This is a genomic window from Sorangium aterium, from assembly GCF_028368935.1.
GTDB lineage: Bacteria > Myxococcota_A > Polyangia > Polyangiales > Polyangiaceae > Sorangium > Sorangium atrum.
Genome location: NZ_JAQNDK010000001.1, coordinates 1,725,460 through 1,956,145 on the forward strand (window position 1 = coordinate 1,725,460; position 230,686 = coordinate 1,956,145).

General features: G+C 71.1%; 153 protein-coding genes and 2 pseudogenes (2 of these 155 running past the window's edge). 78 read left to right on the forward strand and 77 right to left on the reverse strand.

Annotation, left to right across the window (positions count from 1 at the left end):
• The 7 genes from POL72_RS06315 to POL72_RS06345 all read right to left on the reverse strand — a co-directional run.
• On the reverse strand, positions 1–1,016 hold the start of the coding sequence (locus POL72_RS06315; RefSeq protein ID WP_272094114.1) for a SpoIIE family protein phosphatase. Its footprint begins 1,474 nt before the window's first position; 1,016 of the gene's 2,490 nt are visible here — the first part of the coding sequence; it begins with the start codon at positions 1,014–1,016; its stop codon lies off the left edge, out of view.
• Positions 1,017–1,033: 17 nt separating this feature from the next.
• On the reverse strand, positions 1,034–1,411 hold the full coding sequence (locus POL72_RS06320) for a hypothetical protein (protein ID WP_272094115.1): 378 nt from the start codon (positions 1,409–1,411) through the stop codon (positions 1,034–1,036).
• Entirely contained in the window at positions 1,392–1,847 is a 456-nt protein-coding gene (locus POL72_RS06325) for a hypothetical protein (RefSeq protein WP_272094116.1), read from the reverse strand. The genes POL72_RS06320 and POL72_RS06325 overlap by 20 nt, the downstream gene beginning before the upstream one ends.
• Before the next feature lie 183 nt (positions 1,848–2,030).
• Positions 2,031–4,508: a SpoIIE family protein phosphatase gene (locus tag POL72_RS06330; RefSeq protein WP_272094117.1), complete on the reverse strand. Its 2,478-nt coding sequence runs from the start codon at positions 4,506–4,508 to the stop codon at positions 2,031–2,033.
• Between the two features lie 40 nt (positions 4,509–4,548).
• The gene (locus POL72_RS06335) at positions 4,549–4,926 is read right to left on the reverse strand and encodes a hypothetical protein (protein ID WP_272094118.1); all 378 of its coding nucleotides are present in this window, start codon (positions 4,924–4,926) and stop codon (positions 4,549–4,551) included.
• The gene (locus POL72_RS06340; RefSeq protein WP_373372160.1) at positions 4,907–5,440 is read right to left on the reverse strand and encodes a hypothetical protein; all 534 of its coding nucleotides are present in this window, start codon (positions 5,438–5,440) and stop codon (positions 4,907–4,909) included. The genes POL72_RS06335 and POL72_RS06340 overlap by 20 nt, the downstream gene beginning before the upstream one ends.
• A gap of 157 nt (positions 5,441–5,597) precedes the next feature.
• Positions 5,598–10,193, reverse strand: coding sequence for an nSTAND1 domain-containing NTPase (locus POL72_RS06345; RefSeq protein ID WP_272094120.1), 4,596 nt, complete (start codon positions 10,191–10,193; stop codon positions 5,598–5,600).
• Positions 10,194–10,768: 575 nt separating this feature from the next.
• Here POL72_RS06345 and POL72_RS06350 point away from each other — a divergent pair.
• Complete coding sequence (locus tag POL72_RS06350) at positions 10,769–15,904, forward strand: AAA family ATPase (RefSeq protein WP_272094121.1); 5,136 nt, start codon at positions 10,769–10,771, stop codon at positions 15,902–15,904.
• A 249-nt stretch (positions 15,905–16,153) separates the two neighbouring features.
• Here the strand turns inward: POL72_RS06350 and POL72_RS06355 are convergent, their stop codons facing one another.
• Both POL72_RS06355 and POL72_RS06360 read right to left on the reverse strand, forming a co-directional pair.
• Entirely contained in the window at positions 16,154–17,764 is a 1,611-nt protein-coding gene (locus POL72_RS06355) for a DUF1552 domain-containing protein (protein WP_272094122.1), read from the reverse strand.
• Positions 17,761–19,545: a DUF1592 domain-containing protein gene (locus POL72_RS06360; RefSeq protein ID WP_272094123.1), complete on the reverse strand. Its 1,785-nt coding sequence runs from the start codon at positions 19,543–19,545 to the stop codon at positions 17,761–17,763. The genes POL72_RS06355 and POL72_RS06360 overlap by 4 nt, the downstream gene beginning before the upstream one ends.
• Positions 19,546–19,941: 396 nt before the next feature.
• Here POL72_RS06360 and POL72_RS06365 point away from each other — a divergent pair, with 396 nt between their 5' ends.
• On the forward strand, positions 19,942–21,294 hold the full coding sequence (locus tag POL72_RS06365; RefSeq protein ID WP_272094124.1) for a glucuronyl esterase domain-containing protein: 1,353 nt from the start codon (positions 19,942–19,944) through the stop codon (positions 21,292–21,294).
• A 229-nt stretch (positions 21,295–21,523) separates the two neighbouring features.
• Here the strand turns inward: POL72_RS06365 and POL72_RS06370 are convergent, their stop codons facing one another.
• The 3 genes from POL72_RS06370 to POL72_RS06380 form a co-directional block, all read right to left on the reverse strand.
• Positions 21,524–23,869 carry an FHA domain-containing protein gene (locus POL72_RS06370; RefSeq protein WP_272094125.1) on the reverse strand — a complete coding sequence of 782 codons (2,346 nt, stop codon included), beginning with the start codon at positions 23,867–23,869 and terminating at the stop codon, positions 21,524–21,526.
• Between the two features lie 268 nt (positions 23,870–24,137).
• On the reverse strand, positions 24,138–29,804 hold the full coding sequence (locus tag POL72_RS06375; protein ID WP_272094126.1) for a sensor histidine kinase: 5,667 nt from the start codon (positions 29,802–29,804) through the stop codon (positions 24,138–24,140).
• Between the two features lie 217 nt (positions 29,805–30,021).
• Positions 30,022–32,523 carry a sensor histidine kinase gene (locus POL72_RS06380; protein WP_272094127.1) on the reverse strand — a complete coding sequence of 834 codons (2,502 nt, stop codon included), beginning with the start codon at positions 32,521–32,523 and terminating at the stop codon, positions 30,022–30,024.
• Between the two features lie 570 nt (positions 32,524–33,093).
• Here POL72_RS06380 and POL72_RS06385 point away from each other — a divergent pair.
• Together POL72_RS06385 and POL72_RS06390 are read left to right on the forward strand one after the other, a co-directional pair.
• Complete coding sequence (locus POL72_RS06385; protein ID WP_272094128.1) at positions 33,094–34,455, forward strand: SGNH/GDSL hydrolase family protein; 1,362 nt, start codon at positions 33,094–33,096, stop codon at positions 34,453–34,455.
• A 214-nt stretch (positions 34,456–34,669) separates the two neighbouring features.
• Positions 34,670–36,979 (forward strand): PAS domain S-box protein, encoded by a 2,310-nt coding sequence (locus POL72_RS06390; RefSeq protein WP_272094129.1) that lies wholly within the window; start codon positions 34,670–34,672, stop codon positions 36,977–36,979.
• A 67-nt stretch (positions 36,980–37,046) separates the two neighbouring features.
• Here the strand turns inward: POL72_RS06390 and POL72_RS06395 are convergent, their stop codons facing one another.
• Positions 37,047–37,502, reverse strand: a complete 456-nt coding sequence (locus POL72_RS06395) for a GFA family protein (protein ID WP_272094130.1) — start codon at positions 37,500–37,502, stop codon at positions 37,047–37,049.
• 82 nt (positions 37,503–37,584) lie between these two features.
• Here POL72_RS06395 and POL72_RS06400 point away from each other — a divergent pair, with 82 nt between their 5' ends.
• Complete coding sequence (locus POL72_RS06400) at positions 37,585–37,770, forward strand: WYL domain-containing protein (RefSeq protein WP_272094131.1); 186 nt, start codon at positions 37,585–37,587, stop codon at positions 37,768–37,770.
• Between the two features lie 76 nt (positions 37,771–37,846).
• Here POL72_RS06400 and POL72_RS06405 read toward each other — a convergent pair whose 3' ends face one another.
• On the reverse strand, positions 37,847–38,302 hold the full coding sequence (locus POL72_RS06405) for a GFA family protein (protein WP_272094132.1): 456 nt from the start codon (positions 38,300–38,302) through the stop codon (positions 37,847–37,849).
• Positions 38,303–38,418: 116 nt separating this feature from the next.
• Between POL72_RS06405 and POL72_RS06410 the strand changes: the two genes are divergently transcribed.
• The gene (locus POL72_RS06410) at positions 38,419–39,408 is read left to right on the forward strand and encodes a helix-turn-helix transcriptional regulator (protein ID WP_272094133.1); all 990 of its coding nucleotides are present in this window, start codon (positions 38,419–38,421) and stop codon (positions 39,406–39,408) included.
• 13 nt (positions 39,409–39,421) lie between these two features.
• On the opposite strand, the gene POL72_RS06415 is transcribed toward POL72_RS06410, so the two are convergent.
• A complete protein-coding gene (locus tag POL72_RS06415; RefSeq protein ID WP_272094134.1) occupies positions 39,422–40,129 on the reverse strand; it encodes a hypothetical protein in 708 nt (235 codons plus the stop codon).
• A gap of 128 nt (positions 40,130–40,257) precedes the next feature.
• Complete coding sequence (locus POL72_RS06420; RefSeq protein ID WP_272094135.1) at positions 40,258–43,683, reverse strand: protein kinase domain-containing protein; 3,426 nt, start codon at positions 43,681–43,683, stop codon at positions 40,258–40,260.
• A gap of 428 nt (positions 43,684–44,111) precedes the next feature.
• Between POL72_RS06420 and POL72_RS06425 the strand changes: the two genes are divergently transcribed.
• The 3 genes from POL72_RS06425 to POL72_RS06435 are packed head-to-tail and all read left to right on the forward strand — an operon-like array spanning position 44,112 to position 48,087.
• Complete coding sequence (locus POL72_RS06425; protein WP_272094136.1) at positions 44,112–44,426, forward strand: hypothetical protein; 315 nt, start codon at positions 44,112–44,114, stop codon at positions 44,424–44,426.
• Positions 44,423–45,823: a hypothetical protein gene (locus POL72_RS06430; RefSeq protein WP_272094137.1), complete on the forward strand. Its 1,401-nt coding sequence runs from the start codon at positions 44,423–44,425 to the stop codon at positions 45,821–45,823. Before POL72_RS06425 ends, POL72_RS06430 begins: the two co-directional genes overlap by 4 nt.
• Positions 45,820–48,087 (forward strand): hypothetical protein, encoded by a 2,268-nt coding sequence (locus tag POL72_RS06435; protein ID WP_272094138.1) that lies wholly within the window; start codon positions 45,820–45,822, stop codon positions 48,085–48,087. The genes POL72_RS06430 and POL72_RS06435 overlap by 4 nt, the downstream gene beginning before the upstream one ends.
• A gap of 40 nt (positions 48,088–48,127) precedes the next feature.
• Here POL72_RS06435 and POL72_RS06440 read toward each other — a convergent pair whose 3' ends face one another.
• The gene (locus tag POL72_RS06440) at positions 48,128–49,420 is read right to left on the reverse strand and encodes an RNA polymerase sigma factor (RefSeq protein WP_272094139.1); all 1,293 of its coding nucleotides are present in this window, start codon (positions 49,418–49,420) and stop codon (positions 48,128–48,130) included.
• Between the two features lie 446 nt (positions 49,421–49,866).
• Between POL72_RS06440 and POL72_RS06445 the strand changes: the two genes are divergently transcribed.
• On the forward strand, positions 49,867–50,379 hold the full coding sequence (locus tag POL72_RS06445) for a hotdog fold domain-containing protein (RefSeq protein WP_272094140.1): 513 nt from the start codon (positions 49,867–49,869) through the stop codon (positions 50,377–50,379).
• A gap of 330 nt (positions 50,380–50,709) precedes the next feature.
• Entirely contained in the window at positions 50,710–52,206 is a 1,497-nt protein-coding gene (locus POL72_RS06450; protein ID WP_272094141.1) for a vWA domain-containing protein, read from the forward strand.
• A 73-nt stretch (positions 52,207–52,279) separates the two neighbouring features.
• Here the strand turns inward: POL72_RS06450 and POL72_RS06455 are convergent, their stop codons facing one another.
• Positions 52,280–53,599 (reverse strand): DUF5690 family protein, encoded by a 1,320-nt coding sequence (locus POL72_RS06455; protein ID WP_272094142.1) that lies wholly within the window; start codon positions 53,597–53,599, stop codon positions 52,280–52,282.
• A gap of 151 nt (positions 53,600–53,750) precedes the next feature.
• Here POL72_RS06455 and POL72_RS06460 point away from each other — a divergent pair, with 151 nt between their 5' ends.
• Entirely contained in the window at positions 53,751–54,272 is a 522-nt protein-coding gene (locus POL72_RS06460; RefSeq protein WP_272094143.1) for an ion channel, read from the forward strand.
• 429 nt (positions 54,273–54,701) lie between these two features.
• On the opposite strand, the gene POL72_RS06465 is transcribed toward POL72_RS06460, so the two are convergent.
• A complete protein-coding gene (locus POL72_RS06465; RefSeq protein ID WP_272095959.1) occupies positions 54,702–55,922 on the reverse strand; it encodes a hypothetical protein in 1,221 nt (406 codons plus the stop codon).
• Between the two features lie 147 nt (positions 55,923–56,069).
• Here POL72_RS06465 and POL72_RS06470 point away from each other — a divergent pair, with 147 nt between their 5' ends.
• The gene (locus POL72_RS06470) at positions 56,070–56,420 is read left to right on the forward strand and encodes a BON domain-containing protein (protein WP_272095914.1); all 351 of its coding nucleotides are present in this window, start codon (positions 56,070–56,072) and stop codon (positions 56,418–56,420) included.
• 257 nt (positions 56,421–56,677) lie between these two features.
• On the opposite strand, the gene POL72_RS06475 is transcribed toward POL72_RS06470, so the two are convergent.
• Positions 56,678–57,232 carry a hypothetical protein gene (locus POL72_RS06475; RefSeq protein WP_272094144.1) on the reverse strand — a complete coding sequence of 185 codons (555 nt, stop codon included), beginning with the start codon at positions 57,230–57,232 and terminating at the stop codon, positions 56,678–56,680.
• A 278-nt stretch (positions 57,233–57,510) separates the two neighbouring features.
• On the opposite strand from POL72_RS06475, the gene POL72_RS06480 reads away from it, so the two are divergent.
• The 4 genes from POL72_RS06480 to POL72_RS06495 all read left to right on the forward strand — a co-directional run bounded on the left by POL72_RS06480 (position 57,511) and on the right by POL72_RS06495 (position 64,742).
• Positions 57,511–61,071: a kelch repeat domain-containing protein gene (locus tag POL72_RS06480; protein ID WP_272094145.1), complete on the forward strand. Its 3,561-nt coding sequence runs from the start codon at positions 57,511–57,513 to the stop codon at positions 61,069–61,071.
• A 287-nt stretch (positions 61,072–61,358) separates the two neighbouring features.
• Positions 61,359–62,927 carry an AbgT family transporter gene (locus POL72_RS06485; RefSeq protein ID WP_272094146.1) on the forward strand — a complete coding sequence of 523 codons (1,569 nt, stop codon included), beginning with the start codon at positions 61,359–61,361 and terminating at the stop codon, positions 62,925–62,927.
• A gap of 264 nt (positions 62,928–63,191) precedes the next feature.
• Positions 63,192–63,431, forward strand: a complete 240-nt coding sequence (locus POL72_RS06490; RefSeq protein ID WP_272094147.1) for a hypothetical protein — start codon at positions 63,192–63,194, stop codon at positions 63,429–63,431.
• Between the two features lie 156 nt (positions 63,432–63,587).
• Positions 63,588–64,742 (forward strand): radical SAM protein, encoded by a 1,155-nt coding sequence (locus POL72_RS06495; RefSeq protein ID WP_272094148.1) that lies wholly within the window; start codon positions 63,588–63,590, stop codon positions 64,740–64,742.
• A 108-nt stretch (positions 64,743–64,850) separates the two neighbouring features.
• Here the strand turns inward: POL72_RS06495 and POL72_RS06500 are convergent, their stop codons facing one another.
• Positions 64,851–66,131, reverse strand: a complete 1,281-nt coding sequence (locus POL72_RS06500) for a lipase family protein (RefSeq protein ID WP_272094149.1) — start codon at positions 66,129–66,131, stop codon at positions 64,851–64,853.
• A gap of 667 nt (positions 66,132–66,798) precedes the next feature.
• Here POL72_RS06500 and POL72_RS06505 point away from each other — a divergent pair.
• Positions 66,799–67,665, forward strand: a complete 867-nt coding sequence (locus POL72_RS06505; protein ID WP_272094150.1) for an OB-fold-containig protein — start codon at positions 66,799–66,801, stop codon at positions 67,663–67,665.
• A 234-nt stretch (positions 67,666–67,899) separates the two neighbouring features.
• Positions 67,900–70,113 (forward strand): flotillin family protein, encoded by a 2,214-nt coding sequence (locus POL72_RS06510; protein ID WP_276596386.1) that lies wholly within the window; start codon positions 67,900–67,902, stop codon positions 70,111–70,113.
• A 152-nt stretch (positions 70,114–70,265) separates the two neighbouring features.
• Here the strand turns inward: POL72_RS06510 and POL72_RS06515 are convergent, their stop codons facing one another.
• The 5 genes from POL72_RS06515 to POL72_RS06535 all read right to left on the reverse strand — a co-directional run bounded on the left by POL72_RS06515 (position 70,266) and on the right by POL72_RS06535 (position 81,984).
• A complete protein-coding gene (locus POL72_RS06515) occupies positions 70,266–71,873 on the reverse strand; it encodes a hypothetical protein (protein ID WP_272094151.1) in 1,608 nt (535 codons plus the stop codon).
• A gap of 95 nt (positions 71,874–71,968) precedes the next feature.
• Positions 71,969–72,745: a hypothetical protein gene (locus POL72_RS06520; RefSeq protein ID WP_272094152.1), complete on the reverse strand. Its 777-nt coding sequence runs from the start codon at positions 72,743–72,745 to the stop codon at positions 71,969–71,971.
• 83 nt (positions 72,746–72,828) lie between these two features.
• Complete coding sequence (locus POL72_RS06525; RefSeq protein ID WP_272094153.1) at positions 72,829–76,815, reverse strand: RHS repeat-associated core domain-containing protein; 3,987 nt, start codon at positions 76,813–76,815, stop codon at positions 72,829–72,831.
• A 452-nt stretch (positions 76,816–77,267) separates the two neighbouring features.
• Positions 77,268–78,659 (reverse strand): hypothetical protein, encoded by a 1,392-nt coding sequence (locus tag POL72_RS06530; protein ID WP_272094154.1) that lies wholly within the window; start codon positions 78,657–78,659, stop codon positions 77,268–77,270.
• A gap of 406 nt (positions 78,660–79,065) precedes the next feature.
• Entirely contained in the window at positions 79,066–81,984 is a 2,919-nt protein-coding gene (locus POL72_RS06535) for a DUF4215 domain-containing protein (protein WP_272094155.1), read from the reverse strand.
• Between the two features lie 551 nt (positions 81,985–82,535).
• On the opposite strand from POL72_RS06535, the gene POL72_RS06540 reads away from it, so the two are divergent.
• Both POL72_RS06540 and POL72_RS06545 read left to right on the forward strand, forming a co-directional pair.
• Positions 82,536–88,283: a DNA repair ATPase gene (locus tag POL72_RS06540; protein ID WP_272094156.1), complete on the forward strand. Its 5,748-nt coding sequence runs from the start codon at positions 82,536–82,538 to the stop codon at positions 88,281–88,283.
• 295 nt (positions 88,284–88,578) lie between these two features.
• Positions 88,579–89,781, forward strand: coding sequence for an FIST signal transduction protein (locus tag POL72_RS06545; protein ID WP_272094157.1), 1,203 nt, complete (start codon positions 88,579–88,581; stop codon positions 89,779–89,781).
• A gap of 373 nt (positions 89,782–90,154) precedes the next feature.
• Here the strand turns inward: POL72_RS06545 and POL72_RS06550 are convergent, their stop codons facing one another.
• Both POL72_RS06550 and POL72_RS06555 read right to left on the reverse strand, forming a co-directional pair.
• Positions 90,155–91,117, reverse strand: coding sequence for an L-lactate dehydrogenase (locus POL72_RS06550; protein WP_272094158.1), 963 nt, complete (start codon positions 91,115–91,117; stop codon positions 90,155–90,157).
• Between the two features lie 191 nt (positions 91,118–91,308).
• Complete coding sequence (locus POL72_RS06555; protein WP_272094159.1) at positions 91,309–92,502, reverse strand: mechanosensitive ion channel family protein; 1,194 nt, start codon at positions 92,500–92,502, stop codon at positions 91,309–91,311.
• Between the two features lie 83 nt (positions 92,503–92,585).
• On the opposite strand from POL72_RS06555, the gene POL72_RS06560 reads away from it, so the two are divergent.
• Entirely contained in the window at positions 92,586–93,032 is a 447-nt protein-coding gene (locus POL72_RS06560) for a CoA-binding protein (protein WP_272094160.1), read from the forward strand.
• Positions 93,033–93,185: 153 nt separating this feature from the next.
• Here the strand turns inward: POL72_RS06560 and POL72_RS06565 are convergent, their stop codons facing one another.
• Entirely contained in the window at positions 93,186–93,608 is a 423-nt protein-coding gene (locus POL72_RS06565) for a cupin domain-containing protein (RefSeq protein ID WP_272094161.1), read from the reverse strand.
• Between the two features lie 254 nt (positions 93,609–93,862).
• Here POL72_RS06565 and POL72_RS06570 point away from each other — a divergent pair, with 254 nt between their 5' ends.
• Positions 93,863–94,888 carry a PA0069 family radical SAM protein gene (locus tag POL72_RS06570; protein WP_272094162.1) on the forward strand — a complete coding sequence of 342 codons (1,026 nt, stop codon included), beginning with the start codon at positions 93,863–93,865 and terminating at the stop codon, positions 94,886–94,888.
• 348 nt (positions 94,889–95,236) lie between these two features.
• On the opposite strand, the gene POL72_RS06575 is transcribed toward POL72_RS06570, so the two are convergent.
• Positions 95,237–95,611 (reverse strand): molecular chaperone DnaJ, encoded by a 375-nt coding sequence (locus tag POL72_RS06575; RefSeq protein WP_272094163.1) that lies wholly within the window; start codon positions 95,609–95,611, stop codon positions 95,237–95,239.
• A 391-nt stretch (positions 95,612–96,002) separates the two neighbouring features.
• Here POL72_RS06575 and POL72_RS06580 point away from each other — a divergent pair, with 391 nt between their 5' ends.
• From POL72_RS06580 to POL72_RS52210, 6 genes and pseudogenes are all read left to right on the forward strand, one after another.
• Positions 96,003–96,278: a hypothetical protein gene (locus POL72_RS06580; RefSeq protein WP_272094164.1), complete on the forward strand. Its 276-nt coding sequence runs from the start codon at positions 96,003–96,005 to the stop codon at positions 96,276–96,278.
• A gap of 315 nt (positions 96,279–96,593) precedes the next feature.
• Entirely contained in the window at positions 96,594–97,106 is a 513-nt protein-coding gene (locus POL72_RS06585; RefSeq protein ID WP_272094165.1) for a DUF1801 domain-containing protein, read from the forward strand.
• A 528-nt stretch (positions 97,107–97,634) separates the two neighbouring features.
• Positions 97,635–97,841: a LysR family transcriptional regulator gene (locus POL72_RS51580; RefSeq protein WP_373372189.1), complete on the forward strand. Its 207-nt coding sequence runs from the start codon at positions 97,635–97,637 to the stop codon at positions 97,839–97,841.
• A 72-nt stretch (positions 97,842–97,913) separates the two neighbouring features.
• Entirely contained in the window at positions 97,914–98,519 is a 606-nt protein-coding gene (locus POL72_RS06590) for a LysR substrate-binding domain-containing protein (RefSeq protein ID WP_272095917.1), read from the forward strand.
• 503 nt (positions 98,520–99,022) lie between these two features.
• Positions 99,023–99,559 (forward strand): annotated as a pseudogene (locus POL72_RS51585) (SDR family NAD(P)-dependent oxidoreductase); the annotation flags it as partial.
• Between the two features lie 94 nt (positions 99,560–99,653).
• Entirely contained in the window at positions 99,654–99,764 is a 111-nt protein-coding gene (locus POL72_RS52210; protein WP_272094166.1) for an SDR family oxidoreductase, read from the forward strand.
• A 24-nt stretch (positions 99,765–99,788) separates the two neighbouring features.
• Here POL72_RS52210 and POL72_RS06605 read toward each other — a convergent pair whose 3' ends face one another.
• Complete coding sequence (locus tag POL72_RS06605) at positions 99,789–100,697, reverse strand: LysR family transcriptional regulator (RefSeq protein WP_272094167.1); 909 nt, start codon at positions 100,695–100,697, stop codon at positions 99,789–99,791.
• Between the two features lie 113 nt (positions 100,698–100,810).
• Here POL72_RS06605 and POL72_RS06610 point away from each other — a divergent pair, with 113 nt between their 5' ends.
• From POL72_RS06610 to POL72_RS06635, 7 genes and pseudogenes are all read left to right on the forward strand, one after another.
• Positions 100,811–101,683, forward strand: coding sequence for an alpha/beta hydrolase fold domain-containing protein (locus POL72_RS06610; RefSeq protein WP_272094168.1), 873 nt, complete (start codon positions 100,811–100,813; stop codon positions 101,681–101,683).
• Positions 101,684–101,746: 63 nt separating this feature from the next.
• Positions 101,747–102,553, forward strand: coding sequence for an alpha/beta fold hydrolase (locus tag POL72_RS06615; RefSeq protein ID WP_272094169.1), 807 nt, complete (start codon positions 101,747–101,749; stop codon positions 102,551–102,553).
• Between the two features lie 627 nt (positions 102,554–103,180).
• Positions 103,181–104,554, forward strand: a complete 1,374-nt coding sequence (locus POL72_RS06620) for an MYXO-CTERM-sorted multifunctional esterase (protein WP_272094170.1) — start codon at positions 103,181–103,183, stop codon at positions 104,552–104,554.
• A gap of 541 nt (positions 104,555–105,095) precedes the next feature.
• Positions 105,096–105,416, forward strand: a pseudogene (locus POL72_RS51590) (SOS response-associated peptidase family protein); the annotation flags it as partial.
• An 18-nt stretch (positions 105,417–105,434) separates the two neighbouring features.
• On the forward strand, positions 105,435–106,691 hold the full coding sequence (locus tag POL72_RS06625) for a hypothetical protein (protein WP_272094171.1): 1,257 nt from the start codon (positions 105,435–105,437) through the stop codon (positions 106,689–106,691).
• Between the two features lie 480 nt (positions 106,692–107,171).
• Positions 107,172–107,951: a methyl-accepting chemotaxis protein gene (locus POL72_RS06630; protein WP_272094172.1), complete on the forward strand. Its 780-nt coding sequence runs from the start codon at positions 107,172–107,174 to the stop codon at positions 107,949–107,951.
• A 25-nt stretch (positions 107,952–107,976) separates the two neighbouring features.
• Positions 107,977–108,435 (forward strand): tellurite resistance TerB family protein, encoded by a 459-nt coding sequence (locus POL72_RS06635; protein WP_272094173.1) that lies wholly within the window; start codon positions 107,977–107,979, stop codon positions 108,433–108,435.
• A gap of 48 nt (positions 108,436–108,483) precedes the next feature.
• Here POL72_RS06635 and POL72_RS06640 read toward each other — a convergent pair whose 3' ends face one another.
• The 3 genes from POL72_RS06640 to POL72_RS06650 all read right to left on the reverse strand — a co-directional run bounded on the left by POL72_RS06640 (position 108,484) and on the right by POL72_RS06650 (position 111,833).
• Positions 108,484–110,097 carry an NFACT RNA binding domain-containing protein gene (locus POL72_RS06640; protein ID WP_272094174.1) on the reverse strand — a complete coding sequence of 538 codons (1,614 nt, stop codon included), beginning with the start codon at positions 110,095–110,097 and terminating at the stop codon, positions 108,484–108,486.
• 16 nt (positions 110,098–110,113) lie between these two features.
• Positions 110,114–110,926, reverse strand: coding sequence for a hypothetical protein (locus POL72_RS06645; RefSeq protein ID WP_272094175.1), 813 nt, complete (start codon positions 110,924–110,926; stop codon positions 110,114–110,116).
• 169 nt (positions 110,927–111,095) lie between these two features.
• The gene (locus POL72_RS06650; RefSeq protein WP_272094176.1) at positions 111,096–111,833 is read right to left on the reverse strand and encodes a hypothetical protein; all 738 of its coding nucleotides are present in this window, start codon (positions 111,831–111,833) and stop codon (positions 111,096–111,098) included.
• Positions 111,834–111,958: 125 nt separating this feature from the next.
• On the opposite strand from POL72_RS06650, the gene POL72_RS06655 reads away from it, so the two are divergent.
• From POL72_RS06655 to POL72_RS06665, 3 genes are all read left to right on the forward strand, one after another.
• On the forward strand, positions 111,959–112,702 hold the full coding sequence (locus tag POL72_RS06655) for a formylglycine-generating enzyme family protein (RefSeq protein WP_272094177.1): 744 nt from the start codon (positions 111,959–111,961) through the stop codon (positions 112,700–112,702).
• A gap of 389 nt (positions 112,703–113,091) precedes the next feature.
• Complete coding sequence (locus POL72_RS06660) at positions 113,092–114,396, forward strand: expansin EXLX1 family cellulose-binding protein (protein WP_272094178.1); 1,305 nt, start codon at positions 113,092–113,094, stop codon at positions 114,394–114,396.
• 93 nt (positions 114,397–114,489) lie between these two features.
• Complete coding sequence (locus tag POL72_RS06665) at positions 114,490–117,303, forward strand: DUF5916 domain-containing protein (RefSeq protein WP_272094179.1); 2,814 nt, start codon at positions 114,490–114,492, stop codon at positions 117,301–117,303.
• A gap of 4 nt (positions 117,304–117,307) precedes the next feature.
• On the opposite strand, the gene POL72_RS06670 is transcribed toward POL72_RS06665, so the two are convergent.
• From POL72_RS06670 to POL72_RS06685, 4 genes are read right to left on the reverse strand one after another with little or no spacing between them, the layout of a single operon-like run.
• A complete protein-coding gene (locus POL72_RS06670) occupies positions 117,308–118,489 on the reverse strand; it encodes an ATP-grasp domain-containing protein (RefSeq protein ID WP_272094180.1) in 1,182 nt (393 codons plus the stop codon).
• Positions 118,490–118,519: 30 nt separating this feature from the next.
• A complete protein-coding gene (locus POL72_RS06675; RefSeq protein WP_272094181.1) occupies positions 118,520–119,542 on the reverse strand; it encodes a GNAT family N-acetyltransferase in 1,023 nt (340 codons plus the stop codon).
• Entirely contained in the window at positions 119,539–123,273 is a 3,735-nt protein-coding gene (locus POL72_RS06680) for an ATP-binding cassette domain-containing protein (protein ID WP_272094182.1), read from the reverse strand. Before POL72_RS06680 ends, POL72_RS06675 begins: the two co-directional genes overlap by 4 nt.
• Positions 123,270–124,184: a phytanoyl-CoA dioxygenase family protein gene (locus POL72_RS06685; RefSeq protein ID WP_272094183.1), complete on the reverse strand. Its 915-nt coding sequence runs from the start codon at positions 124,182–124,184 to the stop codon at positions 123,270–123,272. The genes POL72_RS06680 and POL72_RS06685 overlap by 4 nt, the downstream gene beginning before the upstream one ends.
• Before the next feature lie 127 nt (positions 124,185–124,311).
• Here POL72_RS06685 and POL72_RS06690 point away from each other — a divergent pair, with 127 nt between their 5' ends.
• From POL72_RS06690 to POL72_RS06705, 4 genes are all read left to right on the forward strand, one after another.
• Positions 124,312–125,322, forward strand: coding sequence for a methyltransferase (locus tag POL72_RS06690; protein WP_272094184.1), 1,011 nt, complete (start codon positions 124,312–124,314; stop codon positions 125,320–125,322).
• A gap of 172 nt (positions 125,323–125,494) precedes the next feature.
• Positions 125,495–126,559 (forward strand): cupin domain-containing protein, encoded by a 1,065-nt coding sequence (locus POL72_RS06695; RefSeq protein WP_272094185.1) that lies wholly within the window; start codon positions 125,495–125,497, stop codon positions 126,557–126,559.
• 260 nt (positions 126,560–126,819) lie between these two features.
• Positions 126,820–127,677, forward strand: a complete 858-nt coding sequence (locus POL72_RS06700; protein WP_272094186.1) for an aminotransferase class I/II-fold pyridoxal phosphate-dependent enzyme — start codon at positions 126,820–126,822, stop codon at positions 127,675–127,677.
• Between the two features lie 512 nt (positions 127,678–128,189).
• Positions 128,190–129,338 (forward strand): hypothetical protein, encoded by a 1,149-nt coding sequence (locus POL72_RS06705; RefSeq protein ID WP_272094187.1) that lies wholly within the window; start codon positions 128,190–128,192, stop codon positions 129,336–129,338.
• A gap of 38 nt (positions 129,339–129,376) precedes the next feature.
• Here the strand turns inward: POL72_RS06705 and POL72_RS06710 are convergent, their stop codons facing one another.
• Positions 129,377–130,066 carry a class I SAM-dependent methyltransferase gene (locus POL72_RS06710; RefSeq protein WP_272094188.1) on the reverse strand — a complete coding sequence of 230 codons (690 nt, stop codon included), beginning with the start codon at positions 130,064–130,066 and terminating at the stop codon, positions 129,377–129,379.
• Between the two features lie 120 nt (positions 130,067–130,186).
• Positions 130,187–130,798, reverse strand: a complete 612-nt coding sequence (locus POL72_RS06715) for a hypothetical protein (protein WP_272094189.1) — start codon at positions 130,796–130,798, stop codon at positions 130,187–130,189.
• A 316-nt stretch (positions 130,799–131,114) separates the two neighbouring features.
• Between POL72_RS06715 and POL72_RS06720 the strand changes: the two genes are divergently transcribed.
• Positions 131,115–132,389: a hypothetical protein gene (locus POL72_RS06720; RefSeq protein WP_272094190.1), complete on the forward strand. Its 1,275-nt coding sequence runs from the start codon at positions 131,115–131,117 to the stop codon at positions 132,387–132,389.
• A gap of 522 nt (positions 132,390–132,911) precedes the next feature.
• Positions 132,912–133,898 carry a serine/threonine-protein kinase gene (locus POL72_RS06725; RefSeq protein WP_272094191.1) on the forward strand — a complete coding sequence of 329 codons (987 nt, stop codon included), beginning with the start codon at positions 132,912–132,914 and terminating at the stop codon, positions 133,896–133,898.
• 86 nt (positions 133,899–133,984) lie between these two features.
• Here POL72_RS06725 and POL72_RS06730 read toward each other — a convergent pair whose 3' ends face one another.
• Entirely contained in the window at positions 133,985–134,533 is a 549-nt protein-coding gene (locus POL72_RS06730) for an ester cyclase (RefSeq protein WP_272094192.1), read from the reverse strand.
• A 203-nt stretch (positions 134,534–134,736) separates the two neighbouring features.
• On the opposite strand from POL72_RS06730, the gene POL72_RS06735 reads away from it, so the two are divergent.
• Positions 134,737–135,756 carry a LysR family transcriptional regulator gene (locus POL72_RS06735; protein WP_272095919.1) on the forward strand — a complete coding sequence of 340 codons (1,020 nt, stop codon included), beginning with the start codon at positions 134,737–134,739 and terminating at the stop codon, positions 135,754–135,756.
• Positions 135,757–135,810: 54 nt separating this feature from the next.
• On the opposite strand, the gene POL72_RS06740 is transcribed toward POL72_RS06735, so the two are convergent.
• Positions 135,811–136,380, reverse strand: a complete 570-nt coding sequence (locus POL72_RS06740) for a hypothetical protein (protein ID WP_272094193.1) — start codon at positions 136,378–136,380, stop codon at positions 135,811–135,813.
• 254 nt (positions 136,381–136,634) lie between these two features.
• Between POL72_RS06740 and POL72_RS06745 the strand changes: the two genes are divergently transcribed.
• Entirely contained in the window at positions 136,635–137,606 is a 972-nt protein-coding gene (locus POL72_RS06745) for an aldo/keto reductase (protein ID WP_272094194.1), read from the forward strand.
• 230 nt (positions 137,607–137,836) lie between these two features.
• On the forward strand, positions 137,837–138,799 hold the full coding sequence (locus POL72_RS06750; RefSeq protein WP_272094195.1) for an MBL fold metallo-hydrolase: 963 nt from the start codon (positions 137,837–137,839) through the stop codon (positions 138,797–138,799).
• A gap of 261 nt (positions 138,800–139,060) precedes the next feature.
• On the opposite strand, the gene POL72_RS06755 is transcribed toward POL72_RS06750, so the two are convergent.
• From POL72_RS06755 to POL72_RS06770, 4 genes are all read right to left on the reverse strand, one after another.
• Complete coding sequence (locus POL72_RS06755; protein ID WP_272094196.1) at positions 139,061–139,927, reverse strand: carbohydrate ABC transporter permease; 867 nt, start codon at positions 139,925–139,927, stop codon at positions 139,061–139,063.
• The gene (locus POL72_RS06760; protein ID WP_272094197.1) at positions 139,924–140,922 is read right to left on the reverse strand and encodes a carbohydrate ABC transporter permease; all 999 of its coding nucleotides are present in this window, start codon (positions 140,920–140,922) and stop codon (positions 139,924–139,926) included. The genes POL72_RS06755 and POL72_RS06760 overlap by 4 nt, the downstream gene beginning before the upstream one ends.
• The gene (locus POL72_RS06765) at positions 140,919–142,289 is read right to left on the reverse strand and encodes an ABC transporter substrate-binding protein (RefSeq protein ID WP_272094198.1); all 1,371 of its coding nucleotides are present in this window, start codon (positions 142,287–142,289) and stop codon (positions 140,919–140,921) included. Before POL72_RS06765 ends, POL72_RS06760 begins: the two co-directional genes overlap by 4 nt.
• A gap of 285 nt (positions 142,290–142,574) precedes the next feature.
• Positions 142,575–143,258, reverse strand: a complete 684-nt coding sequence (locus tag POL72_RS06770; protein WP_272094199.1) for a TetR/AcrR family transcriptional regulator — start codon at positions 143,256–143,258, stop codon at positions 142,575–142,577.
• Positions 143,259–143,455: 197 nt separating this feature from the next.
• Here POL72_RS06770 and POL72_RS06775 point away from each other — a divergent pair, with 197 nt between their 5' ends.
• Positions 143,456–144,697, forward strand: a complete 1,242-nt coding sequence (locus POL72_RS06775; RefSeq protein WP_272094200.1) for an HlyD family secretion protein — start codon at positions 143,456–143,458, stop codon at positions 144,695–144,697.
• 10 nt (positions 144,698–144,707) lie between these two features.
• Entirely contained in the window at positions 144,708–146,291 is a 1,584-nt protein-coding gene (locus POL72_RS06780) for a DHA2 family efflux MFS transporter permease subunit (RefSeq protein ID WP_272094201.1), read from the forward strand.
• A gap of 36 nt (positions 146,292–146,327) precedes the next feature.
• On the opposite strand, the gene POL72_RS06785 is transcribed toward POL72_RS06780, so the two are convergent.
• The 4 genes from POL72_RS06785 to miaB all read right to left on the reverse strand — a co-directional run bounded on the left by POL72_RS06785 (position 146,328) and on the right by miaB (position 150,288).
• Complete coding sequence (locus POL72_RS06785) at positions 146,328–147,767, reverse strand: VanW family protein (protein ID WP_272094202.1); 1,440 nt, start codon at positions 147,765–147,767, stop codon at positions 146,328–146,330.
• Positions 147,768–148,008: 241 nt separating this feature from the next.
• Entirely contained in the window at positions 148,009–148,209 is a 201-nt protein-coding gene (thiS, locus tag POL72_RS06790; protein WP_272094203.1) for a sulfur carrier protein ThiS, read from the reverse strand.
• Positions 148,206–148,790: a gamma carbonic anhydrase family protein gene (locus POL72_RS06795; protein WP_272094204.1), complete on the reverse strand. Its 585-nt coding sequence runs from the start codon at positions 148,788–148,790 to the stop codon at positions 148,206–148,208. Before POL72_RS06795 ends, thiS begins: the two co-directional genes overlap by 4 nt.
• Position 148,791: 1 nt before the next feature.
• A complete protein-coding gene (miaB, locus tag POL72_RS06800) occupies positions 148,792–150,288 on the reverse strand; it encodes a tRNA (N6-isopentenyl adenosine(37)-C2)-methylthiotransferase MiaB (RefSeq protein ID WP_272094205.1) in 1,497 nt (498 codons plus the stop codon).
• Between the two features lie 341 nt (positions 150,289–150,629).
• Here miaB and POL72_RS06805 point away from each other — a divergent pair, with 341 nt between their 5' ends.
• From POL72_RS06805 to POL72_RS06815, 3 genes are all read left to right on the forward strand, one after another.
• A complete protein-coding gene (locus POL72_RS06805) occupies positions 150,630–152,483 on the forward strand; it encodes an AMP-dependent synthetase/ligase (protein WP_272094206.1) in 1,854 nt (617 codons plus the stop codon).
• A gap of 165 nt (positions 152,484–152,648) precedes the next feature.
• Positions 152,649–153,611, forward strand: a complete 963-nt coding sequence (pip, locus tag POL72_RS06810; protein ID WP_272094207.1) for a prolyl aminopeptidase — start codon at positions 152,649–152,651, stop codon at positions 153,609–153,611.
• Positions 153,612–153,880: 269 nt separating this feature from the next.
• Entirely contained in the window at positions 153,881–154,381 is a 501-nt protein-coding gene (locus POL72_RS06815; protein ID WP_272094208.1) for a host attachment protein, read from the forward strand.
• Here the strand turns inward: POL72_RS06815 and POL72_RS06820 are convergent.
• Both POL72_RS06820 and POL72_RS06825 read right to left on the reverse strand, forming a co-directional pair.
• Positions 154,347–155,843, reverse strand: a complete 1,497-nt coding sequence (locus POL72_RS06820) for an OmpP1/FadL family transporter (RefSeq protein WP_272094209.1) — start codon at positions 155,841–155,843, stop codon at positions 154,347–154,349. The two genes, POL72_RS06815 and POL72_RS06820, sit on opposite strands and share 35 nt — an antisense overlap.
• Before the next feature lie 5 nt (positions 155,844–155,848).
• Complete coding sequence (locus POL72_RS06825; RefSeq protein WP_272094210.1) at positions 155,849–159,721, reverse strand: hypothetical protein; 3,873 nt, start codon at positions 159,719–159,721, stop codon at positions 155,849–155,851.
• Between the two features lie 176 nt (positions 159,722–159,897).
• Here POL72_RS06825 and glmU point away from each other — a divergent pair, with 176 nt between their 5' ends.
• From glmU to POL72_RS06855, 6 genes are all read left to right on the forward strand, one after another.
• Positions 159,898–161,319, forward strand: a complete 1,422-nt coding sequence (gene glmU, locus POL72_RS06830; RefSeq protein WP_272094211.1) for a bifunctional UDP-N-acetylglucosamine diphosphorylase/glucosamine-1-phosphate N-acetyltransferase GlmU — start codon at positions 159,898–159,900, stop codon at positions 161,317–161,319.
• A gap of 120 nt (positions 161,320–161,439) precedes the next feature.
• Positions 161,440–163,059 (forward strand): sensor histidine kinase, encoded by a 1,620-nt coding sequence (locus tag POL72_RS06835; protein ID WP_272094212.1) that lies wholly within the window; start codon positions 161,440–161,442, stop codon positions 163,057–163,059.
• On the forward strand, positions 163,056–163,997 hold the full coding sequence (locus tag POL72_RS06840) for a response regulator (RefSeq protein WP_272094213.1): 942 nt from the start codon (positions 163,056–163,058) through the stop codon (positions 163,995–163,997). Before POL72_RS06835 ends, POL72_RS06840 begins: the two co-directional genes overlap by 4 nt.
• A 409-nt stretch (positions 163,998–164,406) precedes the next feature.
• A complete protein-coding gene (locus tag POL72_RS06845) occupies positions 164,407–164,586 on the forward strand; it encodes an FmdB family zinc ribbon protein (protein ID WP_272094214.1) in 180 nt (59 codons plus the stop codon).
• An 18-nt stretch (positions 164,587–164,604) separates the two neighbouring features.
• A complete protein-coding gene (locus POL72_RS06850) occupies positions 164,605–164,988 on the forward strand; it encodes an encapsulin-associated ferritin-like protein (protein ID WP_272094215.1) in 384 nt (127 codons plus the stop codon).
• A gap of 2 nt (positions 164,989–164,990) precedes the next feature.
• Positions 164,991–165,794: a family 1 encapsulin nanocompartment shell protein gene (locus POL72_RS06855; protein WP_272094216.1), complete on the forward strand. Its 804-nt coding sequence runs from the start codon at positions 164,991–164,993 to the stop codon at positions 165,792–165,794.
• Positions 165,795–165,809: 15 nt separating this feature from the next.
• Here POL72_RS06855 and ribA read toward each other — a convergent pair whose 3' ends face one another.
• The 3 genes from ribA to POL72_RS06870 form a co-directional block, all read right to left on the reverse strand.
• Positions 165,810–166,487, reverse strand: a complete 678-nt coding sequence (gene ribA, locus POL72_RS06860; protein ID WP_272094217.1) for a GTP cyclohydrolase II — start codon at positions 166,485–166,487, stop codon at positions 165,810–165,812.
• A gap of 366 nt (positions 166,488–166,853) precedes the next feature.
• Complete coding sequence (locus POL72_RS06865) at positions 166,854–168,668, reverse strand: acyl-CoA dehydrogenase (RefSeq protein WP_272094218.1); 1,815 nt, start codon at positions 168,666–168,668, stop codon at positions 166,854–166,856.
• Positions 168,669–168,966: 298 nt separating this feature from the next.
• On the reverse strand, positions 168,967–169,200 hold the full coding sequence (locus POL72_RS06870) for a hypothetical protein (protein ID WP_272094219.1): 234 nt from the start codon (positions 169,198–169,200) through the stop codon (positions 168,967–168,969).
• A gap of 236 nt (positions 169,201–169,436) precedes the next feature.
• Here POL72_RS06870 and POL72_RS06875 point away from each other — a divergent pair, with 236 nt between their 5' ends.
• Positions 169,437–170,801, forward strand: a complete 1,365-nt coding sequence (locus POL72_RS06875; RefSeq protein ID WP_272094220.1) for a Vgb family protein — start codon at positions 169,437–169,439, stop codon at positions 170,799–170,801.
• Here POL72_RS06875 and POL72_RS06880 read toward each other — a convergent pair.
• Both POL72_RS06880 and POL72_RS06885 read right to left on the reverse strand, forming a co-directional pair.
• The gene (locus POL72_RS06880; protein WP_272094221.1) at positions 170,778–173,960 is read right to left on the reverse strand and encodes an efflux RND transporter permease subunit; all 3,183 of its coding nucleotides are present in this window, start codon (positions 173,958–173,960) and stop codon (positions 170,778–170,780) included. The two genes, POL72_RS06875 and POL72_RS06880, sit on opposite strands and share 24 nt — an antisense overlap.
• Positions 173,957–175,282, reverse strand: coding sequence for an efflux RND transporter periplasmic adaptor subunit (locus POL72_RS06885; RefSeq protein WP_308738111.1), 1,326 nt, complete (start codon positions 175,280–175,282; stop codon positions 173,957–173,959). The genes POL72_RS06880 and POL72_RS06885 overlap by 4 nt, the downstream gene beginning before the upstream one ends.
• Positions 175,283–175,526: 244 nt before the next feature.
• On the opposite strand from POL72_RS06885, the gene POL72_RS06890 reads away from it, so the two are divergent.
• A complete protein-coding gene (locus POL72_RS06890; protein WP_272094223.1) occupies positions 175,527–176,447 on the forward strand; it encodes a methyltransferase domain-containing protein in 921 nt (306 codons plus the stop codon).
• On the opposite strand, the gene POL72_RS06895 is transcribed toward POL72_RS06890, so the two are convergent.
• The 3 genes from POL72_RS06895 to POL72_RS06905 form a co-directional block, all read right to left on the reverse strand.
• Positions 176,413–177,312, reverse strand: coding sequence for an AraC family transcriptional regulator (locus tag POL72_RS06895; RefSeq protein ID WP_272094224.1), 900 nt, complete (start codon positions 177,310–177,312; stop codon positions 176,413–176,415). The two genes, POL72_RS06890 and POL72_RS06895, sit on opposite strands and share 35 nt — an antisense overlap.
• A gap of 148 nt (positions 177,313–177,460) precedes the next feature.
• Entirely contained in the window at positions 177,461–178,255 is a 795-nt protein-coding gene (locus POL72_RS06900) for a hypothetical protein (protein WP_272094225.1), read from the reverse strand.
• Positions 178,256–178,518: 263 nt separating this feature from the next.
• A complete protein-coding gene (locus POL72_RS06905) occupies positions 178,519–178,950 on the reverse strand; it encodes a hypothetical protein (RefSeq protein WP_272094226.1) in 432 nt (143 codons plus the stop codon).
• A 966-nt stretch (positions 178,951–179,916) separates the two neighbouring features.
• Between POL72_RS06905 and POL72_RS06910 the strand changes: the two genes are divergently transcribed.
• Positions 179,917–180,600 carry an HAD family hydrolase gene (locus POL72_RS06910; RefSeq protein ID WP_272094227.1) on the forward strand — a complete coding sequence of 228 codons (684 nt, stop codon included), beginning with the start codon at positions 179,917–179,919 and terminating at the stop codon, positions 180,598–180,600.
• 164 nt (positions 180,601–180,764) lie between these two features.
• Here POL72_RS06910 and POL72_RS06915 read toward each other — a convergent pair whose 3' ends face one another.
• From POL72_RS06915 to POL72_RS06925, 3 genes are all read right to left on the reverse strand, one after another.
• On the reverse strand, positions 180,765–182,267 hold the full coding sequence (locus POL72_RS06915; protein ID WP_272095920.1) for a serine/threonine-protein kinase: 1,503 nt from the start codon (positions 182,265–182,267) through the stop codon (positions 180,765–180,767).
• 121 nt (positions 182,268–182,388) lie between these two features.
• Positions 182,389–183,492 carry a hypothetical protein gene (locus POL72_RS06920; protein ID WP_272094228.1) on the reverse strand — a complete coding sequence of 368 codons (1,104 nt, stop codon included), beginning with the start codon at positions 183,490–183,492 and terminating at the stop codon, positions 182,389–182,391.
• 97 nt (positions 183,493–183,589) lie between these two features.
• The gene (locus tag POL72_RS06925; protein WP_272094229.1) at positions 183,590–184,429 is read right to left on the reverse strand and encodes a formylglycine-generating enzyme family protein; all 840 of its coding nucleotides are present in this window, start codon (positions 184,427–184,429) and stop codon (positions 183,590–183,592) included.
• Between the two features lie 109 nt (positions 184,430–184,538).
• Between POL72_RS06925 and POL72_RS06930 the strand changes: the two genes are divergently transcribed.
• Positions 184,539–184,805: a hypothetical protein gene (locus tag POL72_RS06930; RefSeq protein ID WP_272094230.1), complete on the forward strand. Its 267-nt coding sequence runs from the start codon at positions 184,539–184,541 to the stop codon at positions 184,803–184,805.
• A gap of 338 nt (positions 184,806–185,143) precedes the next feature.
• Here the strand turns inward: POL72_RS06930 and POL72_RS06935 are convergent, their stop codons facing one another.
• A complete protein-coding gene (locus POL72_RS06935) occupies positions 185,144–185,521 on the reverse strand; it encodes an STAS domain-containing protein (protein WP_272094231.1) in 378 nt (125 codons plus the stop codon).
• A gap of 351 nt (positions 185,522–185,872) precedes the next feature.
• Here POL72_RS06935 and POL72_RS06940 point away from each other — a divergent pair, with 351 nt between their 5' ends.
• The 3 genes from POL72_RS06940 to POL72_RS06950 all read left to right on the forward strand — a co-directional run bounded on the left by POL72_RS06940 (position 185,873) and on the right by POL72_RS06950 (position 190,078).
• Positions 185,873–187,696: a MutS-related protein gene (locus tag POL72_RS06940; protein ID WP_272094232.1), complete on the forward strand. Its 1,824-nt coding sequence runs from the start codon at positions 185,873–185,875 to the stop codon at positions 187,694–187,696.
• Between the two features lies 1 nt (position 187,697).
• Positions 187,698–188,681, forward strand: coding sequence for a hypothetical protein (locus POL72_RS06945; RefSeq protein ID WP_272094233.1), 984 nt, complete (start codon positions 187,698–187,700; stop codon positions 188,679–188,681).
• 266 nt (positions 188,682–188,947) lie between these two features.
• Complete coding sequence (locus tag POL72_RS06950) at positions 188,948–190,078, forward strand: hypothetical protein (protein WP_272094234.1); 1,131 nt, start codon at positions 188,948–188,950, stop codon at positions 190,076–190,078.
• Positions 190,079–190,306: 228 nt separating this feature from the next.
• Here the strand turns inward: POL72_RS06950 and holA are convergent, their stop codons facing one another.
• A complete protein-coding gene (holA, locus tag POL72_RS06955) occupies positions 190,307–191,383 on the reverse strand; it encodes a DNA polymerase III subunit delta (protein ID WP_272094235.1) in 1,077 nt (358 codons plus the stop codon).
• Positions 191,384–191,474: 91 nt separating this feature from the next.
• The gene (locus tag POL72_RS06960; protein ID WP_272094236.1) at positions 191,475–191,996 is read right to left on the reverse strand and encodes a hypothetical protein; all 522 of its coding nucleotides are present in this window, start codon (positions 191,994–191,996) and stop codon (positions 191,475–191,477) included.
• 54 nt (positions 191,997–192,050) lie between these two features.
• Between POL72_RS06960 and POL72_RS06965 the strand changes: the two genes are divergently transcribed.
• A complete protein-coding gene (locus POL72_RS06965) occupies positions 192,051–193,301 on the forward strand; it encodes an ArsB/NhaD family transporter (RefSeq protein ID WP_272094237.1) in 1,251 nt (416 codons plus the stop codon).
• Between the two features lie 52 nt (positions 193,302–193,353).
• Here the strand turns inward: POL72_RS06965 and POL72_RS06970 are convergent, their stop codons facing one another.
• A complete protein-coding gene (locus POL72_RS06970) occupies positions 193,354–193,551 on the reverse strand; it encodes a hypothetical protein (protein ID WP_272094238.1) in 198 nt (65 codons plus the stop codon).
• A gap of 294 nt (positions 193,552–193,845) precedes the next feature.
• Here POL72_RS06970 and POL72_RS06975 point away from each other — a divergent pair, with 294 nt between their 5' ends.
• Positions 193,846–194,607, forward strand: coding sequence for an SDR family oxidoreductase (locus POL72_RS06975; RefSeq protein WP_272094239.1), 762 nt, complete (start codon positions 193,846–193,848; stop codon positions 194,605–194,607).
• A 140-nt stretch (positions 194,608–194,747) separates the two neighbouring features.
• On the forward strand, positions 194,748–196,901 hold the full coding sequence (locus POL72_RS06980; RefSeq protein WP_272094240.1) for a hypothetical protein: 2,154 nt from the start codon (positions 194,748–194,750) through the stop codon (positions 196,899–196,901).
• Between the two features lie 160 nt (positions 196,902–197,061).
• On the opposite strand, the gene POL72_RS06985 is transcribed toward POL72_RS06980, so the two are convergent.
• The 6 genes from POL72_RS06985 to POL72_RS07010 form a co-directional block, all read right to left on the reverse strand.
• The gene (locus POL72_RS06985) at positions 197,062–197,904 is read right to left on the reverse strand and encodes a CPBP family glutamic-type intramembrane protease (RefSeq protein ID WP_272094241.1); all 843 of its coding nucleotides are present in this window, start codon (positions 197,902–197,904) and stop codon (positions 197,062–197,064) included.
• Between the two features lie 54 nt (positions 197,905–197,958).
• The gene (locus tag POL72_RS06990) at positions 197,959–198,930 is read right to left on the reverse strand and encodes an OmpA family protein (protein ID WP_272094242.1); all 972 of its coding nucleotides are present in this window, start codon (positions 198,928–198,930) and stop codon (positions 197,959–197,961) included.
• Positions 198,931–198,947: 17 nt separating this feature from the next.
• The gene (locus POL72_RS06995; protein ID WP_272094243.1) at positions 198,948–199,349 is read right to left on the reverse strand and encodes a DUF4398 domain-containing protein; all 402 of its coding nucleotides are present in this window, start codon (positions 199,347–199,349) and stop codon (positions 198,948–198,950) included.
• Positions 199,350–199,451: 102 nt separating this feature from the next.
• Entirely contained in the window at positions 199,452–201,356 is a 1,905-nt protein-coding gene (locus tag POL72_RS07000) for a DEAD/DEAH box helicase (RefSeq protein WP_272094244.1), read from the reverse strand.
• A gap of 246 nt (positions 201,357–201,602) precedes the next feature.
• Positions 201,603–203,540: a glycoside hydrolase family 9 protein gene (locus tag POL72_RS07005; protein WP_272094245.1), complete on the reverse strand. Its 1,938-nt coding sequence runs from the start codon at positions 203,538–203,540 to the stop codon at positions 201,603–201,605.
• A 196-nt stretch (positions 203,541–203,736) separates the two neighbouring features.
• Entirely contained in the window at positions 203,737–204,636 is a 900-nt protein-coding gene (locus POL72_RS07010) for a 1,4-dihydroxy-2-naphthoyl-CoA synthase (protein WP_012237941.1), read from the reverse strand.
• Positions 204,637–204,991: 355 nt separating this feature from the next.
• On the opposite strand from POL72_RS07010, the gene POL72_RS07015 reads away from it, so the two are divergent.
• From POL72_RS07015 to POL72_RS07035, 5 genes are all read left to right on the forward strand, one after another.
• Complete coding sequence (locus POL72_RS07015; protein WP_272094246.1) at positions 204,992–206,170, forward strand: PAS domain-containing protein; 1,179 nt, start codon at positions 204,992–204,994, stop codon at positions 206,168–206,170.
• 120 nt (positions 206,171–206,290) lie between these two features.
• On the forward strand, positions 206,291–207,391 hold the full coding sequence (locus POL72_RS07020; protein ID WP_272094247.1) for a fibrinogen-like YCDxxxxGGGW domain-containing protein: 1,101 nt from the start codon (positions 206,291–206,293) through the stop codon (positions 207,389–207,391).
• A 94-nt stretch (positions 207,392–207,485) separates the two neighbouring features.
• Complete coding sequence (locus POL72_RS07025; protein WP_272094248.1) at positions 207,486–208,007, forward strand: hypothetical protein; 522 nt, start codon at positions 207,486–207,488, stop codon at positions 208,005–208,007.
• A 26-nt stretch (positions 208,008–208,033) separates the two neighbouring features.
• The gene (locus POL72_RS07030) at positions 208,034–208,672 is read left to right on the forward strand and encodes a hypothetical protein (RefSeq protein ID WP_272094249.1); all 639 of its coding nucleotides are present in this window, start codon (positions 208,034–208,036) and stop codon (positions 208,670–208,672) included.
• Positions 208,673–208,783: 111 nt separating this feature from the next.
• Positions 208,784–210,874, forward strand: a complete 2,091-nt coding sequence (locus POL72_RS07035) for a serine/threonine-protein kinase (RefSeq protein WP_272094250.1) — start codon at positions 208,784–208,786, stop codon at positions 210,872–210,874.
• 51 nt (positions 210,875–210,925) lie between these two features.
• Here POL72_RS07035 and POL72_RS07040 read toward each other — a convergent pair whose 3' ends face one another.
• Both POL72_RS07040 and POL72_RS07045 read right to left on the reverse strand, forming a co-directional pair.
• Positions 210,926–211,702, reverse strand: coding sequence for a hypothetical protein (locus tag POL72_RS07040; protein WP_272094251.1), 777 nt, complete (start codon positions 211,700–211,702; stop codon positions 210,926–210,928).
• A 351-nt stretch (positions 211,703–212,053) separates the two neighbouring features.
• Entirely contained in the window at positions 212,054–215,941 is a 3,888-nt protein-coding gene (locus POL72_RS07045) for a serine/threonine-protein kinase (protein ID WP_272094252.1), read from the reverse strand.
• Positions 215,942–216,146: 205 nt separating this feature from the next.
• Between POL72_RS07045 and POL72_RS07050 the strand changes: the two genes are divergently transcribed.
• The gene (locus tag POL72_RS07050; RefSeq protein ID WP_272094253.1) at positions 216,147–217,700 is read left to right on the forward strand and encodes a serine/threonine-protein kinase; all 1,554 of its coding nucleotides are present in this window, start codon (positions 216,147–216,149) and stop codon (positions 217,698–217,700) included.
• Positions 217,701–217,732: 32 nt separating this feature from the next.
• Here the strand turns inward: POL72_RS07050 and POL72_RS07055 are convergent, their stop codons facing one another.
• The gene (locus POL72_RS07055; protein ID WP_272094254.1) at positions 217,733–218,800 is read right to left on the reverse strand and encodes a class I SAM-dependent methyltransferase; all 1,068 of its coding nucleotides are present in this window, start codon (positions 218,798–218,800) and stop codon (positions 217,733–217,735) included.
• A 157-nt stretch (positions 218,801–218,957) separates the two neighbouring features.
• On the opposite strand from POL72_RS07055, the gene cysS reads away from it, so the two are divergent.
• The gene (gene cysS / locus POL72_RS07060) at positions 218,958–220,496 is read left to right on the forward strand and encodes a cysteine--tRNA ligase (protein ID WP_272094255.1); all 1,539 of its coding nucleotides are present in this window, start codon (positions 218,958–218,960) and stop codon (positions 220,494–220,496) included.
• A gap of 650 nt (positions 220,497–221,146) precedes the next feature.
• Entirely contained in the window at positions 221,147–223,759 is a 2,613-nt protein-coding gene (locus tag POL72_RS07065) for a LamG domain-containing protein (RefSeq protein ID WP_272094256.1), read from the forward strand.
• Between the two features lie 96 nt (positions 223,760–223,855).
• On the opposite strand, the gene POL72_RS07070 is transcribed toward POL72_RS07065, so the two are convergent.
• Positions 223,856–224,671 carry an arylamine N-acetyltransferase family protein gene (locus POL72_RS07070; protein WP_272094257.1) on the reverse strand — a complete coding sequence of 272 codons (816 nt, stop codon included), beginning with the start codon at positions 224,669–224,671 and terminating at the stop codon, positions 223,856–223,858.
• A 252-nt stretch (positions 224,672–224,923) separates the two neighbouring features.
• Between POL72_RS07070 and POL72_RS07075 the strand changes: the two genes are divergently transcribed.
• Positions 224,924–230,686, forward strand: partial view of a sensor histidine kinase gene (locus POL72_RS07075; RefSeq protein WP_272094258.1) — the 5' portion only. The gene runs 264 nt beyond the window's last position; 5,763 of the gene's 6,027 nt are visible here — the first part of the coding sequence; the start codon lies at positions 224,924–224,926; its stop codon lies off the right edge, out of view.

Here is a 230,686-nt window from a genome sequence, read left to right on the forward strand (position 1 = left end):
AGGAGCTCGCCAGGCCAGCCGTCGAGCGAGCCAGTCGGGATGGCCACGCTCCTCCTGAGCGCGGTCTCCAGCGACTCCCGCCGCGCCGCGACCAGGGACGCCCCGTCGCGCGCCGCCGAGGCCGACGGCGAGAGCGAGGCGCTCGCCTGAACCCGGCAGCCGCACGACTCACGGCACGTGAGCTCGACGTCGAGGAGCGCCATGTCCTGGACGACCTCGCCGTCGAGCATGCGCATCATCGTGTCCATCGCCTGGGCCCCGAGCCGCTTCATGGGCTGGCGAACGGTGGTCAGCGACGGCTTGGAGAAGCGCGCGATGAAGGCGTCGTCGAAGCCGGATACGAGGATGTCCTGCGGGACGCGGAGCCCCCGCTCCGCGAGCAGCTCGATCACCCCGAGGGCCATCTTGTCGTTGGCGGCGACCACGGCGTCGACCTCGACACCTCGGTCCAGGATGTCGCGTATCGCGACACGGCCGCTGTCGATCGTGAACGCGCCCACCGCGAAGAGGCGCTCGTCGAGCGGGAGGCCGCGCGCCGCGAGCGCTCCCCAGTAGGCGTCGGCGCGCGCCCTGGCCTCCTCGTTGTTGGCCGGTCCGCCGACATACGCGATGTTCCGGCGCCCGTGGACGTCGATCATGTGCCCGACCGACAGCTCGATCCCGAGGCCGTTGTTCACGATGAGGCTCGGGATACCGTCGATCGCCATCCCGATGCTGAAGACGGGCAGCGGCGCGTACGCCCGGAAGAACGCCCGCATCCCCTCGATCCCGATGTGGTGGCAGAGGGTCGCCGACGCGACGATGATGCCGTCGACCGTCTCCGGGCCGATGAGCTGATAAACGCTGTTCTGGGCCGCCCCCCCCTCGCCGGGCAGCGCGAGCGTCTCTCCGAAGGCGATCACGAGATTGACGTCGTGGGCCTCCGCGGCGCGCTCGATGCCGAAGCGCACCTCGGACTGGTAGTCTCCCCCGACGTAATCCATCAGGAAGGCGATCGTCCGGCGCTTCTCGCTCATCTACCGCGGCTCTCGCGTCAGGCGTCGGCGATGGAGACGAGCTCCGGAGACATGCGCTCGATGGCCGTCAAGCTCCGCCGTTGCCAGCCCAGCCTCGCGTCGGTGAGGAACTCCACCTTGCACTTCGGCCCCTGGCTCGCGAGGCCGGCGATGAAGCTGATGAACGCCTTCAGGCAGCTCGAGTTCAGGAAGTAAAGGGCCCTCACGTCGAACTCGATGGCGCTCACGCGGAGGCGCGCCGCCTCGGCGTGGAGGTCCTTGAGGAGCAGACCGAGCGGCGCGACCGCCGCCATGTCGCCCGTGCCGGTGAGCTTGACGACGACGGTGTCCTCCCTCAGGGCAGGCTCGATCCCGAAGCCGTCCGTGACGACGGGCTCAACCCTTAAGCTGCTCATCGACCCTCCACCTCCCCACCGGCGCGTGCGCGATGATCGTCAGCTCGTTGCCCTCGATCTTGTAGTCCACGTCGAGCCCGCCCTCCGCGCGCACCCGCGCGAGGCCGAGCCCCGACACCCCTTCTATCATCGCCGTCTCACAGATGAGCTCGTCATAGTGCTTCACAGGATCGCTCGCCGCCTTCAGCTCGAAGAGCCGTCTCTCCACCTCGCGCAGCCGCTCCGGCGACGCCTCGTTCCGCGCGCAGATCTTCATGACGCAGGAACTCTCGCGCTCCTCCAGCGCGAGCTCCAGGCTGACCTTGGGGCCCGAGGAGTACTTGATGATGTTCTCGGCGAGCTCGTGCGCGGCCATGTAGAACCGCGAGCTCACGTTCGCGTCGTCCAGCACCATGCTGCAGAAGCTGGACACCAGCCGAAGCACGCTGTTGGCCATACGCTCGCTCGGGTGGAACGAAATGCAAAGAAACAGTGACCCGTTCTGACTCGGTTCGGACACTGACACGATTGGCGGAGCGTACGTGGTTCTCAACCCGGATCCAATCCCTTCTGCTGACACCGACGATAGCGCTCATGTAGGAAAGCGGGCGGCCTCGGGCCACAGTTGCCACAGTTACAGTTATCGAGGCGCGCTGTACCTCGCCACGACGACCGTGATGTCGTCATCGGGGCTCGGGCACCAGCCCTCGACCTCGCCGAGGATGCGGTCCCGGATCGCCTCGGCGGGCGCGCCCTGGGAGGACTCGATGGTGGTGCAGAGCCGCTCGAGGCCGAACTGCTCATGGTGCGCGTTGCGCGCCTCCGTCACGCCGTCGCTGTAGAGCACGAGGACATCCCCGTCCTCCAGGACGAACTCGGCGTCTCGCGTCATCGCGTCAATGGCGGGCAGCGCGCCGATCCAGACGCCAGAGCTCGGGATGCACACGCAGCGGCGCGTCTTCGCGCGGCACACGATGATGTCGTCGTGCGCCCCGGCGAACGTCACCCGCCCGCTCCGCTCGTACCGCAGCAGGAGCAGCGTCGCGTGCTCGTCCCGCTTCAGCCGACTGCGGACGTTCTCGTACACCGCCCCGTTCACCGCAGAGAGGATGTCCCCGGGGCTGGCGCGCGGGTCGTTGCGCGTCAGGGCCGAGATCATGCTCTGGATCATCAGCATCACGAGCCCTGCAGCGAGCCCGTGCCCCGCGACGTCGCCGATCCCGAGCCACCCGCCCTCGTCCGTCGCGAGCACGTCGTAGTAATCGCCGCCGACCTCGGCGGCCGGCTTCATGACCGCGGAGAGCTCGAGGCCATCGACCGAGAGCTGCGCCGGCACCAGCGTCGTCTGGATGCGCGCCGCGACGACGCTCTCCTGGCGGACCTTCTCCTGCTCCAGCCGCTCGCGCAGCTCCACCTGCCGCACGACCTCCCAGTGCAGCGCCGCGGCCTTGACCGCCGAGCCGATCTGGAGGCGGAGGGCGTCATAGACCATCTCGTTGGCGCCGCTGTTGAGCACCGCGACACCGAACTTCTCCTCGTCGCCGAACGCGACCGGGAGCGCGATCACGCTCCTGCGCTCTCCGCCGCCCAGGAACCCTTCGGGCGCGAGGCGGCGCGCCGGGAAGCTCTCCGCCGGCGGCTCCAGCTCGCGGCCGTCCTCCATCAGGAAGAGCGCCTTCATGGTGGTGCGCTGCGGGTCGTGCGCGGTGTCATAGAGCGACACCGCGACCCGCGAGAACTGCATCCGCGGCAGCTCCGACGCCATCATGCGCCGCAGGATGGGAAGGCTCAAACAGGTCGAGAAGCTCCGCGCGCTCCAGCTCAGGTAGAGCGACGCGAGCTCCACGTTGAGCCGCTGCTGCCCCTCGGCGCGCACCGACGCGCTGCCGATGACGATGCGCGAGGCGTGCCAGATCCGCTCGAGCGCCTCGTCGAGGACCGCGTCCCGGAAGGCCCCGTGGCCCCGGCGGTACTGCTCCCGGAGCAGCGTGATCATGCTCTGGAAGTGCTCGAGGATCGCGCCCTCGCGCCCCGCCGCGTCGAGGAGCGACTCGATCGCGCGCAGGAAGCGGCCCTCGCTCCCCTCGAGCTCCTCTTCCAGCGCCGACAGGAGCAGGCCGGCCCAGCCGTCGAGCGAGCCGGCGGGGATCGCGACGCTCTTCTCGATCAGGCGCTCCACGTCGTCCCGCTGGCCAGCGGAAGGGAGCGACGCGCTCCACGCCTTGCTCGAGGGCGCGCCCACGGGCTCCACCTGGTAGCCGCAGCCGCAGGACTCGCGCAGCGTGAGCTCGACCGGGAACAGGTTGTACTCGGGGACCGGCTCGCCCTCGATCATGCGCACGATCATGTCCACGGCGCGCGCGCCGATGCGCTTGATGGGCTGGCGGATGGTGGTCAGCGACGGCTTCGCGAAGCGCGCGATGACGGCGTCGTCGAAGCCGCACACGGGGAGGTCCTTCGGGACGCTCAGGCCGTGCGCCTTGAGCTCCTCGATGGCCCCGAGCGCCATGTTGTCGTTCGCGGCGACCACGGCGTCGAACGCGGCCCCGCGCCCGATGATCTCCCGCATCGCGGCGCGCCCGGTGTCGATCGTGAAGCCGCCGAACGCGACGAGGCGCTCGTCGACGCGGAGCGAGCGGTCCGCGAGCGCGCGCCTGTAGGCGTCGGCGCGGACCTCCGCCTCCTCGTTGCTCGGCGGGCCGCCGATGTACGCGACGCGCTGGCGCCCGTGGTCGTCGACGATGTGCCCGACCGAGAGATCGAGCCCGAGGCCGTTGTCGACGACGAGGCTCGGGATGCCGTCGATCGCCATCCCGAGGCTGCAGATCGGCAGCGGCGCGTAGGACCGGCAGAACCGCTTCATCCCCTCGATGCCGACGTGGTGGCAGAGCGTCGTCGAGGCGACGATGATGCCGTCGACCGTCTCCGCGCCGATGAGGTGATAGATGCTGTTCTGGGCCGTGCTGGCCGCCCCGGGGAGGGCGAGCGTCTCGCCGAAGGCGATGACGAGATTGACGTCGTGCGCCTCGGCGGCGCGCTCGACCCCGAAACGCACCTCGGACTGGTACTCTCCTCGTACGTAGTCCATCAGGAGGGCGATCGTCCGGCGCTTCTTCATCGTGTCCCGCAGTCCTCGCTTCAGGCGTCCGCGATGCGCTTCAGGCGTCCGCGATGGAGACCAGCTCGGGGGACATGCGCTCGAGCGCCGTCAGGCTCCGCCGCTGCCACCCCAGCCTCGCGTCCGTGAGGAATTGCACCCTGCACTTCAGCCCCTGGCCCGCGAGCCCGCAGATGAAGCTGATGAACGCCTTCAGGCAGCTCGAGTTCAGAAAGTAAAGAGACCTTACGTCGAACTCCACGGCGCTCACGGAGAGGCGCGCCACCTCCGCCTGGAGGGCCTTGCAGTAGGAGCCGAGCGGCGCGGCCGCCGCCATGTCGCCCGTGCCGGTGAGCTTGATGCTGAGGGTGTCCTCCCTCAGGGCCGGCTCGATCCCGAAGCTGTCCGTGACGACGGACTCAACCTTTAAGCTGCTCATCTCCCCTCCATCTCCCAACCGGCGCGTGCGCGATGATCGTCAGCTCGTTCCCCTCGATCTTGTAGTCCACGTCGAGCCCGCCCTCCGCGCGCACCCGCGCGAGGCCGAGCCCCGACACCCCTTCTACCATCGCCGTCTCATGGATAAGCTCGTCGTAGTGCTTCACAGGATCGCTCGTCGTCTTCAGCTCGAGCAGGCGCCTCTCCACCTCGCGTAGGCGGTCGGGAGAGGCCTCGTTCCGCGCGCGGATCTTCAGGATACAGGAGCTCTCGGCCTCCTCCAGCGCGAGCTCCAGGCTGACCTTGGGGCCCGTCGAATACTTGGTGATGTTCTCGGCGAGCTCGTGCGCGGCCATGTAGAACCGCGAGCTCACATTCGCGTCGTCCAGGATCATCCCGCAAAAGCTGGACACGAGCCTCAGCACCGCGGTCGCCAGGCGGTCGCTCGGGAAGAACGTGATGCACAGGAACAGCGATGCATTCAGGTTCGGTTCGGACGCGGGCACGATTGCCACAGCCTACGTCGTTCCCGCAGCGGAGCCAACGCCTTCTGCTCTCGCGCGAGCGCGGTCGCGGTCGCGGTCGCGCGCGCGGGTGAGGGCAGGCCCTACAATACGGCGCGACGGCGGGCCTTGGCTTTGACCTGCCGCGTCGGCCGCGTCGGCCGCGGCCTCACGGCCGCGGGACGAGCCGCTTGCCCTGGGCCCTCAGGTTCGACACCGCCTCTCCCACGCGCTGGGCGAGCGGCAGCCCCCGGGGCACCACGTGGCCGGTCGCCCCGCCAACGCGGCCGAACGACCATGAGAGCACCGAGCCGTCGGCGTCCCACGGGGCGAGCCGCTCGCGGCCGTCGGACGGCATGGCGCCGACGAGCTCGTGCCGCTCCAGGTCGAGCGCCGCGATCCGGTCCGCCGACGAGAGCAGCAGCGTCTTGCCGTCGGGCGCGGCGGCGATGTCCTCCCACTCCGCCCCGCTCACGCCCTCGAGCACCCGCTCGGTGAGGCCGGCGCGGCGGATCACGACGACGCCCGTCGCGTCCGCGAAGGCCGCGTCGCCCGGCAGGGGGCCGTCCGCGATCGCGGTCGCGCGCGGCGTGGCGTACCCGAGGACCCGCACCTCGCCCCGCGCCTCGTCGATGCGCGCCAGGGCGCCGGAGCTGAACGCGAGCCACAGGCCGGGGCCGACGTCGCCGCGCGCGGCGCTCGGGCGCGCCTCGTAGACGTAGCCGTCGGTCACCGCGATCGTGCGGGACGACAGGTCGCGGAGCGACGTCGCGACGAGGTTCCCGTCGAGCTCCTGCGTGAACAGCGTCCGGCAGGCGGCGTCGACGCCGAGCACGAGCGCCGGCGCCCTCGGCACCACCTCCACGGTCGCGCCGGTCACCGCGTCGAACAGCGTCCACACCCCCTCGTCCCGGCGGTACGCCATGAGCCGGCCGTCGTCACAGGCGCGCAGCAGGTGGCCCCGCCGCGCGGCCGTGCGGCGCCGCGAGCCCTCGTCGTACAGGCGCACCTCGCCGCCGATGTCGAAGGCCACGACGCCCCCCCGCCGCAGCGCGGCGGCGGCCGAGGCGGCCGCGTCGCGCACCTCGGGGCTCCCCTCCGGGTCGAGCCCCTCGAACCCGAGGAGGCGCTCCGCGGCGGGCGCGCCCGGGCTGAACAGGACGAGGTCGCGCGTGAGCACGCGCCGGTCCGGCAGCCGCCACCCGCCGACGAGCGCGTGCGGGCCGACGTCGCGCTCGGCGAGGTCGGCGATCTCGCCGCGCGTGCGCAGCGGCCGCGGCGCTCCCTTGCCCGGGGACGCCTCGCACGGCGAGCCCTCGGGCGGCGGATCGCCGGCGGCCCGACCGCCCTTCCGGAGGTAGTGCCAGACGCTGCCGCCGCTGCCGCACACGCCCAGATCGAGCCCGCCGGCGTCCCAGCGCGCCGACGCGGGCGCCGGATCGGTGTCGAGCTCGAAGAGCGGCGCCTCGGGCCGGTCGAGGGCGTAGATCGCCGTCCTGCTCTGCTGCACGAGCGCGATCACGGGATCGCGCGGGCTGAACCGGCCGAGCACGGCGGGCGCGCCCAGGGTGATCTCGGCGCCCGCGCCGGCGCCGGGCCCCCAGAGCAGCGCCCTGCGCCCGAGCACCGCCGCCACGTGCGCGCCGTCGGGCGAGACGCCGAGCACGTTGCCGCGGAACGGGTGCCGATCGACCGCCTCGGCGCCGCCGCCGCGCCGCATGTCCCAGCGCGCGATCCCGCCGTCGGTCGAGCAGGCGAGGACGGGCGCCGCCTCGGCCGCGTGGACGGCGCTGCTGCAGCGCACCGGCGCGACCGCGGCCAGCGCGACCGTCCCGCCCTCCCGCAGCCGGAAGACGCGGACCTCGCCGGTGACCGAGCGCGTCGCGAGCGCCGTGTCGAACGCGAACGGCACGCGCTCCACGTGCGGGGCGTCGTGCGGCCGCAGCGCGAGGACGCGCGGCGATTTGGCGCGCGGGGCGCTCTCCGGATCGGCGTCGAGCGCCACGTCGTCGATGACCTCCGGGTCGGGCGGGCGCAGGTCGGCGACGAGCAGCGAGCCCCCGGGGCCGCCGGCGATGACCCACCGATCGTCCCACGGCAGCGCCGGCCCCACCACGCCGTCGACGGTCAGGAAGCGCGCGCGCGGCAGGCCCACCGCGGCGGACGCGAGATCGAGCGGCAGCGCCGCGTCGTCCGCGCGCCGCGCGAGGGCCGCGGCGATCCACGCGGCGCGGTGGTACGGGTCCTCCGTGCGGCGCGCCTTGCCGATGAGCTCGGCAAGCTCGGCGCGCTCCTCGGCCTCGCGCGCCTTGGCCTCGGTCTGCGCCTGGCGCGCCGCGACCCACCGCTCGGCGACGAACGCCGAGGCGACGGTGAGCCCGAGCGCCACGGCCGCGCCGATCTTCTTGGCGCGCTGGGCGCGGGCGCGCCGGAGGCTCTCGCGCACGAGCGCCTGCTCGCGCCGCGGCAGCCGCGAGGCGAAGGCCGCGCTCTTGCTGACCTGATCGAGCAGGTCGCGGCGCAGGAGGAGATCGCGGCTCTCGCCGGAGCGATCCCACACGTCGGCGGCCTCGCGGAGCCGCTCGAGCAGGATGAGCCGCTCCATGTGCAGCGCGCGGGTGGCGGCGGCGTGCGGCCAGCTCGAGACGAGCGACTCGTGGGCGAGCTCCACGGACCTGTCGCGGCGGACGAGGAGGCGCGCGCGCTCGAGGGCGCCGAGGACGCGGTCGACGTCGGCGGGCGGGGCGGCGACGGCCTCGACGAGCTCGGCCTCGGCCCAGCGGACGCGCGACCCGTCCATCGCGCCGAGCCGGAGCAGCGCCTCGTCGGCGATCGCGCGGTCCTCCGGGGCGAGGGCTTTGACAGCGGCGTCGGCGTGCCGCGCGAGGGCGCCGCGCACGCCGCCGAGCTCCTGCCATGTCTCGCCGCTCAGCGCGCCGCGCGTGGCGCGCGCGCGCTCCCACCATTCGGCGAGGGCGAGCGCGATGAACGAGAGCGCCGCCCCGCCGCTCCGGAGCTCGCGCTGCGCCTCGGCCGCGACCTGGGCGAGCCCGCGCACCTCGGCGCCGGCGAGCTTCGCCGGGCCTGCGACGAGGTCCTTCACGGCGGCGGCGGCGGGCAGCCCCACGTAGCGCAGCGCGGCCCGGAGACCCTCGCCGGCCGGGGTGGCGAGGAGGGCCGCGGTGCGGTCGTCGGCCTCGTCGAGCACGCCGATGAGCCGGAGGCCTCGCCGCGGCTCGCCGGTCGCGAGCGCGCCCACGAGGGCGGCGAGGCGCCCGTCGCCGAGGGGCGCGATGGGGTCGACGATCAGCGCGACGCCGACGGCGGACGCCATGCAGAACCTGGTGAGGGCGTCGAGGTCCGCGGACTCGAGCTCCGGCGAGACGGCGGCGAGCGCGCGCGCGAGGGCGCCGTCGGGGTCGTCGCCGGGGGTGAGGCGCGCCTCGATCCAGTCGTCCTTCTGGTCGACGTGGCGGCGCGCGAGGTGGGGCACGAGCCCCGCGGAGGCGAGCGAGGTCTTGCCCGATCCTCGCGGCCCCTGGAGCACGACGCACGGCTCGAACTCGAGCTCGCGCCCGAGGCGCGCTGTGTCGTCGTCGCGCCCGAACAGGAGCCCCTCGTCGGTGGACGAGAGCGGCGCGAGGCCCCTGTACGGCCGGTCGGGGACGCCGTGGGGCCGCTCCCAGACCTCGTCGAGCAGCTGCGTCAGCTTCCCCGGCGTGACGCGCCGGTGCGCGGGGTCGACGGACAGGAGCCGCTGGAGGAGCGCGACGAGGCCGCGCGGCAGCCGCGCGGGGTCGCGCTCGAGGTCGCGCATGGTGCCGCGCAACGTCGCGGCGCGGAGCTCGGTCCACCAGGCGGAGACGCTCGCGGGGTCGGAGCAGTCGTCCGGCTCGTCGGGCACGGCGTGCGGGAGGCGCCCGGTGGCGAGCTGCGCGATGCAGACGGCGAGCGCGTAGGCGTCGGTGGCGGCGGTCGGCTCGGCCATCTCGAGCACCTCCGGCGCCATGAAGCCCGGTGTTCCGATGACGTTGCGCGCGGCGCCGGGGCTGTCCGCGCCGGCGAAGGCGCGGCGCGTGGAGGCGTAGACGTCGCGCTCGGCGAGGAACGCCGCCGTGCCGAGGTCGCTCCCGCCGCTGTCGTGGCCGCCGCCGACGGCGACGGCGGGGGGCGCGCCGGGGGCGCGGGAGACGGGGGCGCCTGCGCGCCGCGAGATGCCGAAGTCGAGGACCTTGAGGGCGCCGTCCTGCGTGAGGAACAGGTTGGCGGGCTTGAGGTCGAGGTGGACGACGCCGCGCGCGTGGATGACGTCGAGCGCGCCGGCGACGTCGCGGGCCCAGGCGACGACGCGGCGCCAGGGGATGCGGCGGCGGAAGCGGATCAGGTCGGCGAGGTTCCGGCCCTCGAGCAGCTCCATCGAGACGAACGGGGTCTTCGGCGCGCCGTGGAGGATGCCGGCGGCGTAGATGGTGACGAGCGACGGGTGGCGGAACGAGGCGAGGAGCTTGGCCTCGTCGGCCCAGTCGGCCGCGTCGGCGAAGTCCGAGACGAGGAGCTTGAGGGCGACATCGCGGAACGGCGCGCCGTCGGGCAGGAGCTCCTCGGCGCGCCACACGTCGCCGAAGCCGCCCCGGCCGAGGCGGACGCGGAGCCGGTAGCGGCGGTCGAGCACGTCGCCGGGGGCGCGCGCGAGCCCGCCCGCGGGCATGGGCACCGGGCCCGGATCGCGGGAGGAGCTCCCCTCGTCGACGAGCGTGCGGTCCATCGCGGGACGACGGTATCACCGGCGCAGCGAGAGGTGGACGGTCCCGCTCACCGCAGCCCCCGACGCCGCGGCGGTCCGCCCGGCTGCGTGGCCATCGAGAGCCCGGCGCGCGACACTGCCGCACAGGGGAGAAGCGGCGCCGCGACGGGAGCTCTCGCCGGAAGAACACCTCGATCTCGAGCGCGCATCGGAGGCGAGGCACGAGCACGCCGGCGGCGAGCGCTTCGTGCTCGCAGCCACCAACCTCTGAATCTGTGGTTTCAGCGACACCGCATCGAACCGGTCCACCAGCGCTGTAGCGGGGAGTCGTCCCGGTTCAGGACGAAGACTGTCATGGCGCCAGGTTCGCCACTTCGCTCCATTCCCGCACGGAATGCCCGGGGAGGCGCCCCGAGGATGTCGCCCGAGGTCGCGAGGAGCGCTGAGCGCCGCCAGGCTGGACTTCCATACCTTGCCGCGTATTCTGCCGGCGGGCGAGCCTCTGTCCGACCCGGGGACGGCGGAGGCTCGAGATGGTGTGTGGGGGGCGTCACGCTTCTTTGGGCGGCAGACGCGGAATACGGGACCTTGGTGCCATGATCGATCTATCGGGTCACACGCTGTTCGAGAGGGTATACGAAGGCTCCGAGAGCGTGCTGTACCGCGGCCGCCGGAACGAGGACGGCGCGCCGGTCGCGGTCAAGATGCCTCGGTCCGAGTTCCCGACCGCCAGGGATCTCGCGCGGCTGCGGCGCGAGTTCGCGATCCTGCGGGACGCGGGCGAGGTGGCCGGCGTCGTCAAGGCGCACGCCATCGAGAAGTGCGGCAGGGGCCTCGCGCTCATCATGGAGGACCTCGGCCCCTCCTCGCTGCACGCCGTGCTGAAGGCGCGCAGGCTCGACGTGGGCACGGCGCTCCGTATCGGCATCGCGCTCTCGGGCACCCTCGACGCGCTCCACGGACTCCGGATCATTCACAAGGACATCAAGCCGCTCAATATCCTGATCGACGAGAAGACGCACAGCCCGCGGCTCGTCGACTTCGGCATCGCGGCGCGCATCTCGAGGGAGACACCGGAGACGGCCCCCCCGGACGCGCTCGAAGGCACCTTGTCGCACATCGCCCCGGAGCAGACTGGCCGCATGAACCGGAGCGTCGATCTGCGCGCCGATCTCTACTCGTTCGGCGTCACGCTCTACGAGATGCTGACAGGGGCCCTCCCGTTCCAGGAGGGCGATCCCACCGCGCTCATTCACAGCCACATGGCGCGGATGCCGACGCCGCCGCACGAGCGCGCGCCGGGGGTGCCCCACGCGCTCTCGGAGGTGATCATGAAGCTCCTGGCCAAGATGCCGGAGGACCGATACCAGAGCGCCCGCGGGGTCAAGCTCGACCTCGAGGAGTGCCTCCGGCGGTGGGAGGCGGCGGGCCGCGCCGATCCGTTCCCCCTGGGCCAGCACGACCGGCCCCTGGATTTGCGCGTTCCGCAGCGGCTCTATGGCCGGGATCACGAAGTGAATGTGCTCCTGTCCGCCTTCCATCGGGCTCGCCGGGGCGCGGCCGGGCTGGTGCTCATCTCGGGTTACTCCGGCGTCGGCAAGACCACGCTGGTGAACGAGATCCACAAGCCCATCGCCCGTCATGGTGGGTATTTTGCGAAAGGCAAGTTCGATCCGATCAACAGGGATGTCCCGCTCGCGTCGGTGGCGCAGGCCTTCCGTGAGCTCATCCGGCAGATCCTGACGGAGTCGGCGGCGGCCGTCGAGGGGTGGAAACGCAAGCTGCTCGCTGCGGTCGGCGCGAACGGGCAGCTCCTCCTGGAGCTGATCCCGGAGCTCGAGCTGATCCTCGGGCCTCAGCCGGACGTACCGGCGCTCGGGCCGACCGAGGCCAGGAACCGCTTCGATCTGCTGGTGCAGCGCTTCGTGCAGGTCTTCGCTGCCTCGACGCACCCGCTGACCCTCTTCCTCGATGATCTGCAGTGGGCCGATCCGGCGTCGCTCAGGATCCTCCAGCGCCTCCTCACGGACGCGGAGGGCAACCACCTCCTGATCGTCGGCGCCTATCGGGACAACGAGGTGGACGCCGCCCACCCGCTGCACGCGACGCTGGGCGAGCTTCGCAAGGCGGGCGCGGCGATCGCCGAGCTCACGCTCAAGCCCCTCGACATGCCCACGGTCGCGCAGATCGTCGCCGACACGCTGAGCGCGCAGCCGCATGCGAGCGCGCCGCTCGCGGCGCTGGTCTTCGAGAAGACCGAGGGCAACCCGTTCTTCCTGGGCCAGCTCCTCGGCGCGCTCCACGACGCGGGGGCGCTGTGGTTCGATGCGCCCTCGGAGGCCTGGGCATGGGACGCGGCGCGCGTCCGGGAGGCGGTCGCCGCCGACAACGTGGTCGACCTCATGCTCGACAAGCTGCACCGGCTCCCGCCGGCGACGCAGCGCGCGCTGAAGCTCGCCGCGTGCCTGGGCCACGCGTTCGATCTCACCACGCTGGCGGCCGTCCACGAGAAATCGCCCGCCGCGACGGCCGCCGATCTGTGGGACGCGCTGCGCGGAGGCGTGATCGTGCCGCTCGACAGCGATTATCGCTTCTTCGACGAGAGCGCGGGCACGGAGCCCTCGGCCCCCTCCGAGGTCAAGGTATCGTATCGGTTCCTGCACGACCGGGTGCGCCATGCGGCCTACTCGCTCGTCGAGCCTTCGCACAAGGAAGCGCTGCACCTGGCGATCGGCCGGCTGCTCCGGGCGCGGGCCGGCGAGACGCCGCCGGACGAGGATTTGCTCGACGTCGTTCGCCACCTGAACCTGGGCGCGCGGGGCATCGCCGACGAAGCCGAGCGGGTCGCCCTCGCCCGGCTCAACCTGCGAGCCGGCAGGGCGGCCAAGACCAGGACAGCCTATCAGGTGGCCGCAGGTTACTTCAGCGCGGGGATCGAGCTGCTCGGGGACGCGGGCTGGGGGCGCCACGAGGATCTCTGCTTCACGCTCAGCCGCGAGAACGCGGAGTGCGTGTACCTGAGCGGCGCGCCCGAGCGGGCCGAGGCGCTCTTCACGTCCCTCTTGCCCCGAGCGAGGTCGAACGTGGAGCTGGCGCAGGTCTACACCCTCCGCGTGCTGCTCTACACGACGCTGGGGAGCTTCGTGGACGCGGTGCGCGTGGGCGGCGAGGGCCTCAGCCTGCTCGGCTTCACGCCGCCGCGCACCGAGGCGGAGCGGCAGGCGTGCTTCGAGGCCGAGCTCGCGGAGCTCCAGGCGAACCTGACGGGACGGCGCATCGAAGACCTCATCGATGCGCCGAGGATGGACAACCCGGAGCAAACAGCGTTGCTGCAGCTCCTCAGCGATATGAGCGGGGCGATCTTCACGATGAGCCCGGAGATCTACCCGCTGTTCGTCCTCAAGCAGGTCAACACCTCCCTGAGGTACGGGAACTCGGACGTGTCCGCCTTCGGCTATGCTGCCTACGGGTTCCTGCTCGCTGCCCTGCACGGGCGGCCCGCGGAGGGCCGTGCGTTCGGCCGGCTCGGCCTCGCCTTGAGCGACAAGCTCCGAAACGCCAGCCTGGCCGCCAGGGTGAACAACGTCTACGCCGCGTGCTCCCACCTGTTCGAATCCGTGCGTGACGGGATAACTTATTTCCTGAAGGCGCGCCAAGGAATGCTGGAGTCAGGCGACTTGGCCTATCTCGGCAGCGCATGGATGTCCTCGGTCTGCAACATGTTCACCGCGGGCTATCCGCTCGAGGAGCTGCGCGAGGAGGTGGGGCGAGGCCTCGTCATGTCGCGGCGAACGAGCGACGTGCTCACCACTGCCGTGCTGACGCTCGTGAGACAGGCGATCACGAGCCTGCAAGGAAAGACGCGGGGCCGCGACAGCCTGAACGACGACCATTTCGACGAGAGCGAGTTCCTCGCGAAGCTCAACGAGAGGGACCATTTTCCGGCATTCTTCGTTCACGCGATGCTCAAGCTGCAGCTTCGTTATCTCTGCGGCGATCGCGAGGGGGCCGCGGCGAGCGGCGAGGACGCCGAGGCCAGGAGCGCGGCCATGTTCGGCATGTATCAGCCGACAAAGCTGCATTTCTATACCTGCATGGCGCTCCTCGCGCTGCCCGCCGCGGCCTCGCCCGACGAGGCGGAGCGCCGCGCGCGGACCATCGCCCGCCACAAGGAGCGGATCGCGGGCCTCGCCGCGAGCGCTCCCATGAACTTCCAGCACCTGCTGCTGCTCATCCAGGCCGAGGAGGCGCGCGTCGCCGGCGATCAGCTCGAGGCCATGGGCCTTTACGACAGGGCGATCTCCCTGGCCCGGGAGAACGAGTTTCCTCACGACGAGGCGCTCGCGAACGAGCTGTGCGCGATGCTGCACCTCCGCGAGGGCAGGACGAAGGTGGCGCGCGCCTACATGATCGACGCGCACCTCGGCTACCGGCACTGGGGAGCGACGGCCAAGGCGGATGCGCTCGCGCGCGATCACGCCGCCCTGCTGCCCTCTTCGATCGGCAGCGAGCAGATCTCGTCCATCCCCTCGGCGACGTCGGGCCCGGCGCACGCGGGGACCATCCTCGGCCGGACGACGGTCGGCAACCTGCGGGACGCCGCGCTGATCGTGCGCGCCGTGCAGGGCATCGCCGGCGAGACGGAGATCGAGCGGGTGATCGAGCGCCTGGTGACGCTCGTGCTCGGGAACTCCGGCGCGCAGCGGGGGGCGCTGGTCCTGGAGCGGGACGGGCGGCTCTTCGTCGAGGCGACCTTCGGGGTCGAGCCCGGGACGCTCGCGCTCGGGCCGAGCGAGCCGCTCGATGTGCGCCCCGATCTTCCGCACAAGGTCGCGCTGTTCGTCGCCCGCACCCGCGAGCCGCTGGTCCTCGACGACGCCCGCGCCGATGCCCGGTTCTCCGACGATCCGTGCATCCTCCGGCAGGGCACGCGATCCGTCCTGTGCCTGCCGCTGATCCACCAGGGCCGCATGAGCGGCGTCCTTTACCTGGAGAACAACGCAGCGAGCAGGGCGTTCAACGCGAGCCGCGTGGAGCTGCTCGGCCTCCTGTCGTCCCAGGCCGCGATATCCATCGAGAACGCGCTGCTCCTCTCGGGCATGCGGGTCGTGAAGGAGCAAGTCCTGCACGCCAACCGGCGGCTCGAGGCCGAGGTCGCGCAGCGCACCGAGGAGCTCCAGCGCTCCAACACGCAGCTCAGCGCGAGCAACGAGCGGCTGAAGATCGAGCTCGCGCAGCGCGAGCAGGCGGAGCGGGAGCGGGCCGCGCTGCAGCGGCAGATGTTCGAGGCGCAGCAGTCGAGGCTGGCGGAGCTCTCGACGCCGCTCATCCCGATCACCGATCGGATCATGGTGATGCCGCTCATCGGGACGATGGATGCCGCGCGGGCGGCCCAGGTGCTGGAGGTCGCGCTCGACGGCGCCCAGCGCCACCAGGCGCGCGTCGTGATCCTGGACATCACGGGGATGAAGCACATCGATACCCAGATTGCGCAGACCCTCGTGGGGACAGCCACTGCGCTGCGGCTGCTCGGCACGGAGGCCGTGCTCACCGGCACACGCGCCGAGGTCGCCCAGGCGATGGTGGGCCTGGACATCGAGCTGAAGTCCATCGTCACCATGGGCACCCTTCAGAGCGGCATCGCCTATGCGCTCCGCCGCGCCGGGCAGTCGACCGGGATCGGCGCGCCGCTGTCCTCTGGGCCAGCCCGCGCGCGCCCGCCGGCGAGGTGAGGATCGGGCGGTCACGCTCGAACCGATCGTGAAAGTCAGAGAGCGCCGACGGCGCTCTCATGCACGTGCTAGGACACCGACGATCACGTTGATCGAGCGAGAAATGAGCCGCCAAGGCGCCAAGGACGCCAAGAACAAGACACAATCTTGGCGTCCTTGGCGCGCTTGGCGGTTCAAATTCCTGTTCTTTTCTGGGGTTTCAACCCGTTTGTCGCTCCAGTCCGGGCCTGCGGCGTACGTTCGGCCGCCTCACGCCTTGATGGCGTCGAGCTCCCCCGGATTGCTGATGCCAGGCCCGTCGGTGACGTTGCCTGCGCCGTCGGTGGTGAACGCCGGCCCGCTGCCGCCGAAGCCGGCCGCGACCGCATCGGAGACGCCGAAGCGATCGACCGGAACCCAGTTGGGCGTCCCGGCGCCGAGCGCGTTGATCAACGTCGTGTAGAGCTTGTTCAGCGGGACGGTTCCGCCCGACGAGCCGGTGTTGCCGCTGTTGCTCTCGCCCTCCGCGCCGCTCGAGCAGGAGGCTTCGCTGTTGCCTGCCTCGAGCTTCCCGCTCCCGACGTTCACCGAGACGCCCTGCTTGAGGTAACCGCCGGCGCTGCCGGCGATCACGATGGGCAAGTTGTTGTTGTTGTGCGCGTTGCCGTCGGCGAGCTCCGGCAGCCACATGACCGCGGAGTTGTCGAGCATGGTGCCTCCGCCCTCCTCGACGCTGTCGATGGTCTTGACCAGCTTGGCGTACCGACCCGCATACCAGCGGTCGATCTCGTGGATCTGCTCGATGACGCCGCTCACGCACTGGCCGCCGACGGCGGCGCTCCCGTTCCGGTGCGAGAGCCCGTGATGATCATGGGTGTGCGCGATGCCGTCCCACTTGAACGTCACGAAGCCCGGCCACTGGAGCACGATAGAGCGGTTGTTGTCGCACATCATCGTGAGCGCGATGAGCCGGATCATCATCTCGCTGCCGAGCGTGTACACCGTCTCGCTGCTGGGGAAGCCGCCGCCGCGAGCGGGGTAGCCCGCCTGCGTGAGGGCGGCGTCCGTGATGCCGAGGGCGGTCGCCGACTCCGCCGTGCACGCAGAGGGGACGACCCGCTGCTCGGTCTCGCGGAGCAGGGAGAGCCAGTCGTCGATCTTCTTCCGATCGCCGCCGCTCATCTTGCGGGCCTTGTAGGCGTTCAGATCATGGCTCACCAGATCGATGATGCTCTCGCCGCGAGCCACGCGATAATCCGCTTCGGTCGCGGTGCCGCTCGTGAAGAGCCCTGTCAGGCTGCTGTACACCGTCCGCGCGTTGGTCACGGGCGCGTACGGCGTCTTCGGCGCCGAGTACGATACGATACCCTTGACGTTCGTGAACGCATTGCCGACGGAGAGCACGAGCGGGACCTTGTTGGTGCCCTGGTTGAAGCGCTGCGCGATCTCGTGATCGAGCGAGTGCGACAGCGCCCAGTGCTCTCCGGCGGGATCGAGGGGCGCGCAGGTCAGCTTGCTGCCCATGCCCTGATCGTGGGGATCGAAATACGCCGTGCCGTCCACCTTGTTGTTGAAGCCGTTCAACGGCATCGCGAGCCCGCGCGGGAAGAGCAGCTTCGACGCGAAGGGCGCGAGCGGGGCGAGGGTCCGCGGCTTCCCGTCCGCCTGCGACGTCTCCAGGGACGCCGCGGTGACGCTCCCGACCCCGCTCTCGATCGTCGGGAACCAGCGGTTCGTCAGGCAACCGTTGTTGGTGTAGAAGATCACCAGGCGGCGCGGCGACGGCGCTTCCTGCGCTCGCGCGGAGCGGTCGAGCGTATTCAAGAAGGGGACGGCGAGGGCCGCGCCGCCAAGTCCACGCAGGAACAGTCTTCGGTTCACGGCTCCACCTCCGCCTGCAGGGCACGAACTCGGAACGATTGACTCTGTGTGAGGTCTGCGATGAGGTCGAGCACCGTGTAGCCGCCCTGGGTGAGCTTGGCGGTCAGCTCGTCCACGGTGCAGGAGTCCTCGTTGTTCAGCTCGCGCTGGTAGGCGAACGAGACCCACTTTCGCACGTAGCACTTGTGCGCTGCCGGGGAGCTCGCGATGGCCTCGGAGAGCGCCACCGGGCCGTCGACCGCCACGGTGTCGTCGCCCACGCCGACGTCCACCCGTGTGTCGATGGGCGCGCCCGAGAACGATTCTGTCTGCTGGTAGGCGCCCACGGCGTCGTACGCCTCGAGGGCGAAGCCCGCCGGGTTGATGTACGTGTGATGGCAGAACTTGCAGGAGTCTCCCGCCGTCTGCGCGTCGACCCGAGCACGGTTGGTCGTCAGGCTCTCGTCCGTGGGCAGCGGCGTGCCCTCCACCATCGGCGGCGGCGGCGGGATGTCCGCGCAGAGGACCTGCTTCTGCAAGAACGCCCCGCGCAGGATGGGCGACGTCCGGTCGTACCCCGAGTGCGACACCAGGAAGCCCAGGCGGGTGAAGAGGCCAGAGCGCTTCGTCGGGTCGAGCTCGACCGGCACGAGCTCCGCGCCGTTGAACTCCGCAGGATCGAGGTCGTAGAGCGGCGCCAGCGAGGCGTTGACGAACCCCACCGGCGTGGTGACCAGATCCTGGAACGTTCCGGCCTGGTCGAAGACGACGTGCTCGATGAAGCGCTCGGTCTCCTCCGACAGGAGCGGGCCCATCGACGCTTTGAAGTCCGGGAAGGCGGCCGGATCACGCTGGATGTCCGACCAGCGCGTGCCGGGGCCCATGTGGAGGTAGAGCTCGTGGAAGGCCTTGACCATCCCGCGGCTCTTGGGATCCGCCAGCATTCGCTGCGCCTGCGCGAGGATCTGCTCCGGCGTCTGCAGCGCATCGGCGTCCGCCGCTGCGAACAGCGCGTCGTCCGGCATGGTTCCCCAGATCAGGTACGAGAGGCGCGACGCCACTTCGTGGCTGTTCAGGACGAAGTACTCGCCCTCGGGCTTCTCGCTGATCTCTGCGCGCATCAGGAAGGAGGGAGAGAGCAAGAACCCCTCGATGATCAGCTGGGCGCCGTCGTCGAACGAGCCGGTCGGCGTGAGCGCCTGGCGGCGAGCGTAGAGGGCCTGGAAGAGCCCTCTCTCCTCCTCGGTGAGCGGTCGCCGGAAGGCGCGCCGTCCCAGCGTATCGATGAGCTGGTGCGCGCACGCGGCGCCGTCGCCCGACGGCGTGCACGGGATGGTCTTGGCGCGCGCCCTGGGGTCTGCCATCACCGCCGCCGCCACCGTCGCTGCAGCGGTCTTGTACCCGTCCCACGCGCGCTGATCGACGCTCCCGACGCCGTCGGGTGCGAGCATCGACGACGGCTGGTTGTCGATGCCGACCAGATCGCGAATCGTGTTGTCGTACTGCGCCCTCGTGAGGCGCGGCAGCGCCGACGTCCGCGGGATGCCCGGCACACACACCGTCGGCTCGACGCCGGGGCCGCCCCCCGCCGAGCCGTCCCCTCCGACGCCGTCTCCGGTTCCAGACCCGTTGCCAGAGCCGTTACCAGACCCGTTGCCAGATCCGCTCCCAGGCCCGTCGCCAGCCCCGCTGCTCGCCTCCGGGTCATCGCCGCCGCCGATCATCGCGGTGCAACCGCCCATGGCTGCGTAACTCGCCGTGAGCAGCACAGGAACGATGAACCGTCTCGCCCACGTGTTCATAGGACTCACCTCGTCCGAGGAGCTCTCACATCGAGCATCGCCCAGACATCAGGATGCCTTGTCGTGGGTCGCAGATCACGAGTTTTCTCGTATTTTCGTCTTGGCGCAAGTTTGCTTTCGCCCGGCAAATCCCCTGGTTTGCAAGGCGCCTGGGCGAGGCGCGTGAGTAGAATTTCGACTTCTCTTGTGATACAGCAATTGTTGCGTGAGAGTGGCATGGCATTAGTGAACGTTCACATGGATTCGACGTACAGCGGACGGCGCCACGCGACCCAATGCGCTCTTCGCGCGAACCGGACCAAGCCTGCGCAGGAGCGGCCGGACACGCTCTCGGCGCTGCTCCGCTGAGCGATTCGAGCGGTCGCCGACCAAACCAGCTTTCGGGCATGGAGGACCATGAGAAAAATTCTTCTGACTCTGCTGTTCCTGTCGATCCCCGGCTGCGGTGATGACCCCGCCGACACCACGACGTCGAGCACCACGACGTCGAGCGGCGGGGACAACAGCGGAGGAGCAGGCTCCTCAGGCAGCTCATCGGTCTCAGGAGGGGGTGGGAGTGGATCCACCGGCACGGGCGGCCCAGGCGGCGTCGAAGACAGCGGCGCGAGCTGCCCCGAGCCGACGTTGCCTGCCGCGGCATCTCTCCCCGTCTACGAAGCTCATCACGATCCGTTCACGATGCTGGATGGATCGCGCATCACGAAGAAGTCGGAATGGGCATGTCGACGCGCGGAGATCAAGGCGCAGGTCGAGGAGTACGAGTCCGGACCGAAGCCCGCGGTGTCCAAGGATGACGTGACGGGGGAGTTCTCGGGGAACAAACTGACGGTCGGCGTCAACGAGGGCTCGAAGAGCGTCTCCTTCTCCGTCGACGTCAACCGGCCTGCCGGGGCGCCTTCCGGGCCGATTCCACTGCTCATCAGCCTCTACGGCTTTGGCAGCGTGACCCTGGACGCGAGCGTGTTCAGCCAGAACGGCGTCGCGACGGCCATCTTCAACAACAACGACATGGGCGCCCAGGGCGGCGGCGGCACGCGTGGGACGGGGATCTTCTACGACCTCTACGGCAAGGACCACCCGGCCAGCTCGATGATCGCGTGGGCCTGGGGTATCAGCCGGATCATCGACGCGCTGGAGAAGACCCCGGCGGCCAACATCGATCCGAAGCGCATCGCCGTGACGGGTTGCTCGCGCGATGGAAAGGGCGCTCTCACGGCGGGAGCGTTCGACGAGCGCATCGTGCTGACGATCCCCCAGGAGTCGGGCGCCGGAGGCTCGGCGAGCTGGCGCGTCTCACAGGCAGGGAAGGACGGTGGGGAGAACGTGCAGACCCTGTCCAGCGCGGCGGGTGAGCAGCCGTGGTTCCGCGAGAGCTTCGGCTCGAACTTCGGCAACAAGGTGACGACCCTCCCGTTCGATCATCACATGGTCATGGGCCTCGTCGCTCCGCGCGCGCTGCTCGTCGTCGACAACAAGATCGATTGGCTCGGCATCGACAGCACCTTCACGGCCGGGTCCATCGCCCACGCGATCTGGGAGGGGCTCGGCGTGCCCGACCGGATGGCCTACTCGCAGCTCGGCGGCCATGAGCACTGCCAGTTCCCCGCGCAGCAGCGGGCGATCCTGGAGGCGTACGTGAAGAAGTTCCTCGTCGGGGGCGGCACCGACGACACCAACCTGCTCGAGAGCGACGGGGCGAAGGCCGACCTCGGCCGGTGGATGACGTGGACGCCGCCGAACCTCCAGTGACCGCCGGGCTCACTCGTCGCGGGAGCCCAGCCCGAACCGGTCGATGCGCCGGTTGACCGCATGCTCGGGCCTGCTGCGCCCTACACCATGTACATCCAGGTCTGCCTCTTGCAGAGCTGCGCGGATCTCGGACTCTCGCTCCAGGCCAGGGGCAATGGCATGCTCCGTCCATGTCGCGGACGGGAGACAGGCGACGGGACGAAGCGAGCCCGCCGCGCGACCGTGCCCCTCAGCCGCCCGCGGCGTCCAGCATCGCCCGCAGGAGCGGCGGCGTGCGCCGCGGATCGCAGGGCGCCTTCACCGCCCGGCCCGCGACGACCGCGCTCATATGGCACGTGCCCGGCCGCGGCAGGTGGTCCATCCAGTAGAGATCGAACCGGTCGTCCGGCGCGAGCCGCCGCACCATCGGCTCGAGCGGCAGCATCAGCCCCTCGCGGAAGCGGGCCAGATAGACCACGTTCGACAGGCGAACAGGGGAGTTCAGCCCGATGCGCCGCCGCGTCCCGGACGCGTACGGGCCTGTGTGATCGATGAACTCGACCGTCTGGAGATCGCCGTAGAGGTCCGGCTCCGTCTTCTCGACCGTCACCAGCGTCCACGCGCAGAGCGGCCGCTGCGCCCGCAGGAGCGCGCGCGTCATCTGCTCGAAGTCGGGCAGATCCGCGGCCGCCCGCGCCTCGGTGTAGTGGCCGTGCGCGAACTGGTTGCGCTCGGCCTGCATCAGGTTCGAGAGCGTCTCGAACGTCTGGTTGTGCGACAGCTTGACGTCGAGCACCTCCCTCGCCATCGAGCCGATCGGATCGTCGCGATCGCCGAACGCCCGCGCGGCCGTGCGCGCGAGCTCGCGCCACGCGCCGAGCGCCAGGCCGTCGCGCGTGCGCGTGCGGCCGTGGAAATCGAGGAGCGCGCCCCACCCGGGAGGCGCCCCGCCCGCGCCCGCCCCGCTCGCGCCCGGACCGCTCGCGGCGCCGCTGCGCGCCGAGGTCGGGGGCGCGCTGCCGCCGCTGAAGAAGGCCGAGACGAGCACCGTCGCGATGAAGCGCCACGTGCCCTCGAGCACGTCGAACAGCATCTTCACCCGCTCGATCGCGCTCGACGCCCCGATCGCCGCCCGCACCCGCCCCGCGATGGGATAGGGCAGGCCGCCGCTCAGCGCCGAGAGCACCCCGTGCGGATCGCCGCACTCGCGCGAGATCTCCGCCGCCCGCGCGCCCGCGTCGGCGTCGTGCAGGAGCTCCCACGACAGGGTCCGCGCGTGCTCGACCCTCCCGTCCAGGATGGGCGGCCGGCCGTGCCAGTCGCACTGCACCGCGCTCGCCATCACCGCCGGATCCGCCTTGCGGGGCACACACGCGGCGACCACGCCGGGCGCGAGCGGCGCGATCAGCGCGCCGGCGCCCGCGTGGGTCGCGACGACCGCCGCGAGCTCCTGCGCGAGCGCCCCGATCACGTGCGGCCCGACGCCGCCGAGCGCGCTCTGCTCCTCGATGCCGAACAGGACCGTCGCCCGGCGCCCGCTCCGCGACGCCTCGATCACCTCGAACGGCGCGGCGAAGCGCGCGCTGGCCGCGCCGTCGCGGAGCTCCACCACGGGGGTGGACGCGCCGTCCACGCCCGCCGCGCCGCGCTCACGCTCCGCCACGGGCGACGCGCCCCGCTCGCGCTCCGCCGCGAGCGATGCGATCGCGTGCAGGCCGAGCTCGACCTCGCGGCCGGCGACGTCCGCCTCGCCGGCGACCGTGAAGTAGCCGCACGCGAACGCCCCGAGCCCCGCGGCCTCGGCGGCCTCCAGGGCCTGCCGGGCCGCGGCGGCCGCCTCCGCGGCGCCGCCCCGCACGAGCACCACCGCCGTGCCGTCCGCGTCGCCGACCGGCCGATCCGGCCACAGCCGGTGCACCGCGACCAGCGCGGCCGCCGCGCGCGAGGGCGCGCCCGCCTCGATCGGCCGCAGCAGGACGAGCGCGCCCTGGCCCTTCCGCGCGAGAAGCGACGCGCACTCCTGCTCCAGCCCGGCGCGCGCGAGCAGGCCCGTCGCCGGGTCCACCGCCCCGGCGGGGACCGACAGCGCGGCGTAGCGGCGATCGAAGAACGTCGCGCGCATGCCGCCGACGCAGACGAAGGTGCCGTGCACGAGCGGCGACTCCTCCCCGCGCGCGAGGTGCCGCGCGCCGACCTGCACGGGCACGCTGCACTCGTCGCGGCGGCGCAGCCACCAGCGCACGCCGTCGTGGCGCAGCGAGGCCGCGAGCCGCGACGCCACGTCGGGGTAGACGAGCTCGTTGCGCTCGTCGCCCACGCGCTCCACGCGGCCGAGCCGCAGATCGCCGACGGGCTCGAGCCGGAGCTCGTGGAGGTAGCCGTCGCGCCCCTCGATCCGCAGCCGATCCGGCGCGGCCACCTCGCCGCGCCACAGCGAGAACCCGGGCGCCTGCGTGAGCCAGAGCGTGGCGCCGCCCGCCGCGACCGACCGCAGCTCGGCCCCTGGCGTGCCCTCGGGGCCGCTCGCCTCGACGGGCGCGGGCGGGACGCTCTCGCCCGCCGGAAGGTCCCCGCCGCTGTCTCGTCCGCCCGTCACGCGTCCCTGTCCATGGTGATCCCGCGCGCCGCGCCGCCCGAGCACCCGGCGGGCTCCTCGTGCGATTACCGCACCGCGCCACGGCAAATTCAACGCAAATGCGCCGCGGAGCATTCCTCGAGCGCCGCCGCGCGCCGCCGCCCTCGCCAGCTTCGCCCGCCCGCCGACGTTCGCACGGCATGATCCGCCGGAGGGCCGGGAGGCGGCCAGCGCGGACACGGCGCTCGCCCACGCGCGGCCACGTTCGGCTCATGTGACACCCTCGGCGCTAGGCCGGCGCGGCGCCGCGCTCCTCCGCCTCCAACGGGCTGAGCGGGAGCTCCACCATGAACGTCGCGCCCGCGCCCGGTTCGCTCTCCACCCGGATGGATCCGCCGTGCGACGCCACGATCGAGCGAGCAATGAAGAGCCCGAGGCCGAGGCCGCCGAAGTTGCGCACCGACACCGCGCGCTCGAAGAGCTCGAAGATCCTGCCCTGATCGGCCTCCGCGATCCCGATCCCCTGATCCCGGACGACCAGCAGCGCGCGATCGGCCTGCCTCCGCACGCCGACGAGAACAGGCCTGCCTGCGCCGTACTTCATCGCGTTCGACAAGAGGTTGATGAGGACCTGCTCCATGCGAAGCGGATCCCAGGACCCGATCACAGGCTCGTCCAGCTCGAGCTGGACGCTGCAGCGGGCGTCGGCGAGCTGCTGGCTCATTCGGTCGACGACCTCACGCGCCAGGGCCGCCAGATCGACAGGCGCGCGCGCGAGCGTCAGCCGCCCCGCGTTCAGCCGCGTGACATCGAGCAGCTCGTTGACCAGGCGCCCGAGCCGCACGATCTGGCGATTGAGGACCTGGAGCGCGGCATGGATCCGCTCGGAGGCGAGCTCCGCGCGCTGGTAGCGACGCAAGAGCAGCTCGACGCGCTGCGCCTGCAGCTGCAGCGAGGTCAGCGGAGTCTTGAGCTCGTGGGAGGCGACGACGAGGAACTCATCCCTCCGCGCGATGGCCTCCTGGGCCTCGGCGAACAGACGGGCGTTGTCGAGGGCGAGCGCCGCACGGTACCCGAGCTCCTCGGCCAGCCGCAGGTCGGCAGGGCCGTACGGGCGCCGGGGCGCGGCCGCCAGCAGGCTCATGACCCCGAAGCACCGGTTGCGCGCGAGGAGCGGAACCCGGAGGAAGGCGTGAATGCCGGCCTGCTCCAGGAGGGGCGCGGCGCGGAGGTCGCCCATCCCAGGCCGGTCCGGCGATGCCAGGGGCCGCAGCGCGTCCATCACGGCGTCGGCCAGCCCGGCGGGCACGCCCGCGGAGACCGAGTGTCCCGGGGCGCCGCGGGCGAGGTCCACGTCGATGACGCATTGGTCGGCCAGCTCGGGCACCGCGAGCTGCGCCACGCTCTCGAGGGTCGCGCTGTAGCCGAGGGCCATCAGCTTGCGGCTCGCCTCGGCCAGGAAGCGCTCGGCCTGCTCGGCGGCCTTGAGCGCCTGTTCCGCTCGCCGCCGCTCGGCGTTCTCCTGCTCCAGCTCGGAATAGAGCATGGCGTTTTCCAGCGAGATCGCCGACTGCGAGGCGAGCAGCTCGATGACGCTGAGCCGCCCGGGAGTGAAGGCGCCGGTAACGAGGTTGTTCTCCAGGTAGAGCAGGCCGATGAGCCGGGCCTCGCGCATGATCGGGACGCACAGCACCGATTTCGGGCGCTTGTGGCCGAAATACTCGTCCTCCATGAAGCGGTGCCGGGCGGCGGCGTCGTCGAGCAGCACGCGCTCGTGGCTCCGGCGAACGTAGTTGAGGACGGATTGCGGCAGCGCGGCGGAAGACGCCTCGCCCGCGCCGAGCAGCCGCACCGCGCCCCCCGGCGCCTCGATCGCCGCGGTCCACGGGCGATCTTCCCGGACGAGCAGGACGCATCCCTCCTCGGCGCCCGCGTGCTCGACCACGAGGCGAAGCAGCGTCTCGAGCAGCCGCGGGAGCTCGAGCTCGCCGGAGATGCTCTGCGAGGCCTTGACCAACGACAGGACGTCGAACTGCTCGGCCCGTACGGCGAAGGTGACGGTGGAGGCGATCGGCTTGCGCGGGGAAAGGTAGGGATAGCGCTGATCGAGCTGCTCCACCTTGGCGTGGGCGCCCCACGTGAAGTAGGCGGCGCGGGCCTCTCGCAGGTGGGCGCGTTCGGACGTGGAGAGGTCGCGCGTGCGGTAGAACGCCGCGGCGAGCTCGCAGGCGATGGCCTCGTGCTGGACGAAGCCGCCCTCCCGCGCCGACGCGATGGCCTGCTCGTAGAGCCGGATGGCCTCCAGGTCCTGCCCGCGGAGCCGGGCGATCTCGGCGCGGACCAAGGCGTGTTTGTGGAGGAAGTTATCGCGGCCGTTCCTGGCCCACACGCCGAGCTGCCGCTCGCACTCGAGGAGCCGCTCGGGGAGCGCACGCAGCGGGGAGGGCCCCGCCTCGTGCGCCTCGTCGGCGTCGGAGAGGGCCGCGAGCGAGAGCGCGAGGTAGTAGAAGTTCTCGGCGATGAGCGCGTATGGCTCGCTCCTGAAGGGGTGCTCGGCCATCACGCAGGTCGCCGCCGCGGACGCCTCCCTGGGAGAGCCGAGCACGAAGAGCACCTGGGCCTTCAAGCCGTAATAGATGCTGCGAATGCGCTGCAGATCCCCCTCCACCAGCCGCGCCTCGAAGGCTGGCGGATCCAGCTCGGACCCGTCCAGCATCGAGAAGCGGACCGGCCTCCCTCGCAGCGTCTGGATCATGGCGTGGCCGCCGAGGAGGGCGCTGTGCACCAACGCGTGACCGACCCTGCGCACGACGCCGAGGCGCTCTTCGACCTCGTGGAGCACGTCCTCCAGCGGCTCGCCAGAGAGCAGCTGGAACAGCGCGGACCAGAGGCCGTTGAAGCACGCCATGTTCAGATTACCGGACTCGACCGCGGCGCTGAAGCCGGCGCGCGCGTACGGACACGCCTCTCTGTAGTGGCGTGTCCAGAACACGACATGCTGTCCGAAGGCCGTGAACACCACCGATTTCGTGGTGAGGAGGCTGCTCCTGTCTGCCAGGTCGCAGCCGAGCTTGCCGAACCGATAGGCCTCCTGGTATCGCCCGAACCTCGGGCCGATCACCCTCGCGAAGGCGGCGAGCGCGTACGCGGAGCTCTCGGCGTTGCCGTGGCGCAGGCTGAGCTGGACCATGCGCAGGACGATGAGAAAGTGCAGGTTCGGGTTCACGAAGAGCGCGGGGAGGGACAGCCCCTGCAGCACGCCCATCGTGAGCTTCATCTCCGGGTGCGTCATGGGGGGCAGGTGGATGAGGTCCTCGATCGCCCGATCGCCCAGGGCCTGCCAGACGCCCTCGGTCTCCTCGTCGATCTGTGCGTCGGTGGGCTGGAGCGGCAAATCGATGTCGCAGCCGCGGAGCCACGCGAGCCCGATCTCCAGCGCGCGGCTGCATTTCCCGCGGGTCTGGTAGAAGGCAAGGGCGAGCTCGACGGCGGCGGCCGTCTCGCTCCGGGTCCTCGCGCGCTCCATGAGCTCTTGCAGGAGCCGCTCGGCCTCGTCGAAGTCGCCGGTGACGTACGCGGCGTGCGCGCGCTCGAGCGTCAGACCGTAGGTCAGCTCGCGCTGCGTCTCCCAGGAGTCCGGCGCGAGCAGCGAAAGGCCCGCGGCGAAGAGCGCGGCGGCGGACTGGAAGGCCGCGGCGGCCTTGGCCCTCCTGCCGGCGCGGAGGTTCAGCGCCGCGACCTCGTCCCGCTCCGCCTGGGAGCGGATGAGCGCGGCGCCGCGGTTGAGGTGGCCTACGACGTCGAAGAGCACCTCGTCGCGCTCCTCCGCGCGCTGCGCCCTGAGGAGCAGCCGCCCGATCCCGAGGTGCATCTCGGCGAGCTGTTCTGCCGGAATCAGCGAGTAAGCGGCTTGCTGCACCCGGTCATGGAGGAAGCGATAACCAGAGTCCCGGCAGAAGAGCAGCCCCTCCCGGACAGCCTCCTCGAGCGCGTCGCGGAGCTCCGCCGCCGGACGGCTCGCGACGATCGCGAGGACGTCGAGGCTCAGACTGCTGCCGAGGCACGCGGCGAGCGTGAGCGTGTCCCGCGTCGCGACCGAGAGCCGCTTCAGCTTGGCCGCCATCAGCTCGACGACGTTGTCGGTGAACCCCTTGACGCGGATCGCGGCGATGTCCCACCGCCATGCCCCCTCGTCCGCGTCAAAGGCGATGAGCCCCTCCTGGTGCAGCACGATCAGGAGCTGGAGCACGAAGAACGGGTTGCCGCCGGTCATCTCGTAAACCAGGTACGAGAGCGGCTCGACCTGTCCTTCGGGCGCGTGGACGGCCTCGGCGACGAGCGCCCCGACGTGGGCGGCCGAGAGCGGCTCGAGCACGAGCTCGGAGACGGCGGCGCCGCGCTTTCGGGCCTCGGACAGCGTGAGCCGCAGCGGGTGCGCGGGGCCGACCTCGTTGTCGCGGTAGGCGCCGATCAGCAGGAGGTGCTCGGGCCCGGCGTAGGTCGCGAGCTGTTCGAGCAGGAGGAGGCTGGCCGCGTCGGCCCACTGCAGATCGTCGAGGAAGAGCGCCACGGGGTGCTCCTTCCGGGCGCACGTCGCGACGAAGCGCTGGAGCGTCGCGAGCAGCCGGCCCTGGGCCTCGGCGGGCGGCAGCTCGGGCACGGGCGGCTGCGGGCCGAGGAGCAGCCCGAGCTCGGGAAGCATGTCGGCGAGCAGCCCCCCGCTCGGGCCGAGGGCCTCCCGGAAACGCTGTCTCCAGCGCTCGACCTGCTCCTCGCTCGCGCCGAGGATCTCCTGCAAGAGCGCCCGGAACGCTTGAAGGAAAGCGCGGTAGGGGACGTCCCTCGCCGTTTGCTCGAACTTGCCTGAGAGAAAGAACCCCCGCTCCCTCACGATCGGCCGGTGCAGCTCGGCGACCAGGGACGACTTGCCGATGCCCGAGTACCCCGATACGAGCGCGAGCTCTGGCCGGCCCTCCGCCACCACCCGCTCGAACACGGCGAGCAACGCCTCGACCTCGCGCTCGCGCCCGTACAGCCGCTGCGGGACCTGGAATCGGTCCGAGAGGTCGCGCGCACCGAGCGCGAAGGGCGGAATGGCGCCGCTCGTCCGCCAGCTCACGAAGCCCTCGTCCAGGTCGTGCCGCAGGCCGGCCGCGCTCTGGTAACGCTCCTCGGCGTCCTTGGAGAGCAGCTTGAGCACGGCCTCTGACAGGAGCGGGGGAATCGAAGGGACGAGCGCGTGCGGCGGGACCGGCTTCTGCGCGATATGGCAATAGAGCCACTCAACAGGATCGCTGGCCTGGAACGGCAGGGTGCCCGTCAGCATCTCGTAGAAGACGACGCCGAGGGAGTAAAGATCGGTCCGCTCGTCGATCCAGCGGTTCATCCGGCCCGTCTGCTCCGGCGCCATGTACGCCAGGGTCCCCTCGATGAGACCGGCGTGCTCGATGTGCTGGAGTTCGCGGGGTATCCGGGACGCAATCCCCAGGTCGGTGATCTTCACCTCGCCGGTGGCGGGGTGGAGGAGCAGGTTTTGAGGCTTGATGTCCTTGTGGACGACGCCGTGTCGATGCAACGCGGCGAGCGCCTCGACCAGGCGGACGGCGAGGGGGAAGAAGCGATCGAGCGATATCGGCCCATCGAGGAGCCGATCGAGCGACACGCCGCCGAAATCCTCCAGGACCAGCGCCGGTTGATCGCCGAGCACCTCGAGCGCATAGGGCTTGACGATGGCCGTGGCCTCGAGCGCCCGGGCGATCTCGTATTCGTGACGCAGCCGCTCACGGGCATAGGGGCTCGCGTGATCGCGCCGGAGGACCTTGAGCACCACGTGACGGCCGTCGCCCTCGCGTACACCTCGGTAAAGAAGGGTGTCTGACCCCTCGCAGAGGACCTCGATGATGGCGTAACGGGACGACGCACCGGGATCGGCGCAAACGGGAATGGTGGTATCCACAGGAGCCCCACAACGGGTACAGCGAAGCATGCTGCCATGATCGGCGCGCATCGCCATCGCTTTGAGCGGGCGAGGCGCCGGACATCATCCATCTTCCCATCTCACGCCCGCGGATCCGCGGCGCGCACGCCGCGCCCCACAATCATCGAGCCTCCGAAGCACGGGGACCGGCGGAGCGCCGCGGCGCTCGGAGCCCCTCGCGCCGCGCGGCCCAGGCCTAGCCGGGACAGGGCAGCGTGAACTGGAAAGTCGTCTTCCCGGGCGCGCTCTCCGCCCAGATCCGCCCCCCGTGGGCCTCGACGAGCCCTCGCACGATGTAGAGCCCGATGCCCAGCCCGGCGGCGCCTCCCGCCTTCGCCTCGCGCGTCCGGTAATAGCGGGTGAAGAGCCTCGGCAGCTCGTCCGGAGCGATACCCTTCCCCTCGTTCTCGACCGCCACGAACACCTCGCCGCTCCGCCGCTCCACCGCGATCCTGATCGGCGTCCCGGGCGCGCCGTACTTGGCCGCGTTGGACAGCAAGTTGGTGAGCACCTGCTCCAGGCGCCCGGGATCGGCCCAAAGCGGCGGCCCCCCGTCCAGCACCTCGACGTCGACCCGATGTCCCCTCGTCGCGTCGGCCGTCCGCTCCACCGTCGCCCGGATGAGCGCTGGCAGATCGACCTCGACGCGCCTGAGATCCAGCCGATGCGACTCGAGGCGGGAGACGTCGAGCAGATCGTCGATCATCCGGTTGAGCTGCATCGCGCTGGCCAGGATGTGCCGCGCCCTGTCGCTGCACTGCGGCTCCGCCGCGAGCAGAGAGGCCTTGAGGACGATCGTGGTGATCGGCTGACGCAGATCATGAGCGATGATGCTCGTCCACTCCTCGCGCATGCGCGAGAGCTCCTTCAACGCGCTGATGTCCTCGCCAGCGACGATGGCGCCCACGATCTTCCCCGCGCTGTCGCGGAGCGGCGCGGCGGCGATAAGGAAGGTCCCGACCGAGCCGTCCGACCTGGCGACGAGGAGCTCTTCGCCGGGGATCGTCTCGCCGCGCATCGCCCGGCTCGACGGCAGCTCGTCCAGCTCGAGGGCGGCGCCGTCCGGGCGCCGCACGCGACCGACGCACTGCGCCCGATCCTCCGCGCCCCCGGTGAGATCTCGCCCGTGCGGGTTGGCGAGCAGGCGCTCTGCGCCGCTTCGATCGATGAGCAGGAGCGGAATGGGCGCGCTGTCGAAGACCGTTTGAAGCGTCCTCCGCTCGGCGTCCAGCTGCGCGAGCAGGCGCTCCCGCTCTTCCTCGGCCTGCTTGCGGGCCGTCACGTCCTCCACCTGCGCGATGTAGTGAACCGGCTCGCCCTTCTGGTCGCGCACCACGGAGGTGTGCAGGACGACGTGGATGATCGTGCCGTTCTTGTGGATATACCGCTTGGCGAGCTGATAGCGCGGGATCTCACCGCGGCGCAGCCGCTCGACCAGGCCCACGTCGGTGTCCACGTCGTCGGGGTGGGTGATGTCCTGGAAGCGGTGCTTCGAGAGCTCGTCGGCCCCATAGCCCACGATCTCGCAGTAGACGTGGTTGACGAGGAGGAACCCCCCATCGAGCCCGACGATGGCCATGCCGATGGGCGCGTTCTCGAAGGTGAGCCGGAAGCGCTCCTCGCTCTCGCGGAGCGCCTGCTCGATCTGCTTGCGCTCGGTGATGTCGCGCCCCTCGGGGATGAGCATCACGACCCTGCCACGGTCGTCGGTGATGGGCTTGATGGAGAAGTCGATGCAGCGCCGCCCGCTCGCGTCGATCGCCTCGATCTCGTCCCGCACGAGCCGGCCCGCCGCGGCCTCGGCGACGGCAGCGCGGACGCGCTCCCTGTGCTCGGGGCTCCACCCCGTCAGCTCCCAGAACGGACGGCCTATCGTCTCTGCCTCCGTGGCCCTGCAGAACTCGAGAGCGGTGCGGTTGTTCTCGAGGACGATGCCCTCCGGCGAGAGCAGGCCGATGAACTGGAGGGCCTCGTCGAAGATCGCCCGAAAGCGCTGCTCTCTCTCCCGGAGCGCCCCCTCCAGGTGACTCGTGCGTCGGAGCTCCTGGGCCATCGACCGCCGGACCGCCTCGCCCTGGGCCTCGGCGCGCGCCCGCCCCTCGCGCGCGAGGGCGCTGTCCAGGCCGATCGCGAAGAGCGCGGCGCGCGCGCCGAGCTCGACGCCGGCGTGGGGATGAGGGCAGGGCAGGCAAAACGAGAGGACGCCAAGGCAGCGATCGCGGACGCAGAGGGGCATCGAGACAGCGCTCTGCGCGTCGGTCCGCGCGCAGAGATCACGCGTCATGGATGGCCCCCGATCGAGCGAGCGCACATCGCTCATCACCTGAATCCGACCCGAGCTCGCCGCCCATGCATCGAGCAGCGGCGCGCCCCGCGCAACCCGCGCGAGGCATCGACGGAACTCGGCGGGCAGGTGGCGATCGGAATGGAGCCCGAGCTCGCCGGTGTCCTCGGAGGTCAGGAGCAGGTAGGCGGCGCGCGCGCCGAGCTCCATCGCCTGGTCGAGCAGGAGCCCCGAAAGCTCGTCGAGATCGGCCGCGCGCGCCATGCGGAGCGCAGCGCGCTCCACGAGCTCGCCCGGCGCAGGGTGGGGCTCGCGGCACCCGCCCTGGTAGGGGGAGGCCACGCAGCCGATCTCCTCGTCGCGGCCGCTCGGCGCCTCGATCTCCATCTCTTCTGGCGACACCGTGACCCTCACCCTGATCGGCCGATTGTTGCACGAGAGCCGCGCTGCCTGCAGCGCCAACGTGGACAGGCCGATGGGGAATGCCCTCCCCGAATGCCGATCTGTTCACGCTCGCCAGCGACAGGAGCTCAGCGCGGCGCTCTGAGCGGCTCGCCCCGGCCGCTCTCATCTCTCATCAACGCACGCTCGGCGCGCGCAGCAGGCGGCGCTCCCACCATCGAGCGGCGAACCCGGGGCTCGCGACTTGCTACTCCGCTGCCGAGCACCGAGGCCCGCGAGAGCCGACGGCGGCCTCTTCTGTGCGTGGGCGAGTTTCGATACCACGTCATTTTTCCAGGGCGAATCGGCTCGCAGAAAAGCGCGCTGTCCTCCCGGGCAGATCGGGCTTGACGCCCCCGAAGTGTTTGCATTTCCTTCTCCCCGCCTCCCCGCGCTGGCAGCCTGCCTCCTGGCCGCGCCACGGCCCCGAGCTTCGGCCCATCTGCCGCAGCTTCGAGGATCACGCCGGGCGAAGCGAGCGCGCGGCCCCCGAGGAGCCAGGGGAGCTCTCCGCGCTCCACGCGAACCAACGAGATAGAACCGATGGGACATAAACAGAGACACCACGGAGTCACCTCGGCGCGCCGCGACGCTCGCCGCTCCTCGCTCGATCTGCCCGGACCGAAGCGCCGCCCCTCGCCGCGAGGTCCCCTCATCGCCGCGGCGACCGCGCTGATGACCGCCGCGCCGGGGCGCCCCGCGCTGGCCGCGGACAAGGCGCCAGAGGGGCGATGGGTCTCCGCCTGGCACAGCAGCCCGACGCCCGGCGGCACGTTCAACTCGCAGGATTGTCCCTCGGATGTCGGCCTCGCCGACCAGACGGTCCGGAACATCGTCCGCGTGAGCGCCGGCGGGAGCTCCGTGCGCGTGCGCATCTCCAACGCGGGCGGCAGCGAGCCGCTCAAGGTGGGCTCTGCGTCGGTCGCGCTCTCGGCGGGCGGCGCGGCCACGGTCGCGGGGACCTCACAACCGCTGCGCTTCGGAGGCCAGACATCGATCCTCATCGCCGCGGGCGGCGAGGCGGTGAGCGACCCCGTGGCGCTGAAGGTCCAGCCGCTGCAGACGCTGGCGGTGAACGTCCACCTTCCGGTCAAGACAGGGCCGATCACGCAACATTACTTTGCGGCACAGGACAACTTCCTCGCTTCGGGCAACCAGACAGGGAACGGCGCCGACAAGCAGTTCACGCGGAAGATCTCGTGCTGGATGGCCGTATCGGGCGTCGACGTCAAGGCCTCGCCGGACGTCGTCGGCACGCTGATCACGCTCGGCGATTCGATCACGGATGGATATCTGTCGACCAAGAACGACAACCATCGCTACCCCGATTACCTCGCGCAGCGCCTCGCCAGCCGGAAGGGGCCGACCCTCGCCGTGGTGAACGCCGGGATCATCGGGAACGAGCTGCTCACCGTCCGTCCCCAGCTCCAGTTCGGGTACCCCGTCCCTGCCCGCCTCGCGCGCGACGCGCTGACCCAGCCCGGAGCGCGCGCGATCATCCTGCTGGCAGGCATCAACGACATCGGCGATCGCTCCGCCAAGGCCGCGGATCTGATCCCGACGATCCAGCAGATCATCCAGTCTGCCCGCGCCGCCGGGCTCAAGATCTACGGCGGCACCCTGGTGCCGTTCGCCGGCTCGACCGGCACCTACAAGGGCGATTATGGAACCGCCAAGGGCGAGCAGGAGCGGCAGAAGCTGAACGCCTGGATCCGCACGAGCGGCGCCTTCGACGGGGTGATCGACTTCGACAAGGCCCTGCGCGACCCGGCCGAGCCGAGCCGCCTGCTCCCGGCCTACGACGCTGACAAGCTGCACCCGAACGACGCCGGGTACCAGGCGATGGCGAACGCCGTCGACCTGGACGCGATCATCAACGGCGTCGTCAAAGCGACCTCTCCGTAACGCCGCGCACAGCGCGCTCGCCTTCGAGCCCCCGCGCGCCCGTGCCTTCGCCGGGGCGAGCGCCCGAGATGCAATGATTGTCTGTGGGCGCCACACATGATAAGTGGCCTTATCATGCCCGTCCGTGCGCCGATCAAGCCGCCCGAGACGAACGAGATTGTCCTGGTCGGATGTGATCTGGGCGTGAAAGGCCGGTATCACGCGTCGAGGGGATATGAGCTCTGACGACGGCGATCAGGGGGACTACAGGAAGCTCGCCAACGCGCTGCCTCAGATCATCTGGACGTGCGACGCCGAGGGGCGCCTGGATTGGGTCAACGATCAATGGACGGAGCTCACCGGCCTCAGCCGCGAGGAGTCGCTCCGGGACAAGGGCGCGCTCGCGGCCGTGCACCCCGACGATCGGGAGCACGTGCAGCGGTGCTTCGCCGCGGCCCTCTCCACCTCCAGCACCTGCGAGATGGAGTACCGGCTCCGCACCCGGGCGGGTGTCTATCGCTTCCACCTCGGCCGGGTGGCGCCGATCCGGGGCGACGACGGCAAGGTCACGCGGTGGGTGGCCGCCGTGTTCGACATGCACGATCGAAAGGAGGCGGAGCAAGCGCTCCGCGCGTCCGAGCGAAGGTTCGAGGCGGTCTTCAGCCTCAATCCCCAGCCGACGGTCATCACGCGCGTGTCGGACGGGATGCTCCTGAGCGTCAACGACGCTTTCCTCAGGATGACCGGCTTCTCGCGCGACGAGGTCCTCGGCAAGAACCCCGTGCTCCTCGGCATCTGGACGGCGCCGCAGCACGCATCGACCCTGGCGCTCCTGAGCTCGGGCGCGGAGGTCGAGGTCGCCTGCGTCCGCAAGGACGGGCGCGTGCTCACCCTCGTGCTGTCCAGCGCGCCGATCGACGTCGGCGGCGAGCCGTGCCTCGTCACCGTGTCGACCGACGCGACCGAGCGGCTGGCCGCCGAGGCCGCCCTGCGAGAGAGCGAGGCGCTCGCGCGAGCGCGCGCAGATGAGCTCGCGGTGCTGATGGATGCCGTCCCGGCCGCGGTGCTCGTCGCCCGCGACCCTGGCTGCCAGGAGCTGCACGGCAACCGCGCCTTGCACGCGCTCCTCGGGAGCGATCCTGGGCAGAACCTGGCACGGACGGCCCTCGGCGCGGGAGACGACCGCGGGTTCAAGGTGCTGGTCGACGGCGTGGACGTGCCCCCGGGGGAGCTTCCGCTCCAGCGGGCGGCGCGCGGCGACGAGGTGAGGCCCCACGAGATCGTGCTCGAGTTCCCGGGCGGGCGCGCGATCCACCTGTACGGCGGGGCGGTGACGCTGCGCGAGCCGAGCGGCGAGCCGCGCGGCGCCATCGGCGCGCTCATCGACGTGACGCGGCTCAAGGAGACAGAGGCTCGGCTCCACGAGGTGGCGCGCCAGAAGGACGAGTTCCTGGCGCTCCTGTCGCACGAGCTCCGCAATCCCCTCGCCCCCATCCTCACGGCGGTCCAGCTGATGGAGCTGCGCGGCAACGTCGCGACGCCGCGCGAACGCGAGGTGATCGCGCGCCAGGCGCAGCACCTGATACGGCTCGTCGACGACCTGCTCGACGTCGCGCGGGTGGCGCGCGGCAAGGTCACGCTGTCGAAGAAGTGGCTCGAGCTGGCGAGGGTCGTGGAGCAGGCGGTCGAGGCGACCGAGCCGCTCGTTTCGCAGCGAAGGCACGAGCTCACCGTGTCGGTGCCCGCCGAGGGCCTCGCGATCGAGGGCGACGAGGTGCGCCTCACCCAGGTGGTCAACAACCTCCTCACGAACGCCGCGCGCTACACCCCGCCCGGAGGCCACATCGAGGTGACCGCCCGCCGCGAGGGCGGCGACGTCGTGCTGCGCGTCCGGGACGACGGCGAGGGCATCGATTCGAGCCTGCTGCCCCACGTGTTCGAGATGTTCGTGCAAGGCGAACGTGGCTCGGACCGGGCCCTGGGCGGGCTCGGCCTCGGGCTGTCCCTCGTGCGAACGCTGACGATGATGCACGGGGGCGCCGTGAGCGCGAAGAGCGCCGGCGTCGGTCGAGGGAGCGAGTTCACGGTGCGCCTTCCGGCGGCGGCGGCCCCGCCCTCGGCGGCGCCCGAGGCCCGCCCGCCGCAATCGAGGCCGCCGCAGGCGCGGCGCCGGCGCGTCCTCGTCGTGGACGACAACCGAGACGGCGCCGAGCTGATCGCGGAGATGCTGAGCAAGAGCGGCCACGAGGTGCGCATCGCTCACGACGCGTCACGCGCGCTGTCGCTCGTGGACGCTTTCCGGCCCCAGATTGCCATCCTCGACATCGGCTTGCCCGTGATGGACGGCTACACGCTCGGGCGCGAGCTCCACACGCGCCTCCAGGACGCCCCGCCGATCCTGATCGCCCTCAGCGGTTACGGCCAGGACAGCGACAAGCGCAGCAGCGACGCAGCGGGCTTCCGGCTGCACCTCGTCAAGCCGATCGACGCCAGGGTGCTCGTTCCGCTGCTCGACGGGCTCCCCGACGACGCCGGCGGGCGCTGAGCGCCGCTCAGGCCGAGAGCGCCGTCGTTCATCGTAGCGGCGAGGCCGAGCCGTGGCGCGCTCCGGCTCAAGCCACCTTCGCGGCGGCGAACGGATCGACGTACGTCGTGGAGCCGATCGGCGCCCACGTGTTGTGGAGCCCGTCGACGTACACCACCGGAACGCCGGTGAGGTCCGCGTCGTCGAGGCAGTTCAGGTTCACGGTGCAGTAATCGCCGCCGAGCATCGGGAGGTGCCCGTGCCCGAACACGCGGATGCCGCAGGTCTTGCAGAACCGGGCATGGCCGGCCTCCGATCGCGAGTGGTCGCCGAGGACCTCCTCGCCGGCGAGCAGACGGAAGGCGCTCGGCTTCACGATGATGCCCCACCACCTTGTCTTCGCGCAGATCGTGCAGTTGCACTGCCCCGTCCCGGCGCTCGGGTCGAAGTCGGCCTCGAAGCGGACGGCGCGGCAGGCGCAGCTGCCCTTGTAGGTCCGGAGGCCGGGGGTCGTCGTCGTGTGCTCGGAAGCGGCGTTGCTCATGGGCGGTAGCTCCAGGGATTGGGCGGGGGGCCATCGGCCGCCTCGCCCGCGGGATGACGGGATGAGAGGAAGCTAGACTGGGTTGCGGACAGATTCGGTCCGCAAGGAGAGAGGCGGCACATGGTCCAGACCTCCGCGCGCCTGCCGCCGCTGGTACCTGCTCGCGTACGATCTCGATCGGGGCGCATTGCGGACGTTCCGCGTCGATCGCACCCAGGGCAGACCGAAGGCCGCCGACGGGCTCCCCGACGACGCCGGCGGGCGCTGAGCGCCGCTCGCGCCGAGAGCGCCGTCGTCATCGCAGCGGCGAGGCCGAGCCGCGGCGCGCTCCAACTCGCTCCAACTCAAGCCACCTTTGCGGCGGAGAACGGACTCACGTACGTCGTGGAGCCGATCGGCGCCCACGTATCGTGGAGCCCGTCGAGGTACACCACCGGGACACCGGTGAGGTCCGCGTCGTCGAGGCAGTTCAGGTTCACGGAGCAGAACTCGCCGCCGAGCTCCGGGATGTTCCCGTGCCCGAAGACGCGGATGCCGCAGGTCTTGCAGAACCGGGCATGTCCGGCCTCGTACCGCGAGTAGTCGCCGAGGACCTCCTCGCCGGCGATCAGGCGGAAGGCGCTCGGCTTCACGATGATGCCCCACGCCCTCGTCTTCGTGCAGATCGTGCAATTGCACTGCGTCGTCCCGGCGCTCGGGTCGAAGTCGGCCTCGAAGCGGACGGCGCGGCAGACGCAGCTGCCCTTGTAGGTCCGGAGGCCGGGGGTCGTCGTCGTGTGCTCGGAAGCGGCGTTGCTCATGGGCGGTAGCTCCAGGGATTGGGCGGGCGGGGCGCCTTCGGGCGCCTCGCCTGCGGGATGAGAGGAAGCTAGACTGGGTTGCGGACAGATTCGGTCCGCAAGGAGAGAGGCGGCACATGGTCCAGACCTCCGCGCGGCTGCTGAAGCTCCTGTCGCTGCTCCAATCCCGGCGCTTCTGGACGGGCGGCGAGCTGGCCCGCGAGCTCGCGATCACCGAGCGCAGCGTCCGGCGCGACGTGGACCGGCTCCGGAGCCTCGGGTACCCGGTCCACGCGGCCACCGGCATCGGCGGCGGATACCAGCTCGGCGCCGGGAAGGAGCTGCCGCCGCTGCCGCTCGAGGACGACGAGGCCGTCGCCGTCGCGGTGGGGCTGCGCGCGGCGGCGACGGGGCCCGTGAGGGGGCTGGAGGAGGCGTCGGTCCGCGCGCTCGGGAAGCTGGAGCAGGTGCTCCCCAAGCGTCTCCGGCGCAAGGTGACCGCGCTGGGCGCCGTGAGCGTGCGGCTGGGCGACGGCGGCCCCACCGTCGACGCGGACGCGCTCGCCGTCATGGCGAACGCGTGCCGCGACGCCGAGGCCCTGCGCTTCGACTACAGCAGCGCCAGCGGCGCCGCGAGCACGCGCGCCGTCGAGCCGTACCGGCTCGTGCACACGAGCCGCCGCTGGTATCTGCTCGCGTACGATCTCGATCGCGGCGCATGGCGGACGTTCCGCGTCGATCGCATCCAGGGAAGGCCGAAGACCGCGGGCCGCTTCAAGCCGCGCCCGCTGCCCGCGGAGGACGTGGCCGCCTACGTGTCGAAGTCGGTCTCCACGGACGCCTACCCGATCCGCGCGCGCGTGACCGTGCACGCGCCCGCGCAGGCCGTCTCGGAGCGGCTCTCGGGCGTGGCGGGGCGCATCGAGGACCTGGCCCCGGACCGCTGCGTGGTCCACACCGGCGGCGGGAGCCTCGACGCGCTCGCGTTCCACCTCGGGTTCATGGGGTTCGAGTTCGAGGTGCACGAGCCCGAGGAGCTCATCGACCAGCTCCGCCGCCTGGCCGAGCGCCTCGGCCGGGCCGCGGGGCGGAGCGGGGCGGCGGGAGAAGGCTCGGGCGCGCGGTGAGCGGGTCGCGACGTCAGGTCCAGTTGCAGAACTCGAGCGAATCCGGGTCCGAGGTGGCCTGGACTTCCACTTCAGAGCAATCGACCGGCTCGTAGGAGTCGAACCCCTCGCCCTGCGGCGCCGCGACGCACTTGCCGCAGCCGAACCCGGCCGGGAAGCTCTCGGACCAGCCGAATCCCTGGCCGGCGATTTCGTGCCAGACGATGACGTGTCGCGAGCTCGCCCCGAGGAGCGCTGCATCGAGCACATCGGAGTCGATCTCGCCCTCGGGCACCTGGGTGCCCGGCGCGAGGAGCATGACGAAGCCCATGCCGACACCGTTGCTGTTGATCGCCTCGCGCGGCGGCGCCGACCCGAAGCCGACGGTGAACGTCGCGCCGGAGACCGTCCCTTCGCCGAAGCGGAAGCCGTAGTCGGGGCTGGACGAGCTCACCACCCAGACGACGGCCACCACGGCGTCCTCTGGAGCCGTCTCTCCGGAGATCGGTCCGGTGACCGTGAATCCGCCTGTCCCGCCGCCGCCCTCTCCCGTGCCGCCGCCGCCACCCTCTCCCGTGCCGCCGCCGCCACCCTCTCCCGTGCTGCCGCCGCCACCCTCTCCCGTGCCGCCGCCGCCCTCTCCCGTGCCGCCGCCCGAGCCTTCCTGCGTGTCATCGGAGCATGCGGGCAAGGCCAACATCATCCCGATCAACCCTGCGAACAACCATCGTGCGCTCTTCATGTCCACCATCGAGCACGGCGCGCTCGACGACGGAAGCGGACCGCACTGTTTCCAGGGCGCAAAATCCTGCTCGAACCGCCCCGTTCACTCGCGTTGAAGACCTGTTCCCTCACGCGACGCGAAAGGGCTCACTCCGAGAGCGCCGCCGCGATCGTCGCGTCGAGCCCAGCGCCCCGGCCCTCGAGGAGGCAGGCCTCGTGGACCGCTCCCCCCAGCGCCGCCCGCGCGGCCGCGGCGCACTCGGTGAGCGCCGGCCGCTCGATGGGCGGCACCGGCGTGCCGATGTCCTCGCGAAGCGCCGCGGCGCCGCCGAGCAGGCGCGCGCCGCGCTCCGCCTTCCCCGCCCGGACCGCCGCGCGCGCCAGCGCCTCCAGGACGCTCGCGGAGCGCCAGAGATCGCCGAGCTCCCGGTGCAGCCGCAGGCTCGCCCGCAGGCGCCGCTCCGCGAGGGCGAGATCGCCGCGCTCGATGGCGATGAGGCCCAGGATGTTGCTCGTCCAGGCGATCCCCTCCTTGAATTTCACCTGCCGCGACAGGCCCTCGCTCTCCTCGCAGAGGCGGGCCGCCTCGCCGAGCTCCCCGCGGTAGAGCGCCGCGCAGCCGAGGTAGAGCAGCGCCGTCGCGGTCCCCTCGCGATCGCCCGCGCGGCGGAGCTCCGGCAGGGCGAGGCGGCACGCGCCCTCCGCGCGCGCGGTGTCGCCCGAGAGCCACGCCGCGAAGCCCGAGTACCCGAGCGCGCGCGCCGCCTCGAGCGTGTCGCCGCGGCGCGTGGCCAGCGCGAGGCTCTCGCCGTGCAGCGCGAGCGCGCGCTCGTAGTCGCCCTGCTCCCGGGCGACGCTCCCGAGGATCTGGATCACCGAGGCGAGCCCGCCCTCGTCCCCGAGCTCGCGGTAGAGCGTCGCGCCCCGCTCGAGCAGCGCGCGCGCCTCGCGGTAGTCGCACTGGAGGAGCGCGAGCCGCCCCGCGCCCCGGAGCGCCGAGGCCACGTGCTCGGGCGCGACGCCCGCGGCGCCCGCGAGCGCCCGGCCGAGCCACGCGCGGCCCTCCTGGTAATGCCCGTGGATGTACCAGAACCGCGAGAGCGCGGCGGCGAGGCGCACCGCGGCGCCCGCGTCGGCGCCCGCGAGCGCGAGCTCCAGGGCGAGGCGGAGGTTGTCGTGCTCGAGATCGAGCGCCGCGAGCCACGCGGCCTGCTCGGTCCCGCCGAGCGCCTCGGCCGCCCTGTCGGCGAGCTCCAGCGACAGCTCGACGAAGCGCCGGTTGCACGCCGCCGCGGCGCCCTCCTCCGCGAGCCGATCGAGGCCGTACTCGCGGAGGATCGTGAGCATCTGGAACCGCGGCTCCTCGCCCGCGACCTGGAGCACGAGGCTCTTGTCGATCAGCGACTCGAGGATCCCGAGCGCGTCGAGCGCCGGATCGCGGAAGGCGCACATCTGGTCCGCCATGGCGAGCGAGAAGCCGCCCGCGAACACGGCGAGCGTGCGGAAGGCCAGCTGCTCCTCCGGATCGAGGAGGCCGTAGCTCCAGTCGATGGCGGCGCGCATGGTCTGCTGGCGCTCGGGCAGATCGCGCGCGCCGCCCGTGAGCAGGCGGAACGAGCCCGCGGGCGCGGAGGCGCGCCCGGCGGCCCCGCGGTCGCCGAAGCGCGAGAGCAGCGCCGCGGGGGTGAGGACCCGCAGGCGCGACGCGGCGAGCTCGATCGCGAGCGGCAGGCCGTCGAGGCGCGCGCAGATCTCCACGATCTCCGCGGCGTTGTCGGGGCCGAGCTGGAAGCCGGGCTTGATCGCGGCGGCCCGGCGGCAGAACAGGCTCACCGCCGAGCTCGCCAGCGCGGCGTCGACCGTGACGTCGCGCGGCTCCGGCACCTCCAGCGGCGGCACGACGTAGCGCCGCTCGCCCGAGAGGTTCAGCGCGGCGCGGCTCGTCACGAGGAGCGAGAGGTGCGGGCAGCTCGCGGCGAGGTGCGCGATCGCCGGCGCCGCGGCCGTCAGGTGCTCGAGGTTGTCGAGCAGGAGCAGCAGGCGGCGGTCGCGGAGGAACTGGACGACGCGCTCGAGGTCCGGCCGCGCGCCGCCCTCGCCGAGGCAGAGCGCCTGCGCGATCGCCGAGGGCACCAGCGCCGCCTCGCACAGCGACGCGAGGGGCACGAAGCAGACGCCGCCGGGGAACGCGGGGACGAGCTCCTCGGCGACCTGGAGCGCGAGCCGGGTCTTGCCGGTGCCGCCGACGCCGGTGAGCGTGAGCAGCCCGGCCCTCGGGTCGAGCAGGAGCGCGGCGATCTCGGCGCGCTCGCGGGCGCGGCCCACGAACGGCGTGCGCTGGACCGGCAGGTTGTGGCGCGGCCGCTCGGCCTCCGGCGAGCCGAACAGGCCGAGCGGCGGCGTGCTGTAGGAGCCGGGCGGCGGCGTGGTGCCGCGCGGCGGAGCGCCGGAGAGGCCGTGGGGCGACGTGCCGTGGGGGCCGGGCGGCGGAGCGCCGTGGAGGCCGGGCGGCGAGGTGCCATCGAGGCGAGGCGGCAGGAAGCGGTCCGAGTCGCGGTGCGCGCCGCCGGCGAGCGCCTGGGGCGGGGCCTCGACCGTACCTGCGAGCTCGATGGTGTCGGTGCTGAGCATGTCCGCGGACACGCCGCCCCCCCGCGACGCCGGCCCGCCGGCGCCGGGCGGCTCGGCGGCCGCCGAGGAGCCCTCGAGCGCGGCGCGCAGCGCGAGGCTCTGCTGGCGGACCGAAGGGAAGCGCCCGGCCGGGTCGCGGTCGCACGACCGCAGGAACCACGCGTCGAACGCGGGCGGAAGCCACCGCCAGCGCGTCGACGGCGGGTAGAGCCGCATCACGAGGAGCGCCGCCATCAGCTCGGCCATGCTGTTCGCGGTCCAGTAGATGTCGCCGGTCAGCAGGCGGACGGCGATGAGGCCGATCGCCCACACGTCCGCCGCCGGGCCGATCTGGTCCGAGCGCCCGCGCGCCTGCTCGGGGGCCATGTAGATGGGCGTGCCGATCGCCGTGCCCGTCGCGGTGATGCCGCCCGACGCGCCGAGCGCGCCCGGGTCGACCGCCTTGACCAGGCCGAGGTCGAGGATCTTCACGCGCTCCCGCCCGTCGTCGCCGAGCGCGAGGAAGAGGTTCGCGGGCTTGAGATCGCGGTGGGAGAGGCCCCGCGCGTGGGCGAGCTCCAGGGTCTCGGCGACCTCGCCGAGCCAGCGCTGCACCTCGCCGGGCGAGCGCCTGCCCTGGGTGGTGACGAGCTGCTCCAGGTCGTGGCCCCGGAGCAGCTCCATCACCAGGAAGGGGGCATCGTCGAGCTCGCGGGCGGAGCCGGCGTCGAGCATGCGCACGAACCCGGGCGCGTCGAGGAGCCGCATGGCCCGGATCTCGCGCTCGAACCGGGAGGCCGCCGCCGTGCCGGCCGCGTGCGTCCGGAGCAGGACCTTCACCGCGACCCGACCGCCTCCGTCGAGGTCGTCGGCCATGTACACGACGCCCGCGCCGCCGCGGCCGATCTCGCTCAGGAGACGGTAGCGGCCACCAAGGACGAGCGGGCAATCCGGAGAGAGCATGAGGCGGCCGCGACCGGGACGAGCTCGGGAGGGGCCACGGCGGAGGCAGCTTACCACAGGGGGCGCCGGCGCCCCGCCCGCCGGCGGCTTCCGTTCCGCGTCGATCTCCCGGCGCGATGCTCCCGCGCAGCGCTCCCGCGCGACGCGCCCGCGGGGCGGATCCGCGCGAGGGAGAGGGCATGTCCATGACATCGAACGACGCGATCGCGCCGGTGGTCGGCGCCACCGGACACGCGATGTCCACCCGCATGCCCGCGCCGCGCGAAGCGCTCCCTCGCGTTGCGGGAAGCGGGTATGCTCGGCGCCGCGTTGGAGGGACGGCGCCGAGCACCGGTGAGAGCCCGCGCTCCGGCGCGACCCGCGGCCACGGAGCCTGCGCTCCGCGGCCCGGGACGCCGCCCCCCCGCTGCTCGCCCGGAGAGAGCTCCATGACCAGCACCGTTGACAAGAGCGACGTGTTCCTCATCCCGATGCCCGGCAAGCGCGTGGCGCGCATCCCCATCGCGGTCCTCGAGCGCTACCTCGACGAGGCCACGCACGTCGTGCACGACCCTGCCGAGCCGGAGAGCGACGTGACCGCCCACGGGATGTCCGTCGACCCCGCGACGGGCGCGAGCGTCTGGCACACCGAGTGGGAGCTCGGCCCTTGCGACTACACCGACGAGAGCGGGTTCCCGCAGAGCGCCTACGCCTGGCACCGCCACCCGCTCGGGACCGAGTACACCGAGATCTACCAGAAGTGAGCGCGCCCCGGCCGGTCGTGCCCCGCTCCTGCCCACGCGCGCTCCACGCGAAAGCTCGCCCGCGCCGCCCGCACGACCCGCGCCGCCCGCGCCGCCCACGCCTACCGAGCGCGCCGCTCCTCGCGGCGGCCGCCGGCGCGATCCTCCTCGCCTCGCTCGCCTCGGCTTGCATCGAGCGCGGCTACCCCCTCGCCGGGAGCGGGCAGGTCGAGCTCCGCGCCGACGTCGCCGGGCCGCTGTTCGCCGCCGACACGCTCGACGAGGCGGGCAAGCCGGTGCTGCCCCGCCAGAGCCCCTGGTCGACCGCTGTCTCGCTCAAGCTCACCGAGGCGAACGAGCCGGCGTACGGCGGCTACGTCGAGGTCCGCGCCGTCCCGAGCGAGGCGCTCGCGCTGCACCCCGCGGGCGACGACCAGGAAGTTGGGGCCTCGTGCGGCACGAAGGACGGCGCGTTCCGCTGCACCGCCGGAACCCAGGGCTACGCCCGCTTCACCGCCGCCTCGGAGGGCGACTGGTCCGGCGAGGCGCGGCTCGTCGTCTCGTGGGCCGACCGCACCGAGGAGCTCCCGATCACCGTCCTCCCCGCGGGCTTGCCGGAGGACGCCACCAACTTCGCGCTCATCGCGGGGGGCATCGGCGACAGCGACCGGGTGCTCGCGACCTACGTCCCCCTCAGGTGCACGATCGGCCCCCTGCCGGACGATCTCGGCGCCACCTGGCGGCCGGGCGCGATCCGGGCGCGCGAGGCGCGCGTCCGCGCGTCGCCTCCCCTGAACGCGCCGGGCGTCGTGGAGCACGCGCCCGTGATCATCGAGTCGCTGCACAGCGAGGCCGCCCTCTCGCTCACCCCCGATTGCCGCGAGCGGACCTCACGCCTGCGCGTGCTGCTCGGCGCGACCGGGGAGAGCCCGCCCTTCATCCTGTGCTTCAGCGACCTCGGCGGCGAGGTGAAGATCGCCGTGAGCTCGGGGCAGAAGGCGCTCGACCCGATCCCCTCGCTCACGGTCGACCCCGAGCCGCGCCTGCTCCGCGTGCGCGCCCTCCGGAGCGTCGTCGCCGCGGGGACGCCCGGCGATCTCTTCGAGGTGAGCGCCTACAACGCCGAGCGCGTGCGCATCGCCGTCCCCGTCGACCTGACCGTCGGCGACGACCAGGTGATCGCGCTCGGCGAGGCGTCCGTGACCCTGCGCGGCGAGGACAGCGAGGCGACGATCATCCAGGGCGTCGCGGTCGCGCCGGGGACGACGACGCTCCGCGTGACGCCCCGCCTGCTCGCGAGCCCGGAGTGCTCCTCCGAGCCCATCACCGTCACGCGGAAGCCGGAGCCGGAAGCGGACACCGAAACGGAGACTGAGCCGGAGCCCGAGCCGGGCGCCGGAGGGGGAGGCTCGCCGTGAGCGCACGCAGATCCGCCATGTTCCTGTCGGCCGCGGCGCTCGCGATCGCGCTCGCCGCGCCCGCCACCGCGCCGGCGCAGGACGATCCCGAGGCGGACACAGGGGAGACCGAAGAAGAGGCGACGCCGGAGGCGGCCACGCCGGCCACCCTGAAGCGCTCGACCGACGCGGCGCCGATGGCCGTCCCCGCCGACTTCGGCGGCAGCCTGCAGGTCGTGCGCGCGCCGCCGGGCACCGCCAGCGCCGCCGCGTCGTCGGCCGGCGGGCCGGAGATCTTCCCGGACGCGCGCCGCGTCTGGATGAGCGTCCGCGACACCGATCCGGTCCCGATCGAGGCCGCGCGCCGCGGCGGCCGCTGGCTGTGCAGCGGCGGCGGCTGCGCGGCGCAGACCGGGGATCCCGGGCAGAGCGCCATCGGCGACCAGATGCTGCGCTCGATCAAGCTCCAGACCCCGACGCTGCCCCTGCCGCTCACGGTGTGGGGGCGGCTCACCGAGGACGGCCAGCGCCTGCTCGACTTCGACCCGGTGCTGCTCGGCCGCCGCTCGTACCGGCACGTCTGCGCCTACCGCCCGGTCGCCGACGCCCCGCGGTCTCCCGTGGGCGCCCCCGCCGCGCCGGGCGCGCCGTCACCGCTGTCGCCTGAGCGAGTGGACGTCTGCCGCGACGGCCGGCCCGAGCCGCCGCCGGCCGACGCCGGCGAGCTCACGCTGGGCATGCAGTGGCCGAAGCAATCGGAGATGGCCGATTTCCACTACCTCGCCATCGTCGACAGCTGCGGCAACGCCCGCGTGCAGCCGTTCCAGCGCACGTTCACCGTGCCGGTCCTCGAGGTCGCCTCGGGCGGCTGCGGGCGCCCCGATGGCAAGATCCTCCGCGTCTTCCCGGGCGGCGGCTGGCTCCGGGTCACCGCCTTCAACCTCCACGCGCCCGCGGCGGGCAACGTCGTCAACGCGACGTACCGGGTCACCATCCCGCCGCTCGAGAACCTCGTCGAGTCGAACCCCGCGCGGCTCCTCTTCCCCGATCCGCTCGCCGACGACCTGAAGGTCGACTGCGGCCCCACGCCGATCGCGCCCCGCACCGACGCCGGGAGCACCCCGCCGCCCGGGAGCGCACGCCCGCCCGGGCCGCGGGCGCCGTCCCCTGCCCCGCCAGGCATCCGGAGCCCTCCTCGCGCGGCCGGACAGGTCCAGGGCGGCGCAGGCGCCGGCCGGCGGCCTCCGACGGCGGCGCAGACCGGTCCGACGGCGCAGCCCGGCGCAGCGGAGCAGGCCCCGCAAGCGCCCGCGCCGCCGGCCGGGCTGCCGCCTCCTCGCCGGGCGCCCGACGTGGATCCATCGCGCCCCGGGCCGCAGCCGCTCGCGCACGGCGCTGTCGTCATCTCGCCGGCGCCGCTCCGGCTGGGCAACTGCCGCATCCGGCTGACGGGCCAGGCCAAGCACCGGCTCGTGGCGCCGCTCGCGCTCTACGTCTCGCTGACGCGCACCGATCAGATGCGGGGCGGCACGCCGATCGAGCTCCTCCAGAACGGCACGTGGATCGTCACGCCGAGCAGCGCGGAGTTCCCGCTCCCGCCGCTCGCCGAGGACTTCGACGGGGACGCGCGGCTCCGGCTGGCCGTCTACAGCGATCCGCTGAGCCCGCAGGGCAAGGTGGTGCTCGTCTCCGACGCGGGCCGCGTCGCGAGCTCGCTGCGCTCGAACGAGCCCGGCGAGCCGGAGCGCGCCCGGCGCCTCGTGGGATCGGTGGCGATCCACTCGGTCCCGCTGTGCGGCGAGGACAACTTCCAGACGCTCGAGGCCGCGGGGACCTGCTTCCGCGCGTACCTCACCGTCCCGGCGATGCTGGCGACGCTGCAGGTCACCCGCGCGCCGTGGGTGGAGAAGCCCCTCGTCACGCGGAGCGTGCTCAGCGCCGTCGGCGTCGCGCTCGCGATCGACCGCTACGACCCCGTGGAGCGCCGGGCCTTCCCGATCGCGGCGCAGCTCGGCGGCTTCGTGCAGACGCTCGGCGAGGGGCGGGTCGGCCTCCTCGGCTACGTCGGCGTCGCGCCGACGATCCCCATCCTCGGCTCGGGCGGCAACACCACGTCGTTCGGCTTCCTGGCCGGGCTCGGGCTGGAGTACATCACCAACGACGCCGGGCCCGACGAGGGCCTCAAGCCCGCCGCGTTCGTGTCCGCGGTCGTGCAGGTCGGCCAGGCCGCCCCGCAGGTCTCCACGAGCGGCCGGGCGAGCTTCGGCACCTACGCCGGCGACTGAGCCGCCGCGGCGCAGAGCCCGCGGCGGCCCGGTCGCCCGCTCACCGGCGGTTCAGGATCGTGTCCAGCTCCTCGATCGTCCGCCGCTGGATCGCGGTATCGAGCCGCACCTCCTCGAGCAGGGCGCGCGCCTCGGGGAAGCGCCCCGCGATCACGAACGCCCGGATCCAGAGCACCTTGCGCTCCGACGCGAAGAGGGTGTTCGGCATCTCGCGCTCGTAGCGCTGGAGCGCCGCGATCGACCGGCCCGGATCGCGCGCCTGCAGCGCCTCGGTGACCGCGTCGAACAGGGCGATGTCGTGATTGCTGCCAGGCCCGTCGATCTCGATCTTGAGCTTCTCGATCGTCTCGGCGGCGGCCGGCGCCGGCGCGCGCTCCCCCCGGTCGGGCGCCGGCACGCGCGCTCGCTGCCGGGCCGCGGGGCTCCGCCGCGGCGCCTCGACGGGCGCCGGGGCCGCCGGAAGCTCGACGAGCGGCGCCGGCGGCTCGGCGAGCGGCGCCGGCGGCTCGGCGGGCCGGCGCGGCGGCATGGCGGCGACGAGCGCGGGCACGACGTGCTGCACCTCCGGCGGAGGCGGCGCCGGTGCCTTGAGCGCGAGCCAGGCCGCCCCCGTGGCCGCCGCCGCCGTGGCCGCGACGACGAGGCGCGCGGCGCCCAGGGCGGGCAGCTGGACGAGCTTCGCGAGGCCCTTGAGCCACGTCGCGGCGTCGCTCAGCGCCTGGCCGACGCCCCCGGCGGCGTTCCCGGCGCTGCCCGCCTTGAGCGCCCCCACCGACTCCTGCACGCCGCGGAGGATCGAGACCCGCACGTCGTCGGGCACGCGCGGCGAGATCCGCGCGGTGGCGAGGAGCGCCGCCAGATCCAGGGGCAGCACGAGGCGCCAGCCCTCCCGCTTCCGGTCCTCGCGCCGGCGCTTCACGACGATGTCGTGGAACAGGCGGATGGCGCGCGCGCGCCACTTGTACGCCGTGGACAGCGGAATGCCGCGCTGCTGCGCGAGATCCGCCATCGGGATGCTGTGGAGATCGTGCCCGACCAGGATCCAGTGCGCATCGGCGTCGAGCTGTTGCATGAGCTCCAGCACGACGAGCCGCTCCTGATCCGAGATCAGCAGCTCTTCCGAGGTCTTGGCGGGGTCGACGAGGGGGGGGATCTCGTCGTCGGGCAGGAGCTCTTCGTAGCGGTGCTGGGCCCGCTGCAGGTAGTGCGAGGCCGTGTGGACCGTGATCCTGTTCAGCCAGCGCTCGGGCCGGGAGATCTCGGGGTTGTATTTGTTGAAGCTGAGGAACGCCGCGAACAGGACCTCCTGCGCGAGGTCCTTGCGATCGCGCAACGGGACCCCCAGGCCCGTCAGCCAGCGCCCTACGAGCGCGGATGTTTGCTCACGAAAGAGAAGCTCGAAAGCGCGCTCTTTCTCGGGTGGACCGCCTTGGCCCGGGCGTCGAGGTCTTGTCATACACAAGTCCAGTTCCGGGCACGGAAGGGAGATTGCCGCCCGAGGCAGGCCACGGGCGACGGACGGGGGGCCGTACGGCTGCTCGCGGGCGTCCGGAGGCCGGAAATGCCGCAAAATCCTCGCGAGAACGGGGCGCCGGGGCGCTCCGGACCCATCCGAATTTCGAATGGCATAATGAAATACAATTCATACGGAGAATGTATCGTTCCGCACCCGGGTTGCGGCTCGAGGCGGCGCCGGGACGCGCCGGCTGGCCTGGGATTCCGGGTGCGCCCGCGCGCGATTCGAGGCAGGCTGCCGCCCCCGCCCCGCGGCTCCAGCGCATGAAGCTCACCGACTTCTCTCTCGCATCGCTCGCGGCGACCTCGCGCCGCAACACCATCCGCGACGTCTGGGACAAGCTGAGCCCCTTGCCAGGGGGCAAGCGCCTGTTCAGCAGGCTCATCGGCGCGATGGCCCCGTACACGGGGACGATCCGCGCCGAGGTCGAGGTCCTCGAGCGCGGCCGCGCGGAGGTGTCGATGCGCGACCGGCCGGGGCTGCGCAACCACCTCCGCTCGGTGCACGCCGTCGCGCTCGTCAACCTCGCCGAGCTCACCGGCAACACGGCGCTGTCCTACGCGCTGCCCGACGACGCCCGGTTCATCGTCGCGGGCCTCTCGATCGAGTACCTGAAGAAGGCCCGCGGGACGATCCGCGCCGTCTGCGAGTGCCCTCTCCCGGAGACCAGCGAGCGCAGGGAGTACGATATCCCGGTGAGCCTGCGCGACGCGACGGGGACCGAGGTCGCCCGCGCCGTCCTCCGCAGCCTCGTGGGTCCGAAGAAGCACCCCTGAGCTCGGCGACGCGCCGGCCCCGGAGCCCCCGGGCGCTCCCGCCCCCTGCATTCCGGCAAAGCGCCACGCGCCGGAGCCCGCCCTGTACGCCAAAGCCCCCTGCGCTCCGGCGGAGCCCTATGCCCCGGAGCAGCCCTGTGCTCCAAAGCACCTTGCGGTCCGGAGCAATCCTGTGCTTCGGAGCAATCCTGTACCCGCAAGCACATGGGGAGCTCAGCTGTCGCCTGACCTCGAAGCGTCTCACCCCGTCCCACATCGAGCCAGGGTCCGGAAAGAGGGTTCGAGTCAACACGCTCGACAAAGCGCTTCCAGGGTGTTTCGATTCTTCTCATGAGGAACCGGTCAACGAGGGTGGCGCTCGCCGCGACGGGGATCAGCGTGATCTTCGCGGCGTGCGGGGGGTCCGACAGCTCGGTCTCCGGCGGAGCGGGCGCCGGGGGAGCGGGCGCCGGCGCCAACGCGAGCTCGGGGAATGGCTCGGGGAATGGTTCGGGGAGCGGCTCGGGAACAGGCGGAGACACGAGCACCGGATTTGGCACCGACGGGCCTGGAGAGATCACCACCGGGCCCAGCAGCGGCGCCGGCGAGGGCGCCGGCGGCGGGGCGTCGTGCGCCGGGGAGACGAAGACGGCGGAGCTCGTGCCGCTCGACCTCTACATCATGCTCGACTCGTCGGGGTCGATGAGAGATCGGCTCGCGACCGGCGGCTCCAAGTGGGACGCCGTGACCGACGCGCTCGAGGCCTTCTTCACCGACCCCAAGTCCGAGGGGCTCGGCGTCGGGCTCCAGTACTTCCCTCTGCTCAACGCCGACCTGCCCACGAGCTGCAGGAGCAACGAGGAGTGCGGCGTCAGCGGGCCGTGCGCGCTCCGGGGCTGTCGCAGCTCGTTCGAGTCCCGCGCGGGCATCCAGGTCTGCGTCGCCGACTCGGACTGCCCGGACGGCGACACGTGCGTCGACCTCGGCGTGTGCTCCCAGAACACCAACACCATCTGCGGTGAGATCGGCGAGCGCTGTCCCGGCCGCGCGGGCACGTGCAACAAGCTGTCCCGGAGCACCTGCGCGCACCCGTACTCGTGCGTCACCGAGGACTACGCGACGCCCGACGTCGCGATCGCGCCGCTCGACGCCGCCTGGGCCGACGAGCTCATCGGGTCGATCAGCCGGACATTCCCCGACGGGGGCACGCCCACCGCCGGCGCCCTTTCCGGCGCGATCGCCCAGGCCCGGGCCCACGCCGAGGCGAACCCGACCCACAGGGTCGTCACCGTGCTCGCCACCGACGGGATGCCCACCGAGTGCAATCCCACGTCCGCCGACGGTATCGCGGAGATCGCGGCCGGGGGGCTGAGCGGCTCGCCGAGCATCTCGACCTTCGTCATCGGCGTCTTCGGCAGGGACGACGACGGCGCCCAGGACACGATGAACCGCATCGCCGAGGGCGGCGGGACGACGTCCGCCTACTTCATCGACACGAGCTCCGACGTGACGCAGGCGTTCCTCGACGCGCTCAGCGCGATCCGCGGGACGAGCCTCGCGTGCGAGTACCAGGTCCCGGCGCCGTCCGCCGGGCAGACGCTCGATTACGGGACGCTCAACGTCCAGCACACGCCGCCAGAGGGCGCCGACCCGTCGACCATCTTCTACGTGGCCAGCGAGGCGCGCTGCGACGCGACCGCCGGCGGCTGGTACTACGACATCGACCCCACGACCGGCGGCACGCCGACGAAGATCGTGATGTGCCCCGCGACCTGCACCCGCTTCCAGGCGGGCGGGCAGGTCCAGCTCCAGGTCGGCTGCAAGACCGAGATCCCTCCGGTCAACTGAGCCCCTCCCCCACGCACAGCGGCGCCACGCGCCCCCCGTTGCTCGCCCGCGCGGCCGGCAGCGGGCGGCGCGCTCAGGCGTCGAGCGCCGCGGGCCGCGCGGCGGCGGCCGGGCCGCGGGTGCGCAGCCAGAAGTACACCGCAGAGGCGGCGAAGAGGGCCCCGCAGACGAGCGCGGTCGCGTAGCTGAAGCCGAGGAAGAACTCGATCCACGAGCGCTTCGCCTGGCCAAAGCTCTTGTAGAGCAGGAGCGCCACGCTCCCGAGGTAGCCGAAGGCGTCGGCCGCGGTGATCAGGAAGCCCGCCGTCGCCACCGAGCCCACGGCCGCGATGAGCCGGTCGAAGAGGACGCAGTTGTACGGGACGTACCCCACGTAGAGCCCGAGCCCGACGCTGATCATCCAGGCGACAGGGCCGATGACCCCCGCCTGGTAGAGCGCGGTGCTCAGCCCCGCGAGCGCCGCCCCGGCGACCATGACGCCGTGGATCGCGGCGAGCGCCGTGCGGTTGTTGCGGATGCCGATCATCGCCGCGACCGAGAGGAGCGCGCCGATCGCCACGGGGATCTCGGCCGTCGTCAGGATGGCCGGCTGGTCGGTGTAGCCGAGGGCGTCCCAGATCTCGCGGGCGAAGTTGTCCCGGAAATCGCGGTAGGCGGTGAGGACGACGTAGCCGAGGACGAGGGTCGCGAGCCCGCCCGCGTTCGCGAGGACGAACGCGCGCCGCGCGGCGCTGTCCATCGGCGCGCGCCGGGTCCGGAGCGCCTCATCGTCCACCGACGGCGGAGGGATCTGCGCGAGCATCCACACCGAGAGGAGCAGCGGCGGGAAGAAGAGGGCCCCCGTCACCGCCGGCATCCAGACCTCCGGGACCCCCCAGCCGAGCGTGATTTTGCCAACGGTCTTTACGAAGCCGCTCGCGACGATGAAGCTGGCGCAGAGCCCGGCGCCGAGCAGATCGCTCACGCGGCGCCCCTCGAGGAAGCCGAAGACGAGCCCCCAGACCATGCCGAGGGGCAGGCCGTTCAGCACCAGGAAGACGGCGGCGTACGGGGCCGGCGCGAGCCCGAACAGGACGAGCGCGACCTCGCTCACCCCGATGCACGCGAGGATGGCGAGCGCGCGCCGCTCGGGCGGCATCTCGGAGACGATCTTGATGCCAAGGAACTTGGAGGCGCAGTACCCGAGCACCTGGGCGATGATGTAGAGGCTCTTCAGGTCGAGCGCGGGGAGCAGCGGCAGCGCGACCATCCCCTTGTAGGAGCCGACCGCGAACGGCTTGCGGAAGGCGTACATGCAGAAGTAGGTCGCGAACGCGGCGATCACGGCGAAGGCCGTGAACACCGGCGCGGGGGCTCGCTCGAGCCATTTCGTCACGCTTCGCTGGGCCGGCATGGGAGCTCCGAGGAAGGCGCGAGGGTAGTCGCGGCCGCGCAGCGCGCGCATGGATTTTCAGTGAGGAGCGCGGCCGGTTCCCTTCCGCCTGCGTCCGTGCGAGACATGGATCCCGCGCCGCGGCCTGCGGCCTGGTCAGGGAGGGCACGCCTTGGCAGACCCGTCATCGCTCGCCGCAAGGAAGATCCTGGAAGATGTCGTGGCCGCCGCCCCTTCGGCCGGGCGGGCGGCCCCGGCGTTCGGGCGGGATGAAAGGCTGCGCGGCGCAGCCGCCCTGGTCGCGATGGGCCTCGCCGTCGGGGGAGCGGGCGAGCTCTCGTACGACCAGCTGAAGCAGCGCTTCCGGAGCGCGATGACGCGCGATCCCCTCGACTCGCTCGCGGTGATGATCCTCGGCTGCTCGTACCTCTTCTACCTCGCCGAGCACGGCGAGAACCCGCGGTGCGAGAGCTTCATGGACGCCCTTCTGTTCATCTCGACCTGCCTGTCCGTCGGCTACGCCGACATCTTCGCGCGCACCGCTGCGGGCAAGGCGATCGCGTCCTTCGTGATGACGTGCGGACCGACGCTCGCGGCCTCCGCGCTCAGCACGCCGCAGGGAGCGGAGGCCGAGAGCCGGGCGATCATCGAGCGACTGGACGGGATCCTCGAGGCGCTGCGCGCGCCGCGGTGAGCGGCCGCGGGCCGAGCCGACGACGCCGTCGAGCACAACCGTGCTGTCGACGTCCGGGGCACCTGACCCAAGGTGTTTTGCCGCAGACCTTCCCATGAGCCCTGTAGAGCACCCTCGATTGCGCCGGAGATCGGTCCGTCGGTTCCCTAAGCATGCTCAGGGGGATCCCTGATTCACACGTCATCACTGTGGCATGACGTCTCGATGGGACGCTTTGTCGCTCTGACGTGGGGCGCTTTGCACCTCCGCGCGCGCGCGGCGGGGCCGTAATCTTCCTGAAAAAGCAGCGAAACATCGCTCCGCCGGCTCTGGAATACCTCTTGCGACGTCGGGCCGCGCCGGGGCATCGAGGCCTCGGATCTCCAGGTCACGCGGAGCCGGACAGGCCCGCATAAAAGGCGGCCCGATGACGGCTGTCCGACGTGCCCCTCAGCGTCGACTGAGCGTCGACTGAGCGTCGACTGGATCACAAAGCGTCGCGACACGGGCTCGCTGCGGTGGCGCTCGTGCTGCAAGAAAGGCGGAGAAGCCATGCCGAATCGCCATGGTTGGATCGACGAGGAACATAACGACGGGCGAGGTCACGACGAGGACAGGGGCGGGCGACACCAGGGACCGCGAGGAGACGAGGCGTATCGCGGCGAGCGCGGAGCGACCGGGGATGCTAGTTACGGGCATCGTGGCAATTACGAGCAAGTCCTCCAGCGCGACGATCGAAGCCATTCCCGAGGAGGTCACGATGATTTCCGCGCCGTATCCGATCAGCGAGAATCCGGCGGCCGCGGCTACGAGGGCGACCCGAGCTGGCGCGGCCACGGCGGCGAGCGCGGATGGGAGGGCAGGCAGGATCGTGGCTGGGGCCAGCGCGAGGACGTCCAGCGCCAGGCGTGGGGCGGCCAGCGTGATGACTTCCAGCGAGGAGGTCGAGACGATCTTGGCTCCAGGCGCGGCTACGGCGGCGGCGAGGGCGGCTTCGGCGGCCGCCAGGGCGGCTTCGGTGGCGGCCAGGGCGGTTACGGCGGCCAAGGTCACTTCGGCGGCGGCCAGGGCGGCTACGGCGGCCAAGGCGGCTTCGGCGGCGGCCAAGGCGGTCACGGCGGCGGCCAGGGCGGACTCGGCGGCAGCCAGGGCAGCTTCGGTGGCAGCCAGGGCAGCTTCGGTGGACAGGGTGGACTCGGCGGCTACGGCGGCCAGGGATTCGGCGCCAGCCACGGCGGGTTCAGCGGTGGGCAGGGCGGCTATGCCGATGAGGGCGGACAGGGCCACTTCGGCGGACAGGGCGGCTTCGGCGGACAGGGCGGCTACGGCGGCGGACAGGGCGGTCATGGCGCCGGTCAGAGCAGCTTCGGCGGCCAGGGTGGATTCGGCGGCCAGGCTGGCCAGGGCAGCTTCGGCGGCCAGGGTGGATTCGGCGGCGGCCAGGGCGGTCAAGGCGGCTTCGGAGGCCAGGGTGGATTCGGTGGCCAGGGTGGATCTGGTGGCGGCCAGGGCGGCTTCGGTCGCCAGGGAGGCCTGGGCGGTGGCCACCACGAAGGATACGGAGCCCGCGGCGGCCTCCGGCAGTGGGCCGACGACGAGCGCCGCTGGAACGAGCGGCCAGGACAGCAACGCGGATACGAGGGCAACGAGTCGTCCTCCGGCGGCGATCAAGGCGTTTATCCTCAGCCCTACGGCGGACAGGGGTTCGGCGGACAGACCTCAGGCGGCCGCAGCTTCCTCCAGACCGCTCGACAGGGCGGCGGGCTCAGCGGCTCGCGCGGCCGCCCGCCCAAGGGGTACAAGCGCTCGGACGAGCGGATCCGTGAGGATATCTGCGATCAGATCGCCGATCAGCCGGACCTCGACGCGAGCGACGTCGAGGTGAAGGTGCAGAACGGCGAGGTCATCCTCTCCGGGACCGTCCGCGAGCGGCGCTTCAAGCACCAGCTGGAGGCGCTCGCCGAGCGGATCTCGGGCGTGATCGACGTGCGGAACGAGATCCGGCTCCACCGCGAGCAGCAGGGCGAGGCGAGGATGAGCGCGGGGCTGTCGTCGAGCGAGCGCGCCGCCACGAGCACGACCGGCGCCACGGCGAGCTCCGCGACGTCCATGGGCGCGACGTCACCCCCGGAGACGAAGAACAACGAGTCGCGCCGGAACGCCTCCTGAGCTCTGGCGTGAATGGCAGAGGCCGGCGGGCCGCCGCGCAGCGGTCGATCGCAGGCCGAGCGCGTGGCAGACGTGGCGGCAGGAGCCGCCGCGGCCACGCCCAGGGCGACAAACGGGTTGAAACCGCCCGAATTGCGCAGAATTTCGAACCACCAAGACGCCATAAGACGCCAAGATATTTGTTTTATTTTTCGGCGCCTTGGCGTCTTATGGCGTCTTGGCGGTTCATCTCTCGCTAGAACAACGTGATCGTTGTTCTAGCCGCAGCCGCCTTCGGTGTCCTCGCCGCCGCCGGCGCCCCCGCCGCCTTCGTTGCCCCCGCTCCCGTCTCCCTCGTCACCGCAGCTGATCGCCCACAACCCGGTCGGTCCGTCGCAAGTGGCGCTCACCGTGCCACACTCGCGCTTATACCTGCACGGCCCCACGCTGTAATAGGCACTGCAGTCAGTTCCGTTCTCAGGCTCTATCGAGGGACATGCGGTGCAGTGCTCGACCCATACGCCGTCGGCGCAGGTGACGCTGCAGGGGGAGCAGGCGTAGTCGCAAAGCTCGCCCTCCTTTGCGCAGCGCGCTCCCGGCGGAGCGCCCCCTCCTGAGAAATCACACGCGACGGGGGTGTCGCCACCGGTCGATGCGCTGGACGACGTGGTCTCCTCGGGCGCGCCGCCGGTGCCGCTCGATACGCTGGAGGACAGGGGCTCGTCGGGCGTGCCGCCCCCCGAACCGGCGCCGGAAGGCTGCTCGACCGCGTCGGAGCAAGCGAACACAGGAAGGAGCGTGACGGGAATGAGCCACCGGATAAAGGTCTTCATGCCGCTCCCTCAGCAACCGATGTGCCAGCGCAAATAGCGGTTTTCTGAGCGTGAAACGATGGAATGCGCCACGGTGAGCCGCACACTGCGCCGTCGGCGGCCCATGGCCATGGCACACTCTGTACATCGACGCCGCGCATCCGACCACGCAGACGTGGAGAACGCGTCCTCGACGCCGCGCCCCGTAACGAGGTGCCCCGTGCGCCGGCCCTCGGCGCGCAGGACTCTGAATGCCCGCGCCACCGCGAGCAACGGACGGCGACGGAGGCCATCAGGAAATGCGATCGATCGGAAGGCTAGGGAGCGCCGCTGCCTGCGGGTTCGTCATGCTGTGCGCGGGCGTCGCGTCGGCAGCCAGCGCGCCGTCCTGGGAGAGCGTGCCGCCGATGATCACCCCGCGGGGCGAGCACACGGCCACGGTGCTCCAGGACGGCAGGGTGCTCGTCGCGGGTGGATACCCGGAGGTGGACGAACCGCCGTACACGACGAGCGGGGCGATGAGCCTCCAGGCGGTCGAGATCTATGACCCGGCGACCGGGTCATGGTCGCCCGCGGCGCCGCTCCTCCAGGCCCGCAGCGGACACGCGGCCGTCCTGCTGCCAGACGGCCATGTCCTCGTGGCCGGCGGCAGGGCGAGGAACGCACAGGCGCAGGGCACATCCCTGTCTTCGACCGAGATCTACGACCCGTTGACCGACACCTGGACGCCCGCGGGGTCGTTGTCGATAGCCCACCCCGCGCCCTCGATGATGCTCGCCGGCGGCAGGCCGGTGCTCGTCGGGCTGGCCTGGCAAGACGTCTACGACGAGTTCGATGGCCAGTTCGTGCTGCACTATTACCAGAACGCAGCCATCTACGACCCGGCGTCGCGCGGCTGGACGGACCTTCCGCACTGCAATGCCGTGGACCGGTGGATGAGGCTGCCTTACAGGCCCCAGCCTGTGAGCGCGACCCTGCTCAACGACGGCCGCGTGATGGTGGCCGGAGGTGGCTGCAGCGTCTATGACCTGGAGACCCGGCTCTGGACCTGGGAGCAGGGCGCCGTGAAGCCGACGACCGAGTATGGGTATCCCGGCGCGACGACGCTGCCGGGCGGCGGGGTCCTGGTCGTCGGAGGCACCTTCCCCGCCAGCCTGGACCCGGAGAGTCACGCCTTCTCGCAGCTCTACCTGCCGCAGGACGACCGCTGGGAGTCGACCCCCGGGCCGTATGCTCCGGCATCGAGCCCGTGCGGGTGGGACACCTCGAGTATCCAGGGGATGCGCACCTCGCTGCTCCCGAGCGGGAAGGTGCTGTTGACCGGAGGCGTGGAGCCATGCAGAGCCGTGGGTTCGACAGCGAACCTGGTCCCCTTCTATGCGACCCAGGCGCTCTTCGATGAGGCGACCGGCTCCTGGTCGAACCTCGACCTGGCGCCGCCCGTGACCATGGCGCGGGCCTACCATTCCTCGACGCGGCTCAACGACGGCAGCGTCCTGATCGCCGGCGGCTACGTCGACGCCGCGACCGCCACGGCGTCTGCCGTGCTCTTCCGCGAGCGCTCGGCGCTCGGCGGGGCCTGCGACACCGACAGCGACTGCGGGAGCGGCTTCTGCGCGGACTCGGTCTGCTGCGACGCGGCCTGCGCCGGCCCCTGCGACGCCTGCGCGGCCGCCTCGGGCGCGTCGCAGGACGGCGTCTGCACCCCTCTCACGGGCGTCGCCTGCGACGACGCGGACGCGTGCGTCGCCGGGGGTCTCTGCGAGGCGGGCGCATGCGTCGGCGGCGCGCCCGCGCCGGACGGGACGCCGTGCAGCGACGGCGACGTGTGCTCCGCGACGAGCGCTTGCGAGGGCGGGGCCTGCGTGGGGTCGACCCTCGCGGTGTGCCTGCCCGTCGATGACTGTCATGAAGCGCCTGTGTGCGACCCCGCGGCGGGGTGCGCGGCGCCCGCGTCCGCGAAGCCGGACGGTACGCCCTGCGACTTCGCCGGGTCCGCAGAGGGTTGGGAGGTGACGGGGCGGATGGGCGTCCTCCTCAACCTGCCTGCGGCCACGCTGCTCCAGGATGGGACGCTCCTCGTGATCGGCTTCGGCGAGACAGGGAATCCGCCGCGGGCGGGCGATGTCTGGCTCCGCTACGACCCGAGCACGGGCTCGTGGCAGCCCCCCGAGAAGTTGAACGCGGCGAGGCGCCCGATGAGGCTCGCATCGCTTCCGGACGGGAGGGCCCTGGGGATCGCCGATGGCCCGCTCCGGCGCCCCTCGCAGACGGTGCGATTCGACCCTGCGACGGGCGTCTGGTCGCCGGCCGCGCCCACCCTCGTGTCGCGCTATATGGCCGACGCGACGGTCACGCCGCTCGCAGACGGCCGGGTGCTCGTCGCCAGCGGCGACGGCAACGTCGACGGCGGCGGAGAAAAGGCCGAGATCTACGACTCCGTCACCAACACGTGGACCCTGGCAGCGCCCATGAACGTTCCGCGAAGCCTCGCCACGGCGACGTTGCTGCAGGACGGCAGGGTCCTCGTCACGGGCGGAGACAGGCAATCCCAGGAGGTGAGCGCGGAGATCTACGACGCGGCGACCGACACGTGGACACGCGTCGCCTCGATGCAATGGATGCGGCGCCGTCACGCGGCAACGCTGCTTCTGGACGGCCGGGTGCTCGTCGTCGGGGGACGAGTAGGAGTCACCGGCGTCAACATGAAGACGGCCGAGATCTACGATCCGGCGAGCGACACGTGGACCTCGACCGGAGAGATGGTCGAGCCACGGGACTCCCCCCGCGCAGCGCTCCTCCCCGACGGCAGGGTCCTGGTGATGGGCCTCCCGTCCCCATCCAGAGCCAATGACGGTGCCTTCACGGCCGAGATCTACGATCCGGCGAGCGACACCTGGACGCTCGCGCCGGCGCTGGACGTGAGGGCTCAGAGCGCCGTGATGGAGCGGCTCCACGACGGCCGCATCCTGATCGCCGGCGGCAGTTCCGGGTATCAACGTCTCGACAATGCGTGGCTCTATGTCGCAGCGCAGCCTGCGTCGCCCGGGATGTGCCAGAGCGGCGCCTGCGTGCCGGGCGAAGGCGGGGGCGAGAGCGCTGGCGCGGGGGGCGGCAGCGACGGCGCCGGCGGCAGCACCACGGGCGAAGGCGGCGGGGCCGTGAGCGGCAGCGGCGGTGCAGGCGGCACGGCCGCGGGCGGGCACGGCGGCGGCGGCGATGCCAGCGGTGGTATCGGCGGCGGCGACAGCGGCGGCGGCAGCGGCAGCGGCAGCGACGCCAGCGGCAGCGGCGGCGACGCCAGCGGCGGTGTTGGTGGCAATCCGGACGGCGGCGGCGCCAGCGGCGGTGTTGGTGGCAATCCGGACGGCGGCGGCGACAGCGGCGGTGTTGGTGGCAATCCGGACGGCGGCGGCGCCAGCGGCGGTGTCGGTGGCAATCCGGACGGTGGCGATGCCAGCAGTGGCATCGGTGGCAATCCAAGCGCCGGCGGCGGCGATGCCAGCAGTGGCACCGGTGGCAATCCCGGCGGCGGAACCAGCGGCGGGGGCGACGGGGGCGCTGGCGGCGACGGGGGCGCTGGCGGCACGGCCATCGGCGGCCAGGGCGGTGACACCAGCCATCAAGGGGGCGCCACATCCACCACGACCGGCGCTGGCAGCGATGACACCACCACCACCGGCGCCAGCGCGCAAGGCACGCAGAGCAGCGGCGGCGGCGATCTCCCGAGCGCAGGAGGGGGCGGCGGCTGCAGCATGGCCAATGGTCCTCGGGAGGCACCGTCCTGGTTGCTCGCCCTCGCGGCGCTCGCCGCCACGCGGCTGCGTCGGCGCCTCGTAAGGCCCCGACGCACCGCCTGAGCTCTCGAGAGCACGTGTACAAATCAGCGTGCTCTCGAGCCTCGAAAGCCAAGAAGCCCGCTGAGCCACCGGGCCGCCGCCGAAACGTCATGGCGTCCGGCGGCGCGCGCTCGTCGAGCCTCGCCAGCGCGGCAATGCAGCGACGACGCCCCGGCGCGCATTGCTGCCCCAGCAGCAGCCGGTGGTGATCCGCTGCTTCTGCACGAGCACAACCGGTGTCCGCCCAAAGCCGCCAGCACATGTTCAGCGCTTCACGCCGCCCGGGGTGATCGCTTTAAGATAAGCGGATGTCCAGCGAGCAACCCGAGCAAACCCTCCCCCTGCCCCGCGCCGAGAGCCGCGGGGCGAGCCGCATCCTCGACGCGCTGGAGCGCGCGGGCAACAAGCTGCCTGATCCGGCCGTGCTCTTCATCCTGCTGGCAGCGGTGGTCGTGGTCCTCTCCGCGGGGCTCGCCACGCTCCAGTTCAGCGAGATCGACCCGCGCACGAAGCAGCCGCTCGTGGTCCACAGCCAGCTCTCGGGCAAGGCGATCGCCGAGTTCCTCTCGACCATGGTGCAGACCTTCACGAGCTTCCCGCCGCTCGGCGTGGTGCTCGTGGCCCTGCTCGGGGTCGGCATCGCCGAGCGCTCGGGGTTCATCAACGCCGGCCTGAAGAAGGTCCTCGCGATCACGCCGAGGGTGCTGCTCACGCCGATGCTGATCCTCGTGGCCATCGCGAGCCACACCGCAGCGGACGCGGGGTACGTGCTCGTCATCCCGCTCGGCGGCGTCATCTTCCAGGCCGCCGGCCGGCACCCGCTCGCGGGCATCTCCGCGGCGTTCGCGGGCGTGTCGGGCGGCTTCAGCGCGAACTTCATCCCGTCGAGCCTCGACCCGCTGCTGCAGGGCCTCACGCAGGCCGGCGCGAGCATCCTCGACCCGAAGCGCACCGTGAACCCGCTCTGCAACTGGTTCTTCTGCAGCGCCTCCTGCCTCGTGATCATCGCGGTCGGCTGGTACATCACCGACCGCGTGATCGAGCCGCGCGTCGCCCGGACGCCCGTGGACGCCGCGCCCGAGGCGGAGCAGCTCATGACGGCGGCGCTCGCGCCGCGCGAGGCGCGCGCGCTCTGGCTGGCCCTCGCGTCGATGGCGGCCGGCGTCGCGTTGCTCGTCGCGGCGAGCGCGCCGGCCTCCTCGCCGCTGCGCGCGGCGAGCGGGCAGCTCACGGTCAGCGGCGCGCCGCTGATGAGCGCGATCGTGCCGCTCATCTTCCTCTTCTTCCTCATCCCAGGGCTCGTCTACGGCTACGCGGCCGGCACGTTCACGAGCCACCGCGACGTGATGGACGGCATGAGCAAGACGATGAGCACGATGGCGTATTACCTGGTCATGGCCTTCTTCGCCGCGCAGTTCATCTACCTCTTCAACCGCTCGAACCTCGGCGCGCTCCTCGCGCTGAAGGGCGCCGCGGCGCTGCAGGCGATGGCGCTCCCGAGCGCGGTGACCATCGTCGGCGTCATCCTGCTCACGGCGATCACCGACGTCCTCATCGGGTCCGCGTCGGCGAAATGGGCGCTGCTCGCCCCGATCCTCGTGCCCATGCTCATGTCGATCGGCATCTCGCCGGAGCTCACGCAGGCGGCGTACCGGATCGGGGACTCGACGACGAACATCGTCTCGCCGCTGATGGTGTATTTCCCGCTCGTGGTGGTCTTCTGCCAGAAGTACGTGAAGGGCACGGGGATCGGCACGCTCGTCGCGCTGATGGTCCCCTACTCGGTGACCTTCCTCGTGGCGTGGACGCTGTTCCTCCTCGCCTACTGGCAGCTCGGCCTCCCGCTCGGGCTTGACGCGCCGTATGTCTACCCCTGACGTACCCCTCCGGGGCGGCCGCCGCAAATAGCGCACCCGCTCGGCGGGTCGCACGAAGAGCCACGCGCTCGCGCGCGGGGCTGGGCTTGCCGGAGCCTCCCGCCAGCGTCGCCGGGAGGAACCGTTACACCTCGGAATCCAGACCGGCTCCCCGCTGCACCCCATTGCGAGCGCCTGCGAGTAGCACAAGCTTACCATGAGGCGCGCCCGCGCCCGATGGGCGTGCCGGGTGCAAGAGATCTGGAGTTGACGATGAATAAGGACATGAATGAATCTTTGCACGTCGCGGCAGAGCCGTCTGGCGACGAATCCAAGGAGATCAACCTTGCTGCTCTGAACCCTGATCCGGAGCACATCCGGAAGATCGGGAAAGAGGCGGTAAAGTCCGCGATGCTGTCGGTCGCAGACCTGCGCGAGGGGCGGAGGCGCCACGACTCGCTCACCCTCAGCGAGTGGACTGACTTCGGCTCCGCGCCGAGGCCCGGCGTGCTGCCGGAGGGCTAGCGAGGGCGTCGCTCCGAGGAGACATGCCCTCTCTGAGGCTGGGATCGGCGCGCGCCGCTGTCCGGCGCCCCCTTCCTCGCAACCCCACTCGTCATGGAGAGCGCCCGGATGGCCCCCGTCGTGAGACTGCCTATCGCAACCGACCGATCTCACGCCGTGCCCATATCGACCTATGTGGTGAAGGTGGTGAGCCGCTGCAACCTCAACTGCAGCTATTGCTACATGTACAACCTGGCGGATCGGACCTACGTGTCCCAGCCCGCGGTGATGCGCGAGGACGTCACGACGGCGCTGTCGAAGCGCATCGTATCGCACGTGGCCCGGCACGACATTCCGACCGTTCACGTCATCCTGCACGGCGGGGAGCCGCTCTTGCTCGGCAGACGCCGCCTCCGCGGGTGGGTCGAGCAGGTCAGGGGCGCGCTGGAGGAGGCCCACGTTCGCTCGCACTTCAGCGTCCAGACCAACGGTGTGCTGATCGATGACGAGTGGATCGATCTCCTCGCGGATCTCTCCATCAACGTGGGCCTCAGCATCGACGGCCCGAAGCGCTTTCATGACCGCCACCGAGTGGACCACCAGGGCGCCGGGTCGTTCGACGACGTCGTGGCGGCCATCCGGCGCCTCCAGGCGCACCCGAGGGGGCCCAGGATCTTCGCGAACGTGCTCGCGGTGATCAACACGGACATCCCACCTCGGGAGATGTTCGAGCTGTGGCAGTTCCTCGACGTGCCGGGCATGGAGATCAACCTTCCGCACGCGAACCATGAAAATCGGCCGCCGACGGGGGCGATGCCGTACGGGGACTGGATGATCGAGCTCTTCGACCTATGGTTCGAGCAGAATCGGCCCGATCGACACGTGCGGTATTTCGAGAACATCCTGCGCCTCTTGTTCGGGCATCCGATGAGCACCGACAACATCGGCGGAAGACCTGCAGGGGCGATCATCGTCGAGACGGACGGCGGCATCGAGCCGACCGACGCGTTCAAGTGCTGCGAGCACGGGCTCACGAAGCTGGGCATCAACGTGCTGCGCAACGAGCTCGACGACGCGCGTCGATCGTCGATCGTCCGCGCGATGCAGGGCGGCGTCACGGCGCTCTGCGCGACGTGCCACGCCTGCGATCTGCGGGATGTGTGCGGAGGGGGCTACATGCCGCATCGCTTCAGCCGGGAGCGACGGTTCGACAACCCCTCCGTATACTGCGAGGACCTGCAGAAGCTCATTCGCCATATCCGCCAGCGCGTCATCGAGTCGCTGCCCCCCGAGATGATCGCGGTGGTCCGTCCGAGCGCGGTCCGTCCCTGAGGGGACAGATCCACGCCGGCGAGGTCCAGCCGCGTCCGGATCTGGCGTGCAAGGCAGGCCAGGGCCCGCTCGGCCACGATCAGAGAGAGCCCTGACGAAGGCGCTCGCTCACAAGAACTCGCTGCCAGGGACGGGTCCACGGGAGACGCGGAGGTAATTGATTGGCATATGATCGCCCAGCGAATAGCGAAGCAGGAGCGGTTCACGCAGGAAGGGAGGAACGAGCTTCTTCGCGAGCCATCCCACGGGTCCGAGGTCGGGGAGCAGGCCGCGAGGGGAGAACTGCTCACTGAGCCACGAAAGAGCGCTGCCGAGCATGGCGACCCCCCCGATGCGCACCTGGCCTGCGGTCGGCCCCCTGTTGCTGATCCAGCCTTCTATCGAAGAGATGTACTCCTGACCGAAGTGCTCGAAGATCCCTGCCGAGCGCGGTGGCAAGTGCGGTATGATGTCTCGGGAATAGACGTGCCGGAAGAGCTTGTTCCCGAACTCTCCCTGAAACTTCGTGGCAAAAGCCTGGTCGCCGACCATCGGTTGGCCGAATGTGTAGATTCCGCGCAACAGCGGCCGCAGCTCACGGAGCTTCTCGTCCGAGTAGATCAGCGCCGCCGCGAGGACGGCGAGCGCGCCGCCCAGGCTGTGGCCGGTGATGTAGAGCGCCTCCATCTTGAACCGGAGCGCGTCCTCGAGCGCCCCGACCATGGACCGCAGTCTCTCCTTTTTGCGAGATTCGTCACCTTGCCTCAACAAACCCGACACCTCGTCACAGGACACACGGACATCCTCCATCGAGGGCTCCTGAGCGCAGCGCTTGCTTATCGCATCGCGCAGCGATGCTCCACAGATCGACTCACCGTTCTGGGCGGCGACAAGGTAATTTCTCACGCGTGACCATACCGACAGGATGCCGTGATAAAAGCCTCCGTGCACACGTCCAGCGGCATAAAACGCCTCCGTCTTCATATTGATATTGGCCAACCAATTGGTCAGAGGCTGCAGCTGCGATCCACGAAAGACGAGGATTCCCACCCGCCCATCCCTGCTCAGGACGAAGTGCACGAGCGAATCCATGAGAAAACCCTGATTATTGAACGTGACCGTGACACAGACATTCGAGAATCCGCGACGCTCCAACATTCTGATGACTTCCTCGTTGTCCGAGTATGCCCATGCCGACGCGGAAGCGAGGAGAGATGAAGCGGTGTGGTCGTATGCGCCTGGACTCACGTTCACGAGGTCATCGACGAGGTCACCGGCCCTCAAGCGTGCCGCGGCAGCCGCCCACTGCTCCGGAAAGAGAGCGATTGCACGCTGAAGTGTCTCGGCGATCCGGATGTCGTCGGCGCTGCTCGATATGTCCTGATCTGGCCACAAATCCTTGTCTGCCATGGCTCCCCTCGCTCCTCATCGCCATTCGGCCGGCGTTCGCTATGGAAGCTGCGGCGAGCACGCGCCTCCGGCCGGGACGCGCGTGCCGTCGCTCGGAGTCCGGTCGGCGTGAGCCGCACTTTTATCACCAGCGCTCATCGTGAGCTGGCTCGACGCGCAACGTAGTCTTCGCGCCGACGACGCGCCCCGCGCCCACCAACACCGGAGCGGGTCGACCCCACACCTCAAACTACCACCGCCTCCCCCCTCTGCAACCACCCGAGCGCGGCGGAGGCCTGCGAAGAGCCTGCCAGGACTTCCGACGAGAATGCGTGATTACCCAGGCCAGAAGATCGAGCGCCCTCGCAAGATATGGAGGAAAGAGAGACCAGAGCGATTCAAGGATACCGGGGTGGATCACCGCGCACGCCTCGGATCGCAAATCGCCCCCTTGGATCAAGCGGCTCCCTGACAGGGTGGCTTGGCCGCGTCTCCGAGCGTCGGCGCGGAGCGCAGCGCCCCCACGCTGCGCTCCGCGCGATCTGCGATCGAGCGCCCACCCAGGCAAGTCAAGTCTTTTCGGCGGCACGCTGGGCGGCCGAATTTGGCCCCATCTCTTCGCTCCTTGTGATCCTATCGGAGAGGCCGGTCGCAGGCGCCGCATCCTGCGCCCAGCCCGCGTCTACCTATGGCCGAGGTGCTCGCCGCGTCGCTCGCGTTCCCTGCCGTGATCTTCACGGTCTTGCTCGCGCTCGCGCTCATCTACTGGCTGTTCGTCCTCCTGGGCGCGCTCGACCTCGACCTGCTCGGCGGCGCCCACGGCGACGCCGCGCCCGACCTGGGCGGGCTCGAAGGCGCCGCCAAGGGCGCGCTCGAAGGCGCCGCCAAGGGCGCGCTCGAGGGCGCCGCCAAGGGCGCCGCGGAGGGTCTGGCCGACGCGGCCGACGGAGCCGACGGCGCGCACGGCGTCGGCTCGCTGCTCGCGGCCCTGGAGCTTCACCGCGTGCCGGCGACCGTGACGCTCTCGCTGATCGCGACGTTCGGCTGGTTCACGAGCGCCCTGTCGACGGTGCTCGTCGGGCCGCTCTGGCTCGGCTGGGGGTTGCCTGGCTGGACGCTCGGCCTCGCGGTGCTCGCGGGCTCGCTCGTCGCGGCCGTGCTCTTGACCTCGCTCGCGGTGCGGCCGCTCGGCCCGCTGTTCGTGACCCGGCACGCCCAGTCGAAGAAGGATCTCGTGGGCCGCGTGTGCGTCATCTCCACCGGGCGCGTCGACGAGCGCTTCGGTCAGGCCACGATCGACGAGGGCGGGGCGAGCCACATCCTCGACGTCCGGTGCGACACGCCCGGCGCGCTCCGCCGGGGCGACCGCGCGCTGCTCGTGAGCTGGGACCCGGACCGAGAGGTCTTCGGCGTCGAGCCGCTCGACGCCCTCCTGGGCCCTCCCCCTCCCCTGGCCGAGCGGGGTGCGTCCGGCGTGGAAGCGCGCCCGGCCGGCGTCGAGGAGGACGACGCGCCCGCGGCGCGCGCAGCGGACGAGCGGCAGCGCCGCGGCTGAACGCCGGCGTGGGCGCCGCGGCTGAAACGCCGGCGTGGGCGCCGCGGCTGAACGCCGGCGTGAGCGCCGCGGCTGAACGCCGCTGTCGGGCAGGCGGTTTCGTGTACGCTCGTCCCCGAGGGGGCGTCATTCGGCCCCCGACCCGGCTCTGAGCGGGCCTGGACGACCGACCCTCACCGACGTGAACGCGGGGGCCGGCGCCCTCCCCTCCACCGAAACGCGAAGGAGCTCCGCGTGCCCACTGTGACCGTCCCCTTAATCATCGTCCTCGTCGGCGTCCTCGCCTTCGTCGCCCTCGGGATGCTGGTGATGTACGCCAAGTTCTACCGCCAGGTGGATCAGGGCAAGGCGCTGATCATCAACACGAGAGGCCAGGACCCCATCGTCACCTTCACGGGGACGCTGGTGCTGCCCATCATCCACCGCGCCGAGTACATGGATATCTCGGTCAAGACGATCGAGATCGACCGGCGCGGCAAGGAAGGCCTCATCTGCAAGGACAACATCCGCGCGGACATCAAGGTCACCTTCTTCGTGCAGGTGAACAAGACGCAGGACGACGTGCGCACGGTCGGGCGGACCATCGGCTGCGTCCGCGCGTCGAACCCGGAGACGCTCGAGCAGCTCTTCGCCGCGAAGTTCTCCGAGGCGCTCAAGACGGTCGGCAAGCGCTTGAACTTCGAGGACCTCTACAAGGAGCGGCAGAAGTTCAAGGACGACATCATCGACGTCATCGGCAAGGACCTGAGCGGGTTCGTGCTGGCCGACGCGGCGATCGACTACCTGGAGCAGACGCCCATCGACCTGCTCGACAAGGACAACATCATGGATGCCGAGGGCATCCGGAAGATCACCGAGCTCACGGTCGCGCAGAACGTGCTGACGAACGAGCTCCGCCAGAAGGAGCGGATGGAGATCGGCAGCCAGAACCTGAACTCCGACGAGGCCATCTTCCGCTTCGATCAGCGCCGGGCCGAGGCCGAGGCGAAGAAGAACAAGGAGATCTCGGTGGCGCAGGCGCGCGAGCAGAACGAGGCCGCCCGCATCACGAGCGAGGAGCGGAAGAAGACGGTGCTCCTCCAGGAGAAGAACGACGAGGAGGCCTTCGTCGCCCGCGAGGCGAAGGAGCGCGGCGTCTCGGTCGCCCAGAAGAACAAGGAGCGGGAGGTCGCGGTCGAGACCGAGCGCGTCGAGAAGGCGCGTCAGCTCGAGATCGTGAGCCGCGAGCGCGACGTGATGCTCCAGCAGATCGCGCGCGAGAAGGAGATCGAGCTCCAGAAGAAGGACATCGCCGACGTGGTCCGGGCGAGGATCGTGGTCGACAAGACGGTGGCCGAGGAGGAGGAGCGCATCAAGGACGTGCGCGCGGTGGCCGAGGCGACGCGCCTCAAGGACGTGACGCGCATCAACGCGGAGGCCGAGGCGCAGGAGCAGCTCGTCAAGCAGCTCAAGGGCGCCGAGGCGAGCGAGGAGGCGGCGAAGTTCCGGGCGCGCGAGAGGCTCATCACGGCCGACGCCGAGCTCGAGGCGAGCGACAAGGCCGCGCGCGCGAAGATCCGCCTGGCCGAGGGCCTGCAGGCTGAGTCCGCGGCCGAGGGGCTGGCGCGCATCCGGGTGAAGGAGGCCGACGCGCAGGCGATCGAGAAGCAGGGGTTCGCCGAGGCCCGCGTCACGCTCGAGAAGATGAACGCCGCCGCCGCCGGCGAGGAGAAGCAGGGCCTCGCGCGGGTGATGGTCAAGGAGGCCGAGGCGATGGCGATCGAGAAGCAGGGGCGCGCCGAGGCGCTCGTCGCCAAGGAGCGGCTCCTCGCCGAGGCGGCGGGCATCGAGCAGAAGGGGCTCGCGGCCGCGCGGACGCGCGAGGCCGAGGCGCTCGCCCTGGAGAAGACGGGCCTCGCCGAGGCGACCGCGATCAAGCAGCGGCTCCTGGCCGAGGCGGCGGGCACCGCGGAGAAGGCGGCGGCGATGAAGGCGCTCGACGGCGTCGGGCGCGAGCACGAGGAGTTCCGCCTCCGGCTCGAGAAGGAGCGGGCGGTGGAGCTCGAGTCGCTGCGCATCCGGGCCGAGATCGCCAAGGCGCAGGCCGAGATCCTGCACGGGGCGTTCGAGCACGCGAAGATCAACATCGTCGGCGGCGACGGGGCGTTCTTCGATCGCTTCGTCAAGGCGGTCACCCTGGGCCAGTCGGTCGACGGGCTGGTCGACCAGAGCGCCACGGTGCGCGCCCTGGCCAGCGACTACCTGAACGGCAACGCGAGCGTCACGGAGGACCTGAAGCAGCTCGTCGCGCCCGGGGGAAAGCCCTCGGACGGCACGCTGTCGGGGATGCTGACGTCGCTCCTGCCGAGCGCCGACGCCGACGGGAAGAAGAAGATCGAGGCGCTGGCCCAGAAGGCGCGTGAGCTCGGCATCGACGAGCTCGTCAAGGCGCGCGGCCCGCGCGCCTGAGCGGCGCTCTCCCGCTTCGGAGACGAGCCCACCTCGACGTCTTCCATGCTCGGCGCCTGAAGCGCGCCGTCGCTCTCATCCACGCCCCACCGAAGAACAGTTGCTCCCCAATCGCGCGCTTCACGCGCTCAGGGAAGGGCTCCCGATGTCTCCTACTCGGCGAGCAGGACGCCCGAGCGCGCGCAGAGAGCGAGCTCTTCATCCGTCGGGAACGAGAGGTTGTCCTGCTCGACCTTGATTGGTTGCCCGTTGGCCGTGAGCGATCGCAAGACGTCAGAAAATCGCTTCGCAGAACTGGCGACGAGGTGAAAGAAGGACTTTTGCCCGAGGACTGCCTTGGGGTGCCGCAGCACGAATCCCGGACCTTGGTAATAGGCGTGGCCGAACGTGTCGAGCTTCCGCTCGATCACCCCGCGAAGCTCCTCGATCAGTCGCGCGGCGTCCTGCGGATCGAGGAACCCACCGAGGCACGCGTCCGTGCGCCAGCGCTCGTACTTCCAGTCGAGCGCGAGGCGCAGCAAGGTCGACTCGAGATCCTCGCCGCCCGCCTCGATGTCGTAGCACATGTGATCTGTGATGTAGAATCGGCCTCTGGCGTCAACGCAGAGCTGATGGTCCAACCTCACCGTACCCACCCGATGCACCTGCTCCCCTTTGATTGACCCGACACGTTCGCGTTCGGGAGCCGTTTCGGCGATGAAGCCCGGCGCCACCAGAGGCTTGATATGGAAGAGAGCCCAGTAGGTCAGATCGTCCTCTGCGATAAGGCCACCATAGTCGCGCTCCAGCGCAGCGAGTACAGGCCAGAGGTCCGCGCCGTAGAGCTTTCGAAGGTGCTCCTCGGTCCGCCGGAAGCAGTCCACCCTCTGAATTCGCCGCGCTTCAAGGTATTCCTGCAGATCGGGGATCGGCTTGAAGAGCTCCACGATCGGGCGCTTCCGCTGTACGAGGAGCTCGCCCTCACTCCACTCGGCCCACTCCGTCCCGATGTCGCCGTAGTGGAGGGCCTGCTCGATGCGCCGGTCTGCGGTGGCACATATCGATAATTCACCGATGCCGGTCTTCATATGATACTGAGGTTCTTCAGGCACCGGCTGGTACACTTCGACGAGAAGCGCGTCCGCGCGGCCATCGTGCAGGCCGATCTCGACACCCGTGGCCTCCGCCGCAGCGAGCAATGTCGGCAGATCGTCGAAGGACCGAGCGGCGATGCGGTCTTGCACGACAAACCACTGATCGTCCGACCAGCAATGGTCGTGCGCAGAAGACGCGGCGAAGTTTTCGACGATACGGATCTTGTTGGCCAGCTTTCTGGCATCGTCGCGAGAGCGATCGTGGATTCGGAAGCCGTAGGCAGCCGGTACCGGGATGAGCTCCGCCGCGAGTCTCTCAAGAAAAATGCGCAGGCTCGCTCCCAGTCGCTGCTCGAATCTTCCGACGTAGACCGCGCCATCCCTGCTGGCAAGCACGACAGGCCGGCCGGACGCGTGTCGTGCGATCACGAGACCAGGAAGATCCGAGCGCCGCTGTCGAGGAGAACAGTCGAAGTCGGCAAGCACGCCGAAATCATCGTCGCCGAGAACGGGCAGCCCGCGACCACTCGTGAGCTGCAAGAGCAGCGCCGCAGCCTCGACCCACCGCGGAGTACAACCAGGAGGCGCCAGCTTAGCGAGCGCGCGCCGGTCGTGCGGTCGGCTGATGACCGCGGCTGCGCCGAGCTGCGAGAGGCCATCGGAGAGCTCCCGGTTGCCGCTCATCATCTCCCCACGCGCTGAAACTGGTTGTCCGTGATCTTCCACATGCCAACATCGTGGATGCCGCCTGGCCGCTGTGGCTGAGGCTCATGCACTTATCGTCATTCCGTTGCCTTGATCCCTGCTTTGCGAAGAGCCGCCAGTCTGGCCGGACCACCAGGGCGATATGTGTCTACTGCGACGGCAGCACCGGGGTAGCGCTGCACGACACGCTGAACAAGATCAACCACCTCCGCAGGGGAGCTCGCAACGACGAGCGTCTTTTTCTTTCCACTCTCTGGTGACCCGACGACCCGGACCCATGTGGAGGAGCTGCGCCAATTCGTGACAACAGAATCCGATGCCTCCTCGACCCTCTGCAGCTGGAAAGGGCTTACCAGAGCCCCACCCACGTCGGCATCGATCGAGATGGCTGCATGATCCGGAATTTGCGACATCATTTCGGACTCAAGCGCGACATTTTCCAGGAAGACGCGCACCGAACCAGCCTCGACCTCTATCTTGTCAATCATTCCAATGTGTAGCCAGACTCTCCCGACGCCATCAATGTATAGATGACTTTCGTCTGCATACAGACCGATCAGTATCAGCTCGCACCCGAGCTGCGCATGCATGACGCGAGGCCATGGCCGTGAAGTAAGACATGCCGACGGATACCCCGGAAGTTCCGTGATTTGCTCCTCGGGAGGCGTCAGCAAGATCATCTGATACAAGCCTATGGCAAAGTCAGGCTGCCTGTAAGGCTTGCTTGCACGCTTTACCATACCGCCAAAGTCTTCTTCGACCTCGAACACGGCGTCGTACCATGGGACGCTTAGGCGCTCTAGCTCTGCGGCGAGCGTCTCCCAGTTACACGAGCGGGACACGTCTCGGAACACCCCCTCGTTTTCGAGAAAGGTGCGTGCACGCAACGATAGGCGGTCGCTGAAGAGATCTGACGAAGGTCGTGACATGGTGTGTGTCATGTCCGCGCACGGCGCTGCCATCCTCGCTGAGGATCGAGGCGCCACGTGCCTAGATTGTCAACCCCAGGGACGTCGCCCCTGGGGCGTTGGTTGGCTCTCATGTTGAACTCGGCGGACGGGATGGTCGTAGGTGATGTTGGTCCTTTGCCTTGCGAATTATCGAATCCCGGCGCGATGACCCCTGTGGGTGGCATCATTCCGGCGAGTGCGTAGAGTCGCGGTATCGCCTGAGAACAGTTTGGACACGACGCTCGAGGAACATCGCCTTGATGTGAAGAAATGCCCCCTTCGCGTTCGATCTCGTTCATTGCCGCGCGTAGGTTTTGTCGCCACTTCGGGTCACCCGGCCTGCACGTTCGCGGCTGGTTTCGTTGCTCCCAATCGCTCAAGTGAGCAGAAAGTGCGGCTGGTTCAGCGCAGTGCTCAGGATTCACCCTAGAGCCCGTACCCCGAGCATTGGAAGGCGGCAGAGCCGCGAGAACAGCAGGATGAAGAGCATTCGCGTTACCGCTCATCCCAGTCACGACGGTTCGGTCTCGTCGCATGATCGTCGTTACGCAAGGGCGCAAGCCATCCAGGTCGATGAGGTCGCTCGGCCGTCCATCAGCGTACGTATATGCCTTGAGGCTCCCCTCGATCCCGATCGGCTCCGGGCTGAGGTACTCCCCGGTCTCCGGGTCGTAGTACCTGTGCCCATTGTAGTGGAGCCCGGTCTCCTCGTCGGCGTACTGCCCTGGAAGCCTGAGCGGCGTGATCCTGGCCTGTTCGGCCGGCAGGTCGCCGTAGAGCCCCGCATCGAGCTCCGTCGCGACGCTCCCGTCGCCTTCGAACAGCGCCTCCGGAGAACCGTTCACGCCATGGACGAAGTACCTGGGCGCCCCCGCGGCACCGTCCCGCTGGGCGAGCGGCAGCACGCTCTCCGGCAGCGTGACGTAGCTCCGCTCTTCCACCACGGGCGCCTCCCCATCCCGCGCTCGCTCGCTGCGCTCGTGCACCATGACATCGCCGCGCCAGGCATACCGGGTCACGCTCTCGACCTGCCCTACCCGCGCCACGCGCTTCTCGATCCTGCGGCCGAAGGCGTCATAAGCGAACGAGATCGTCAATCCCTCCGGGGTCCGCGCTGCCATGAGCCGTCCGTCGCCGCTCCAGTCGTATGTCCATGCGAGCTCACGCCGTACCTCCCCCTGGCCGTCCAGCTCGCTCACGCGCTTCCGCACCACATCGCCGCGCTCACTGTACTCGTAGTGCACGGTCTCTTGTCCCGCGGTGCGTGCCGTCAACCGCCCCCCAGGCGCGTACGTACGTCGCTCGCCAGCTCGCTCCATCTCTCCCGCAGCGGTGAAGCGGAACCGCTCCGCGACGCTGCCCGCCTTGCGCCGCTCGACGACGCGGCCGTTCGCATCGCGAAGCAGCTCTCCTACCTTGCCGCCGAGGTCCTCGTCGGTGCGTAGCAGCCCCGCAGGCGACCAAGCATACGTCCTGCGCCACGTCTCGCGTGACGGCAGCGGCCCGACCCAGGCGGGCTCTCCCGGACCGACACGCGGCGCCGTCGGCATGCCGAGCACGCGCTGCCGCTCCATCCACCCCTCCGCGTTGACCTCGGTCGCGATGGCGCCGCCGCCCGGCAAGAGCCGCTCGACCTCGAAGCCGCGCGCATCGTAGGCGAGGCGCAGCGGCGCGCTCTCACCGCCGATCTGCACGGCCACAGGTCGCCCCCTGACGTCGCGCTGCACGCTCATCTCGCCGCCCGGTCCGCGGACGGAGGTGGCCTTGCCCATGGCATCGTAGGTCCACGCGAACGCCGCGAGCACCTGGGCGCCTCGCCGCGTCACCTCGGCCGTCACCCGCCCCCGCCGGTCGTAGGTGTACTCGCACTCGATGTCACCGCTGACCGCGCGCTCGATCCGGCCGAGCGGATCGTACTCGAACACATCCTCCCGCCCGTCGGCTGTGCTCCGCCTCACGAGCCTCCCGAGCGGATCGTACTCGAGATCGACGCTCTCGGAGCCAGACTGCCTCCGGACGATCCTGCCCAGCAGATCGAGCCTGTACCGGATCGCCCGCCCATCGAAGGTCCGCTCGCCGGTGATGCGCCCCTCGGCGTCGCGCTCGATCCGGTGCTCCTCGCCGGCCTCGTTGACGATGCGCACCAGGTCCTGCTCGCGATCGTAGCGGTACCGCACCTTGCTCCCGTCCGGCCGCTCGAGCTCGGTGACGACATGGAAGCCGCCCCAGCGCAGCGTGGTCGTGCGCCCGTCGGCATCGCTGATCCTGCCCAGGTTGCCGTCGACGTCGAAGTCGTAGCGCGTCACCGCACCGCTCGGCCCGAACACGGCCGCGAGCCTGCCGCAGGCGTCGTAAGCGAAGCGGGTCTCGTGCCCGCGCTCGTCGATGAACCCCATCACCCGGCCGAGGAAGTCGTAGCGGATGCGCCGCTCGGCGCCGTCGGGTTCGATGACTCGGATGCGGTTCGCGAGCGCGTCGTACTCCATGCGCGTCTCGCCGCCGTTCGGCAGGGTCGCGCCGACCAGCAGGCCACGCATGTCGTAGGCGAATCCGACGACGAACCCCATGTCGTCGTAGACGGCCACCACATCGCCGCGCGCGTCCCGCTCGTAGCGCGCGCCGCCACCGAGCGCGTCGGTCATGGCCGAGACGAGCCCGCGCGCGTCGTGTTCGTACGCGGTCCTGTTCGCCGCCGGATCGACCTCGGCCAGAACCCGCCCCTCGGCGTCGCGCTCCCAGCGGAAGACCTGCCCGAGCGCGTCCTGGTACGCGCACAGCGCGCCGGCGTCGTCGTAGCCGAACATGTGTACGCCGCCGCCGGCCCCCCAGACCATCCTGTCGAGCTTGCCAAAGGCGTTGCCGTCGACCCTCCGGATGGCGCGCGAGGTGATCACCTCCGTGAGCGCGCCGTCGTGGTGGTCGACCTTGACGTGCAGGAATCCCTTCGCCCGCGAGCCGTCGCTCAAGGCCGTCGGCAAGCCGTCGTCGAGCGCGTCGTTGCCCTCGCGATGGCACCACGCCTCGCTGCAGCGCCCGCCCTTGTAGCGAAGCTCCGCCACGAGCCCGCCGGGCTCCTCCCGCCGCACCAGGCGATGGTCCTCGTCGTAGGCGAAGCGGTGCGCGTGCCCCGCGGCGTCCTCGGCCGCGACGAGGTCGCCGCGCGCGTCGAATGCATACCGCCGCCGTGTCTCCCATCGACCGTGCGCGAACGCGTTCTTGACCTCGAACGCGGCGATGCGCCCGTCGCCGTGCCGCCGCACGCGCACCACGCGGCCCACGCTGTCGATGACCTGCGCCAGGCGGCCGCCGTCGTAGGCGAGCGCGATGGCGTTGTCGTGGATGTCGACGATCCGGCTGAGCAGCCAGCGGCTGCCCCGCGGCTCCGCAAACAGGTACGCCAGCCCCTCGGCCGCGAGCGCGTAGCCCCAGGGATACCGCGTCAGCACCCCGCACGGCAGCCGCGCCGACTCACCATCATCGAGCTTCCGCGACAGCTCCGTCGCCGCCGCGTGCGGCTCCAGCACCCGCAGGCCGCGGCGCCGCTCCTCGATCTGCCACGCGAGCGAGTGCGTCCAGCCGAAGCCGAGGCCGCAATCCTCCTCAATGAGCGCCGAGCTGTAGCTGCGCTTGATCACGAGCGGGACCACGCCGGGCAGCGCGAGGTCGACGACCGCCACGGTGTACACGCGCCCGGTGATCGGATCGACCGGATCGCCCGCATGCGTGCCGCCGCCACCGCCGTGCGTGGGGTTGGGACAACCGCCGCCGCTGCCGGGCCCGCAGCTCCCCGCGTCCTTGCCACCGCCGCGCGCGCCGTTGCCGCCGTTCTTCCCATCGCCGCCTTGACCGTCGCCGCGGCCATTTCCGTTGCGGCCATTGCCCCCTCCGCCGCCCCCGCCGCCGCCAAGGATGAAGACGCCGGGGTTCATGCCGGGGATCACCGCCGCATTCGGAAACGGGGCCGTTCGCGCCATGCGGGCATGCTCCGCGAGAGAAGTGCGGACGGCAACCCGCCCGCAGCTCCTCCACGGTGCTCGACCGCCCCTGACGCGGCGGCGGCAGTCCCCCCACGCGACGCTGCACGCCGGCGCGCGTCTTCCCGCGCGCGCCAGCTTCCCAGGCAGCGGTGGTGCTGTCATTTGCCCAGAGAGGGTTCACATGAAGGCGGTAAGGCGGGAAGATCATTGAGATTTTCTTCCCGCCTTACCGCCTTACCGCCTTCATGTTCAAATGACAGCACTACCCAGGCCGCCCCCAAAGGGCCCCCGACACCACGGCCGGCGGCCCCCGCGGTGCGCTTGGCGCCGAAAACGCCAATCTGGGCTGTCTCCTGTGCGGGAGAGCACCGCTCGGAGACGGTGACGTGGGAGATAGGATGGTAGTCGTCGACCGCTACCGATCTCCCGATGTCATCGTGCCATGACCGCTACTGGTTCCTCGTCACGTGGATCACGGCGGCGAGGCACATCTCGTCGAGGGTGCTCTCGCCGAGGTGCACGTCCACCGGGGCGGGGAGGTGCTGCTCCTTGAGCGCCTTCACGAGGAATGGATTGCTGTTCGAGTTGTCGTAAGTGCAGCGCATCGTCAGCAGATCGCCGCCGCGGAGCCGCGGGAGCTGCTCGACGGGAGCGTCGTAGTAGAACCCGCGCTGCCACGAGAAGTCCCACCTCGGCGTCTGCACCAGGCACTGCTCCTCAGGCGCGCCGGCGGCGCCCTCCTCGCGCCCGAGGGTGACCTTCATGTCCGTGCCGACATAGTGCATGTGCGTGCCCGCGCCGTAGAGGTACACCTCCTTGGCAGACACCGCCGCGGGCAGCTTGAACTGCATCGTCTCGACATGGTCCTTCGCGCCGGCGGGGATCCGGAACTCGACGCCATCCGCGTCGTCCGGCCCGGGGAGGAGGCCGCGCCCCTGCGCGAAGGGAGACTCGAAGTTGCCGATCAGCGCGATGCCCATGAGCCACTCCGGCACGCCCTGGGTGAAGCGCAGCTGGAGGCGCGTCGCGTCGGGCTCGGCGGTCGTCCCGGCCGGGTGATAGTGGACCTGAATCACCAGCCGCGCCCCCGCGGGGAGCTCAGCGCCGATGTTCGGCTCGAGCGCCAAGGGGACCCCCCCCGGCGCCCACGCGGCGACGAGCTCGCCCGAGAACCCGGGGCCGCCAAAGCAGTCGTATCCGCCGTGCTCATCCACGAGCGCATCCGATGCGCCGTCCCTGTCGAGGAACACCAGCGCGTGGTGCACCACCTTGCTGTTGCCCGGCATGAGGTGCACGCCGTTGATGTACCGCGCCTCCGTGAGCCCAGGATCCATCACGAAACACCGGAGCTGATCGGCGTCGCCGCTCGCGACGAACGGCTCCTTCGGCGCGACCTCCAGCTCGACGCCGGGCAGCCCCGCCGCCTCGGCCACGAACGGGGGCGGCGCGTCCGCCGGATCCCCCTCGGGAGCGCCCGAGGCGGCCCACGCCTCGAGGAGCGCTATCTCCTCCTCCGTCAACCGGAGATCGTCCTTCCAGCCGTGAGGAGGCTGGCACTCGTCCGTCTCCATCGCACCCCACGGCGGCATCGTGCGCTCTCGCGCCGAGCGCGCGAGCAAGCTGGCCACGCTGTGCGCGGAACCGTACTCCGTCAGGCTGAACGGGGCGATGTTGCCGGGAGAATGGCAGCTCATGCAGCGCTTCTGCAGCAGCGGCTCGACGTCTCGATGGAACGTCGGAGATGCCGCCGTGGAGCCGGGCGCATCCTCGCCGGAGCACCCGAGAAGGAACCCCGGAAGGACCGCAAGCAACGTGAGCACGCCAGATGTCGAATTCTGCATGGTACCCCTCTTCGATAGCCCGCGTGTTCAATAGTCCCCGTCGCGCCGACGCGGCGCCGAGAGCACGAATGTCCCGCCGCAACACGGCTCGCCAGACGCTGACAGCATGAGCACACAGATACAGTAACACGGCTCCCTCTCCAGCACAGGTGTCCGGAGGCGGAGGATCGGCACGTCGGTGTCGCTCACGGGCAACGTCGTCGCGCGCGGCTGGCACGGTCGGCGCCGCCCTGGGCGACGCCGCCTCGGCGGGCGCCTCGGGCCACGTGTTCTGAGCTGTCGGGACGGCAGCGCGGCGGCCCAGGCGGGCCCCCACGCGAGCACGGCGGCCCAGGCGGTCCTCCACGCGAGCGCGGCGGCCCAGGCGAGCCGCCGCGCTCCCGTCGCCGTCAGGGCTCGCCCTGGATCAGTGGACCTCGTTGTGGCACGTGGCGCTGCAGCCGTCGCCGCTCGCGGTGTTGCCGTCGTCGCACTCCTCGAACGCCGCCTGCCGCACGCCGTCGCCGCAGTGCGGGCCGAACACGCAGCCCGGCGCGCACTCGCCGTAGCCGCCGTCGTTCGCTCCGTCGTCGCACTGCTCGGGCGGCGCCTGGGTCACGCCGTCGCCGCAGCGCGGGCCGTACACGCAGCCCGGCGCGCACTCGCCGTAGCCGCCGTCGTTCGCTCCGTCGTCGCACTCCTCGCCGAGCTCCCGCTGCACGCTCCCGTCGCCGCAGACGGCGCCGATCCGGCAGCCGAGGCAGCCCATGCTGCCGTCGTTCACCCCGTCGTCGCACTCCTCGCCCCACGCGTCCTGGGTGACCCCGTCGCCGCACTTCGCCGCGTCGCCGCACTCCGCTGTGCACCCGCCGTAGCGGCCGTCGTTCACGCCGTCGTCGCACGTCTCGTTGGGCTTTTGGACGACCGCATCACCGCACCGCGGCCCGATCAGGCACTCCGCCGTGCACCCGCCGTAGCGGCCGTCGTTCACGCCGTCGTCGCACTCCTCGCCGAACTGGCTGTCGATCTCCTCGTCCCCGCAGCGGGGGGCCGCCACGCAGCCCGGCGCGCACGCCTCGGAGCCATAGCCCCCCAGGTTCGTGCCGTCGTCGCAGATCTCGTACGGCGAGGTCGTCACCCCGTCGCCGCAGTAGAGCCCCAGCGTGCAGCTCGTGGAGCACTTCCCGTACCCCGGGCCGTTCTCGTCCTCGTCGTCGCACTGCTCGTCGGGCGTGACGATGCCGTCGCCGCACACGGGCTCGCAGACGGACGAGGCCGCGTTGAAGCCGCCGAGCGTCAGCTTGTAGCTCGACGCCGTGGTGTGGCGCTCCGCCTGGAACACGACGACCTCGTAGACGCGCCCCACCGTGAGGCCGAGATCATCCATGAGCACCGTCCCGCGATCGTCCTCGACGCCGGCGACCTCGCCGGTCCCCATCGGGGTGTGGATGCCGCCCAGGTCGATGCGGAGCCGGTTGTTGATGAACACCCAGACGTCGTCGTCCCCGTAGAAATCGAGCCGCTCCCCGCCGCGGTACTCGAACCAATAGCGGACCTCGCTCGTGAAGTAGAAGTTGTGATTGCCCGCCACGGCCCAGTCGTTGAACGGGTCGCGGGCCTCGCGGCTCGCCTCCCGCTGCGCCGTCGGCACCAACGGGTCCTGCCAGCCCTTGCCGTCGAGCGGGAAGAACAGGTGATCCTCGAAGAGGAACACGTCCGACGTCCCGACGCGCGCGAGCGGGAGCCAGTCCACGACCGTCTTCGAGAGGGACGAGTCGTAGTACCAGCGGTTGAAATCCGTGGCGTTCGTGAGGAAGGCGTTCGGTCGCGCCGCGGCGAACTGGGGCTTGTTGTCGGCGCCCAGGAGGGGCTGCACGATGCCCGTGACGATCGCGTCCGGCGGGTTGGAGTCAGGCTCGAAGTTCGGCGCGTCGTGCTTGAAGTCGCGGTACACGATCGGCACGCGGAGCTCGTCGCCGAGGACCGAGTCGTTCCTGCAGCTGTACCCCGGCTCGACCGTGCACGCGGCCGAGCAGCCGTCGCCGCTCCTCGTGTTGCCGTCGTCGCACGCCTCGTCGCCGAGGCGCAGGCCGTCGCCGCAGGCCGACGTGCACCCGCTGTCGCCGCAATCCGGCTCGACCTGGCAGAACGGCGTGCAGCCGTCGCCGAGGTTGGCATTGCCGTCATCACACGGCTCCGAGCCCTCCCTCTTCCCGTCGTTGCAGACGGTAGCGCGGCAGGTGTAGCCGCCGGGCGCGGGCTGGCACACGAGGCCAGGCTCCCACTTGCAGCTGGCGTCGCACCCGTCGCCGTTCCTCGTGTCGCCGTCGTCGCAGTCCTCGCCCGCGACGACGCGCCCGTCGCCGCAGACCGCCGTGCAGCGGCTCCCCGCGCGCGCGCAGTCGAACCCGGCCTCGAGCGCGCAGGTCGACGAGCAGCCGTCGCCCGAGACCGTGTTGCGGTCGTCGCACGCCTCGCCCACGCCGATCTGGCCGTCGCCGCACACGACCGTGAACGTGCAGTGCACGCCGTCCGGGCATTTCCAGCCGGCCTCCACCAGGCAGCTCGGCGAGCAGCCGTCACCCGGCTCCGTGTTCCCGTCGTCGCACCGCTCGGTCGGCCGCAGGCGGCCGTCGCCGCAGCGCTCCACCGGCTTGCACGGCTGCCCGGGGACAGGGCACGTGACGCTGCCAGGGTCCTCCAGCGCGCAGACCTCGGAGCACCCGTCTCCGGACACCGCGTTCCCGTCGTCGCAGCTCTCCCCGCCCGAGACGCGCCCGTCGCCGCACGAGTGGAGCCGGTAACACGGCTCCCCCGGGGTCCGGCAGACCCAGTCGCCCGGCTCCCTCTGGCAGCGATCGTCGCAGCCGTCGCCCGAGGCGGTGTTCCCGTCCTCGCAGCTCTCGCCGGGCTCCACCGCCCCGTTGCCGCAGGCGATCGTCGTGTGACAGAGCTCCCCGGGCTCGCAAACGCAGTACGGCTCCACCTTGCAGGCGCCAGAGCAGCAGTCCCCGGGAAGGCTGTTCCCGTCGTCGCACGCCTCGCTCGCCTGGTTGATCTCGCCGTCGCCGCACGCCGGCTCCACCGCGTCGCACTCCGGCGGAGGATCCGGCGACTCGCAGGGATCGCCCCCGCCGCCGCTCCCGCCCGATCCGACCGTCATGAACCCGCCGAATCCCCCGCTCGTATCCTCGCCGCCGGTGCCCGCGGCCCCGCCGCCGCCCGCACCGCCCACGCCGCCGCCCGCGCCGCCCTCGCCGCCGCCCCCGTCGTCGCCGCCACAGGCGACGAGCGGACCGGCGAGCACGACGAGGAGCACGGAAGTAAGTCTCTTTCCCAAGCCCATCGACGCCACCATCCCAACTTGCTGCAGAAGGTCGCCACGCTGTCCAAGCCACGCCGCGAGGCGCCTCGACCGACGAGGTGCGCTGGAGACGGCGTAAGCGCGCGTCGCACAGGCGCGCGCTCGCATCGACATGTGGGTTGTCCTCGTTCCCGCTCATCGCAACGCAACCACCCCCGTGGAGCAAGCGGATTTCACGGCATGGCCGGTTCCCGACGCGCCGCCCGCCGAGGCGCGACGGAATCGGCGGGCGGCGCGGCGGCGCGGCGGCGCGGCGGCACGGCGGCACGGCGGCGCGGCGGCACGGCGGCACGGCGGCATGGCGGCACGGCGGCGCGGCGGCGCGGAAACGACGGCGGCGTCGCTCGCGCTTGACATCCTCGGAAGACGTCCCGCCGCCAACGCCGAGAACGCCGCCTCGCGGCGGCCCCGCCGCACGGTCGCCATCTCGCCCCCCGGGCGCGGCGAACGGCTGTAACCTGGCCGCGGGCAGGCCGAGGCCCGCGCGGATTCGACGCGGGGGCGGGCCTTTCGGCTGACCACACGGAGCATGCATGGTGTCGACAGGGGCCTTGGACGGCGCGGCCCGGGCGGCGGGGGCGTCCCCGCCGCAGGCGGCGGAGCCGCTGGATGGGGGCAATTACGAGGTCATCCGGCGGAGGCTCGTCGAGCGCGCCGAGGAGCTCGCCCGCCGCGCCGAGGCGCTCAACGCGCGGCGAAAAGAGGTGTTCGGCGGCACGGACCTCGCGCTCCTCGAGAACGCCCGCGTCAGGACCGAGAACAACTGCGTGCCGCGCGACATCGTGAGCATCCGGGGCAAGCTGCTCGTCGGCTACCTCGTGTTCATGGGGCTGAAGGAGGTCAACGTCGGCGACGTCTTCAGCCTCCACCGCTTCGCGAAGGACGGCGGCGCCTTCGACCTGTCCCCCGCGCCGATCGAGGAGGGCGACGCGCTCCTCGGCGACCCCAACTTCGTCAAGGAATTCAAGGACCTCCACCGCTACGTCAAGGAGCCCCGGCTGCTCCAGCTGCGGCGCAGCGACACGCGGCTGCTCGCCATCTTCCAGGTCGGCGCGACCGAGCGCGACACCAAGGTGTTCCGCTGGAGCATCGACGCGACCGGGCGCGTCCGGTACCTCGACGCGCGCGGCGACGAGGACAACGTCCGGCCGCGCGCCCACGACTTCGCCTGGACCCAGGCCACGCGCGACGACCACGTGCAGGGCAAGCACCCGCACGTCGCCGTCCTCGGCGAGATCTTCGTCGAGACGGTCGGCGGCGATCTCACGGTCAAGATCGAGAACAACACGACCACGGGGCTCGGCATCTACCGCGAGCCGGTCGACGACGCGGGCCAGGCGCTCGACGACGCCGACATCCAGTACGCCCGGCTCGGGCCGCTCATCCTGCTCAAGATCAAGCCGTTCCGCGAGCCCTCGTACCGCTACCTCGTCTACAACGGCCGCACCCGGAAGGTGACGCGCATCGACGCGATCGGCCTCGCCTGCCTGAGCCTCCCCGAGGACCAGGGGATCGTCTTCCCGAACGGCTACTACCTCATCACCGGCGAGACGAAGCGCTTCGAGGGCAGCACCGAGAGCCTCGTCTTCGAGCGAGTCATCCGCTCGCCGAACGGGGAAGACGTGCTCTACGTGTTCCACCAGGTCGTCGAGGGGCGCTACGTGCTCTTCCCGTACAACCTGATCCGCAAGGAGATCGCGACGCCGATCCAGTGCCACGGCTACAGCCTCTTCGACGACGGCAAGATGGTGATCTTCCGGGCGTCGGGCGACGAGGCGACCCGCGTCCACCCGATGCAGATCTGGCAGACGCCGTTCATGACCGCGGAGTTCGCGGCGTCGGCGCCGACCGACGGCTCGTACCTCGCGAAGGTGGGCAACGCCGACCTCGTGCGGGGGATCTCCGACGCGCTCAGCATGCGGCGCGCGGCGCTGGACGGGTCGCCGACCCGGCAGACGTACGAGGATCTCATCAAGACCGCCGAGCGGATGACCGACGCCTACTACTGGCTCGGCCACGCCGAGGCGGGCGATCTCCTGTCGGTCGTGGGCGAGCTCCGGGGCGTCTCCGAGAGCATCGTCGACGAGTTCGAGAAGGTCGAGGGCATCAAGGCGCGCGCCGCGGCCGCGCTCGCCGAGACCGAGGCGGCGCAGCGGCAGCTGCTCTCCGGGGTGCGGCCCGAGGACGCGGCGAGCGTCGACGCGTTCCTGCAGGCCCTGACCGCGCTGCGGCGGCAGCGGGGGCACCTCATCACGCTCCGCGAGCTCAAGTACATGGACCTCGGCCGCGTCGACGCGCTCGAGGCCGAGATCGTCGCGCGCGCCGACGAGGTGAGCCAGGCGTGCGTGACGTTCCTCCTCGGCGAGCAGGCGTTCCGCCCGCTGGCCGACCGGCTCGCGGGCCTCATCGCGAAGATCGAGGCGGTCGCGAAGTCGCCCGAGCTCGCGCCGTTCGCCGCGGATCTCGACGCCGTGAACGAGGGGCTCTCGGTGCTCGCCGAGATCGTGGCGAGCCTCAAGGTCGACGACCCCACGGCGCGGACCCGGATCCTGGAGGGGATCAGCGAGGTCTACGCGCAGCTGAACCGCGCGCGCGCGACGCTGAGCGCCCGCGGCAGGGACCTGCGGGGCGCGGAGGGGCGCGCCGAGTTCGGCGCGCAGTTCAAGGTGTTCGGCCAGAGCGTCTCCAGCGCGATCGCGGTGTGCGACACGCCCGAGCGCTGCGACGCCGAGCTGTCGAAGCTGCTCGTCCAGCTCGAGGAGCTCGAGGGGAAGTTCGGCGAGTTCGACGAGTTCCTCGGCGAGCTCGCGGCCAAGCGCGAGGAGGTGAACGACGCGATCGCGGCGCGCAGACAGGCGCTGCTCGACGAGCGGCAGCGGCGCGTCTCGAACCTCGTCGCCGCGGCGGACCGGATCGTCCAGGGGGTGGCGCGGCGGGCGCGCACCTTCGCGGGCGTGGACGAGCTCAACACGTACTTCGCGTCCGACGCCATGGTCGCGAAGCTCCGCGATCTCGCGGCCGATCTCCACGCGCTCGGCGACAGCGTGAAGGGGGACGAGGTCGAGGCGCGGCTCAAGTCGGCGCGGCAGGACGCGCTCCGGGCGCTGCGCGACCGCGAGGACCTGTTCGAGGGCGGCGGCGACGTCATCAAGCTGGGCCGCCACCGCTTCAACGTGAGCACGCAGGCCCTGGAGCTCACGCTGGTCCCGCGCGGCGACGGGCTCGCGCTGCACCTCACCGGGACCGACTTCTTCGAGCCGATCGAGGACCCGGCGCTCGAGGGCGCGCGCGATCTCTGGGGACAGGAGCTCGCGAGCGAGACCCCCGAGGTCTACCGCGGCGAGCTCCTCGCGGGCTCGATGCTCGCGGACGCGGAGGCGGGGCGAGGCGGGCTCTCGATCGAGCGGCTGCGCGAGGCGTCGCTCGGCCCTGGCGGCCTGCTCGGCGCGGTGCGCGCGTACGCGGAGGGCCGGCACGACGAGGGCTACGAGCGCGGCGTCCACGACGCGGACGCAGCGCTGATCCTCGAGAAGCTGCTCGCGCTGCGGTCCACGGCGGGGCTCCTGCGCTTCGGCAGCGCGCCGCGGGCCCTCGCCTGCCTGACCTGGGCGGGGCTCGACGCGCGCGCCCGGGACCTCGCGCACCGGCGGGCGCGGAGCCTCGGCCGGCTCGCGGCGCAGCTCGGCGAGAGCGAGGCGCGGGCGGCGCTCGCGGCCGAGCTCGCGCAGGGCGTGGCCGCGGCTGCGGCGGCCCACCGGATCGAGGCGAGCGCGGCGGACGTGCGCGTGGCGGCGCGGTACCTCGTGGAGGAGCTCGCGGCGGAGCGCCCCCGGTTCGTGACGAGCGACGCGGCGCTCTCGCTGCGGGATGCGCTGCTCGCGCGCCTCGACCTCGCGGGGGGCCGCGCGGCGTTCGAGGAGGACCTGCGGCAGCTCGAGAAGCACCCGGCCGAGCGCCTGGAGCTCGCGCTCGCGTGGCTGCGCGGGTTCGCCGCGGTCAACGATGGGGGCTCGCCCGGCAAGCCGGGCTCTGCCCCCAAACCCTTGGCCAACGATGGGGGCTCGCCCGGCAAGCCGGGCTCTGCCCCCAAACCCTTGGCCAACGATGGGGGCTCGCCCGGCAAGCCGGGCTCTGCCCCCAAACCCCCGGCCGCGCTTGCCCACCTCGCGCTCGAGGCGGCGGTCGTCGTCGTGACGGAGCGGCACATCGAGCGGGAGCCGAGCGCGGCCGTCACCGAGGCCCGCGTCGAGGGGCTGCTCGGGCAGCACCCGCGCATCAAGGAGCGCGCGATCGCGCTCCGGCTCGACGAATTCCTGAGCAGGATCGAGGACTTCCTGCACGAGAGGGCGCCGCGCTACCGCGCCTACAGGAAGGTGCGGAGCGAGATCGCGGAGCGGGAGCGGAAGCGGCTGCGCCTCGAGGAGTTCGCGCCGCGGGTGCTCACGTCGTTCGTGCGCAACCGGCTCATCGACGAGGTCTACCTGCCCCTCGTCGGCGCGAACCTGGCGAAGCAGCTCGGCGCCGCGGGCGACGTGAAGCGCACCGACCTGATGGGCATGCTGCTGCTCATCTCGCCGCCGGGCTACGGCAAGACGACGCTGATGGAGTACGTCGCGAGCAAGCTCGGCCTCGTGTTCATGAAGGTGAACGGGCCGTCGCTCGGCCACGAGGTGACGTCGCTCGACCCGGCCGAGGCCCCGAACGCGACGGCGCGCCAGGAGGTCGAGAAGATCAACCTCGCGTTCGAGATGGGCAACAACGTGATGCTGTACCTGGACGACATCCAGCACACGAACACGGAGCTGCTCCAGAAGTTCATCTCGCTCTGCGACGGGCAGCGCCGGATCGAGGGCGTGTGGCGGGGCCGGACGCGGACGTACGACCTGCGCGGCAAGAAGTTCTGCGTCGTGATGGCGGGCAACCCGTACACGGAGTCGGGCGCGCGGTTCCAGATCCCGGACATGCTGTCGAACCGGGCCGACACGTACAACCTCGGCGACGTCCTCGACGGCAAGGAGGCGCTGTTCGCGCTGAGCTACCTGGAGAACGCGCTCACGTCGAACCCGACGCTCGCGCCGCTCTCCGGGCGGGCGCCTGGCGACACGCACAAGCTCATCCGGATGGCGCAGGGCGAGGCCATCGCCGCGACGGAGCTCGAGCACGCCTACTCCGCGGCGGAGGTCTCGGAGATGGTCGCCGTGTTCGAGCGGCTCTTCCGGGTGCAGAAGGTGCTGCTGTCCGTGAACCTCGAGTACATCCGGAGCGCGTCGCAGGACGACGCCTTCCGGACGGAGCCGCCGTTCAAGCTGCAGGGCAGCTACCGGAACATGAACAAGCTGGCCGAGAAGGTCGTGGCGGCGCACACGCACGAGGAGGTCGACCGGCTCATCGACGATCACTACGTGAGCGAGTCGCAGACGCTGACGACGGGCGCCGAGCAGAACCTCCTCAAGCTCGCCGAGCTGCGCGGCCGGATGACGCCGGAGCAGGCCGCGCGGTGGGACGAGATCAAGAAGGGCTTCGTGCGGATCAAGCGCATGGGCGGCAAGGAGGACGACCCGGTCGTGCGCGTGACCGGCACGCTGTCGATGCTGGGCGAGCAGCTGGAGGGCATCCGCGGGGCGATCGGGAAGGCGGCCGCGGTGGCGCAGGCGGGGGACGCGCGGGCGCGGGAGATGAAGCAGTGGCTCGCGCCCGAGATGGAGCGGCTCTCCGCGGCGCTCAAGGGGGCGGCGCAGCCGCGGGTCGACGTGAAGGTCGAGACGGATCGCTCGGTGTCGGAGTTCGTGGGGCACCACCTGTCGCTGGTGGAGCGGCTCGTCGCGCCGCTCGCGAAGGCGACGACGCAGAGCGCGTTCGGCATCCGGGCGATCGAGGCGCAGGTCTCGGAGCTCGCGCAGGCGCTCCGGTCGCTCGAGGAGAAGGTCCGCGCGCCGCGCCCGCAGAGCCAGCCGCCGCCGCCGCGCTTCGAGGCGCGGGTCGGGGCGGCGTCGCCGGCGAACTTCTACCGGACGGCGCCCGCGGCCGACGTCGTCGACCACGGCGGCATCTTCGTGCCGACCTTCCGGCCGCCGCCGGCGCGCGGGACGACGGTGGCGCTCAAGATCCCGTTCGCGGAGGGCGGCGAGATCGACGCGGTGGGGGTGGTCGAATGGACGCGCGAGGCAGAGGAAGAGGGTCCGCCTGGGTTCGGGGCGCGCTTCGTGCGGCTCTCGGGCGAGCAGCGGGAGCTCGTGGAGGGGTTCGTGCGGCAGCGGGAGCCGATGCTGCTCGGCATGTGAGCGCGCTCGCAGAGACGGCGCTCGAGCGCTCGCCTGGTGATGCCGACGCCGCGCTCGCGCGCGCAGGGCGGAGCAGGGCGCCGTGCGCCGGCGCGGAGGTATGCGGCCCGAACACAGCATCCGAGCTGAGCCGATGCTCGTCCCTCGAACGAGCGGCCGCGCGCGGCGGGCGCCCATCCATGAGGAGTGGAGAGGCCTCCCTCGTGCGTGATATCACCGTCCGGTCGCGGTTCGTCGGTGATGGCCTGGATCCGAAGCCCGCGCTCCGGCGCCGGGCACGCAGGAGCTTCAGCGCATGAAGATGATGACCCTCGGACCCTTTGACGGGAACGCGTGGCTGCTCGGCCGGAAGATCGAGCGGACGGTCGCGGAGTGGAAGGAGCCCGCGCGGCTCGCGATCGTGGCCATGCCGAGCGGGGCGAAGCACGAGGACTACCTCGCCGCGGTCGAGGACGCGACGGGCGTTCCGGTGGTCGGAGCCACCACCGGCGGCGCGTCGTTCACGGAGCGCGGCTTCAGCAGGAGCGGGGTGACGTGCGCGTTCCTCGGCGGAGCGAACATCGACGTGGCCTGCACGGCGGCGCGCGAGCTGCGCTCGGATCACGCCAAGAGCATCAGGGCGGCGCTGAGCGACATGGACGAGGCCGTCTCGAGCGGCAGCGGGCGGAGCGGGGCGACGAGCTCGATCCTGGTGCTGGCGGACGCGTTCGCGTGCGACGGCGACGATCTGGTGGCCGCGCTCCGCCAGGGCGTGCCGCCGCACACGCGCGTCTTCGGCGGGACGGCGGGCGACGGGTGGACGTTCGAGGGGGCGCGGGTGTTCCTGGGCCGCAAGGTGCTGACGGACGCGGCGGTCCTCGTGCGCCTGACGCACCGGCAGCGGGTGAACATCGACGTGGTGCACGGGTTCCGCGCGGCCGAGGGCGGGCGGGATTTCACGATCACGGACATCGAGCGGAACGTGCTCAGGACGCTGGACGGACAGCCGGCGGCGCGTGTGTACGAGGAGGAGCTCTCGCGGCTCGGCTTCCGTTCGAGCGGCGAGGGGCTGCTCCAGACGATGGCGAAGCACGCGCTCGGGGCGAAGACGCCGTTCGGCGAGGCGCTGAAGATCAGGTCGCCGATCGCGATCCGCGGGGACGGCGCGGTGGTGCTGACCGGGGGGCTGGCGCGCGGGCAGGTGGTGCGCGTCGTGAACGCGGCGACCGACGCGGTGCTCCAGGCGGCGAAGAGCCTGTCGACGAAGGTGCTGGGGCCGCTGCCCGGGGTGGCCGGCTCGCTGGTGTTCGACTGCGCGGCGCGGTTCCGGATGCTGGGTGAGCGGTACCGCGAGGAGGTGCGGGCGTTCCTCTCGCCGAACGCGGCGTCGAACCCGATGTTCGGGATGGCGTGCTACGGGCAGATCGCGAAGTTCGGGGGGAGCGTCGAGGGGTTCTACAACACGAGCGCTGTCATGGTGGCGTGGGGGGAAGCGGACCAGGGGGCTGCTGGCGGGTGAGCTTGGGAAGAGGCGGGGCGGATCGTTGGGCGGGGCGGGGGCTTTGCTGAGCTGACCGGCCCGAGGAGAGGCAGCTCGTCGCGCGGAGTGGGGGCCCCGCCGAACTCGCCTGAGCCATCTCTCATCCGGCTTCGCCGGATGAAAGATGGCTATTGGGCTCGAACATCGGCCCGTCCCCCACTCCGCGCGACGAGCTGCCTCTCCTCGGGCCTACGGCCTTGCCCATGAGGGCGAACGCGCTGGTTTGCCACGGATGAGCAGACGAGAGGGGTTGGTCGACAGACGGACGATAGACGCCTTCGAGGGGCACGGGCGATTGGGCCCGACGGGAATCACGGGGCGCGATGGCAGTCGCGGCACACCCGGGGTCGCCTCAGAATCCTAGCGATCGGATCGCCTTGCGGATCGTGTCCGCGCTGGCTCGGAGGCCGGCCTCCTCCTCGGGGTTCATCGGTATGGGCAGCAGCGACTCGACGCCGGACCGGTTCACGATGCACGGCACGCTCAGGCAGACATCGTCGATCCCACGATAGCCGCTCAGCAGGCCGCTGACGGGCAGCACGCGGTGCTCGTCGCGGAGCAGGGCCTCCAGGATCTTGGCGGTCGCGAGGCCGATAGCGTAGTTCGTCGCGCCCTTGCCGGAGATCACCTGGGCGGCGGCGTTCTTCACGTTGGAGAAGATCTCCGCCCGCTCGGTCGCGCCGAGGTGGCCGTGGCCGGGCACGGACCACGCGTCGAGCGGGATGTTCGCCACGTTCGCGCTGCTCCACAGCGGCACCTCGCTGTCCCCGTGCTCTCCCGCGATGTACGCGTGGACGTTCTGCACGGCCACGTCGAGCTTCCTCGCGATGAGGAACCTGAAACGGCTGCTGTCGAGCACCGTGCCGCTGCCGATCACACGGGCGGGCGGGAGGCCTGTCAGCTTGAGCGTGACATACGTGATCACGTCGACCGGGTTCGTGACGAGCAGGTAGAGCGCGTCCGGCGCGACGGCCTGGAGCCTCGGCAGGAGCTCGCGGCATATCGCGACGTTCGCGGTGGCGAGGTCCATCCTGCTCTGCCCGGGCTTCTGCTTCGCGCCGGCGGTGATCACGACGACGTGCGCCCCGCGGCAGACCTCGACATCGTCGCTGCCATCGAGCGTGGCCACCGGGACGAACTGCAGCCCATGGTTGAGGTCGAGCACCTCGGCGTCGACCTTGGCCCGGTTCGTGTCGAACAGGGCGACCTGCTTTGCCACGCCGCGGATCAGGCACGCATAGGCGATCGTCGCCCCGACGCTGCCAGCACCCACGATCGCGACCTTGCTGGGAGAGACGGACTGGTGATCAGGCATGCCGCCGGGGTACCGCGGCGAGGCGGCTGCACCAAGGCAAATCAGGCCGCTGAGCCCGCGCGGACGCGGCGGTGATCGCCCGACGGCGAGGCGGCTGCACCAAGGCAAATCAGGCCGCTGAGCCCGCGCGGACGCGGCGGTGATCGCCCGACGGCGGGGCGGCCCGCGCCACGACCTGAGCCCGCGCGGGCTCAGAGGTGAGCGTCCGGCGGCGGGGCGGCCGGCGCCACGACGATCGCCGCCAGGACCGCCGGCGCCGCCCTCGGGTCGGCCGCGGGCCCAACGGCGCCCGCGGCGGCCCCTGCGGCGCCCTCGGCGGGCCCTGGGGCGCCTGCCGGGGGCCGTATCTCGACGGCGAGGGCCGGCTGCGCCGCGGCGGGGCTGAGCGCCACGCCCTCGTCGCGGCACGCCCGGAAGAACGCCTTCATGACCTCGGACTCCAGGAGATCGTGGCGCTCGAAGTCGGCGATCCAGAACTTGATGACGTACCGCTGGAAGAGCGGCGTGACGGAGGCGAGCCAGAGCCTGGGCGCGGGCTCGCGGAGCACCTCGGGCACCTCGCCGCAGGCGCGCTGGGCGGCGCGCTCCACGGCCTCGGGGGAGGCGCCGAGCGCGACGAGCATCTCGATGTTGCGCGCGCAGTTCCGGTCCGGCGCGCAGAAGTTCTGCACGCGCGCCTTGGCGATGATCGAGTTCGGCAGGATCACGACGTCTCCGGAGAACGTCCTCAGGCGCGTGGAGCGCCATCCCACGTAGATCACCTGGCCCTCGACCCCGTCGACGAGGATCCAGTCCCCGACGCCGAACGAGCGCTCGGAGTGCAGGGCGAGCCCGGCGAAGAGGTTGCCCAGGGTGTCCTGCAGCGCGAGGCCGAGGACCACCGTGATGACGGTCGAGGTCGCGAGCAGCGGCACGAGGTCGACCCCGGTGACCGCGCCGACGATCGAGAGGCCGGCGACCAGGTAGAGGATCGTGAGCAGGAGGTGCCGCACCAGCGCCGGGAGCAGCACCTTCCGGCGCTCGGCGAGCCAGTAGTCGATGATCAGCGTCTCGGCGATCTCGATGGCGAGGTACGCGGCGAGGGTGAGCTCCAGGAGGAGCACGCCCTTGTGGAGCGTGGGCAGCTCTCCCCCGCGAAGGGAGATGAACGCGTGCATCGCGAGCAGCGCGACGAGCATGCGCGCCGGCAGCCGCATGCGGCGGACCAGGAGGTCGTCCAGCGACGTCTGCGTGGCGCCCGCGAGGCGGGAGAGCGAGGCGAAGACCAGGCGGTAGGCGAAGAAGCCGAGCGCGAGGACGGAGGCCGAGAGCGCCAGCGCGACGGGCAGCGAGGCGGGAGAGCGGATGAGGTCGGCCCAGAGCGCGGGGAGCCGGTCGAGGTTCACGCGGCCGAGTCTGCCACAACTCTGCCGCGACCCGCGCGCGGGGATCTGTCGCCGAGCGGCGCCCTGGGGCGTAGACTCCCTCCATGGACGACATTCGCGATATCAGCCACGACGAGGCCCGGGTGGCGGAGCTGGTGCGCTCGGCGCGGCGCGTCGCCGTGCTCGGCATCAAGACCGAGGCGCAGTCGGATCAGCCTGCCTTCTACGTGCCCAGCTATCTGCAGGGCGCGGGCGTGGAGGTGATCCCGGTCCCTGTCTATTACCCTGACGTGAAGACCATCCTCGGCCAGCAGGTCTATCGCCGGGTGGCCGACGTGCCGGGCCCCATCGACATCGTCGATGTCTTCCGGCGGGGTCAGGACGTCACCGGGCACCTCGACGACCTGCTCGCCGCCCGGCCGCGCGCCGTCTGGCTGCAGAGCGGCATCCGGAACGACAAGGTGGCCGAGCGGCTGGTCGAGGCAGGCATCCTGGTCGTGCAGGACCGCTGCCTGATGGTGGAGCACCGCCGCCACGCAGGGCGGAGCTGAGGCGAAGAACGTCGTCGAGGACATCGACCTCCTCCGCGACTCCCATCCACGTCGTTCTGCGGCAGCCCGGTGAGGCTCGGCCCCGGAATGTTTCTGCGGCAGCCCGGCAAGGCGCGGCCCCGGAACGTCGAACTCGGGCTCGCCGCGGGGCGACTACACCGCTCGGTGCTGCGTCCCCTTGCCGTACGTGATCGCCACGAAATCCCCCGGTTCGTGGACGATCATCCGGTGCCACACCCCTTGCGGCACCGTGCACGCGGTCCCTGCGCGCAGCGCGACGACCCGCTCGCCGCCCTGGTCCTGCAGCACCACGTCGATCGAGCCCGAGAGGAGGTACAGGATCTCGTCCCCGGCCGGGTGCATCTCCCACCGGGCCGTGTCCTCGGCCATGTGAAACCTCGTCACGAGCCAGCCATCCACGCGCTTGACCCGCCGGATGTCGGCGCCCGTCGGCTCGTCGGACATGAGCTCTTGCCAGAACGTCGGCTTCACATCGATCTGCAGCGCGTCCCCGCCCTCCGCGAGGTGCAGGTAGGTGCTGCGGAGATCGAACCCAGGCTGTCTCGGCTCGGCCATATTTCCCTCCCCCGTCTCGACTGAGGGCGTCCATGCCAGCAGGGCTCCCCGACCGCGTCAATCCGCTCTTCCCAGCGTCCCACCGTCGCCCCCCCCCCCGGACGCACGCCCGGCGCAGCCGGTGCGTCCCAGGCGCCCCGGCGGGGCCCGCCGGGCTCTACTGAACAAACGCTCCCATCCTGACCGGGACGCGCTACACTGCGCTCGCAGCGCTCGCCTCGTCGCCCGGAGCACTCCGCACCATGCCGCGCCCCGTGAACAACCCTCCGAACCCGTGGTCGTCCACGCAGGTCGAGTACCTCGAAGAGGCGCCCCCGGCGACGCTGCAGATCTTCGAGGAGCAGGCCCGCTCCATCGTGGCCGCGAACGACAGCCCCGATCTTCCTTTCCGGTACAGCGTCAACCCGTACCGGGGCTGCCTCCACGCGTGCGCCTACTGCTATGCCCGGCCGTCGCACCAGTACCTCGGGTGGGGCGCCGGCACGGATTTCGACCGCAAGATCGTGGTCAAGTCGAATGCGCCCGAGCTGCTCGAGAAGGAGCTCAACAAGCCGAGCTGGCAGGGAGACACGATCGTGTTCTCGGGCAACGTCGATTGCTACCAGCCGCTCGAGGCGAGCTACGAGCTCACCCGCCGCTGCCTCGAGGTGTGCCTCACGTTCAGGAACCCGGTCGGGCTCATCACGAAGGGCGCGCTCGTGCGGCGCGACGCCGCGTTGCTCGGCGAGCTGGCGCGCCGGGCCCGCGCTCGGGTCCACTTCAGCATCCCGTTCGCCGACGACGCCGTGGCGCGCAAGATGGAGCCGTATGCGAGCCGCTCGTCGCTGCGCTTCGCGGCGATGCGGGCGCTCTCCGACGCGGGGGTGCCGACGGGGATCTCGCTGTCGCCGATGATCCCCGGCCTGAACGACAGCGACGTCCCGGAGCTCCTGGAGCGCGCGCGGGACGCTGGCGCGGAGAGCGCGTTCATGATGCCGCTGCGCCTGCCGCGCGAGGTGCTCCCGGTCTTCGACGAGCGCCTCGAGGAGGCCTTCCCGGACCGCGCCGCCAAGGTCCGCCGCGGCATCCAGGAGATGCGCGGCGGCAAGATGAACGAGGCCGCCTTCGGCGCGCGCTTCCAGGGAGCGGGCCCGCGCTGGGCGGCGATCCAGCGGCTCTTCGAGGTCCACTGCCAGCGGCTCGGGCTGAACCGGGCGCGCGTGGGCGACGCGGCCGACGAGGCGGAAGAGCGCTCGACGTTCCGGCGGCCGAGCCGACAGGGGACGTTGTTCGACCTCTGAGCGCGGCACGAGCGGCGCGGTGCTTGCCGACGGGCATTGGCGGTTGGCAGTGCCGGCGCCGAGGTATGCGCGCCACGGCCACGCGCCCGAGGCGGGCACCGCGGCGGCGGACAGCGAACGACAGTGCTCGTCGGCGCCTGCGAGGCCATCGGTGCCCGAAGGCGAGCGGCGGAAGTCACCGCCGGTCGGCAGGCCAAGGAGCGCTATCCAAACCGGCCAGCCGGAAACGTGCATTGTCTGAGGGTATCTCAAGGCGGCAGGGCCGGAATCCTCTCTGTCGCCGGCGCCTTGACTTGTCGTGACGTAGCCACCACCCGAGGACGGGTGCTCGCGGCAGCCCTTCGCCGATCACGATCCGGGCGGACGGAGCTGCTTGCGGACCTTCTTGATGAATGTCTGGGTGCACTTTCCGTGGGTGGCCTCATGCTCCACGATCTCGAGCGTGAGCTTGGTCTTCGTCCCGCTGGAGAGATGTGCAGCCGCGTTCACCTCCCTGGCGAGCTGGATGCCTTCCAGCGACGCAGGTCCCTGCTGCTTCTCGACGGCCGCTGCCTTGTTCGGCTGCCGGTAGTGCGAAGGCTTTGTCTTGGTGACGTCGCGGAAGCCGGTGTCGTCCGAGCGCCGGCCGGTGCCGTGGCAGCCCGGGCAGCTGGCGGTGGTGCCGGAGAACGAGTTGGCGATGCGGCCGTCGCCGCCACAGATGCCGCAGGATTCAGCAGCCATGAGCCTGGCCCTCGGGTCGGGGCAGGTGCTTCGGGTCCTTCATGCCCGAGAGCATACAGCCGATCGTGGCTCGTGGAAGCTTCGCCTGGGGCGGTCCTCCATTTTATGCGTCGCGGCTGTCCTCCGCGTCGCGCGGCGTGAGCGAGATCTGCGTCGCCTGGCTCGTAGACGGGGCGGACGATCTGATCGTGGTCGGCGACGTCGCGCCGCGCCGTCGCGGCGGTGACGCGCTAGTCCCGCGAAAGAGAAGGGCGCGCACACGCCGTGATCGAGGGGTTCGGCGGGGCTCGGCAGCATCGGCAGCCTGTCGATGCCGACGGTCCCCTCGGCGAGGTCTACGGCTCGGTGACCGTGGTCGTCGCAAACGAGGGCGGGGCCGACCGGCGGCAAGATGAACGAGGCCGCCTTCGGTGCGCGCTTCCAGGGAGCGGGCCCGCGCTGGGCGGCGATCCAGCGGCTGTTCGAGGTCCAATGCCAGCGGCTCGGGCTGAACCGGGCGCGCGTGGGCGACGCGGCCGACGAGGCGGAAGAGCGCTCGACTTTCCGGCGGCCGAGCCGACAGGGAACGCTGTTCGACCTTCGAGGGTGGCGCTCGATGCCGGGAGGCGAGGACCACAACACCGTGATCATGGTGCCAGACCGCAGGATCGTGCGAAGCAGACGTTAGTACACGCCGTTGCGCTTGAACATGGCCGGCGCCTCACGCCACGAGCCGGCCCAGAGGATCTGGACCAGGCTGGTCACGTTCAGGTAATCGGACGTCAGGCGTTAGATGTGCAGATCGGAGTTCTCGCGCGCGGCCGAGATTATGTAGGCCGTGCCGTCATCGGCTGATGAGCGGGTGCGGCGGTTTCGCCTTGACATCCTCGAGTCGGTTCGTCTTTTCTAACGCTGAGCGCGTCCGATCATGGCTGTCGGGTCACGCGAGATCCCGTGAAAGGGCGCTGGAGCTCGGGCCATCGAGTCAGGCGTACAACACATCATGAAGCGCACAACCGAGAAGCCGAGCAAGCCGCGCGCGAAGGCGCAGAAGGCGTCGCCCGAAAGGCGCGAGCCTCGGGAGGCCCCCGGAGCGCCCGCCGCGCGCGCCACGCCCACCGAGCCCGCCGACGCGCAGGAGAGCCCGGCCGTCGTCGCGTTCCTGCGCGAGCTGGATCATCCGCTGAAGGAGGCGATCATGGCCCTCCGGCAGATCATCCTCGGCGTCAGCCCGGCGATCCGCGAGGAGATCAAGTGGAACGCGCCGAGCTTCCGGACAACGGAGCATTTTGCCACGTTCAACTTGCGCGCAAAGGACCGCGTCCGGCTCATCCTTCACCTCGGAGCCAAGGTGAAGGACACAGCGGCGAAAGGGCTCGAGATCGCGGACCCGGCTGGCTTGCTGGAGTGGCTTGCCAAGGATCGCTGCCTCGTGACGTTCAGCGACGGAGAGGACGTCCAGGCGAAGCGGGCGGCGCTGGAGTCCGTGCTGCGCGCCTGGCTCCGATGGATCTAACCCCTGCGCTGGTAGCGGGCGAGCGGGGCCGAGCGTGCCTGTCCGCAGCGGTGCAGCGCGAGAGCACCCTGGATGACTGACGAGCGGCCTCGGCCGCCGCTACTGGCCCAGCGGCGGTGCGCAAACCTGGGTGGGTCGCGACAGGCTCATCCGACGAGCTCTCGCAGCTCCTCGAGCCCTCCACCTGGAAGTCCTGCATCGACGATCTGCTGCAAGACATGCCCTTTCCCCGAAGTGCCAGATGAATAGGTGACAGAAGAAGAGCAGGCCGATGCAGGTGTGGCGGGGTACCAGCGTGCGGGATTTGCATCACGGGATTCCGCAGCAGGTTCGACGCGTCGCCGGTGTCAAGGCAGATGCCGCACGCTCGGCACCCTGCGCTGTTGAGGCGTGCAGCTGGCGCTCACCACCCGGGGAGAAAGAAACTCCCCCAGGACGGCGCCCGGGAGCCGCCATCTTCCTGGCGCTGCTCAGCCCCGGCTCCCCGTCCTGGTACGCGGCCGGGGTCCGGATTACGTTGTGTTCGCGATGGACAGCGTCAGTTCCCTCAACGTCTTCGTTCAGGTTGTCGACAGCGGAAGCTTCGTCGCAGCCGCTCGCGTCCTCGGCATTTCTGCGTCCGCTGTCGGGAAGAGCATTACGCGCCTCGAGGAGCGCGCGAGCTTCCGGCTGTTTCATCGAACCAGCCGCAGCCTGCGACTCACGCCGGAGGGAGCGCGCTTCGCTGCGCGTTGACGGCGTATCCTCGCCGAGATTCAGGCGGCCGAAGCGGAGTTCGCGGCGGCCACGACGGCTCCCACGGGACTGCTGCGGGTAAGCCTTCCACTCGTGGGCGGTCCCTTCCACTCGGCGGTCGCCGACTTCCACGAAGCGCATCCAGCCATCGATCTCGAGCTGGATTACACCAACCGGAGCGTCGACCTCGTACGTGAGGGTTTCGACGCGGCGATCCGGTGGGGTCCCCTCCACGACTCGATGCTCAAGGCGCGATCGCTCGGCTCCTACCGGTGCGTTCTCGTCGGCTCGCCCGCTTACCTCGCCCAACGCGGGACGCCGCGCCGCCTCCGCGATCTCCGTGAGCACGACCTTCTCCAGCTACGCCTATCGAACAACGGGCAACGAAAACCTCTGGGCTATCTCGGCGCACACCGGGAGAAGGTGGAGTGCGCGCGCACGCCGGTCGTCGCCAACAGGGTCGAGGCGCTCGTGGATTTCGCCGTTCGCGGCCGCGGTCTCGCCTACGTCGCCGACGTCTTGATAAGAGATGAGCGCGCTCGAGGAGCGCTCGTCACGGTTCTCGAGGAGCAGATCGGACACTCGACGCCGGCGCATCTGATGTGGGCGCCAGGCAAGCACGTGTCGCCGAAGCTGCGCGTGTTCATCGACTGGATGGCGAAGCACTTCACTCGTTGACGGGAGCTCGACTTTGCAAGGCGGCGCGTTGAAGACCCACATGCCCCACGGCCCCGATCACGTGAGGAGCCCTGGTCGGCTGGCGCTCGACGCGAAGGCGTCGCGCCGGCGCGGGTTCCTTCGACACCCGGCGGCAGAGGGTGCCCCTGCGGTCCAGGCCGTTCACCTCGCGTTGGCCGTCGCAGAGTCGATCCCGGAGCGGAGAACCTCGCCTTCGCGACACGCCTCGTGCGCGCAGGAGTGCCGACGGAGCTGCACGTGTATCCAGGAACGTTCCACGGAGCCGACTTGATTCCTGGGACGCGTGTGGAGGCAGCGTTTGCGCGTAACGCACATGAGGCCCTCCGTCGTGCTTTGGAACGTCGGAACGAACCCGCCATCGAGGCATCGCCGCGCTGACGGGCCACGCAGTACGGTCGCAACGTTGATTGCCTGATCTGGGGAGACGACTCGGCCCTGGTTCGCGCCGAGGGGTCGATCCCCAAAGACACAGAAGGATATCTATGAATGAGCTTGAAGGGAAGGTCGCCCTCGTTACTGGCGGTAACAGCGGCATCGGTCTCGCTTCGGCGAAGGAGCTCGTCGCCCGCGGCGGGCACGTCTTCATCACAGGGCGGCGCCGCGACGCGCTCGAGGCAGCGGTTACGAGCATAGGCAGGAACGTGACTGCGGTCCAGGGAGACGCGGGAAAGCTCGATGAGCTCGATCGCCTCTTCGCCCAGATCAAGGCGGAGAAGGGCCATCTCGACATCCTGTTCGCGAATGCGGGCACCGTCGAAGCTACCCCATTCCCCGAGGTCACCTTCGATCGTCACTTCGACGTCAATGTCAAGGGCGTCTTCTTCCTGGTGCAGAAGGCGCTTCCACTGTTGCGCGACAGAGGAGCAGTGATCCTGAACGGGTCGGTCGTCGGTTCGAAGGGCTTCGCAGGCACGAGCGTCTACAGCGCGACGAAGGCCGCGCTCCGCTCGTTCGCGCGTACCTGGACCGCGGACCTCAAGGGGCGCGGCATCCGGGTGAACGTCGTCAGCCCCGGTCCGATACAGACGCCGGGCTGGGATGGCCTCACCCCGGACGAGCAGACGCGGAGCGCGATGAAGGCGCAGGCGATTTTCCACCATTCCGCTTGGCCGGATGGGAGAGCCAGGCGAGGTCGCGAACGTGGTGGCATTCCTCGCATCGTGCGACGCGAGCTTCATCGCGGGCACCGAGATCTTCGTCGATGGAGGCTCCGCGCAGGTGTGACCGCGTCACGCCACGGCGGCCGGCTCAGCGCCCCACGTTCAGCAGCGGCTCGCGCGCGAGCTCACGAAGGAGGAACTGCTCTACCACGCGCACGCGGTCCGGCGGTCGCTTCTGAGCCGGCCGCACGAAGAAGAGAGGAATGGGCTCGGGCTCGTGTCGCCGCAAGACGGCCCTCACGGCGCCGGTCGAGAGATCCTGCGCGACGAGCCACCCCGGCACCTGGGCGAGGCCGACGTCGGCGAGCACCGCCGCGCGGATGTCGTCCGCGTTGCTCGAGAGGAAGGTCACACGTGAAGGGTGGTGGCTCGTCGCCGCCGGCCGTCCGAATCGCCATGCGCGCCGCGCGCCTCGAGTGAAGAACACGACGCACTCGTGCTCCTGGAGATCGGGCAGCTCACGCGGCTCGCCGTGGCGCGCCAGGTACGCCGCCGAGCCCACGGTGAGCAGCGGCGTCTCCCCCACGCGCCTCGCGACGTGGCCCGAGTCACCGAGCGCCCCAGCTCGAACGGCGAGGTCGATGTTGTCGGCCACGAGGTCCGCGAGCCGATCGGAGACGGCGAGCTCCACGGAGATGCCCGGGTGCTCGGCGCGGAGCGCCCGCAGGACCGGCACGACGCAGGCGCGGCCGAAGCCTGGGGCGACCGCGATACGCACGGTGCCGCTCGGCGCGCGATCGCCGCGCGCGAGCCGCGCGACGCGCTCGTCGAGCGCTCGGACGAGCGGCCCGATCTCGTCGACGAGGCGCTGCCCGGCCGGGGTCGCGCTCACATGTCGCGTCGTGCGCCCGACCAACCGGAGCCCGAGTTCCTCTTCCAGACGCGCGATCGTCTTGCTCACGGCGGGCTGACCCACGCCGAGCTCGCGCGCCGGCACCGAGAAGCTCCTCGTCTCGACGACTCGAAGGAGGATCTTGAACGCTTCCAGTCTATCCATGCGCTGCTCCGGTTATTCCGACGAGGAATGGATCTTACCCTCCGCGACGCCGTTCTCAAGCCACGTGGGAGGTCGTATTCGTTCACGACGTCACCCCTTTGCCGAGGTCGCCTATGCCGCAAATCCATCACCCGCTCTCTTCCGCCGACCGTGACGCGATGATCGCGCTGCGCTCCCAGCTCGCGAAGAGCCGCGCCGCTCCGACGCGAGCGTCGTTCGACCAGCTCATCGAGCTCACGCCGCCCGGCGCGGGCGCCTCGCACCGCGAGGCTCGCGTCGGCGGGGTGCCGGGCACATGGTGCATCCCGCCGTCGCCGCGGCCCGGTCGAGCGATCCTCTACTTGCACGGCGGTGCGTTCATCCTCGGCAGCGCTCGCGCGTTCCGCCACTTCGCCGGCCAGCTCGCGGTCCGCGCAGGCATCTCCGTGTTCGTCGCCGACTACCGCTTGGCGCCGGAGCACCCTTTCCCCGCCGCGTGGGAGGATGCAAGGGATGCGCACCTCGGCCTCGCCAGCGAGCTCGGTGTGGAGCGGGTCGCCATCGCCGGAGACTCGGCGGGCGGCGGGCTCGCGCTCGCCCTGCTGGTCGCTCAGCGCAAGGCGCCGTGCGGCGTGCTCCTCTCGCCATGGACCGATCTGTCCCTGACTGGCGCGAGCATCGAAGCCAAGGCCCTTGAAGATCCTGTGCTCTCCCGCGGGGCGCTCGAGGCCGGCGCGCGTCACTACCTGTGCGGGCACGACCCTCGCGATCCGCGCGCCTCCGCGCTGTATGGCGCGATGGAGCACCTTCCGCCCGTTCAGGTTCACGTGGGCACGGCCGAGATCCTGCTCGACGACTCCGTTCGCCTCGATGCGCTCGCCGGCGCTGAGGTCCATGTCTGGGAGGGTATGCCCCACGTGTTCCCGAGGAGCGTCGCGACGTTCGAGGCCGCGCGCGACGCGCTCGACCTCGCCGGCGCGTTCTTGCGCCAGGGCATCGACCGGTAACGGAGGACGGAGGCGACAATGCGACGAGACAGCTTCGATGTCCGAAACGTCGATGTACGCGGCATGCGCATGGAGGTCGCGATCGCGGGTGCGGGGCCCGCTGTGCTCCTGGTCCATGGGATTCCACACACGTGGTTCCTATGGCGTCGTGTCATCGCCGCGCTGGCGGATCGTTATTTCGTCATCGCGCCGGATCTGCGCGGGCTCGGTGGCACCGAGCGCGCTCGAATGGGCTTCGACGTCACCACCGTCGCAGGAGACCTCGCGGGGCTGCTCGACGTGCTCGGCGTCGCGAGCGTGGCCGCGGTGGGGATCGATCTCGGCGTCCAGACCGCGTTCATGCTTGCCATGACGTCACCGGGCCGGGTTCGCTGCGTGGCCCTGATGGAGGGGCTCGTGGGCACGCTGCCCGGCGCCGAGAGCTTCCTCTCGCGTGGCGCTCCATGGTGGTTCGGGTTCCACGGCGTCCCCGAGCTTCCGGAGACGCTCATCGCAGGCCACGAGGCCGCCTACGTCGACTACTTCCTCGCGATCGGGACCTACGAGCGTCGCGGTGTCGCGCCGGAGGCGCGCGAGGCCTTCGTTCGAGCCTACTCCGGTCGCGAATCCATTCGTTGCATGTGCGAGCACTACCGCGCGATGCCGGAGAGCGCGCGACAGATCGCGAGCATCACGAGCGCGCGGCGCCTCGACATCCCGACGCTCGCGATCGCGGGAGGGGTCATCGACGGGGCGCTGGCCGGGCAGCTCCAAGGCGTCGCCCCCCACCTGGCGACCGCCACGATCGACAACGCCGCGCACATCCTCCCGGAGGACCAGCCGGAGACGCTGCTCTCGCTCCTCGAGCCCTTCATCGAACAGCGCGGCTGAGGCCGATGACGCGAGCCTGAGGCACCTCGAAGGCGCGGTCACGCTGCGCCACCAGCTCTGTTCCCCGCCAGACGCGGACCCCGCGCTCGCCGACGATCACCGCGCGCCAGTTTGTGGTTGACGCCGAACATGTGAGCGTTCACATTCGGTGCTCCGGAGCTTCTTCTGCCTTGCCCTGGATAGGCCGTCCTGCGCACCGGGCCCTGACTCCTCCTGCGCGCTCACGTCGACGGTCGCGCCATGGCTCCAGACGAGGCGCACGCAGGGGGAAAGGAGGCGTTGCAGGTGGGCTCGGCTGGGATGACATCAGGGCGCACTCCGGAAGACGCCCGTCCGCGGCGCGCCTGGCTCGCACCCCCCTTGGGATGGATGCCAACCGATGCCGTCTCGTGTTGGCTCCGGCGGCCAGGCCTGCTCAGACCACGAGGGCTGCTCGGAGGCGCATCCCACCCGCTGGTGTGATTACGACGGCGGTCATACCCCGTCACCGAACGACGCCGGGCAGCACATGTCGTGGATGCCGCAGGAAGTCTGGAACTTGCTGCGGCAATTCTAGATTTATAGCGCGCGAAGCAAAGCGGCGCTGACTTGCGTGCCAGGTTGGCGTTGATATAGAATCTCCGTCCGATGAACCAATCTCAAAATCACGCTCTCGGATTCGCATCGCTCTCGTTGGCGCTGCTCTTCGCGCTGCCTGCGCGCGGGGCGTCGCTACAAAAAGTCAATCAGAGCGAATGGGGGACGGACGGCCTGCCCAGCTACGTCAACATGTACATTTACGTGCCTGACAAGCTGGCGACCAAGCCTCCCATCGTCGTCGCTCCCCATCATTGCCAGGGCAATGGCCAGGGGACGTTCAGCGAGATGTCGAGCCTGGTTTCCATAGCGAACACCAGCGGCTTCATCATGATCTTCCCGGAGGCCACCGGGCAGAACTGCTGGGACGCGGGATCGACGAGATCGCTCCACCACGGCGGTGGTGGCGATACGGGGGCCATCGTCCAGATGGTGAAATACACGCTCGCGAAGTACAACGGCGATGGGGGCCGCGTGTACTCGGTCGGCGGGTCATCGGGCGGCATCATGACCGAGGCGCTGCTCGGTGTGTACCCCGACGTGTTCATGGCCGGCGTGTCGCTCATGGGCGTTCCGTGTGGCTGCTGGGCCGAGGGCTACAACGACGTCACCGGGACGGGGAACTCGGCCCAGTGGAGCGGCCCCTGCGGGGGCGGCAACGTCACGAAGACCGGGCAGCAGTGGGGAGATCTCGTTCGTTCCTACTATCCCGGTTACACCGGCCATCGCCCGCGCCTGCAGCATTGGCATGGCACCGCCGACACCGTCCTCAACTACAAGAACATGGCTGAGGACGTCAAAGAGTGGACGAACCTTCTGGGCTTGAGCGAGACCGCGGATGGGACCGACACGCCAAAGCGTGGAACCACGCGCCAGTTCTGGAAGAGCTCTTGCGGCTACACGGTCTACGAGACGTTCGCGATGGACGGCGTCGGGCACGCTGTGCCGTTCGACGGCCCCGCCGTCGCCGCCTATTTCGGCCTCGACAAGGCCGGCGGTCAGGATCCAGAGACGGCAGCGTGTCCCGGCGCTGTTCCCGGTGGCGACGGCACCGATGGCGCGGGTGGCGCGGGTGGCGCGGCGGGAACCGGTGGTGCGGGTAGCGCGGCAGGAACCGGTGGTGCGGCTAACGCGGCAGGAACCGGCGGTGCTGGTGGCACGGCAGGAACCGGTGGCGAGGGCGGGGCCATGGAAAGTGGCTCAGGCGGCAGCGTAGGCAGCGGCGGCGCGATTGACTCGGGGTCCGCGGGGGCGAATGGACAGGACGCCAGCTCGGGAGCTGGCGACGCGACGGGAGGAGACAGCTCGAGCTCCGGTTGCAGCTGCGCCCTGGGCAACGACGCGAGAGACTCCGGCGCCCAGGCGGGGTTCCTCCTCGCGGCCCTGGGATTGCTGCTCGGTCGCCCGAAGCGCCGCCCTCGCTGAGCGCGTAAGACCCCTGCCTTTTACGGCGCCGCGCCCTCCACGAGCCCTCCACAGCGCGTTTGCCGTCTTCTTCTGCTCCACGTCGCGCTCAAAGGCCGCGGGCTTCGAGCGCTACCAGTCGTTTCCGGCCTCGAACTGCGGGACGCAGGCGCGGGCGAAGGTGTCGGGGTCGTCGGCGCGGCAGGGGTCGGCGCGGCGGAAGCCGGTGAAGGTGACTGCCAATTCTCGGTGCCGTCGTCGGCTCCCGACACCTCGAGCAGCGGAGCGTCGCAGACGGGGAGCACATCATCCGCCGGCGCGAGCACGACTTGCCGACCGCCCGCCGCGCCCCCTTCCCCGCTCAGGCCCGCTTCGCCGCCCGCGCTCCCCACCTGCTCGTGCGCGCCATGCGGGCTGTCGCCACATCCCCAGAGCAACGCCGCCCCGAACCACACGAACCTCATCGATGCCATGCCGACGCCGCCTAGCAAAGGGCGTGCTCGTCCTACGCAGCCGCGGAAATGCCGCCGGCCGCAGCCAGCAGTGAACGCACCGTCACAACGTGACGCGCCGCAGGCACATCCCTCGTCTACGCCACCCTGACGCTCGCGCGGAGGATCTCGACCACAAGTCGTTGTGGCGTGGCGCGCTCGAGCGCTATCGTTGGTTTGTGCCGGCGACCGGTTGGCGACAGTTCAAGGCCGAGGGTAAGAAGAAGCAACCGTATCAATTTCGGCTGTCACGGCAGTTGTTCGCGTTTGCCGGCTTGTGGTCGCGCTGGAGGTCGCCGGACGGTGAAGTCGTCGACTCGTGCGCGATCGTGACGGCCGCGCCGAACGCCCAATCCGCGGAGGTTCGTGACCGCATGCCGCTGATGATGGAAGAAAGCGCCGCGAGCGCGATGAACCTCCGGTCTTACGCGACCGTCGTCGCGATGGCATGGCTGGCCGCGTGCGGCAGCGGATCGAGCGAGCCGCCTCTGCCAGAGCCATCGGGCGGATCAGGCGGTACGTCGGCGGCCGGCGCCTCGTCCAATGCAGGAGGCTCGGGCGGGAGCGCAGCACAAGCAGGCGGTGCGGGGGCGAGCGGCGGCGCTGTGCCTGTCGCGGGCTCGACCGGCGTGGCCGGAACCCCGGACGCCGGCGGCGCCGACGGCGCCGGAGCCGGTGGGGCGAGCGCGGGGGCGGGCGGCGCCGGCGCATGCCCGGCGGGCTCGACGCAGCTGTCGCCATGGCCCGGTAAGGCCGAGGTTCGCACGCTCGACAGCGAGGACGCGTTCGAGAGCGATCTGAGCGGGCTGACCTACGAGGCGCCCGGAGTGCTGTGGGCGACCAACAACCTCTCCTCCAAGCTGTTTCGGTTGCTGAAGAGCGGAGGGCGCTACGCGCCGGACACGTCCAATGGCTGGGCCTCCGGCAAACGGCTGCGTTACCCGAACGGCCAGGGCACGCCCGACGCGGAGGGAGTGACGCTCGCCGCCACGAGCGCCGCGGGCGTCTACGTGTGCGCCGAGCGCGACACGGACAATCCGTCCGTGAGCCGGCTGTCCGTGCTGCGCTACGATGTGAGGGCCGCCGGAGCGACGCTGACCGCGACTCACGAGTGGAACCTCACCGCGCTCTTGCCCGAGGTCGACGCGAACGCGGGTCTGGAAGCTGTCACCTGGGCGGCCGACAGCTTGCTCACGGCGCACCACTTCTTCGACGAGAGCAAGGCTCGAGCTTACGTCCCGAGCGACTACGGCGAGCATGGCGCCGGCCTGTTTCTGGTGGGCGTGGAAGAGACCGGCAAGGTGTACGCTTTCGCGCTGAATCACGAGAGCGGCGCGGCCACCCTGGTGGCCAGCATCTCGACGCCGCTCGCGGGCGTGATGGGGCTCGAGCTCGACCGAGATACTGGGAGCTTGTGGGCTCACTGCGACGACACGTGCGACAACCAAGCCGCCGTGTTCGGTATCGACGACGCGCTCGGGCGCTTCGTGCTGGAGCGGCGTTTCACGCATCCGAGCGGGCTGCCGGACTCCAACAACGAAGGCATCGCGCTCGCGCCGGACGCGGAGTGCAGCGGCGGCGTCAAACCGTTCTTCTGGACCGACGACGCCGACGCCGACGGCTTTTCGGTGCGCGAAGGCTCGCTCGCCTGCGGTTGCCTCAGGTGACTGAAGACCTTGTGGTGGTAGAGCGGCAGCGCCTCGGGCGCCGGAAAGAACGCCCCCCGAGCCCGCTCTGGAGCCCGTCGCTCGTGACGATGAGATGGGGAGTGACCGGGGCGCCCGTGCCGCTGCTCTTCCTGAGCTGGGCCGGGCCGAACGACGCCTCCCGCGACTCCGACGACCTCCTGTGCCCCGACTGGGCCCGACAGGAGCGCACACGGTGCCCCGGTCGGATGCGCCGCCATCACGTCGCGCCTCTGTGTCGGTGCCGCGCCGGCCCCGGATAACCAGGACCGCCGTCTCATGGCCCTTACAAGCCGCGAACCGCGTCGGAGCCCCCGCCCGCGGATTGGCCCTTGCGACCGGCGCACGGAATGCTGTACCACGGAGACCGCAGTGCGTTTTCGTGGGGGGTCGCACCGGCGCGGCCCGCTCCTGGTCTATCCCGGGGACGCGACGATACCGCACGCCCGCTGACGAGCCCTCATGACCTCACCTGCCCAGGATCGCGCCACAGCCCGCCCGGCATCCCGCCGCAAGCTGCTCCTGAACCCGCGATTCCAGCTCAAATACACAGGGCTCCTGGTCTCGGTGGTGCTCGCCGTGATGGTGGCGCTCGGACTCGTCATCTGGCAGACCGCGAGCGTCGCGAACGAACAGGCGCGTTACGCGGCGACCCAGGCGGAGCTCGCGCTCAAGGAGGCGGCGAACAGCGCCAAGATCCTCAAGATGAGCACCGCCGCCATGGGCGGCGACGGCGCCGAGCTCGGCAGCACCCTCGACGAGGAGCTCGAGAAGACGAACCGCGAGTACGAGCGCAACCTGGCAGAGGTCGCGAGGCGGCGCGCCGACGTCGAGGCGCTGCAAGGTCGCCTCCTCGGCATCCTCGTCGGCGGCGGCGCGTTCCTGCTCGCCGTCCTCGGCGTGCTCGGGATCTTCATCACCCAGCGCATCGTGGGGCCGGTTCACCAGATGAAGCGCCTGTGCCGCCAGGTCGGCACGACGCGGCTCACCATCGGAGAGGGGCTGCGGAAGGGCGATGAGCTCGGAGACCTGTTCGACACGTTCGTGCAGATGACCTACTCGCTCAAGGCGCTCCAGACAGGCAGGCTCGCCTCGCTCGACGCGGCCATCCAGCGGGCCGAGGCCGAGTCGGCCTCGGCCGAAGTGCTCGCGGGGCTGCGCGCGCTGCGGGCGCAGCTCTGCCTCGGCCTCAGCGAGTCCGAGACGGTGCGGCGCCGCGCTCCGAAAGGTGGTGAGTCATGAGGCGAATCGCCGAGGCGGAGGCGACATGAAGCCTCCCGAGCTGATCCAGCAGGCGGCCGGCTTGCTCCGAGCCCGCTTCGATCTCAACGAGTACAACCCGACCCCGATCGTCGACCTCGGCGCGCTCGTGGCGAACGCCGACGGCACCGTCGACGCCGAGGAGATCGACGCCCTGCGGCAGCTGATCGAGCCGATGCTGGGCGCCCAGCTCAACGCCGAGCTCGTCCGCTACCTCATCGAGGCGAGCCTGAAGGTGATCGCGGCGGCGGGCGTCGAGCCCCGGGTGCGCCTGCTCGCGGAGATCCTCATGGACTGCGACGCGGTGGAGGAGGGCATCCTCATCGCGCTGGCGGTCGCCCACGCGAGCGAGGGGATCTCCGACGCGGAGCGCGCGGTCATCGAGCTGCTCGCCCGCGCGGCCGAGCTCCCCGCGCGCCGGCTCGATCAGCTGAACGAGCAGGTCCGGGCGGCGTTCGCCGCCTGACGGCGGCATCCGCCGAGGGAAAAAGGCCTTGGAAGACCGTGCGCGGCGTCAGCCCTCTTCCTTGGTCGCGAGCAGCCGCGAGAGGCGATCGCCCTCGATGCGGACGGCGATGACCTTCTCCCGGTCGAAGACCACCGCGCCCGGGGCCGCGCCGCGCGGCTTGCGCACGTAGCGGCGCTGGACGTAGCTCACCTCGCATACCGCCTCGCCGCGCGCGTCGCTGAAGTGCGCCGCGAGGGTCGCGGCGTCCACGAGCACGTCCGCCGGGCAGCTCGCCCCCTTCGCGAGCGGCACGACGACGTGCGAGCCCGTGACGCCCTTCGCATGAAGCCAGAGGTCGTGCGGGCGCGCGTGCTTCGTCGTCAGCGCGTCGTTGTCCTCGGCGCCTCGGCCGACGAGGATCGCGGCGCCGGACGCGCTGCGGTAGGCGTGGAACGGCCGCCTCGGCGCGGGCCGCCCCGCCCCGGGGGCGCGGGCGCCGGACGTCCCGGGCTCGCCGGCGCCCGCGAGCTCCGCGCGCGAGACGCCGAGGGAGCGGGCGCGCTGCGCGAGCGGATCGAGCGACTCGGGCCGCGCCTCCGCCGCGGCGACGTCCGCCTCGAGCGCGGCGATCGCCGAGAGGGCGCGCTCGGTCTCGGCGAGGCGCGCGCGCATCACCGCCTCGCCGCGCTGGTAGCGCCGCGCCTTGGCGAAGAAGACCTCGGCCTGCGCCTTGGCGGGGCGCGACGGGTCGAGCGCGACCTCGATCTTGCCGCCGGTCTCCCAGTCGTCGAGGAGCGCCTTCGCGGCGCCCCGCGGCACGCGGGCGGCCTGCGCGAGCAGGAGCTGCCCCGTCTTCTGCAGGCGCGCGACGCTGCCCAGCCGCCCGAGATCGCCGCGCACCGCCTCGGCCCTGCGCTCGAGCGCCGCGCGCCGCGCCTTCACGGCGCGCGCGAGCGCCGCCTTCTCCTGCCCGGCGGCCGCATCGTCGCTCGCCTCGACCAGCGCCGCGCCGGCGGCCAGGGGATCCGCCGGGTAGGCGATCGCCGCCGGCGGGGCGCCCCCCTGAGGCGGCCAGCGGAGGATCAGGTGGCCGGCGGCGTCGAGCAGGCGCGCCTCGCCGCGGCGTCCTGGGGCGAGTTCCAGCCGCGCCCCCGGGGACGATCCCAACCTGGGTGGGGGTACCACCGGCCCCAACCCGGGTTCGGCCGCGGCCAACCCCAACCCGGGTTCGGGAACTGCCGCCGGCACCAACCCGGGTTCGGCCGCGGCCAACCCCAACCCGGGTTCGGGTGCGGCCACCTCCAACCTGGGTGCGGCCTCCGCACTCCCTCGGTCATTTTCCACCATGACCGCATCGCCACCCCCCGCGACGACCACGATCCCGTCGCTCCGCACCTCGATCGCCAGCACGCGGCGGCCGACCAGGTGCGCCCTCATGGCGGCGACGAGCGGGTGCGACGCGCCGGCGCGGAGCCGGGGCAGCCTCGGCAGGATCCCTGCCCCCGCCACGCGTGGTCCGATGCCGGCGCCGAGCACGCGCCGCGTCCCGTCGTAGACGGCGAGCGCGACGAGCCCCGTCGCCGGGTTCGCGTGCGCCGCGTCGATCCGCGCCCCCACGCATCGCGCGAGCGCCTCGGCGAGCGCCCCGCCCTGCGCCGCGCTCCCCGGGTGGTCCTCCATGGCGAACGCGGCTCGTTCAGCGCAACGCTTCGAAGTACGGCCCGCAGCAGCGCAGCCCGAGCTCGCACGCCGCGCCGCGGTCCTCGCACGAGGCCACCTCTTCACCGTTGACGAAGCAGGAGCAGACGGTCCTGCCGGCACCCTGGGCGCGGCACTCGGCCGCGACGACGAAGCCCTGGCACGCTCCCTTGCAACTGCAGGCCCTGTCGCGATCGCCGGCGCACTCGATCCCCGGGCAGCCGTCGCCGTTCGCGCACACGTCGTACTCGTCCAGGAACCGCTGGCACCGGGGCCCGACGACGTCGCAGTCGAACCTGCCGTTCGTCAGGCAGTCGAAGAACGGGATGAGCAGATCGTTGCACTGGGGCGCCTGGGCCAGCTCCGTGTCACACATCGTCCCGCAGCCGCCCGGCTCCGACGCTCCACACGTCTCCGCGTAACGCTCGCAGAAGCGCACGCACGCCGACCAGGCCTCGCCGCCGCCCGCCCCGCTGGAGGCGCTCCCTGTCCCCGACGTGGCCATCCAGGTCGCGCTGGTGCTGACCGCGCTGGAGCCGCTCCCGCCGATGCCGCCCCCACCGGTGCCCACCCCGGTGGAACCGCCCACGCCGACGGTCACCCCGGTGGAACCGCCCACGCCGGAGCCGCCTACGCCGGCGCTCACCGAGACCGCACCCGTGCTGACCGCGCTGGAGCCGAACGCGCCCGTGCTGATGGCGCTGGAGCTCGTCGCCCCGGCGCCTCCCGACCCGTCGGGCATCCCATCGACGACGACGTTGCCACCGCACGCGCTCCCCCACGCCAGGGCGGTAAGCGCAGCGGTACGCATCCTGAGCATCGTCATTCCCATGGACAGCGAGAATACCCCAGGTGCGCGCCCGGGCGCGAGCGCCGCGTCGATCCGCGCCCCCCGCAGCGCGCGATCGTCTCGGCGAGCGCTCCGCCCTGCGCCGCGCTCCCCGGCTGGTCCCCCATGGCGAACGCCGCGCGGGCGTCCCTCAGCGAAACTCGTCGAAGAACGGCTCGCAACAGCCATGGGCGAGCTCGCACGCCGGGCCGACATCCTGGCACGTGGCCAGCTCCTTGCCGTTGACGAAGCAGGAGCAGACGAACCCGTCGCGCATGTCGGGGTGGCACTCGACCCTCAACGACGCGTTCGGGCACGAGCCATTGCAGAAGCAGGCCCGGTTGAAATCGGTGAAGCACTCGAGCGGCGAGCAGCGGCCGTTGCCCCGGCACTCATCGTACTTGGCCAGGAACGGCTGGCAGCGCTCCAGGGCGAAGTCGCAGTCGACGCCGCCGTTCGTCGCGCAGTCGAAGAACTGGGAAAGCAGGTAGTTGCACTGGGGCGCCTCGCCCAGATACTGCTTACAGAACCCCTCGCACTGACCCGGCTCCACCTGCTCGCAGGTATCCGTATAGGTCTCGCAGAACTTCATGCACATCGCCCAGGAATCGCCGCCGCCCGCCCCGGTGGAGGCGCTCCCTGTCCCTGACGTGGCGGTCGCGCTGGTGCTGACCGCGCTGGAGCCGCCAACGCCGGCGCCGACCGCGGTGGAGCCGCCCACGCCGACGCTGACCGCGAGCGCGCCCGTGCTGACCGCGCTGGAGCTCGTCGCCCCGGCGCCTCCCGATCCGTCGGGCATCCCGTCGACCACCACGTTTCCACCGCAAGCGCTTCCCCAGGCCAGGGCGGCGAGCGCAGCGGCGCGCATCCTGAGCAGCGGCATTCCCATGGGCCGCGAGAATAGCCCAGGTGCGCGCCCGAGCGCGAGCGCGGCACAGGCGCGACGGGCGGATCGAGGCGAGCCGCCGCGCGGCCTCTCGTCCGCCGCGCCGCTTTGCGATAGAGACCCGCCGCGTGCTCCTCGACCTCCTGCTCGCCCCGCTGCTCGCCCAGGCTGACGCGCCGCCCCGGCCCGGACCCGCCGCGTCCTGCCCGTCCGACATGGTGCTCGTCGAGGGCACCCACGCCGAGAACGTGCAGCGGATCTGCACGAGCTACCGCGGCGGCCACTGCTTCGACTTCTTCCCCGGCCTGTTCGCCGCCGAGCCGCGCTTCACGCCGGTGCGCACGTGCATGGACCGCCACGAGTGGCCGAACCGGGCCGGCGCGCTGCCGGTCGTGATGCTCCGCTTCATCGAGGCCGAGCGGGAGTGCGCCGCCGTCGGCAAGCGCCTCTGCACCGAGTTCGAGTGGGAGCTCGCGTGCGAGGGGCCGTCCGCGCTCCCCTTCCCCTACGGCCACGCGCACGATCCGGCCGCCTGCAACGTGAGCAAGCCGTACCGAGGGATCAGCGAGCGGCGGCTCGCGTCCGACGACCCGGCGGTGCGGGCCGCCGAGACACAGCGGCTCTGGCAGGGAGAGCCGACGGGCTCGTATCCGGCGTGCGTGAGCCCGTACGGCGTCGTCGACATGGTCGGCAACGTCGAAGAGTGGGTGTCGACCTCGCGCCCCGAGTGGCCACACCGCTCGTCGCTGAAGGGCGGCTACTGGTCCAAGCCGTGGGCCGGGTGCCGGGGGACCAACGACTCGCATGGACCGATGTTCCGGTTCTACGAGATCGGGTTTCGCTGCTGCAAGGATCCGCGGCCGGGGCCGTAGCACAGGGTCCCCCGAGGGCGAACCGGCGAGAGGATCGGTCACCGATTGCACGGAGCGGAGAAGACCGGAATGCCAGGTGATCCTCGATCGGAGCCCCGTTTGCCGTGGAGCGAACGCGGCCCCATGGATGCAGGGATATGTGGCGTACTGGCTGCACCGTGGGAGCACATGGCGCCTGATGTGGACAACTGGCCCCATCGCAGGTTGTTGTGCTTGAGGTGAAATGTTCGACGGATCTGCGGGTGCTCTCCGGCCGCAGACGAACATTTCAGAGTGATTGTCTCCCAAAACGATCTGATTGACCATCAGGCGATGGCCAGATGATCAATCCGTGTCTATTACATCGCCAGGTGCGCCGCCTCGGCGCCCCGATGACTTGGAGAGTCAGGATGCGTTTGGGAGCTTGTCGTTCCGCTGTTGCGATATCTTTCTTCGGTCTGGTCGCCGCCGCGTGCACCGTCGCGACAGGGGGCGAGGAAGAGGAGGCGGACGCGCTGTACGGGGCTGTGGTGACGACCGACGGGCTCACGCCCGCAGCGCTGGCGCTGCCGTCGGACTGGGGGAGCGGCTACTGCGCCGACGTGATCGTCGCCAACGATGGGGCCGCCCCGGTGACGTCGTGGACCGTCGTGATCAACCTCAATCAGGCCGCCGTGAGCAGTCTGTGGAACGCGGCGTCGAGCCAGAGCGGCTCGACCCTGACGGTGAGCCCGCGCTCCGGCAGCCCCTCGATCCCGGTGGGAGGCTCTGTCAGCTTCGGATTCTGCGCGAACGCGACCGGAAGCAACTACCGGCCAACGCTGGTGTCGGTGACCAAGACAGGAGGGGGATCGAGCAGTTCAAGTAGCTCGAGCAGTTCGAGTAGCTCGAGCAGCGCCGGCGGCGCTGGCGGGGCAGGCGCCGGAGGATCGACCGGCAGCGGCGGCACCGGGGCCGGTGGAAGCGGCGGCAGCGGAGGATCCACGGGCGCCGGCGGAAGCAGCGCTGTCTGCTCAATGCCGCTGCCGAGCTACACGAGCGGCAACGGCTCGACGACCTGGTACTCCCTCGACCAGGGCAGCGCGCAGGTGAACTGCAGCTTGCCCATCCAGCAGCGCAATCCAGACAAGATCGGCCACGTCGCGACCGGCGGAGGGCGGTATTTCGCCGCCCTGAACACCGCGGACTACAACACCGCGGCCGCGTGCGGCGCCTGCGTCGAGGTGAGCCGCGACGATGGGCGCAAGGTCGTGGCGACGGTGGTCGATCAATGCCCGACGGCGAGCAACCCCAAATGCAAGGCCGGGCACATCGATCTGAGCAAGGACGCCTTTGCGCAGATCGGCTCGCTCGACGAGGGGTATCTGGGGACCGGCAACGGCGGCGTCAAGGGCAAGATCTCGTGGAAGTACGTCCCGTGCCCCGTCGAGGAGAACGTATCCATCGTGTTGAAGGAGCCGGGCAACGCGTGGTGGAACGAGCTCCGCGTGCAGGGCCATCGCACCCCGGTGCGCAAGCTCGAGGTGTACGTCGGCGGGCGCTGGACGGAGGCCACGCGGCAGCCGTACAACTACTGGCGCGTCGGCAGCGGCGACATGGGGCAGGCGCCATGGCGTGTCCGTGTGACCGACGTCCTCGGCAAGACGATCGAGACCTCGATCAATACCACCACCGCCGAGCAATCCACCTCATCGCAATTCCCGGTTTGCCAGTGATCGGTGCGGCTCGGCAGGCGCGGATCGGCCGACTCGCATGCACCTCGGCAGGGGGCGACTCGACCCGCAGCCTGCCGCTCCTGCCGACGGCGTTTGCGCTTCCTCCTCCCCGCCGCGCTCGACTATCCTCGGCGCGTGATCCTGGAGACGCGGCTTCGCCGCCGCCCGACGGGCGCCGCCGCCACAATCCTGCTCGCCGTCGCCGCCTCGTGGGGCCCGCGCCCAGCGGCGGCCCAGACCGACTCGGCGCCCGCGCCGCCGCCAACGCCGTCAGGCATGACCACGACGGACCCTTCCTCCGAGCGACCCCTGACCAACTCGGCGCCGGAGCGCTCCTCGCCGCCCAGCCCTAGCCCCGCAGCCCCGGCGCCCCTGCCGACCTCGGTCGGGCGCCCCCGCATCGCCGCCGCGCGGGCCCGTACGCCCCCCGCCGTCGATGGCGCCCTCAACGACGCTGTATGGGCCAGCGCGACGCCGAGCGACGCCTTCGTCCAGAAGTTCCCCGACGAGGGGCGCTCGCCCGTCGAGCGGACCCTCGTGCGCGTCCTGTACGGGGACGACGCGCTCTACGTCGCCGTGGAATGTGAGCAGCGCTCTGCCCCGCTCCGCGCCCGGCTGACCCGCCGCGATCGGGAGATCGAGTCAGACTACGTGCGTGTCGCCATCGACAGCCGCTCGACGGGGACGAGCGCCTTCGAGTTCGGCGTCAACGCGGCCGGAGTCCTCTACGACAGCCTTCGCTACAACGACACCGAGATCTCCGCGGACTGGGACGAGGCGTGGGAGGCTCGGACCGCCCGCACGGCTCGGGGATGGACGGCCGAGATGCGCATTCCCTACCGCATCCTCCGGTTCGACGCGGCGCCCGACATGGCATGGGGGTTTCAGGTCCGGCGCTACGTGTCCGCGCGCCAGGAGACGGACGAATGGGCCTTCATCCCACGAGCCGTCGGCGGCGAGGTCTCCCATTATGGTCGCCTCACCGGCCTGCGCGACGTGCCCTCGCGCGTCGAGCTCGCGCTGCGCCCGTTCGCGCTGGCGCAGATCCGCAAGCGTGATATCGACCCCGCCATCGCTGACAGCGGCGTGGATGGATCCGCGTCGGCGGGGCTCGACCTCGCATGGAACATCACCGAGGACCTCACGCTCGACGCCACCCTCAACCCCGACTTCGCCCAGGTCGAGGCGGACCAGCGCGTCCTGAACCTGACGAACTACGAGGTCCTGTTCCCCGAGCTGCGCCCCTTCTTCCTCTCGGGGATCGACGCGTACTCGACGCCCATCCAGGTGCTCTACACGCGCCGCATCGGGCTCGCGCCGCCGTGGCCCGCCGTGCGCACCGACGCGCCCTACGGGGAGCGCCTTGCCGACGTGCCCGGCCCGACGACCATCCCGTTCGCCGCCAAGCTCGCCGGCACGCTCGGGCCCTACTGGTCCATGAGCGCGCTCACCGCGATGACAGCGCCCAACTCGGTCGAGATCGCCCCCGCGACGGGCCCCAGGGAGCTGCGCCTCACGGAGCCATCGGCCCTCTACGGCTTCCTCCGCGTGAAGCGCGAGCTCGGAGACAACGCGCATGTCGCGCTCCTCGGCACAGCCGCCCTGCGCGGCGAGCCGGGGCACGTCCCCGAGTTCCTTTCGGGCTCGGCCGCCTATCCCAGCGTGCCCGGGGAGGCCGGCGCGCCGCCCAGCCAGCTGTGCCCCGACGGGTCTGTCACCGAGGTGGGAGCCCGGTGCTTTCGCAATGCCTTCGTCGGCGGGGTGGACGGGCGCTGGCGCTCCCGCGGAGGAGATTACACCATCAAGGGCCAGGCCATCGCCACCGCGGTGACCGCAGGACCGGAGCAGCGCCTCCGAGACGGCACCGTCATCGCGTCGGGAGACGTCGCGCCCGGCGCGCTCCTCGATCTTATCAAGGATGGCGGTGAGCACTGGGTCGGCGAGCTCTACGGCGACATCTACGCGCCCAAGGTGGCGCTCAACGATCTCGGGTACCTCCAGCGGCAGAACCTCCAGCGCCTGGGCATCAACATCGAATACCGCACGCTGAAGCCGTGGTGGGCGACACTCGAGACGCACACGTCCCTCTTCGGCAGCTACAAGAACAACTTCGACGGACTGGCGCTCGCGCGCACGGTCCAGGTCGAGACATCGTGGAAGCTCCGCGGCTACTGGAGCGTCCTCGCCAACGTCGCGCTGATGGGCGCGTACTTCGATGATCGGGAGGTGGGCGACGGCACCGCGCTCGAGCGCGCGCCGGCCATCGAGACGGTGCAGACCATCTCGACCGACCCGCGCGCCCCGGTCGCCGGGAAGCTCACCTCCACGCTGCAGTTCCGCGGGAACGGGAGGAACGTGGGGTTTGACGGCGAGCTGAACCTGCGCCCCGTCTCTCAGCTCGAGCTCGATCTCCTCTCGAGCGTGTTCCTGACCGACGGGGAGCCACGGTACGCCGGATCGGGCCCCGGCCCGGACGATCTGCTGTTCGGCCGCCTCTCGGCGCGCAGCGTCAGCGGGACCGTGCGCTCGACGTTCACCTTCACGCCACGGATCACGCTGCAGGCCTACGGGCAGCTGTTCCTCGCGTCGGCGCATTTCTCGGACTTCTCCGCGTCCTCGGCGACGCGCGGCGACGGGGCGCCGCGCGTCGTCACGCTCGAGTCCCTGCAGCCCGCCGCGCCCCCCGCGACGAACCCCGATGTCGAGGAGGTGGCGCTCAACGTGAGCGTGGTGTTCCGGTGGGAGTACGCCCTGGGATCGACGCTCTATGTCGTGTACACGCGGGCGCAGGCGCCCCTCGTCGAGCTCGCCGAGGGGGCGATCGCGACGCTCCGCCCCTCGCTGCTCGGCGCGGCCCCGGCGGTGGACGTAGGGCTCGTCAAGCTCTCCTATTTCCTCCCGCTCTGACGGGTCACGCGCGGACGAAGCGAACCCTCGCGTGCGCTGCGGAGGCGCGGGAGATGGCCTCTTCGCGCGAGGCGCCCGTGGCGATCACGTACCCCTGACGCGAGTCGCTGGAGAGGATCGGACCGAGCGCGTCGCCCGGCTTCGCCGAGCAGGAGACCCGGACCACGCCGGGCATGGCGCGCGCCTCGTCGAGGCCCTCGATGGCCTGAAGCGCGCCCCCGTCGACCGCGAAGAACCGGACCGCCGCCGCCTCGGCGACGGGACGGCGGGGCTCCTGCGGCAGGCCGACGAGCGCCCGCACGGTCTCTTTCACGAAATCGACCCCGCGCGTGAGGAGCGCGAGCTCCCAGATGAAGTCGCCGCCAGGGCGCGTGTTCGACTCGATGATCCTGGGCCCCCTGGAGGACAGGCGGAGCTCCGTGTGAGCCGGACCGTGCCGGTGCCCGATCCGGTCGAGGAAGCGGAGCACGCACGCAGAGATGCGCTCCGCCTCCGAAGGGTCGAAGCGCGCCGGCATCTGGTGCCCCACCTCGACGAAGCCCGGCTCGCCCGTGGTCAGCTTCTCGGTAATGGCGACGACCTCGTGCCGCCCGTCCACGCTCTGCGTCTCGACGCTGATCTCCTCGCCGTCGATGAACTCCTCCGCCATCAGGGGGAGCACCCCCGCGGCCGAGCTCCGGTCCCACGCGGCGCGCAGGCCCTGCCCGTCCCTCACCATCGAGACGCCCTCGCTCCCCGAGCCGCGCGCGGGCTTGAGGATGAGGGGGCCCGAGATCTCGGCGTGGAAGCGCTCGAGGTGCTCGAACGATGGACACTCGGAGAAGCGCGTCGTGCCGACGTCGCCGCCGGCGAGGAGGCGACGCATCTCGACCTTGTCGCGGGTCGCGCGGACGGCGCCCGGCGGGTTGCCCGGGACGCCGAGGGCCTCGCAGACCGCGGCAGCCGGCTCGAGACCGTACTCCGTGAAGGAGAGGGCCGCCGACACGGGCTCGACGGCGTGGACGGCGCGGGCGAGCTGCAGCGTCTCGTTCAGATCTTCATAGTTGAAAACAAAGAGCCGAGTCGCCGACTCCACCTGTTGCGGTGTCGCCATGGCGCGACTCTGGAACACGGTCAGCTTGACGCCGGTCGAGGTGATCCGCCCGACGGTATCCTCGTGTCCACCCACCAGAAGCACGTGTGCCATTGTGACCTTCTCCCCGCGGCGCGGGGCTCTTCACTCGAGCGTGAAATCGCCGGCCGCGCGCGCCTCGTCGTCGTCCAGGCCGAGCGCCTGGACGGCCGCCGCGCGCAGGGTCGTGAGCTCCGCGCGCGCGGCGGCGGGCGCGTATACCCAGTTCTCCAGGAGGCGGAAACGGTTCGCGCCGAGCTTGCGCTTGGCCGGGTGGCCACCTCGCCCGAGGTGGACCTCCCGCAGGCCCGCCCGCTCCGCCAGCCGGTACATCTGGAGCGTCTCGGCGATGTAGAGGTTCTGGCCGCCCGGCACCCTCGCGCGATCGATCCCCTGCACCATCTGGAAGAGCTGGCCCCTCGTCCTGTCGATGAAGTTCACGGACGCCTGCACCGCCTCGCCGGTCGCGCGCTCGCGACGCAGGCAGAGCAGCAGGTGCGGGCCGAGCGCGGACGCCGCGATCGCCGCGAGCGTACCTTCGTCGTAGAAGTTCCGCGCGTGCCCGTACTTCTCGATGTTCATGCCGTGCAGCCGCGCCACCTCGCGCATGGCTGCCGGGTCGCGCAGCGCCTCCTCGCCCTCCAGAAACACGAGATCATAGGTCTCCTCGGCGCGCCGCACGAGGCGCGCGAGCTCCTTGCGCTGGTGCAAGGAGAGGCGCTCGGCGAGCGCGGCGTCCACCCCATCGCGCAGATCGACGATCGCCTCGATGAACCACGGGAGCGCGAGGAACCCGGCGTCGCGGAGCGCCGCCCTGTCCGAGGTGCGGCGCACGGTGGGCACGAGCAGCTGCGCGGCCCCCAGCGCGCGCGCCCGCGCGCGCGCCTCGGCGATGGCGTCCGCCGACGGCGCCACGCTCGAGAAGTTGTAGAAATAACCGCCGAAGACCAGCGTCCGCTCGTGGTCCACGGCAGGGCAATCGACCTGGAACCGACGGACCCAGTGCATGATCTGCTGGAGCGGCAGCGCCGGCCCGGAGAGCTCGTAGAGGCGCACGAACAGCGCCTCGAAGACCCCGAGCGCTAGCTCGGACTCCAGCAGCGTCGCCGCTCCGGGCTGGCCGGTCACGCGTCACCTTCGACGAAGGGCGCGAGCGCCGGCAGCACGGCTTGCGCCGCGCCCGCGGCGTTGACGACCTTCACGACCTCGCCGCGATCCATGATGAGGACCCGGTCGACGCCGCGGAGCGCCTCGAGGCGATGCGCGATGATGATCACGGTGGTGTCGGACAGCGCGGTATCGAGCGCGTCGAGGAGGCGCCCCTCGCTCTCGACGTCGACGCTGGCGGTCGCCTCGTCGAGCACCACGACGCGCGAGCCGCGGAGGAGCGCCCGCGCCAGGCACACGAGCTGGCGATGGCCGGCGCCGAGCCGGGCCGCATGCCCGCCCATGTCGCTGTCGAGCCCGATCCCCTGCGCCGAGAGCGCGTCCCGCACGCCGGCGCTGGAGAGGGCGCGCCAGAGGGCCTCGTCATCGTGCTGGCCCCGCGGATCGAGGTTCGTACGCAAGGTCCCGCCGAACAGAACCGGGTCCTGCGGCACGACGGTGAGACGCGAGCGCAACGCGCCGACCGGCACGCTCATGATATCGACTCCTTCCACCAGGATCCGGCCGGCCTGGATGGGCGCGGTCCGCAGCAGCGCCGCCACGAGGCTGCTCTTCCCCGAGCCCGACCGCCCCACGACGCCGATCTTCTCCCCGGGACGCGCGGTGAACGAGACGCCGCGCAGCGCGGGGACGAGGCCATCTCGATAGGCGAGCTCGACACGATCGAACTCGACGCTCCCCTCCATCGGCCAGGTCGTCTCCGCGGCGGATGCCCCGCGAGCCTCGGGGGCGAGCCGCGAGAACTCCCGCACGCGCTCGAGCGCCGTCATGCTGATCTCCAGCTCCGCGCTGGCATGCACCGCGCGCTGGAGGCTGCTCGTGATGGTGAGCACGTACGTCACGGCCAGGCTCCCCAGCGCCAGCGACCCCCACCCACGCAGGGCGATGGTGAGCAGCGCCGTGGTCCCCAGGAGCACGGCCCCGAGGGCGTCCAGGTTGAAGGAGAGCCAGCGCTCCAGCCCGAGCTGCGCGTACGCGGTGCGCTGGGCCATTTCGACGCGCGCGAAGAAGCGCGCGTCGAAATGGCCCTCGCGACGGAGGGTCCGGACGCACGGGAGGCCCACCCACACCTGCTCGATGCTCGACAGGAGGGGCGCCTGAGCCACCGCGTCGAGGCGCGCGACCTCGCGCGACGCCAGGCGGAAGCGCCGCTGCACGCGCAGGTACACGGCGAGGAGCGGCGCGAGCACGAGCAGCGCATAAGGCGAGCTCACGACCACGACGGCCAGCGCGGAGGCGAGCGCGAAGAGGACGTTGAGCGTGTCGAGGGCGGCAGGGACCACGGCCGTGTCCACGGCGCGCTGATCGCGGGTGAAGCGGTTCAACACCCGGCCGATGGGCGTCGCGTCGAAGAACGCGAAGGGCGCGTGCGCGACGCCGCTCAGCAGCCTGTCGTGCCATCTCCTGGCCGCCTCGACGCCTCCGCGCGCGACGATCAGCGAGCGCGCGAACGTGGCGATCGCCGCCAGCGCCCCGAACAGGGCATATCCCTCGACGACGGCGCGCGCGGGCGTGCCGGGGGCGCCGGAGCGGAGCGCCAGCCAGGCGTCGCCGCCGACGGCGAGCAGCTCGCGCAGGATAAAGAGCACGGCCACCGCGGCCGCGAAGCCCAGGGGTCCCATGGAGCGCAGGTAGTCGCGGTAGACGTCGAACGGCACGGCGCCCGCCGCCCGCTCCTCGTCGCCCGCGGCCTCCTCGTCCTCACCCGACGGCGGCGGCGCGGCGCGCCCGTCGTCCCCGCTGGCCGGCGGCGCGCCGTCCTGGGACACGACGCCGCCCCTCGCGGCGCGGACCTCCTCCGCGGGCCCGGCGGACGCGGTGGCCCGCGCGATCTCATCGAGGCGGGCGAACGCTCCCCCGGCGCGCAGGAGATCGTCCGGGCGGCCTTGCTCCACGATCGCCCCCCCGTCGAGCACCACCACGCGGTCCGCGCGCCGGGCGTAGTGCAGGCGGGTCGTCGCGAGGACGCGCGTCCGGCCTGCCATCTCGCCCAGCACAGCGCGCTCGAAGACCTGATCGGCGAGCCGCTCGTCGAGCGCGCTCAGCGGGTCGTCGAGGAGGACGACCTCCGCGTCCGCGTACGCCGCGCGGGCGAAGCTGACGCGCTGGCGCTGCCCGCCCGACAGGCTCGCTCCGGCGTCCGCCACGGCCGTGGTGTCGCCCCCGGGGCGATCTCGTACGTCGACGTCGAGCCCAGCGGCGGCGAGGACGCGCCTGTACCGCCCGTCGTCCAGGGGCGCTCCGCAGAGGACGTTGTCGCGGATGGACTCGCCGAGCACCCACGGCTCCTGCGGCGCGAAGGCGATGCGCCCCGAGACCTCCCGCTGGCCGGCGAGCAAGGTGGCCTCGCCCGCGATGGCCGTGAGCAGCGTCGTCTTGCCGCTGCCGGCCGCCCCGACGACGGCGACGAGCTCTCCCGGCGCGAGGCGGAGGTCGATCTGCCGCAGGACCGGCGCGCCTGCCCACGACACGTCCGCGCGCTCGAGCCGCACGGTCCCCGGGGGGGCCACCGCGGGCGCCGCGGGCGCGAGCTCCTCGATGGCGAAGAACGCCTCGATCCGCTGGAGCGCGACGCGGCCTTCGATGACCGACATGAGGAGACGCGGCAGGAAGAGGAGCGGCGGCCGGAGGACGCCGAGGACGGCGATCGTCGACATCACGATCGGCACGTCCAGGGCGCCGCCGAGCGCGGCGTGGACGGCGAACGTGACGAGGGCGACCAGGATCGGCCCGGTCTGGAAGACGACGTTGAGCGCCGCGAGGCCGAACGCCTTGCGATCGAGGAGCCGGAGCTCCCCGCGCCGCGCCTCCTCCACGCGGGCGAGCAGCACGTCCTCCCAGCCGTTCAGCTTCAGCGCGCGGATCCCGCGGAGCGCGTCCGAGAGGAGCCCCAGCCGATGATCCGTCTTCTGCGCGAGCTCGCTCGACACGCGCTCGAGGGCGCGCGCGAGGCGGTTCGTGATGGGCGTCATCGCCGCGAGGGCGAGGATGCCCGCCACGCTCGCGGCGCCGACGAGCGAGTAGAGCAGGAGCGCCGCGAGCACGATGATGCTCAGCGAGATGACGATGAGGGCGGCGTCCTCGATCGCCGTGCTGGCCCGGATGACGTCGTTCGATACCAGGTTGACGACCGTGCCCAGAGAGCCGCCGTGACGGGCGCGCGGGGCCGCCCGGAGGAGCTTGCGGAACGTGATGCCCGTGAGCGCCGCGCGCACGCGGAACGTCATCTTGCCGAGGACGAAGAAGCAGTGGTGGAGCAGCCCCCAGGCGCAGACGCTCCCGAGGAACAGGGCGGCGGTCAGCAGAAGGCCCTCGCGGACCGGCGCGTCGGGCGTCTCCAGCCACTGGAGGAAGCGCTCGAGCACGCCCGGGAGCGACACGCTCGACGCCGCGTGGGCGAGCCCGAGGCCGAGCGCCAGCGCGATGGTCGGCCCCGCCGTCGAGAGGAGCGCTCGCCCGAGGCGCCCGCCGTGCCGGCGGAGCGCCTCCTCGAGGGCGGCCGTCGACCGGCGCGGCGCCTCCTTCTCGTGAAGATCGAAGAGATCTTCAGCGGCGAGCGTCCTCGACGCCGCGCGGTCGAGGAGCGGCCCGACCCACGCGAACACGAGGCGAGACGCGATCGGGGAGCGCGCGTCGGGGGGCAGGCGCGAGGGCGCCGGGGAGCGCCGGGCGTCTTCCGCGGCAGCGGTCATAGCTGGAAGGCGGAGCGCTCGTCGTAGAAGCCCCCTCGCACCGCGACGTGCCCTTCGATCGTGTGCTTTCCCGCGTCCTCGGCGACGAGGCGCTCGTACGCGTCCAGGGGGACCACGCGAAAGTCGATGCTCACGCGGGTCGTGCCCTCGCGGTTCTCCGCCGTCCCGTGCACCACGCGGGGATCGAACATCAGCAGATCGCCCCACCGCACGGGCACCGGAAGGCACGCAGCGGAGAGCTTGCCGCGGAGCGCGTCGTCCGAGACGAGCAGCTCATAGAACGCGGTGCGCCCCGTGCGGAAGCGCCCGAAATCGTAACCGACGCTCGCCGCGAAGGCGCGCAGCACCTCGATGCTGGTCTCGAACGGCGTCGCCAGGAGGGAGGCCGAGCCCGCGGCGTCCGTCAACGGGAGCCACATGTTGATTTGCTCGAAGTAGTCCCCCAGCAGGATGTCCGAGTGGTGGGTGAGCAGGCTGCCGTCCGGCGCGCGGAAGCGCTGGGGAGCCGGCACGGGGAAGTGAAAGCGGAGCGGCGGATCGCGCTCGAAGACGACGTCGAAGCCGAGCACCTCCCGCGCGACGAGCCGCACGAGATCGTGGTATGCGGCGAGCAGGCCGGGCGAGGCGCTGGCGAGCTCGCAGGAAGCGCGACTCAGCCTCTCCGTCGTCCAGGCCTGGTCCTCCGCCGAGACGTGGTGGTGCAGTTCCTCCAGGGGAAGGGGTCGGCTCGTGAATCCCCGCTCCACGAGGTATTTCGCGGCCTCGTCGCGAAGCGGCGCGACCGCCTGCTGGAGGGGAACACGCCGGGGCCCACCGTCAAACAGCGCTGGCTGCGCGAGCGCCCGCTGGATCTTGCCGCTCGTATCGCGCGAGTCCGCCGTGGTGTCGGTCGTCGCCGGTCGTGAGTTCATCGGTCACTTGATCCCTTCCTAGCGCTCTTCTGCCGCGATAACATAAGCGGGGAAGCGGACGCGCGGCAAGGGTTGCGAGCCAACGCGCACCCAGAACGCAGCGGCGCCCTGAAGAAAGCCAAAGCCCATGCTCCCCAAGCTACCCGACAGAGACGCGCTCCGTCTCGCTGCCCATGGCTATTATTTCTCGTGTGCGCTCTATGCTGCCGTCAACCTGGGCATCGCGGACGCGCTGGCCGGAGACCCGCGGACGGCGGCGGAGCTCGCCCAGCAGCTCGGCACCGACGCCGACGCGACCGAGCGCCTCCTTCGGCTGCTCGTGTCCGTCGATCTCTTCGCGCGCGACGCGGAAGGCCGAGTCTCCCTGACGCCCGTCGGAGCCTACCTGCGCTCCGATCACGAGCAGTCCATGGCGAAGGAGATTCGGATGTTCTCCGGCGGCGAGGTCTACCAGACGTGGGGGGACCTCCTCGAGTCCGTCCGGACCGGGCGCTGCGCCTTCGATCGGCGACGCGGCAAGCCGCTCTTCGAGTGGCTTCCGGAGCAGCCCGTCACGGCAGAGCTCTTCCACCAAGGCTGGCATGAGATCACGACCCGCGCAGCGCGTGAGACGGCGGAGGCGTACGATTTCACCGGCGTCTCGACGATCACGGACGTGGGCGGCGGGTATGGCATCTTCCTCGCGACCATCCTTGCCAAGCTCCCCGGGCTGCGCGGCGTCCTCTTCGACCTGCCCATCTCGGTCCGCGGCGCGCCGGACAACTTCCGGAGCCTGGGCGTGGCGGACCGGGTGAGCATCGTTCATGGCAACGCGGAGGAGTCCGTTCCCGCCATGGAGCTGTGCACGATGAAGAGCGTGCTCCACATGTGCACCGACGAGCAGTGCGTCCGGATCCTCTCGCGGTGCGCCGCGGCGCTGCCTCGAGGCGGCAAGCTCCTCGTCCTCGAGCGCGTCATCCCGGATCATGACGGGTACCACTGGAGCAAGCTCGTCGACGTGAACATGCTCGTGATGACGGGGGGACGCGAGCGCACGCGGGCCGAATACGCTCGCCTCTACGAGGCCTCCGGCCTCGAGCTGACCCGCTGCGTGGCGCTCGCGTCCGGCTTCGACATCATCGAGGGTCTGCGCGCTTGAGCCGCGGTCAACGCGTCGCCCCGCGCGGCGCTGGCCTCGCGAAGGTAGCGGGGCATCGGGGGGAGGTCGAGCACGTTTTCAATCAGCAGGACATCCGCGACCGCCTGTGCACGCCCGCGATCGAGGAGCCATCAGGGCAGCTTGTCGAGGGCGTCGCGAGAGAGAAGAACACATGAGCAAGAGAACGTTGAACAAGGTCACCGTGATCCGGCGCGAGGCCATCCCGACGCTCCGCTCTGTCATCGTCGATGGAAAGGAGCACGGGCTCGGCCTCCACAAGGACTTCCGCCGGGATCCGGTCCTCTCCCAGTTCATCCCTGACAGCACACGCCTCTCGATGGCGTGGGTCCACCTCGAGCCCGGCGAGACGCTCGACGCCCATGAGCACCCCATCGAGACGATGATCGTCATGTGTGCCGGTCAGGGTCGCATGTTCGGGGACGTCACGACCGAGCTCCTCGAGGGCGATGTCGTCGCCATCCCGCGGGGCTGCGCTCACGGCTTCGTGGGTGCGGGCACGCACGGCTACTGGGCGCTGTCCATCCAGTTCGAGGCGCGCGGGCTCTACGAGCGCCCCGACGACGCGCTCGTCTCGTTCAAGGACGAGAGCGCATCTCAGTACGAGGAGCTCTTGCGCCGCAACGACCAGTACATGGAAGAGCACAAGTCCAACGCGATCTTCCGCTTCGTCGAGAGCGAGCGCGTCAACGACGCCGCGCAACGCGGGCGGCTGATCGACACCATCCAGGTGTGGTCCGGCTACTTCCAGAAGGTCATCATGAGCCGCATGGTGTTCGGCCGCGACGAGCGTTATCTGGCCCTGGCGCGCCAGCATTTCGCGGGCGAGTACGGCCACGACGAGAACCTCGCCGCGAGCCGGCATGGCAAGGGGACGCCGGTGTGGGATCCGCTGCTCGAGGCTTGCTCGGCGTGGTTCGCCTCCAAGATGTTGTCGATCGACGACGCGGAGAAGACCGTGCTCGTGCACCTCGTCCTCGAGGGCGCCGCGACGGTCTTTCACCGGGTTGCCCACCCCATCATGGCGAAGTTCAACGAGACAGACCACTTCGCCGTACATGACCTCGCGGACGACGGCCACCTCGAGATGGGGCTGGAGGTGTTGAAAGGGCTCTCGCCGGCTGCCTACGCGCGGTGCCTGCGCATCCAGAAGGAAGGGTGGGACATGCTGAACGCGCTCACCGCGCGGATGGCCGAGCTCGCCGAGGCGGCCGGTTGAGCCAGCGCGGCTCACCGCTCGCGCGGAGGACGCTCGCGGACGCCGGCCTGGCGCCCATCATTACAGGCTACCGGCCTGGCATCACGGAGCGGCTCTTCACCAACCCACATGGAGGGCAATGGGCACCCTATCCGTGCCCGGTCCCGGTCGAGCTCGCGCGGAGGTACGCCGTGGTCGTCGACCTTCTGGAGGAGGCTCGCCCCTCCATGGAGGCTCGCCCCTCCATGGAGGCTGGCCCCTCCATGGAGGCTGGCCCCTCCATGGTGGAGGGCCGAGCCTCCATCGACCCGGAGGGGGTCTTGTTCACGGCGGGCTCCATCGCCGGGATCGACCTGCTCGTCCGCTGCTTCTGCGAGCCCGGCGAGGACCGCGTGTGCATCTCGACGCCGACGTTCCCCGCGTTCGCCCAGTACGCCAGGTTCCACGGCGTCGAGGTCGTGGATGTCCCGCTCGAGGGGCGCGATTTCAACGTGCTCAGGACAGAGGCGATGTCGGCGCTCGGCGCGAAGCTCACGTTCGTGTGCACGCCCAACAACCCCGTCGGGACGACGGTCGCGGCCGAGCAGGTGCTCGAGCTCGTCCAGCGCTCGCGCGGGCTCGTCGTGGTCGATGAAGCGTACGTGGAGCTCGCGGATGTCGGCTCGTTCGCGCGGCTCGTCTCCCGGTACCCGAACCTCGTCGTGCTGAGGACGTTCTCGAAGGCGTGGGGGCTCGCGGGCCTGCGGGCGGGCGTGGTGATCGCCGCCCCAGACGTGGTCCACACGCTGCGCATCGTCCAGGACCCGTTCGCCTGCACGGCCCCCGTCCAGGCCGCGCTGGCCCGGGAGCTCCATCGCGTCGGCGAGCTCCGCGCCGTGCTGGCCCGGCTACGGGCCGAGCGAGCCGCTCTCGTGGCCGCACTCACGCGCTCGCCGGCTGTCGAGTATGTGTATCCCACATCCACCAACTTCGTCCTCGTCCGGCTCCGCCGCCCTGATGCGGTGTACGCCGCGCTGGAGCGGGAGCCGGACGTCTTCGCTGCGAATGCGCACGCGCATGTCCCGGGAACCCTGAAGATTTCCATGGGTCGGCCGGACAACGACGCGCGCCTCCTCTCGTTTCTCCAGGCCCACGGCTGACCGCGGCACGCGCCGGCACGAACGGCGGCGTCGGCTGATTCCTGCGGAATCGAGGCCGAGGATGTGACGCCAACGCCCTGCGTCGTGCCAGCTGCGCCGGCACACAGGACGACCGGCCACTGGCCGGCCAGTCGGTGTCGCATGCGGCGGCCAGCGCGCGTTTCACGCGGACTCCAGCGCGCCGGAGCGCACGTCACCTGGGTTCCTCCGTGGACCTCGACCGCCGCGGCGGGCGTACCCGCCGGCGCTCTCCTGGCATGGGGCGTGCACAACAATCATGCACGCGCCAGCGGCCACCCATCAACTTGCTTCAGCGAGTCCCCAGCTGCGCGACCGAGTCGATCTAGCGGGCGCCTCACGGGCGCGTCTCTGCTGGTGAGATCGACGCGGTCGTGTGTCTGCGCGGGGTGCCCCACTGGACCGAAAGAGAGCATAGGTCGATGACAACGAAATCACGGATCGGCACGCACACCACCGCTCATGTAACCCAGAGTGAGGCTCGCTGTCTCGCTGTGAGGTCGGCATCCGTCAACCATTCTATCGGCCTGACCCGGACCGGCACGACCGAACGTCGACTCACCGCTCGTACGCACGGCTCCTGCGGCGAGCTCGCCCGACGCATCGTCGGGTCGGCCGCGCTGTCGCGGTACGACGCGGGGGCGAGCCGCGCCGCCTCTTCGCTGGCGAGCGACGCGCCCCTCCAGGGGGGCGAGCGCCTCCGGCGGTCGGCGGGGGCGCCCGCTTGGCTCGCCACGCGCCGCGTACCAGCGAGCGCGCGCGACTTCGTGATGCCGCAGCGGCACGAACAATATACCGAGACAGAGCACCTCGTCTGGCGCACGCTCGTGCGCAGGAACCTGCAGGCCGTGGAGCAGTACGCAGAGCGGCTCTACCAGCCGTACATCGCGGGTCTCAAGGACCTCGGGCTCGACCAGGAGCGGATCCCCACGCTCGAGGCCATCAATGCGAAGCTCGCGCCGACAGGATGGATGGCCGTGTGCGTCGAGGGCTACATCCCCGCCCCCGTCTACGCGGAGCTCATCGCGAACCGGATATTCCCCATGTCGCGCAACGTTCGGCACATGGCGCACATCGATTTCTCTCCTACGCCGGATCTCGTGCATGACATCTTTGGTCACCTCCCGCTGCTCTTTCATGCCCCCTACCAGCGGTACCTCCAGCGCCTGGCCGCCATGACGGCTCGCGCCGAGGCGTCCCCCTGGGACCACGCGCTCTACCTGGCGAACCGCCGGATGGGCGCGCTGAAGAGCGACCCCGATGCCCCGCGCGACCTCGTCGCCGCCGCCGAGGCGGAGGTCGACCGCGTGCAGCGCCACCTGCTCGCGAACCCCTCGGAGCTCACGCAGCTCGCGCGCGTCTTCCTGTGGAGCATCGAGTTCGGGCTCATCGGGACGCGCGATTCGTACCGGGTCCTCGGAGCGGGGCTGCTCTCCTCCCTCTCGGAGTGCGCCGCCCTGTACGAGCCAGGGGCCGACATCCGCCCGTTCTCGATAGCGGTCATCGAGAAGGACATCCACTTCTCGGATCATCAGGCGCAGTACTATCTCTTCGAGTCGTACGAGCAGCTCGATTTCGTGCTCGACGAGTACCAGGCGAAGATGCGCCTGCGGGCCGGGTCAGCTGTCGCTGGGGTGATGTGACGTCGTGACAGCGTGACGGCCGCCGCGCCGCGGTCGGCTCAGCGGACCCGCCCGACCAGGGTCCAATGACGATCGCTCGTCATGCGGAGATCCACCGACGAGAACGGCAGCTCGCGAATCAGCTCGTTCACCTCTTCGACCGTGAGCGCGGCGCGGAGCGAGGCTTCGAAGAGGGCGCGCTGGCGGAGATACACGTTACGCTCCGGGGCAGGAACGCCATCCGGGACCTCGGCGTGCATCTCGACCAGGCGGAGCACGTCCGCATCCGACGGTGGGCGCGCCAGATCGCGCACGAACACGACACCCCCGCTCTCGACGACGCGGACCATCTCGCGCAGCGTCTCGAGGGGCTCCGGGATGTGGTGGACGATGCTGTTGGACAGCGCGAGATCAAACCCGCGCGGGTAGCCGGTGTCCTTGGCGTCGCGCCGGGCGAGCTCGATGCGGGATGCCAGCCCCGCCCGCTCGACGTTGCGTCGCGCCAGGGCGAGCATCGAATCCGCCATGTCGATGGCCACGACGTGCACGCCCGCCGCGCGACGGCAGAGCGCGATCGGGATGAGCGCGGTGCCCGTCCCCACGTCGAGGGCTCTCCGCGGAGCAGGGGCGACCGCGAGCACATCAGCGCAGAACTGCTCGTTCACCTCGCGGTTGTCGATAGCGTCGTAGTCGCCCGCTTCTTGTTCCGAATCCATCACCTCGGGCTCGAGGACGCGCTGTAATCTCATGGCCACGTACGATACACAGTTCGCAGCGCCGGCTCCAGAATCAATTCTTCCACGCAGCTCTGACCGTCGAGCAGCGCGCGGCGATCGCGGGCGCGCGCCGGCGCTGTGCGGGGGCAGCGCTCAGCGGGCGGGAGCGCCCGCGCAGATCCAGTCGTTGATCGTCTTGATATCGGCCGCGGGCAAGGGTGCGGTCGGCGGCATCCTGCTCTCGTCAGGGTCGCACAGGCCGACCTCCTTCAGCTTGTTCATGAGATAGCTGCTGCTCGGCTTGAATGGCACGACGAGCGCCTGCTCGCGGGAGCAAGACGCGCTGTCCTGATCGACGAGCTTGCCCACGGCCGCGCTCGCGCGGAGGTCGAGCCCGCCGGACGGTGCGCCGGCGTTGCCATGGCAGTACTGGTTCGCGCAGCTCCTCGCCAGGATCGGCGCCACGTCAGCGAACGCCGCCGTGTCGGCGCCGCAGGCGGGATCGCTCGGAGGCGCGCCGCCGCCCTCGCCCCCGGTGCCGGCCGCCGCGCCGCCGCCGCCCTCGCCCCCGGTGCCGGCCGCCGCGCCGCCGCCGCCCTCGCCCCCGGTGCCGGCCGCCGCGCCGCCGCCGCCCTCGCCAGCGCCGCCGCCGCCCTGGTTGGAGCCGCTGCCGCTGCTGGCCTGGCTCGAGCTGCTGCCGCTGTTGGTCGTGCTGGAGGCGGCACCGCCGCCGGTGCCCGTGGAATCGTCATCGGAGCAAGCCACCGCCGAGATCCCGAGAGCCAGGCAAACGACCAATCGAAGCGAATTGTTGTGATAATACAAGGTACCTCTTCATCATGGTGTTGGTCACGCGGCGTTCGCCGCGCGAGCGATTCACGAAGAGACTAGAAAGCATGCGGACGCACGCGACGCAATCGCGCGATGGTGGACGAGGGGGTCGCCAAATTCCAACCGTGGCAGCGGGGCCGGCGCGTTGACCTTCTTCCTGCCGACGGGAGTCGACGCGTGTCGATCAGGAAATGACATTGCGCGCGCGTCCGGCTTCTCCACCGCAAGCACGCGGCGGTAGAGTACCGAGATGCGACAAACCTATTGGACCGGCCTGGCGGCGTGCGCCGCCCTGAGCACGGCGCTTGGCTGCAACGCGATCTGGGGGATCCCCGACGGGGAAGCCAGCGGCGATCCCGCGGCCAGCAGCGCAGGGAGCTCAGGGGGCGCAGGGGCCACCGCGGGCGCCGGGGCCGGCGGGGGCGGCGCGGCCGGCGGGCCCCTTGCGGAGTGCCCGAGCGAGCCGTTCACAGGGCGCGCGCCGGGCGCGTGCCAGGCCGCCGACGGCGACCACGATTACCTCTCCGATCGGGAGAATTGCTGTGTTCCCGGCAGGAGCTGCCTCGGCGGCGCCTGCAAGCAGGGCAGGTGTCTGCCGGTCGTCCTCACCACGACCAACGACGAGGAGCACGAAACGATCGGCCTCGTGGTGGAAGGGGACGGGGACGATGGGCGCGTGCTCTGGGCGAGCGGCTATGGGAACACGATCTTCGCGACCGAGAAGGCGGCTTCCGGCTCGACCGAGCCGCTGGTGGTGCTCGACTCGCTCGCGACCCTGCTCGCGCGCACGGAGGGCTCGCTGCTCATCACCGACGAGACCGAGCCGGACGTGTACCGGATGCCGCTCACGGGGAACGTCACCGTCTCGACGGCCGCCAGCGCCCAGGGAGCGGCGGGCTACCGGCGGCCCGTGGCCGGCGGCGGCTGGGTCTACTGGATCACCGGAATGATCGAGGACCCCGAGCAGGATCCCGACGCGCGCGAGGTCCCGAAGCGGATCTGGGCGGCGCGGGCCGACGCGACCGCTCAGACAGGCCTCGCCGTCTTCGACCGGGACACGTACGTCGGAGGCCTCGCGCTGGACGCCACCCATCTCTACTGGACCGAGCTGGAGCCCGGCGGGACGCACAGCACCGTTCGGCGGATGGCGCTCGGGGAGCCCGGCCAGACCGAGATCGTCGCGTCGATCCCCATCCACGACGGCGATCTCCCCGGAGACATCGCGGTCGGCGACCGGATCTTCTGGATCAGCGGCTACGCCATCCACGCCGCGAACAAGGACGGCACCGACGCAGGGACGCTCGTGGCGACGGACTTCCCCACGCGCCTGCTGGCGGACTCCACCTTTGTCTACTGGTACAGCCGCGAGGGGCAGCTCCAGCGGGTGCGCACCTCGGGCGGCGCGCCAGAGCCGCTCGCCGACAGCGCGGACATCCGGGATCTCGCCCAGGACTGCGGCGCCCTCTACTGGACGACCTGGGCCACCGAGGAGCAGCCGGCGTCGGTGATCAAGCTGGCCAAGTGAGCTGCGCCCCGATCGCGCTCCCGGCGAATTTGCTACGATGGTTTTACCACGATGTGACGAAATACCCCGTAGCCGCGCCGCGCACCATCCTCTCGCCGACGCGCGCCACGCGAAGCTCCTCAACGGCCTAAGGATCCCACGTACGCAGAACCATGCCCTCGGCCGCCGCGCGCGTCGGGGCACACTCCTTGCTAAGTTCAATTACCAATAACGAATAACGACCGCGACCACCGATTCGGCTCGCTCCGAAGCGCTCGCGCCGGTCGACGCGACGGAATCACCAGCTCTCCATCCCCCGCCGATCACCCCCGGCCCAGCGCGCTCTCCACGGCAGAGGTGGCGATATCGCCCCTCGAACGGCGTGGAGCGCGCCGAGGCGCATCGAGTCATCACGATCGAGAACGGAACGCACACCCTTCGATGGGGCGGCCTTGCTTTCCTTGCGCCTGCCGCGCGCAGGCGCGCGTGGCGCTGGTTCACATGCATCTGGCTCGCGTCGTTCGCCAGAGCGAGAGAGGCACCATGACCCGTAACAGCGTGATTCCAGAGCTCGTCGCCGGCCGCTACAGGATGGAGCGACGGATCTCGGCAGGCGGCATGGGGACGATCTGGCATGCTCAGGATCTCGCCCTGGAGCGCCCGGTAGCCCTGAAGTTGATGCTGGACACCTATGCCTCGGACGCAGGCGCGCGCGAGCGCTTCGCGCGCGAGGCGAGGGCGGCGGCTCGGCTCGGCACGGAGACGGACTATGTCGTACGGATCCTGGATTTCGGCGTCGACGCCGCGACGCCGTACATCGTGATGGAGCTGCTGAACGGGGAAGATCTCGAAGCGCGGCTCGTGCGGCGCGGAACGCTGTCCGTTCAGGAGGTCGCCGCGTTCCTTCCTCAGATCGCCTGTGCGCTGCGGAAGGCGCACGCGATCAGGCTCGTGCACCGGGACATCAAGCCGGCGAACATCTTCATCTCCTCCCAGGATGAGGAGGAGAGGATCAAGCTCCTGGATCTCGGCATCGTGAAGGAGCTCGGGCCGGGGGCGATCTCCACGTCCGGCAAGATCCTCGGCACGCTCTGGTACATGAGCCCGGAGCAGCTCGACGGCAAGCCGCTGGATCACCGCACCGATCTCTGGTCGCTCGGCCTCGTGATCTACCGAGCGCTCACGGGGCGGCTCCCCTTCCAGGGGAAGACCGTGGGAGAGCACCTGATGGTGCTCTTCGAGGGCAAGGCGCCCCGCATCGCCGAGATCGCGCCGCACCTCCCCGCCGACCTGGATGGCTTCTTCGAGCGCGCGCTGAAGGTGGATCCCGCGCCGAGATTTCAGACGGCCGATGAGCTGGCCCGGGCGTTCGTGGCGATCGCCAAGGGTTCCTGGCGGCCGCCGCCTCCGCTGGCGGAGGCGCGCGGCGAGCCCGAGGGCGCTCCGCCCCACGCCGTGGCGCCCACCGTGCCGAACGAGGCGATGGGGTGGCGAGCCGCCGAGCAGCCACAGAGCAGCTCGGCCCGGTGACCCCCCGGACGGCGTACGCCGGGTGCTCGCTCGTCAGCGCGAGGAAGCCCCTCGATCGCCGAGACCCGCTCCGCCCCCCTCGGCGGTCACTGCGCCACGACGCCGAGCTGCTGGAACAGCGTCAGGTTGTCCTCGATGTGCCAGTTGTCGGTGATGCGACCGTCCTGCACGCGCAGGATGTCTGTGGCGATGAAGTCCACGGCCTGCCCGGCGCCCTTCCTGTCGCCGAAGGCGCCGGTGAAGCGGCCCCGGAAGCGCAGGTGCGCCACCACGCGATCGCCGGCGACGATCAGCTGCTCCACCTCGCAGCTCAGGTCCGGCACCGCGGCGCGGAAGCTCGTCGACGCGAACGCCGGGCCCTCGGGGCCCTGCGGGCGCCCCTTGGGCAAGGTGCGGTCGGTGAACGTCGGCGCGATCGCCGCGTCGAGGTAGCGCGGCTCGCCGGTGCTCCAGAACGCGTAAAAGCGGCGCGCCGCGAGGATCTCCGCGTCCGCCTGGGCCCTGGGCAGGCTCGCGTCGATGACCATCGACCGCGGCGCGGGCAGGTCCTCCGCGCCGGCGCCCTGCACGTAGCAGGCGCTCGCGGCGGCGAAGAGCGAGAGGGAGAGGGCGCTTATCGACAAGGGCTTTCTCATGACGTGTCTCCTTCGAACGGCGATCTCGGGCGGCCGGTCGGCGCGCACGAGCCGACCGGTGGCGCCGCCAGCACGGCGGGGCGCAGCGCCGAGCGCGGCGGGCCCCAGGCCCGCCCCGGCGCGGCGACAGGGACACCTTGATCCTTTCCCCTGCGAAGGAGAACGACCGCATCGACCGAACCAGCTTTTCGATAAAGTTGAAGATGCTCGCCGGCGCGCCTACCCTTCCGGGGTTCGCCGAGGTGCGCGCGATGGTCGAGCTCGAGGACATGCAGCTGTTCGTGTGCGCCGTCTCGAGCGGCAGCCTGTCGGCGGCGGGGCGCGAGCTCGGGTTCTCACCGGCGGTGGCGAGCAAGCGCATGACGCGGCTGGAGGCGGCGCTCGGCGTGCGCCTGTTACAGCGCAGCTCGCGGCGGCTCACGCTCACGGGCGAGGGCGCGACCTACCACGAGCGCTGCATGGCCATCCTCGCCGACGTGAGCGAGGCCGAGCTCGCGGTGACCGCCGGAAAGGCCGAGGCGCGCGGCCTCCTGCGCGTGGCGGCGCCGGTGGATCTCGGCCGCCAGTGGGTGGGGCCGGCCGCGGCCGACTTCGCGGCGGCGCACCCGCGGCTCAGCGTGCGCGTCAGCCTGTCGGACCGCGTGGTGGACCTGTTCGAGGCCGGCGTCGACGTGGCCGTGCGCATCGGCGCGCTGGCCGACTCCCGCCTCGTCTCGCGCCGGCTGGCCCGGAGCCGCCGCGTGGTCTGCGGCGCGCCGGCCTACCTCTCGCGGCGCGGGCGGCCGCGCACGATCGCAGATCTGGCCGAGCACGAGTGCATCGTGCTGCAGCGCCCGGGCATGCGCGCCCTCTCGTGGACCTTCCGCACCGAGCAGGGGCTCCACACCGTCCGGCCCTCGGGGCGGCTCGTGGCCGACAGCGGCGACCTGGTGCGCGACTGGGCCGTGGCCGGCCATGGCCTCGCCTTCAAGTCGATCTGGGACGTCGCCGCCGACATCGACGCCGGGCGCCTCGTCCCGCTGCTCACCGACCTGCCCGCGCCGGGCTCGGCCGTGAACGTCATCTACCCGAGCCGGCGCTTCCTGCCCGCGAGGGCTCGGCTGTTCGTCGACTTCCTCCAGCGGCGCTTCGCCGCGCACGAGGCCGCGGTGCTGGCCGCGTCGACGCCGCGCGCGGAGCCGTCTTCACCGCCGCAATCGCCTCGCGGCAAGCGGCGCGCCTGAGGAGCCGCCCCGCGGCGCGCGAGGCGGGGCCGCTGCCGGGACGAGCGGCGCGCCTCAGGCGTCGGCCTGAGGCCCCGCGTCGATCGCCGACAGGAACTGCTCTCTCTCCTCGTCCGTCGGGCGCCGGCCCGAGAGGTAGCGCCGCTGGTGCGCGCGGGCCGCCGCCAGCGACGCCTGATTCAGGACCGTTATCGGCACCTTGGGCGCATACAGGCTCGTCACCTCGATCAGCGTCGTGCCGTCCGAGCCCGGCGAGAAGCGGTAAGTCCCGAGCCCCCTCGTCCACAGCACGTTCTCCTCGAACGCATCGACGACGATGACGAAGACCTCGGGCGAGACGCGCTCTGCAGAGAAGCGCGACGTCTGCGTGAAGTGACCGACGCCCGGGAGAGGCACGCTCATCCGGACGACGAAGCGCGGCTCACGGTACGATCCCGACTGCACCTCGCACGCGGTCCCGGGGAAGAGCTCCCGCGCGCAGCCATGCTGATCCCACCACACGGCGGCGGCGTCGAGCGGGTCGATGTTCCCGATATCGATGACGAACCGGACCCCGCGCATGCCTCGCGCCTCGTCGTGGACGCTCTCGGCGTGCGCGATCTCCGTGTCTTCTTGCTGCCACATGGTCGTCTCCTCGCCCCGCCGAGCGAGCATAAGTGAAGCTCCGTTGCGCATCAAGGAAGCGGCCCTTCACGCTGAATCCGCGCCGCCGCCACATCACGACGAGGCCTCCGGCGCGGCGCGCAACGCCTGTCGCGCGCTCGGCGGCGCCGCCGCCGCGCCGGCTCATGACGGCGCGACTCAGGCAGAACCCTACGACGCGTTCAGCCCTGGGGCGTGGACGGCTCACGGAGCGCGTTGCTACCCTCCCCGTCGCCATGAACTACCGCAATCTCGGACGCACTGGCCTGAAGGTCAGCCCCCTGTGCCTCGGCACGATGAACTTCGGCCCGGAGACCAGCGAGCCCGACAGCTTCGCCATCATGGACCGGGCGCTCGGGCACGGGATCAACTTCTTCGACACAGCCAACGTCTACGGCCGGAAGCGCGGAGAGGGGATCACCGAGCAGATCGTCGGGCGCTGGCTCGCCCAGGGTGATGGGCGCCGGGACCGCATCGTGCTCGCCACGAAGGTCTACGGCCTCATGGGTGAAGGGCCCAACGACAGGAGGCTCTCGGCCTATCACGTCCGGCGCGCCTGCGAGGCGAGCCTGCGCCGCCTGCAGACAGACCATATCGACCTCTACCAGATGCACCACATCGACCGCGAGACGCCCTGGGACGAGATCTGGCAGGCGATGGAGCAGCTCGTCCGCGAGGGGAAGGTCCTCTATGTCGGCAGCAGCAACTTCGCCGGATGGCAGATCGCGCACGCGAACGGCCTCGCCGCGCAGCGGCACTTCCTCGGCCTCGTCTCGGAGCAGAGCCTGTACAACCTCGACGCGCGCACCGTCGAGCTGGAGGTCCTGCCCGCGTGCCGCGCGCTCGGCCTCGCCGTGCTGCCCTGGAGCCCGCTCGCCGGCGGGCTGCTCGGCGGCGCCCTCCAGAAGGCGCGCGAGGGCCGGCGCTCCTCCGCCGACGCGCTGGCGCGCATCGAGAAGAACCGCGCCAAGCTGGAGGCGTACGAGGCGTTCTGCGCCGAGATCGGAGAGAGGCCCGCCGACGTGGCCGTGGCCTGGCTGCTCCGGAACCCCGTCGTGACGTCGCCCATCCTCGGCCCGCGCACCGTCGAGCAGCTCGACGGGAGCCTGCGCGCCCTCGAGATCACGCTGACGCCGGAGCACCTCGGGCGGCTCGACGCGATGTTCCCCGGCCCCGGCGGCGAGGCGCCGGAGGCCTACGCCTGGTAGCGCCGCCCGCGCCACGCTGCGCGGCGCTCGCCGCCCGCGCCACACTGCGCGGCGCTCGCCGCCCGCGCCACACTGCGCGGCGCTCGCCTGCACCCGGGCGCCACGCCTGCGCCATCCTCATGAATCGCGCCGCGGGACGGGTCGATTTCGATTCCATGGCGTCGCGCGGGGGGCCTACGCTCAGAGATCTGGAGACGCGTCAAGAGACGCTCGCGCACAAGGGGACGGATATGGGCCGATGGCGGTATGAGCGAGGGCTGCAGGACATCGGCAATGGTTGCTTTGCCTATCTCCAGCCGGCCGGGACCTGGGGCCTCAGCAACGCGGGGCTCGTCACGTCGGACGGCGAGGCCCTGCTCGTCGACACGCTCTTCGACCTGAAGCGCACGCGCGAGATGCTCGACGCCATGCGCGCGGCGGCCCCCGCCGCGGCGCGGATCGGCACCGTCGTGAACACCCACGCGAACGGCGACCATTGCTACGGCAACGCGCTCGTCGAGGGCGCGACCATCATCGCCACGCGCGCCGGCGCCGCCGAGATGGACGAGATCCCCGCGCCGATGCTGGCCACGCTGATGCGACAGGCGCGCAGCGGCGGCGCCGGCGCGCTGGGCGAGTACCTCGTCCATTGCTTCGGCGCCTTCGACTTCGACGGGATCGCCCCGACGCCGCCGACCCGGGTGTTCGACGGGGAGCTGACCGTCGCGATCGGGGGCAAGGAGGTCCGCCTCATCGAGGTGGGCCCCTCGCACACGAAGGGCGATCTGCTCGTGCACGTGCCGTCGGACCGGGTGATCTACACGGGAGACGTCCTCTTCATCGACGTGACGCCGATCCTGTGGGCAGGGCCCGTCGGCAACTGGCTCAAGGCCTGCGACATCCTGCTCGCGGCCGACGTCGACGTCATCGTGCCGGGACACGGCCCCATCACGGATCGCACGGGCGTGCGCGCGGTCCGCGACTATCTCGTGTACATCCGCGACGAGGCCCGGCGCCGCTACGACGCCGGCATGCCCCCGGCGGACGCCGCCCGCGACATCGCGCTCGCCGACTACGCGAGCTGGGGCGACGCCGAGCGCATCGTCGTCAACGTGCACACGCTCTACAGCGAGTTCAGCGGCGGGAAGCTCCCCTTGCCGGGCCCTATCGCGCTCTTCGGCCTCATGGCCGAGCTCGCGCGTCGGCCGCGTTGAGCGATCCAGGAGAAGATCGCGATCATCATGAGTCTGTCGTCGCGAGCAGCGAAGTTAAGCTAAGCGAAGATCACGCCCGTCGTCGTCCCTGGCAGCAGGCGATCCTCGGCGCCTCGGCCGCGCACAGAGGGGCGCCGCCCGCCGCCATGGACACAGAGTTTCCCCTGAGGACGATTCCCGGTCAAGCGAGGTCACGGGCTCGCTGGGACAGCCAATGTCCTTGCCATCGCATGTGCATCTCGCCCCCTGTCGGGGCGCCGATCACCCTTTCAGGCCGGTGCGAGCGACACCCTCGATCACGTACCGCTGGGCCGCGATGAACACGGCGAGGATCGGGACGCTCGCGACCACCGCGCCCGCCGCAACGAGGGCGTAATCGGTGGAGTGAGCCGCCTGCAGCAGCGCGAGGCCGGGCGACAGCGTGAGCTTCTCGGGGTTGAACAGCACGTAGATGGGCCAGAGGAAGTCGTTCCAGTTGCTCAGCACGCTGAGCACGGCCAGCGTGGCCAGGGCCGGCTTCGACAGAGGCAAAACAATTTTCCAGAGCACTTGGAGCCGGGTGGCGCCGTCGAGCGCCGCCGCCTCCTCGAGCTCTCGCGGGAAACCGAGGAAGAACTGGCGCAGGAAGAGGACGCCGAACGCCGAAGCGGCCGGCGGCACGACGAGCGCCGGGAGGCTGTCGAGCCAGCCGAGGGACCTGACGATGAGATAATTCGCAGGCAGGAACAGGATCGGCGGGACGAACAGCGTGGCGAGGACCGCGGCGAGCACGAGCCGCTTGCCGCGGAACTCCATCCGCGCGAGCGCGTACGCCGCCGGGGCCGCCGTGGCCAGCACGAGCAGCGCGTGCGCCACGGCGGAAAGGACGCTGTTCAGGAGCCAGCGGAGCACCGGCGCCTGGGAGCCCGAGCGCGCGAGCGCCTCGTAGCTCTCGACGGTCACCCGCGCGGGCAGGAGCGTGGGCGGCATCGCCGTCGCCTCGTACGGCGACTTGAGCGACGTGAGCGCCATCCAGATCACCGGGGCGAGGTAGATCACGGCGAGGAGGATCAGCGCAGCATACGAGAGCGCTCTCCAGACCTGCAGGCGGCGGACAGGGCAGCTCCCCTGGACCCGCGGGAGCCTCATCGAGCCTCCTCGTCGCCGCCCCGGCCGAAGAACAGGAGGACCATGCCGAGGTTCACGAGCGCGAGGAGCAAGGCATGGACGTAGCTCATGGCCGCCGCGGCGCCGAGCCGGAAGCTCCGGAACCCCTCCTCGGCGATGTACATGATGACAGTGCGGGTCTCGCTCCCAGGTCCGCCCCCGGTGACCAGGTAGGCCTGTCCGAACATGTTGGCCGACCCGAGCACGGTCATCATCACGACGAACATGACCACCGGCCTGAGCCCGGGCAGGGTGACGTGGCGGAACAGCTGCCAGCGGGTCGCGCCGTCGATGCGGGCAGCGTCGTAGATCTCCCGGTGGATGTTCTGCAGCCCGGCCAGGTAGATCACGGTGTTGTATCCTAGGGTCCACCAGACCGTCATGCCCACCAGCGAGACCCACACCCAGGGGACCGCCGTGGTCCATCCCGTGCCGGCGGGCAATCCCACCTTCCCCAGCAGGTGGTTGATGACGCCGACGTGGGGGTCGAGCAACAGGCGCCACACGAGGGCCACGACCGCCACGCCGAGCACGTAAGGCGCGAAGAACAGGGCCCGGAAGAGCGATCTCCCTGGAAAGCTCCGGTCGAGCGCGAGGGCGAGGAGCAGCGGGAGCGTCACAAGGACAGGCACGCTCAGCGCCGTGAAGAGGGCTGTGGCCCGCAGCGCACGCCAGAAGTTGCCGCGGCTCGGCGAGCCGGACCGGAACAGGTCAGCATAGTTGTCGAGCCCGACCCACGGACTCGACGGCAGGAACGGGTCCCAGTCGTGAAGGCTTATCCACACCCCGAGGGCGATCGGCGCCAGCACGAAGAGGCCGAACAGCGCGAGGTACGGCGTGAGGAACAGGTACGGCGCCCACCAGCGCGAGCGCGCGGGGCCGCGACCCCGGAGCTGCCCGACGCCGGGTGCGCTCTGCGCGCCGCCGTCCACCTCCGCCTGGCCGGGCTCCACGAGGGGTACGTCGACCGCGCTCACAGGGCCCTCGCGAACTTCCTCAGGTTGGCCGCGAGCAGCGCGTCGGCCTCGCGGGCCGCGCGGCGCAGGGCCGCCCTCGGCGTGGCCCGCAGCAGCACGGCCTCGTTCACCGCGAGATCGAGCGTGGACGCCCGCACCGCGTCGATCCCGGCGATCGCCGGCGGAAAGCGGACCACCGGGAGCTGCTCGGCGAAGATCGCCTGCTCGGTCATGCGCTGGAACGCGGCGCTCTCCCGCGCCTCGCGCCGGGCGGGCACCATGCCGGCCTCCGCCCACTCGAGGGAGTGCCTGCTGAGCCAGTCGAGGAAGACCACCGAGGCCTGCAGCCGGCGCTCGCCAGCCGAGGGCTGGCGCGCGAGCACGAGGTGATGCGCGTTGGCCCAGACCGCCCGCTGCGCGCCGATGGTGGGCACCGGCGCGACAGCCCACTTGAGCCCGGGGGTCGCCCTGTAGATGTTGATCATCCAGATGCCGTTCCAGATGAAGGCGTTCCGGTCGTTGGTGAAGGCGATGCTGTCGGCGTCCTGGCCGACGTCGCGCGGGCTGTAGCCCCGCTGGATCAGCTCGAGCATGAAGCCCAGCGCCTCGACGCCTGCCTCGGCGTCGAACGTGGCCCGGACGCCGTCCTCCGAGAACAGCTGTCCGCCCTCCTGCCACAGGAGCGATTGGAACATCAGCCCTCCGGTGAACAGGGCTGGCGACACCCACGATCCCTGGACCCCCCTTTGCTTCAGCTGCTCGAGGATCGCCAGGTAGTCGCGCCGCGAGCGCGGCAGCGCGGCGTCGCCGAGGCCGGCGCCGGCCAGCACAGCGCGGTTGTAGTAGAGGCCGAGGGGGTGGACATCGAGGGGAACGCCGTAACGGCGGCCCCGGAAGACGCCCGCGCTCCAGAGCGTGTCGGAGAAATCGCCGGCGCCGAGGCCGAGCGCCTCGGTCACCTCGTCGAGCGGAAGGATGGTGCGGTGGACCGCCGCCGTGGCCAGCTGATCGGCGTGCATGACGGCCACGTCGGGGCCATGGCCGCTCTCGACCGCGGCCGGCATCTTTTGATAGAAGTCGCCCCACCGGGTCACGCTCATCCGCACGGTGATGTTGTCGTGCTCGCGGTTGAACCGCTCGATGAGCCGCTCCATCGGCAGCCGGTCGCCCCCGGTGAAGCCCGTCCAGAACGCGAGTTCGACGGCCGGGCCCCCGTATCCCCGGCTGCCGCCGGCGGCGATCGCGGCCTGATCGCGCACGTCGACCGGCTCGCCGCGACAGCCGAGCAGCAACAGCCCCGCTGCCGCCCCCGCGCCCGCGAGGAGCTCGCGACGGCCCGGCGGCCGCCCAGGCCCTCCTCGCGTCTCCGGTGCTCGCGCCCTCTGCATTTGCCCTCTGTTCCTGCGATCCCCGCAGAGGGCTCGCTTCCGGCCTGTCGCGCGCGACCGGGCCGAGCCGTGGCTCAACCCCGGGTCCCCCGGCTGCCGCGGCGATTTGCACCGACGTCATCCGCCGTCCAGCGGATTATTCCCGGAGAGCAGCGGAGACCACGCGATCATCCCTGGTTGCTCTTATCTTCTGTTTTTCGAGGGCAGATTTCATCCCGGTTCATCGCCGAAGACAGGAAGGCTGCCAGCAGGACATGATGGCTGCCGGGCGGCCTCCTGTTGCGCCTATGGCGCCCCCGGCGCGGCGGGGCCGCGGCGGAGCGCGCCGCCGGCCTTCGCGCCGAGCACCACGACATCGACGATGGACTCCAGGGCGCCGGCGTCGACGGGCCCGCGCAGGCGGAACAGGCGGTTCGTCACGACGCCTCGGATCATCTCCACCAGGAGGTCGAGATCGGTGCCCGGCGGCAGCTCGCCGCGCGCGACGCCGCGCTCGAGCACCTCCCGCCACGGGGCGAGGCGCTCCTCGCGGAGCGCGCGGGCGAGCGCCTCGACCTCCGGCACGTGCAGCTCGGCCAGGAGCATGCGGTAGATGCCCTGCCCCTCGGGCGTCGAGGCCACGGCGACGAAGCGCCGCACGAGCTCGAGCAAATCGAGCCGCAGCGCGCCGGTGTCCGGCGGCGCCTGGCGGCCGTCGGAGAACGAGCGAAGCGTCGCCTTGACGAGCTCGGCCTTGGTCGGCCAGCGGCGGTAGATCGTCGTCTTGTTCACGCCTGCCCGCGCCGCGACGTCCTCCACCCGGAGCGCCGCGTAGCCCGCGCGCGCGATCTCCGCGGCGGCCGCGTGCATCACCGCCCGCACCACGCGCTCGCTGCGGCCCCCGTGCCGCGCGCCGTGCACGCCGGTCCGACGGCGCCCCACCGCGGGGGCGGGCTCAGCCGAGGGCGGCTCTCTCAGGGTGGGCGACATGGCGCTCCGCATCTCGAGGGCGCTCCATGGAACCACGACCGCACAAGTCGGTGGGCGCCGGAGGCCTCGGTCCGACTATGGCAACAAACAGTTGTCTTTGGTAGCCCCCGTGGTACCACTATCGCAACCATAGGTTGCCTTAGAGATGCGGCCGTTCGATGCGCCGCGGTCGGGGCGACGAGGAGCAAGCGGCGACCATGTCCACGACGACGAGCGCTCTCCCTCGAGAGCCGGGGGCGGCCCCGGAGGCGATCTCCGGGGCGGTCAAGGCCGGGAAGCCGAGCAAGGCGGCCGGCATCATGGCGGCGGTCGCCGCGCTCGCCGTCGCGGCGGGCGCGGGCTGGTACGTCGCCCACCGCGGGGTCGAGGCGACGGACGACGCGCAGATCGACGCGGAGGTGGTGTCGGTGCCCGCGCGCGCGGCCGGCGTGGTCGTGAAGGTCCTCTTCGCGGAAAATCAAGCGGTGAAGGCGGGCGACGTGCTCGCCGAGCTCGACGCCGACCCCGCGCGCGCGCGGCTCGCGCAGGCGGAGGCGAGCCTCTCGGCGGCCAGGGCGAGCGCCGACGCGGCGGACGCCGACGAGCGCATCGCCGAGACCAACGCGCGCAGCAACAAGTCGGTGGCCGAGGCCTCGCTGCACGGCGCGGCGAGCAGCGCGACCGCGTCGAAGCAGCAGATCGCCGAGGGCGAGGCGCAGGTCGCCTCGACGACGGCGACCCTGGAGCAGGCCACGCTCGAGCGGGACCGCGCGAGCAAGCTCGTGGAGACCGGGGCGCTCGCGCAGGCCCAGCTCGACCAGCTGCAGGCGTCCGTCGACGTCGCCCGCGCGTCGCTCGAGCAGGCGAAGGCGCGCCTCGCGGCGCTCCGGGCGACAACAACGCAGGCGTGGAGCCGGGTCGAGGAGGCGAACGCGAAGGTCCAGCAGGCCAGCAACGTCGACGCGTTCATCGCGCAGGCGCGCGCCCGCGCCCGCGTGGCCCACGCCCAGGTGGAGACCGCGCAGGCCGCGCGGGACCTGGCCGCGCTCGAGCTCTCGTACACGCGCATCGTCGCGCCCCAGGAGGGCACCGTGTCGAAGAAGACCCTCTCGGTCGGGCAGATGGTCTCGGCGGGCCAGGCCGTGGGCGTGCTGGTCCCGGCGCGGCAGGTCTGGGTAACCGGCAACTTCAAGGAGACGCAGCTCGCGCACATGCACGTCGGGCAGCCGGCGCGCGTGTCGATCGACGCCTACCCCGGCGTGACGGTGCACGGCGAGATCGAGAGCTTCTCCGCCGCCACGGGCGCGCGCTTCAGCCTGCTGCCGCCGGACAACGCGACCGGCAACTTCACGAAGGTCGTCCAGCGGGTGCCGGTGCGGATCCACGTCCACGACGCGCCGCCCGACGTCGTGCTGCGCCCGGGGATGAGCGTCGAGCTGGTGGTCGACACGAGCAAATGAGGAGGGAGCCATGGCAGAGGTGGCTATCGCGGCCCCGCCGGCGTACGCCGACGCGCCCGCCAACGCGAACAGGTGGCTCGTGGCCGTGGCGGTGGCCCTCGGCGCGCTCCTCGAGATCGTCGATACGAGCATCGTCAACGTGGCGCTCACCGAGATGCAGAACTCGCTCGGCGCCACGCTCACGCAGGTGAGCTGGGTCGTCTCGAGCTACGCCATCGCGAACGTCATCATCCTGCCGCTCACCGCGTGGCTCGGGCACCGCTTCGGCAAGAAGCGCTATTTCGTCTTCTCGCTCGTCGCCTTCACCGCGGCGTCGGTGCTCTGCGGCGTCGCCCACAGCCTCCCGATGCTCATCGTCGCCCGCGTGCTCCAGGGGCTCGGCGGCGGCGGCCTGCTCGCGAAGGCGCAGTCGATCCTGTTCGAGACGTTCCCGAAGCACGAGCAGGCGATGGCGCAGGGCTTCTTCTCCGCCATCGTCATCGCCGGCCCCACGATCGGGCCGACGCTCGGCGGCTACATCGTCACGAACATCGACTGGCGCTGGATCTTCTTCATCAACGTCCCGCTCGGCATCGCGGCCGTGCTCATGTGCCTGGCCTTCCTGCCGCCGGACGCCGCGGGCGAGCGGGAGCGCGGCGGCGTCGACTGGCTCGCGATCGCCCTGCTCGCGGCCGGCGTCGGCTCGCTGCAGACGGTGCTCGAGGAGGGGCACTCCGAGGCGTGGTTCGACTCGCCGTTCATCCTCGCGTTCTCCGCAGTGGCGGCCGTGAGCCTCGCCCTGTTCATCCACCGCGAGCTCACGTCGAAGAGCCCGATCGTCGACCTGCGCGTGCTCCGGTACCGCTCGCTCTGGGCGGGCAGCCTCCTGTCCGCCGTCATCGGCATGGGCCTCTACGGCGCGCTCTTCGCGGTGCCCATCTTCGCCCAGTCGATCCTCGGCTTCACGTCGCAGCAGACCGGCCTGCTCCTGCTCCCCGGCGCGCTGGCCTCCGCCTTCTCGATGCCGCTCGTGGCGCGGCTGCTGAACCGGTTCGACCCGCGCGTGCTCCTCGTGGTCGGGGGGCTCATCCTGCTCGCGGCGCTCTTCCAGCTCCAGACGCTCACCCCGATGACGGGCTCGGGCGACCTGTTCTGGCCGCTGATCATCCGGTCGTTCGGCACGACGCTGATGTTCCTGCCGCTGAGCATGGCCACGCTGGGGCCGCTCCCCAAGAAGGACATCGCGGCCGCGACCGGCCTCTACAGCCTGACGCGGCAGCTCGGGGGCAGCGTCGGGGTCGCCTTGCTCACCACCGTGCTCGCCGACCGGCAAGCGTTCCACCGGGCGGTCCTGGTGACCGACATGGGGGCGAGCGACCCGAAGACGCTGGAGCGCGTCGCCGCGTACACCGCGGGCTTCGCCGCGAAGGGGTTCGATCCGGCGGACGCGCGCGACAAGGCGCTCCACGTCCTCGACGGGATCGTGAACATGCAGGCCGCCGTCATGTCGTTCAACGACACGTTCTGGGTCACGGCGGTGCTCGTCCTCGCCACGCTCCCCCTGGTGCTCCTGCTGGGGAAGGGCCGGGGCGGCCCCGCGTCCGCGGGGCACTGAGCCGCTCGCCGAGGGGTCCGGCGCCCTCGACCGGCCTCACATCGAGTAGGCGCCGCCCTGGCCCCCCGCAGCGGGGGCCTCGGCGGCGGCCTCGCCCTCGCGGAGCTCTTCCACCGCCTTCGCGTGCTCGGGGAGCGCCGGCAGCGCCTGCGGGTCGTAGTCGGGCGCGACCCAGAAGACCTCCGGCGCGGGCTTGTACTCGCTCGAATAGCTGCGCTCCGACGCCCTGCCGTCCTTGTAACGGATCGAGACAAAGGACCTCACGTCGTATCCGCACGAGCCCTTCTGGTGGCGCTTCACCTTGCCCTCGGAGAGCTCGGACTTCACGTAGATGCGCCGGATGAAATCGTCGGTGTGCTCGGCCGAGACGTGGTGTTCGACCTCCGCCACGGGATCTCCGCCCAGGATCTCGACGCGGAGCACCGTCGGCTCGGGGAGATACGCGTGGATCATGATCGGGAACGGGAGCGTGTTCCTGATCTTCAGGTCCGACTCCGGGTAGGTCACCATCGCGTCGAGCCCCATGGGGATGTAGGCGCTCGGGCGGGAGTGGCTCTGGCGATCCGGCGTGTCGAGCGCGCCGAAGAGCGACGCGGCGTAGAGCGTGCTCGAGACCTGACACGTCCCCCCGCCGTAGCCGGGGACGGTCTCGTCCCCCAGGATCTCCGGGGCGATCGTGAACCCGTTCTTGGCCGTCCGGGGGCCGACGTGGGCGTTGAACGAGAAGGTATCGCCCGGGGCCAGGATGGTGCCGTCGATCTTGGACGCGGCGTTCCTGATGTTGCGGGCGCGCCCCGCCTCCTTGCCGAGCTGCTTGAACTTCGTCTCGTAGGCCGCGACGACCCTCGTGACGTCGACGCTCACCAGGTCGGCGACCTCGACCTGCGGCAAGACCTGCCGGACGGCGAGCTCGATGAGCTCCTCGTCGCCGTGCTCCCCGGCCCGCAGCGCCGCGAGGGAGGCCTCGACGTCGAGCGCCCGGCCGGCCTGCTCCGGGATCTTGCGCCGGTTCGCGAGGTCGAGCCGCGCGTCCACGGGCGCCCGGTAGATCTGCGGGGCGAGCCGCTCGAGGAAAGCCCGCGCCCGCTGCTCGTCGACGGCCCAGGCGAGCGGCACGTCGATCTCGCCGCGCCGCGCCTGCCGGGCCTCCCGGAGCCGCCGCGCCCAGGGCCCCTCGTGGCCTACGCGCAGCGCCGCCGCGAGCGTCTCGTCGACGTCGACCTCGACGCCCGCCTCGCCGAGCGTCGCGGTGAGCTCCACGTCGTCGTGGCGCAGCCGGACAACGCGCTCGCGAAGCGCGTCACGCCGCGCCGCGAGCCAGGCCGCCGGCGCGGCGCCGTCCGGCAGGAAGCGCTCGCCGACCGAGAGGCCGCGGACCACCGGGGAGGCCGGCAGCGCATGGTGCACCCCCACGGCGGCGCCCACGCCGGCCGACCCGCCGAGCGCCAAGACCAGAACGAGGGCCCTCGTATCCACGGCAGCTCGCCATGGTAGCCGGATCGCTGACGATCTGGAAGATCGCTAAACCGTCGAGAAGAGAAAAAACCGCCATGACGCCAAGGGCGCCATGAGAGAGAAGAAAAAACGCAAGGACGCCAAGGCGCCAGAATTTCTTTTTTTCTTCTTTCTCTTGGCGCCTTGGCGCCTTGGCGGCTCAATCCCTCCCTCCAGAGAGGGCGCGCGTCGAGCTCCTGAGCGGGCGCCCACGAGCGCGGCCTCAGCCGCCGCCGACGAAATGGACGATCTCGATCACGTCCCCCTCGGCGATCTCGGCGGCCGTGTGCTCGGCGCGCGGCACCACCTCGCCGTTGCGCTCCACCGCCACCGGCCCCTCGGTCAGCCCGAGCAGCTCGACGAGCCTCCGCACCGTGAGCGCCGCCGGCACGTCGCGCGCTTCCCCGTTCACCGTGATGTTCATGGCTTCCTCACCTCTCGCATCACCAGGCGCGCCGCGACCTCCGGCGGCTCGACGGCCTCGCCGGCAAGCGCCGCCCGGAAGCGCCGCGCGTTCTCCACGTAACCCGCGGCGCCCAGCTTCCCGAGCTCGGCCTGGTCCGGTCGCACCTCGCCCACCACCCGGGCCGGGTTGCCGCGCACCATCGAGCGCGGCGGGATCACCCGCCCCGGCGGCACCACCGCGCCCGCCGCGATCACCGAGCATTCGCCGATCTCGACGTTGTCGAGCACGATGCTGCCCATCCCGATCAGGCACCCGTCCCCGACGAGGCAGCCGTGCAGGATCGCGCTGTGGCCGATCGTCACGTCGGCGCCGACGATCGTCTGCGAGACGCCGCCCGTCAGGTGCAGGCACGCGAGATCCTGCACGTTGGTCCGCGCGCCGACGCGGATCGCGCCGATGTCCCCGCGCAGCACCGCGCCGAACCACACGCTCGCCTCGTCGCCGAGCTCGACGTCGCCGATCACCGTCGCGTTCGGCGCGAGGAACACGTCGCGCCCGAGCCGCGGGGACACCCCGCCGAGGTCCAGGACGAGCGCCACGTCAGCCGCCCTCGGCCGCGACCACCGGCAGCGAGCGCCGGGCGGGCCGCGCCTCCAGGCCGCCCCGCTGCCGTGGCCGGGCCGCGGCGCGCGCCGCCTCGGTGAGCTCGGCCTGCAGCGAGTGCTTGTTCGCCCGCGCGATCGAGACCTCGACGACCTCGCCGAGCAGATCGAGCTCCCCGGCGCCGTCGATGTGCGCGATCTCGTGGCGCCCCGTCCGGCCGGACCAGAGCGCGCCGCCGGCTCCGCCGTGCCCCCGCTCCTTGTCGCGCCCCTCGACGAGCACCTCCTGCGTCGTCCCCACGAGGGCCGACAGGTGGGCGGCGAGCAGCGCCTCGCTCTCCTCGAACAGGCGCGCGAGCCGCTCGCCCTTCACGCCCTCGGGCACGTCGTCCGGCAGCTTCAGCGCGGGCGTGTGCGGCCGGCGCGAGTACTTGAAGCCGAACAGCCCCTTGAACCCCACCTCGCGCACGAGCGACAGCGTCGCCGCGAAGTCGTCCTCCGTCTCACCCGGGAAGCCGACGATGATGTCGGTCGAGAGCGTCAGCCCCGGGACCGCCTCGACGAGCGCCCGCGTCCTCGCGACGTACTCGGCGCGCGTGTAGCGGCGGATCATCCGCCGGAGGACCCGATCGCTGCCCGACTGCACCGGCATGTGCACGTGGCGCGGCAGCGCCGGGAGCTCGGCGTGGGCGAGGACGAGCGAGGGCGTGAGGTGCCGCGGGTGCGGGCTCGTGTAGCGCAGGCGCGCGAGGCCGGGGACGTCGGCCGCGACGCGCCGGAGCAGCGCCGCGAACTCGCTCTCGTCCGGGTCGTCCGCGCTCGCGCCCGGGGCCCGCGGCAGCGCGCCGAGCGGGTCGCTGTAGCTGTTGACCGTCTGGCCGAGCAGCGTGACCTCGCGCGTCCCCGCCGCCACGAGCGCCGCGATCTCGGCGACGATCTCGTCGCTCGGCCGGTACCGCTCCGGCCCGCGGGTGTAGGGGACGATGCAGAACGAGCAGCGCTCGTCGCAGCCCTTCATGATGGTCACGAACGCCGTCGGCGCGGCGCGCGGCGAGGAGGAGGACGCGGGCGACGGCGGCGACGCGACGAGGAACCGGGGCGCGTCGAGGTCGAACACCGTGCGCGCGATCGGCAGCCCGCCGATCGCGAGGTCGCCGAGCAGGCCGGGCAGCTCCGGGATGTTGTCGGGCCCCACCACGACGTCGATCGCGCGCATCTGCTTGAGGAGGCGCTCCCCCTCCTGCTGCGCCACGCAGCCCGCCACGACGAGCACCCGGTCCGCGCGCTCCCGCTTCCAGCGCGCGAGCCGACCCACCTCGCTCCGCAGCTTCTGCTCGGCCTTCTCGCGCACGCTGCACGTGTTGAGCACGAGCACGTCCGCCTCGTCGGCGCTGCCGGCCTCCGTGTAGCCGGCGCAGCGGAGCACGTCGTGCATCCGCTCGGAGTCGTGCACGTTCATCTGGCAGCCGAACGTCGTGATCGAATACCGGGGCATCGAAGCGATGCACGCTCTAACAGAAGGGGCCCGAGGCCGCCACCTCGCGCGCCAGGAGCCGCGGCGTCGACGCCGCGCGCCGCGCGCCGCTCCCCTCGCCCTCTCCAGCCGCCGCACCCGCCCCACGGTCGCCCTCCGTCTCCAGCCTCCGCGCAGCCCCCTCCGTCTCCAGCAGCCCCGCGGCCGCCCTCCGTCTCCAGCGCCGCGCGAGCGCTCCCCCCATCGCCAACCCCGCGCGAGGCAGCCTCAGCGGCGGCACGACGACAGCCGGCGTCGCGCGCCGCCAAAAGGACACGGACGCGGCGCAATACCATGTTAACAATCAGCTCGGGAGGAGACCGATGGCGAAACTGGAGAATCTGGTAGACCTGCTCGATCGCGCGCTGAAGCGTCATGGCCACCGGCCGGTGTTCGGCACGAAGACCGATGGCCGCTGGGACTGGATCACGTACGCAGAGTTCGGGCAGCTCGTCGCCAGGTTCCGCGGTGGGCTGGCGTCGCTCGGGGTCCAGCGGGGAGATCGGGTGGCCCTCATCTCCAACAACCGCGTCGAGTGGGCGGTCTCGGCTTACGCCTGCTTCAGCATGGGAGTCGCCGTCGTGCCGATGTACGAGGCGCAGCTCCCGAGCGAGTGGGCGTTCATCATCAACGATTGCGAGGCCGTGGCCGCGATCGTCGCCACGCCGCAGATCTACGGGAAATGCAAGGACCTCCCCGAGAAGGCGCCCTCGCTGAAGCACGTCGTCTGTCTGTTCGACCCCGACGGGGCGAGAGACGGCGTTCCCGGGGCGAAGATCAGCTCGTACAAGGAGCTCCTCGCCGCGGGCGAGGGGAGCCCGGCCCCGGCCATCCAGCCGACATCGAAGGACACGGCGTGCCTCATCTACACGTCGGGCACGACCGGCAACCCCAAGGGGGTGATCCTGTCGCACGGCAACATCGCCTCCAACGTCTGCGCGGTGCTGGATCTCATCCCCTTCGGCGGCGACGATCGGAGCCTTTCGTTCCTCCCGTGGGCCCACTCGTTCGGCCACACCGGCGAGCTCCACGTGATGATCACGGTGGGCGCGTCGATGGCGCTCAGCGAGTCGGTCGACAAGATCCTCGCGAACCTCGGCGAGGTGCACCCCACCGTGCTGATGAGCGTCCCGCGGATCTTCAACCGCATCTACGAGGGCGTGAAGAAGAAGATGGCGGGGAAGCCCGCGGTCATCCAGGCCCTGTTCCGCGCCGGGATGCGCGCCGCGACGAAGCAGCGGAAGGGCGAGCCCCTCGGCCTCGTCGAGCGGCTCGCGCTGGCCGTGGCCGACCGCGTCATCTTCTCGACGATACGCGCCAATGTCGGCGGCAAGCTGAAATACGCCATCAGCGGCGGGGCGGCGCTCGCCTATGAGGTGGCCGAGTTCGTCGACGCGCTCGGCATCACCGTCTTCGAGGGGTACGGCCTCACGGAGACATCGCCCGTCGTCGCCGTGAACTACCCGGGAGCCCGCCGCCTCGGCAGCGTGGGCAAGCCGATCCCGGGCGTGAAGGTCGTCATCGACAGGTCGGAGACGCACGACCCGAAGCAGGGAGAGATCGTGGTCTACGGCCCGAACGTCATGGTGGGCTATTACAAGCGTGACGAGGAGAACAAGGCCGTCTTCACGGAGGACGGCGGCTTCCGCACAGGCGATCTGGGCTACCTCGACGACGACGGCTACCTCTTCGTCACGGGCCGCATCAAGGAGCAGTACAAGCTGGAGAACGGCAAGTACATCGCGCCGGCCCCGCTCGAGGAGAAGCTCAAGCTGTCTCCGCTGATCAACGGCGCGATGGTCCACGGCGACAACCGCCCCTTCAACGTGGCGCTGATCGTGCCCGAGATGGCGGCGCTCACGGAATGGGCGCGGGCCGAGGGGCTCTCGTTCGAGTCGACGGACGCGATGCTGAAGCACCCGCGGGTGGTCGCGCACGTCCAGGCGGAGGTCGACAGGTACGCGTCCGATTTCAAGTCCTTCGAGAGGATCAAGCAGATCGCCCTCGCGGCCGAGGATTTCACGGCGGAGAACGGGATGCTGACGCCGACCCTGAAGCTGAAGCGGCGCGTGGCCCTCCAGAAGTACGGGCCCGTGATCGAGGCGCTCTACGCCGGCGCGGGCGGCGCGGGCGGCGCGGAGAAGACCGCGCCGCGCGCGGCCGCGCAGCCCAGCTGAGCCTCCCGCGCCCCCCGACCTGCGGTTCCCCGCCGCTCCCCCGCCGCGACCTGCCGTCCCCCGTCCACGCCCTCTCCCCTCCCGGCGCGCCTTCGCGTACGCTGGGCGCGCAGGGGACGCGCCGGCGCGCGCGACGCGCGACGTCGGCCGACGAACGGGAGCGGCATGACGACGACAGGCACCCAGAGGCGAACGCTGTATCCCGAGATCGAGCCGTACCGCGCCGGGAGGCTGCGCGTCTCCGATCTTCACGAGATCTATTTCGAGGAGTCGGGCAATCCGCGCGGCAAACCGGTGGTCTTCGTGCACGGCGGCCCCGGGGGCGGCACGGAGCCGAAGCAGCGGCGCTTCTTCGACCCGGCCGCGTACCGGATCGTGCTCTTCGACCAGCGGGGCTGCGGCAGGAGCACGCCGTACGCGAGCCTGGAGGAGAACACCACCTGGTACCTCGTCGAGGACATGGAGAAGCTCCGCGAGCACCTCGGGATCGAGCGCTGGCTGGTGTTCGGCGGCTCGTGGGGGAGCACGCTGTCGCTGGCCTACGCCGAGCGGCACCCGGAGCGGGTGACGGAGCTCGTGCTGCGCGGCATCTTCCTCCTGCGGAAGCAGGAGCTCGACTGGTTCTATCAGCGGGGCGCGAGCGCCATCTTCCCCGACGCGTGGGAGGAGTACCTCGCGTTCATCCCCGAGGCCGAGCGGGACGACCTGCTCACGGCGTACCACCGGCGCCTCACGAGCCCGGACCCCGGGTTGCAGCAGCGGGCGGCGCGCGCGTGGAGCGTCTGGGAGGGGCGGACGAGCTGCCTGTTCACGAACCATGAGCTCGTCGCGAAGACGTCAGGTGATGATTTCGCCCTCGCGTTCGCCCGGATCGAGTGCCACTATTTCATGAACAAGGGGTTCTTCACGGCGGAGACGCAGCTGCTCGACGACGTGCACCGGATCCGCCATATCCCGACCGTCATCGTGCAGGGCCGCTACGATGTCGTCTGTCCGCCGGAGAGCGCGTGGGCGCTCCACCGCGCGTTCCCCGAGTCCGATCTGCGCATCGTGGCGGACGCAGGGCACTCGGCGATGGAGCCGGGCATCCTGCACGAGCTGGTCGAGGCGACCGACCGGTTCCGTTGACCGGCGGTCAACGAGCGCGGCCGAGGTCGCTGGACACGCGCAGTACACCAAACACCGTATTTCGCGGTCAACCACCTCCCGAGCGCCGCTCTCTCCCTCTCGCTCTCCACGAATTCAGGCCGAGAGCGGGTTGTCGAGTCTGCTGGAGCCTGCCTCTCGGGGTGCGATCCGGCCGAATTGCGCCGGACTCGGCCCTCCGGCCGCTTGCGCCGCGTGGGGTCGGTCTTTAACGTAAACCGAGGGAAGGGTTGATTCCCCCGTGGAGGCTTATGGCAAAAAAGGCAGCACGGAAGACGTGGATCCTGGTCTCCGACGCAAGCCGCGCCCAGCTCTATCGCGAAGAGCCTGCGGGCAAGGGCTTCACCCTGCTCGAGTCATACAACCATGACGAGAGCCGGGCGCGCGTGCGGGATCTGATGGCCGACGCGCACGGCCGCAAGCCGAACGGCACCTCCAGCGGGAACGGCAGCCTCGGCAACGGCGCAGGGGGCCAGTACCTCGGCCGTCCCGGCGCCGCTCCCGACACCGATCCCAAGGAGGTCGAGAAGCAGAAGTTCGCCCAGGAGCTCGCGGCGGTGCTGGAGAAGGGGTTGAACGAGCACGCCTACGAGACGCTGGTGCTCGTCGCGCCGCCTCACTTCCTGGGCCTGCTCCGCGGCACGGTGAGCAAGCAGGTCAGTAACCACATCGAGGCGAGCGTGGACAAGGACCTGAGCTGGCTGGACGGCCCTCGGCTCACGGAGCGGCTGCGCGAGCTGCGGGCCGGGTAACGCCGCTCCCCGCTGCCTCGAACGTATAGGCGACGCCGAGCCCGACGACGTTCGCCCGGGCGCTGTAGGCGCCGCCATTGATGGTGTTCGGGTCCTCCGGCGGATTGGCCCGCACCGGGCTCACCTGCGGGAGCCGCGCTTTTCTCGGATCGACCCTCACGTCCGCGGCGAAGGCGTGCGCATAGCTCGCGTCGAGGCGCCACCGGCCGAGGTGGACGCCGAGGCCGGCCGCCGTCGTCAGCTTGGTCGCGTCGATCGTGAGGACCGACAGGTACTCGGGCGGGACGGCGCTCTGCTCGAGGCTCACGCCGGCGCGCAGATCCCACCGCGCGCCCGCGAGGTCGAAGGAATACTCGCCCCCGAGCCTCGCCGAGAGTGAGTTCTCGAACCGCCGCGGGAACGAGACGGCTGGCACGCGGAACGCCTCCGGGAAGCCGGCGACGTTCCGGAGCACCACGCCGTCGGGCTCGACGAGGATGTCGTCGTGCATGCTCCAGCCCTCGACGCCGAGCCCGAGCTCCACGCGCAGGTCGTCCACGACCCGCGCTTCCACGCCGGCGCGGAGGACCCACGGCAGATCGAACGCGACGTCGGCGTCCTCGCCCTCCTGGACGGCGCGCTCGAAGACGGGCGCCGCGGGGAGCCGCGCCCTGAATTTGGCCGGCGCGCGCACCCAGATGGGCAGCTGGAAGGCCAGGCCGACACGCCAGCGCGGCGTCGGGACGAAGAGCGCCCCGAGCTGGCCCGTGGGCGCCACGATGGGCGCGACGCTGAGCTCGGAATGGATGTCCCACTCCGGATCTTCGGGCGCGCAGAACATCCGCTCCGGGAGGCACCCGGAGACCACCATCCGGCTGTTGAACGTGCCGACCAGCGCGCCGAGCCCGGCGCCGAAGCGCCACTCGGGCGACGGCGCGTACGCCGCCCCGACCCCCAGGAGCGCGAGCGCGGAGCCCTCGAGCGTGAGCAGCGCGTAGCGCTGGGGCGCCGGCATGCCGTTCACCTGCTCCGGATAGCTGGAGAGGGCCGCGTACGGCGCCCACATCCCGCCCCAGACGACCCACCGCGGGTCGACCTTGAACGACGCCGCCAGCGTGGGGATCGGCAGCACCGGCGCGCTGCCGGTCACCGGATCCATCGTCTGCACGAAGCTCGCGCCCGTCGGCTCGCCGGTATTCGGATCGACCTGCCGTACGATCGCCTGGCGCGTGTGCCGGCTGCGCCACTCGAAGAGCCCGACGTCGAACAGCACCTGGGTGCCGGCCTCGTAGACGCCCGCAGGGTTGTAGGCGATCGCCCCGAGATCGTCGCCGCCGGCGATGTACGCCCCGCCGCGGGACGACGGGCGGACGCCGCGGTCGGTGAAGTACAGCCCGGCGGCGACGGCGTCGCCCGCGGGCAGGAGGAGCGCCCCCGCGGCGGACGCCACGGAGAGCACGGCGCGGATCGTGGGCTTTTGCACGTGGATCACTCGTGCGGCCGGTTCTTGACGATGGCGTAGATCTGCTCGAGCCCGCGGGTCTCGTCCGTCAGGAAGTCCCTGGCCGAGACAAACAGCTGCCGGTAGTCCTCCGCCGTCAGCGGCGCGCCGCTCCCGGCCTCGATGCGGTTCACGTCCGCGAACGCGTCGAGGAACACGTCGAGCGGCGCTCGGCCGTCCGCCATCGGCGTCACGAGCGCCGGGAGCACGTGCTCCATCGCGTGATACCTGTCGTACCGATCGTCGTTGAGCGCCTTCAGCGCGTTGAGCCCCGCGTCGGCCGCGCCTGGACCGCCGGCGCCCCCCGCCGGGGTCAGCGCGGTCGACGCGGCCTTCAGGATCCGGCGCAAGGCGTCGTCGTCGGCGAGGAGCTGGAGGCCGTCGGCGAGCGTCGTCGAGAGCGCCTGGAACGGGGCGCCGGCTGCATCCGCGTCGAGCAGGTAGGTGAGGAACCGCTCGATCTCCCGCCGCGCCGGCTCGTGGGCGCGGACTGCCTCCATCACGTCGACGGCGGCGGCGAACAGCGGGTGGCCCAGGAGGTCGCTCATCGTCGCGCCGAGCTCCTTCTGCGCCCAGGCGCACCGCCCCGTCGTCTCGCGATCGGGGCAGTGGGCGTTCAGCTGCTCGCGGAGGACGCGCAGGACGAGGGCGCCCATCCTCGGGAGCGCGCGGTTCTTGAACCGGGCCTCAGGCCCCGACCCCTCGACCGCAAGCAGCGCATCGACGAGCTCGTCCACGCCGCGCTTCCACTGGCCCTCTCGCTCGGCGGCGTCGGGCGCATTGCGCTGCGCGAAGCGCGCGTCGATGCCGTTCAGAGCGCCGGCGAGGAGGGTGAACACGGTGAGCTGCTCCTGGACCCGACCATCCGCCCACGTGGCCTTCTTCTTCCCCCAGCGGTCGACCATGCCCACGCCGACCGCGTAGCGGGTGCTGAAGAGGGTGCGCGCGAGCTTCTCGAGGACCTGCGCCTTCGTCAGCGGCCGATCGGCCGCGGGGCCGCGCCGCACGGTCACGGACGTGTCGCGCGCCATCCGGGCGAACGCCACCGACGACGCGAGGACGTCCTTGGCCCGGAGCGCGTCGGCCATGAGCGGCTCGTAGGAGTTGGCCCCTGCCTCCGAGCAGTACGCGGTGTTGGTCTTGGGCGAGCCGGCCTTGATGCACTCCGGCCCGTGCTGCTTGCCCGGCCAGTGATGGTACGCCGTGCTGAAGAGATCGATCAGGATGTCCTCCCCCGTGGAATCCGGGGCGACCTCGGCGAACGCCGCCACGATGGGGCTCAGGTACTCGCCGAGCCCGAGCTGCTCCAGCAAGAAGGCCGTCCCCGGGTGGCGCACCCGGATCAGGCCCTCGGGGGAGCTGCACTCGTTCACGCCCAGCGCGTTCCTCGGGCAATGGATCGTGCCGGCCGGCTCGAGGGTCCCGGAGATGAACAGGTTCGTCGTCAGGTTCCCGCCCGCTCCCGACAGCGCCCGGAAGGGATCCAGATCCTGCAGCGCCGGGAACCTGTCCGAGTCGGCTCCGAAATAGATGAGGCGGTTCAGCGCGGCCGGGGTGGGATGGCTCGTCAAGCCGTGGATGCCGCTCGAGGACTCGAGCACCGAGTCCGTCACGGCGAGCGCAAGGACCGTCGGCTTGACCTCGAGCACCGCCTTCTTGTCGTGCCCCTCCGGGAGGAGCGAGTCGAGGTAGAAGGCCGCCAGGTTGTCGATCTGGAACAGCTCGCACTCGGCGTACTCGACGAAGGGCACCGTGACCTCGAAGACGCTGACCACCGCGCCCTCCTTGTTGCACTGCCTGACGCCGGCGGTGTCGTGCATGAGCTGCATCAGCCGCTCCATGCCCGAGCGGTTGTCGCCGATCTTCGGCTTCGTCTGATCCACCGGCGTCCGCGGCGCGGCGATCGTCGGCGCCCCGACGGTGAGGTTGATCGCCGGGCCGTTCAGCTGCGCCGGGTTGTACGCGTACCGGTCGCGGGTCGTGAGCATCGCCGCGATCGCGTCGCCCGCGTGCCGCGCGCCGCCGCGCGAGGCGAGGAGCGCGTCGCTCCCGAGCGCCTCGATCAAGCGCGCCACGAGCCCCGGCTGCTCGACGGCCCTGCCGAGCACCGCCGAGAGCTCGTCCCAGAGCGGCGCCTTCTCGTCGATGCGCGCGGGCGCCTCCTTGCCCTGGGCGGCCAGCCGGTCGTGCTCGCGGGCGACATCCCGGATGCGCAGCGCCGCGGCGGTCATACGCGCGAGCTCCGCCTCGCGGTTCTCGAGCAGATCGATGAGCGTGAGCAGGAGGACGTCCGAGTCCTTGTCGGCGAGCACCTGGCCGACCGCGTGCGCGAGGTCGGCGAGCGGCGAGTCCTCGCCGCGGAAGCGGCGGTACGACAGGCAGCCGTCGCACCGCTCGCCCGCGGGCACGATCCTGCCGCGGCGGGCGTCGTAGCGGGCCTCCTCGCGGTCGCCGAAGAGCAGGTACGCGCCGGAGAGCGCGTACATGAGCCCTTCGTGCTCGGTCTTCCACGGCTCCGGATCGCCTTTGCCCGCGTACCGGGTCCCGTCGACGAGCGGCACGATCGACCGCAGCGCCGCGCCGAGGACGGTGCGGGAGGTGTCGACGTAGGCGTAGAGCTCCGGCGAGAGGCCCCCGAACGGGTCCCGCGGCGGCTCGGTGACGCCGGGGATGGAGAACGGCGGTTCGATCGCGAGGGGCGCGCCGCTCCGGTCCACGAACCTGCCGGACGCGTCGATGTCGGCGAGGCCGTCGCGGTCGGCGTCGGCGAACGGCGCCGGGACCCCCTCGCCCTGGGGGAGGACCCACCCGCGCCCATCGCGGCGGGCGATGAAGATCGACGGCGGCGCGGCGAGCCCGGGGTGCTCCGCGAGCAGCGCCGCCTGCGTGAGCTCCAGGGTCGTGCGCGGGCGGCTCGGCTGCGCGGTGGCGGCGTCGACCGCGAGCGGCGCCCGCTCCGGCAGCGACAGCGTGGCCAGCTCCTGCTCGCCTGCCGCGAGCAGCGCCTGGAGCGCGGGCGCCCCCGGGCCGCCGGGGCCGAGCACGTCGAGCGCCGCCACGGTCATCGGGCGCAGCCCGGGGTACGCGAGCGCCGCGCCCGCCATGCCGAGCCCCACCTCCGCCGAGCGATAGCCCCGGCGCCCCCAGATGCTCGCGAGGGCGCAGACCGGCGCTCCCTGCCCCTCTGCCCTGCCGCAGGCGATCGGCGCCCGCTCCCGCTGCCTCTTCTGGTCGCCCTCCTCTTCCTCCGGCCCCGCGTTCTCCTCGCCGCCGTGGATGAGCGCGTCGAGGAGACGGGCGATCCCCCGGGTCGACTCGGGCAGGACCGCCGGCCCCGCCGCGTCGAACGGGTTCGACTCGTAGAGCGGCGCGAGGGTCTGCGAGAGGCTCAGGACGGCATCGTGCAGCCGGATCTTGCCGCCCCCCTCGCCGGGCGCGACGTTGTCGATCTCGATGTCCGGCACGGCGGCGTTGACGGCGTCCACGAGGGCGTTGCGCCACCGCGCCATGGCCTCCACCTTGGCCACGCCCAGCCTGCGCGCCTGCGCCGCCCGCTCGCCGGAGACCGGCGGGAGCACCGAGACGTCGACCTCGTCCTCGTACCGGCCCTCGCCATCGTAGTGGCAGACGCGCTGGTACGAGGCGCCCGTGTGGTCCTCGTGGAGGCTCGACGCGCCCACGCGGTCGCAGAGCATGCCGAAGACGTCGTCGCCCAGCCCGCCGCCCTCCTTCACCTTGGGAGGCGCCTTCCGCGTCGTGTCGAGCGGCTCGTGACACGAAGCGATCGCCCCGCCGGCCGCGATGAGCGCGACGAGCCGGAGCACGACAGCGACCGAGGAACCCAGCGCGCGCCTGCGCATGACGACAACCTCCCCCAGTTGCCTCCAGGGTAGACGATTCCGCTCCAGGTGCGTAGGGGCTTGGCGCCCCTGCGGGAGTGAGGTGGGCGACGCCGGAGCGCGCGTTCTCCAGTTCTCCAGCGTCACTGCGCTGCGACGGGGACGGCGGCGGGCTCGTGGGTATAGGCTGCGGAGCGATGGCGACCCAACCCACCCCGCTCACCGCTGTCGTTCTCGCTGCTGGACAAGGGACTCGGATGAAGAGCGCCCGGCCGAAGGTGCTCCACGAGCTCTGCGGCCGGCCGATGCTCCATTACGTCGTCGACGCGGCGCTGGCCGCCGGCGCCTCCGACGTCGTGGTCGTCGTCGGCCACGGCCGCGACGAGGTCTCGGCGGCCCTGGACAAGGCGTTCGGCGCCCAGGGGAAGAAGGTCCGCACCGCGCTCCAGCCCCAGCAGCGCGGCACGGGCGACGCGGTGCGCTGCGCCATGCCGCACATCGACGCCACCTCCGAGGCGATCCTGATCCTGTGCGGCGACACGCCGCTGCTCGATCCGGAGCAGCTCACGCAGCTCCGCGGGGCGCTCGACCGCGCGGGCGGCGCGCCGATGGCGATGCTCACCGCGGAGGTCTCCGATCCGACGGGGTACGGCAGGATCCTCCGCGACGCTTCGGGCCGTGTGATCGGCATCCGCGAGCACAAGGACGCGACGCCCGAGGAGCGCGCGATCACCGAGGTGAACCCCGGCGTCTACCTCGCCCGCAGCGGGTTCCTCGAGCGCGCGCTGGCCGGGCTGACGACGGACAACGCGCAGGGTGAGCTCTACCTGACCGACATCGTCGCGCAGGCGGCGAAGGCCGGCGGCGCCGCGGCGGTCGTGGCCAGGGACGTCGGCTCGCTCGTGGGCATCAACGACCGCGCGCAGCTCGCCGCCGCCGAGGAGGTGCTCCACGGCCGCATCTCCGATCGGCTGCGCAAGAGCGGCGTCACGATCCGCACGAGCGCCCGCATCGACGCGGGCGTGGCCGTCGAGCCGGACGCCGTGATCGAGCACGCCGTCGTCCTGCGGGGCCGGACGCGGGTGGGCGCGGGCGCGCGGATCGATGTGGGCTCGGTGCTCACGGACGTGGTCGTCGAGGCGGGCGCCTCCGTGAAGCCGTACACGGTCGCCTCGCAGTCGTCGATCGGCGCCGGCGCGCAGATCGGGCCGTTCTCGCACCTCCGGCCGGAGAGCCAGATCGAGGCCGACGCGCACATCGGCAACTTCGTCGAGACCAAGAAGACCGTGGTCCGGAAGGGCGCGAAGGCGAACCACCTCGCCTACCTCGGCGACGGCGACATCGGCGAGGGCGCGAACGTCGGCGCCGGGACGATCTTCTGCAACTACGACGGCTTCCGGAAGCACCGGACCGAGATCGGCGCCGGCGCCTTCATCGGCAGCGACTCGCAGATCGTCGCCCCGGTGAAGATCGGCGCGGGCGCCTACGTGGCGACGGGCACGACCGTGACCCGCGACGTGCCGGACGAGGCGCTGGCGATCGGCCGGGTGAAGCAGGAGAACAAGGACGGCTACGCGACGCGGCTCAAGGCGCGGCTGAAGGACGCGGCGAAGAAGTAGGCCCTTTCGACGAGCTCGCCAGCGCGGCCGCGAAGGACGCGCGGCGGGCGCCGGCGCTCAACCCCGGCGGCCAGCAGAGGCAGGTTGACTCGGCCGCCGGCGCCGCCTGATGTAGGGGCCATGGGGTACCTCGAGAGGCTTCGGAGCTACCTCGAGCGCGTCGCGCGCGCGCCCGAGGGGATTCCCGTTGTCCATATCGACCTCGCCGCGCACCGGCGCCACTTCGCCGCTGCATGGGAGCGTGTCATGGCGTCCAGGAAGCTGAGCCAGAGCGACACGCCGCCAGAGAGGTGGGAGCGGGATACGTGGCACAGGGAAGATCAGCTCCTCTTCAACATGAGATGGGATCTGCCGACCTTCGTGGAGGAGGTCGCGGATCAGCTCGTCGAGTCGCTGGTGCCGGATGCGTCCGCCGAGGAGCTCGGAAGGCTCATCGATGTCGCCATCGGCTTCGGTATCGGTGACTGGAACTCCTCGGGCGCGCGGGGCCTGGATGAAGAGATCGGCAGGATCGCCGAGGCTGCGTCCGAGCGGCTGAAGCGCTCTCAGCAGCGGTACGGATGGGAATCGCCGGCACGCTACGCCTTCGAGATCCGGGCGATCCGGAAGCACGCCGACCGGTACACGCTGACGAGGAGCGGCGCCACGCTCCTCAGCCTCCCAGGTCTCGACGCGGTGCGCTGGCTCCTCGCGCTGGAGGCTGCGCAATCGCTCGGGCCTGCCGACGAGTGGCGGATCTCCCCGGAGCTCGCCGCGCAGCTGCTGAAGGAACCGCAGCGCGAGGTGGAGGTGGAAGAGCAGCTCGATCGCTCATGGCCCTTCTCGCTGGCCACCGTGCGCCGCCTCGGAGCGATGAGGCTGCTCCAGTACCAGCGTCAGGATCCCGAGCAGGGGCTCATGGGGTGGTCCTACACCGTCTTCGACCGGGCTCGCCCTCTCCTGGAGGATATCGCCGAGCAGCGCGCGACCCCCTTCGCGGTGCTCGCGGACGCGCTGCTGCGGGACGAGGTCGCGCTCGCGCTCGACAACGTCCGACCGGACCCAGAGCGGGCGGTCAGGGAGAGCGCGGCAGCCGCGACGGCGCTCCAGGCCCGGATGGTCGTGCACGAGATCCGGAACGCGCTCGTTCCCGCCCAGATCGCGCTGTCCCGCCTGGTCAGGGAGGTCGGGCATGCGATGGATGACGAGCCGCTTCAGCGTCATCGCGGTCGGGTGGACGCCGGCATCCACCGCGCCCTCGCGTTCGCTGACGAGATGCTCCGGGTCGCCAACCTTGGCGAGGAGCCGGCGGCGCCGTTCGACGTCTCCGCCGCCCTGCGGGACGCCATGGCAGGCCTCGCAGGGGAGCTGAACGGCGGCCTTCGTTACGCCCCGATCGAGGCAGCGCCAGCTGTCGTTGGGCCCCGCGGTCGCTTCGTCCTCGCCATCACGAATGTGCTGCGAAACAGCGCCCAGGCCGTGGCCGGGCGGGAGGGCGTCGTCGAGGTCTCCCTCGACGTGAACGAGGACGAGCTCCTCCTCCGCGTGGACGACAACGGCCCCGGCGTGCCGCCTGACCAGCGCCGCGCCATCTTCGAACCAGGGGTAGCGCTGCGCGCCGGTGGCAGCGGTCAGGGCCTGGCGCTGGTCCGCCAGGTCATCGAGGGAGAAATGGCGGGGTCCGTCGTGTGCGGAGAGAGCCCGCTCGGAGGCGCCCGCTTCGAGATCGTGATACCGCTGCGGAGAGGAAGGACACCATGAGCGGCGACGGACGCATCCTCATCGTGGACGACGATCCGGCCTTCCTGGAGACCTACGAGGAGATCCTCGCAGCCGAAGGCTACGCCGTCGAGACCGCCACCACCCACGCCGAGGCGCTGCGCCGGCTCGACGAGCCAGGCTGGACCGTCGTGCTCGTGGACCAGAAGCTCCAGGGCCCAGGGGGCCCGGACAGCGGCCTGGGGCTCATCGACGAGACCCGCCGGCGCGCGCCCGGGGCCAAGGTCCTCCTGGTGACCGCCTACGCGTCCAGGGAGGCGGTCGAGCGAGCCTTCCGCGAGGGGGCGTACGACTACCTCGAGAAGACCGCCGTCTTCGAGGCGTTGCTGCGGGTCAAGGTGCGCAACGCGATGGAAGCCGTCCGCGAACGGTGGCTCGCGACCCTCGATATGGATGAGACGGAGCGTGCGATCCGAGCGACGTGGGCGGCCGTGCAGGCGGAACGCGATCGCAACCGGCGAGGCACCCTGCTCGAGCGCCTGATGGCGCTGCTCCTCAAGACGCTCCCAGGCTTCGAACGCCTGGACACACGGCTCCGGAACGAGGTCGAGGAGATCGACATCATCGTCCAGAACAGGTCCACGGACCCCTTCTGGCAGAAGGAATCGCCCTATCTCCTGGTCGAGTGCAAGAACTGGTCGAAGCACGTGGGGAGCAAGGAGCTCCGAGATCTCTGGGCCAAGATGGAGGGCCGCTTCGATCGCTGCCGACTGGCGCTGCTCGTCGCGCCGGGGGGCATTGCGGACACCGTGCGCCAGCTGCAGCTCCGGAAGGCAGAGAAGGGCCTGCTCGTGGTGCTGATCGGGCCCGGCGATCTCGACGAGCTGGTCCAGCGGCGAGATCGTAGCGACGCGCTGCAGGAGATGCACCGTCGCGCGGTCATGGGAGCGGCCGAGAGAGAGCGCGACGAGCTACCATGATGTGAGCCAGAGCGGCCGCGGGCGCCTCAGCCTGGGTTTCCGGTTTCCGAGAGGCAGCTGAGCTGCCCGGCCCTGACCGCTCCCGGTTTGGGTCACGATCCAGGTTGACGTGGTGCCGTGCTGTTCACGCACGGTAGAAGGCGGTAGCGAGGCGACCGGCCGACCTGTCGAGGTCACACCTCCCAGCGCCGGGAGGCACCCGGCGAGCGCATCGGCGATCCGGCCCGAGCCCCGGCCGCGGCTGCAGCTCAGCCTCCGACAACGGCCGCGCAGGGTCATTTTCGCGCGACGCCGAAGACACCCGTGGTCGTCCGGCTGCAACCTGGGTCGGCTCGAATCCTGGGAGGGCACGGATCTCGCTTGTGCCTGCACATGTGATTCAGTTCACATTTGCAAGACAGGGAGCTCCATGCCGACGTACGAGTTCAAGTGCAAGGACTGCGGCGCCGAGTTCGAGGTGGTCGCGTCGCTCTCCGAGTTCGAGCGCCTGAAACGGGAGCGCACGGCCCAGTGCACGGCCTGCGGCCGCTCGAACGTCGAGCCGGAGATCGTGGCCTTCCAGGTGCAAACGGCGCGAAAGAGCGCCTAGACAGAAGGACAGAGCGGCGTGTCGAGCGAGAATTACCACGAGCTGCCGGAGCTCCTGTCGGAGGCGACCAAGGAACGGCACCGCGCGATCGTCTCGTTGATCGAGGAGCTCGAGGCGATCGACTGGTACCAGCAGCGCGCCGAGGCGTGCACGGATGCCGAGCTCCGAGCCGTGCTGCTCCACCACCTCGAGGAGGAGGTGGAGCACGCGATGATGAACCTCGAGTGGCTCCGGCGGAATGATCGCGTCTTCCAGGAGAAGATCGACATCTATCTCAACAGCCAGGGACCGATCACCGAGGTGGAAGCGGCCGAGGAGGCGGCGAAGCTCGGCGCCACGGCGAAGACCGGCGCCATGGCGCCGAGCGGTGGGCTCGGCATCGGGAGCCTGAAGGGGGCATGATCATGGATCTTCTCAAGCGCGAGCTCGCTCCCATCCTCCCCGCCGCGTGGGACCTCATCGATCACGAGGCGACGCGCGTGCTCAAGCTGCACCTCGCCGGCCGCAAGGTCGTCGACTTCCGCGGCCCGTTCGGCTGGGAGTACGCCGCCGTCAACACGGGCCGCACGCGCGCGCTCGAGCGGAAGGAGGCGTCCTCGGTGAGCGCGGGCATCCGCCTCGTGCGGCCGCTCGTCGAGTTCCGCGCGCCCATCCGCCTCGATCTCGCTGAGCTCGACGCCGTCGGGCGCGGCGCGCAGGAGCCCAACATCGAGGACGTCGTGCGCGCCGCCGAGCACGCCGCGCGCTTCGAGGACGGCGCCATCTTCAACGGGCTCGCGGCCGCCGGGATCGAGGGGATCCTGGAGGTCGCGCCGCACAAGCCCGTGGTGATCCCCGCGCCGGAGGCGTGGCCGCGCGCCGTGGTGGCGGCGAGAGAGGTGCTCCGCGCCGCGGGCGTCGACGGTCCTTATGCGCTCGCGCTGGGTCCGAAGGCGTACGACGAGCTGGCCGCGGCCGCGGAGGACGGGTACCCGCTCCTCAAGCACATCGAGCGCCAGCTCATCGACGGGCCGATCGTGTGGGCGCCCGCGCTCGAAGGCGGCGTGCTCCTGAGCACGCGAGGCGGCGACTTCGAGCTGACCGTGGGGGAAGACCTGTCCATCGGCTACGACGGGCACGACAGGCACGTCGTGGAGCTCTTCCTCACCGAGAGCTTCACCTTCCGCGTGCTCGAGCGCGCCGCGGCCGTGGCGCTGCGGCGGGGCTGAGCGCAGCCCCCGCGGCTACTCGGCGTCGCCGACCGCCGCGCCCTCGCCGTCGCGCAGCGACGGGATGACGTGGCCCATCCGGAGGCGCTTCGCCTCGAGGTAGGGCGCGGAGAACGGGTTGGCCGGGACGATGGCCGCCGAGCGCGAGGCGATCCGGACGCCGAGCGCGCGGAGCGCCTCGACCTTGTCCGGGTTGTTCGTGAGGAGCCGGATCGACTCGATGCCGAGGTGCTCGATCATCGCGGCCGCGGGCTCGTAGCCGCGGGCGTCGTCGGGCAGGCCGAGGATGCGGTTCGCGTCGACCGTGTCGTGGCCGAACGCCTGGAGCTGGTACGCCCGGATCTTGTTGGCGAGCCCGATGCCGCGCCCTTCCTGCCGCAGGTAGAGCACCACGCCGAGCCCGCGGCGCCCGATCTCGGCCTGAGCCGCCTCGAGCTGCTCGCGGCAGTCGCACTTGAGGGAGCCGAACACCTCGCTCGTGAGGCACTCGGAGTGGACGCGCAGGGTCACGTCCGACCGGCCGCGCACGTCGCCCATGACGAGCGCGACGTGATCGGGCGAGAGCCCCTGGTCGGGGCTCGTCGTCCCACCGAAGTGGAACACCAACATCTGAAAGACGCCGTGCTTCGTGGGCACGGGCGCCTGGGCACGAATATCGAGCTGAGGCCGGATCGCCGTCGTCGGGACGTGCATCTCGCTCTCCTGGTGGAGGAATCCTGGGTCACCTGTAAAGCAAGGAGCGCGCCTGGTAGCCCGCTGCCCTGCCTTGTCCGGCCACCCCTGAAGGTGGCGTCAATCAGGTAGCGTAAGCACCGGGCAGGAACAAGATAAGCTCTCCAAGATGTTGCTCCAAGGACATACCTGGAGCAGCCGATCCGCTGTCTGGAGCAGCCGATCCGCTTCGTCCCCGCGCGATCGGCGGTCCCGCCGGCCGTGAGCGGACTCACCATCGAGACGCCGGCGGACCGTCGGAGCGCGTCGAGGGCGCCGGTGGGCCGCGGCGCCGGCCTCCGGACCCCCTGAACGCGCCGGTGACGCGCCAGGGCCGCCGCGCCCGCCTCAGAACCACCCGGGTTGCATCCTGGCGTACGAGTCCTCGCCGGAGCGGCAAAGCGCGGCGAGCGCCTCGACCCGGGGCAGCTCCGTCGAGAGCCAGTACTGCGCCGCGCAGAGCTTGCCTTCGTAGAAGCCGGCCGGAGCGGCGCCCCTGGCCAGCCCTTCGCGGGCGGCCGCGGCCATCGCGAGCCATTGCCAGGCCACGACGACAACGGAGACGAGCTCCATGTAATCCGCGCTGTGCCGCAGCATCCGCTCGGTGTCGCCGCGCATCCCCGCCTCGGCGAGCTGCACCGTCACCTCGCCGAGCAGCGAGAGCGCCGCGCCGAGGCGCTCGCCCCACGCGGGCTCGACGCCGGCTCGCTGCGCCCGGGCGATCGTCTGCTGGATCTCGCCGCCGAGCGCGATGAGCGCAGCGCCGTTCCCGGCCACGACCTTGCGGCCGAGGAGGTCCATGCCCTGGATCCCCGTCGTGCCCTCGTGGATCGAGTTGAGCTTCTGGTCCCGGAGCCAGGCCTCCGGGAGGTACTCGCTCGAGTAGCCGTAACCGCCGTGGACCTGGAGCGCGAGGGCGTTCGACTCGAAGCCCTTCTCGGCGGGGAAGGTCTTGGCGACGGGGGTGAGCAGGTCGAGGAGCCGCTGCGCGCGCTCCCGGTCCGCCGCGTCCGCGGCGTGCGCCGCGAGATCGGCGTACAGCGCGGTCGTGGAGACGAGCGCGAGGCCGCCCTCGACGATGGCCTTCTGCCGGAGCAGCATCCGGCGCACGTCGGCGTGCTCGATGATCGGCACCTGCGGCGCCGCCGGGTCCTTCGCGCCGAGCGGCCGGCCCTGCGGCCGGACGAGCGCGTAGCCGAGCGCCTCGTGGTAGGCCGCGGAGGCGGTCGCCACGGCGTTCGCGCCGACCATGATGCGGGCCTCGTTCATCATCTGGAACATGCAGGCGACGCCCTGGTGGGGGCTGCCCACGAGGTAGCCGTGGCAGTCCCCCTTCTCGCCGAAGCTGAGCGACAGGCTGGGGAGCCCGCGCCAGCCGAGCTTGTGGATCATGCCTGCGACCTCGACGTCGTTCGGGACGAGCTGCCCGCCCTCGGTCAACCGCTCGGGCCGCCGCTTGGGGACGGCGAACAGGCTCACGCCCTTGATGCCCCGAGGCGCGCCCTCGATGCGCGCGAGCGTGAGGTGGACGATGTTCTCGGTGAGGTCGTGATCGCCGCCCGAGATGAACATCTTGGACCCGCGGACGAGGTAGTGGCCCGCGTCTGTCTTCACCGCGCTCGCCTGCACGTCGGCGAGGCTCGATCCGGCCTGGGGCTCGGTGAGCGCCATCGTCCCGGTCCACTCGCCGGCGTACATGCGGGTCATGAAGGCGGACCGCAGGGCGTCGTCGCCGAACGTCTCGATGAGGTGCGCCGCGCCGGCCGTCAGGCTGAGATAGCTGCACGCGCTCAGGTTCGCCGCCTGCAGGTAGGCGCCGGCGAGCGTGGCGACGACGAGCGGCAGCTGCTGCCCCCCCACCGCGGCCGGCCGCGCCGCGGTGAGCACCCCGAGCTCGACCATCGGCCGGAAGACCTGCTTGATGGCGGGGTGCACCGTGATGGCGCCCGCCTGGAACCGCGGCGGCGCCTCGTCGACCGGCCTGTAGGTCGGGAACAACACCTCCCGCGCGAAGCGCCGGCAGCTCTGGAGGTAGAGATCGAACGTGTCGCGCGAGTGCTCGGCGAAATAGGGCAGCTCGCAGAGGCGCGGCGCGTCGAGCACCTCGTAGAGGAGGAACTCGACGTCGCGGTCGTTGATGAGGGGGTTCTGGGGAGCGGTCATGTGTCTCTCGCCGGATGTGGCGCACGCTAGGCGCGCATGAAGCGGGATGTCGAACGGCTTGTCTCGGCCGGACGACGGTGTACGACGAGCGCAACCTGCCTTTGCGCCTCACTTGGCGGAGAGGCCCCTCGGTCGTTCACCAGAGGACGTTAATCTCCGCGCGCTCTGCGATCAGGTGATCCGAAGTCATCACAGGGAGTTTGTACACCTGCGCGGTAGCGATGATTATCCGGTCGCACGGCAGGAGCGCCAACCAACCAGAGCAATGCGCAGGTATCGAGAAGTACACGCACGATCGTCAGCTCTCGGGCCAATCTTCGGGGTCGAGCGGGAGCGACGGATCCTCGTGGAAGACGATCTTTCCCAGCACGGGATGAGGTTCCAGGATCCTCGTGATGACGCCGGGAGGCTCGCTCGGCGCTCGTGTCGCAAGCACGATGACTTCCGCGGGGCCGGGCGGGAAATCGTCGGGGAGGCGGATGGCGATCTCGTGACCGGCCGGGATGATGATGTTCAGCTTGTGCGCGCGCATGGCGACGTGCAGAGCCTACCATCTCGGCTCTGTCGCCGCACGAGTCTGATCTACCCGCTCTGATCAGCGCACGACGTGGGGCCCCCGCCGGTGGGCGGTTCTGCATCGACCCGACGTCCTGGGGAGCCATCGCGGCTTGCTCCAGGCGCCACGGCCCGAGCGAACGACGCCACGATGCGCCTCGGGGGCCACACGCTCTTTGCGGTGCTTGCCCCGGGTTCCTAGACTCGTGACCCATGAGACGACTTTCCTGGGTTCTGCTCGCGGCGCTGGTTTCCGTGGGCTGTGGGGACAACGACGACGACCCGTCGGAGGCGGGTTCGGGCGGTGAAGGCGGCGGCGGCGAAGGTGGTGGCGCGGCGTGCGAAGCCGAAGGCGACGGGACGCTCGACGTCGAGATCGTGAGCCCGAACGACGCTGGAGACGTCGCCGTGACCTCGCCGGGAGTGGCGGACCAGCGCCTGGACTCGAGCACGTCCCTCGACACGCCGGCGGGTGAGTACACGCTGCGCGCAAGCAGCGTGGCCGACTACCCGGACGACGAACGCGTCGGCTTCGTGTACCGGCCCGAAGACCCGGAGCAGAGCGCCTGCGTCGCCGACGGCGCGACCACCGAGGTCACCTTCAACTACGAGCTCACGCCCGGGAGCCACAAGCTCTGGTTCACCGCGCAGAACGGCGACCAGCTGGTCGGCGCGCTCGACGGCGAGGCGCTGCTCGAGTCGGGCGCGGTAACACCGAGCGTCGCGTTCCAGGGGAGCGCCGAGATCATCAACCAGGGCGCTATCGCGTTCGACGGGGCCGGCAACCTGTGGGTCTCGGCCAACGCGGGGCAGATCACCGTGCGGCTCGTCGACACGCTGGGCGAGAGCAGCGAGGCCGCCCCTGACCGCGTGCTCGACGTGTCCGCGGCGTGCGCGGGCGTCATCCCCTGCGCCGCGGGCGGTCTGGCGTTCGACGCCGCCGGCAATCTCTGGGTCGGGATCCGCGACCATCTGCTGAGGATCGACGCGGCCGATCTCGAAGGCTCCGGCGTGGTGGAGCCCTCCGCGACCATCACCGGAGACGAGATCGAGAACGTTCAAGCGCTCGCGTTCGACGGATCGGGCAACCTGTGGGTGGCGAGCGCCGAGCAGGACGCGGTGCTGATGTACGCGGCCGAGCGGCTCGCCGCGGACGACGGGGATCCCGCCGACGTGGTGCTGAAGGCGCTCACCCCCGAGCCGGTGATCGGGCCGCTGGGCCACCCGACGGGGCTCGCGTTCGACGAGCAGGGCGCGCTCTGGGTGGGTTACTGGGGCTCGAACACCATTGCCAAGTTCGAGCCCGGCGATCTCGAAGCGTCAGCGGAGCTCACCCCGGACGTTCAACTCGAAGTGGGGGTGCTGGCGCTTCCGGAGAGCATCGCCTTCGATCAGCAGGGGAACCTGTGGCTACCCTCCCAGGTCGGTTCGGCGGCGGCGATCGTCAAGGCGGAGCTCGTCGCGGGCGGAAACGTGGAAGCGGGAGCCACCGTCCTCACGAGCGAGGCGTTCGGATCGCTCATCGATCTCGCCTTCAACCCGCCCCCCGACTGGTCACCGATCCACGGCCCCAAGTGAGCTCGTGGCGGCCGTGGAGCCCGGCCGCCGGAGCCGGGCAAGGCGCGCCCGCAGGTCGTCCGCGACGACGTAGAACGCCGGCACGACGAGGAGGCTGAGCGCCGTCGAGACGACGAGGCCGCCGATCACCGCCGCGGCCATCGGCGCCCGGATCTCGGCGCCGGGGCCGAGCGCCAGCGCCGATGGGACAGCGGCCATCAGCGTCGCGATCGAGGTCATCAGGATAGGCCGCAGCCGCACCGGGCCGGCGCGGAGCATCGCCTCGCGCGCGTCCATCACCTCCCCTTCCCCCTCGCCGTGCCCGCGCCTCACCTCGATCGCGTGATCCACGAGGATGATCGAGTTCTTCTTCACGATCCCCATGAGCAGGAGGATCCCGATCATGCTGAAGATGTTGAGCGTGTGCCCCGTCAGCAGCAGCGCAAACGCAGCGCCCGCGATCGACAGCGGCAGGATCGTCAGCACCGTGACCGGGTGCAGGAACGAGTTGAACTGGGACGCGAGCACCATGTAGGCGACCAGGATCCCGAGCACCAGCGCGAACAGGAGGCCGCCCATCGACTCGCGGAACGTCACGCTCGCGCCGCCCAGCACAAGGCGGTAGCCGGCCGGCAGATCCCGGCCGAGCTCCTCGACGCGGGCCACCGCCTCGCCCTGCGAGCGCCCCGGCGCGACGTTGCCGAAGACCGAGATGGCGCGCTCCCGGTCGCGGCGCGTGATCGCCTGGAGCGCCGGGCGCTCGTCGTAGGTGACGACCGACGTCAGCGGGACCAGCGCGCCCGACGCGCTCCTCATCTGGATGCGCGCGAGGTCCTCGGGCCGGCTCCGCTGCTCCGCGAGCAGGCGCGCACGGACGTCGATGCGGCGCCCGTTGTCGTTGTACTTGGCGACGCGCCCGCCGCCGATCAGCGTGTTCAGCGTCGTCGCGATGGCCTCGACGCTCACGCCGAGATCCGCCGCGCGCGCCCGGTCGGGCACGATGCGGAGCTCGGGCATCCCGAGCTGGTAGTCGGAGTCGAGATCCACGACGAGGCCGCTCTGCGCGAGCTCGGCCCGGATGCGCTCGCTGTGCTTCGTGAGCTCGTCCCAGTCGGGGCCGCGGATCGAGAACTCGACAGGGAACCCGCGCTGGGCGGTGAAGCCCGACTGCGAGAGGTCCTGGACCACGGCGCGCAAGCCGGGATAGCCGTTCAGCTCCTTGCGGAGCGCGCCCTGGAGATCGGCCTGCGAGAGCGCCCGCTCGTCGGCCGGCTTCATCGTGACGAACAGGATGCCCGTGTTCACGCCGCCCCCTCCGCCGAAGCCCCCGACCACGGCGAAGACCCGCTCCACCGCCGGGTTCGCGCCCACGGCCGCCTCGGCGCGACGGAAGAGCCTGTCGGTCTCCTCGATGTCCGAGCCGACCGCCGTCTGGAGGCGGACAAGGAGCCTCCCCTGGTCCTGCGACGGGACGAACTCCGTCGGGAGGCGCTGCATGGCGACGATCGCGCCGGCGAAGAGGATCGCGCCGAGCAGGACGACCGCGGCCGGGAACCGGAGCGCCCGGGCGAGGAGCCAGCCATAGCCGCGGGAGAGCGCCTCGAAGCCGCGATCGACGAGCCGCCCGAGGCGGCCCCGGCCCTCGCGGGAGACGTCGAGGATCTGCGCGCAGCGGGCGGGCGCGAGGGTGATCGCCTCCAGGTACGAGAGCAGCACGGCGATGCAGAGGGTCACGCCGAACTGGAGGAAGAACCGGCCGACCACCCCCTCCATGAAGATGATCGGGAGGAAGATCGCGACGACGGCGAGCGTCGCGGCGAGCGCCGCGAAGGTGATCTCGGCCGTGCCCTCGCGGGCGGCGCGGACGCGGTCCTTCCCCCCTTCGGCGTGCCTGTGGATGTTCTCGAGCACCATGATCGCGTCGTCGACGACGATGCCGACGGCGAGCGAGAGCCCGAGCAGCGTGAAGGTGTTCAGCGTGAAGCCGAGGAAGTAGATCGCGGCGACCGTGCCGAGCAGCGACATCGGGATGGCCAGGACGACGTTGATCGTGCTCGAGAGCGAGCCGAGGAACATCCAGCAGACGAGGGCCGTGAGCGCGATGGCCATGCCGAGCTCGAGCTCGATCTCGTGGACCGACTCCTCGATGAACTTCGTCGAGTCGAAGTTCACGCCGACCTCCATCCCCTCGGGCAGGGACTTCTGGACCTCGGCAAGCGCGGCCCGGACCCCGCGGGCGACCTCGACCGCGTTCGAGCCGCGCTGCTTCCTCACGCCGAGGCCCTGGGCCGGCTCCCCGTTCACCCGGGCGAGCCGGCGGACGTCCTCGAAGCCGTCCTCGACGAGCGCGACGTCCTCCAGGTACACCGTGGCGCGCGCCGACGACGGCGGCCCCGCCGCCTGGGCGGCAGCGCCCGGCTGGGCGGCAGCGCCGGGGCTGCCCTGGCGGAGGACGATCCGCTTGAAGGTCGCGAGATCGAGCGCCTCCCCCATCACCCGCACGTTGAGCTCCCGCCCTTCGGTCTCGATGCGGCCGGCGGGGAGCTCGATGTGTTGCCGGCGCAGGGCCTCGGTGACGTCGGCGACGGTGAGCCCCTTCTCGGCGAGTCGATCGGCGTCGATCCAGATGCGGACATTGCGCTCGAGGTAGCCGCCGAGCGTGAGCTCTCCGACGCCGGGCACCGTCTGGAGCTTCTCCTTCAGCCGGTAACGCGCGATGTCGGCGACGAGCTGGGGAGAGAAGGGGCCGGAGAGCCCGACCCACATGATCGGCTGGTCCTCCGGGTTCGTCTTGGAGACGACGGGCGGGTCGAGGTCGAGCGGGAGCCGGCGCTGCGCCTGGGAGATCTTCGTCTGAACGTCCTGGAGCGCGACGTCGACGTCGCGCGACAGGTCGAGCTCGATGGTGACCGAGGCGCTCCCCTGGCGCGACGTCGACGTGATCGATCGGATCCCCTCGACCTGGACGGCCGCCTCCTCGAGCGGCTCGACCACGTCGTGCTCCATGATCTCGGGGGCGGCGCCCTCCAGCGTGGCGGAGATGGTGATGGTGGGGAAGTCGACGTCGGGGAACTGGCTGATGCCGATGCGCGACACGGCGACGAGGCCGAAGACGATGGTCGCGGCCATCAGCATCCAGGCGAAGACCGGCTTCCTGAGGCAGGCTTCGGTGAGGCTCACGGCACGCTCCGTGACGAGCTGGCGGGAGAGGTCGGCGGCGAGGCGCCCGCCGAGGCGGGGGGTGACGCGCCGGCCGCGGAGGCGCGCGGCGGCGCGCCGGACGAGGCGGGTGGTGACGCGGGCGGTGATGTGCCGGCCGAGGCGGGCGGTGGCGCGCCGGCCGCGGAGGCGCTTGCATCTGCGCCTCCCTCGGGGCGGCGCGCCGGGGATTGGCCTCCCGGCACGCTGCCTGGCGGTGCGATGCGGACCTGCGCCCCCTCGCGCAGCGCCTCCGCGCCGCGCGCCACGAGGAGCTCTCCCACGGAGAGGCCCGACTTCACCTCGACGCGCCCGTCGGGCGTGCGCAGCCCCAGCGAGAGCACGCGCTCGCGCGCGGTGGTGCCGTCGACCACGTACGCGAGGAACCCTCGCTCGCTCGGTCGCACGGACGTCAGTGGGATCACGGGCGCGTCGCCGCTCGCGCCCACGGGCACGGTCACCTCGGCGAAGGTGCCGGGGCGGAGCAGCTCCTTGCCCTCGCCCTGCACCTCGCCGGTCACGGCGACCATGCGCGTCGCGGGATCCGCCGCGTCGGCGACGTGCGTCAGCCTGGCGCTGTAGGTCCGCTCGTCGCCCTTCACGGTGAACCGCGCCTCCATGTCGGGCCTGACCCGCAGGGCGTCGGCGGCGGGGATCTGGAAGCGGAGCAGGAGCGGGTCGCGGCGCAGGAGCGTCGCGAGCACGGTGCCGACAGGCACGTGCTGGCCCGTCTGCACGGTGCGCGTCTGGATCTTCCCCTGGATGGGGGCGCGCACGTACGCGTCGCGCAGGTTCAGGAGCGCCTGGTCGACGGCGACCTTCGCCTCGGCGACCTGCGCGGCCGTCGTCGCCGCCCGCGAGCGCCAGGACGCGACGTCTTCCTTGCTGAAGACGCCCTCGGCGCCCTCGGCCTCGCGCCGCTCGAGCCCCGCGGCGGCCTCGGCCTGGGTGGCGGTCATCCGCTCGAGCGTCGCGCGCGCCGCGCGGACGGCGAGGTTGTACCGGGCCGGGTCGATCTCGACGAGCACCTGCCCCGCCTTGACCTCGGCGCCCTCCATGAACCTCACCGCCTCGACGACGCCGGCGACGCGCGCCGTGAGCTGCACCTGCTCGAACGCCTCGACCGCTCCGACGGCCGTCACGGCGTACTCGACCCGCTCCGCCGTGACGGGCACGACCTCGACAGGGAAGCTGAGCGCCTGCTTCGCGGGCTTGCGCCCCTGCTCGGGCGAGGCCTCCCCGCCCTTCTTGCACGCCGGAGAACCGAGGAAGACAAGCCCTGCCACCAGGGCGAGCGCGGCCACGCGAATCGGTTGGAGCACCATCTAGGTGGAGGAGTAGCGCAACTTGAGCCGCTGTGCGCGGGCCGAGCGGGGGTGGCCCGGCAGCGTCACCGGCCACCGGCCGCGCAGCGGGGCGTGCACCCAGCAGGGCCCTGCGGGGGCCGGGCCTGCGCGCGGCGGGGTCTGCGCCGCGCAGCGGAGGGGCGCCGGGAAGCACGGTGCACGCGGCCCGATCTCGCCGGCGGCGTGCACCGCCGCGCTCGCGATGGGCGCCCAGGACTTCCGCTGCCCGCCGATCGAAAACCCCGCCGATCCAGCACAAAGACACGCACTGCCGCACAGGACGGACAGTCCGTACATTCCTGGCGTGCTGCGCCGATGCGAGGCGCGGCGAACATCACTGAACGAACTCGCGGAGACGACGATGACCGACCTGGTCAACGACATGACCGAACGATTTCTGCGCGACGCCGGCATCGCTCCCGGCATGCGCGTCCTCGACGTGGGATGCGGCCGAGGCGACGTGAGCTTCATGGTCGCCCGCATCGTCGGCGAAGGGGGCTGTGTGCTCGGGGTGGACCGTGATCCGGCGCCCATCGCGGTCGCTCGCCGGCGAGCCGCCGAGCTGGGGCTCGGCCGAGTCGCCTTCGAAGAGCGGGACCTCGCCGCGCTCTCCCCCACCGCCGAGCGCTTCGATGCCGCCGTCGGCCGGAGGGTGCTCATGTACCAGCCGGATCCTGTCGCTGCGGTCCGTGCCATGGCCGGTGCCGTGCGCGCCGGCGGCCTGATCCTGCTCCAGGAGAACGACCCGACGATGGGCCAGGGCAGCCTCATGCCCATGGATCTGCACCGCCAGGTGCACCAGTGGATCTGGCGGACCGTCGAGCGCGAGGGCGCGAGCCTCCACATGGGATTCCAGATGCCGAGCGTCTTTGAAGAAGCGGGCCTGACCGTGCAGCTCGTGAGGGCCGAGGCCATCGTGCAGACGCCGAGGATCCAGCATCAGCTCGCGTTCATCGTTCGCGCGATGCTCCCGCGCATCGTGCAGCAAGGCGTGGCGTCGGAGGCCGAGGTCGACGTGGACACCCTGGAAGAGCGTCTCGCCGCCGAACGGACGAAGGCCAATACCACCTTCGTCGGCGACCTCGTCTTCAGCGTGTGCGGCCGGACGCCGAGTCCCGCGTGAGCGTGCGGCCTTTGCTCCGCGCTTCTGCGCGCCACGCCGCCGGCGTCGCCCCGTGCTCTCTACGGAACATGCGGATGAAGTGCGTCGCGTCCGCGTAGCCGACGCGCTCGGCGACGATCTCGACCCTCTCGTCGGAGTGGAGGAGGATGCGGCGAGCCTCCGCCATCCTCCCAGCCACGATCCACTCGACCGCGCTCCGGCCCGTCGCCCGGGAGAGCGCCGTCGTCACGTGCGCCGGGCTCCGCCCCACGGACCGCGCGACGTCCTTCAGCGAGAGCGGACGAAGGCAGTTTCGCTCGATGAAGCGAAGGGCATCGACGACGACTCCCGGCGACGCCGAGGCAGGGTGTTGCGAGCGCGCGGCCTGCCGAACCTCGTCGAGGATGAGCACAAGGAGGCTCCGCTGGACGACGTCAGGAGCGCCGCCATCGCGCGATTCCGTCGCGCGCATCAGCTCGCGGAGGAGCATTTCGACGTGCGCGTGACGCTCCGCGCACACCCGAACGACGGGGGATGCGCCGGCGCGCACGCGCTCGAACGGTTCGAGCAAGGTGCCCGCCTCCTCGGCAGCCAGGCAGGGGACACAGAAGCCAACGCCGATCCAGTCCGGGGCCGCCTTCTCGATCGAGCGGTGCGGTTGTCCGGCAGGCACGAGGAGGACGTCTCCAGCTTCGACGTTCCATCGACCGCGCTGCTCGATCCGGGAAGAGCCGCTCGTGTAGAACGCCAGCGCGGCAAAGGCGTGGGTCACGGACGCCCGCATGGCGGGCTGCACCGGAGAGGGCTGCCGGCAGCAGAAGATCGCTCGGCCTCCGCCCACGAGGTCTTCTCGCTGGATCGCCGGCGCGGGGGGCATGCGCGCCATGATGACATCGGCGGCAGCAGGGGGCGAGCGCCGGCGCTCTCCGCCGAGCAGGCTGCTGGATGGTAAGGAGCTCTTCCCTACGCTGCGCCAGCGAAAGGCCGACGAAAATCTGGCGGGCCCGACGTGCGCGCGCGCCTGGAGGACGGAGCTACGGCTTCAGCGTCATCCGCATCTTGTAGACCTGCATGCCGAACATCACGCCCGTCGGAGCAGCAGGATCGATGGTCCCGTCCCGACCGCGGCTCAAGCGCACGAAGGCCTGACACCCCTCGGCGGGAAGCCCCGTGGGGTACGAGCCTTCGGGAACGGTGAACGAGCCGGTGTCGTCCACCTCCCCCGACGAGTCGTCCCAGGATACGTCGTCCAGACAAGGACCCGGCTCATCGAAGCTGACAGGCCCGATAGACCACCTCATCAAGTCGTCCTTGCCCAGCGGCTCCCACGCCAGCACCAGATCCTCGCCGGCGCCGACGCTGAACACGCTCTCCGGCTCGGGAGACGTGAGCTCCGAGAGCTCGGGCATCACGATCTCCCAGCCGTCGAGGTCGTTGAACCGGGCGCGGATCGCGCGGCCCGGCTCGGCCTGCTTGAGGTAGCCGCGGCACTTGGCGGCGATGAGGTTGTCCTCTGGATGGCTGTCATGCCACCAATAGCAGGCGAGCTCCGCCTCCTCCACGCCGTTGCTCACGACGAACCTGTCGGGGAGGTACTCCCCGTCCCCGGGATCTCGAACGCCGGACGCGCCGCTGACGTCCACCTTCGTAACGTAGGCCTCCGCTTCGCCCAGGTAGTCGACTCCATCGCGGACGATCGGCACGTTGTATCCGTAGACCCGGATGACGACCGCCTCGTTCTCCGCCAGGGGCCGGTACTCGTCCGGGCCACACGCTGCCCCGGAGAGCCCCACGACGGTGATCAAAGCCAGCCACATGATGTCGCGCATGATTTCCTCCACCCTCCGATGTGTTTGTAAGAGAGGTCGCGCCGCCAGTTCTGCTCAGGGGAGGCCCCTCCTCCTTCGCGGCTGGATTGCAGCGAATCTCTCCTCCCTCGGATCAGGGCACCGGCAGCGCCCTCGACGCATTGCGTTCTTGTCAGCTCAGGCGCGGACGACGTGCACGAGGCGCAGCGGCGATTTACAGGGGGCATGCGGCGCAGGGGCCGCCGCAGTCGAGTCCGGCCTCGTCGCCGTTCATCACTCCATCGCTACACGTTGCCTCGCGGCAAACGCCATCCTCGCACACGCCGCTCTGCATGACTCGTGGGATTGGCCCGCGCGAGCTCGTAGCTCTCCTTGAAGCCCGGGGGCACCCAGATCTTCGGGGCGTCGGGAGTGCCGACCCTATCGAAGTAGATCGAGAGGAACTCCGCCGCCTTCGCGAAGTCGTGCAGCCTGAACGACAGCATCCCCACGCGGAACGCGTCGGAGGCGCTCTTCGTGAGCCCCCACAGCGTCAGGTGGATGTCGCGCGCGTCCGCGAGCCGCCCTTCGTCCAGGAGCCGCTTCGCCTCATCGAGCATCTCCCGCTCCGGCCCGGCCGGCGGCGGTCGCTGCGGGAGCGGCGCTGCCGCCGCCGGCGCCGTGCACCAGAGCAGCAGCAGGACCGTGGTGATCGGGCTGTGCAGCGGGCGTCGCATCGTCTTGTCTCCCGGGTACCCTTCACGCAGCGATGGAGCCCTGCGCAGCTCGCGAGGGCGTCGCAGGCGCGGTGCGCCTCGGGCTCAGGGTCGAGGCCTGGCACGAGAGCTCGGGCAGCGCGCTCTCTCGATTTCCAGCGCCTCTCCTACCAGAGATCACCGCACGGTTGCGCTCGAAACGCTCGACACCATCATGAAGGAGTGAGGACGAACGACATGAGGAGAAGGCGCCAGGAGCAACGATTCCATTGCGTTTAGAGAACAAAAATTCTCACACCAAATGAGCTTTCGCGCCAAAATTTCGACTGTGTTCTCAACCTGGGTCAGCTGATGCCCGAGATCACCGTGCAGCTTCGTTCGAACCACTTGATATGTAGGCCAAACACCAAGCGAGCGCCTTGCATTGCATCGATCCGTATAAATTTCTCACCTTTGATGAGCTAACGCTTCAAAAAATTCTCAACCTGGGTCAGCCGACGCGACGCCGCTCCTCAACCTGGGTGAGCTAGCCCCTCAACCTGGGTGAGCTAGCCCCTCAACCTGAGCTGGCGCCTCAACCTGGGTGGGCTGCCGGTGCAAGCCGACGGCTGCTCAACCTGGGTGAGCCGATGCTCCAGAAATTCCCAACCTGGGCGAGCTGCGCGGGGCGGGCGACGCAGCGAGCCTTCATCCAACCGCCGGAAGCCCGCACCGACGTTACAACCGCGCCGCGATCGGGCGCTCCGGCGCGCTGCTGGCTGGACGCCCGGTCGCCGGACGACGCCGCCAGGTTCCGGCGCCGTGGAGCCGGACGAGCGCTGATCCTGGCTCCCACGTCGACCCGAGCCGGATCTCTGGCTTCAAGGTCGACCCACGATGACGCCGACGACCCCCGGTCCAGCCGCCTGGCGAGGCCGCGACGAGGCCGTCGCGCCCGCCGCCCGTCCGCGCTCGCCCTGGGGCGGCGCCGATCTATACCATGGGGACATGCGCCCCACCGTGCTCCTCTGGGACATCGACGGCACCCTGCTCTCCACTGGCGGCGCAGGCCGGCGCGCCATGGAGCGCGCGTTCGCCCGGTACGCCGACCGGCGCGACGCGTGCGAGGCGTTCTCGTTCGCCGGCATGACCGACCGGGCCATCATCCGGACAGGGCTCGAGACGGTCGGGCGCGAGGCCACAGAGGACGCCATCGACGCGCTCCTCGCGATCTACGTCGAGCTCCTCGCGCAGGAGATGTCGCTCGCCGGCGACACCCGGGTCCACGCCGGCGTCATCGAGGCGCTCGACGCCGCCGCCCGGCGCGCGGAGTGCGCCATCGGCCTCGGCACGGGGAACGTCCGCGCCGGGGCGCAGGCGAAGCTCACGCGGGTCGGCATCTACGAGCGGTTCGCGTTCGGCGGCTTCGGCTGCGATCACGAGCTCCGCGACGAGCTCCTGCGCATCGGCGCGGCGCGCGGGGCGGCGATGCTCGAGGCGCCGCTCGCGGCGTGCCGCGTCGTCGTCATCGGCGACACCCCGAAGGACGTCGCGGCGGCCCGGGCGATCGGCGCCGAGTCGATCGCCGTAGCCACCGGCAACTACGCCCTGGCAGAGCTCGCCGCATGCGCCCCGACCCACAGCTTCAGCGACCTCCGGGCGAGGGGCGCGCTCGAGGCGCTGCTCGGTTGAGATCCGAGATCTCTCGACGAAGCGAGGCGAGCGGCCGCCTGACCGCTGCGGCTCCGATGCGACAGCGTGTCTCTGCGAGATCACGTAAACGGTGTTCTGATCCTCCGGAAGAGGATCAGAGAGGGCGACAGGTTCTCTGACGCATAGCGCGGCGAGCGCGAGGCTCAGTAGCGGCTGAACAGGTCCTCCGGCGTCGATGGGCGCGGGGCGGACTCCCTGCTCCCCGGGACCGGCTTGGACGCGTTCGTCGGCAGCTTGCCCTGGGGGCCCGGTGCCGACGCGCTCGAGACGGGAGCAGCCACGACGGGCGCATCGGCGGATGGCGTCACCGCCGGCGGTGGCGCCGGAGCCAGCGTGGGCGGCGAGCTCGGTTCAGGGATCGCCGCGCGCGGCTCGGGCGCTGTCGCGAGCGGCGCGGGGGCTGCCGTGCTCGGCTCGGAGGCCGTCGAGATCGCGGCGGCGACGCCCGCCGCGGCTGGCTCGTCCGCGCTCGACGCGGGCTGCGAGAGCCAGAGCGCCGCGCCTGCGAGCGTCCCGACCCCCAGCGCAATCCCGGCAGCGAGCGGCTTGCGGCGCGCCTTCGGCGGCAGCGAGGTGATGGCAGCTCCGGTCGAGGTCGCGGCGAATCGCCCGCGATCCGGGTCGGCGCCGTGCTCCGGGGCCACGGTCATCCCAGGTGCGGCCCCCGTCCTCGGGATGGCTGACAGCGCCTCGGGCGACGAAGGCGAGCCCTGGCCCGCGCGCGGCGAGGGCGGCGAGCTCGCGGCGGCCGCCACGCGGGCGCCGCACACCGGCATGCCGAACACCTCGCCGAGCGCGCTCACCGCGTCCGTGGCCCGGCGGAAACGTGCCGCGGGATCGAGCGCCGTGGCCCGCGCGAACCACGCGTCGAAGCCGGGCGGCAACGTCACGCCCAGCGAGCGCGCCCGCTGCACCGGCGGCTCCTGCGGGCCACGGACCGCCAGCATCGCGAAGGCGAACACGTCGCTGGCCTCGTTCGCCTCGGGATCCCAGTACGGGAATCCCACCAGCAGCGTGTACGCCATCATGCCCAGCGCATGGATGTCGGCCGCGCTGGTGAGCCTCTTGCCGACCTGGAACTGTTCGGGAGCCATGTAGAGCGGCGTGCCGAGGCTGCGCGTGGCGCCGGCCGCGGTGGCGCCCTCGGCGACGAGCTTCGCGACGCCGAAGTCGAGGATCTTCACGCGGATCGAGCCGTCCTCGCGCTGCGACAGGAAGATGTTTGCGGGCTTGAGATCGCGGTGCACGATGTTCGCCGCGTGGGTCCGGTCGAGGGCCAGCGCAGCCTGGTGGAGGTAGGTCACGACGTCGGCCGGCGGGAGGCGGCTCGTGCGCTTGAGGCGCTCGCCGAGCTCCTCGCCGCGGAGCAGCTCCATGACCAGGAAGGGCATGCCCGTCGCCTCGTCGACGCCCGCGTCGAAGACGTCGACGATGTGCTCGCACTCGATCGTCGCCGTGATGCACGCCTCGAGCTTGAAGCGCTCGCGCATCTCCTCGCTCTGGAAGAGGTGCGCGTGCATGACCTTCAGCGCCCGCCGGCGCTCGGTCGCGATGTGCGTCACCTCGTGGATGGCCCCCATCGCGCCGGTGGCGATGAGGCGCACGACGCGGTAGCGGCGGGCGAAGACGATCCCCTCGGCCAGCATAGTCGACACGATCGCCAAGCGTCGTTTAGGGTGCCCTCCCCGTCAAGGCGCCTCGGTGAAAAGGTTTGTTGTGACAGCCGTTTACGACGGTTTACGACGGTTTGCGACGATCCGGAGCGAGTCAAAAGCGCCCTTGCGCGCCGAGGACCGTTCCCGACGGCCCCACCTGAAGCACGGTTCCGCGGAGCCACATCGTGCCAGAGGGGCTCGCGGGCGCGGCCCGGCCGGGGGCCGTCAAGCCGAGCACCGCCGCCGCGCCGAGCGCTGTGAGCCCCACACCGAAGCTGACGGTGCTCACCAGAGCCATCGTGCTCCCTGTCTGCGCGGCGTCGAGCCCTGTCGCATCGCAGCTCTTCGGATTGCTGGCCCGGATAGCGCTGCCGCAGTGCTCGCTGACGACCGACCTCTTGCCGAGCACGAGCGCGCCCATCACCCCGCCGGCCACGAGCCCTGCCACGCCAAGCCCGCCTGTCACGTAAGCCGCCGTCCGAAAGCCCTTCCCGGCTGTCGCCGCCGCCGGGGCCTTCTGCGCGGCCGGCGCCTGGCTCTGCGTCCCGGCCGGGGACGTCGCCCGCGCCGGCGGCTGCGCGGGGGCGTCGGGCGCCGGCGGCCGCGCGGGGGCGTCGGGCGCCGGCGCGAGCTGGATCTCCAGCATCAGCGCCTTCGTCTCGCCCTCGGCGATCGTGACGCGTTGTTCCCACGGGGGCCCTCCCGGCGCCCGGGTCGACATGCGATGTTCCCCCGGATCCACCGGCAGCGCGACGCCCAGCGAGGCCGGCCCCAGGGGGCTGCCGTCGCGCAGCACCACAGTGCCCGGCGGCGCTCCTGCCGGCAGGGCGAGCGAGAGCCTCGGCACGCGCGACGCGAGCCGCTCGCGCTCGTCTCTCGCCACCTTCGGTCGATGTCCTTGACGGGCCTTTTGCGCCGGCGACATCCGCTCCACCCAGGCAAGGTAATTCCCGAGCTGCGTCACCGCCGTCGCGACGCGGCCCCACCGCGACTCGCACATGGCGAGCGTGAACAGCGTGCCCGGCTGGGGATCGAGCTGCTCGCTCTCGGCGAGCGCGGTGCAGCCTGCCTCGTATCTCCCTGCCCCCATGTCGGCGAGCCCGCGATTGAAGAGCTCCTCCGCGGCCGCGGCGTCCTGCGCTGCAGCGGGCGCGGCGAGCGAGAGCGAGCCGAGGGCCATGAGGACTTGCGTGGACCGGCGGAACCAAAACGTCATGTTCTATCTCACCAGGCAGGAGAAGGGGCCTCGGAGCGAATGGACGACCGTCCGGCAGGGGCGCGCGCAGATCACCGGAGGCCCCGGCGCCGGGCGCCTACGGCGTCCTCACGCAGCGGAAGCCGATCGCGCGGCCGTTGTCGTTCGCAGGGTAATGACCGCGGGATGACGTAGTCAGCCTGGACGACTCGTCGTTCCAGCCTCCGCCCCGGATGATCCGCTGCCCGTGGGCCGCCAGCTGAGCGCAATCGGTGCATGGAGTAGGATAACCTAAATACGAGTCCAGCGTCCATTCCGACATGTTGCCTGCCAGATCCGCGTGTCCCCACCTCCCGTCACCCAGGGGCGATTTCGACCCGACCGTCTTCATATGGGTGTACATGCACAGCGTGGGCCCCCCGGGGAGACAATCGTGCGCGGCGTGGTCCACATCGAGCGTCGTCGAGGACGGCGGGGCGGACCATGGATAGACTCGCTGCTCACTCCCGCCGGCAGCCGCGTAGTTCCACTCCGCCTCCGTCGGCAGCCTGCCCCCGTCCCACGCGCAGAAGGCGAAGGCCACGTACCAGGTGATGCAGTTCATCGGCAGGCGCTCGTTGGCGTCGGGCGTATCGGTCCACGTGCTGTAGCTGGAGGTGCATCGGATCGCCGACCTGAACACCGCCGGGTCCCGCGGCAGGTTGGCCTCGTCCCAGGCAGAATTCCACCCGCTCCCCACGATCTGCGGGTGCGCGCCCGCGCCCGCCGTCGGCCGGCTCTCTGGATAGGCGTCGACGAACCTCCGGAATCGCCCCACGGTCACCTCGAACCGGTCCAGCTCGAAGCCGCTCACCGTGGCCGGAAACGTGATGTCGTTGCCGCGATCGAAGGTCCCTCCCGGGACCGCCATCGTCGCGCAGCAGCGCTCGTTGCCTTCCGGTCCGCAGGTCTCGGGCAACCCGCCGCAGCTCGGGCGATCGGTGCATGTTCCGACGGCACATAAGGGCAGCGAGCCCGCGCATGGCGCCGAGCTCTCCCACTCGCCGCCATTGCACCGTTGCGGCGTCTTGTCGTCACAGCGACGCTCGCCCGTCGAGCACCCTCCACCGCCTGCGGCGGTGGAGCTGCTCGACGTGGGGGCGGTCGAGCTCGTCGACGGGGGATCGCCGCCCGCGGCGCCGCCGCCCGCGGCGCTGGTCGAGGTCGCGCCGCCGCCGATGCTCCCGGCGCTGTTCGTGTCTGTGTCGCCGCTGCTACGCGTGGCCGTGCTGTCGCCGGCACCTGCGCCACCCGTGCTCCCGGTCGCCGCGGCGCTGCGGTCGTCTGGGATGTAATCGTCGCCGAGCCCGACGAGCGTGCCGCATCCGCTCGCGACAAAGACCAATGCCCCCCACCACCATCCCGCGCGTCTTCCGAGCATCTCGATTCTTACAGCCGCTCCACGGGTGCTGTCCACCAGGGTGCTCGCCGCGGGCGCCACGAGGTGTTGTGTCCTGTCCGGAAGGCGCTCCCGGGACGCGCCGGCTGCGCCCGTGGGCATCCGCGCCTCGAATCGCGCCGGCACCCGGACCGACGGCCCGTACGGCGGTATCGGGGGCGGCGCGGTCTTCGCGGGAGACCGAGCGTGGCCGGCTCCGGCGCACGAGCCCCTCCGAGCGCAATCAGCGCCGCGTCAGAAGAGCCCCTGTTCGCGCATGCATGCCTTCAATGCCTGACGCAAATTCTGGTACAGGCGGAGGTGGTCGAGCCCGACGCCGAGGCCGACGAGCGTCTGGGCGACATCGGCCCGGACGCCCACGAGGACCCCAGTTGCGCCGAGGAGCCCCACGGCGCCGACGATCCGGAGGAGATGGTCGCTGGTGGCCGTGTCGATCACGGCGATGCCGGTGAGATCGAGGATGACATAGCGGGCCTGTGTCCGCACGACCGCGTCGAGCAGCTCCGACGTCATCCTGCTGACGCGTTCGGCGTCGAAGTGCCCGAGCAGCGGCAGCGTCACGATGCCGTCCCAGACCTCGATCACGGGCGTCGAGAGCGCGTGAATGGTCATCTTTTGCGCCTCGATCTCCTTCCGCGCGGCCTCGAGGGAGACGATCGTGCCGCGCTGGAAGTCGATCTGCTGCTTCGCCGCCTCGATCTCGTTGCGCGTGTGGATGAGCGCCGAGACGTCGCGCTGGATCCCGAGGACGTACGGGGCCGTGCCGTCCGGAGCTCGCTCGAGCGGGATGAGCAGCGTCTCGACCCATGTCAGTGAGGAGCGGACCTCGATGTCGCCCAGTCGCTGCTTCTCCAGCCGTTCGTCCCCAGAAGCCCGATGGCGCCGCGGCAGCGCGCGGCGCCACTATTTTCATCGGTGTTCCCCGCGCGGGGAACTTTTCCTGCGAGCGCGGGTCGTCTGCTCATGCACCCGATCCGCGCGCAGGTCCCCGCCGAGAGCATTGCCCGCCCGCCCGAGCCCGGTAGGGCCCACGCGCCCGACGTGCCCTACGCGCCCGCGCTCCCGTCCACGGACAGGATCCCCAGCCTGCTCTTCGTGGACCCGCCCGCGCGGGCCGATCTCGACGAGCTGCGGCAGTCTCTCTCGTTCGCGTTCACCAGCGGCGTCTCCGGAGGGCTCTTCGGCCAGGCGCTCGATCGGGCGCCCATCGCGCCCTCCACGTGGGATCCGAAGAGCTTCGCGCCCGACCTGTTCCTGGAGGAGCTCGTGGCCCGGTGCTTCCGCGTCCGCGTCGGGGGGCACGAGGCCGTCGTCCACCGAGGGTTCATCCTCCGCGTCCTCTCGCGGCCCCCGAGCGACACGCGCGTGACCGAGCTCCGGAGGGGGATCCTCCACGAGCTCTCGGGCTCACCCACGTTTCGCCGGCAGCTCGAGAGGCTCTACACGGCCTCGTGCCGATTGCGGGGCGCGCTCGAGGGCGCGGTGGCAGGGAAGAAGTTCGATCCGACGCGGCGGCAGCTCGACGTGCTCGCGATCGTCAAAGAGGTCTTCGACCTGATGAGCGAGTCATTCGAGGGCGCCCGATCGGGCCTCTCCCGGCTGCGCGATTTCGGGCAGGCGGTGCAGGCGACCGAGGGATATCGATCGATGGCCGATCTCCTCGATTACGACGAGCACCTCGCGACGCTCCGCCTGGACATCCGCGTCGGCGCCGACGGCCGAATCCGAGGCTTCGACGTCGTGACCGTCCGGGAGCGGCAGGAGAACCCGTTCGTCCTGTCGCCGGTGCGGCGCTGGCTCGCGAAGCTCGAGATGTTCTTCCGTGGGTACAGCTTTGGCGACGGAGAGGTCATGGCGAGGCTCGTCGACGCGGTGTTCGAGGGCGTCGAGGATCAGGTCGTCAAGCTGGTCCCGCTCGTCGGAGAGATGGAGGTCTACCTGGGAGCGCTCGGCTTCCGGGATCTCGCCGAAGCGGCGGGGCTCGAGGTCTGCCTGCCGGAGCTCCGGTCCGGAGCGGAGGGCGAGCGCGTGCTCCTCGGCCTCTTCAATCCGCTCCTCGTCGCCGGCGGAGGGAAGGCGGTGCCGTGCGACGTCGTGACCGATCGGGCCGACACGACGCTGCTGGTCACGGGGCCGAACTCGGGCGGAAAGACTCGCCTGCTCCAGTCGGTGGCGCTGACGCAGCTCCTCGCGCAGGCAGGCATGTTCGTGCCGGCGCGCAGGGCGAGCGTTGCCCGCGTCCCGGGGCTCGTGGTGTCGCTCATCCAGGAGACGAAGTTCGATCAGAGCGAGGGGCGGCTCGGCATGGAGCTCCTCCGGATCCGGGCGCTCTTCGAGGAGCTCGGCCCGGGAGCGATGGTGATCCTCGACGAGCTCTGCTCGGGGACGAACCCGTCCGAGGGGGAGGAGATCTTCGAGCTCGTCGTCACGCTGCTCGAGAAGCTCCGCCCGCAGGCGTTCATCACCACGCATTTCCTGACGTTCGCGGCGCGGCTCGAGCGGGAAAAGGCGATAAGGAACCTCCGTTTCGTCCAGGTCGAGCTCGACGCGGCGCAGAGGCCCACGTACCAGTTCGTCGACGGCGTGGCCGCGACCTCGCTCGCGGCCCAGGCAGCGGCCCGGCTCGGCGTGACCCGCGGCGAGCTCGAGGGCCTCATCGATCGCAACATCGATCGCAACCTGCTCGCCTCCCGAGCGCTGTCCGTCGTGGGTCGGGACTCCGCGTTCGCGGGTCCTTCCGTCGTGGGTCGGGACTCCGCGTTCGCGGGTCCCTCCGGGGAGAGCTGACGTGGCGACGTTCCTCACGACGGAGCGGATGAACCCCGCGCTCCGCGCGCGCGTGGAGCGGGCCGCCAGCCACCGGACGCGCGCGCGCCATCACGCGGCTCGCGCCGGGATCAAGGGGACGTTCGCGAGCGACAAGCGGATCGGGCGCGCGCGGCTGCTCACGCTGCTGACGGCGGCGGCCGTCGTGCTCCTCGCGGTCGCGATGTACCTCCAGGATCGCCGCGCCATCGAGGCCGAGCGGCGCGCCCTTCTGGCCGTGCTCGACGAGCGCCGCGCGGAGTTCCCGGCGGGCTACGAGGGCTTCGTCGAGGCGACGGATCGCTGGATCGGGGAGGCCGCGAGCGACGGGGACCCCGCCGATGTCGTGGACCCTTCGCTCCGCGCTCCAGGGGCGCTCGACGCCCTGCTCCACCGGCCCGCCGTGTACGTGCGCGCGCCTCGCGCCGAGCTGCGCGACGCGCGCAAGATCGACGACGCCGCGCGCGGATCCGACAAGGATGCGTTCCTCCTGTGCCTCCTGAAGCCTCCGCCCTCGCCCTCGGAGCGCGATCTGCTCACGAAGGTGCGAGGCGTGTATTTCGGCGGGACCAAGGTCGACGAGGAGACAGCGAACGTCCGCCGGCTCGCCGAGGCGCGGCTCGGCCTCGCGGTGCTCGGCCCCGTGTTCGAGGGCTCGGTGCGCGCGGCCCGCGACGTCGCGGCGCTAAGGAGGCACCGCAACGAGCTGGATCGATCCCCGATCGAGCTGGCGAAGAAGGCGGCCGGCGCGGAGTTGCTGATCATCGTGGCCGACAGCCCGGTCGAGAGCACGACGTCCGCGAGCTCGGCGCGCGTCTCGCTCGTGGATCTCGCGGCGAAGAAGGTGCTTTTGCGCGTGGGCCGGCGGGTCGACCAGCAAGGGCTCTCCCCGACGGGCGTGCTCCATCGCGAGCAGATCGAGGGCTGCGGCCTCGCCTTCGCGGTGCGGCGCAGCGTCGAGAAGTGAAGGCTTCGATCCCCGGCGCGGGAGCCGCTCGCGGCGCTGCGCTGGGCGGCGCTGGCGCCGGCGCTCCTGCTGCTCGCGGCGGGGGTGGGGGCAGTGACGAGCGAGGAGAAGCCGGGCTGTGAGGGGTGGCGGGCCGCCTCGGCGGGGGACGAAGGTCGTGGTGGAGCTGCCACGTGGGGATGCTGGACGGGGGTGAGGCACCGGACGGGGCACTTTCGCACCGTGGTAGGCTGCTCTTCGCTACCGAAGGATCCAGAACAACGCCGATGCTGCGCAAAAAACAACCCGGGAACAATCATCAGACAAAGAAGAACACGACCCTCAGCGGTGCCACCCAGACCGGTGCCAGCAAGATGAATTCGGATCGCGGCCGCGCCGCGACCAAGACGAATATCCCCCTCACCAAGCAGGCCCCCGCCGCGACGACCCTGACCGCCGCCCCCACTCCCTCGACCTCCAGTACCTCCGCGGCGCGACCCCCGCCTCCGCCGATGACACCCGATCAGGCGCAGGTTACGGCCTACAACAGCCGGCGACGGCCGACCCTCGATCATCTGCCCGCTGACCGCTGGTGGAAGCTCTTCATTGACAGCAAGCATCACGGCGAGGCCCAGAAGACGAAAAAGCCGGAGGCGTTCTACGACAACGACAAGTCGCCCGGGTACAGCAGCGCCATCATGGACGTGTTCGATAATGTGCTGCTCAGCGACGGGCCTCACTTCAAACGCAGACTGGACGCTGAATATTATCGATTCCTGCATGAGAAGGTCACAGCTGGCGTGACCATCAACGAGGGCGGAAAGCAATGGAGTGAGTACGAGGACGGCAGGCAGACCTCGTTCGGGTCATATGACTGGGACAGCTGGCCCACGGGGGATACCCGCGCCTATGGCATCAGGGAAGCGGACGTCAAGGCGGCCATCGAGGAGATGAGGCGGGAGGGGCTCATCTACACTCCTGACGACGTCAACATACGAAAGCTGAGCCAGGAAGATCAGGACAGGATTGGCGTGCACCTGCTCGACAGCAATGGCACGATGAGCGCCGCTTACCGCCCGGGCGAGGCCGAGAAGCGCGTGAAGGCCATCCTGGAAAGGTACAACAAGGAGATCAAAGCGGCGAAGACACACGACGCCGCGCTGGCCGCGATCGCCAGGACCGTCCGGGCCCTCCACGTCGGGCATTTCTTCCGCGATGCCAACGGCAGGCTCAACATCTACGTCGTCCTCAACAAGCTCCTCACCGACGAGGGGTACAGCCCGGTGATCCTGCCCTATGGCCCGGAGGTCTTCGGCGGAATGAAGACCATCGACGAGCTGGTGAAGGACATCAAGGACGGCATGAATGACTTCTGGGACGAGGTGGACGACGCTCGCAATCGGGAGCGCGTGCAGTAGAGCGGTGACCGTCGAGCCCGACGGGACACGCTTACCTGCTGAAATCGCTCGGTTTTCCGCCTCAGAAAATGTGTGGGTAAGCCATTGAGACCCGGGACGGGACCACGGCGGGGGCGCAATCGGCAGCGGCGCAGAGCTCGATGGCGGGGCGAAGACGTCGGCGACGCGCACGGAGCCACCCACGGCGGCGCTCTCGATGAGCGCGCGGCGCCCCCCGCCCTCTCCCGCTCAGCGCGCGCACATCTCCATCAGCATCGTCTCCAGCACCGCCTGCGCCGGGCGGCGGCTGCTCTTCAGCGCGAGATCCGTCTCCGCGAGCACGCGCATCCAGCCGGCGAGCGCGCCCTTCGGGAGCTGGCGGACCGACTGCGCCACGTCGTTCGCCTTGAAGGGGGCCACGCCCGCGCGCTGGGCGGCCTCGGCCTGGCTCGCGCCCCCGGCGAGCGCCGACTCGAACTTCACCATCTGCCGCACCGACCACGACACCGCCCCGAGCAGCCGCAGCCCGCCGTCGCGCGGATCGTAGGCGTCGGCGAGCGCCGCGAGCGCGCGGTCGAGGCGCCGCTTCCCGAGCGCGTCGATCAGCTCCCAGACGGTGCTCTGCCGGACGCGGATGACCACCTGGGCGATCGCGTCCTCGGTGATCGGCTGCTTCGCCCCGACGTACAGCGAGAGCCGCTCGAGCGCGTCGACAACGTAGCCGAGCTCGGGCCCGGCGAGCTCGGCGAGCTGATCGGCCACGTCGGGCGCGATCGGGTTGCCCTTCTCGCGGGCGACGGTCGCGATGAAGCCGGGCAAGGCGCGGCGGTTCAGGGCCTCGCACCCGACAAGGAAATCGCCCTTCTTGGCCGCGGTCACGAGGCGACGCTGGCCGTGGAGCTTCGTCGCGACGAGCACGAGGACCGCGCTCGGCGACGGCGCCTTGGCGTACTCCGCGAGCGCGTCGAGCGGGCTCAGCTGCTTCGACACGCCTCGTTTGCCGCTCGCGCCGCTCGCGCCGCGCTCGTCGTCCCCCTCGCCGTCGTCGCCCTCGTCCTTCTTCTCCCAGCGATCGACGCCGCGGACGAGCACGAAGCGGCGCGGGCCCATCATCGGGAGCATGCGGGCGGCGCCGAGGATCGACTCGATGGGCGCGTCGCCCGCGGTGAACTTGTCCTCGTTGAAGCCGGCGATGCCCCCCTTGGCCGCCGCTTCCCGGATCGCGCTCACCACGCGATCGACAAGCCAGCGCTCCTCCCCCAGCACGAGGTAGACGGGGCGGAGGGCGCCGGTGGCCGCTTCCTTCAAGGCTTGGTCGGGCGTCACCGCTCCGGCATCGGGCGTTCAGGCGGGTGCGTCAAGGGCGCCGCGCTCGCCCCCGGCGCCGGCGAGCCCGCGAGCCCGGCCCTCCCCTCGATCACGGCAGCGAGAACGGGACATCGACGCGCACGTTCGCCCCTGGCGGCGGGACGGCGACCGCCGGGAGCGCGTCGACCACGCAGGCCGTGACCTCGGGGCTCGACGCCTCGCGGTCCTCGATGATGCCGCGCGCGAGCTGCCGGCCCCGCGCGTCGAACGTGAGGTTGAAGATGTACTTCACCCCGCGCGGCGCCGGCCGCGCCGCGGCCGCCGGCTTGTAGCAGCGCTCGATCAGGGCCGGCCTGTGCGCCTCGAGCGCCCGCGCGGCCTGCATCGCGACCTGCTCGCGCGGCACGCTCGGCGCTGGCGCCTGGAGCGGGCGCGCCGACGCGCCTGCTCCAGGCGCCAGCGCCGCCCCGGCGGAGGACACCGCATCGGCAGGCTGCCAGGGCGCTCCCCCGACCGGGCGCGGTTCCGTGGGGACGCCGGCTGGGCCGTGGCGAAGGCCGAGATAGACCGCGGCGGAGATCATGGCGCTGCCGAGGAGGATCGCGGTGGGGGTCGAGAGCTGCCTGCCCATGCCTTGGCATTCCCAGTTTGACAGGATCCCCCCCGACGACTCTAGATCCGCGCCGTGTGGTCCGTCCTGCTCGTATTCGCCGCCACGTACGTGCTCATCGCGGCGCGGCGCCTGTCGATCCTTCCCATCGGACGCCCGGCCGGCGCGCTCGCGGGCGCGTGCGCCATGGTCCTCCTGAGCGCGATCGAGCCGGGCGCCGGCCTGGACCCGCAGGAAGCGTTCGCCGCGATCGAGCCGAACACCATCGGCCTGCTGCTCGGCATGATGCTGCTCTCGGCGTCGCTCGACGCCGCGGGGGTGTTCGAGCGCGCCGCCGCGTGGGTCGCCCGGCGGGACCTGTCGCCGGTCCGCCTGCTCTACCTCGTCACGGTGACCTCCGGGCTCGCCTCCGCGGTGCTGCTGAACGACTCGGTCTGCGTGATGCTGGCGCCGCTCGTCGACCGGACCGCCCGGCGCGCGGGGCTCGAGCGGGCGCCGTACCTCCTCGCGCTCGCGATGGGCGCCAACGCCGGCAGCGCGCTCACGCTCGCCGGCAACCCCCAGAACATGCTCGTGGGCCACCTCTCCGGCATCTCGTACCGCACGTACCTGCTGGAGGCGGGCCCCGCCGCGCTGATCGGGCTCGCCGTCACGGCCGTGACGCTGCACCTGCTGCTCCGGCGCCGCATCGCGGTGCGGACGCCCGCGCCCGAGCCCGCGCCCGAGCCCGCGTCGACGCGAGGCGACCGGCCGAGCGCCCTGGCGCCGCTCGCCTGCATCGTGGTCGTGTCGGCGCTGTTCATGCTCGGCGCGAACCTGGCGTGGACGGCGATCGGCGGCGCGACCGCGGTCATCCTGCTCCACCGGCGCGACGCGAACGGCCTGTTCGAGCGGGTGTCGTGGACCGTGCTCGTCTTCTTCGGGGCGCTCTTCATCGTCGTGGCGGGCCTCCAGAAGACCGGAATGCCCGAGCAGGCGCTGCGCGCGGCCAGCCCATTCTTCCCCTCCGGGCCGACGCTGGGCCTGCTCGGGCTGAGCATCGCGATGCTCGCCGGGTGCCAGATCGTCTCGAACGTGCCCTTCATCCTTCTCGCGGACTCGTACATCCGCAGCCAGCCCGATCCGCACCTCGCCTGGATCACGACGGCGCTGGTCTCCACCCTCGCGGGCAACCTCACGCTGCTGGGCTCGGTGGCCAACATCATCGTCGTGGAGACGGTGGGCGCCGAGCGCGAGATCGGCTTCCGCGCTTACGCCAGGGTGGGTGTCCCGGTGACGCTCGCCTCGACCGCCGCGGCGCTCGCCTGGCTCCTCGTCGTACGCTGAGCGGCGCCGCCACCCCGCCGCGCCATCCCCCGCAGCGCAAGCGCCGCGGCGATCACAGCGGCGCCTGCTCGCGCAGGCGCAGCCGGCGATACCGCACCCCAGCGCGCGCGAAAGGGCGCCGCGCCGGCGACCTGCGCCGAACGTCGAGCCACGCGTGGATCACCGTGATCCCCACGGCAGCACAGAACACGGGCCCCATCGCAAGCATCACCAGGAGCCGCAAAGTTTGCCGGATCGTGCGCTTGTTCATGTGGCCCAGCGTACACCACCCCCGCCAGGCCCCACAGCGGATTGAATTGAAAAACTTCAACTCTGCTGCTGGAAAGACCCATGCTCAAGTTTATACGCGGAAAAATCTTGTATTGCTGGATCCTGCTCGTTTACAGCTGGGGGTGACCGACCTCGACCATCTGTCGACCCTTCTGCCGCGCGGCCAGCGGTCCGCGCCCGCGCGGCAGGGAGGCTCCCGGAGGCGCGCCAGAGCGGCCGACCTCCTTCGCAGCGGCGAGCGAACCGCGGTCACCCATCCCCTGGAGAAGCCTGAATGGCGCACGAACTATCCAAACGAGTCGCCCTTGTCACCGGCGCTTCCCGCGGCCTCGGGGCGGCCATCGCCCGCAAGCTCGCGGCCTCGGGCGCGCGGGTCGCGGTCAACTACTTCGGCAGCCGCGAGGAGGCGACCCGCGTGGTCGAGGGCATCCGCCTGGGCGGCGGCGAGGCCGAGGCGTTCCAGGCCGACGTGCGCGACGAGCAGGAGGTCGCCCGGCTCGTGGGCGAGGTGCAGGCCCGCCTCGGCCCCATCGAGGTGCTGGTGATCAACGCGACGGGCCCGCAGCCGTTCGTCAAGCTGGAGGACCTGACCTGGAAGCACTGCCTCGACCAGCTCGAGTTCTTCGTGAAGAGCCCGCTCCTCCTCGCGAAGGCGGTCGTCCCGGGGATGAAGGAGCGCCGGTCGGGGCGGATCATCAACATCGGGTCCGAGGTCTTCGAGCAGGGCGTCCCCGAGTTCTCGAGCTACGTCTCGGCGAAGGGCGCGCAGCTCGGCCTCACGCGCTCCTGGGCGATGGAGCTCGGCCCGCACGGGATCACCGTCAACCAGGTGTCCCCCGGCTGGGTCGTCGTCGAGCGCCACATCCAGGAGGGCGCGAGCGCCGAGGCCATCGAGTCCTACCGGGCGAGCAACCCGCTCCGGCGCATGGGCACGCCGGACGACATCGCCGAGGCCGTCACCTTCCTCGCGTCCGACGCCGCCGAGTTCATCACGGGCCAGAAGCTGTCCGTGAACGGCGGCAGGACCCTGGCCTGAGCGCCTCGAGGCGAGCCCGCACGACACGCACGCTCCGGCGCGGCGGCTCATGCCGGCGCCGAGTTCACCGGCGCTGTCCGTCGACGCGGCACACCGCTGCGAATTTGACACTTCCCGGGCGGGGGCGCTGAAATCGCGGCATGCCCGGCACACTGCAAGAGCTCCTCGAGGTGTGTCCGCCCGAGGTCTTCTCGCTCATCGTGAGCTACCTCGACGTGACCAGCCTGAGCAGCCTGCAGCGCGCCCTCCCGCGCCTGAGGAGCCCACGCCAGGCCTACCAGGAGGACGCGGAGCGGATCTACAGGGCCGCCTTGCAGGACTTCGCGGTGTTGATGGGCAGGGCGCCGCGGGTCGTCTCGGGATCGCTCGGAGCCCCCCCGAGCCCTCGGTTCGAGTTCGATCGGCTGCGCCTGTTGCACCAGGTCGTCCAGCTGACCCTCGCCGGCGTGAACCACGCGATCGGCGAGGAGGCCGAGCTCAACGTGATCACCGGAGAGGACCTGCTCTACACCGTCGGCCGCCTGTCGATGATGATCAACGAGCAGGACTTCCTCGCCAACGACACGCGCGCGATCCCCCTCAACTGGGTGCCTCCGAATTTTCTCAAGGAGCGCACGCACCTCAGCTCGGCGAACATCGAGCATATCTCCCGGGGGCTCACGGCGACCGCCGAGGGGCAGCGGCGCCAGACGGCGCCATTCCGCAGCTACGTCTCCGACGCCAAGTTCCGAGTCTACCAGATCGTGCGCAGGTCGCTCCTGAAGAACCTGGGAGGGACCTTGCCGATCGCGTGGACCCCAGCGGATATGCTGGTGCTCGACCTCGTCCTCCGGATGACCCGTCTCATGGGGGCCAGAGACGCCACCCAGACGATCTTGAGTCTCGCCTCGGCGAACAAGCGCTTCCTCGTCCTCGTCTCGCTCATGCCGCCGGACACGCTGCTCGAGGACGCCCCCCGCCGGGATGCCGTCGTCAAGAGCTTCACCACCCTCGCGAAGGTCCTCGCCCGCAGGAAGAACCTGCTCGAGAACACGTGGGGCAGGAATTACAGCCTCGATGACCTGGCGAAGGCCAAGCGCAACGCGCTCATCACGAACGTGCAGCAGATGGAGAAGGCGTTCGGCAAGACGCTCGACGGCATCGATCTCATGAAGGCGATGCAGAAGCCGGAGTTCCGCAACATGGCCCTCCCGTGGGGCAACGGCCGTCACGTCGGGATGGCGTACGCGGGCTCGGTGCGCCTCATCTTCTCGCAGGCGCTCTCGATCATGCACCGCATCGGCGACGACTCGAGCGCCGCGCTCGACCTGAGCTACGAGCGCATCGTCGACTACCTCGACCTCCTCCCCCCCGCGAGCGTGATCGAGGAGCTGTCGCGTGCGCTCCGCATCCCGGGCCAGGCGAGGAACCCGTTCTTCGGCGAGCTGGCGATCCTGCTCGTGGGCATCGAGGGGAGCCAGAACAACATGACCGTCCTGCAGGCCCCCATGTGCCTGGACCTCGTCGCCAACCGCCACCTCACCTGGGCCCAGGTGCTCTTCCAGCGCCAGGACATCCCCTTCTTCGTCATGGGCGCCGACAAGCCCGAGAAGGGCCTCCGGCCGATGGTGCGCCACAGCCAGATGCTGAGCAACGGCACCCTCTCGAGCGCGGAACAAAACGAAGCGACGTACCCCAAGTTCCAGAGGTTCTTCCAGCGCGAGCTCGACCTCAACCTGCTCTTCTTCAAGGTCTTCTTCCCGCGGATCGCCGTCCACGAAGAGATGGACCAGCTCATCCTCTCGGCCCTCTGCACCGCGCGCTACCTCTGCAGTAAGTTCAACGTGAGCGGGCGAGCCCAGCAGATGATCTTTCACAACCTCGCGCGCGTCCTCACCCAGATGGCCGGCCGCGGCTCCAAGGGCGACGGCAAGTCCACGGGCGAGAGCAGCTCGAAGAAGAAGCTCGACCAGCGCGGGGAGGAGTTCCGCCCGAGCCCCTCCGGCCAGGTGTACCCCGTCCACCTCGGCTTGGCGGACATGGCAAATCAGACCGTCAGCGCCGAGACCATGGCACAGTGGTATTCCGAGATCTCGACGGCGCAGCCCAGCCGCGCGCTGCTCGAGCGGCTGGACCGCGTGATTACCCACCTCGACTGGCAGGTCGCCGAGCAGGAGCCCGATCCGTACGAGCGCGCCGAGTTCGGGAGTCGCGTCCGTGAATATGCGGGGCGCTCGCGGGTGGCCTTCCACACCTGGCAGATGTTCAAGAAGTTCTGCGAGCTCCGCGACGCCCTCTCCCGGCGGGTGTCCTGACGGCTCGCCCCGCGACAGTGCAACGCGCACGCGACAGCGGGTGTGACGAGCCCGCGAGGGGCGAGGCATCCAGGCGTGCTCCTCGAGCCCGTCCGAGGAGGGCGCGCGCGATGCAGCGCCGAAGTTCGGCCATCCGCGGCCGGGCTTCGGGCGGGAAGCGCTAGAGAAGCCCGCGATGGGCCAGGGAGAGGAGGTCCATCGACGTCGCGACGACGATGTGGATGGCGCAGCCGCCCCAGATGGAGTCGCTCTTCAGGCTCACCGTGCCGAGGATGAACCCGGCGAGCACCGAGCCGAGCGCCTCGGGCAGCGGCTTGCCGAAATGGATCATCGCGTAAGGCACCATCATGGCGAAGATCGAGGAGTAGCCGAGCGCGCGGCGGATCCCGTGCAGGAAGAAGCCGCGGTAGAAGAACTCGAGCGCCACGAACTGGGCCGCATAGAGCGCCTCCCACGCCCAGAGCCAGGGCCACAGGCCCTCGCCCGGCGCGAGCTTGTAATAGGGATACTTCGCCTGGAAGGCCGGCGAGAGCGACGCGGCGAAGAGGAACGGGGCCATGACGGCGAAGAGGACGCCGTAGACGGGCAGGTGCCGCGCCGTCCCGCGGACGCGCAGGCCGAAGCTCCGGATCGGTGCCCGCAGCACGAGCTTCGCGACGACGAGGGTCGGTATCAGGTAACCGACGAGGCGGCCGAGCGCCCAGACGATCCGCTGGTGAAAGCGGCGATCCGGCGACGTGTTCAGCGCGTCGTGGAGCCTCGCCGCGGCGCCGTCGAGGCCCAGGGCGCGCAGGCCGTCGACCATCCAGCGCGTGTCGTTCTCGTTGCCAGCGAACCGGACGAAGAGGAGCGCCCCGATCACGGTGAGGAACACGCACACCATCCGGCGGGTGACCTCGCCCGCGGGCGTGGTGGCCCGGTGGTGCGCCGCCTCGGCGTCGAGCCGGTCGCGCAGGTCGATGACGTACTCCTGCCAGATCCGGCGGAAAAAGCGTCCGATCACGCGCCGTGCTTAACACCGCCGGCGCCCCCCGCACAACCGCGGGGGCAGGCGCCGCTATTGCTGGCCGGTGGGATTGACGATGATCTCGACGCGCCGGTTGTTGGCCCGGCCCTCGGCGCTCGTGTTGTCCGCCACGGGGCGATCCGGCCCGTGGCCCACGGTCGCGATCTTGTCCCCGGGCAGCCCCGCCGTGATGAGGTGGGCCTTCACGGCGTCGGCGCGCTCCTGCGAGAGCTTGCGGTTCGCCTGCGCGGAGCCGGTCGAGTCGGTGTGCCCCTCGATCCTGATGGGCGGCGACCCCTGGTCCTTCAGCGTGGCCGCGACCTGGCTGAGCTTCTCCTTGGCGATCGGCAGGAGATCGGACTTGCCCGAGGCGAAGAGCACCGCGCCGGAGAGCGTGATGACCACGCCGCGCTTCTCCTCCTTCACCGCGGCGATCTCCTTGAGGCTCGCGAGCGCCGCGTTCGCGACGCGCTCGGCCTCCCGCCGCGCCGCCTCGGCCTCCTGGCGGCCCTTCTCGGCCGCGGTGCGCGCGCTCTCGGCCTGCTGCCGCGCGCTCTCGGCCTGCTGCTGCGCGGTCTCGGCCTGGGCGCGCGCGAACCGCTCCCGCTCGATCTGCTGCTGGCCGCTGTGCAGCGCGTCCCTCGCGCTGGCGAGCTGCTGCTGCGAGAGATCCTTGAAGGTGTCCTCGGCCGCGGCCTTGTCGCGCTGCGCTTGCAGCAGCGCCGCCGCCGCCTCGGCCTCCTGGGCCTTGCGGTCGGCGATGTACGCGAGATCGCGCGTCTGCGGGGCCTCGGGGTCGTCGCCGAACGCCCCCTCGGCGCGGGAGAGCGCCTGCTTCGCCGTGTCGAGCTGGGCGGGCGCGAGGCGCGAGGCGGCGCCTTCCGCCGCGCGCCTGTAGCTCGCGCGGGCGTCGACGAGCTCCTTCGGCGGGACGGCCGCGCCGCACCCGGACGCCGCGTAGAGCGCGGCGCACAGGGCGAGAGACCGGACAGGCCAGGACGGGTTCTTCACCAGAGAAGCCATCGCAATCACCTCTCGCTTCACTTGACCCCCGTCTGCTTGAGTTTCTCGACCTGCTTCAGCGCCTCCTGCGCCTCGGCCTGCGTGGAGCGCACCTTCGCGAGCGCCAGCGCGAGCTCGGCGTCGGCCTCGGCGCGCTGGAGGAGGCGCGTGGCAGCCCCGTTGTCCTCGGCCTGCATCTGCTGCTTGGCCTGCTCGAGCTGCTCGCGCGCGAGCTTCAGGTGGAGGGTGGCCTGGGGGTCGGACCCGGCGCCCATCTCGTCGGCCGCGCGGATGGCGGCCTGGGACGAGGCGAGCTGGTCGTTCGGCGGAGGCACGGTGCCGCCGCACGCGGCGAGCGCAAGACCGAGCACTGCAGCGAGCACCGCGGCCGGGCTCGCGAGGCGGCGTAGGGGTGGCTTGTTGTTCGGGCTTCGGTTCACCCGGCCGTTGTACAACACCCGAGGTCTCCGAGAAATCAGGAAACCCCTACTATTGCGAGCGATCTCGGCTGTCTGCCCCGGTCCGCCGCGCCAGGAGCGGCGCTACTCGACGCGCATCGAGCTCGCGCGGACGATGCGGATCCGCGCGTCACGCGCGTCGGGCTGGTTGACAGCGCGCGCGAACTCGGGCGCGGCCGGGGAGGCCACCTCGACGACGGACGCGGTGGAGCCGATGCGGATCGCGCCGATCTGCTGGCTCGACACGCCGCCGCGGCGGCACACGAGGGCGAGCAGGCGCCGGGGGTCGGCGCCGTGGCGCTCGCCCCAGTTGACCTGGAAAGGCACGAAGGGGAGGCGCGGGGGCTGCTCCCCGTTGCCTTGACGAACGGCGGGACGAGCGCGCGACGGGGCCTCGGACCAGGGCGGCGCAGACGGCCGGGCGCGCGACGGGGCCCCGGACCAGGGCGGCGCAGACGGCCGGGCGCGCGACGGGGCCCCGGACCAGGGCGGCGCAGACGGCCGGGCGCGCGACGGCGGCTCGGAGCGGGGCGGCGCGACGGCGGTGACGGGCTGCGGAGCGCAGGGGCCGGTGTGCTTCGCCCGCGCGAGGAGGGCCGCGACGAGCTCGGTCGCGTCCATGTCCGCGAGCAGGCGGGCAGCGAGCTCCCTGTGCCGCGCCTCGGGCGCGGGGCCGGACGCCTCGCGCGGGCCGCGCACGTTCGCGTCGACCACGGCCGCATCGACCGCGGCCGCGTCGCCCGCGACCGCATCGCCCGCAGTCGCGCCCTCCAGGCGCACCGCGGCGAGCTCGGCGGCGAGCCGCTCGTCGGCGGCGCGGAGCACGTCGTCCGGCGACGGCGCCGGCCGGAACGTGGCCTCGACGCGAGCGCGCCGGAGCAGCCGCAGCGCGTGCTCTCGCGCGAACGGCGCGACGAGCAGCACGCTCGTCCCCTTGCGGCCCGCCCGGCCGGTGCGGCCGCTCCGGTGCGTGAAGATCTCGGGATCGCCCGGGGGATCGGCGTGGATGACGCGCCCGACCTCGGGGACGTCGATGCCGCGCGCGGCCACGTCGGTCGCGACGAGGGTCGTGATGGCGCCCGAGCGAAACGCGTCGAGCGTGCGCGTCCGCTCGCGCTGCTCGAGGTCGCCGCTCAGGGCGCGCGCGGGCAGGCCGAGCGCGGTGAGCTTGTCGGCGAGCTCGGCGGCGCCCTCGCGGGTGCGGACGAAGACGAGCGTGCGCTCGCCGGGCGCGAGCAGCAGCAGGTTCACGACCGCCGCGTCGCGCTCCGCCGGCAGCACGAGGTGGGCGACGTGGGCGATGTCGCCGTTCGCGGCGCCGGGGCGCGTGCCCTCGACGCTCACGGCGTCGCGCTGGAAGCGATCGGCGAGCGCGCGGACCTCGCGGGAAAAGGTGGCCGACACGAGGTGGGTCTGGCGAGCCTCGGGCATCTTGCCGACGATCGCCTCGAGGTCGTCGCGGAAGCCGAGGTCGAGCATCTGGTCCGCCTCGTCGAGCACGAGGGCGAGGACGCCGCGCGGGTCGAGGGTCCCGCGCTCCAGGTGATCGAGCAGGCGGCCGGGCGTCCCGGCGATGACCAGGGGGTCGCGCCGCAGCGAGCGCGCCTCGTCGCCGAAGCTCGTGCCACCGGTGACGCACGCGACGCGCGCGCCGAGGGGCGAGAGAAGCCAGCTGAGCTCGCCGGCGATCTGCGCGGCGAGCTCGCGCGTCGGCGCGATGATCACCGCGGCCGGAGCCGCCGCGGTGCGGGGCGCGCCGTCGGGCGCGGCCGCGCGCTCGGCGAGGGCGCGCGCGAGGCGGGGGGCGAGCGCGAGGCCGATGGCCACGGTCTTTCCGGAGCCGGTCTGCGACGAGACACGAAGGTCCCGCCCGGCGAGCTCAGGGGCGAGGACGGCCTGTTGGACGGGGGTGAGTGAGGTGAAGCCGCGGCGGGCGAGGGCGCCCGCGAGCGGCGCGGGCAAGGCGTCGAGCGATGAGGCTGGATTCATGAAAGCCGCGCAACCTAGCAGAAGCTGGACGGTTGTCGCGGCCAATCGCTCATCGGGCATGGCGCGGCGCGGCTGCGCGGCGCTCCGGGGGTGGCGGAAATCCCCCACCCTGCCGGGATGATGGAACCGCCAAGGCGCCATAAGACGCCATAAGACGCCGATATTATTATATTTTTGGCGTCCTTGGCGTCCTTGGCGGCTCAAAAGCCCCCACCTTCAGTCAACGTGCCCCCCCCGCGCTCCGGATCACTGGGCGCTCGCCTTGGCCTTCTCGTCCAGCCAGGCCACCGTCCACGCGAGCGGGCTGTTCCAGTTGATGGTGATCTCGTTCGCCGACCACGCCTCGATGTGGTCGATGTAGCACTTCTGCGGGACGCACTTCGCGCGGCCCTCCGCCGCATCGAGCGCCTCTTTCGCCACCGGATCCTCCAGCCCGGAGTTCGGCCCACCAGAGACCGCGCCGGGCGGAGCGGACGGGAACGACGCGTCCAGCTGGTGCGCCCAGAAGCGATGATGCGGGTTCTCGAGCGGGTGCTCGCCGTAGCCGGAGACATAGGACTTGTCCATCGGGTTGCGGCCGAGGAGGTAATCCGCGCCCGACGCGACGCCGTCGAAGTACTTCTGCTCGCCGGTGAAGTCGTGGGCGAGCGCCAGGACCAGCATGTTGTTGAGCACGAAGGAGTTGGAGCCCCAGGGATACCCTTTCTCGTTCGCCTTGAAGGGCACCCGGTACCCCTCCGCCCCGAGGACCTCGAGGTACTTGTCGGCGATGGCGATCAGCTTGGTCCGGGCCGCCTCACGCTCCGCCGCGGCATGCTGGGCCTCGACCACCGCGAGCGAGATGGCGCCCAGCCCGTCGACCTGTCCCCACGTCATGGCGCTGAAGGTGCCGTCCGCGCCGGCGAGCTCCTCGCTGTAGGGCGACGCCGCGAGCTCGGCCTGGTACGCGGCGTCCTTCGTGGTGAGGAAGAGCTCGGCGGCCGCCCAGTAGAACTCGTCGCTCAGCTCGGCGTCTCCGTAGCCGCCGCCGCCCACGACCTTGCTCTCGTCCGGGACGACCTTCGGGTTCGCCTTCGCCGCGGTCCACGCCCGCGTCGCGGCCTCGAGGCACTCGGCCGAGAACCCGGGATCGAGCTCGCGCCAGATGCGCGCGGCCTGGGCCGCGGTGGCGGCCAGGTTGAGCGTCGCCGCCGTGCTCACCGGGCGCAGGAAGCGCGGCTGCGGATCCTCGTGCGGCGGCATCGGCAGGCCGGTCCACTCCAGGTCGTGGATCTTGTGGTGCACCATGCCCGCATTGGTCTGGCCCTCCGGCACCTGCATCGCGAGCATGAACTCGATCTCCCACCGGGCCTCGTCGAGGAGGTCGGGGATCTGGTTCGCGTTCTCGGGGATCTTCAGCTTGCCGTCGCCGAAGTCGTCCGCCGTCGACCCGAGCGCGACGAAGCGCTCGTACTGGTTCAGCAACGTCCAGGCGGAGATACCGCCGTTGACCACGTACTTGCCGTGATCGCCGGCGTCGTACCACCCGCCGGTGACGTCGAGCGTGTACGTGCAGCCGATATCCGCGCCGCACGGGGCCTCGTCCGGCAGGTGCCCCGCCGGGCGAGCGTGGGCGGCGCCGACGTACTGCTCCAGGATCTCGATGCCTGAACGGTTGTGATAGAAGTACGCGAGCGCGTCGTACTTCATCTGAGAGTAGATGGTCGGGCCCACGTCGAACGGGTGGCTCGACACCTCCCCGACACGGAGGGTGTACCCCTCGCCGGGGGTGGTGAAGCCGCTGAAGTCGATGGTGTGCACGTGCTCGCCGGAGCTCGCGTCGTCGCCCACCACCCGGGTCGCGCCGCTGGCGACCACCGTGCCGCCGGCGTCGACGAGCTCCCACGCATGCGGCTTGTCGGCCGCGGCGACGACCGTGGCGACCTTGGCGGCGGCCGGCAGGTACCCGACCTGGTTGACGCGGATCAGCTCGGTGCCCGACGGCGGCACCGTCTCGACCGGCGCCTCGCCGCCCGCACCGCCCGCGCCGCCCGCACCGCCGGCACCACCCGCACCGCCGGCGCCACCCGCACCGCCCGCGCCGCCCGACGCCTCCGCACCGCCCGCGCCGTCTGAGGGGCTGTCGTCGCCGCAGCCAACAGCGGTGAGGCCGCCCGCGAGCGCCAGAAGAAGAGACCCTCCCAACCAAAGCCAAGAACGCTCCCGACGAGCCGACTTCGCAGCCGAAAGACAAAGCATGATGTGTATCTCCAGGTAAAGTTGAAGCCGCGCGACCAGACGCCGCGCACCGAATCTTACAACGCCGCCACCATCAAGGAAGTGGATGTCGGTGTCAAGCGCTATTGTGGGCTCCGGGCGCGGGAGCGGCGGCTCGCCGTCGTCAGTAGTGCCAGGGATAACGCGTGAAGTCCGGGCGGCGCTTCTCCAGGAAGGCGTCTCGGCCCTCCTTCGCCTCCTCCGTGCCGTAGGCGAGCCGCGTCGCCTCGCCGGCGAAGAGCTGCTGTCCGACGAGCCCCTCGTCAGGCAGGTTGAAGCCGTACTTCAGCATCCGCATCGCGGTCGGGCTCTTCGAGTTGATGATCGCGCCCCACCGCAGCGCCTCCTCCTCGAGCTCCGCGTGAGGGACGACGGCGTTGACCATGCCCATCGCCGCCGCCTGTTCCGCCGTGTAATCGAGCCCGAGAAAGAAGATCTCCCGCGCCTTCTTCTGCCCGACCTGCCGCGCGAGCAGCGCCGAGCCATACCCGCTGTCGAAGCTCGCGACGTCCGGGTCCGTCTGCTTGAACATCGCGTGCTCGCGGCTCGCCAGCGTCATGTCGCAGACCACGTGGAGGCTGTGGCCGCCGCCCGCCGCCCAGCCGGGCACCACCGCGATGACGACCTTGGGCATGAACCGGATGAGCCGCTGCACCTCCAGGATGTGGAGCCGGCCGAGCCGCGCCGGGTCGGCCTGCCCCGCGCTCTCACCCTCGTATTTGTAACCGTCCTTCCCGCGGATGCGCTGATCGCCGCCGGAGCAGAACGCCCAGCCGCCGTCCTTCGGAGAGGGCCCGTTGCCGGTGATCAGCACACAACCCACGTCCGAGGTCGTACGCGCGTGCTCGAGCGCGGTGTACAGCTCATCGACGGTGCGGGGACGAAACGCGTTGCGGACCTCGGGACGGTTGAACGCGATGCGGACGGTGCCCTGGTCCACGGCGCGGTGGTAGGTGAGATCCTCGAACGAGAACCCATCGACCTCACGCCAGCGCGCCGGGTTGAAAATCGCAGAGACGGTCATGGTCCACTCCTTTGAGGCGCGGACCGTACTCGCCTCATCGTGGGCTGGCAACCTCGGCGACATGACAGTGGCGACCTCCGAGCGCGCGGTTCGCCAGGCCCGGGCGTCCCTTCTGGCGCGGCCGGCCCAGCACGCCCGCTAACGAGCCTCCCGATACCCTTGACACATAAGCCGTTCTCGTGGACAAGCAGGCTTCGACGCGCGGTGAGGTCGACGTCGCGCCGCCTGGGCATTGCGCGTGCGCGCTCTGGCCAGGCGGCGCGCGAGGCGCTCGCCGGCGTTCGGACAGGAGAATCGGTGATGGCGGGCGGCCTCGACGACGGGCGCGCATCTGCCTGCCCGCGAGGGGGATCACATGGGCTTGAGCTATGAACGACTTTTCCAGGTCTCGTCAGGACTCCTGGCCACCGCGGACGCGCGCGGTTACTTCCATGATCTGAGCTCTGCGTGGGAGCAGACCCTCGGCTGGTCCCTCGACGAGCTCAGGGCCAGGCCCTACATCGAGCTCGTCCATCCCGACGACCGCGAGGCCACGCTCGCCGAGGCCGCCGCCCTCTTCCAGGGCCGTGCGAACGGCCGGTTCGACAATCGTTATGTGTGCAAGGACGGCTCGTACCGGTGGCTCGGCTGGACCGCCCGAGTGGACATGGACGAAGCGCCCTCCGAACGCCTCATGGTCGCCACGGCGCTCGACCTGACGAGCGACCGGGAGCGGACGGCGCAGCTCACGCAGGCGGCGGAGCTGACCACGGTCTACGAGAAGCTGTTCCGGGTGTCCGTGGGCCTGCTCGTGACCCTGGACGCAGAGGGGTACTTCCGGCACGCCAACCCGGCCTGGGAGCGCACCCTCGGCTGGTCCCCCTCGGACATGGTCTCGAAGCCGTTCATCGAGTTCGTCCATCCCGACGACCGCGAGGCCACGCTCGCCGAGGCCGCCGCGCTCTTCCAGGGCCACACGACCATCAAGTTCGACAACCGGTACGCGTGCAAGGACGGCTCCTACAGGTGGCTCGCGTGGACCGCGCACCTGGACGCGGCCGAGGAGCCGTCGCGCCGCCTCGTCTACGGCACCGCCCACGACGTCACGCCCTACAGGGAGCTGCTCGACAAGCTCGAGCGGACGCTCGCGCGGCTCCGCGACACGATGCAGGCGATGTCGACGCCGCTCATCCCGATCACCGATCGCATCATGGTCATGCCCCTCGTGGGCCAGATGGACTCGGAGCGGATCGATCAGGTGATGTCGGCCGCGCTCGCTGGAGTCCAGTCCACCCAGGCTCAGGTGGTCATCCTCGACGTGACGGGGCTCAAGGAAATCGACACGCGGGTCGCCGCCGGGCTCGTCGACACCGCGAAGGCGCTGCAGCTGCTCGGCGCACGGACGATCCTGACCGGCATCCGGCCAGCGGTCGCGCAGACGCTCGTCGGGCTCTCGCTCGACCTGGCGGGCCTCGTGACGAAGAGCACCCTCCAGAGCGCCATCGCCTTTGCGCTGCAGAGCGACCAGGGCGCGCCACGGGCCCTCGCCCGATAAGAGCGTCGGAAACGTGCCGGCGCCAGGCGGCGGAGCAGCCGACCGCGCTGGGCGGATGCGCGCGCCGGGGCGGCTGGTGTATAAGGCCGCGTGGCGTGTGTTCGTGTCCGTGGAGGTCGCATGTCGCTCGGCCGAGGTTCGGTCGCAGGAGCCTGCTGCGCAGCCATCGTGTTGCTCGCCGCCGTGTCGGCCTGCTCGACCAGGGTGCGGAGGTTCGGAGACGGCGACGCCGGAGGCGGCGGGAGCGCCTCGGCGTCGAGCGCCGGCGGCGGCTCGGCCGCGAGCACCGGCGAGGGCGGCTCGGCCGGGAGCGCCGATGGCGGCGCCTCGGCGTCGAGCGGCGGGGGCGGGTGCGAGCCCGGCCGCCAGGAGGCCTGTTACGAAGCGGCGCCGGCCACGTTGAACCGCGGACCCTGCCGCGCCGGCATGAAGATCTGCGACGACGAAGGGAACGGGTTCGGCCCGTGCGCCGGAGAGGTGCTGCCCGCCGCCGAGCGCTGCGACACCGCCGAGGACGAGGACTGCGACGGCGCGGTCAACGCGGGGTGCGTCTACGCCCGGTGCGCCGACGTCCCCCGCGGCCTGCCGAGCGGCGTGTACACCCTCGATCTGGACGGGGCCGGGAGAGATCCGGAGTTCCCCGTGGTGTGCGATCTGGAGACGGCCGGTGGAGGGTGGGCGCTCGTCTACAACAGCGTTGGTTCGGCGGAGGGAACGACGCTGGCGTTCTGGGACATCCCGTACGCCGAGCGGCTCGGGACCAAGGGCGAACCGGCGCTCACGCGGAACTTCTACAGGGGCTCTCTCTACCTCGTCGGCCGGGAGTACCGCGATGAGATCGAGGACATCGAGGGCACCGTCGCGGAGGTCCTGCGCGCGACCGCCGAAGGCATCGACACGACGACCATGAAGTTCCTCCACCCCCTGCACCGCTCCGGGGACGCCGACGTCTTCTTCTCCCATTTCCTCTCGGGGTGGTCGTCGCCCGACCACGACGGTGACACGGCCCCGGACAATAACTGCGCGGTCGAATCCCTGAACGTCACGCAGCACTACGCGCAGTGCTGGGACTACAACCTCGGCGCGGACGGGGACGCACCGTTCGACGACGGCGGCTGGGGTCCCCACCTCGGCACGCACGTCGCGGACCAGGTCGGCCTCGCGAACGACGATACGCGGTATACCCGCGTGCGGCGAATCTCGCGCTGGACACGGTGGTGAGCCGGGCATCAGGCGTACCTCCGCGCGTACCTCCGCGCGTACCTCCGCGGATTTTGTGACAATTTCCGGGAGGCTCGGGTATGCTCGCCCGGCCATGCGCTTCTATGCACTGACTTTGCTGACGCTCTTCGCGAGCCTCTGCCTGGCGAGCTGCTGGAACAGCGGCGCCTGCGTGGAGGGAGACGCGTGCGAGTGCTCCAATGGGGATGAGTGTTACCTCGGCTGCGACGGTGACAATTGCGACCAGCGCTGCTTCCAGATGGATCGCTGCGGCGCCGTCTGCGAGCACGGGTGCTCGTTCGAGTGCTTCGATGTCGACGAGTGCTCGGCCTCCTGCGGGGACGACTGCGACCTCAACTGCCATAACACGGCGGCGTGCGGGGCCATCTGCGATCGCGACTGCCGGTACGAGTGCCACGACACGAGCCGGTGCGGCGTCGTCGTCGGCTCGCGCAGCGTCGTGACCTGCCGGAACGTGGCGACCTGCGAGGTCGAGTGCCGGGGCTCATGCGAGGTGTTCTGCGACAACGTGGGCGGCGAGTGCCGCGTCACCTGCCCCGGCGGCGATGCTGCGGTCATGTGCCCGAACGGCTCGCGCTCGTGCGGCGGATGCTGAGGAGACCGAGACCGATGCAGAGAGCGATGACATCGCAGCTTCGCGCGCCGCGCCTCCTGGCCGCCGCGCTCTCGTTCGTGGCGCTGACGATCGGGTGGACCGAGGTCGGCGAGGCGCAGATGACGATCAAGCGCCCCGGCGATCGGCCCGACTACAAGGTCGAGCTGGAGCCGCACCTCCTCCTCACGCCGTTCGAGCCGCTCGGCGGCCCCGGCGCCGGGAACGGCTTCGGCGCCGGGATTCGCGCCACCATTGAACTCGCGCCCGACGGCTTCATCAAGCGCCTCAACGACTCTGTCGGGATCGGCTTTGGCCTCGACGGCATCCACTACGGAGGGGACGGGGACTACCGCGGCGTCTGCACCCGCTTCGAGAACGGGCCCGCGGGCACGCGGATCTGCACCGAGGTCGACCGGCACGGGGCGCCCTCGGACTACGTGTTCGGCTCGGTCGTGATGCAGTGGAACTTCTGGCTTCACCGGAAGTGGTCGGTCTTCGGCGAGCCGGGGCTGTCGCTGTACCTCGGCGACGTGGGCCGCGACGGGATCTTCGGGGTCTCACCGGCCCTGTTCGTCGGCGGGCGCTTCCACTTCACGGAGAACGTGACGCTCACGATGCGGCTCGGATACCCGGCGTTCTCGCTGGGCGTCTCGTTCCTCCTGTGAATTTCGCGCGCTCGCGGACGCCCGCGTCGTGCGCCCCCGCGCCCCTCCCGCTCGTGGAGCGCCCGCGCACCGCTTCCCCGCGACGCCGGCCGACCTGATATCCTGCGCCGCATGCCGGAGACGCCGCGATCCGAAGAGACGCTCGGCTCGGCCTTGATCGAGGACCTCACGGTCCCGAGGCTCGGCGCGCCGGCCGCGCAGCCCATGGAGGAGCTCTCGAGCTCGGCGCTCACCGAGGACATCGAGGCGATCGAGGCGGCGGCGGCCGGGGGCGCGGGCGGCGACCCGCTGATCGGGAGCCTGATCTCGGGGCGCTACCGCGTCCACGAGCTCATCGGCGAGGGCGGGATGGGCGCCGTCTACCGGGGCGAGCAGGTGCACCTCCGCAAGCAGGTCGCGATCAAGCTGCTCCGGCCCCTCGCCCGGCGGATGCCGGAGCTCGTGGTGCGGTTCGAGCGCGAGGCCGTCGCGGGAGCGCACATCCGGCACCCGAACGTCGTCGCCGCGATCGACTTCGGTCAGCTGGACGACGCGTCGTTCTTCCTCGTCCTCGAGTACGTCGAGGGGACGCCGCTCAAGGAGGCGATCGCGGGGGGACGGCTCCCGCCCGCGCGGGCGCTCCGCATCGCGCGCCAGATCGCGTCGGCGCTCGCGGCGACGCACGAGAAGGGCATCGTCCACCGGGACGTGAAGCCCCAGAACGTGCTGCTCGACGCGCACGATCAGGTCAGGCTCATCGATTTCGGGCTCGCGAAGGTGAACGTCGATCTCCTGTCCAGCCAGAGCCGCAAGACGGCGGCGCCGACCCCCGCCCTGACGAGCGCCGGCGAGGTCTTCGGCACGCTCGCGTACCTCGCGCCGGAGGCGCTGCGCGGGATGGACGCGGTGGACGCGCGCGCGGATCTGTATGCGCTCGGGCTCATGCTCTACGAGATGCTCACCGGACAGCACCCGTTCGGCACGAAGAACGTGGTGGAGCGGCTCAAGCAGCAGGGGCCGGAAGGTCCGCCGGCCCTCCGCGCGCGCGCTCCGGATCTGGAGGTGCCCTACGAGGTCGAGCAGGCCGTGATGCGGCTCATGGAGCAGGATCCGTCGTTCCGTTTCCAGACGGCGGCCGACGCCATCGCGGCGCTCGATGAGGGGCTCGCGGCGATCACGCGCGCCGCGGCGCCGGCAGGGGGCGGGATCGCCGCGGCTGGCCAGGCCCCATCGGGCGGGGCCATCGCGGCGAGCGGGGCCGCCGCGGGAGCCACCACCGCGGCGGGCCCGGGCGCCGCGGCTGGCCCGAGCATCGCGGCGGGTCCGAGCATCGCGGCGGGCCCGAGCACCGCGCCGGGCCAGGCCACGGCGGGCGGGGCCGCCGAGCAGGCTGCGAACGCGGCGCCCAGGGCTCAGGCGCCGTCTGCCTGGCCGGGGCCCCGGGCGACCTTGCTCGCGCGCGCGCACCGCCGGCCCACGGCCTCGCCGGGCTGGGTGCCCCTCGCGGCGGCGCTCTCGGCGCTGGCGGCGCTCGCGATCGGCGTCGCGCTCTGGCTCGTCGTCCGGCGGCCCGCAACGACCACGGAGACGCCCGCGCTCGCCTCCCATCTCCCGCCGGCGCTGGCAGCGCCGCCCCCTCCCGCCTCGGCGAGCGCGGCGCCCGAGGACGACGCCCGCGGCGCCCCGAGCCCGCGCGCGCAGCTCAGCCGGGCTGTGGCGACCAGGAACTGGGTGCTCGGGGCGCGGGCGCTGCTGGCCCTCGCGGAGGCCGATCCGGAGCTCGCCCTGAGCAGGGGCCTGCGCGAAGAGGTGCTCTCCACCGTGGCGGGCATCGGGTTCGAGGAGGACAACCCGGCGGCGGACGAGGTCTTCGACCTGCTCACGAACCGGCTCGGCAGCGGCGGGCTGGACGTGCTGCTCGACCTCGTGCGCGCGCGCGGAGGCACCAAGGCGGCCCGGCGCGCCAGCGAGATCCTGGCCCGGCCCGACGTGATGGCGCGCGCGACCCCCGCGCTCCGCGTCCTCTTCGCGTTCCGCAGGGCCAGCTGCGGCGGCAAGCGGGCGCTCTTCGGCCGCGCCGCGGCCGAGGGGGACGAGCGCATGCTCTTCGAGCTCCAGGTGCTGCACGGCGCGCGGTGCAGGCGGAACGATCCGTGCTGCTTCCGCGACGACAAGGCGATCGCCGACGCGATTCAGCAGCTGAAGACGCGCCTCGGGACGTGACCGGCGCGCGGCGCGCCTCCTCTCCGCCGGGCCCCGCCGCGGAGGCGCCGCTCAGAGCAGGCCGCAGCCGTTGTAGAGCGGCAGGAGATCGCTGTCGCGCACCTCGCTCCGGATCGTCTCGGAGTAGCTCTGGACGCTCGGCCCCAGCAGCGGGCCCAGGACCGCCCCGAGCAGCGGGAGCGGGTAGCAGGTCTGGTCGCCAGCGGCGTTCTTCACGCAGGTCAGATCGCAGAGCCCCAGGAAGGCGATACCGCACGTCGGCACGTGGCCACAGAGCCGCTCCAGCGAGAGCAGGCTGAGATCGAGCGGGCAGCTCAGCGAGAGCGATGAGAGCTCCCCGGTGAGATCGGGATCGATGCAGGCATACCCGGCGATGGTCGAGGAAAGGAACGCGTTGCCGTACATCGTGGCGTCGTGGACGACGAACTCCGAGTAGGGCTCCTCGTCCACAGGGCCATCAAGGGCCGCGTGGTTGCCCTGCAGCAAGATATCCACATGCTCGCCGGTGCCGTTCAGGTGCTGAAAGATGCACGAGGAGACCCAGCGCTGCTCCGAGGGGGTGAGAGCACGCGTCGTCCACGCCGGCGCGAACCCGAAGGAGCCGTAGAACTTGCGGCCGTCCGGACCATACACGACCTGTTCAGAGGACAGCGCGCAGCGCACGGTATAGTCGAGCACGCTCCTCCCACCGGAGGTGCCGAGCAGCGGCGTCGGAACCACGAAGTTCTTGGCGCCGACGAGCGCAGCCCGGCCGAGCGCTTGGAGCGCAGTGCGGTTCGCCGGCGCCCAGAAGTCGCTGGGGAGCAGGCCGTTACACCCGATGGGCACCGCAGTGCGCCGTATTGGCAGCTCCGCCGTCTCGACGGGGTCGGTGTCCGATGGAGCGTCGGGGTCTGTGTCCGACGGGGCGACGCATCCCGCCGTGAACAAACCGGCGCCAAGCAGACCAGCCGCAATGAAACGGATCGATGACATTCAGCTCTCCTCCGAGAAAGGCGCGCTGCCACGCACGGGCCCGGGCTCCGACACCGACCAGTGATCTCGCTCTTCCTTAAATTAACAGTCTTTCATTTCCCAGGATGCATTGCAATACCGAAAACTAGCACACGGAGGTTTGTTGCCCCTATACGGACTCGCCGGAATATCGAACGGAACGCGCCTTATCGAGTCAGGATCAAGTCACTGCGATACAGCTGGACGAACGTCCGGCGTCCGCGATGTCTCCTCGAGGTTGCGCTCCAGCTCGACGAAGCGGGACAGCCACAGGGGGCTGTCCCCGCGGTGCTCCCGCGCGCTCGCGAGCGCCTCCTCCGCCTCACGCGCGTGTCCGCGACGGAGCGCCATGCGAGCACGCCAGTAAAGGAACATCAGCGTCTGCTCGGCGATCGACTGGTCTTTCGCCCGCTGGATCGCCTCGCTCCACGCGAGAGAGGACGGAGGTTCCGGCCGGAGCCCGACCTCGGAGAGCACGAGCTCGAGCAAGCCGTACTCCGTGAGATCGCCCGGCTCGAGAGCGCAGGATCGCTGGATCCACAGCACCAGCTGGCTCGCCTGCTCGTACTCGTCGAGCGCGAGGTGGATCTGCGCGAGCAGCATCGCCGTCTGGGGCATCGGGCGCTCGGAGGCCTGCTCTTCCAGCCATCGGGCGCGCCGCACGAGCGCGAGCGCCTCGCGCTGCCTGTCGCTCCAGTGCAGCAGCACGGCGACGTTGTACGAGGCCATCTTCTCCAGCCACGGATTGCCGATCTCGCGCGCGAGATCGACGGCGCGGCGCAGGTCGCCGACCGCGCCCGGCAGCGACCACCGCCAGGCCCACAGCGCGATGCGGTTGATGTACGCCCCGCAGAGGTGAAATCGATCGCCGGCCGCCGTGACCAGGGCGATCAGGTCGTCGGAGGCGCGCTCGGCGTCCTCGCGGCGGCCTGCGCTCGCGAGCTGGAACGACAGCATGATCAACGCAGGGACACGCGCGTCGTAGTCTCCCGACGCCGCGGCGCGATCGGCGCACGCGGTGAGCTCCGCGATGGCCTCCTCGGTCCTCCCCCGCCGCCACGAGGTGCGGGCCTCGGCGACCCGGAGGCGCAGCGCGAGCTCGGGCGAGCCCTGCGCGTGCGCGTGCGCGTCGACGAGCGGCCGCGCCTCCTCCACCCGGCGCGCCGACGCCTCGAACTCGAAGGCCCAGTCGAGCACGGTAGCGTCCTCGAGCAGGAGGCTCGCCCTCGCCTGCGCGTCGCCGAGCGCCTCGGCCAGCGCGAGCGCGTCGCCGAAATCGCTCCGCGCCTCCCGGACGCGGCACATGCGGTACCGGCTCCTGCCGCGGCCCGCGAGCGCGCGCGCGCGCCGGGGCGCGTCGCCTTGCTCGGCGATCTGGAGCGCGGCGTCGTAGCGCCGGTCGGCCTCGACGGCGTCGTGCCGCGCGGACGCGAGATCGCCGAGCGCGAGGTAGGCGTCGGCCGCCTCGGCGCGCTCGCCGCACACGGCCGCGTGGCGCGCGAGCGCGCGGAGGCCGCCGGTCGAGCCGGCCGCCACCTGCGCCCGCCAGTACGCGAGGGCGCTCCGGTGGATCGCGGCCCGGTGCGCCGGGTCGAGCATCTCGTAGACCGCCTCCTGGAGGACCGCGTTCTGGAACGCGTGCCGGTCGTCCACGCCGCCGCCGCGGCCCTCGCCGTCGCGCAGCAGGATCCGCCGCTCGACCAGGGCCGCGAGCCCGAAGCCCGCGTCGACCATCGCTCCGGCGCCGCCCGCGCGCTCCAGGCCGTCCAGCACCGCCTCGAGCTCGGCGCGATCGAACGACATGCCGAGCGCCGAGCAGACCCGGGCGCACGTCGCGAGCTCCGGCGGCAGATCGTCGAGCCGCTGCGCCGCGAGCCATTGCCACGCCGGCGCCGGCGGCAGCGCCTCGACCTCCGCGGTCGCCACGTACGAGCCGCCGCCGGCGCGCCGGCGCACGACGCCCGCGCGCTTGAGCGAGCGGACGAGCTGCCGCAGGCAATCCGGGTTGCCCCCCGCCCAGTCGGCCAGCCGGCGGAGGATCTCCGCCGGCGGGTACTCGGCCGGCAAGAGCAGGCGCGAGGCGAGATCCATCGCCGCCTCCTCCGCGAGGGGCGCGAGCGTCACGCGGGTGTGGCGCTGGTTGCGCTGACCCCAGCTGGGACGGGCCTGCTCGAAGCGAGGGCGCGCGGTCACGACCACCCAGAGGGGGGTGCCCTCGCCGTCGAGCGTGGCGTACTCGAGCGCGTCGAGCAGGACGTCGTCCGCCTGGTCGGCGTCGTCGAGGATCACGGCGAGGGGGCCGCGGCGCGCCCCGCGGCGGAGCGCCTCGGCGAGCGCCAGCATCAGGCCGTTGCGGGCCTCCCCGGCCAGGCGCCCGCCGCGGGGCCCGGCCCAGCCGAGCGCCGCGGCGACGGCCTCCCACGTCGCGCCGCCGAGCGTCTCACCGAGCCGCTCCACGCAGAACTGCCGCGGATCTCCGGGGCTCTCCCGCGGCGCGTCGAGCGCGACGCAGAGGAGCGCGCGCACGGCCTGCGCGGCGCCGCCGTGGATGGGGTGGAGCGCGCGCACGGCCACCACGCGCACGTCCGGGACCGGCACGCCGGCGATGCTGGCCGCCTCGGCCGCGAGGCGCGTCTTGCCGAGACCGGCGTCGCCGATGAGCGTGAACAGGCCGGGGCACGTCCCGTCGAAGGCGTCGGTCGCGCTGGCCGCGAGCGCCGAGAGCACGTCGTCGCGGCCGAGCAGCGCCGGCTCGCGCAGGCTCTCCGGGTCGCCTGGCGGCGTGGGGGCGAGCTCGTCGTCGGGTAGCGCGCGCTCGAACTCCTCGGTCATCGCGAGGCCGCCCCAGGGCTCGGCCGGCAACCACGCCTCGGGGCGCTCGACCGGCGCGCCGTAGGCGGCGTGCAGCCCGCCGGCGATCCTGCGCAGGCGCACGCTGGCGAGGTGCAGCGCCACGCGCGCGCCGCCGCTCAGCGCGAGATCGCGCGCCGCGGCCAGCGCGGCGCGGGCTGGATCGTCGACGTCCCTCGCGGAGAACACGGCGAGGCAGCGCTGCCCGCGCTGCCGCGCGACGAACCCTCGGCGGCCGCCGATCGCCGCGATCACCGGCCCGGCGCCGCCCTCCGCGAAGAGCAGCGCGACCGGCTGCAGCCCCTCGGCGACGGCCGCCGCGGCGCCGTCGCCCTGCCGCTGCGATCGCGGCGCGGACGGAGGCGGGATCGAGTCGGCGCGAGGCCGCGCGCGCAGGGCGTGCAGGGTGCGCCGGAGCGCGGCGGCGCTGTCCGGGCGGCGGCTCGGGTCCTTGGCGAGGCAGGCGAGCGTCAGCGCCTCAAGCCCCTCGGGGACGTCCACGAGATCGCTCGGGCGCGGCGGGCGCAGCGCCAGGTGGCCGTGCTCGACGGCGGTCTCGCCCCCGACGAACGGCGGGCGCAGGGTGAGCAGCTCGAACAGGATCACGCCGAACGCGTAGATGTCCGCGCGCGCGTCGCTCCGCGAGGCGTCGCCCCGGAGCAGCTCCGGAGCCATGTACTCCGGCGTCCCCACGATGTCGCCGGCGCGCGTCGCGCCTGCCGGCGCGTCCGGCGGCTCGCCGCCTTCGGCGGGCCTCGCCAGGCCGAAATCGAGCAGCACCGCGCGGTCGCTCGAGCCGAGCAGGAAGAGGTTCTCCGGCTTGAGATCGCGGTGGATGACGCCGCGCGCGTGCGCCGCCTCGATCACGGCGAGGATCGCGTCCGCGCGCCCGGCGGCGCGGTCCGGATCGGGCGGCGCGCGCAGCACCGCCAGCTCCTCGGCGAGGGTCTGGCCGAAGAGCCGCTCCATCACGAGATAGGGCTGCCCCCCGGGGAGCTCGCCGCAACCGACCAGCTGCGGGGCGTGCGGCACGCCGACGCGCTCGAGCAGCGCGGCCTCCCGCCGGAACCGCTCGCGCAGGTTCCACGCCGCGTGCCTCCCCACCTTGATGGCGACCGGCGCTCCATCGCAGTCCTGCTGCGCGGCCCATACGTCGGAGAAGCCGCCATGACCGAGCGGACCGAGCAGCGAGAAGCCCTCGATCGCGGGCGCCGCGCGCTCCACGGTGTCACGCTCACCGGGCGGCGGAACAAAGCCATCTCTGACACACGGAGCGCCAGCGGCGAGCCGCCCGTGACATACGGAGCAACGGTGCATGATTCGGCTCGTCTGCCGGCAACCGGGGTCGCGGTCGACACCGGCTTACGCGTACTGTAATGCGCGGGCTCAGCAGTTGTCATTGAGGAAGTAAGCGGCTGTCGCATATCCCATGAAGAACCCTGGCCAGAACGATGAGCTGCTTCCCGCCGCGCCGCCGGCCGACGCCCCCGCGACGGGCGAACCCCCGTTGGTCACGTCGCGGACATGGAAACAACACACGCCCGACACACGCGATCGCGAGGACGCCGGCCCGGGCGCCCCGCGCGCCGCGACGCTGCGGGCAGGCGAGTACCTCCTCGACGGCGTCATCGCCGAGGGGGGGTTCGGCGTCGTCCACCGCGCGGTGCACGCGGCGAGCAAGGCGCCGGCGGCGGTCAAGATCATGCACGCCGACCTGATCTCGCGCGCCGACGTGGTGCTCCGCTTCCAGCGCGAGGTGGACGCGATCGGGCGGATCCGGCACCCGAACGTCGTGGAGATCCTCGACGTCGGGCGGCTCGACGACGGGCGGCCCTACTTCGCGATGGAGCTCCTCCAGGGCAGGAGCCTCGAGCAGCACCTGTTCGCCCGCGGGCGGCTCTCGGCGGACGAGGCGCTCGCGATCCTCGATCCGCTCTGCGGCGCCCTCGCCGCGGTCCACGCGCTCGGGATCATCCACCGCGACGTGAAGCCCTCGAACGTGATCCTGTGCGAGCGCGGCGGGGAGCTCAGGGTCGTGCTGCTCGACTTCGGCATCGCGAAGCTGCTCGGCGCGACGGATCTCTCGCTCACGTCGTCACGGCACGTCGTGGGGACGCCGGCGTTCATGTCGCCCGAGCAGCTCCTCAACCGGCCTGTCGACATGCGGACCGACGTCTATGCGCTCGGCGCGCTGCTCTACACGATGATCGCGGGATCCATGCCGTTCCTGGCGACCACGTATCCGGTGCTGCGCCACCTGCACCTGCACCAGGCGCCGCCCCGCCCGAGCCTGCACGCGCCGGTCGACCCGGCGTTCGACGATATCGTCGTGCGGGCCATGAGCAAGGATCCCGCGGGGCGCCACCCGGACGTCGCCGCGTTCCTTGGCGACGTCCGGGCCGCGACGGCGCGGATCGCGCGGACCGGCGCGGTGGAGGCGGGGCACATCCGGCGCCTCGCCATCGGGCTGCTCGTCGAGGTCCTCGCCGAGAGCCGCGCGCTCGAGGCCCCCACCGACGCTTTCCTGGCCGATTTCGAGGCGGTGGTCCCGGACGCCGTGGCCGCGCTCGCGCCCTCGGGGTTCTCGCCGCTCGCGATCACGAGCACCAGCGTGCTGCTCGCCGCGCCCTTTCGGCGCGACGAGCGCGGCACCGACGAGGCGCGCCACCGCGCGATCGCGGCCGCCATCGCGCTGCACACGCGGCTCGCCGGGCCGGGCCAGCGCGATCCCAGGATCAGCGTCCGCTTCTGCCTCCACGCCGGCGACGCGGTGCTCACCGAGGACGGCGTCCTGGTGGGCGGGAACCTCCTCGAGCTCTCCTCGTGCCTCCCGGAGACGGCGGAGCCGGGCGTGTACGCGTCGCCGGCCATGCTCGATGGCGTCGCGTTCCTGTCACACCGGGTCCCGGGCGCCGCCGGCGCCACGATCCCGATGCGCCGCGTGTTCGTGCGGTCGCCTGGCCGCGCCGCGGCGCCCGCCTAGAGCGGGGCCGCGAGCGCCGGGCGCAGGGTAGGTCAGCGGGCGGGCTTGACGAACTTGAGGGTCATGCGGTCGCTCTCGCCGATCGCGGCGTAACGCGCCCGGTCCTTGTCACCGAGCCGGAAGTTCGGCGGCAGGGTCCAGACCCCTTCCGGGTAGTCTTTCGTGTCCTTCGGATTCGCGTTGACCTCGGACTTGCCGCCGAGCTTGAAGCCCGCCGACTCGATCTTCTGGATCACCCACGCTTCCGGGAGGTATCCCTGCTTCGCGCTCTCATCGGGGTTGGCGTCGGGCTTGGCGCGGTGCGCCTCGATACCGAGGACGCCGCCGGGCTTGAGCGCCTTGAACGCCTCGGCGACGTAGGCGTCGAACTTGCCGTTCCGGTGCCAGTTGTGGGCCTCGCGAATGGCGATGACGAGGTCGGCCTTGCCCTCGATCCCGAGCTTCGGGCTGTCGCGATCGATCACGATGACATCGACCTTGCCGAACAGATCGGGTGACTTCTCGAGCAGGCGCTTCACGCGCTTTCCATAGAGCGTGTTGCGCGAGTCCTCGGGGCCGTTCGGATCGAACGACGTGATGAGGAGCTTGCCCTTCTTCGCGAGCACCGGCGCGAGCAGCTCGGTGTACCAGCCCTCGCCGGCCCCGAGCTCGATGACCGTGCTCGTCTGCTTGAGGCCGAAGAACTCCAGGGTCTCGACCGGATGCCGGGCGGCGTCGCGCTCGGCGTTGCCCGGGGTGCGGTGCTTCCCCTTGAGCGCCGCCCGCAGCGCGGCGCCCGCGCTCGGGTAATTGGCCGCGATGAGCGCCTTGACCTCGGCCTTGAGCGCGTCGTCGAACCGCGCCGCCTCCTTGTCGGCCTTGGCCTCCATCGCCTTCGTATCCTCGGCGAGCTTGGCGAGCTCCGCCTGCTTCTTCTCGGCTTCCGGGTCCGCCTTGGGCGGCGCCGCCGCCTCGGGCTGCGCGGCCGGCGCGGCGACCGGCGGCGCCGGCGCGGGGGCCGGCGGCGGGGGCGGGGCGCTCTCGACGGGCGGCGGGCTCCCCGCACAGGCGGCGAGCGCGCCAGCGAGGACGAACAGCAAGGTCCTTGAAGTGATGTGCATGCGCGGTTGCGTAGACCGGGCGGCAAGACGTGGCAAGAGGGCGGAAGACACCGCGAAACCACAGGGAAAACCGGCGAGGTTCCGCGTTGACCGGGCGGCGGAGCCAGGGTAGCGTACGCGGTCCCGGGGGGTGCTCGCACACTCACGCAGGTGGCCGATGCCGCTCAAGGTCCATAACACGCTCACGAGGAAGAAGGAGCCTTTCGTCTCCGCCCGACCGAAGGTCGTGCGCATCTACACGTGCGGTCTCACGGTCTACGCTCCGATGCACATCGGGCATGCGCGCACCTACTGCTTCTGGGATGTCTTCCGCCGCTACCTCGAGTACCGCGGCTATCATGTGCTGAGCATCATCAACTACACGGACATCGACGATCGCATCATGCAGCGCGCGAGCGAGCGCGAGGGCGCCGTCGACGTCGCCGAGCGGAACATCGCGGCGTTCCGGCGCGACTGCCGCAAGCTCCACATCAAGGACTACGCCGTCTACACGCGCGCCACCGACTTCGTCGACGAGCAGGTCGACATGGCGAAGCGCCTGATCGAGAAGGGCCACGCCTACACGGTGAACGGCGAGGTCTTCTACGAGGTCGGCACGTGGGCGTCCTACGGTGAGCTCTCGGGGCGCAAGGTCGACGAGCAGGAGGTCGGGGCGAGCGGCCGCGTCGAGGAGGACTTCGCTCGGAAGAGGCACCCGGCAGACTTCAGCCTCTGGAAGCCGACCGGCGCGGGCCAGCCGAGCTGGGGCACCGGCGAGGAGGGGTGGCCGACCGGGCGCCCCGGCTGGCACATCGAGTGCTCGGCGATGAGCACGGCGCTCCTGGGCGACCATTTCGACGTCCACGGGGGCGGCATCGACAACATGTTCCCTCATCACGAGAACGAGATCGCGCAGAGCGAGCCGCTCTGCGGGCGGCCCTGGGTGCGCTACTGGCTGCACCCGGAGCACCTCGATCTCAAGGACGTGAAGATGTCGAAGAGCCTCGGGAACGTCATCTCCATCGAGGAGCTCCTGTCGAGGCACGGGCACGACGAGGCGCGCTGGTTCTTCGTGACGCAGCATTACCGTTGCAAGCTCCCGTTCGGCTGGGAGCTGCTCCAGCAATCCGCTTCGGGCTATGCGCGCATCAAGAAGCTCGCGACGGTCCTCGCCGAAAAGCTGAGCGGCGCGACGGAGGCTCCCCTCGCCCCGGGCGCGTACGCGTCGCAGCGACCCGAGGAAGAGCGGTTCCCGAGGATGCGCCACCACTACGTTCACGGACAGTTCGGGGAGCACACCGAGCGGTTCATCGCGCGCTTCATCGAGGCGATGGACGACGATCTGAACACGCCGAACGCCGTGGCTGCATTTTTCGATTACGTGAGCGCGCTCTATTCGGCGGGGATCGAGCGGTGTGAGGACCGCCCCTCGATGCTCGCGGTCTACCGGGCCATCGTGCGTCACCTCGCGGTGTTCGGGGTGGAGATCGCCGAGCCGGCGCTCTATCCGGAGCTCGTCCCGGACTACGCGCTCCCCCCTGCCGAGGGCGCGGCTGGGCGCGGCGGCGACGCCGCGATCGACCGGCTGATCGCGATGCGCCAGGCGGCCCGGAAGGCGAAGGACTTCGCCAAGGCGGACGCCATCCGCAACCTGTTGACCGAGGCAGGGGTCGTGCTCGAAGACACCCCCCGCGGCCCCCGCTGGTCTTCCTCCTGAGGAGCTCTCCCGCTTCGGATACGGGCCCATTTCGACGTTTTCGGTGCTCGGCGTACCAAAGTACGCCTCCGCGCCGAAAACGCCGATCTGGGCCCGTCTCCTGTGCGGGAGAGCTCCGCTAACGGGTGTATCAGAGGTCGGAGAAAGAGCGGAGAGGATCGCGCGGCGGAAACTTGCCGGGGGCAGGTGCCGCGCGGTGAAGGTGGATGCGGCGGCGCGGCATATAGAAGCGGCGCAATGGATGACCGCTCGACGGCGGAGCTGCGGTCGGGACGAAGTGTGACGGGCGCGCGGCTGCGAGGAGGAACCTTGTTGTCCCTCTCTGCCGCTCGCCACGGGCGCACCATTTCGACGCGTCGGAAGCGTGCTTGTTTGACCTCGAGCACCCGCCTGGGATCGCAAAATGGGTGTGCCAGATGTGCCAGTGTCGGGGTTCAACGACATGGCCAGGCCCGCTGGGATCGACGCAACGGGGCGAAAAGCTCGATCTTGGGCTGGGCATATCAATTGCCAATCGGGTCCTCCGCACCAGCGCCCAAACCCGAACAGCCCGGTCGGGTCTGACAGACGCCTGTTCGCGTCGCCGACCGCAGCTCGAGCTGCGGCCGGGCGGCGCTCGTGCAGTCAACTCTTACCCAACGAGAACGCAGATGCGGAACCTCTCCTTCGGCTTCGCCCATCCTCTCTCAATCAAAACCAGCTCGGCCGCGGTCCTCGCCCTGCTCGCCTCGGGCGCCGCCGCGTGCGGAAGCTATGGCGTCGATGAAGGCTCACTCGGCGATGCAGAACTAGCCCTCGAAGCGACAGTCGGCGCGTCGAGCGTCGTCAGCGGCACCAGCAGCGGCGTCGGCACCGGCGTCGGCAGCAGCTCGGTCGCCACCTCCACCACCGGCGTCGGCGGCGGCGGCTCCGGCGGCTCGGGCAGCAGCGTGGTCGCCAGCTCCAGCAGCGTCGGCTCCGGCAGCACCTCGTCCATCGCCGGCGTCGGCGGCGGCGACCCCGCCACCACCAGCGTCGGCGTCGGCGGCGGCGCCGGCGTCGGCGGCGGCGACCCCGGCGATCCGCCCCCGGTGGGGCCGCCGGCCGTCGGCTTCTGGCAGCTCGACGACTGCAACGCCGCGACGACGGCGCTGTTCGACTCGTCGGGCAACGGCAACACGGCCACCCGCTCGGCCAACGCGGCGTGCGCTCAAGGGATCAGCGGCCTCGGCGTCGAATTCAACAAGGAAAACGACAAGATCCTTGTCGACGACGACGCCAGCTTCACGTTCGGACAGAACCTCGCGGTCGCCGCGTGGGTCAAGCCGACAGCGGTGTCGGGGTCGACGCCGCGGACCATCGTGCAGGAGAAGGGCGGCGGAGAGACGAGCTTCTCGCTCGACATCCGGAACAGCCAGGCGCGGTTCACCGTGACCTTGACCAACGGGCGGACGGTCACCTCCCGCGCCCCCATCCAGGCCGGCGTGTGGACCCACGTCGCGGGCACCTACGACGGCAGGTTCGTTCGGCTCTTCCTGAACGGCGAGCAGGTCGGCCAGGTGAGCGCGGCGGGCACGCTCCACGACATCGACGCGCCCATCCGTATCGGCAACAACGTGCAGAAGGAGCGCTTCACGGGCGTGCTCGACGAGGTCTGGCTCTCCGCCTCGCCGACGACCGCCTTCGAGATCGCCCAGCTCTCCTGCCTCAGGCGCCCCGCGACGCTCGTCGTCACGCCGGCGAGCAGCGGCGTGGTCGCCCCGAACACGCCGGTGCCGTACCAGATCGCCGTCACCAACAACGATGTCGGCTCGTGCACCGCCGGCGACTACTTCCTCCAGATCTCCAGCCCCTCGGCGGGGATCGACGTCTCCGCGGATAACCAGTTCTTCCCGGGCGTCCTGCCCGGGACCACGGCGACGTTCCCCGTGACCGTCACCGGCACCGAGGACGCGGAGCCCGGCGCCCACGAGATCCCCTTCTCCGTTGTCGACTTCAGCTCGCCCCAGTTCTTCGTCGCCTCGGGGGCCCTCAACTTCGAGCTGGCCGAGCCGACGGGGTGCTTCGTCCGGACGAGCCGAGAGATCTTCGTGAAGGACCTCAGCGTGGTCGAGGATCCCCTCCGCACGACGTTCAACGGGCCGCCGAGCGATCCGCGCACGGGCGCATGGACGTTCGCGCGCCTGATGGAGGACATGGCGCCCACGCCCGCCGACGCGCCGGCGATGGTCGAGGAGCTCTTCAGCACCTGGCTGACCGATCAGGCCGTGAACGGCTTCACCGTGCCGGCGCGCCCGGCGATTCAGCAGGTCGTGCTCGACGGGTGGCCGAGGAGCCCGGACGGGTCGCTCGACCTGCAGCAGGCGCCGCTCTTGCTGCTCGGCATCGTCAACAGGATCGACGTGCGCAACCTCGCCGAAGGCAACGCCGGCGAAGGGAGGTTCGTGTTCGGCGTCGTCAGCCAGGGCTTCCCGCAGCAGTTCACCGTGATCCTGGAGTACAAGCTCCCCGCGTCGACCGAGGCCGACGTGCTCGACTGGGCCAACGACTGGCACGCCCTCGGCAGCCTGCCCTTCCCGTCCGAAGCGTACAACGCGGCGCTCCAGGACATCACCACGCGGTTCGCAGGCCGGAACGCCGCGCCCGGCAAGCCGAACGGGAGCTCGCTCGGGCAGCTCCGCACGAACGAGATCGCGCTCGCGGGGCCGTGGGAGCTGCGCGAGTTCGTCCTCTCGCCCCAGACGGGCTTCCTGCGGCCGGAGACCGTCAAGCTGACGCCGGATCTCGGGTTCGACGGATCGCCCACGCTCGCTGCCTTCGTGAACCAGAACGAGGCCTCGATCATCGCGGAGCAGCACACGGTGCCCGACACGTTCCAGGGGAGCCCGTTCCTCGGCGGATCGTCGTTCAACAACCTCACGGCCTGGACCGCTCCTGGCATCCTCAACAACGAGGCACGGCACAAGTTCTCGCTCAACACGTGCAACGGGTGCCACGGCGCTGCGGAGACAGGGACGGGGTTCCTGCACGTGAACCCGAGGTCGCCCGGGAACGAGGCGTCGCTGTCGGGCTTCATGACGGGGATCACCGTCCCTGATCCGGTGACCGGCGAGCCGCGCACCTTGAACGATCTGAGGCGCCGGAACCAGGATCTGACGGCGCTGGTCTGCGAGCCTGCCCCGGCCTTCGCGGCGCTCAGGGCCGCGCCGAGCGGCGGCGCGTCGGCCAGCGCGGCCACGAGCCGCTCGGCGTTCATCCGCCGCGGCATCGGGCGCGTGCACTGATCCGGAAGCGCCCCGGCGCGAGGGGCGGCGGGCGCGGCCGGCGAGCCGCGCCCGCCCGGCCTCCCGGGCAGGCCCCGAGGAGGACGCGCCGTCGCTTCAGCGGTCGAGGCCCGCGCAGGAGAGCCGCGTCCCGGCCGGGAGCTCCAGCCCGAAGCGCTCTCTCAAGACGTCGACGAGCGCGTCGTCGCGCACCAGGACGCGCTCGACGCCGTCCCTCCTCCAGATACCCAGCTCACGGTTGCGCAGCGTCACCCGGCCCTCCGGCGACGGGAGCGCCGCGATGAGGTTGTTCACGAACAGCGAGCTCGGGTGCGTGGACGTGTAATGGTTCGCCACCTCGTAGTCGATCGGGAGGTTCTCCTCGAGCGTGAACGCATAGATGTCCTGACACGCCTCACCCGCACTGGAGACGAGCACCCATGACGCGCCCTCCCGGCGCAAGCCGATCACGTCGAGCACCCGCGCGCGGCCCTCGCCCTCGACGAGCGGGAGCGGCTGTAGGAGCCCCGGACCGCCGAAGCCGACATCCGCGATGAACGGCCCCTCGGGCAGCTCGACCAGCGACAGCATGTGAGATCGAGGGCCCGTGTCGCTGCGCTGGAACCGCACCCGCGCGATGAGCGTCGTGAGCTTGAATCCGAGCCGGCGCAGCACCGCGGCGAACAGCGTGTTGTGCTCGAAGCAATAGCCGCCGCGGCGCGCCCCGACGAGCTTCGCCTGGACGCTGGCCAGGTCGAGGCGGATCGGTCGGCCGAGCAGGACGTCGAGGTTCTCGAAAGGGATGGAGTAGACGTGCGCCGCGTGGAGCGCGTCGAGGACCTCACGCGTGGGGGCGAGCGCGCCGCGATGGCCGATGCGTGCGAGGTAGGCGTCGAGGTCGAGCGAGGCGCTGTCCTGTGTCGAAGGTTGCATTGGATCGGTGCAGCGAGGATACGCGGCCCCTCGCTTGACCGTCAACGCGCCGGTCAGCACATTGACGGCGGTGGAGCAGGACCATCGAACCCGTGCAGGCTGCGCTGGGCCGCCCCGTGGCTTCGCTGCGGAGAGCGCTCGATGGCTCTCTGCGCAGGGTCGGTCCGTGGAGCGCCGGGATGATCACAGCCCCGAGCGGCGGCGGACTGGGCAGCACGCCCGGCGCGGCCTGGTCGCCGCCGGTCGAACGACATGCCCGCGCCCGACCGCTATACCGTGACGGAGATCCTCCGCGAGGGGACCAGGTTCGTCGTCCATCGCGGCCTCCGGAACGAGGACGGTTGTCCGGTCGTGCTCAAGATCCCCCGGGCAGAGCCCCTCGACGGCCGGGACGCGGCGCGGCTGCGCCACGAGCTCACGATCGGGCGGAGGCTCAACGGTCGATCCGCGATCAGGCCCTATGAGCTCACCACGTACCGGAACCGGCCGGCGCTCGTCCTGGAGGACTTCAGGGGTCGCTCGCTCGATCGGGAGCTCGGGGCGCCGATGGAGCTCGAACGTTTCTTGACGATCGCCCGCAGCATTTCGATGGCCCTCGCGGACATCCACGCAAAGGGGGTCGTCCACAAGGACATCAAGCCGCAGAACATCCTCGTCGATTCCAGGTCAGGCGAGGTGAAGATCGCTAACTTCGATCTCGCTTCCCTCCTCCCGGAGGACCAGGCCGACGCGCGGATTCCGAGCGTCATCGAGGGGACCCTCGCCTACATGTCGCCCGAGCAGACAGGGCGCATGGGCCGCGCGGTCGATCACCGCACCGATCTCTACGCGCTCGGCGTCACGCTCTACGAGATGCTCACCGGCGTCCTGCCCTTCTCGGCCAGCGACGCCCTGGAGTGGGTCCACCGCCACACCGCTGTCCTCCCCCGGCCTCCCTCGGAGCTCGTCCCGGGTCTCCCGTCGCCCGTGTCCGATCTCGTCATGAAGCTCCTGGCCAAGGCCCCCGAGGATCGGTACCAGAGCGCGCGCGGCCTCACGCTCGATCTCGAGCGATGTCTCGAGGGGCTCACGACGCGCGCGCGCATCGACCCATTCCCGCTGGGAGAGCACGATTTCTCTGGTCTCTTCCAGATCCCGAAGAAGCTCTACGGCCGCGAGCGCGAGCTCCGCGCCCTCGTCGCCGCCTTCGAGCGCGTGGCGCGGCTCGGAGCCCCCGAGTTTCTCCTCATCTCCGGCGACGCCGGCGTCGGCAAGACGTCGCTGGTACAGGAGCTCTACCGGAAGGCGGTCCGGGAACGGGGCCTCTTCGCCGCGGGCAAATTCGACCAGCAACGCCGACACGTGCCCTACGCCACGATCGTCCAGGCGCTCCGCGAGCTCGTCCGCGAGCTCCTGAGCGGAAGCGAGCCTGTCGTGGACGCGTGGCGGAGGCGGCTCTCCGCGGCCCTCGGCAAGAACGCGCAGCTCATCATCGATGTCCTCCCGGAGGTGGAGCTCATCCTCGGCGAGCAGCCGCCCGTCCCCGAGCTGCCGCTGACCGAGACAGAGAACCGGTTCGCGATGGTGTTCCGGCACTTCGTCGGCGCCTTCTGCCGCGAGGAGCGCCCACTCTGCCTCTTCCTCGACGACCTCCAGTGGGCAGACCCGGCGAGCCTCGCGCTCCTCGAGCAGCTCGTCACCCACCCCGAGACGCAGCGCCTGCTCGCCATCGGCGCCTACCGTGCTGACGAGGTGACCCCGCTCCACCCGCTGACGCGCATGCTCGAGCGCGCGCGCGGCGCCGGCACCAGGCTCCTCAAGGTCGAGCTCTCTCGGCTGTCCGAGGGGGATGTGCGGCGGCTCGTCGCCGATACGGTCCATACGAGCGGAAAGCACGCCGCCCCGCTCGCGCGCCTCGTCCATGAGAAGACCGCCGGCAATCCGTTCTTCGCCACCCAGTTCTTGACCATGCTCCACAAAGAGGGCCTGCTCGATGTCGATCTGCGCGCAGGCGCCTTCAGGTGGGATATCGACGCGATCCGCGGCAAGGGCCTCGCCGAGAACGTGGTCGATCTCATGATCGCGAAGATCAAGCGCCTCTCCCCGCCCGCCCAGAAGGCGCTCACGCTGGCCGCCTGCGTAGGGAATACCGTCGATGCCGGCACCCTCGCCGTCATCCGCGATCGGTCCGAGGACGCCATTCACGAGGACCACCGGGAGCTCGTGCGCGAGGGGCTGCTCCTCAGGTCCGGCGACACGTACCGGTTCCTCCACGACCGTGTCCAGCAGGCGGCTCACGCGCTCATTCCGGAGGCGGAGCTGGGGGCGGTGCACCTCTGCATCGGGCGGCTGCTCGCCGCCCACGCGCCTCCCGACGCGGCCGAGGCGCGCGTCTTCGAGATCGCCGGCCACCTCAACCTGGGCGCCGCCCTCGTGACCGACCGGCACGAGAAGGACCGGATCGCCAGGCTCAACCTGGTGGCGGGACGGCGAGCCAAGGCCTCTGCAGCCTACGCAGCCGCGGCCAGCTACCTCGCGGCGGGCATCGCGCTGCTCGGGGACGACGCCTGGGACAAGGAGCGCGCGCTCGCGCTCGACCTCCACTGCGAGAGCGCGCGCTGCGCGTTCCTGATCGGCGACTTCACCGCCTCAGAACGGCTCGTCGACGTGCTCATGCAGCGCGCCCGGAGCCGGATCGAGCTCTCGGAGGTCCACGACATCGAGATCGTCCTCCACACGACCCGGGGCGATTTCGAGCGAGCAGCGCGGAGCGCCCTCTCCTGTGTGCGCCGCTTCGACGTCGACATCCCGCTCCACCCGACGCGCGACGCGGTGGAGCGCGCGGCGCGCGAGGTCTGGAGCGAGGTGTGCGACCGCCGCATCGAGCAGCTCGCCAGCCTGCCGCGCACGGTCGATCCGGACATGCTGGCCGTGATGACCACCCTGTCGACCGCCCTCCCGTCAGCCTATTTCTCGGATCCGCACCTCTACAGCCTCATCGCGTGCCGCATCGTCCAGCTCAGCCTCCGCGCGGGCAACTCGGACGCTTCTCCGCCTGGATACGTCGCGTTCGGCGGAACCATCGGCCGCGTCCTCGGCTTTTACAGGGAGAGCTACCGCTTCGGCGAGCTCGCCCGCGCGCTGCTGGAGACCAGCGGCCGGGCCGGGAACCGGGCGCAGATCCTCCATATGATCAGCACCTTCATCGACCCCTGGATCCGCCCCTGGCAGGACGTGGTCGGCCTCTTCTACAAGGCATTTGACGAGGCCGTCGAGACCGGCGCGCTGCTCTACGCGTCGTATTGCTCGTTTCAGGGCGTGACGCTGCGCCTCGCCGCGGGCGATCCGCTGGCGGACGTCGCCGCCGAGGCCGAGCGCCACATGGACGTCGCGCGCCGGGCCCGGTACGACGTCGTCCACGAGTCCTTGGCCGTCGTGCATCGGTTCGTGGAGCGCTTGCGCGGGCGCGATCCGGGCTGGGCGAGCGAGCGCGCCGATGACATCGAGGGACCGCCGCGCGGGGCGGCCGAGCGGATCACGCGCTTCCACGGGCGCCTCTACGCCGCCCAAGCGGCGCTCCTGTTCGGTCGCCATGGCGAAGCCGTGGCCGCGTCGCGCGCGGCGGGCGAGCTGCTGGGTACCATGACAGACCAGTTCCACGTCAGCACGCAAGCCTACGTCGCCGCGCTCGCGCTCTCGTGTCATGCCCGCGCCCTGCCAGAGGAGCAGCGAAGAGAGCTCCTCCCCGCCCTGAGGGCGCACGAGGCGGATCTCCGCCGCTGGGCCGAGGTCCAGCCCGCGAACCAGGCGGACCGCCACGCGCTCGTGTCGGCCGAGATCGCGCGCATCGTGGGCGACGAGCTCTCCGCGATGCGCCTCTACGAGCAGGCCATCCGGGCCGCGCGCGCGAGCGGCTTCGTCCATGGCGAGGCGCTGGGCCAGGAGCTCGCCGCCGCCTTCTACCGCGATCGCGGCTTCGACCTGATCGCCGATGCCTACCTCCGCGCGGCCCGCTGCAGCTACGCCCGCTGGGGCGCGGACGGGAAGGTGAAGCAGCTCGACAGCCTCTTTCCGCACCTCGCGGCGCGCCCGCTCGCCGCGACGAGCACGGTCACGATGCCGGCCGAGGAGCTCGATCGGCTGGCGATCGTGAGGGCGTCTCAGAGCCTCTCGGGCGAGATCCTGATACCGCGGCTCGAAGAAGCGCTGCTCAGGGTCGTCCTTGCGCACGCGGGCGCGCAGAAGGGCTACCTGCTGGAGGCTCGCCGCGGCGCCGCGTGGATCCGGGCGAGGGCGAGGATCGAGGGAGGAAAGCCGTTCGTGGAGTCGCTCGCCGGCGAGGCGCGCGCGCCCGCGTCCTCGGCCGCGCTGCCGCTGTCGATCGTCAATTACGTCGTCCGGACGGGCGAGCCGGTTCTCCTCGACGACGCGGCGGAGACGCGGTTCTCGGCGGACGAGTACATCGCGCTGGCCCGGCCGAGATCGGTCCTGTGCATGCCGATCGCGCGGCGCCCCGGGGTCGACGCGATCCTCTACCTGGAGAACGCCGCGATGCGCGGCGCGTTCACCCAGGACACGCTCGCGGTGCTCGAGCTCCTCTCGTCGCAGGCCGCCATCTCGCTCCAGAACGCGTCGCTCTACGCAGCGCTGCAGAAGAGCGAGGAGATGCTCCAGTGCATCATCGATAGCTCACCGGCCGCCATCTACGTCAAGGACCTGGAAGGCCGCCTGCTCCTGGTCAACCGGCGGTACGAGCAGTTTGTTCGTCTGTCGAGATCGCAGGTGATCGGCAAGAGAGATCACGAGCTCTTCCCGCCGGAGATGGCGGACGCGTTCGCCGCGTACGACCGCAAGGTGATCGAGGCGGACAGCCCGCTCGACCTGGAAGAGGTCATGCTCGTGGACGACGAGCCGCGCACGTACCTGTCCCTCAAGTTCACCCTGCACGACGCCGCCGGAGCGGTCTATGCCGTCTGCGGCATCTCGACGGACATCACCGAGCGCAAGCGGGCGGAGATGGCCGAGCGCTTCCTGGCGGAGGCGAGCAGGCGGCTCGCGGCCGATCTCGGCTACGAGGCGACGCTGGACGCGATCGCGGAGGTCGCGGTGCCCGAGCTCGCCGAGGGCGCCGCGCTCTACGTGCTCGACGACGCGGGCGCGCTCCAGCCGGCGGCCGTCGCGGCGGACTCCCAGGCCAAGGCCGCCCGCCTGCGCGAGCTCGCCGCGCCCGCCGGCGACCCCGCGGCGCCCCCGTGCGCGCCCGGGGATCCCCACCGTGTCCTCGGCGTGGATCGTGCCGAGCTCTGCCGCGTGAGCGACGGCCTGATGCGGCGCTGGGCCGCGGGCGCGGCGCGCCCCGAGGCGCTCTTCGAGCTCGCGCCCGCGGCGTACATGAACGCGCCGCTCGTGACGCGCGGCCGCTGTCTCGGCGTGCTCTCGCTGATGCGGACCGCAGCGACGCCGCGTTATACCGGGGCCGACGCGCCGCTCGTCGAGGAGCTCGCGCGCAGGGGCGCGATGGCGCTCGACAACGCGCGTCTTTACCGCGAGGCGCAGCAGGCCGTCCAGATCCGCGAGGAGTTCCTCGCCGTCGCGTCCCACGAGCTTCGCACGCCGCTCACGCCGCTCAGGCTGAAGCTCTCGCTGATGCAGAAGAAGCTCGCGACCGAGATCGTGAACCCCTCGCTCGAGCGCATGGTCGCGGTGAGCCTCGGGCAGGTCGAGCGGATCGAGCGGCTCATCGAGAGCCTCCTCGACGTGAACCAGATTGCACGCCATGAGCTCGACCTCGATCTCGCGGAGGTCGACCTCTCCGCGCTGACCCGCGACGTCGTGAGCGAGCTCCGCGAGCCCTTGTCGCGGGCGGGCTGCCGGATCGAGATCGCGGCGGGGCGCCCGGTGCTGGGCCGCTTCGACCGGGTCCGCGTCGCGCGGGTCCTGAGGAGCCTGCTCGACAACGCGATCAAGTTCGGAAGGGGCGGGACCATCGAGGTGACCGTCGCCGAGCGCGGCGACACGGCGCGGATCGTCGTGCGC

Excerpts from the sequence above, each read along its gene's own strand:
- POL72_RS06320 (WP_272094115.1), bottom strand. The coding sequence starts at position 1,411 with ATGAGCAGCTTAAGGGTTGAGCCCGTCGTCACGGACGGCTTCGGGATC.
- POL72_RS06325 (WP_272094116.1), bottom strand. The coding sequence starts at position 1,847 with ATGGCCAACAGCGTGCTTCGGCTGGTGTCCAGCTTCTGCAGCATGGTG.
- POL72_RS06330 (WP_272094117.1), bottom strand. The coding sequence starts at position 4,508 with ATGAAGAAGCGCCGGACGATCGCCCTCCTGATGGACTACGTACGAGGA.
- POL72_RS06335 (WP_272094118.1), bottom strand. The coding sequence starts at position 4,926 with ATGAGCAGCTTAAAGGTTGAGTCCGTCGTCACGGACAGCTTCGGGATC.
- POL72_RS06345 (WP_272094120.1), bottom strand. The coding sequence starts at position 10,193 with ATGGACCGCACGCTCGTCGACGAGGGGAGCTCCTCCCGCGATCCGGGC.
- POL72_RS06350 (WP_272094121.1), top strand. The coding sequence starts at position 10,769 with ATGATCGATCTATCGGGTCACACGCTGTTCGAGAGGGTATACGAAGGC.
- POL72_RS06360 (WP_272094123.1), bottom strand. The coding sequence starts at position 19,545 with ATGAACACGTGGGCGAGACGGTTCATCGTTCCTGTGCTGCTCACGGCG.
- POL72_RS06365 (WP_272094124.1), top strand. The coding sequence starts at position 19,942 with ATGAGAAAAATTCTTCTGACTCTGCTGTTCCTGTCGATCCCCGGCTGC.
- POL72_RS06385 (WP_272094128.1), top strand. The coding sequence starts at position 33,094 with ATGGGACATAAACAGAGACACCACGGAGTCACCTCGGCGCGCCGCGAC.
- POL72_RS06390 (WP_272094129.1), top strand. The coding sequence starts at position 34,670 with ATGAGCTCTGACGACGGCGATCAGGGGGACTACAGGAAGCTCGCCAAC.
- POL72_RS06395 (WP_272094130.1), bottom strand. The coding sequence starts at position 37,502 with ATGAGCAACGCCGCTTCCGAGCACACGACGACGACCCCCGGCCTCCGG.
- POL72_RS06405 (WP_272094132.1), bottom strand. The coding sequence starts at position 38,302 with ATGAGCAACGCCGCTTCCGAGCACACGACGACGACCCCCGGCCTCCGG.
- POL72_RS06410 (WP_272094133.1), top strand. The coding sequence starts at position 38,419 with ATGGTCCAGACCTCCGCGCGGCTGCTGAAGCTCCTGTCGCTGCTCCAA.
- POL72_RS06415 (WP_272094134.1), bottom strand. The coding sequence starts at position 40,129 with ATGAAGAGCGCACGATGGTTGTTCGCAGGGTTGATCGGGATGATGTTG.
- POL72_RS06420 (WP_272094135.1), bottom strand. The coding sequence starts at position 43,683 with ATGCTCTCTCCGGATTGCCCGCTCGTCCTTGGTGGCCGCTACCGTCTC.
- POL72_RS06425 (WP_272094136.1), top strand. The coding sequence starts at position 44,112 with ATGACCAGCACCGTTGACAAGAGCGACGTGTTCCTCATCCCGATGCCC.
- POL72_RS06445 (WP_272094140.1), top strand. The coding sequence starts at position 49,867 with ATGAAGCTCACCGACTTCTCTCTCGCATCGCTCGCGGCGACCTCGCGC.
- POL72_RS06450 (WP_272094141.1), top strand. The coding sequence starts at position 50,710 with ATGAGGAACCGGTCAACGAGGGTGGCGCTCGCCGCGACGGGGATCAGC.
- POL72_RS06455 (WP_272094142.1), bottom strand. The coding sequence starts at position 53,599 with ATGCCGGCCCAGCGAAGCGTGACGAAATGGCTCGAGCGAGCCCCCGCG.
- POL72_RS06475 (WP_272094144.1), bottom strand. The coding sequence starts at position 57,232 with ATGAAGACCTTTATCCGGTGGCTCATTCCCGTCACGCTCCTTCCTGTG.
- POL72_RS06480 (WP_272094145.1), top strand. The coding sequence starts at position 57,511 with ATGCGATCGATCGGAAGGCTAGGGAGCGCCGCTGCCTGCGGGTTCGTC.
- POL72_RS06485 (WP_272094146.1), top strand. The coding sequence starts at position 61,359 with ATGTCCAGCGAGCAACCCGAGCAAACCCTCCCCCTGCCCCGCGCCGAG.
- POL72_RS06490 (WP_272094147.1), top strand. The coding sequence starts at position 63,192 with ATGAATGAATCTTTGCACGTCGCGGCAGAGCCGTCTGGCGACGAATCC.
- POL72_RS06500 (WP_272094149.1), bottom strand. The coding sequence starts at position 66,131 with ATGGCAGACAAGGATTTGTGGCCAGATCAGGACATATCGAGCAGCGCC.
- POL72_RS06505 (WP_272094150.1), top strand. The coding sequence starts at position 66,799 with ATGGCCGAGGTGCTCGCCGCGTCGCTCGCGTTCCCTGCCGTGATCTTC.
- POL72_RS06515 (WP_272094151.1), bottom strand. The coding sequence starts at position 71,873 with ATGATGAGCGGCAACCGGGAGCTCTCCGATGGCCTCTCGCAGCTCGGC.
- POL72_RS06525 (WP_272094153.1), bottom strand. The coding sequence starts at position 76,815 with ATGGCGCGAACGGCCCCGTTTCCGAATGCGGCGGTGATCCCCGGCATG.
- POL72_RS06530 (WP_272094154.1), bottom strand. The coding sequence starts at position 78,659 with ATGCAGAATTCGACATCTGGCGTGCTCACGTTGCTTGCGGTCCTTCCG.
- POL72_RS06535 (WP_272094155.1), bottom strand. The coding sequence starts at position 81,984 with ATGGGCTTGGGAAAGAGACTTACTTCCGTGCTCCTCGTCGTGCTCGCC.
- POL72_RS06540 (WP_272094156.1), top strand. The coding sequence starts at position 82,536 with ATGGTGTCGACAGGGGCCTTGGACGGCGCGGCCCGGGCGGCGGGGGCG.
- POL72_RS06545 (WP_272094157.1), top strand. The coding sequence starts at position 88,579 with ATGAAGATGATGACCCTCGGACCCTTTGACGGGAACGCGTGGCTGCTC.
- POL72_RS06550 (WP_272094158.1), bottom strand. The coding sequence starts at position 91,117 with ATGCCTGATCACCAGTCCGTCTCTCCCAGCAAGGTCGCGATCGTGGGT.
- POL72_RS06560 (WP_272094160.1), top strand. The coding sequence starts at position 92,586 with ATGGACGACATTCGCGATATCAGCCACGACGAGGCCCGGGTGGCGGAG.
- POL72_RS06565 (WP_272094161.1), bottom strand. The coding sequence starts at position 93,608 with ATGGCCGAGCCGAGACAGCCTGGGTTCGATCTCCGCAGCACCTACCTG.
- POL72_RS06575 (WP_272094163.1), bottom strand. The coding sequence starts at position 95,611 with ATGGCTGCTGAATCCTGCGGCATCTGTGGCGGCGACGGCCGCATCGCC.
- POL72_RS06580 (WP_272094164.1), top strand. The coding sequence starts at position 96,003 with ATGAACGAGGCCGCCTTCGGTGCGCGCTTCCAGGGAGCGGGCCCGCGC.
- POL72_RS06585 (WP_272094165.1), top strand. The coding sequence starts at position 96,594 with ATGAAGCGCACAACCGAGAAGCCGAGCAAGCCGCGCGCGAAGGCGCAG.
- POL72_RS51580 (WP_373372189.1), top strand. The coding sequence starts at position 97,635 with ATGGACAGCGTCAGTTCCCTCAACGTCTTCGTTCAGGTTGTCGACAGC.
- POL72_RS52210 (WP_272094166.1), top strand. The coding sequence starts at position 99,654 with ATGGGAGAGCCAGGCGAGGTCGCGAACGTGGTGGCATTCCTCGCATCG.
- POL72_RS06605 (WP_272094167.1), bottom strand. The coding sequence starts at position 100,697 with ATGGATAGACTGGAAGCGTTCAAGATCCTCCTTCGAGTCGTCGAGACG.
- POL72_RS06610 (WP_272094168.1), top strand. The coding sequence starts at position 100,811 with ATGCCGCAAATCCATCACCCGCTCTCTTCCGCCGACCGTGACGCGATG.
- POL72_RS06615 (WP_272094169.1), top strand. The coding sequence starts at position 101,747 with ATGCGCATGGAGGTCGCGATCGCGGGTGCGGGGCCCGCTGTGCTCCTG.
- POL72_RS06620 (WP_272094170.1), top strand. The coding sequence starts at position 103,181 with ATGAACCAATCTCAAAATCACGCTCTCGGATTCGCATCGCTCTCGTTG.
- POL72_RS06625 (WP_272094171.1), top strand. The coding sequence starts at position 105,435 with ATGAACCTCCGGTCTTACGCGACCGTCGTCGCGATGGCATGGCTGGCC.
- POL72_RS06630 (WP_272094172.1), top strand. The coding sequence starts at position 107,172 with ATGACCTCACCTGCCCAGGATCGCGCCACAGCCCGCCCGGCATCCCGC.
- POL72_RS06635 (WP_272094173.1), top strand. The coding sequence starts at position 107,977 with ATGAAGCCTCCCGAGCTGATCCAGCAGGCGGCCGGCTTGCTCCGAGCC.
- POL72_RS06640 (WP_272094174.1), bottom strand. The coding sequence starts at position 110,097 with ATGGAGGACCACCCGGGGAGCGCGGCGCAGGGCGGGGCGCTCGCCGAG.
- POL72_RS06645 (WP_272094175.1), bottom strand. The coding sequence starts at position 110,926 with ATGCGTACCGCTGCGCTTACCGCCCTGGCGTGGGGGAGCGCGTGCGGT.
- POL72_RS06650 (WP_272094176.1), bottom strand. The coding sequence starts at position 111,833 with ATGGGAATGCCGCTGCTCAGGATGCGCGCCGCTGCGCTCGCCGCCCTG.
- POL72_RS06660 (WP_272094178.1), top strand. The coding sequence starts at position 113,092 with ATGCGTTTGGGAGCTTGTCGTTCCGCTGTTGCGATATCTTTCTTCGGT.
- POL72_RS06670 (WP_272094180.1), bottom strand. The coding sequence starts at position 118,489 with ATGGCACACGTGCTTCTGGTGGGTGGACACGAGGATACCGTCGGGCGG.
- POL72_RS06680 (WP_272094182.1), bottom strand. The coding sequence starts at position 123,273 with ATGACCGCTGCCGCGGAAGACGCCCGGCGCTCCCCGGCGCCCTCGCGC.
- POL72_RS06685 (WP_272094183.1), bottom strand. The coding sequence starts at position 124,184 with ATGAACTCACGACCGGCGACGACCGACACCACGGCGGACTCGCGCGAT.
- POL72_RS06690 (WP_272094184.1), top strand. The coding sequence starts at position 124,312 with ATGCTCCCCAAGCTACCCGACAGAGACGCGCTCCGTCTCGCTGCCCAT.
- POL72_RS06695 (WP_272094185.1), top strand. The coding sequence starts at position 125,495 with ATGAGCAAGAGAACGTTGAACAAGGTCACCGTGATCCGGCGCGAGGCC.
- POL72_RS06700 (WP_272094186.1), top strand. The coding sequence starts at position 126,820 with ATGGTGGAGGGCCGAGCCTCCATCGACCCGGAGGGGGTCTTGTTCACG.
- POL72_RS06710 (WP_272094188.1), bottom strand. The coding sequence starts at position 130,066 with ATGAGATTACAGCGCGTCCTCGAGCCCGAGGTGATGGATTCGGAACAA.
- POL72_RS06720 (WP_272094190.1), top strand. The coding sequence starts at position 131,115 with ATGCGACAAACCTATTGGACCGGCCTGGCGGCGTGCGCCGCCCTGAGC.
- POL72_RS06725 (WP_272094191.1), top strand. The coding sequence starts at position 132,912 with ATGACCCGTAACAGCGTGATTCCAGAGCTCGTCGCCGGCCGCTACAGG.
- POL72_RS06730 (WP_272094192.1), bottom strand. The coding sequence starts at position 134,533 with ATGAGAAAGCCCTTGTCGATAAGCGCCCTCTCCCTCTCGCTCTTCGCC.
- POL72_RS06735 (WP_272095919.1), top strand. The coding sequence starts at position 134,737 with ATGCTCGCCGGCGCGCCTACCCTTCCGGGGTTCGCCGAGGTGCGCGCG.
- POL72_RS06740 (WP_272094193.1), bottom strand. The coding sequence starts at position 136,380 with ATGTGGCAGCAAGAAGACACGGAGATCGCGCACGCCGAGAGCGTCCAC.
- POL72_RS06745 (WP_272094194.1), top strand. The coding sequence starts at position 136,635 with ATGAACTACCGCAATCTCGGACGCACTGGCCTGAAGGTCAGCCCCCTG.
- POL72_RS06750 (WP_272094195.1), top strand. The coding sequence starts at position 137,837 with ATGGGCCGATGGCGGTATGAGCGAGGGCTGCAGGACATCGGCAATGGT.
- POL72_RS06755 (WP_272094196.1), bottom strand. The coding sequence starts at position 139,927 with ATGAGGCTCCCGCGGGTCCAGGGGAGCTGCCCTGTCCGCCGCCTGCAG.
- POL72_RS06765 (WP_272094198.1), bottom strand. The coding sequence starts at position 142,289 with ATGCAGAGGGCGCGAGCACCGGAGACGCGAGGAGGGCCTGGGCGGCCG.
- POL72_RS06770 (WP_272094199.1), bottom strand. The coding sequence starts at position 143,258 with ATGTCGCCCACCCTGAGAGAGCCGCCCTCGGCTGAGCCCGCCCCCGCG.
- POL72_RS06775 (WP_272094200.1), top strand. The coding sequence starts at position 143,456 with ATGTCCACGACGACGAGCGCTCTCCCTCGAGAGCCGGGGGCGGCCCCG.
- POL72_RS06780 (WP_272094201.1), top strand. The coding sequence starts at position 144,708 with ATGGCAGAGGTGGCTATCGCGGCCCCGCCGGCGTACGCCGACGCGCCC.
- thiS (WP_272094203.1), bottom strand. The coding sequence starts at position 148,209 with ATGAACATCACGGTGAACGGGGAAGCGCGCGACGTGCCGGCGGCGCTC.
- miaB (WP_272094205.1), bottom strand. The coding sequence starts at position 150,288 with ATGCCCCGGTATTCGATCACGACGTTCGGCTGCCAGATGAACGTGCAC.
- POL72_RS06805 (WP_272094206.1), top strand. The coding sequence starts at position 150,630 with ATGGCGAAACTGGAGAATCTGGTAGACCTGCTCGATCGCGCGCTGAAG.
- pip (WP_272094207.1), top strand. The coding sequence starts at position 152,649 with ATGACGACGACAGGCACCCAGAGGCGAACGCTGTATCCCGAGATCGAG.
- POL72_RS06815 (WP_272094208.1), top strand. The coding sequence starts at position 153,881 with ATGGCAAAAAAGGCAGCACGGAAGACGTGGATCCTGGTCTCCGACGCA.
- POL72_RS06825 (WP_272094210.1), bottom strand. The coding sequence starts at position 159,721 with ATGCGCAGGCGCGCGCTGGGTTCCTCGGTCGCTGTCGTGCTCCGGCTC.
- glmU (WP_272094211.1), top strand. The coding sequence starts at position 159,898 with ATGGCGACCCAACCCACCCCGCTCACCGCTGTCGTTCTCGCTGCTGGA.
- POL72_RS06835 (WP_272094212.1), top strand. The coding sequence starts at position 161,440 with ATGGGGTACCTCGAGAGGCTTCGGAGCTACCTCGAGCGCGTCGCGCGC.
- POL72_RS06840 (WP_272094213.1), top strand. The coding sequence starts at position 163,056 with ATGAGCGGCGACGGACGCATCCTCATCGTGGACGACGATCCGGCCTTC.
- POL72_RS06845 (WP_272094214.1), top strand. The coding sequence starts at position 164,407 with ATGCCGACGTACGAGTTCAAGTGCAAGGACTGCGGCGCCGAGTTCGAG.
- POL72_RS06855 (WP_272094216.1), top strand. The coding sequence starts at position 164,991 with ATGGATCTTCTCAAGCGCGAGCTCGCTCCCATCCTCCCCGCCGCGTGG.
- ribA (WP_272094217.1), bottom strand. The coding sequence starts at position 166,487 with ATGCACGTCCCGACGACGGCGATCCGGCCTCAGCTCGATATTCGTGCC.
- POL72_RS06865 (WP_272094218.1), bottom strand. The coding sequence starts at position 168,668 with ATGACCGCTCCCCAGAACCCCCTCATCAACGACCGCGACGTCGAGTTC.
- POL72_RS06870 (WP_272094219.1), bottom strand. The coding sequence starts at position 169,200 with ATGCGCGCGCACAAGCTGAACATCATCATCCCGGCCGGTCACGAGATC.
- POL72_RS06875 (WP_272094220.1), top strand. The coding sequence starts at position 169,437 with ATGAGACGACTTTCCTGGGTTCTGCTCGCGGCGCTGGTTTCCGTGGGC.
- POL72_RS06890 (WP_272094223.1), top strand. The coding sequence starts at position 175,527 with ATGGGCGCCCAGGACTTCCGCTGCCCGCCGATCGAAAACCCCGCCGAT.
- POL72_RS06895 (WP_272094224.1), bottom strand. The coding sequence starts at position 177,312 with ATGGCGCGCATGCCCCCCGCGCCGGCGATCCAGCGAGAAGACCTCGTG.
- POL72_RS06900 (WP_272094225.1), bottom strand. The coding sequence starts at position 178,255 with ATGCGCGACATCATGTGGCTGGCTTTGATCACCGTCGTGGGGCTCTCC.
- POL72_RS06905 (WP_272094226.1), bottom strand. The coding sequence starts at position 178,950 with ATGCGACGCCCGCTGCACAGCCCGATCACCACGGTCCTGCTGCTGCTC.
- POL72_RS06910 (WP_272094227.1), top strand. The coding sequence starts at position 179,917 with ATGCGCCCCACCGTGCTCCTCTGGGACATCGACGGCACCCTGCTCTCC.
- POL72_RS06915 (WP_272095920.1), bottom strand. The coding sequence starts at position 182,267 with ATGCTGGCCGAGGGGATCGTCTTCGCCCGCCGCTACCGCGTCGTGCGC.
- POL72_RS06920 (WP_272094228.1), bottom strand. The coding sequence starts at position 183,492 with ATGACGTTTTGGTTCCGCCGGTCCACGCAAGTCCTCATGGCCCTCGGC.
- POL72_RS06935 (WP_272094231.1), bottom strand. The coding sequence starts at position 185,521 with ATGACCATTCACGCGCTCTCGACGCCCGTGATCGAGGTCTGGGACGGC.
- POL72_RS06940 (WP_272094232.1), top strand. The coding sequence starts at position 185,873 with ATGCACCCGATCCGCGCGCAGGTCCCCGCCGAGAGCATTGCCCGCCCG.
- POL72_RS06950 (WP_272094234.1), top strand. The coding sequence starts at position 188,948 with ATGCTGCGCAAAAAACAACCCGGGAACAATCATCAGACAAAGAAGAAC.
- POL72_RS06960 (WP_272094236.1), bottom strand. The coding sequence starts at position 191,996 with ATGGGCAGGCAGCTCTCGACCCCCACCGCGATCCTCCTCGGCAGCGCC.
- POL72_RS06970 (WP_272094238.1), bottom strand. The coding sequence starts at position 193,551 with ATGAACAAGCGCACGATCCGGCAAACTTTGCGGCTCCTGGTGATGCTT.
- POL72_RS06975 (WP_272094239.1), top strand. The coding sequence starts at position 193,846 with ATGGCGCACGAACTATCCAAACGAGTCGCCCTTGTCACCGGCGCTTCC.
- POL72_RS06980 (WP_272094240.1), top strand. The coding sequence starts at position 194,748 with ATGCCCGGCACACTGCAAGAGCTCCTCGAGGTGTGTCCGCCCGAGGTC.
- POL72_RS06990 (WP_272094242.1), bottom strand. The coding sequence starts at position 198,930 with ATGGCTTCTCTGGTGAAGAACCCGTCCTGGCCTGTCCGGTCTCTCGCC.
- POL72_RS07000 (WP_272094244.1), bottom strand. The coding sequence starts at position 201,356 with ATGAATCCAGCCTCATCGCTCGACGCCTTGCCCGCGCCGCTCGCGGGC.
- POL72_RS07010 (WP_012237941.1), bottom strand. The coding sequence starts at position 204,636 with ATGACCGTCTCTGCGATTTTCAACCCGGCGCGCTGGCGTGAGGTCGAT.
- POL72_RS07015 (WP_272094246.1), top strand. The coding sequence starts at position 204,992 with ATGGGCTTGAGCTATGAACGACTTTTCCAGGTCTCGTCAGGACTCCTG.
- POL72_RS07020 (WP_272094247.1), top strand. The coding sequence starts at position 206,291 with ATGTCGCTCGGCCGAGGTTCGGTCGCAGGAGCCTGCTGCGCAGCCATC.
- POL72_RS07025 (WP_272094248.1), top strand. The coding sequence starts at position 207,486 with ATGCGCTTCTATGCACTGACTTTGCTGACGCTCTTCGCGAGCCTCTGC.
- POL72_RS07030 (WP_272094249.1), top strand. The coding sequence starts at position 208,034 with ATGACATCGCAGCTTCGCGCGCCGCGCCTCCTGGCCGCCGCGCTCTCG.
- POL72_RS07035 (WP_272094250.1), top strand. The coding sequence starts at position 208,784 with ATGCCGGAGACGCCGCGATCCGAAGAGACGCTCGGCTCGGCCTTGATC.
- POL72_RS07050 (WP_272094253.1), top strand. The coding sequence starts at position 216,147 with ATGAAGAACCCTGGCCAGAACGATGAGCTGCTTCCCGCCGCGCCGCCG.
- POL72_RS07055 (WP_272094254.1), bottom strand. The coding sequence starts at position 218,800 with ATGCACATCACTTCAAGGACCTTGCTGTTCGTCCTCGCTGGCGCGCTC.
- cysS (WP_272094255.1), top strand. The coding sequence starts at position 218,958 with ATGCCGCTCAAGGTCCATAACACGCTCACGAGGAAGAAGGAGCCTTTC.
- POL72_RS07065 (WP_272094256.1), top strand. The coding sequence starts at position 221,147 with ATGCGGAACCTCTCCTTCGGCTTCGCCCATCCTCTCTCAATCAAAACC.
- POL72_RS07070 (WP_272094257.1), bottom strand. The coding sequence starts at position 224,671 with ATGCAACCTTCGACACAGGACAGCGCCTCGCTCGACCTCGACGCCTAC.